Origin of the sequence: Philodulcilactobacillus myokonensis, assembly GCF_027923585.1 — a bacterium.
In the GTDB taxonomy this organism is placed as follows: domain Bacteria; phylum Bacillota; class Bacilli; order Lactobacillales; family Lactobacillaceae; genus Philodulcilactobacillus; species Philodulcilactobacillus myokonensis.
This window is the reverse complement of record NZ_BRPL01000004.1, coordinates 57,672-234,944: the sequence shown is the minus strand read 5'-3', so window position 1 is coordinate 234,944 and position 177,273 is coordinate 57,672. Positions and strand designations below refer to the sequence as shown.

General features: G+C 33.8%; 178 protein-coding genes, 3 pseudogenes and 4 other annotated features (1 of these 185 cut by a window edge). Of the genes and pseudogenes, 80 read left to right on the top strand and 101 right to left on the bottom strand.

Features of this window, described 5'->3' with window-relative positions; translation table 11 throughout:
• The 3 genes from WR164_RS08390 to WR164_RS08380 all read left to right on the top strand — a co-directional run.
• Positions 1-915, top strand: a 915-nt coding sequence (locus tag WR164_RS08390; protein ID WP_286137169.1) for an ABC transporter permease, incomplete at its 5' end; no start/stop codon positions are given.
• 130 nt (positions 916-1,045) lie between these two features.
• The gene (locus tag WR164_RS08385) at positions 1,046-1,780 is read left to right on the top strand and encodes a gamma-glutamyl-gamma-aminobutyrate hydrolase family protein (RefSeq protein ID WP_286137168.1); all 735 of its coding nucleotides are present in this window, start codon (positions 1,046-1,048) and stop codon (positions 1,778-1,780) included.
• Positions 1,773-3,062, top strand: coding sequence for an APC family permease (locus WR164_RS08380; RefSeq protein ID WP_286137167.1), 1,290 nt, complete (start codon positions 1,773-1,775; stop codon positions 3,060-3,062). Before WR164_RS08385 ends, WR164_RS08380 begins: the two co-directional genes overlap by 8 nt.
• Positions 3,063-3,101: 39 nt before the next feature.
• Here the strand turns inward: WR164_RS08380 and WR164_RS08375 are convergent, their stop codons facing one another.
• The 6 genes from WR164_RS08375 to WR164_RS08350 form a co-directional block, all read right to left on the bottom strand.
• Complete coding sequence (locus WR164_RS08375; RefSeq protein ID WP_286137165.1) at positions 3,102-3,695, bottom strand: NADPH-dependent FMN reductase; 594 nt, start codon at positions 3,693-3,695, stop codon at positions 3,102-3,104.
• Positions 3,696-3,709: 14 nt separating this feature from the next.
• Positions 3,710-4,537, bottom strand: coding sequence for an energy-coupling factor transporter transmembrane component T family protein (locus WR164_RS08370; RefSeq protein ID WP_286137164.1), 828 nt, complete (start codon positions 4,535-4,537; stop codon positions 3,710-3,712).
• Positions 4,527-6,236 carry an ABC transporter ATP-binding protein gene (locus WR164_RS08365; protein WP_286137163.1) on the bottom strand — a complete coding sequence of 570 codons (1,710 nt, stop codon included), beginning with the start codon at positions 6,234-6,236 and terminating at the stop codon, positions 4,527-4,529. The genes WR164_RS08370 and WR164_RS08365 overlap by 11 nt, the downstream gene beginning before the upstream one ends.
• Complete coding sequence (locus WR164_RS08360) at positions 6,236-6,790, bottom strand: ECF-type riboflavin transporter substrate-binding protein (RefSeq protein ID WP_286137162.1); 555 nt, start codon at positions 6,788-6,790, stop codon at positions 6,236-6,238. The genes WR164_RS08365 and WR164_RS08360 overlap by 1 nt, the downstream gene beginning before the upstream one ends.
• Positions 6,791-6,891: 101 nt before the next feature.
• The gene (locus WR164_RS08355; protein ID WP_286137161.1) at positions 6,892-7,230 is read right to left on the bottom strand and encodes a DUF5388 domain-containing protein; all 339 of its coding nucleotides are present in this window, start codon (positions 7,228-7,230) and stop codon (positions 6,892-6,894) included.
• Positions 7,223-8,038, bottom strand: coding sequence for a ParA family protein (locus WR164_RS08350; protein ID WP_286137160.1), 816 nt, complete (start codon positions 8,036-8,038; stop codon positions 7,223-7,225). Before WR164_RS08350 ends, WR164_RS08355 begins: the two co-directional genes overlap by 8 nt.
• A gap of 697 nt (positions 8,039-8,735) precedes the next feature.
• Between WR164_RS08350 and WR164_RS08345 the strand changes: the two genes are divergently transcribed.
• Complete coding sequence (locus WR164_RS08345) at positions 8,736-9,602, top strand: replication initiator protein A (RefSeq protein ID WP_286137159.1); 867 nt, start codon at positions 8,736-8,738, stop codon at positions 9,600-9,602.
• A 7-nt stretch (positions 9,603-9,609) separates the two neighbouring features.
• On the opposite strand, the pseudogene proC reads toward WR164_RS08345, so the two are convergent.
• Positions 9,610-10,374 (bottom strand): annotated as a pseudogene (proC, locus tag WR164_RS08340) (pyrroline-5-carboxylate reductase).
• A 166-nt stretch (positions 10,375-10,540) separates the two neighbouring features.
• On the bottom strand, positions 10,541-11,845 hold the full coding sequence (locus tag WR164_RS08335; protein WP_286137158.1) for a hypothetical protein: 1,305 nt from the start codon (positions 11,843-11,845) through the stop codon (positions 10,541-10,543).
• Between the two features lie 172 nt (positions 11,846-12,017).
• On the opposite strand from WR164_RS08335, the gene WR164_RS08330 reads away from it, so the two are divergent.
• Positions 12,018-12,305 (top strand): putative quinol monooxygenase, encoded by a 288-nt coding sequence (locus tag WR164_RS08330; protein WP_286137156.1) that lies wholly within the window; start codon positions 12,018-12,020, stop codon positions 12,303-12,305.
• 70 nt (positions 12,306-12,375) lie between these two features.
• Here WR164_RS08330 and WR164_RS08325 read toward each other — a convergent pair whose 3' ends face one another.
• A complete protein-coding gene (locus WR164_RS08325; RefSeq protein ID WP_286137155.1) occupies positions 12,376-13,152 on the bottom strand; it encodes a (S)-acetoin forming diacetyl reductase in 777 nt (258 codons plus the stop codon).
• 218 nt (positions 13,153-13,370) lie between these two features.
• Here WR164_RS08325 and WR164_RS08320 point away from each other — a divergent pair, with 218 nt between their 5' ends.
• The gene (locus WR164_RS08320; RefSeq protein ID WP_286137154.1) at positions 13,371-14,300 is read left to right on the top strand and encodes an AEC family transporter; all 930 of its coding nucleotides are present in this window, start codon (positions 13,371-13,373) and stop codon (positions 14,298-14,300) included.
• A 229-nt stretch (positions 14,301-14,529) separates the two neighbouring features.
• Positions 14,530-14,766: a hypothetical protein gene (locus WR164_RS08315; protein WP_286137153.1), complete on the top strand. Its 237-nt coding sequence runs from the start codon at positions 14,530-14,532 to the stop codon at positions 14,764-14,766.
• 51 nt (positions 14,767-14,817) lie between these two features.
• Here WR164_RS08315 and WR164_RS08310 read toward each other — a convergent pair whose 3' ends face one another.
• Genes WR164_RS08310 through WR164_RS08300 form a run of 3 tightly spaced genes read right to left on the bottom strand, consistent with a single transcriptional unit; the run spans position 14,818 to position 17,284 of the window.
• Complete coding sequence (locus WR164_RS08310) at positions 14,818-15,021, bottom strand: hypothetical protein (RefSeq protein ID WP_286137152.1); 204 nt, start codon at positions 15,019-15,021, stop codon at positions 14,818-14,820.
• Positions 15,022-15,046: 25 nt separating this feature from the next.
• Positions 15,047-16,447: a flavocytochrome c gene (locus WR164_RS08305; RefSeq protein WP_373876929.1), complete on the bottom strand. Its 1,401-nt coding sequence runs from the start codon at positions 16,445-16,447 to the stop codon at positions 15,047-15,049.
• A gap of 24 nt (positions 16,448-16,471) precedes the next feature.
• Positions 16,472-17,284, bottom strand: a complete 813-nt coding sequence (locus WR164_RS08300) for an oxidoreductase (protein ID WP_286137150.1) — start codon at positions 17,282-17,284, stop codon at positions 16,472-16,474.
• A gap of 178 nt (positions 17,285-17,462) precedes the next feature.
• Here WR164_RS08300 and WR164_RS08295 point away from each other — a divergent pair, with 178 nt between their 5' ends.
• The 3 genes from WR164_RS08295 (at position 17,463) to WR164_RS08285 (ending at position 19,681) form a co-directional block, all read left to right on the top strand.
• Positions 17,463-18,611: a YdcF family protein gene (locus tag WR164_RS08295; RefSeq protein WP_286137149.1), complete on the top strand. Its 1,149-nt coding sequence runs from the start codon at positions 17,463-17,465 to the stop codon at positions 18,609-18,611.
• Positions 18,612-18,716: 105 nt separating this feature from the next.
• A complete protein-coding gene (locus tag WR164_RS08290) occupies positions 18,717-19,349 on the top strand; it encodes a hypothetical protein (RefSeq protein ID WP_286137147.1) in 633 nt (210 codons plus the stop codon).
• Between the two features lie 137 nt (positions 19,350-19,486).
• Positions 19,487-19,681 (top strand): hypothetical protein, encoded by a 195-nt coding sequence (locus tag WR164_RS08285; RefSeq protein ID WP_286137146.1) that lies wholly within the window; start codon positions 19,487-19,489, stop codon positions 19,679-19,681.
• A gap of 98 nt (positions 19,682-19,779) precedes the next feature.
• Here the strand turns inward: WR164_RS08285 and WR164_RS08280 are convergent, their stop codons facing one another.
• Both WR164_RS08280 and WR164_RS08275 read right to left on the bottom strand, forming a co-directional pair.
• Positions 19,780-21,243 carry an APC family permease gene (locus WR164_RS08280; RefSeq protein WP_286137145.1) on the bottom strand — a complete coding sequence of 488 codons (1,464 nt, stop codon included), beginning with the start codon at positions 21,241-21,243 and terminating at the stop codon, positions 19,780-19,782.
• Between the two features lie 21 nt (positions 21,244-21,264).
• The gene (locus tag WR164_RS08275) at positions 21,265-22,608 is read right to left on the bottom strand and encodes an aspartate aminotransferase family protein (protein ID WP_286137144.1); all 1,344 of its coding nucleotides are present in this window, start codon (positions 22,606-22,608) and stop codon (positions 21,265-21,267) included.
• A gap of 414 nt (positions 22,609-23,022) precedes the next feature.
• Positions 23,023-23,257, top strand: a binding site (T-box leader).
• 48 nt (positions 23,258-23,305) lie between these two features.
• Between WR164_RS08275 and WR164_RS08270 the strand changes: the two genes are divergently transcribed.
• The 7 genes from WR164_RS08270 (at position 23,306) to WR164_RS08240 (ending at position 31,027) form a co-directional block, all read left to right on the top strand.
• Positions 23,306-24,670, top strand: coding sequence for an amino acid permease (locus tag WR164_RS08270; protein ID WP_286137143.1), 1,365 nt, complete (start codon positions 23,306-23,308; stop codon positions 24,668-24,670).
• 5 nt (positions 24,671-24,675) lie between these two features.
• The gene (gene mmuM, locus WR164_RS08265; RefSeq protein WP_286137141.1) at positions 24,676-25,605 is read left to right on the top strand and encodes a homocysteine S-methyltransferase; all 930 of its coding nucleotides are present in this window, start codon (positions 24,676-24,678) and stop codon (positions 25,603-25,605) included.
• A gap of 29 nt (positions 25,606-25,634) precedes the next feature.
• Positions 25,635-26,561, top strand: coding sequence for a homocysteine S-methyltransferase (gene mmuM / locus WR164_RS08260; protein ID WP_286137140.1), 927 nt, complete (start codon positions 25,635-25,637; stop codon positions 26,559-26,561).
• A gap of 81 nt (positions 26,562-26,642) precedes the next feature.
• Positions 26,643-27,920, top strand: a complete 1,278-nt coding sequence (locus tag WR164_RS08255; protein ID WP_286137139.1) for a glycosyltransferase — start codon at positions 26,643-26,645, stop codon at positions 27,918-27,920.
• A 9-nt stretch (positions 27,921-27,929) separates the two neighbouring features.
• Entirely contained in the window at positions 27,930-29,075 is a 1,146-nt protein-coding gene (locus tag WR164_RS08250; RefSeq protein ID WP_286137138.1) for a collagen binding domain-containing protein, read from the top strand.
• 198 nt (positions 29,076-29,273) lie between these two features.
• Positions 29,274-30,164, top strand: coding sequence for an ABC transporter ATP-binding protein (locus tag WR164_RS08245; RefSeq protein WP_286137137.1), 891 nt, complete (start codon positions 29,274-29,276; stop codon positions 30,162-30,164).
• A complete protein-coding gene (locus tag WR164_RS08240) occupies positions 30,164-31,027 on the top strand; it encodes an ABC transporter permease (RefSeq protein WP_286137136.1) in 864 nt (287 codons plus the stop codon). Before WR164_RS08245 ends, WR164_RS08240 begins: the two co-directional genes overlap by 1 nt.
• 345 nt (positions 31,028-31,372) lie before the next feature.
• On the opposite strand, the gene WR164_RS08235 is transcribed toward WR164_RS08240, so the two are convergent.
• Positions 31,373-32,494 (bottom strand): aminotransferase-like domain-containing protein, encoded by a 1,122-nt coding sequence (locus WR164_RS08235; protein ID WP_286137135.1) that lies wholly within the window; start codon positions 32,492-32,494, stop codon positions 31,373-31,375.
• Positions 32,495-32,543: 49 nt separating this feature from the next.
• Between WR164_RS08235 and WR164_RS08230 the strand changes: the two genes are divergently transcribed.
• Together WR164_RS08230 and WR164_RS08225 are read left to right on the top strand one after the other, a co-directional pair.
• On the top strand, positions 32,544-32,972 hold the full coding sequence (locus WR164_RS08230; protein WP_286137134.1) for an L-tyrosine/L-tryptophan isonitrile synthase family protein: 429 nt from the start codon (positions 32,544-32,546) through the stop codon (positions 32,970-32,972).
• Positions 32,969-34,168: an MFS transporter gene (locus WR164_RS08225; RefSeq protein WP_286137132.1), complete on the top strand. Its 1,200-nt coding sequence runs from the start codon at positions 32,969-32,971 to the stop codon at positions 34,166-34,168. The genes WR164_RS08230 and WR164_RS08225 overlap by 4 nt, the downstream gene beginning before the upstream one ends.
• A gap of 57 nt (positions 34,169-34,225) precedes the next feature.
• On the opposite strand, the gene WR164_RS08220 is transcribed toward WR164_RS08225, so the two are convergent.
• The 3 genes from WR164_RS08220 to WR164_RS08215 all read right to left on the bottom strand — a co-directional run bounded on the left by WR164_RS08220 (position 34,226) and on the right by WR164_RS08215 (position 35,625).
• Positions 34,226-34,690, bottom strand: coding sequence for a DUF805 domain-containing protein (locus WR164_RS08220; protein ID WP_286137179.1), 465 nt, complete (start codon positions 34,688-34,690; stop codon positions 34,226-34,228).
• A gap of 40 nt (positions 34,691-34,730) precedes the next feature.
• The gene (locus WR164_RS08425; RefSeq protein ID WP_373876928.1) at positions 34,731-34,958 is read right to left on the bottom strand and encodes a DUF3923 family protein; all 228 of its coding nucleotides are present in this window, start codon (positions 34,956-34,958) and stop codon (positions 34,731-34,733) included.
• Between the two features lie 124 nt (positions 34,959-35,082).
• Positions 35,083-35,625 (bottom strand): extracellular solute-binding protein, encoded by a 543-nt coding sequence (locus WR164_RS08215; RefSeq protein WP_286137178.1) that lies wholly within the window; start codon positions 35,623-35,625, stop codon positions 35,083-35,085.
• A 604-nt stretch (positions 35,626-36,229) separates the two neighbouring features.
• On the opposite strand from WR164_RS08215, the gene WR164_RS08210 reads away from it, so the two are divergent.
• Both WR164_RS08210 and WR164_RS08205 read left to right on the top strand, forming a co-directional pair.
• Positions 36,230-36,994 (top strand): gamma-glutamyl-gamma-aminobutyrate hydrolase family protein, encoded by a 765-nt coding sequence (locus WR164_RS08210; protein WP_286137131.1) that lies wholly within the window; start codon positions 36,230-36,232, stop codon positions 36,992-36,994.
• Positions 36,995-37,157: 163 nt separating this feature from the next.
• Positions 37,158-38,525 carry a glutamate--cysteine ligase gene (locus WR164_RS08205; RefSeq protein WP_286137130.1) on the top strand — a complete coding sequence of 456 codons (1,368 nt, stop codon included), beginning with the start codon at positions 37,158-37,160 and terminating at the stop codon, positions 38,523-38,525.
• Positions 38,526-38,558: 33 nt separating this feature from the next.
• Here WR164_RS08205 and WR164_RS08200 read toward each other — a convergent pair whose 3' ends face one another.
• From WR164_RS08200 to pyrF, 3 genes are read right to left on the bottom strand one after another with little or no spacing between them, the layout of a single operon-like run.
• Entirely contained in the window at positions 38,559-39,266 is a 708-nt protein-coding gene (locus WR164_RS08200) for an ATP-binding cassette domain-containing protein (RefSeq protein WP_286137129.1), read from the bottom strand.
• 52 nt (positions 39,267-39,318) lie between these two features.
• The gene (gene pyrE, locus WR164_RS08195) at positions 39,319-39,942 is read right to left on the bottom strand and encodes an orotate phosphoribosyltransferase (protein ID WP_286137128.1); all 624 of its coding nucleotides are present in this window, start codon (positions 39,940-39,942) and stop codon (positions 39,319-39,321) included.
• A gap of 21 nt (positions 39,943-39,963) precedes the next feature.
• A complete protein-coding gene (gene pyrF / locus WR164_RS08190; RefSeq protein ID WP_373876927.1) occupies positions 39,964-40,653 on the bottom strand; it encodes an orotidine-5'-phosphate decarboxylase in 690 nt (229 codons plus the stop codon).
• Between the two features lie 511 nt (positions 40,654-41,164).
• Here pyrF and WR164_RS08185 point away from each other — a divergent pair.
• The 8 genes from WR164_RS08185 to WR164_RS08150 all read left to right on the top strand — a co-directional run bounded on the left by WR164_RS08185 (position 41,165) and on the right by WR164_RS08150 (position 48,949).
• Complete coding sequence (locus tag WR164_RS08185; RefSeq protein ID WP_286137127.1) at positions 41,165-42,115, top strand: aspartate carbamoyltransferase catalytic subunit; 951 nt, start codon at positions 41,165-41,167, stop codon at positions 42,113-42,115.
• A complete protein-coding gene (pyrC, locus tag WR164_RS08180) occupies positions 42,099-43,358 on the top strand; it encodes a dihydroorotase (RefSeq protein ID WP_286137126.1) in 1,260 nt (419 codons plus the stop codon). The genes WR164_RS08185 and pyrC overlap by 17 nt, the downstream gene beginning before the upstream one ends.
• 12 nt (positions 43,359-43,370) lie before the next feature.
• The gene (locus WR164_RS08175) at positions 43,371-44,315 is read left to right on the top strand and encodes a dihydroorotate oxidase (RefSeq protein ID WP_286137125.1); all 945 of its coding nucleotides are present in this window, start codon (positions 43,371-43,373) and stop codon (positions 44,313-44,315) included.
• A 23-nt stretch (positions 44,316-44,338) separates the two neighbouring features.
• Positions 44,339-45,571, top strand: a complete 1,233-nt coding sequence (gene arcA / locus WR164_RS08170; protein WP_286137124.1) for an arginine deiminase — start codon at positions 44,339-44,341, stop codon at positions 45,569-45,571.
• A 25-nt stretch (positions 45,572-45,596) separates the two neighbouring features.
• A complete protein-coding gene (argF, locus tag WR164_RS08165) occupies positions 45,597-46,628 on the top strand; it encodes an ornithine carbamoyltransferase (protein WP_286137123.1) in 1,032 nt (343 codons plus the stop codon).
• Between the two features lie 203 nt (positions 46,629-46,831).
• Positions 46,832-47,356, top strand: a complete 525-nt coding sequence (locus WR164_RS08160; protein ID WP_286137122.1) for a biotin transporter BioY — start codon at positions 46,832-46,834, stop codon at positions 47,354-47,356.
• Positions 47,357-47,370: 14 nt separating this feature from the next.
• Positions 47,371-48,120: an alpha/beta hydrolase gene (locus WR164_RS08155; protein ID WP_286137121.1), complete on the top strand. Its 750-nt coding sequence runs from the start codon at positions 47,371-47,373 to the stop codon at positions 48,118-48,120.
• Positions 48,121-48,295: 175 nt separating this feature from the next.
• A complete protein-coding gene (locus WR164_RS08150; RefSeq protein WP_286137120.1) occupies positions 48,296-48,949 on the top strand; it encodes a hypothetical protein in 654 nt (217 codons plus the stop codon).
• A 30-nt stretch (positions 48,950-48,979) separates the two neighbouring features.
• On the opposite strand, the gene WR164_RS08145 is transcribed toward WR164_RS08150, so the two are convergent.
• Entirely contained in the window at positions 48,980-49,456 is a 477-nt protein-coding gene (locus WR164_RS08145; protein ID WP_286137119.1) for a hypothetical protein, read from the bottom strand.
• A gap of 331 nt (positions 49,457-49,787) precedes the next feature.
• Between WR164_RS08145 and WR164_RS08140 the strand changes: the two genes are divergently transcribed.
• From WR164_RS08140 to WR164_RS08100, 9 genes are all read left to right on the top strand, one after another.
• A complete protein-coding gene (locus WR164_RS08140) occupies positions 49,788-50,351 on the top strand; it encodes a hypothetical protein (protein WP_286137118.1) in 564 nt (187 codons plus the stop codon).
• Positions 50,352-50,522: 171 nt separating this feature from the next.
• Positions 50,523-51,143 carry a hypothetical protein gene (locus tag WR164_RS08135; protein WP_286137117.1) on the top strand — a complete coding sequence of 207 codons (621 nt, stop codon included), beginning with the start codon at positions 50,523-50,525 and terminating at the stop codon, positions 51,141-51,143.
• 107 nt (positions 51,144-51,250) lie between these two features.
• A complete protein-coding gene (locus WR164_RS08130; RefSeq protein ID WP_286137116.1) occupies positions 51,251-52,117 on the top strand; it encodes a hypothetical protein in 867 nt (288 codons plus the stop codon).
• A gap of 120 nt (positions 52,118-52,237) precedes the next feature.
• A complete protein-coding gene (locus WR164_RS08125; RefSeq protein ID WP_286137115.1) occupies positions 52,238-52,612 on the top strand; it encodes a hypothetical protein in 375 nt (124 codons plus the stop codon).
• A 112-nt stretch (positions 52,613-52,724) separates the two neighbouring features.
• On the top strand, positions 52,725-54,026 hold the full coding sequence (locus WR164_RS08120; protein ID WP_286137176.1) for a Y-family DNA polymerase: 1,302 nt from the start codon (positions 52,725-52,727) through the stop codon (positions 54,024-54,026).
• A gap of 16 nt (positions 54,027-54,042) precedes the next feature.
• Entirely contained in the window at positions 54,043-54,378 is a 336-nt protein-coding gene (locus WR164_RS08115; protein ID WP_286137114.1) for a hypothetical protein, read from the top strand.
• Complete coding sequence (locus tag WR164_RS08110) at positions 54,356-54,724, top strand: hypothetical protein (protein WP_286137112.1); 369 nt, start codon at positions 54,356-54,358, stop codon at positions 54,722-54,724. The genes WR164_RS08115 and WR164_RS08110 overlap by 23 nt, the downstream gene beginning before the upstream one ends.
• A 91-nt stretch (positions 54,725-54,815) precedes the next feature.
• Entirely contained in the window at positions 54,816-55,172 is a 357-nt protein-coding gene (locus tag WR164_RS08105; RefSeq protein ID WP_286137111.1) for a histidine phosphatase family protein, read from the top strand.
• Between the two features lie 109 nt (positions 55,173-55,281).
• Positions 55,282-56,163 (top strand): histidine phosphatase family protein, encoded by an 882-nt coding sequence (locus tag WR164_RS08100; protein ID WP_286137110.1) that lies wholly within the window; start codon positions 55,282-55,284, stop codon positions 56,161-56,163.
• Positions 56,164-56,211: 48 nt separating this feature from the next.
• Here the strand turns inward: WR164_RS08100 and WR164_RS08095 are convergent, their stop codons facing one another.
• From WR164_RS08095 to WR164_RS08075, 5 genes are all read right to left on the bottom strand, one after another.
• Complete coding sequence (locus tag WR164_RS08095) at positions 56,212-57,222, bottom strand: hypothetical protein (protein ID WP_286137109.1); 1,011 nt, start codon at positions 57,220-57,222, stop codon at positions 56,212-56,214.
• Complete coding sequence (locus WR164_RS08090; RefSeq protein WP_286137108.1) at positions 57,209-57,829, bottom strand: ATP-binding cassette domain-containing protein; 621 nt, start codon at positions 57,827-57,829, stop codon at positions 57,209-57,211. The genes WR164_RS08095 and WR164_RS08090 overlap by 14 nt, the downstream gene beginning before the upstream one ends.
• Complete coding sequence (locus tag WR164_RS08085) at positions 57,829-58,950, bottom strand: hypothetical protein (RefSeq protein ID WP_286137107.1); 1,122 nt, start codon at positions 58,948-58,950, stop codon at positions 57,829-57,831. The genes WR164_RS08090 and WR164_RS08085 overlap by 1 nt, the downstream gene beginning before the upstream one ends.
• A 93-nt stretch (positions 58,951-59,043) precedes the next feature.
• A complete protein-coding gene (locus WR164_RS08080; protein WP_286137106.1) occupies positions 59,044-59,325 on the bottom strand; it encodes a hypothetical protein in 282 nt (93 codons plus the stop codon).
• 100 nt (positions 59,326-59,425) lie between these two features.
• Positions 59,426-60,769 (bottom strand): APC family permease, encoded by a 1,344-nt coding sequence (locus WR164_RS08075; RefSeq protein ID WP_286137105.1) that lies wholly within the window; start codon positions 60,767-60,769, stop codon positions 59,426-59,428.
• Positions 60,770-60,950: 181 nt separating this feature from the next.
• Here WR164_RS08075 and WR164_RS08070 point away from each other — a divergent pair, with 181 nt between their 5' ends.
• Complete coding sequence (locus tag WR164_RS08070; protein WP_286137104.1) at positions 60,951-61,448, top strand: metallophosphoesterase family protein; 498 nt, start codon at positions 60,951-60,953, stop codon at positions 61,446-61,448.
• Positions 61,449-61,495: 47 nt separating this feature from the next.
• Positions 61,496-61,810 (top strand): metallophosphoesterase family protein, encoded by a 315-nt coding sequence (locus WR164_RS08065; protein ID WP_286137103.1) that lies wholly within the window; start codon positions 61,496-61,498, stop codon positions 61,808-61,810.
• An 80-nt stretch (positions 61,811-61,890) separates the two neighbouring features.
• Here WR164_RS08065 and WR164_RS08060 read toward each other — a convergent pair whose 3' ends face one another.
• The 10 genes from WR164_RS08060 to WR164_RS08015 all read right to left on the bottom strand — a co-directional run bounded on the left by WR164_RS08060 (position 61,891) and on the right by WR164_RS08015 (position 69,605).
• The gene (locus WR164_RS08060) at positions 61,891-62,283 is read right to left on the bottom strand and encodes a VOC family protein (RefSeq protein WP_286137102.1); all 393 of its coding nucleotides are present in this window, start codon (positions 62,281-62,283) and stop codon (positions 61,891-61,893) included.
• A 132-nt stretch (positions 62,284-62,415) separates the two neighbouring features.
• Complete coding sequence (locus WR164_RS08055; RefSeq protein ID WP_286137101.1) at positions 62,416-62,883, bottom strand: hypothetical protein; 468 nt, start codon at positions 62,881-62,883, stop codon at positions 62,416-62,418.
• A 111-nt stretch (positions 62,884-62,994) separates the two neighbouring features.
• Positions 62,995-63,642 (bottom strand): pyroglutamyl-peptidase I, encoded by a 648-nt coding sequence (gene pcp / locus WR164_RS08050; RefSeq protein ID WP_286137100.1) that lies wholly within the window; start codon positions 63,640-63,642, stop codon positions 62,995-62,997.
• Between the two features lie 102 nt (positions 63,643-63,744).
• Positions 63,745-64,458 carry a winged helix-turn-helix transcriptional regulator gene (locus WR164_RS08045; RefSeq protein ID WP_286137099.1) on the bottom strand — a complete coding sequence of 238 codons (714 nt, stop codon included), beginning with the start codon at positions 64,456-64,458 and terminating at the stop codon, positions 63,745-63,747.
• 14 nt (positions 64,459-64,472) lie between these two features.
• On the bottom strand, positions 64,473-65,216 hold the full coding sequence (phoU, locus tag WR164_RS08040) for a phosphate signaling complex protein PhoU (protein WP_286137098.1): 744 nt from the start codon (positions 65,214-65,216) through the stop codon (positions 64,473-64,475).
• 11 nt (positions 65,217-65,227) lie between these two features.
• Positions 65,228-65,986 (bottom strand): phosphate ABC transporter ATP-binding protein PstB, encoded by a 759-nt coding sequence (gene pstB, locus WR164_RS08035; protein ID WP_286137097.1) that lies wholly within the window; start codon positions 65,984-65,986, stop codon positions 65,228-65,230.
• An 11-nt stretch (positions 65,987-65,997) separates the two neighbouring features.
• Complete coding sequence (gene pstB / locus WR164_RS08030; RefSeq protein WP_286137096.1) at positions 65,998-66,792, bottom strand: phosphate ABC transporter ATP-binding protein PstB; 795 nt, start codon at positions 66,790-66,792, stop codon at positions 65,998-66,000.
• Positions 66,793-66,812: 20 nt separating this feature from the next.
• Positions 66,813-67,700, bottom strand: coding sequence for a phosphate ABC transporter permease PstA (pstA, locus tag WR164_RS08025; RefSeq protein ID WP_286137094.1), 888 nt, complete (start codon positions 67,698-67,700; stop codon positions 66,813-66,815).
• Positions 67,681-68,619: a phosphate ABC transporter permease subunit PstC gene (pstC, locus tag WR164_RS08020; protein WP_286137093.1), complete on the bottom strand. Its 939-nt coding sequence runs from the start codon at positions 68,617-68,619 to the stop codon at positions 67,681-67,683. Before pstC ends, pstA begins: the two co-directional genes overlap by 20 nt.
• Positions 68,620-68,696: 77 nt before the next feature.
• Complete coding sequence (locus WR164_RS08015) at positions 68,697-69,605, bottom strand: phosphate ABC transporter substrate-binding protein PstS family protein (RefSeq protein ID WP_286137092.1); 909 nt, start codon at positions 69,603-69,605, stop codon at positions 68,697-68,699.
• A gap of 669 nt (positions 69,606-70,274) precedes the next feature.
• Positions 70,275-70,496 (top strand) — a binding site (T-box leader).
• Positions 70,497-70,829: 333 nt separating this feature from the next.
• Here WR164_RS08015 and WR164_RS08010 point away from each other — a divergent pair.
• The 6 genes from WR164_RS08010 to WR164_RS07985 all read left to right on the top strand — a co-directional run bounded on the left by WR164_RS08010 (position 70,830) and on the right by WR164_RS07985 (position 77,331).
• A complete protein-coding gene (locus WR164_RS08010) occupies positions 70,830-72,134 on the top strand; it encodes an argininosuccinate synthase (RefSeq protein ID WP_286137091.1) in 1,305 nt (434 codons plus the stop codon).
• Positions 72,124-73,503 (top strand): argininosuccinate lyase, encoded by a 1,380-nt coding sequence (gene argH / locus WR164_RS08005; RefSeq protein ID WP_373876926.1) that lies wholly within the window; start codon positions 72,124-72,126, stop codon positions 73,501-73,503. The genes WR164_RS08010 and argH overlap by 11 nt, the downstream gene beginning before the upstream one ends.
• Before the next feature lie 7 nt (positions 73,504-73,510).
• A complete protein-coding gene (locus WR164_RS08000) occupies positions 73,511-75,022 on the top strand; it encodes an ABC transporter substrate-binding protein/permease (protein WP_286137089.1) in 1,512 nt (503 codons plus the stop codon).
• Positions 75,006-75,740, top strand: a complete 735-nt coding sequence (locus tag WR164_RS07995; protein ID WP_286137088.1) for an amino acid ABC transporter ATP-binding protein — start codon at positions 75,006-75,008, stop codon at positions 75,738-75,740. The genes WR164_RS08000 and WR164_RS07995 overlap by 17 nt, the downstream gene beginning before the upstream one ends.
• Positions 75,741-75,901: 161 nt before the next feature.
• Positions 75,902-76,987: an Ldh family oxidoreductase gene (locus WR164_RS07990; RefSeq protein WP_286137087.1), complete on the top strand. Its 1,086-nt coding sequence runs from the start codon at positions 75,902-75,904 to the stop codon at positions 76,985-76,987.
• 107 nt (positions 76,988-77,094) lie between these two features.
• Positions 77,095-77,331 (top strand): NUDIX domain-containing protein, encoded by a 237-nt coding sequence (locus WR164_RS07985; protein WP_373876925.1) that lies wholly within the window; start codon positions 77,095-77,097, stop codon positions 77,329-77,331.
• 139 nt (positions 77,332-77,470) lie between these two features.
• Here the strand turns inward: WR164_RS07985 and WR164_RS07980 are convergent, their stop codons facing one another.
• A complete protein-coding gene (locus WR164_RS07980; RefSeq protein ID WP_286137086.1) occupies positions 77,471-78,508 on the bottom strand; it encodes a zinc-binding alcohol dehydrogenase family protein in 1,038 nt (345 codons plus the stop codon).
• Between the two features lie 122 nt (positions 78,509-78,630).
• Between WR164_RS07980 and WR164_RS07975 the strand changes: the two are divergent.
• The 3 genes and pseudogenes from WR164_RS07975 to WR164_RS07965 all read left to right on the top strand — a co-directional run bounded on the left by WR164_RS07975 (position 78,631) and on the right by WR164_RS07965 (position 80,823).
• Positions 78,631-78,971: pseudogene (locus WR164_RS07975) on the top strand (winged helix-turn-helix transcriptional regulator).
• Positions 78,972-79,021: 50 nt separating this feature from the next.
• Entirely contained in the window at positions 79,022-79,306 is a 285-nt protein-coding gene (locus tag WR164_RS07970; protein ID WP_286137085.1) for an ArsR/SmtB family transcription factor, read from the top strand.
• A gap of 116 nt (positions 79,307-79,422) precedes the next feature.
• Complete coding sequence (locus WR164_RS07965; protein WP_286137084.1) at positions 79,423-80,823, top strand: FAD-binding oxidoreductase; 1,401 nt, start codon at positions 79,423-79,425, stop codon at positions 80,821-80,823.
• A 69-nt stretch (positions 80,824-80,892) separates the two neighbouring features.
• On the opposite strand, the gene spxB is transcribed toward WR164_RS07965, so the two are convergent.
• Positions 80,893-82,707: a pyruvate oxidase gene (gene spxB / locus WR164_RS07960; RefSeq protein WP_286137083.1), complete on the bottom strand. Its 1,815-nt coding sequence runs from the start codon at positions 82,705-82,707 to the stop codon at positions 80,893-80,895.
• A 387-nt stretch (positions 82,708-83,094) separates the two neighbouring features.
• A complete protein-coding gene (locus WR164_RS07955) occupies positions 83,095-83,448 on the bottom strand; it encodes an SAP domain-containing protein (RefSeq protein ID WP_286137082.1) in 354 nt (117 codons plus the stop codon).
• A gap of 107 nt (positions 83,449-83,555) precedes the next feature.
• On the opposite strand from WR164_RS07955, the gene WR164_RS07950 reads away from it, so the two are divergent.
• Positions 83,556-84,269: a CPBP family intramembrane glutamic endopeptidase gene (locus WR164_RS07950; protein WP_286137081.1), complete on the top strand. Its 714-nt coding sequence runs from the start codon at positions 83,556-83,558 to the stop codon at positions 84,267-84,269.
• A 52-nt stretch (positions 84,270-84,321) separates the two neighbouring features.
• On the opposite strand, the gene WR164_RS07945 is transcribed toward WR164_RS07950, so the two are convergent.
• Positions 84,322-84,861, bottom strand: coding sequence for a GNAT family N-acetyltransferase (locus WR164_RS07945; RefSeq protein WP_286137080.1), 540 nt, complete (start codon positions 84,859-84,861; stop codon positions 84,322-84,324).
• A 258-nt stretch (positions 84,862-85,119) separates the two neighbouring features.
• Here WR164_RS07945 and pnuC point away from each other — a divergent pair, with 258 nt between their 5' ends.
• The 6 genes from pnuC to WR164_RS07915 all read left to right on the top strand — a co-directional run bounded on the left by pnuC (position 85,120) and on the right by WR164_RS07915 (position 92,673).
• On the top strand, positions 85,120-85,917 hold the full coding sequence (gene pnuC, locus WR164_RS07940) for a nicotinamide riboside transporter PnuC (RefSeq protein WP_286137079.1): 798 nt from the start codon (positions 85,120-85,122) through the stop codon (positions 85,915-85,917).
• Positions 85,918-86,032: 115 nt separating this feature from the next.
• Positions 86,033-87,049: an HD domain-containing protein gene (locus WR164_RS07935; protein ID WP_286137078.1), complete on the top strand. Its 1,017-nt coding sequence runs from the start codon at positions 86,033-86,035 to the stop codon at positions 87,047-87,049.
• A 370-nt stretch (positions 87,050-87,419) separates the two neighbouring features.
• Entirely contained in the window at positions 87,420-88,361 is a 942-nt protein-coding gene (locus WR164_RS07930) for an L-lactate dehydrogenase (RefSeq protein WP_286137077.1), read from the top strand.
• A gap of 53 nt (positions 88,362-88,414) precedes the next feature.
• Positions 88,415-88,643: a binding site (T-box leader), on the top strand.
• A gap of 114 nt (positions 88,644-88,757) precedes the next feature.
• Positions 88,758-89,999: a peptidase T gene (pepT, locus tag WR164_RS07925; protein WP_286137076.1), complete on the top strand. Its 1,242-nt coding sequence runs from the start codon at positions 88,758-88,760 to the stop codon at positions 89,997-89,999.
• 292 nt (positions 90,000-90,291) lie between these two features.
• Entirely contained in the window at positions 90,292-91,455 is a 1,164-nt protein-coding gene (locus WR164_RS07920; RefSeq protein WP_286137075.1) for a hypothetical protein, read from the top strand.
• A 27-nt stretch (positions 91,456-91,482) separates the two neighbouring features.
• Complete coding sequence (locus WR164_RS07915; protein WP_286137074.1) at positions 91,483-92,673, top strand: metal-dependent hydrolase family protein; 1,191 nt, start codon at positions 91,483-91,485, stop codon at positions 92,671-92,673.
• On the opposite strand, the gene WR164_RS07910 is transcribed toward WR164_RS07915, so the two are convergent.
• The 5 genes from WR164_RS07910 to WR164_RS07890 all read right to left on the bottom strand — a co-directional run bounded on the left by WR164_RS07910 (position 92,670) and on the right by WR164_RS07890 (position 96,986).
• Positions 92,670-93,362 carry an endonuclease/exonuclease/phosphatase family protein gene (locus WR164_RS07910; RefSeq protein ID WP_286137073.1) on the bottom strand — a complete coding sequence of 231 codons (693 nt, stop codon included), beginning with the start codon at positions 93,360-93,362 and terminating at the stop codon, positions 92,670-92,672. The two genes, WR164_RS07915 and WR164_RS07910, sit on opposite strands and share 4 nt — an antisense overlap.
• 94 nt (positions 93,363-93,456) lie before the next feature.
• Complete coding sequence (locus tag WR164_RS07905) at positions 93,457-94,791, bottom strand: glutamate--cysteine ligase (RefSeq protein ID WP_286137072.1); 1,335 nt, start codon at positions 94,789-94,791, stop codon at positions 93,457-93,459.
• A gap of 98 nt (positions 94,792-94,889) precedes the next feature.
• Entirely contained in the window at positions 94,890-95,546 is a 657-nt protein-coding gene (locus WR164_RS07900) for a DUF6198 family protein (RefSeq protein WP_286137071.1), read from the bottom strand.
• A gap of 42 nt (positions 95,547-95,588) precedes the next feature.
• Positions 95,589-96,332, bottom strand: a complete 744-nt coding sequence (locus WR164_RS07895; protein ID WP_286137070.1) for a sulfite exporter TauE/SafE family protein — start codon at positions 96,330-96,332, stop codon at positions 95,589-95,591.
• An 18-nt stretch (positions 96,333-96,350) separates the two neighbouring features.
• Complete coding sequence (locus WR164_RS07890; RefSeq protein ID WP_286137069.1) at positions 96,351-96,986, bottom strand: FadR/GntR family transcriptional regulator; 636 nt, start codon at positions 96,984-96,986, stop codon at positions 96,351-96,353.
• A gap of 203 nt (positions 96,987-97,189) precedes the next feature.
• On the opposite strand from WR164_RS07890, the gene WR164_RS07885 reads away from it, so the two are divergent.
• Positions 97,190-98,368: an MFS transporter gene (locus WR164_RS07885; RefSeq protein WP_286137068.1), complete on the top strand. Its 1,179-nt coding sequence runs from the start codon at positions 97,190-97,192 to the stop codon at positions 98,366-98,368.
• A 3-nt stretch (positions 98,369-98,371) separates the two neighbouring features.
• Here WR164_RS07885 and WR164_RS07880 read toward each other — a convergent pair whose 3' ends face one another.
• Positions 98,372-98,989 (bottom strand): tyrosine-type recombinase/integrase, encoded by a 618-nt coding sequence (locus WR164_RS07880; protein ID WP_286137066.1) that lies wholly within the window; start codon positions 98,987-98,989, stop codon positions 98,372-98,374.
• 686 nt (positions 98,990-99,675) lie between these two features.
• On the opposite strand from WR164_RS07880, the gene WR164_RS07875 reads away from it, so the two are divergent.
• Together WR164_RS07875 and WR164_RS07870 are read left to right on the top strand one after the other, a co-directional pair.
• Positions 99,676-100,488 carry a carbon-nitrogen hydrolase family protein gene (locus WR164_RS07875; protein WP_286137065.1) on the top strand — a complete coding sequence of 271 codons (813 nt, stop codon included), beginning with the start codon at positions 99,676-99,678 and terminating at the stop codon, positions 100,486-100,488.
• A gap of 27 nt (positions 100,489-100,515) precedes the next feature.
• Positions 100,516-100,965 carry an ASCH domain-containing protein gene (locus tag WR164_RS07870; protein ID WP_286137064.1) on the top strand — a complete coding sequence of 150 codons (450 nt, stop codon included), beginning with the start codon at positions 100,516-100,518 and terminating at the stop codon, positions 100,963-100,965.
• Between the two features lie 64 nt (positions 100,966-101,029).
• Here WR164_RS07870 and WR164_RS07865 read toward each other — a convergent pair.
• Positions 101,030-102,416 (bottom strand): annotated as a pseudogene (locus WR164_RS07865) (sugar porter family MFS transporter).
• Between the two features lie 659 nt (positions 102,417-103,075).
• Here WR164_RS07865 and WR164_RS07860 point away from each other — a divergent pair.
• From WR164_RS07860 to WR164_RS07840, 5 genes are all read left to right on the top strand, one after another.
• Positions 103,076-103,330 carry a hypothetical protein gene (locus WR164_RS07860; RefSeq protein ID WP_286137063.1) on the top strand — a complete coding sequence of 85 codons (255 nt, stop codon included), beginning with the start codon at positions 103,076-103,078 and terminating at the stop codon, positions 103,328-103,330.
• Between the two features lie 18 nt (positions 103,331-103,348).
• Positions 103,349-103,939, top strand: a complete 591-nt coding sequence (locus tag WR164_RS07855) for a hypothetical protein (RefSeq protein WP_286137062.1) — start codon at positions 103,349-103,351, stop codon at positions 103,937-103,939.
• Positions 103,940-104,213: 274 nt separating this feature from the next.
• Positions 104,214-104,387, top strand: coding sequence for a hypothetical protein (locus tag WR164_RS07850; RefSeq protein ID WP_286137061.1), 174 nt, complete (start codon positions 104,214-104,216; stop codon positions 104,385-104,387).
• Positions 104,388-104,691: 304 nt separating this feature from the next.
• Positions 104,692-105,252, top strand: a complete 561-nt coding sequence (locus WR164_RS07845; protein WP_286137060.1) for a TetR/AcrR family transcriptional regulator — start codon at positions 104,692-104,694, stop codon at positions 105,250-105,252.
• Between the two features lies 1 nt (position 105,253).
• Positions 105,254-105,838 carry an NAD(P)H-dependent oxidoreductase gene (locus WR164_RS07840; RefSeq protein WP_286137059.1) on the top strand — a complete coding sequence of 195 codons (585 nt, stop codon included), beginning with the start codon at positions 105,254-105,256 and terminating at the stop codon, positions 105,836-105,838.
• On the opposite strand, the gene WR164_RS07835 is transcribed toward WR164_RS07840, so the two are convergent.
• The 11 genes from WR164_RS07835 to WR164_RS07785 form a co-directional block, all read right to left on the bottom strand.
• Positions 105,835-106,197 carry a hypothetical protein gene (locus WR164_RS07835; protein WP_286137058.1) on the bottom strand — a complete coding sequence of 121 codons (363 nt, stop codon included), beginning with the start codon at positions 106,195-106,197 and terminating at the stop codon, positions 105,835-105,837. The two genes, WR164_RS07840 and WR164_RS07835, sit on opposite strands and share 4 nt — an antisense overlap.
• Positions 106,198-106,199: 2 nt before the next feature.
• Positions 106,200-106,556: a hypothetical protein gene (locus tag WR164_RS07830; protein ID WP_286137057.1), complete on the bottom strand. Its 357-nt coding sequence runs from the start codon at positions 106,554-106,556 to the stop codon at positions 106,200-106,202.
• A 338-nt stretch (positions 106,557-106,894) separates the two neighbouring features.
• Complete coding sequence (locus tag WR164_RS07825) at positions 106,895-107,935, bottom strand: zinc-binding dehydrogenase (protein ID WP_286137056.1); 1,041 nt, start codon at positions 107,933-107,935, stop codon at positions 106,895-106,897.
• 77 nt (positions 107,936-108,012) lie between these two features.
• Positions 108,013-108,810 carry an energy-coupling factor transporter transmembrane component T family protein gene (locus tag WR164_RS07820; RefSeq protein WP_286137055.1) on the bottom strand — a complete coding sequence of 266 codons (798 nt, stop codon included), beginning with the start codon at positions 108,808-108,810 and terminating at the stop codon, positions 108,013-108,015.
• Positions 108,811-108,926: 116 nt separating this feature from the next.
• On the bottom strand, positions 108,927-109,673 hold the full coding sequence (locus tag WR164_RS07815) for an energy-coupling factor transporter ATPase (protein WP_286137054.1): 747 nt from the start codon (positions 109,671-109,673) through the stop codon (positions 108,927-108,929).
• The gene (locus WR164_RS07810) at positions 109,649-110,488 is read right to left on the bottom strand and encodes an energy-coupling factor transporter ATPase (protein WP_286137053.1); all 840 of its coding nucleotides are present in this window, start codon (positions 110,486-110,488) and stop codon (positions 109,649-109,651) included. The genes WR164_RS07815 and WR164_RS07810 overlap by 25 nt, the downstream gene beginning before the upstream one ends.
• A 65-nt stretch (positions 110,489-110,553) precedes the next feature.
• On the bottom strand, positions 110,554-111,153 hold the full coding sequence (locus WR164_RS07805; RefSeq protein WP_286137052.1) for an ECF transporter S component: 600 nt from the start codon (positions 111,151-111,153) through the stop codon (positions 110,554-110,556).
• Between the two features lie 378 nt (positions 111,154-111,531).
• A complete protein-coding gene (locus WR164_RS07800) occupies positions 111,532-112,323 on the bottom strand; it encodes a CPBP family glutamic-type intramembrane protease (RefSeq protein WP_286137051.1) in 792 nt (263 codons plus the stop codon).
• Positions 112,324-112,337: 14 nt separating this feature from the next.
• On the bottom strand, positions 112,338-113,051 hold the full coding sequence (locus WR164_RS07795; RefSeq protein WP_286137050.1) for a hypothetical protein: 714 nt from the start codon (positions 113,049-113,051) through the stop codon (positions 112,338-112,340).
• Positions 113,052-113,056: 5 nt separating this feature from the next.
• Entirely contained in the window at positions 113,057-113,920 is an 864-nt protein-coding gene (locus WR164_RS07790; protein WP_286137049.1) for an ATP-binding cassette domain-containing protein, read from the bottom strand.
• The gene (locus WR164_RS07785) at positions 113,917-114,285 is read right to left on the bottom strand and encodes a GntR family transcriptional regulator (protein ID WP_286137048.1); all 369 of its coding nucleotides are present in this window, start codon (positions 114,283-114,285) and stop codon (positions 113,917-113,919) included. Before WR164_RS07785 ends, WR164_RS07790 begins: the two co-directional genes overlap by 4 nt.
• A gap of 126 nt (positions 114,286-114,411) precedes the next feature.
• Here WR164_RS07785 and WR164_RS07780 point away from each other — a divergent pair, with 126 nt between their 5' ends.
• The 7 genes from WR164_RS07780 to WR164_RS07750 all read left to right on the top strand — a co-directional run bounded on the left by WR164_RS07780 (position 114,412) and on the right by WR164_RS07750 (position 119,084).
• Entirely contained in the window at positions 114,412-114,690 is a 279-nt protein-coding gene (locus WR164_RS07780; protein ID WP_286137047.1) for a hypothetical protein, read from the top strand.
• Between the two features lie 8 nt (positions 114,691-114,698).
• Positions 114,699-115,517 (top strand): hypothetical protein, encoded by an 819-nt coding sequence (locus tag WR164_RS07775; protein WP_286137046.1) that lies wholly within the window; start codon positions 114,699-114,701, stop codon positions 115,515-115,517.
• A gap of 11 nt (positions 115,518-115,528) precedes the next feature.
• Complete coding sequence (locus WR164_RS07770; RefSeq protein WP_286137045.1) at positions 115,529-116,422, top strand: ABC transporter permease; 894 nt, start codon at positions 115,529-115,531, stop codon at positions 116,420-116,422.
• Positions 116,423-116,439: 17 nt separating this feature from the next.
• The gene (locus WR164_RS07765; protein ID WP_286137044.1) at positions 116,440-117,339 is read left to right on the top strand and encodes an ABC transporter ATP-binding protein; all 900 of its coding nucleotides are present in this window, start codon (positions 116,440-116,442) and stop codon (positions 117,337-117,339) included.
• Between the two features lie 92 nt (positions 117,340-117,431).
• Positions 117,432-117,653, top strand: coding sequence for an antitoxin of toxin-antitoxin stability system (locus tag WR164_RS07760; RefSeq protein ID WP_286137043.1), 222 nt, complete (start codon positions 117,432-117,434; stop codon positions 117,651-117,653).
• Positions 117,653-117,979: a type II toxin-antitoxin system PemK/MazF family toxin gene (locus WR164_RS07755; RefSeq protein ID WP_286137042.1), complete on the top strand. Its 327-nt coding sequence runs from the start codon at positions 117,653-117,655 to the stop codon at positions 117,977-117,979. Before WR164_RS07760 ends, WR164_RS07755 begins: the two co-directional genes overlap by 1 nt.
• A gap of 103 nt (positions 117,980-118,082) precedes the next feature.
• Positions 118,083-119,084 (top strand): hypothetical protein, encoded by a 1,002-nt coding sequence (locus WR164_RS07750; protein ID WP_286137041.1) that lies wholly within the window; start codon positions 118,083-118,085, stop codon positions 119,082-119,084.
• A gap of 95 nt (positions 119,085-119,179) precedes the next feature.
• Here WR164_RS07750 and WR164_RS07745 read toward each other — a convergent pair whose 3' ends face one another.
• The 21 genes from WR164_RS07745 to WR164_RS07650 all read right to left on the bottom strand — a co-directional run bounded on the left by WR164_RS07745 (position 119,180) and on the right by WR164_RS07650 (position 135,574).
• Positions 119,180-119,419, bottom strand: a complete 240-nt coding sequence (locus WR164_RS07745; protein WP_286137040.1) for a hypothetical protein — start codon at positions 119,417-119,419, stop codon at positions 119,180-119,182.
• An 18-nt stretch (positions 119,420-119,437) separates the two neighbouring features.
• Positions 119,438-120,277: a MetQ/NlpA family ABC transporter substrate-binding protein gene (locus WR164_RS07740; protein ID WP_286137039.1), complete on the bottom strand. Its 840-nt coding sequence runs from the start codon at positions 120,275-120,277 to the stop codon at positions 119,438-119,440.
• 12 nt (positions 120,278-120,289) lie between these two features.
• Positions 120,290-120,961 carry a methionine ABC transporter permease gene (locus WR164_RS07735; RefSeq protein ID WP_286137038.1) on the bottom strand — a complete coding sequence of 224 codons (672 nt, stop codon included), beginning with the start codon at positions 120,959-120,961 and terminating at the stop codon, positions 120,290-120,292.
• Positions 120,939-121,988, bottom strand: a complete 1,050-nt coding sequence (locus tag WR164_RS07730) for a methionine ABC transporter ATP-binding protein (protein ID WP_286137037.1) — start codon at positions 121,986-121,988, stop codon at positions 120,939-120,941. The genes WR164_RS07735 and WR164_RS07730 overlap by 23 nt, the downstream gene beginning before the upstream one ends.
• Before the next feature lie 223 nt (positions 121,989-122,211).
• The gene (locus WR164_RS07725) at positions 122,212-122,634 is read right to left on the bottom strand and encodes a hypothetical protein (protein WP_286137036.1); all 423 of its coding nucleotides are present in this window, start codon (positions 122,632-122,634) and stop codon (positions 122,212-122,214) included.
• A gap of 45 nt (positions 122,635-122,679) precedes the next feature.
• Entirely contained in the window at positions 122,680-123,450 is a 771-nt protein-coding gene (locus WR164_RS07720; protein ID WP_286137035.1) for an SDR family NAD(P)-dependent oxidoreductase, read from the bottom strand.
• Between the two features lie 17 nt (positions 123,451-123,467).
• Entirely contained in the window at positions 123,468-123,941 is a 474-nt protein-coding gene (locus tag WR164_RS07715) for an S-ribosylhomocysteine lyase (RefSeq protein WP_286137034.1), read from the bottom strand.
• 390 nt (positions 123,942-124,331) lie between these two features.
• Positions 124,332-124,577: a binding site (T-box leader), on the bottom strand.
• Positions 124,578-124,687: 110 nt separating this feature from the next.
• The gene (locus WR164_RS07710) at positions 124,688-125,863 is read right to left on the bottom strand and encodes an aminotransferase class I/II-fold pyridoxal phosphate-dependent enzyme (RefSeq protein WP_286137033.1); all 1,176 of its coding nucleotides are present in this window, start codon (positions 125,861-125,863) and stop codon (positions 124,688-124,690) included.
• Between the two features lie 139 nt (positions 125,864-126,002).
• Positions 126,003-126,746 carry a type I 3-dehydroquinate dehydratase gene (gene aroD, locus WR164_RS07705; protein WP_286137031.1) on the bottom strand — a complete coding sequence of 248 codons (744 nt, stop codon included), beginning with the start codon at positions 126,744-126,746 and terminating at the stop codon, positions 126,003-126,005.
• On the bottom strand, positions 126,736-127,632 hold the full coding sequence (locus tag WR164_RS07700; protein WP_286137030.1) for a shikimate dehydrogenase: 897 nt from the start codon (positions 127,630-127,632) through the stop codon (positions 126,736-126,738). Before WR164_RS07700 ends, aroD begins: the two co-directional genes overlap by 11 nt.
• Complete coding sequence (locus WR164_RS07695; RefSeq protein WP_286137029.1) at positions 127,629-128,141, bottom strand: shikimate kinase; 513 nt, start codon at positions 128,139-128,141, stop codon at positions 127,629-127,631. Before WR164_RS07695 ends, WR164_RS07700 begins: the two co-directional genes overlap by 4 nt.
• Positions 128,141-128,941: a prephenate dehydrogenase gene (locus WR164_RS07690; protein ID WP_373876931.1), complete on the bottom strand. Its 801-nt coding sequence runs from the start codon at positions 128,939-128,941 to the stop codon at positions 128,141-128,143. Before WR164_RS07690 ends, WR164_RS07695 begins: the two co-directional genes overlap by 1 nt.
• A 72-nt stretch (positions 128,942-129,013) precedes the next feature.
• The gene (aroA, locus tag WR164_RS07685; protein WP_286137028.1) at positions 129,014-130,315 is read right to left on the bottom strand and encodes a 3-phosphoshikimate 1-carboxyvinyltransferase; all 1,302 of its coding nucleotides are present in this window, start codon (positions 130,313-130,315) and stop codon (positions 129,014-129,016) included.
• Positions 130,316-130,323: 8 nt separating this feature from the next.
• Positions 130,324-131,490, bottom strand: a complete 1,167-nt coding sequence (gene aroC, locus WR164_RS07680; RefSeq protein ID WP_286137027.1) for a chorismate synthase — start codon at positions 131,488-131,490, stop codon at positions 130,324-130,326.
• Positions 131,491-131,503: 13 nt separating this feature from the next.
• Positions 131,504-131,755 (bottom strand): chorismate mutase, encoded by a 252-nt coding sequence (locus WR164_RS07675; RefSeq protein ID WP_286137026.1) that lies wholly within the window; start codon positions 131,753-131,755, stop codon positions 131,504-131,506.
• On the bottom strand, positions 131,752-132,966 hold the full coding sequence (locus tag WR164_RS07670) for an MFS transporter (protein WP_286137025.1): 1,215 nt from the start codon (positions 132,964-132,966) through the stop codon (positions 131,752-131,754). Before WR164_RS07670 ends, WR164_RS07675 begins: the two co-directional genes overlap by 4 nt.
• A 432-nt stretch (positions 132,967-133,398) precedes the next feature.
• Positions 133,399-133,551 carry a hypothetical protein gene (locus tag WR164_RS07665; protein ID WP_286137024.1) on the bottom strand — a complete coding sequence of 51 codons (153 nt, stop codon included), beginning with the start codon at positions 133,549-133,551 and terminating at the stop codon, positions 133,399-133,401.
• 219 nt (positions 133,552-133,770) lie between these two features.
• A complete protein-coding gene (locus WR164_RS07660) occupies positions 133,771-134,409 on the bottom strand; it encodes a DUF6198 family protein (protein ID WP_286137023.1) in 639 nt (212 codons plus the stop codon).
• Positions 134,410-134,573: 164 nt separating this feature from the next.
• Positions 134,574-134,810: a GNAT family N-acetyltransferase gene (locus WR164_RS08420; protein WP_373876930.1), complete on the bottom strand. Its 237-nt coding sequence runs from the start codon at positions 134,808-134,810 to the stop codon at positions 134,574-134,576.
• Between the two features lie 15 nt (positions 134,811-134,825).
• The gene (locus tag WR164_RS08400; RefSeq protein WP_309297717.1) at positions 134,826-135,074 is read right to left on the bottom strand and encodes a GNAT family N-acetyltransferase; all 249 of its coding nucleotides are present in this window, start codon (positions 135,072-135,074) and stop codon (positions 134,826-134,828) included.
• Positions 135,075-135,088: 14 nt separating this feature from the next.
• Positions 135,089-135,574, bottom strand: a complete 486-nt coding sequence (locus WR164_RS07650; protein WP_286137021.1) for a hypothetical protein — start codon at positions 135,572-135,574, stop codon at positions 135,089-135,091.
• An 89-nt stretch (positions 135,575-135,663) separates the two neighbouring features.
• Between WR164_RS07650 and WR164_RS07645 the strand changes: the two genes are divergently transcribed.
• Entirely contained in the window at positions 135,664-136,179 is a 516-nt protein-coding gene (locus WR164_RS07645) for a GNAT family N-acetyltransferase (protein ID WP_286137020.1), read from the top strand.
• A gap of 40 nt (positions 136,180-136,219) precedes the next feature.
• Here the strand turns inward: WR164_RS07645 and WR164_RS07640 are convergent, their stop codons facing one another.
• The gene (locus WR164_RS07640) at positions 136,220-136,435 is read right to left on the bottom strand and encodes a hypothetical protein (protein ID WP_286137018.1); all 216 of its coding nucleotides are present in this window, start codon (positions 136,433-136,435) and stop codon (positions 136,220-136,222) included.
• Positions 136,436-136,544: 109 nt separating this feature from the next.
• On the opposite strand from WR164_RS07640, the gene thrC reads away from it, so the two are divergent.
• From thrC to WR164_RS07615, 5 genes are all read left to right on the top strand, one after another.
• Positions 136,545-138,038, top strand: a complete 1,494-nt coding sequence (thrC, locus tag WR164_RS07635) for a threonine synthase (protein ID WP_286137017.1) — start codon at positions 136,545-136,547, stop codon at positions 138,036-138,038.
• Entirely contained in the window at positions 138,025-138,915 is an 891-nt protein-coding gene (gene thrB, locus WR164_RS07630) for a homoserine kinase (RefSeq protein ID WP_286137016.1), read from the top strand. Before thrC ends, thrB begins: the two co-directional genes overlap by 14 nt.
• On the top strand, positions 138,908-139,342 hold the full coding sequence (locus WR164_RS07625; protein WP_286137015.1) for an ACT domain-containing protein: 435 nt from the start codon (positions 138,908-138,910) through the stop codon (positions 139,340-139,342). Before thrB ends, WR164_RS07625 begins: the two co-directional genes overlap by 8 nt.
• A 351-nt stretch (positions 139,343-139,693) precedes the next feature.
• Positions 139,694-141,001 (top strand): D-serine ammonia-lyase, encoded by a 1,308-nt coding sequence (gene dsdA, locus WR164_RS07620; RefSeq protein WP_286137014.1) that lies wholly within the window; start codon positions 139,694-139,696, stop codon positions 140,999-141,001.
• A gap of 138 nt (positions 141,002-141,139) precedes the next feature.
• Complete coding sequence (locus tag WR164_RS07615) at positions 141,140-141,559, top strand: flavodoxin family protein (RefSeq protein ID WP_286137013.1); 420 nt, start codon at positions 141,140-141,142, stop codon at positions 141,557-141,559.
• A gap of 593 nt (positions 141,560-142,152) precedes the next feature.
• Here WR164_RS07615 and WR164_RS07610 read toward each other — a convergent pair.
• From WR164_RS07610 to WR164_RS07590, 5 genes are all read right to left on the bottom strand, one after another.
• Positions 142,153-143,526, bottom strand: a complete 1,374-nt coding sequence (locus WR164_RS07610; protein WP_286137012.1) for an amino acid permease — start codon at positions 143,524-143,526, stop codon at positions 142,153-142,155.
• 478 nt (positions 143,527-144,004) lie between these two features.
• Positions 144,005-144,226: a hypothetical protein gene (locus tag WR164_RS07605; protein WP_286137011.1), complete on the bottom strand. Its 222-nt coding sequence runs from the start codon at positions 144,224-144,226 to the stop codon at positions 144,005-144,007.
• A gap of 260 nt (positions 144,227-144,486) precedes the next feature.
• The gene (locus WR164_RS07600) at positions 144,487-144,714 is read right to left on the bottom strand and encodes a hypothetical protein (RefSeq protein WP_286137010.1); all 228 of its coding nucleotides are present in this window, start codon (positions 144,712-144,714) and stop codon (positions 144,487-144,489) included.
• Positions 144,715-144,896: 182 nt separating this feature from the next.
• On the bottom strand, positions 144,897-146,966 hold the full coding sequence (locus tag WR164_RS07595; RefSeq protein WP_373876924.1) for an AAA family ATPase: 2,070 nt from the start codon (positions 146,964-146,966) through the stop codon (positions 144,897-144,899).
• A gap of 125 nt (positions 146,967-147,091) precedes the next feature.
• Positions 147,092-147,313 carry a transcriptional regulator gene (locus WR164_RS07590; protein WP_286137009.1) on the bottom strand — a complete coding sequence of 74 codons (222 nt, stop codon included), beginning with the start codon at positions 147,311-147,313 and terminating at the stop codon, positions 147,092-147,094.
• Positions 147,314-147,482: 169 nt separating this feature from the next.
• On the opposite strand from WR164_RS07590, the gene WR164_RS07585 reads away from it, so the two are divergent.
• The gene (locus WR164_RS07585; RefSeq protein ID WP_286137008.1) at positions 147,483-148,469 is read left to right on the top strand and encodes a D-2-hydroxyacid dehydrogenase; all 987 of its coding nucleotides are present in this window, start codon (positions 147,483-147,485) and stop codon (positions 148,467-148,469) included.
• 43 nt (positions 148,470-148,512) lie between these two features.
• Here the strand turns inward: WR164_RS07585 and WR164_RS07580 are convergent, their stop codons facing one another.
• The 4 genes from WR164_RS07580 to purH all read right to left on the bottom strand — a co-directional run bounded on the left by WR164_RS07580 (position 148,513) and on the right by purH (position 163,516).
• Positions 148,513-148,662: a hypothetical protein gene (locus tag WR164_RS07580; protein ID WP_286137007.1), complete on the bottom strand. Its 150-nt coding sequence runs from the start codon at positions 148,660-148,662 to the stop codon at positions 148,513-148,515.
• A 24-nt stretch (positions 148,663-148,686) separates the two neighbouring features.
• Positions 148,687-150,210: a glycosyltransferase family 2 protein gene (locus tag WR164_RS07575; RefSeq protein ID WP_286137006.1), complete on the bottom strand. Its 1,524-nt coding sequence runs from the start codon at positions 150,208-150,210 to the stop codon at positions 148,687-148,689.
• A gap of 213 nt (positions 150,211-150,423) precedes the next feature.
• Positions 150,424-161,736, bottom strand: coding sequence for a DUF5776 domain-containing protein (locus WR164_RS07570; protein ID WP_286137005.1), 11,313 nt, complete (start codon positions 161,734-161,736; stop codon positions 150,424-150,426).
• 247 nt (positions 161,737-161,983) lie between these two features.
• A complete protein-coding gene (gene purH, locus WR164_RS07565) occupies positions 161,984-163,516 on the bottom strand; it encodes a bifunctional phosphoribosylaminoimidazolecarboxamide formyltransferase/IMP cyclohydrolase (RefSeq protein ID WP_286137004.1) in 1,533 nt (510 codons plus the stop codon).
• Between the two features lie 234 nt (positions 163,517-163,750).
• Here purH and glyA point away from each other — a divergent pair, with 234 nt between their 5' ends.
• Positions 163,751-164,998, top strand: a complete 1,248-nt coding sequence (gene glyA, locus WR164_RS07560) for a serine hydroxymethyltransferase (protein ID WP_286137002.1) — start codon at positions 163,751-163,753, stop codon at positions 164,996-164,998.
• A 25-nt stretch (positions 164,999-165,023) separates the two neighbouring features.
• A complete protein-coding gene (locus tag WR164_RS07555) occupies positions 165,024-165,893 on the top strand; it encodes a bifunctional 5,10-methylenetetrahydrofolate dehydrogenase/5,10-methenyltetrahydrofolate cyclohydrolase (protein ID WP_286137001.1) in 870 nt (289 codons plus the stop codon).
• A gap of 312 nt (positions 165,894-166,205) precedes the next feature.
• Here the strand turns inward: WR164_RS07555 and purD are convergent, their stop codons facing one another.
• The 11 genes from purD to WR164_RS07500 form a co-directional block, all read right to left on the bottom strand.
• The gene (gene purD / locus WR164_RS07550) at positions 166,206-167,483 is read right to left on the bottom strand and encodes a phosphoribosylamine--glycine ligase (protein ID WP_286137000.1); all 1,278 of its coding nucleotides are present in this window, start codon (positions 167,481-167,483) and stop codon (positions 166,206-166,208) included.
• Positions 167,484-167,502: 19 nt separating this feature from the next.
• Complete coding sequence (gene purN / locus WR164_RS07545) at positions 167,503-168,096, bottom strand: phosphoribosylglycinamide formyltransferase (protein WP_286136998.1); 594 nt, start codon at positions 168,094-168,096, stop codon at positions 167,503-167,505.
• Positions 168,065-169,102 (bottom strand): phosphoribosylformylglycinamidine cyclo-ligase, encoded by a 1,038-nt coding sequence (gene purM / locus WR164_RS07540; protein ID WP_286136997.1) that lies wholly within the window; start codon positions 169,100-169,102, stop codon positions 168,065-168,067. Before purM ends, purN begins: the two co-directional genes overlap by 32 nt.
• On the bottom strand, positions 169,102-170,559 hold the full coding sequence (purF, locus tag WR164_RS07535; RefSeq protein WP_286136996.1) for an amidophosphoribosyltransferase: 1,458 nt from the start codon (positions 170,557-170,559) through the stop codon (positions 169,102-169,104). The genes purM and purF overlap by 1 nt, the downstream gene beginning before the upstream one ends.
• Entirely contained in the window at positions 170,559-172,763 is a 2,205-nt protein-coding gene (gene purL, locus WR164_RS07530; RefSeq protein WP_286136995.1) for a phosphoribosylformylglycinamidine synthase subunit PurL, read from the bottom strand. Before purL ends, purF begins: the two co-directional genes overlap by 1 nt.
• Complete coding sequence (gene purQ / locus WR164_RS07525; protein ID WP_286136994.1) at positions 172,764-173,441, bottom strand: phosphoribosylformylglycinamidine synthase subunit PurQ; 678 nt, start codon at positions 173,439-173,441, stop codon at positions 172,764-172,766.
• Between the two features lie 3 nt (positions 173,442-173,444).
• A complete protein-coding gene (purS, locus tag WR164_RS07520) occupies positions 173,445-173,693 on the bottom strand; it encodes a phosphoribosylformylglycinamidine synthase subunit PurS (protein ID WP_286136993.1) in 249 nt (82 codons plus the stop codon).
• A gap of 14 nt (positions 173,694-173,707) precedes the next feature.
• Complete coding sequence (gene purC, locus WR164_RS07515; protein WP_286136992.1) at positions 173,708-174,421, bottom strand: phosphoribosylaminoimidazolesuccinocarboxamide synthase; 714 nt, start codon at positions 174,419-174,421, stop codon at positions 173,708-173,710.
• Between the two features lie 30 nt (positions 174,422-174,451).
• Positions 174,452-175,567, bottom strand: coding sequence for a 5-(carboxyamino)imidazole ribonucleotide synthase (purK, locus tag WR164_RS07510; protein ID WP_286136991.1), 1,116 nt, complete (start codon positions 175,565-175,567; stop codon positions 174,452-174,454).
• Positions 175,551-176,033: a 5-(carboxyamino)imidazole ribonucleotide mutase gene (gene purE / locus WR164_RS07505; RefSeq protein ID WP_286136990.1), complete on the bottom strand. Its 483-nt coding sequence runs from the start codon at positions 176,031-176,033 to the stop codon at positions 175,551-175,553. The genes purK and purE overlap by 17 nt, the downstream gene beginning before the upstream one ends.
• Before the next feature lie 166 nt (positions 176,034-176,199).
• Positions 176,200-177,273, bottom strand: partial view of a phosphoglycerate dehydrogenase gene (locus WR164_RS07500; protein WP_286136989.1) — the 3' portion only. 87 nt of this gene lie beyond the right edge of the window; the window shows 1,074 of its 1,161 coding nt (coding positions 88-1,161); the start codon falls outside the window, past its right edge; the stop codon is at positions 176,200-176,202.

The window sequence follows — 177,273 nt, the reverse complement described above, 5'->3', positions numbered from 1 at the left end:
ATATTATACCACCATGATCAAAAGATCGATGCCATTTATTCCAATACTGATCCTAGTAAAACAACTATGATCAAGAACATTCTTCAGGGAGCAACCACTAAATATACCCTTACTATCCTGGGGAAAACGATTAAAAAAATTAGTCTAGCCAATATTACGATGCAAAATAAATTAATGAATCAGCAGCAAGCCACCATTTTAAAAAATAATCCTAAAATGGCTCAAAAAATAAAACAGCAAACTCCAAAAATTAATAATCAAAGCATTAGTAATCCAACCGTTCATAATCATTATATTTATGGTGATTCCAACTCCACCTACTTTAATAAAATCATTCCAGTCTTGATTGGATTCTTTGTTTTTATGTTTGTTTTCTTAATTTCCGGGATTTCACTATTAAAAGAAAGAACATCTGGAACTTTAGATCGAATGTTAGCAACTCCCGTTAAAAGATCAGAAATCATTTTTGGATACATGATTAGTTATGGCATTTTAGCAATTGTTCAATCCATTGTAATCGTCTTCTTTGCCATTTGGGTTATGAACGTTCAAGTTGTCGGCAGTATTTTCAGTATGATTATTATTAACGTTCTCTTAGCATTAGTTGCATTGACAATTGGATTATTACTATCAACACTTACTACTTCAGATTTTCAAATGATGCAATTCATTCCAGTAATTGTTGTTCCTCAGCTTTTATTTTCCGGATTAGTTTCATTAGATTCGATGGGCAAATGGGTGCAAGATATCACATATATTTTCCCACTTCGCTACGCTGGTGATGCCCTAAATGGAATCGTTATGAGTGGTGAAAGTCTTGGACATTTTGGTGGCGATATCATTGCATTACTAATTTTCATCATTATCTTTACGGTTGCAAACGTGCTTTCATTAAAACGATACCGAAAAGTCTAATTTAAACATTTTAAATTAAGCATCCCCGATTAATTTCAAGGATGCTTTTTTTATTGAAAATTTTGAAATTAAGATGTATATTATATACTAATTAAATTTAAATTAAAATTAAATGAAAGTAGCGATAATAATGAGAATTGGAATTACAGCAGATGTTAATTTTGGACCACAAAAAAGTGCTCGAATGTATAAGGCAAATATGGTCCAGCACGTTTTAATTGATTTATTGAGTAAACATAATATTGTTCCGGTCATGTTACCGGTTGTCAAACCACAGATGGCAAAGCGATTACTTAAATTAGTTGATGGGATCATTTTAACCGGTGGACCTGATGTTGCCCCTAATTTATATCATGAGGAACCAATTGAAACCAATAGTATTTCATACCAACCCCGTGATGATTTTGAAATTAGTTTAATTAAAGCAGCTGTTAAAAACCATAAGCCAATTTTAGGACTTTGCAGGGGAATTCAAGCAATTAACGTTGCCCTTGGCGGTACGTTATATCAAGATTTAAAACGTGAATTTCATCCCATTAATAATCAACCATTGATTAACCATTCGCAAAATGAAGAAGTCTTTCAAGAAACCCATCACGTATTGATTGATCAAAACAGTAAATTGTTTCAAAGCATCGGTGAAAAGGCATTAGTGAACTCAAGGCATCATCAAGCAGTTAAAGACTTAGGTGAAGGGTTAAAAATTACTGCTACGGCTCCCGATGGTGTGATTGAGGGAATTGAAAATGCAGATGCTTCTGTTCAAGGCGTTCAATGGCATCCCGAATATTTATGGAAAGAAGACATGAAAGAAGAAAAACTATTTACGGACTTTTTCAATCGAGTTGGTGATGACTATGATTAATAACAGGAAACAAATCGGTTTTACAAGTATGGTCTTACTAGGCATTAACGCCATCATTGCTTCAGGAATTTTCTTGCTCCCGGCTTCCGGTTTTAAAGATTTCGGTCCTGCTAGTATTTTAGTCCTTATTTTTGATGCACTTTTGGCAATCAGTATTGGACTATGCTTTGCTGAATGTGCAAGTATGTTTGGTGAATCGGGTGGTGCTTACGTTTACGCTAATAAAGCGTTTGGTCACTTTATCGGCTATGAAGTGGGTTTAGCTACGTTTATCATTAGGACAATTGCGGAAGCTGTAATCTACGTGGCATTCACAACCACCCTAAGTGGCGTTTTTCCAAGCCTAAATAATAGTTTCGCTAAAAATGTTATTATTACGATTTGTGTTGTGCTGATGATCTTTATTAATGTGAATGGTATCAAATTGACATCGATTTTTAATAATGTCATCACTGTCGGAAAACTCCTCCCGATTATTCTATTAATTGTCATCGGTATTTTCTTTATCCATTCCGCTAACTTTACACCGTTTTTTGTTCCTAAATTAACTAATATGGGTGGTTTTTCCAACACGACGATCCTTCTATTCTACATTTTTACTGGTTTTGAAGGCCTTGTTATCACCGCTCAGGACATGAAAAATGTTAAGAAAAATTTACCAAGAGCATTAATTCTATCAATGTTAATTATCACTATCATTTATATTTTAGTAATGGTGGTATGTATTGGAATTTTAGGAAGTAAACTTTCTGGTACATCCATCCCACTTCAAATGGCATTTACTAAAATTGTTGGTAAATGGGGTGGTGTTCTAGTATTGATTGGATTATTGATTTCGTTGTTCGGATCAATTTCTGCTTCAACTTTCATTACACCAAGATCAATGGTCGCATTATCTGATCATGGATCATTGCCAAAAATCTTTTCAAAAATGAATCGAAAGAATGAACCATACGTTGCAATTATCGCATCCAATATTATTGCACTATTAATTGCATTTTCAGGAACATACACTGAATTAGTTAAAATAAGTGTTGTGGCAAGGTTTGCACAATACATTCCAACCTGTTTAGCAGTCATTGTCTTTAGAAAAACAATGCCACATGCCAAACGTAATTTTAAATTAGCATTTGGATACACAATTCCAATCATTGCATTGGTTGTATCCGCATGGTTGTTGATTAAAACCGACGTAAGTGAACTGATTTGCGGATTAGGTGCATTAGTCATTGCCGCACCATTTTATCTATTAACAAAAACTTATCGTAATGCTCAAAAGTAATTAAAAAACTACCTCATTAATATGGGGTAGTTTTTAGTTTTAAAATGGATTATTTTTTAGTAACTTAGCATAAAAACTAATTTTTTTAATCGTTTGGTTAAGTTTATCCTGATAATAATCACCGGATTTAGCGCCATCTAAAATTGAACCATTTTGATTAAAATTATCCTGAACGTTTCCAATCGCAACGTTTTGTGGGATGATAAAAGCATTTAAACGGAACAGAACGGCATTTAATTCAATTCCGCCGAATTGACCACCACGGCTATTATTAGCGTAGGTAATCGTCTGCACTACTTTGCCACTAATTTGATCTGCTAAATAATCAATTGCGTTTTTTAATACTGCTGGAAAAGAGTGATTATATTCAGGAGTTAAAAATACATAGCCATCCGCTTTTTGCATGTCGTCTAACCATTTTTGTTGTCTTTCAGGAAGTGAACGGTTTTTATTTTGCATTGGTGGGACTGCTTCATAAAAGAAGGGCAAATGATATTCACCAATTTCAATGAAATTTAAATTAATTTGATCCTCCTTTTCGTACTTTTGTTGATTTAATTTTAAGTAATTCAATAGATTCTTGCCAAGCGATGTTTTTCTTGAGCTTCCTAAAATGATGTTAATTGTTGTCATTTGGATTTTCCTTTTTATTTAAACGGATTAAAGAAGCGTCCGCCATCAATTTTCATGAACCAAACTCCAAGTAAAACAATCAAAATCGCAAGTACAATTGTTAAGTAATCATTGCGACTAAATTTTCTTGCCATGTACCAAGTTCGTTTTTTATTTTTACCAAAGCGTCTTAATTCCATGGCTTGACTAATAACTTGGATCTTATCTAAACTAGATAAAATGAGAGGAATTAAAATTTGTGAAACTCCTTTGATTCTGGTCATGAATTTTCCCTTTTTGGATAGTTCATAACCACGGGCTTGTTGAGCCATACTGATTTCTTGATAGTCCCTTTGAACATCTGGAATATAACGAAGGGCTAATGAAACAGCATAACTTAGGCGGTACGAAACGCCAATGTGGTTTAAACTAGACGAAAATTCACTTGGATTAGTAGTGATTAAAAATACCAATGAAATCGGGACGGTAACTAAATATTTTAATGCCAAGTTTAATTCGTAAAACAACTGTTCCTTCGTTAAAGTGAAGTAACCCAAATGAAGAATAATATGCTGCGTCCCATATAGATAAGCACCGTGTCCAGGAGAAAAAATATAGACGGTAATCAAATTTAGGCAAGCAAAAATCAAAATTAATTTTACAATCAAACGAACCTGGCTCCATTTAATTTGTGACTGATAAAGAATAATTAGGGAGAGAATTAGAACCAGTGTAATAAATCGGACATCATAACTAATCATGGCAATAATTGACACTAAAATAAAAAATAACAATTTACTGGTCCCGGTTAATTGATGAACCCAGGTATTATTATGATCATATCCAAAAATATTATTGTCCATTGTCGTTCTCCCTTTCCTTGGTAATCAAAGTATTAGTTAACTTGATTGGATCAATATGAAATCGTTTAGCTAAAATACTGAGACTTGTTTTTCTAAGGTGACTTGCTAATAAAAGCTGATCGTCATTTAGAACTTTTTCAGGAGCAGCATCTTTCATAATGTTCTGATTGCCCAAAACAATCGTTCGATTAGAATATTCAGTCATTAAATACATATCGTGAGTAATAAAGATCATTGTTAAATGACGTTCTTGATTCAGTTTTCTTAAGAATTGCATAATTTCATTGTAGTGATAATAGTCTTGGCCAGCAGTGGGCTCGTCTAAAATTAAAAGTTCCGGATTGAGCACTAAAATACTAGCGATTGTTAATCGTTTCTTTTGCCCGTAACTTAATGCGGAAACCGGCCAATTTCTAAATTCATATAATTTACATACCTTCAATGCTTGCTTAACTTTAGCATCAATTTGTGATTTTGGATAATGACGAAGTTTTAAACCTAATGCAATTTCATCCCTAATCATGACCTGACTAATCATTTTATCCGGATCTTGCATAATATATCCAATGTGATCAGCACGTTCCTTAATTGATAAATTAGATAAATTACGATGATTAAAAATGATTTTACCATGATTGGGTTTAATGAAACCGGCAATCAATTTACTGAGTGTGGATTTACCAACACCATTTTTACCAACCAAAGAAATCATATCACCTTTATAAATGGTTAGATTCAAATGTTTAAAAATGGGGTGGTGATTGTAAGCAAAGCTAAGATCATTAATTTTTAAAATCGGGTCGGTTGATTGATTTAATCTTTTAGTTGCCTGATTTAAATTCAATTGATGCAATTTATCATTGACATGATTACCATTAACTAAATTAACTGAATCAATATTACTTAGTGAATTAAAATCGACGCCAGCCAATTTCAAAGCATCAAGATAAAGCGGATTCCTTAATCCATAATTCTTTAAAATATCACGTTTCAATAAATTATCAGGAGTGAAACTACCAACAATCTTTCCATCATCCATTAAAACAACTCGATCAACATCTTGGGTTAAAACTTCTTCAATTCGATGTTCAATGATTATAACCGTATTACGTAAATGCTTATGAATATCGTCTAGTAATTGAATTGAACGCAGACCAGCAGCTGGATCTAAAGCAGCTAAGGGTTCATCAAGAAGTAAAATTGGGGACTCATCAACTAAGACCCCCGCTAAACTAGTTCGCTGTTTCTGACCACCTGATAGACTATTGGGTGATTGTTTCAATAATTGATGAATGTGTAAATAATCTGACCAAGCTTTAACCTTTTTTCGCATGGTTACATTATCAGTACAGTCATTTTCCATTCCAAATGCGATATCTTCGGCAACAGTTAAACCAACGAATTGATCATTAGAATCCTGAAGCATACTACTAACGTTTAACGATTGGTCAAAAATGGACATATCTTTCACATCATGGCCGTTTACCAAAATCGTGCCTTGAATTTCACCTTTAATATTTTCAGGAATAATTCCATTAATTAAATTACCTAATGTTGATTTTCCAGAACCAGATGGTCCCACAATCAATACCTTTTCACCTTGATCAATGGTTAAACTAACATGTTTTAGGGTGGGTTCAGATTGACTGTTATATTTGAATGTAACGTTTTTAAATTCAATCATTGCCTTATTTTTCATTATTCCTTTTTAAGGCTTCCTTTCTTAACTTTAGAAGAAGCATAGACAACTAATAAAATCGTGCCAATGATTCCGGTTGAAAGACTATTAGAAATTGCTGATACAATTCCCTGTAAATAAACTTTGTTGGCAGGTTCTGAATAAATTAGGACATCACCGGTGGGAGCAATTAACAACCATCCAATGACATTAATGATGACTTGATAAATGTTATAGATGATTAGTTTCTTTTTACCAAAGCGACCTTCTTCTGGTTTCATATACTTCTTTAAAAAGCCTAAAGCAAAACCGACTAAACCGGTTGTGAATACCCACGTCCACCATGGCGCACCAAATTGTGTAAAATCTGATAGGGCATGGCCAAAGAAGCCGACGAAGAAACCAACGACGGGGCCAAATAAAACAGCAATAAAACCTAAGAACCCGTAGGATGTATCAATATTTGTATTCGGAATCCCCGTTGGAATTGAGACCCATCTCTTTAATAAAAACAAAATCGCCGTTCCAATCCCAATGGCAACGACACTCTGAACACTTAGTTTCTTTTTATTCATCTTCAATTTCCTCCCATAATATTAACAATCAATAGGTAATGTTAATTAAAATTATATTGGCGCTTCTTAATTAAATCAAGTTCAATATATAATGTAGATTTTTATTTTTTCCCGTGAAATTTCTCGGCGTCTCTTTGTTCCAATGAATTATAGAAAATTTTAAACATTGATTTTTTATCTTTTGGTAGTGATTCATAATAGGCATCTAAAGCAATATCAAAGCCTTCCTTTTGATTTTTAGCATCGCCAATTAAAACCATTGCCTGCAATTTATTTTTGGCATGATTACCAATACTTAGGGTTGAATTGTATTCAACTTTTTTTAATTTATTTTTCTTAGAACTTTGATTTAATTTCTTATCCAAGTCTGAAATATGGGCGCTACGTTTTGGTTTAACATCAGCATGTTTATTGCGATTTGAATTTAATAAACTACTCATTGGTTTCAATCTCCTTAATTCGTCTCAACATTTCATTAGTTACTAGTTTGTACAAATGTAAAACGCGTTTGTCATACATCGTTTTATCAGTGATACCGGTAATCGGAAAACGTTTAATCCGTTGCATATAGTGAATTGTATTTTTAAACAAATTTTCTTTTCCAAATTTTTTAATGGCATTTTCTAATGTTAATTTATCTACTGGTGCTCTGCCTTGCATTAGAACGGGTAAAATTCCGACTAAATCTAATCGTGGTGCCTTATATTTGTCAATGACATAATCCTGTAAATAATCAATGAATGCCCTTGCACCGTCGAAACTATCCTTATGGGTTTGCATTACAATCAAGCAGTAATCACTCATGTAGAGAGCACTATCTGTAAATAATGACATGACCGTTGGTGGGGTATCTAAAATAATGTAATCATAATTATTTCGGAACGGATCAAACATCTGCTGAAGATATTTAACACGCTCTGTATAATCATGGATTTTTTCCATGAATCTTGGATACATTGCAAAGTCAGGTGCGGAAGCAAGTAAGTCTAAGTGGGGATCAATGCTAATTAATGACTTAGATAAATTATTATCTTCAACTGATCGCATTAACGACTGATCAAAAGTAGCAATTTTACCATCAATATTTGCCTTGGTTTTCAATAACATGTTAGTTGCATTTCCCTGTGGATCTAAATCCGCAATTAATGTTCTGTGACCCATTCTTGATAATGTATATGCAATCAATGTCGCGTTGGTTGTTTTACCAACACCACCTTTAAAATTACCAAAAGTAATGGTAGTTGTCATAGTGTTATTTCTCCTTGTAAAAAAATTTAAAAATAAATTAATTGATAAAATATCATGTAATTACGTTATCATGTCATCATAGTATCATATTATTACGTAGTTGTGTAGTTACGTTATCACGTTAATATGTAGTTACGTAGTTACGTTATCATGTTATTACGTTATTTTGAAAAAATTAATGCTTTGAAACGTTGATATAATAGCATTCTTATTTTAACTAAATTACGTTATCATGTAGTTACGTTATCATGTTATCACGTTAATATGTAATTATGTCATCATGTTATCATGTTATTACGTAATCATGCTATTACGTAGTTACGTTATCATGCTTATATCCATTTTTATCTTCCCTTCCTGCTGTTGACACTTTTTTTAAACCATGCTATTATTCAAACATAAACAAAAAAGCCACACAGTGTGACAACTGCATGGCTTAAGTAAATAGTTCTTTTAAAATCAATTTGGATAATTAAAATCCAATCAAAATAAAAATAAAAGTTAATAATAAAAAAAGAGAGTTATCAATGTAATAGTTTGGCGACTTCTCATTGATAACTTACCCGTTAGTATACATTTGTATTATCATTCAAATACTATGATAAAATAAATTAGCCAAAATTGCAATACATATACTAACGGATTGGAAATTTTTCCAATCTTTTTTGTTACTAACTAAACAAGGGGAGTAACAAAAATGGAACAATTTGTCAAAATGAGTAAATCCGTTTTAGAGAATAATGAAATGAACAGTAATGAAAAGATCATCTTTTCATTACTTTATGATCGAATGAAATCATCTGCTAAAAGGCCTAATTTCTATGATAAAAAAATGAATCACTACTATGTCATCTATACAATTAATGAAATGGCAAAATATTTAAAATTAAGCCGTAATACAGTTATTAATGCATATAAAAACTTAGAAGCATTAGGTTATATTATTAAAAAGAAACAGTTCAACGGTCCTTCTAAAATTTTTATTCCTAGTTTTAAAGACGAAAGTTTAGAATCTAAACCATCTGAAGTTAAAAATTCAAACTCTAATCAGAATAATTTTAATCATAAAAATAAATATACAAGTGATACATTAGTCACCGAACAGATTAAGAAACAAAAAATTTCCAATCAATTTAAAGATGATAATTTAGATGCATTAGGAAACGCATTAAAAGAAAAGGGTGGCTTATCAAAGCGAGTCATTAGTGTTATTAAACGATATTCGTTTGGAAGTAAGCGAAAACTTTATCAATATGCTAGTTTAATTTTCAAAGCTAAAAAAGTTGGATACAATCAAGCAATATCATATAATCAGACCAATCCAAATAACTATGCTGCTTTTAGGTTTGAAACGAACGAATATTTGCAAGAACAGTTTGAATTTAAATTAAAGGATATTATTATCAACGCTCGTGATAAAGCAATTAATTTCTACGGATATATTTTTAGTTCACTCGTAGATTGGTTTACAACTAAAGCAGATCAATTTTTGCAGGAAAATGGTCCTAAAATTGATCTTAAAAATAGTCGCATCCCAATTTTTAAAATTGGCGGTAACAATTAGAATTAGATTACTTAGATTTTCTAACAGCATCAATTAATGCATACCTAAATCCATGTTGCTCTAAAGTATTTACCCCTTTAATTGTTGTCCCACCTGGTGACGTAACTTTATCTTTTAATTGGCTTGGGGTTTGGTTGGATTGAAATGCTAACTATCCACTTCCGGAAACCATACTGGCAATTGCTTGATACGCGGTATTTCTGTTAATTCCATTTTCAACTGCTGCATCGCCTAAAGCATCCATGAGAACATCAATAAAGGCTGGGCCACATCCACAAATAGTGCCTAAAACAGATAAATTATTTTCTTTAACGGGAATAATATTGCCTAAAATTGATAATATTTTGATTACTTGGGGTTTTGAATCAGATCCTAAATCTGAAAAACAAGTTGGCAATGTACCAGCGTTAACTGAAACCGGTGTGTTCGGAATCAATGTAACAATTTGATTGGATGGTAAAGTATTTTTAAGATCCTTAATCGTAATTCCAGCAGCTGCAGATATAATAATTGAATTTTGGTTAATAACCTGGTGCTTATTAAAATATTTGATAACAATGTTGGCTGGTAGAGTAACAAAAATTACGTCTAATTGAGCTGAATTATCTTCATTTAATTCAGTTGCAAAGTGGAATTGATATTTTTTACGAAGTGCACTTACACGATCGTTTTGATGGTTAACTACCCAGATTTGATTGTGGTTATACTTGTGTAATAAACCTTGTAAAATTGCGGTTCCCATATTACCTAAACCGATGATCCCGATATTCATTTTTAATTTCTCCTTTATTTAATAATTATATTCATTATAACAAAATAAATTTATTAAATAGTTATAGTATTTTAATATTAAAGTACTTTAATATTAAAATACTAAATTTAAGAAAATTAATATAATATAAAAAATCAATGTATAATTTTGATACATTGACTCTTTTTTAGTTTGTGATCGAACGGTGATTTGCAACATCTTGAGCCTCATACTCATTTAAAAGCCTTTCACCGGTTGTTTCATCGGAAATATATCCGCGAACACGAATAATTGAAATTTGAATATAAACAATTTCATTATTTAAACGTGATGGTAAATCATTTTCATTGGTAATTTCAAACATAATATTCTGATTTACCCATACATATCGATGACCGTTGTGGTCGACAGAAGGCGCTAACATGGCTTTTAGATATTTATAATGATCTTCATAATTAACTTTGTTTACACCACTAATAAATTTAGCCTTGCCAACAACGTGGGTAGCAACAACGGGAACTAAACTATTAATCAAATGGTTAGTTCTTTTGACCATTACATCCAATCCACTGTTAATATGAACGTATTGTGTTTTTAGCCTTTGGCCAGTAATAAATCCTCCCTGAACCTTATTTAAGATTGGTTTAATTGAATTAAGTTTGTCTAAACATGTTGGAACACGTGGGGGATTAGCCGGTGCCAATAATACACCATCTTCGCTTTGATCTCCATTTTGGGGTAGAATAACAATCATTTTAACCCGTTGGCCAATATGGTAGATATCACAACACCTTAAACTGTAGAATCGTCGTTTTTTTTCATAATGATCTTTCTTTTTACGATAACCATAAATATAACGATTAGGCATGAAGATACTGGCATTATGATATGTGACCCACATGCCAATCCGCGGATTAATGCATCTAACGCGTCCGATTAAATAAAGTTTCTTTCCGACAGCATTAAATTTTTTAGTATCATTGATTAAAAAATTAATATTATCATCAATGGTTGGCCGATGCTGAACAATAATAACAGGCTTAGAATTACCATTTTGATTAATTTTAGATACAATGAAAGCGTCCCAATGACCAATTGGCATATCCAATTTATTATACATTCGACTTTGATAAAATAAATCTTTAACACTACATATAAAAATGATGGGCTCATTTTTCACTTCAAGGGGATTGGAAATAAATCCGTACTGTTGGGTTAAAATGTACACCTTTCTCTTATTATCAAACCCGCTAACGAATAGATGAATGATTCCCTTTTGAAATGGATTTAAATTAAAATTGTTTCGGTTCTTTTTAAATTTTAGTTTTGCATTTCTGAAATAATTTAAATTTTTAAAATCATTATAATGATAACCTTGATTATCATCATGATTGTATCGAACTATTCCAATCACATTTGACGGAATCTTACTTTTGACAACTTGCTTGCGCTTTGTCTTGATTATTTTGTGTTCATCATGTTTATTGAGCATAATAAAAGACCTCTTTAATTAATAAAACATAATTAATAAAATCATTTATATTAAATGTATTATAATATATTTATAGATAATAATCATGTTATATTAATCGAATTTAGGTTAATATATAAATGGTTACTAAATTTAGTTTCATTTATCAATATTTAATGAAAGGATGTCAATCATGATTGCAGTAAATGTTAGAATCACAATTGATCCAAGCAAACGAGCAGCATATTTGAAATTTATTGATAATTTAGTTAATAAATCTCTGAAAGATAAGGGCAATTTAGCTTATGGACATTATCAAGATGTTAACAATGAAAATAATTATTTGATCTTAGAACATTGGGATAATCAAAAGGATTTAGATGCCCATCTAAAGACCCCACACTTAATTAACTTTAAGAATCATATTAATGACTATACGACTAAAGATCCTGAACTATTATTTTTAAATCAAAATAAATAGTTAATAATAAAATAAACCTCTGAAGTGGAATTCAATTACTTACTTCAGAGGTTTTATTTTATTATTTTCACTATCTATAAACCATCCCACCATCAACTAAAATTGATTGGCCGGTAATATAATTAGAATCTTTGCTGGCAAGAAAAGATACAAGGTTAGAAACATCAGATGGATTGGAAAGGCGTCCTAATGAAATGCTCTTTGCAAATTGTTGCATCCCCCATTCTTCCGATTTACCAGCATTCTTAGCAACGTTTTTCGCAATATCATCCATCATCGGTGTTTTGACGATTCCTGGACAATATGCGTTGACGGTGATGTTATCTTCAGCTAGTTCCTTAGAAGTGGTCTGGGTAATTCCGCGAATGGCAAATTTAGTTGCTCCATAAACGGTTAGGTTCGGATTTCCTTCCTGACCGGCTTGTGACGAACCATTGATAATCTTGCCACCGTGATTTAATAACTTGAAAGCTTTAATGGCTGCTTGAGTGCCCCAAATAACACCACCAACATTGATTTGAAATGTTGATTCTAATTCGTTTGGGGTAACATTTTCGATTGGATCAGTTGGGGCAACCCCAGCATTATTAACTAACACGTTGAAATCACCAAAGTGATCCTGAGTTTCTTTAACGGCATTAAACACTTCGTCACGTTTAGAAACGTCCGCTTTGATGGCAAATGAATCGCCACCATTATTTTTAATTTCTTTTGCGACAGCTTGGACTTTATCTAAATGACGTCCTAGGAGTGCAACTGCAAATCCATCATGAGACAATCTTTCAGCAATTGATTTTCCAATTCCTTGCCCAGCACCTGTAATTAAAGCGACTTGTTGTTTTGTCATTATGAATAACCTTCTTCATTATTTTTATTCATTATATCATGTTTTATGAAAGCGGTATCATAAAATGCTTCCAAATATTATTTTAATTTTACATGTAAGCAAACATTACTTATATGAGTCGAATTTGTTTATTAAATTAAAATTAAATGATATTATAATGACAATTATTACCAAAATGTAATGATAATTAACATATAGTTGAAAAAGGAAGGATTCAAATGCCATCGACGTTGATAACTGCGATTATACCGATTATTTTTACAATTGGATTAGGATACTTTTCTGGAATCCATAATCATTTTAATGATGATTCCAGTAATACGATCATTAGTTTGGTCATGACGTATGCCTTGCCCTTAAGTTTATTCAGTGGGTTAATTTCAATGAATCGTAAATTACTATTACATTCTTTGCCGATGGCGTTATGGCTTGGATTAGGGATGCTTGGTAGTTTCATAATCTTAATTATCATTAATTTAATTACAATCAAAAAATTAGATTTATCAGTATTAAGAGCATTATCAATTGCGTGTCCATCCGTTCCATTTATGGGTACTTCAGTCTTAGCTTTAATTTTTGGATTATCCAATAGCGCATTTTTGGTTGGCATCTGTAGTATTTATATTAATTTAGTTCAAGTCCCGGTTAGTGTCTTAATGCTTTCGATGGCTAAAGAAGACCATAATCATGATAGTATGAAACAATTTTTAATGGCGTTTAGTAAACCGTTAGTCTGGGCACCCATCATTGCATTTGTTTTAAATCTTTCTGGATTTCAACTAGCTCCTAAATATTTACCCATCTTTAATTTACTCGGTCAATCGGCAGGGGGCTTAGCTATTTTTACCGTTGGAATTACACTATTTAATCAAAAATTCTCATTATCAATGCCAATGATCATGAACGTTCTGCAAAAGAATATTGGGTTACCACTAGTCATCTGGATTTTAATGATTATCTTTAAAGCTCCCGTTCCGTTTCAACAAATGGTAATTGTCACACTTGCAATTCCAACGGCAACGATGCCGACCATGTTAGGAGTCCAATACCATGTTCATGAAGAAGAAATGGCATCAACACAATTACTAAGTACAGTTTTGTCAGTTTTAACCATGTTTGTATTCATGGTTTTGCTTAAAGTTAGTTAATTAATAAATTCTTTTAAAAGTTAGACAATTGAAAAAGATATGTATAGAATGATGTCGAGTTCAATAAAATTGAACTTAGTAGCTATATCAATATGAGTCCACCAATAATTGATGGGCTCTTTTTTACAGTCTGATTAAATTTTCCTCTAATGTTTTTGTTTTTAATCTAATTATAATATAATAAAAATAGTACTATAAATACATTCGGTGTTTACGAGGTGATATTGTCATGGGATCTATAATTACAATCTATATCGGAATCTTTATCATTTGTATATTATTTGGAACTTCTTTAACATATTATGATATTAATAAACAAAATCATTCTAAAAACGTTAGCAAAATGAATGTAATTTTAAAAAGCTTTCCGCATGGATTTAAAATTGGATTGATCATGATTATTGTAATCATTGTCCTTTCAGTTATTTTTAGCTTGATTTTTAATCAAAGTACGATCATGTATTAAATGAAGCAATATAAAAGACACTGATTTTTAATTAATCAGTGTCTTTTTCTATCAGTTAAAAATTAACGGAATTAAATCAACGCCAACGCAAATAATCCAAATAATGAACGCAATCCAGAAATATCTTAATTTAATTGGGGCTAATGCTGGGTAGCGTTTCTTATCTCTGAAATATTGATATAGAAAAATAAGCCAGGCGATGATGGAAACTAGTTTAATAAATCCCACGATTGCTAATACTAATTCAATTGTCAAATTATGAACTCCTTAAATTATTATTTTATTGTTTTTCCTGAATATATTTAAAAGCCTGTTGGCCTGCTTGGCGTCCAAAAATAACCGTTTCGGCAATGGAATTACCACCAATCCGGTTATCACCATGCAATCCACCAGCAACTTCACCACTAGCGAAGAGACCTTTAACTGGTTGTTCTTGATGATTAAGAACCTGGGTTAAGTGGTTAACTTTAATGCCACCCATGGTATAGTGAACGGCCGGTGCAATGTGAATAGCAAAGTAAGGTCCTCGATCGATGCCACGATCCATCCCAGTAGTCCGATGAAATTTAGCATCCCGATGATTTTTAACGTCTTGATTCCATTCGTTAATGGTCTGATTTAATTTGTCTGAATCAACATTAATATGATGGGCCAATTCAGCGATATCATTTCCGTGAATTACTAAGCCAATTGAATCATAAAAATCAATGGCTTTAGCATGGTTGCGAATTCCTTGATCAAGAATTAAATAGGCGTGTTTATCACTGAGTTGATTAATGGCATGGGTAACATTCTTTCTGGTGTCCAGTTCATTCACAAATCGTTGACCATTTTGATTGACCAGAATCGCACCTTCACCACGAATGGCCTCACCAATCAAGAAGGCATGGGGTGTATCCTGTTGAACGGTCGGGTGAACTTGAATTTTGCTCATGTCGACTAAATCAGCACCTACACCGGTTGCTAATTTCAAACCATCGCCAGTTGCCCCGGATTGGTTCGTTGTTTTGTAATGAACTAAATCTTTTCGGTATTTGCCGATGATTTCCTTGCTGGCACCGAAACCACCAGTGGCTAAAATGACGGCTTTCGAATGAATAGTTTGTTTACCATGTTCTTTAAAATCAGCCTCTACCCCGTCAATTCGTGCATGATCCTGAAGTAATTTTTTAACCCGGACATTGTTAAAAACGGGGATGTGATCCTTTTCAATGATTTTTAAAAAGTTAGTAATTAGAAATGCACCAATCGGAGCCGTTGAACTTGGTCGGTGGGTCCTTTTAGTATGCATCCCACCGGTAATCGTTAAATCATCCAAGTGGATGCCATGATCGGCTAACCAGTCGATTGAAAGGGCGGCATGGGTGGTAAAGTAGTGCAATAAATCCTTGTTGTTCTGCTTATCACCGCCGATAAACGTATCCTGATAAAATGCTTCATAGCTATCAATAATGTGGTGCTTTAATTGAACGTTTGTTTCAGCAGCGTTCATACCAGAAGATGCGCGGGTTGAATTGCCACCCAATTTTGCCATTTTTTCTAAAACAATGGGGTGTAGCCCTAACTCATGAGCTTGAATGGCACTGACTAAACCGGTTGAACCCGATCCAATAATGATTAAATCGTAATGATCCTTTAACTGATTGAAATCAGTCGGATGAAAAATATATTTTGGCATCATTAAGCCACCTTTTTTAAATTTAAATTACATAATTTTCTTAATAACGGCATCAAAAATTTTGGTTGGTAAGACATCCTTCATTAAAATCATACTGCGGGCGCCACTGCCAACTAAATAACGAGCCTTTGGATTTCTCCTATCAATTGCTTTATTAATGGCTTCAGCTACCACTGATGGTTCTGATAGTAGGTTAGAAGAATAGACCTTCTTCATCCGTTTAGCAACCTTGAATGCTTGCTTATGGTATGGACCATTTTCTTCGGCCCTCATTAAATGATTGGCAGCCGTGACTCCCCAGGGAGTTTTAATCCCACCGGGTTCAACTAATACCACTTGGATATTAAATGGGGCCATTTCCATTCTTAAAGCATCACTAAATGCTTCCAAAGCGTATTTAGTAGCGTGGTACCAAGCTCCCATATAAGTAACGACTCTTCCACCAACAGAAGAAATATTAATAATTTTACCACTTTTTTGATGGCGCATAATTGGTAAGACGGCTTTAGTTAAACGAGCGACCCCAAATAAATTCACTTCAAATTGCTTTTTGACTTCTGACATAGGAACATTTTCAATCGTTCCATACGAACCATACCCGGCATTGTTAATTAAAACATCTAACCGACTTTGATCGGCAATAACTTCTTGAACACCCCGATTAATATCATCAGGATTAGTGACATCCATTTTCATTGGGATAATTCCGGATTGCTTTAATTTAGGAAAATGGTCATAACTGCGGGTGGTTCCATAGACAGTGTGACCAGCTCTGACTAATCTTTTCGCAGTTGCGAAACCAATACCACCACTTGCTCCAGTGATCAAAATAACTTTCAAACTTAACACCTCACATTTAATTTAATTAAGATTTCAACATTAGTTTTATCTTATCATTTTAAATCAAGATAATTAAATATCTTTACGTCATTTTTACGTTGTTTTTACCTGAAAGTAAAACTAGCTTGTTATTCTAATGGTGGATTTTGAGAATCCACTACTAAGAAGGTGATTACTGATGAAGACTAAGAAACAAGACACTGATTTAATGTCGACACTATTACTTTCGTTACCTGCACCCGTGATTAATTATCCAATTGGAACTGCTAATGATGATAAACAAATTCAACAATATGAAAATAAGTATTCGTATGATGCCGTGAAACAAAGGATTAGTACGATAAGAGATGTTCGGTTAAAGTTGAAAATCATTGACCATGCCATCTTGTATAATTATTGGCACAAACCAAACTTTGAGAAGACTCAAAATCAAGGAGTAACTTCTTCAGATAATCGTGTTGATTTAATTCGACTTTACCAAGCGGCTTTAAAATTTCATCCATATGATGCTAAATACTTGTTAGGATTAGCTTCGATTGAGCGCATATCTGGAAACAATGATCGATCGACTAACTTAGTTCGGATTACCCTAAAGCATAACCACAACGATTATCAAGCACTCGTTAGTTTAGCCGTTGTTGCCAAATTACACCACAAAATTCATAAATATCAACATTTAATTCATCGTTTGACTAGAATTAATAAGGGGAAGGCAGTTCAATTTAGGAAGACTTTAGAGATTGTTCATGATGGTTTGACGATGTCATTAAATCACCGTTTCGATTTAGTAAACCAAGCTGATCAGCAACATCATTTCATTGTCATTTTAGGCTTTGTTTTGACGCCTGATGGCCGAATTAAAAAAACGTTGGTTCAGCGGTTAGAGGCTGGATTGAAACTTGCTAAACAACTTCCGCAAACTAGAATCATTGTAAGTGGTGGTAAACTACCCCAAGAACCGACAGCAGAATCGAAAGTGATGAAGAAGTGGCTGATTCACCATGGCATTCAAGGCAGAAGAATTATTGCTGAAACAAAGTCCTTAGACACCACCCAAAATACATTGAATTCAATGGCAATTTTGAGACGGTGCCGGGCTAAGTCGGTGACCTTAGTTTCAAGTGCATCCCACATGCAGCGGGCTTACATCCTTTTTAAGAATGCCCAATTGAATTCACATAGTGATTACCATTTGGATTACTACGTTGCCGCTGACTCTGATCAGGAATTTAAACCAATTCAACCGCAGGATATTAGAACCAATAAGGCAATTAGTGATGCTCTGCGAATCAATGGATACTGGGTATTGCCGCAGATTCAGAGATAGTAATTAACTTTTAACAATGTAAGCTTATGATTATGTTATTTAATTTGATAAGTTTTATAATAAGTTATAAACTTATTATAAATTTTTGAAGGGTAGTTTTTATTTATGAATAAAAAGATATTTAATAGAAAAACATTCTACACTGTAGGAGCGGTTTTCCTATCATTTACATCATTAATTGGAATTAACGCAAGTGCTGCTAAAACGAATAACCGAATTAATACACATAAATTTAGAAGTGAGTTGTCTGCTAATAAATCTTTAGCTAATAGTTTAAAAAAACAAGGATACGTATACAGTATTAATCGGGGTGTCTCCTTAAGAAAGAATTCCTACCCATTTAAATACACTTATAGTAAAAAAGCCACCAATGCAGCGATTAACAATAAATATAAATTTAGGGTTAAAAATATTTGGCAGTATCGAAATGGTGTAGAAGTTAACTTAACTTCAAAGAGTAAGAAGTATAATACTTGGGTGAACTTCCCAACGGATTTATATTACAGTAAAAGCCGCAACAAAAATTTAAAGCCAGTTGTTAATTTTGCTAAACAAATCATTCTTCATCAAAAGAAGGATAATAAGCAAAATATCAATCAATTGACATTAATGAGCAAGAACATTAAATCATCCAAGGATCGTAAACTTGCACTTCAATTTGTGGGACAATTAAAACACTACCTAAATAAGAATGGAAAGGCTGAATTGCCATTTTTATTAATTGGTAATATGAATTAATTTAAAATTGAATATGCAAAAAGACAAATTGCTAGTATTGAGCTAGTAATTTGTCTTTTTTGATTCTCCATTAATTATAATTTAAGTATATAATAATATCATGATAAAAAATTAATTTTAGAGAGATGCAATTTAACATGACTAATGAAGCTGTTGACAAACATAAATTTGAAAAAATTAATGGTACACAAAATATCAATATTTTAAAGAAAACCAAAAGTGATAATCCTTGGTTTAATGGGATGCTAAATCATTATAACTTTAGAAAAGATTTAAATTATGGAATTAATTATAGTGATGAAAAGTCAATTGGAAAAGAAAAGATTAAATAGAAATTAATTATACGATTCAATTAATTCGATATTGATCAAACAAAAAATGCTTTGCAAAATTTGCAAAGCATTTTAATTTTAAATGGATTTTAGATTGATTATTTTTCAGTATTGCTAGATGAATTAGTTTTAACAGCGTCATCTTGAACTGAATGTCTAACACTATATGCAAAGTAAATGATGACACCAATTACGAACCAAACGATTGAGTATGTCTTTGCTTCAATATCCAATCCACAGAAGATTCCTAATGCACCTAGAAAACCTAGGAATGGAAAAACAGGGTAGAATGGTGCTTTGAATGAAGCTTCTGGAAGGGTCTTACCTTCACGTTTTCTAAGTGGGTAAAGACCAAGTGAAACGAACATGAATGCAATCAAAGTTCCAGCTGAAATCAATTCAGCTAAGAATGTGAATGGGAAGACGGCACCTAGTACAATGCCGACAATTGTGATAACCCAGATAGCAATGCTTGGAAGGTGACGTGTATTCAAATTTCCGACTTTTTTAGGTAGCATCCCATCACGTCCAAATGAGTAAATTAAACGTGATCCAGCCATCATCATGGCAATTAAAGCAGTGAACATCCCTAAAATAGCGACAGCTTGAACAACGGTCGCGGTAACGGTATGACCAATTTCACGTAGAGCCCAGCCGACTGGTTCCGAATTGTTAGCGTAAACGCTGTATTTGAACATCCCAACTAGAACTAGTGAAACAGCAATGTAGAATAGGGTTCCAATTACTAATGAACCGATAATTCCACGTGGCATCGTCTTTTGTGGATTTTTAGCTTCAGCAGAATTAGATGCAATTGAATCAAATCCAATGTATGCTAGGAAAATAGTTGACATTCCAGCATAAATACCGCCCCAACCACCAAAAGTGGTTCCATTAGCATTTGGATGTGATTTAGGGATAAACGGGAAATAATTGGAAGTTTTAATTGCGGTTGCACCAACGACAACGAAGGTGATGATTGCGAGTAATTTCAAAATAACGAGGGTATCAGTGATTTTAGAAGTACTTTTATCACCCCTGAATAGAACGAAAGCAACGATGGCAACTGCAGCAACAGCGACAATGTCGACAATGCCACCATTCGTTCCTAGTGGATTAGAAAGTGAATTTGGCAGGACTAACCCAATTGGTGAAACGAGTCCTCTTAAATTAGAAGATAGACCAGAAGCAACGAAAGCAACTGCAATCACGTATTCAGCAATCAGGGCCCAACCGACAATCCAGCCCCAGAATTTACCAAACACAACGCTGATCCATGAATAAGCTGAACCAGCAAATGGCAATGCAGAGGCCATCTCAGCATAGTTCATGGCTACTAGACCGGCAACCACGGCAGCTAAAATAAATGAAATGACAACTGATGGGCCGGTATATTCAGCTGCAACAATTCCTGGAAGTGTAAAAATAGCAGTTGATAAGATGGTTCCAAGCCCAAGTGCTAAGAAATCTTTGACGCCCATCGTTCGTTGCAAATTTTTATCCTTCTTTTGGTAGAAATGATAATCCACCTTTGTATTCATTTTGTCAAAAATATTTTTCATAAACCATTCTCCTTTAATTAATTACCAGCCAATCTGATCTAAATTAGCCGGGCTCTTTATTTTACCATCCTTTAATTCTTGCATGGCTTGTTCAATGATATTGAATGCTTGATCTAACTCTTCTTCTTTAATGACCAGTGGTGGTTGGAATCTTAAAATATTACCACGGACGGTAATCATTAAAGCACCAAGCTGGAAGATGCGGTAAATTAATCTGGTTGCATTTTTACTGTCAGGCTTTCCAGTTTTGGGATCAACAATATCAATTCCACCGTTTAATCCATATAATCGAACGTCACCGATAAAGTCGAATTTTTGTTCAAACTGTTTAAACTTATTCTCGGCAACTTTGCCTAAACGCTTGCTTCTTTCAACTAAGTGTTCATTTTCAATCACATCTAAAGTAGCGTTGGCAGCAGCGGTCGTAACTGGATTCCCAGCGGTGGTATAGACATTACCAGGGGCGTTTAACGATTCCATGATTTTCTTGCGGCCTAAAACGACGCTTAATGGTAATCCGGAGGCGACTGATTTACCGACCGCAACTAAGTCGGGTTGAATCTTTGGGAAACGTTGAATTGACCACATCTTACCGGTTCTTCCCATTCCTTGATTAATTTCATCAACGGCAAATAAAATGCCGTGATCTTTTGCAAATTTATAAACATGGTTCAAGTATCTTTCGGGTGCTTTACAAAAACCACCATCGCCTTGGATGGGTTCCACCATGATCAATGCCGTTTCATCTGCCGGTAAGTATGTTTCAAATGGTAATTTAAAGGCTTCAAACATTCGGTCCGAAAATTCATCTTCGCTCTCACCCTTATGACGATACCAAGAACTTGGGTATGGAACTTTCACAACGCCAGGTAATAGTGGGCCAATTTTTCTGGTCATATTTAAACTAACACCAGAAACGCTAATTGAACCGTAAGTTGAGCCATGATAAGCACCTGTAAAACTAACTATGTATTGTCTGCCAGTATATGCCCTTGCGAATTTAATGATGGCATCGTTAGCATCTGATCCGGAATTACCCCAGGCAACTTCAACGGGTCCTTCCATTGGCGCTAACTTAGCTAAACGGGGTGCTAATTTTGCTTCCGGTTCGGTGGCAAAATAGGCTGGCGTGTACTGAATTAGTTTGGTAGCCTGATCTTGAATTGCTTTGACAACGTGGGGATGAGCATGACCCGTGTTAGTTGAGGAAGCACTTGATAGTAGATCAATGTATTGGTGATTATCTTCATCTGTTAGGATTGCACCGTGCCCTTCCTTGATGACAATGTCAAAGTACTTAATTCGAGATGCTTTTGAAAAATGATCGCCTTCATTTTTTAACATTTCTTTGTTCTTATCTTCCATTATCATATCACTCCTTAATTTAATATTTTGATTATAAAAAAATAAACCTCACAGCTAAATCAATAACTGCGAGGCTCGTTTTCTAGAAAAGTTGATCCACACAGTTTTGTTGTTCTGCATGGATGATAGTTGGAATTAAATGCAATGCTTAAAATCCCTATCATCCGAATTATGATAAATTAATAAAAATAAAATCACAATTGAAATTAATAACGGTAAAATTAAGTTCTTAATTATAATAGGCATTGCACTCATTATTCTTAACTCCAATCTAATTGTTTTATAATCAATTCGTTATTTTAATTATATCTAAAATTCTATATATGTCAAATCTATCTTTGAATATTAAACGATTAAAATTAAAACTTTCTTGATGAAAAGAATTGTGTTATTATAATTAACAATTAATTAAAAAATAAAGTTTTGATGAGAAAAAGTAATTAATTTTAAAATTTAAAGCGAGTTCATGGTCGGTGTAAATGGATAATTTAAAATTAGTGAAAATGGTCTCTGAGCTTTCGTAAGTTAAGAGCTTATGACGGTAACACCCGATAACGTGCGAAGAAATCGATTCATGGTTTCTGAAAGGTAGATTATTTAATAATAATCTACAAAATTAAGGTGGCACAGCGAAGCATTCGCCCTTTTTATAAGGGTGGATGCTTTTTTATTTTTCTAATTAAGGAGTGAATTTAATTTGGCAAAGCAACATTTTTCAAAAGAATTAAAAAGTAAAAATTTAATTACAATGTCATTAGGTGGTGTAATTGGAACTGGTATTTTCATGAGCACTGGTTATTCTATTCAGACGGCCGGCCCGATTGGCACCATTATTGCATATACAATTGGATCAATCTTGGTCTGTATGGTCATGGCGTGTTTAGGCGAATTATCGGTCCATGAACCAGGGACCGGTGCCTTTCATACGTATGCTAGTAAATACATTAGTCCCGGCGTTGGTTTCGTTGTTGCTTGGATGTATTGGTTGACTTGGACGATTGCATTAGGCTCAGAATTTATTGCGCTCGCGACAATTGTGAAACAGTATCTGCCAAACGTTCCAATCTGGGTGTTAAGTTTAATTTTTGCAGTGGTAATTTTACTGTTGAACGTTATTAATATGGATTTGTTTTCCGGCAGTGAATTTTGGTTATCAATGATTAAAGTTCTAGCCCTAGCCATTTTTATGATAATTGGAGCTTTAATTATTTTTAAAATCATTCCGTTTCATAACATTAAATTTAAACCATACTTTGCACAGTTAGGAGCAAATGGAATTCTACCGAATGGAATTATGCCAGTCCTTTCCATTATTCTGTCAGCTAACTTTGCTTTTTCAGGAACCGAAATGATTGCCGTTGCCGCTGGCGAAAGTAAGAATCCAGAAAAAAGTGTTCCCCATGCGATTAAGGAAACACTTATCATTCTAATTGTTTTATTCATTGGAACAATTATCGCTTTAGGCGCCATTCTTCCACAAAGTTCATCTTCTTTAGCTCAAAGCCCGTTTGTTACGATTTTAGAAAAAATTAACATTCCACACGCTGCCGATATTATGAATATCATCTTATTTGTCACTATTTTTTCCGGTGCTAATTCTGGTGTCTATGCGGCTTCCAGAATGTTATGGTCATTGGCTGATCAGAAGACGTTACCTAAACGGCTGGCTAAACTTACCAAACATGGAATTCCGATTTATGGACTGACTTTAACGATTTTAGGTGGCTTGTTATCGCTGCTATCAAGCATCTATGCTCCGAATACCGTTTATCTTGGTTTAACAGCTTTATCGGCTTTCGCTGTCGTTGTCGTATGGCTAGCAATTGGCTGGTCAGAATTGAATTTTAGAAAACATTTCTTGAAAATGGGGCATCATCTTGATGAATTAAAATATAAAACACCGCTATATCCCGTTTTACCATGGTTAGTAATTATTATTTGTACGATTTCATTAGTTGGGATTGCATTTGATCCGAACCAACGAATTGCAATTATAATTGGGATTCCATTTTCAATTATCTGTTATGGTTATTATCAAATTGTTTATAAGAAGAAAGAGTGATATTGATGAGTGATTTTACAAAGTGGGCAAAACAACAAAAACATATCCTATTGGATAGTTCAATGGGTCTAGGATTAGGACAGCAAGGTTTCGATTTAAATAACTGTTTATGGACGGCAGCTGCTTTAGGAAAAAATATTGATTTAGTTGAAAATGTGCATCGAAAATATTTTGATAGTGGTTCAAACTTATCTAGTTTAGATACCTATCAGGCAAGTGTTCCAGGTTTATTGGATGCTGGATGCTCTAAGGAACAAGCCGTTAATTTACTGGAAAGATCCGTTAAAGCTGGGAAAGAAGGACGAAAAACTTCACAGGCTCCCCAAAGAAAATGGTTAGCTGCCGCAATTGGCTCCTATGGTGCTTACTTGGCAAATGGTGCTGAATACACTGGTGATTATGATTTAACTTCTAAACAATACCTCGATTTTCATCGTGATCGAATTGATACACTAATTAATGCTGGTGTCGACGTTGTGATGGTCAAAACAATGCCTAATTTCAAAGAAATTCAAACGGTTGTGAAATACTTAAATCACTACCATGTTCCAGTTACAGTAACATGTATACTTCAGGATGGCGAACACATTGCTGATGGGACACCCATTACCGTCGTCCAAGATTTCTTAGAACAACAACCATGTGTAATTGCCTATGGCGTTAATTGTGTGAAACCGGAATTAGTAACTCCCGTCATCAAAACGGTTAGTGCCCATCTTAATAATCATAAAGATTTAATGGTCTTTCCCAATTTGGGTGCTAAGTATAATCCGACAATTAAAAAATGGACCAGTAAGGGAATTAGTGAACATGATTTTAATCGATTAGCTAAACAGTGGATCCAATTAGGTGCTAAATACATTGGCGGTTGCTGTTGTATGACGACACAACGGACCCAATCTTTACACCGACTTTTAGTTGAAATTGATAATTAAAATCTTATTTGTGGAAGGGATGAATTTTGATGAGTAATTTTACAAAATGGGTAAAACAACAGAAACACGTTTTATTGGATAGTTCAATGTCCTTAGGATTGGAAGAACGCGGATTGAATTTAGACAGTCGTTTGTGGACGGCCGATGCGTTAAAGAAACATAGTAATTTAATTACTGATGTTCATAAATCATATTTTGATAGTGGTTCTAATTTAACGACCCTTGATACCTACCAGGCTAGCATTCCAGGATTGATCAAAGCGGGTTATTCAGAACAAGAAGCAGTTGAATTACTTAAAAAAGCAGTTGAGGTTGCTAAAAAAGGAAGGAAGCAATCCCAGACAAATCAGCCGAAATGGTTGGCTGCGGGCATTGGACCCTATGGAGCATATCTAGCGAATGGAGCTGAATACACTGGTGACTACGAGTTATCAGATAAACAGTATGTTGATTTTCATAAGGAAAGAATTCAAGTTTTAATTAATGCTGGAATTGATGTTTTAATGTTGGAAACCATGCCTAAATTTAAAGAAATCAAAGCAGTTGTTAATTACCTAGCAAATGCTAATATTCCAGTGATCGTATCGTGTTCACTATTAGATGCTAATCATATTTCGGATGGAACACCAATTATGGTAGTCCAAAATTTCTTGGAACAGAAACCGTATGTCATTGCTTATGGCATTAATTGCGTTGATCCTGAATTGGTAACACCAGCGCTAAAGAACTTAACCACTAACGTTAGTAATCATAAAGATTTAATTGTATTTCCAAACTTAGGAGCAGCGTATAATCCTAAGATTAAAAAGTGGACTGATGATGGCATTAGTGAACATGATTTTAATCATTTAGCTAAACAGTGGTTACGCCTCGGTGTGAAATATGTTGGCGGATGTTGTTGTATGTCAGAAAAAAGGACTCGGTCGTTAGGGCGTGTTTTGCAGCAAACTATTTAGGATATTTAAAAATAAATATCATCATTTATTTAATATTTATATGATATAATTATCTCCATTCATCCGGAATGGAGGTAATTTTTGATTAACATTATCATTAACGTGCTGTTGTGTGTTTCAGCATTTTTCTACATTTTTTATATTATCGAAACACTATTCTTTTTGGCTAATCCATTTCGTGTTGATCCAAAAACATTAAAGGTTAACAATGATTTTAAGAACAATTATGATCTATGGATTTTAATTCCAGCTTTGAACGAGGAACAAGTGATTGGCGCGACCATTGATAGATTAAAACGAGAACTAAATAATTTTAAAACAATAAACAAGATTCATCCCCATCTTTTAGTCGTTGATGATTGTTCCAGTGATCACACTTTACATGTTGCTTTGCAACACCATGCGATGGTCATTCAGACGTCAAATCAAAGTAAACATCAGGGCAAGGGTTCTGTTTTGAATACTGGGGTAAATTACATTGATCACCATTGTAATTTAGCTAGCCATAACATTATTGGCATCATTGATTCGGATGGTTGGATGCGGTTTGAAGATTTTTACCATATTTTAAAATTATATGATATTCATTATCATCACGTTAGTATGGTTCAATCTGCTGTGAAAATGATTAATGTTCATAACATGGTTGAAGCTGCCCAAGATTTTGAATTTTGTGGGTTGAACCGAAAGGCCCAAATCACCAGGAATAATTTTGGGGATGGGATTGCTTCAGGTAACGGCCAGTTTGTCACACTTGAAATGGCCAAAGATGTTAAATGGGGTAATTCGTTACTAGAAGATATGGAATTTACCATGCGGGGATTGCTTAAGGGCTATCACTGCTTCTTTACGGAGAAGGCACGCGTTAGACAGCTTGCAACTAAAACATTAAAACAGTATGTTCATCAGAGAATCCGTTGGTGTACCGGTGGATTTCAATGTCATAAGTATTTATGGCGGATCTACGCTAGTAAATACGTTAAAACTACTCAGAAATTTTTGTTGACCATCGATATTTACGTGCCCTTTATTTATATTTTAGTTAACTTAACGAATTTATTAGCATTTGGGGTTCAAATTAAATTATTAATTGTTCACCATATGCTTAGCTGGCCTTTTGTAGTTTTAATTTTAATCTGGTTACTTTTGGATATCTTAATTTCCTATGCTTACTATATGTCGATCAACCGTTATTTTCATGATAACGATCGTAATCGCCATCTGAGTATGGTTTTATCGTTGATTTACTCTTTTGCATTTTTCACCGTTAACTTGGTAACAAGTTTCATTCCGATTATCAGTTTGAAAAATGTCATCACTAATAATAATAAATGGGATAAAACAAATCATTCAAAGTGAGGGATTGAAATGAAAAAAATATTTTTAAGATTAATAGGCTGCTTGATTGTTTTAACAAGCTTTGGTTTAATATCTAATCATGCGGAAGTGATTGCAAGTAATACTGGAACAGTTCAGAAGACACCGGAATTTTCCCAGAATTTAAATCATAATGTAAAGATTGGTGACGAAATTAAAGACGCAAGTGGTAATGATGTGTCAAATCAATCACAATTGGATCGCTATCAAAATTATCATTTAATCTGGAATTGGCAATTGAATGATGCTTCTGACGTTAAATCAGGAGATACAATCTTATTTAAATTGCCTAATAATGTACAAGCTTTAAGTCGTGATCAATTTGATGTCTATAATAATCAGCATCAAACTGTTGGTAGCTTCACAATTAATCGTGGTTCTGATTATGGAATCCTTAAATTTAATAATCAATTGTTAAATCGACAAGTTGATCGACACGGTTCTATTAATTTAAATGTTAATGGTAAATATATTAACCAAACTAGCAAGAATTGGTTCATTAATAAAATTGGCTGGTGGCCAGATAATCAGCATCAACGAATCACTTGGAACGTTGCCTTTAACCCAAACTTACAGCATCTTAATCACATCGTTCTAAATGATACGATTGGTCCTAACCAATCATATATGTCCAATAGTGTTACTGCACAGTTAGGAAAGTGGGATGCGCATAACCATTTTGTTGCCAATGGTCAAACTACACCGGTTTCTGTTACAAATAATGGCTCTCATTTATTATTCCATTTTTCAAAACCAATTAATGACGGAGTAAATTTGACTTATCAAACCAATGCAAATGGTAATTCAAATGGCGGTACATATAATAATGAAGTTTCAATCGATGGTGATGGAATTCATGGTGAACCAAATACGTCAATAAATGCGACGATTTCATTTGGTGGGAATGGGACCGTTTTATCTAAACCAAGCTCAAATTCTAATCCCAATCCTAATCAAGATCATGATGGTCATCCTAATCAAAATTGTCATTCTAACTCTAAACATTATTTCAAAATTCATTATGCTTATCATATTGATGATAATGGATTAATAGATGCTGGTAATAATCAATATCAATGGCATTATGATCATTCTGGATATGGACAAATTAACTGGGATACACCATTTTCATGGTAATTAAATTTATTTAAAGTAACGAGTTGTTTTAAAAGCAACTCGTTTTTTATTAGTGATTTGATTTTTATTTGATAACGGCGTTATCACAAAAATATACATAACAGTGTTATTTTATTAAAGCAAAATTCAATGTTTCATTTATTTATTTTTTGCCAATTAAATAACACTGTTATCAATTAAACAAATAAGGAGGATATCATGAAAATATTAACAGTGAATAACTTAACGCAAACTTATAAAAATAAAGTTGCGGTCAATCATATTAATTTGTCGATTAATAAAGGAGATTTAGTTTCATTTCTTGGCCCCAATGGAGCTGGTAAATCAACAACGATGAGAATGCTGACGGGACTCACGAAACCAGCTTCGGGAAAGATTAGCTTATTAGGACTACACCCTGGTAACCGCAAGTATCGTCATGAAATTGGCATCACATTTCAAAGTAGTGTCTTAGATGGCGAACTGACGGTCAAACAAAATTTAAAATCAAGGTTAGGGATGTACCGAAACATTGATCTTAATTTTGTTCAGCATTTAATTCATAAATTCAATATTAAAAGTATTATGAATCAAAAGTATAAGACACTATCTGGTGGCCAAAAAAGAAGGGTAGATATTACAAGGAGCCTAATCAATAAACCACAAGTTTTATTCTTGGATGAACCATCAACCGGTCTTGATATTCAAACAAGGCGTGTGATTTGGAATGTTTTAAAGGATTTACGAAGGGAATATCAACTTACTATTATTCTAACCACCCATTACCTTGAAGAAACGGATCACGCGGATTACGTTTATATTATGAATAAAGGCTCAATCATTGCTAATGATACAGTTGATAATTTGAAGCATAAGTATGCTGGATACGTATTAAATGTCATTGTAGATAATGTAAAAGCAACTAAGTCCTTGATTGGTAATGAAAATCGGGTATCAGTTCATGGTAATAAAATGAAGATCGTGGTTACAAGCATGCAAGCTGGACTTCAGATTATTGATAATATCAAGACGCATATTAAAGATTTAGAATATCATCATGGTAATATGAATGATATTTTCTTAGCTTTAACTGGAAAGGACATTAAATAATGTTTAGTTTAACCAAACGAAATTTAACTTTATATTTTAAAAATCATGGAAGACTTTTATTCTCAATTCTAGGTGCGCTAATTGCATTTTTGCTTTATGTTATTTTTATTAAAAACACAATGCAGAATAGTTGGAAGATGGTTCCACATTCAACTAAGCTACTAGATCTTTGGTTAATGGCAGGGACATTAGCAATTACATCTATTACGACAACTAATATTGCACTAACTCAAATGGCGTACGATCGTGAATCATTAACGATTGAAGATTTAGAATTAACGGATTTATCCTATTTAGGAATTCAAGGAAGTTATTTGCTGAATTCAGTTTCAATTGGAACGATTATGCAATTAATTATGTTTACATTAATGGATGGATACTTTGCAATTGTTGATCATTTAAGCCTTAATTTAAATTTATTACCCAAATTATTATTGATGATGATTTTTAGCAGTATCGTGTGGACAACTTGTAACTTATTAATTCTTTCACTTGTGAAAAAGGTTGAATCGCTAGGGCTAATTAATACGATCGTTGGAACCGCTGCCGGATTCTTTGCTGGTGTTTACGTCCCAATGGGGGAAATGCCATCTGGTGCCCAGACTTTTATCAAATTTATTCCCGCATCTTACACAGCCGCTATTTATAGAAAATTGTTGATGCTAAAACAAATTGCATCTTCGTTTCATAAATTACCATTTAGTATTAAACGACATTTTGAAAATTATATGGCATTCAATTTACGTTGGCATTCTGATCTTAATATCCCAAAAATGTCATTGATCTTAATTGGATTTTCAATTTTGTTTATCATTATTTTTATTCCAATTTCAAGATTAATGAGATATTCAAAGAGCGAGTAAATATTTTTATTTTCTATTTAAATTTTTTATATACAAGTAAGTCAAATAAAAAATTACAAATAGGACAGAGATTCCAAATGCTAGAATTAATGTAGAAATGAAATCATCCCAAGAATCAAAATTTCCATGAATAATTCCTAAAATAAAGATTGGAATTAATGAAATTAAAAATATAAAAATAACATAGTGTAAAAAATGTAGTAATTTCTTCATGATTTTCACCTAAAATAATTTAGAAATTTATTTGATAATTTTCAATATCATAGCATTTCTAAAATTCATATACTAAAAAGATTCCCAAGATAAGATTTTATATCTTATCTTGGGAATCTTATTTCATCATTTTTATTCTGCTTTAACTTCATTCTTCTTCATATATTCCTTCATGGCATCGCAAAGGCGATCAATTCCCTTTTTGATGGTAGCGGAATCTGCATTGGAGAAGTTTAATCGAAATGTTCCTTGCTTAACTTTATTCGAATAGAAGGGTGCACCTGGAACGAATGCAACGTGGTGTTTAATACATTCTTTAAACAAATCGACTGTATTGACAGTTTCAGGAGCCTTAACCCATAGGAACATCCCACCTTCAGGATTACTATGGGTGGAACCTTCTGGTAAATTCTCATCCAGTTCTTTCATCATCGTTTCGGCACGTTTGTGATAAAGATCACAGATTTGTTTAACGTGTTTTGTGACATCATTTTCAGCTAAATACCTTGAAGCAATGTATTGTGATAGATTATCAGAATGTAAATCAGTGGATTGCTTCATCGGAATTAATTTCTTCATGAATGATGGGTCAGCAACCATCCAACCTAATCTCAAACCAGGAACTAAGAATTTTGAAAAACTGCTTAAATAAATGACATTTCCGGTATTATCGAAATGTTTAACTGGAAATTGTGCTTTACCAGAGTATCTAACCCGATTATAAGGGTCATCTTCTAAAATAACGACACCATTAGCAATTGCAAGCTTTTCCATTTCTTCTCTTCTAGCATTTGGGATGGTGTGGCCAGTTGGGTTTTGAAAATTCGGGATAGTATAAATTAGTTTAGTTTCTGGATGTTCTTTCAGTGCTTTTTTTAATAAATCCATTCGCATGCCATGTTCATCCATTTGGATGCCAACTAAATTGGCACCGTAAGTTCTTAAGATATCAAGTGTACATAAGTAAGTTGGCTCTTCAACCAAAACCGTATCGCCAGGATTGATTAATAACTTGCCAACTAAGTCAAGCGATTGTTCTGAACCAGTTGTGATGGCAACGTTATCAGCCGTACAATCAACGCCACGATCTCTTGTCATTTGTGCAACTTGTTCTCTTAATTTATCGTAACCAGCTGCCATTCCATATTGAAGGGCAGTTTTTCCGTCGTTATCAAAAACTTCGTCTGATGCTTTTTTAAGTTCTTTAACTGGAAATAAATCAGGTGATGGTAATCCGCCAGCTAGTGAAATCACTTTCGGATCAACTGCTGCTTCTAAAATACTTCCAAACCTAATTAAAAATATGAAGAGTAATATAAATATAAATGATTTAAATTATTCAATTCTTAGTTCAATGACTCCTGACAATTGTAAGTCGCTTTTTGACACATACTCAAAAACTGTTCAAAAGCAGTCATCAGATGCTGCATTCGAATTTACTGCTAAATTAGTTACACTGAGAATTACTAATGCAGTTTTGAATAAGTATAAGGGAAGCATTAGAGCTACTGTTCATCCTAAACATGGACAGTTTGGAATTCATCTTGTTAATTCTCATAGTAGAGTTTTCCCCTGGCAGGGTGTAGTTATTAAAAATAATTTTAACAAATTTTATACAACATCAACACAACAAGTTTGGAAAGAAGCAAAGTATGAAGTTTTCGATAAGGATTCAGGAGACTTTCTATATTATGCCGACAAAAATACTAAAATAGGTGATGATTTATTATGAGCGTAGCGAGAAGTTATAAAAAAGTAATTAGTTTGTTAATGTGTTCCCAGGCAGTTTATTTATCAGCAATGAGTGTTGATATGACAATTACTGCCTTAGTTGGAACTGAATTGGCACCTAGCAAGATTTATGCCACCGTTCCAATGGTACTAATATCGATTTTGAGTGTTATTGTTGCACCACAAGTTCCCAAAGTAGCAACTAAAATTGGAATCAAAGCTTTATTTATTATCGGTGGTTTGATTGCTGCTTTAGGCGGAACATCTTCTTGGTATAGTGTTACATCCCATTCATTTATCTTCCTTTGTATTGGAACATCCTGTGTTGGGATTTATCAAGCAATCGCAAATTACTATCGATACGTTGCATCCGACGTTTCACATGGAAAAGAAGTTCGCAGTATTTCACTGATTTTATCAGCCGGAGTGGTTGCTGCAATTGTCGGACCCGCTCTTGCAACGTGGACTAGTCAAATTATGATGCCGGTTTACGCTGGTGCTTATCTATTAGTTGGTTTCTTAGGGCTTTGTGCAATGTTTATTAATAGCTTTTTGCCTGGTCATGCAATTAATCAGACCCTTGATGGTTCATCAAACGATGAAGATAGTTCACAAGCATCAGTTCACGTTAGTTTTGGTTCACTTTTAAAACGAGCTTCATTTAGAAATGGCGGTTTGATTTGCCTTTGTAGTTGTTTTTCAATGGCATTGATCATGTCTGGTGCAACAATTTTCATGCAGGATGTACTACAAAGTTCACCTGATCAACGAATGATGGGAATGCAATTACATATGATTGGAATGTATTTACCAGTTATCATGTTACTTTTTGTCGCTAAATACCTTTCGACCAAAGTTCAAATCTTGATTGCTTTAGTAATTGGAATCATTGCAACATTAGTCAGTGTATTTAATATCACTAACATGACAGTCATGTTGACCCTACTTTTGATTGGAGTTTTCTGGAGCTTTAGTTATGCATCCGGAAGTGCACTCCTAACCAAATCTTATGCTTCTGAAGAAAGACAATCAGCACGTGGAAAGGGTGAATTGTTCCCCGTTTTAGGACTTGCACTTGGTAGTCTTTTGGCTGGTCCGTTTAACCAGTGGATCACATGGACTACTCAAATGGAATTCGTTTTAGTTTTCATTTTGCTAGTCATCGTGTTGATTGCAGTTGATTGGAAGAAAATATAAAAAATAAATCCCTCAAATTAGATGTAAAAATCTGATTTGAAGGATTTTTTTGATGGTTTAATTATGAATGTATTTATTATTTTGAAACTTAGTTGGTTTCAATATGATTACAAGTGAAATTAACTCAATGATGATTCCAATTAAATCAATCACTAGTATAAATTTATGTTCATTGACATTTTCATAATAATTAGCGTATTTAGATGCTTTTTGAATTAAAGTATCTCCTAAAAATGGGGTAGCAAAATACCATAAGCCTGAAATACCAACATCATGATATCTACGAACGGTGATTGATATTCCTGGGATGAAATTAATAATCTCCCAAATAGATAATGGAATCATAACAGTATCCAGAAAAAGTGTATGAAATTCAGCAGCTATAAATAATGTTGTGATAAAAATAGCAAGGAATGTAATAAGATCCCATAAAATGACCCACCAAAATTCTGACCGACTGCTGTTTCCCTTAAAATTAAAATAATTTAACCAATATAGTTTGTACGCTTCTAAAAATCCAATCTTTTTATTCTTAATCTAAAATTCCTCCAAAATCATTTAATTATTTGTTTAAATAATGTCGAATAACAAAAAATGTAATTAATCCAATAATTAAAATGAATACCATAAAAGTAGTCCATATTGATAGTGAAATCATTCTATAAGGAAGTGTGTTGATAACACCACTTCCATCCATTCTTCGTATCCATAAAAATAGGGCAACAATAATGTAAATAACAATCCAAAAAATAAATCCAATTGTTGAAAAAACATTAAAAGATGTCTTCAATTAATATCTAGTCCTTTCAATATGTATTAATTTAAAATTAACATAGAAAATTTAAACGAGCAAATTGATAAAAAATAAGTCCCTAAATTCTAGGGGCTTATTTCTTATTAATATGAAGATGATACTATTTCTTATTTGCCTTATTATTTTGAGTAATATAATCATTCATACTATCTTCAGCCGTTTTTAGCGAACTGTTGATATTGGAATCATCCTTAATTTGCTGCATCGCAGTTTGACTCAGGATTCTTTCCTTTAGGACCCCTTCAAAGAACAATCCGGAGTTAGAATAGTTCGGAATGGTGCGTTTCAGTTGCTCGGTCGGGACCTGAGCTTCCGGCTGCTTCTTATATAAATTCTTCAAGGTGGATGTACGATTGGAGTTCTTATTAATTGCCATGTACCCAGTTGCTTTTTGCCATTTGGCCTGGTTTTCAGCATTTGATAAGTACTTGATGAACTGCCAGGCGCCTTCTTGAACATTTTTCGGCTGATTCTTTTCAATCCAAAGGGATGCACCACCAATTGCAACGCCATTTGCCTTTTGACCATCGGCATGTGGATAGTAGGTAATCCCTAATTTATCCTTCGTCCCAGCGATTAATTGACTAATGTATGCTGATGATTCAAGGAACATCCCCAGTTTATTAGATAGAAAGGCGGCAATTTCATTTGAAACGGTGGTGCTTCCAGAACCAAAGTCAATTGAATCCTTTTTGTTCTCCTGGAGTCATTTCCATTTCCTTGATTCTTATATATATATCAAAATATTTTAAGAATTTTAAATGGACTGGTGGTTTCGTTTATTGCTTACTGATTCTTGTTTATTTTTGTCTACGTCGTTCTAGATATCATTATGATCTACATGATTGCTGTTCCGATCATTCAGTAGTTAATGATTTTATTTATCATTACCATGCTGACAATGGCGTCATATCCAATCATAATGAAGATGAAGAAATTTAAATGATATAATGCTTTACAAATGATTCGTATGGGTTTATATTATTATCAATGTAATTGAATTGATATTAAACGAAGGGGATGAATGATATGATGGCTAAAAAAATTATGATTATGTCAGATTGTATTAGTATGATTTGTGAATGTCATAACAATTGTAGCTATCATAATTAATCATTGTCCTAATTGTTAAATCATAAAATTAATCGAAATATAATATGTTTTGAAGGAATTAAATGATTGGTAGCTATTAGTGAATTAAGTTACTAACCTTTTAATTCCTTTATTTTATTTAGGAGGTTTATTAAATGAGAATCGGAATATCTGCCCAGCCAAGTTTTAGTTATACCAGTGGATTCAAAATGATCCGTTCGGAGTTTCCCCAAAGTGTCTTAGATGTTTGCTCTAAAATGCATGTAACACCCATCATCATGCCAGCAACCCAGTCTGATGAAGATATTATCAGTATTTTAAAGATGGTTGACGGCGTTATTATTACCGGTGGTAGTGATGTTTCATCTGATTTATACGGACAGCATCATTTAGATTTTCAAAAAATTGATGCCATGCCATCGCAGTCAAGAAAACGCGATTTATTCGAATTACGTTTAATTAAACTTGCGACCCATTTTAATAAACCCGTCCTTGGAATCTGCCGTGGAATTCAAATTATTAACGTTGCATTTGGCGGAACTCTTTATCAAGATATTGATACGTATTTTGATGATCTTTCTCATCAAATCAAGCATTTTCAGGATGATGAATCGAGCAAACCAACCCACTATGTCGATATTAAACGTGAAAGTATGTTATATGATAGTGTCGGTTCACGTCCGAAGGTAAATTCATTTCATCATCAGGCAATTGATCAAGTTGGTCATGGTTTATCAGTCGTTGCTAAAGCTCCTGATGGTGTAATCGAAGGTGTTGAATCAGCAGATAATTTAGTTCAGGGTGTTCAATGGCATCCTGAACAACTGTGGAAGAAACATCCAATTCAAGAAAATATTTTTAAAGATTTCTTTAGCCGTGCAAAGTCTTTAACCCGAAGTAGTTATACGAGAGTAGTTTAATTTAAAACTAAAATATGAATACGCTAATTGATAACTTTTCAGTTACCGATTAGCGTATTTTTTTATTAAATTAAATATACTGTGGAAATTTATTCAATTTTGCTTTATAATATTAAATAATTAAAATCTGATTAGATTTTAATTAAGAATGGAGGCAATTAATATGTTGAATGATTTTGGAAAAGTCATTGCCGATAAAAAATTATTAGCTCAGCTATCTGATTTTTATACCGGAATTGAAGTTGAAATGGACCGGGTTGATCAAAATGGTAGGTTAAGCACCGATCCGTATCCAAAAGAATTGGGGAATCAAGCGACTAATCCATGGATTACGAATGATTATTTAGAATCAATGTCTGAAGTAGTAACGCCACCGGCCAAAAATGCACTTGATGCTTTGCAATATCTATACGGTATCAATGGGGTTTTAAGGAATGCATTGAATCATGAACAGTATCTATGGCCATTATCAATGCCGCCGATTCTTCCTAAGCATAAAACCAAGGCAATTTTAGCTAAAGCTGGCGGTGAAAAAGAAAAGTATCTAAAACAAATTTTTGATCGCCGGGGATTATCGGTCGGAACTCCTAATGGCGTTCACGTTAATATGAGTGTTAAAGATGATGTTTTAAATCCTCTATATCATAATTTAAAAGATCAATATCCAAATAAAGCTAAATTAAAAGATCGACTATACATAATAGTTGCACAAGGTTTCATGCGTTATCGTTGGTTACTTACATATTTATTTGGTGCTAGTCCACTTGCTGAAAAGAATTATTTTGAATCTAATCACCAGCCAGGTCATTACGTTCGAAGTTTGCGACAAAGTTCGACCTATGGTTTTGTTGATCCGGTTGCTGGGGATTATTCTAGTGTTTCAAACTATGCCAAACGGATTTTAGATTCAGTTGCTGATCATAAACTATTGCGGGATGCAGAATTTCATGGTGCCGTTCGTCTGAAGGGTGATTCTGATTTACATCAATTACCGAAAAATGGTGTTCATTACATCGAATTGCGGATGCTTGATCTAGATCCCAGTAGTTTAGTCGGGGTTCGAAACGATACTTTATTATTCTTTAGGTTCTTGATGACATACTTCATCATGAATCAACCACTTAAAACATCATCAGTTAACGATGTCTTAGCAGAAGCTGATAAAAGAAATGAAGAAGTCACCTTGGAAAGTCCGCTTTCAAAATGTAAATATTATGAAGAGGGACTTCAATTTATTAAACAATTAAGGACCTTTGCCAGTAAATTTCAAGTGGGACCAGATTTAAAAGAAATGTTATCTGATATGGAATTTAGATTAAATCATCCAAGGATGACACCCAGTGGCCGCTTGCTTGATCATATCAGGAACCATTCTTTATTGGATTATGGGATGATGCGTGCGAAGGAATATCAAAAGTATGCACTAGAATCCAATTATAAATATCAAGGATTTAAAGATAAACATGGATTAGTTTCAGAGGATGAACTAAAGAAACATTTATTCAATGGTAGTTGGGATTTTGAATCATAGATAAAATGCTCTCGATATTAAATCGGGAGCATTTTAATTTAATTTTTGAAAGCTAGGGTAGTTCTGTTTTAATTTATCAAAAGATGTGCAAATTGTTTTGTCATTTGATATAAAAATAACTTTATCATTTGGATTAATAAGGTTAGTATCATGGGTGATACAGATAATAATTTGATTACTATGAAATTGATTGAGATATTGATATACTTTCTTCTTAAGATCAACATCTAATGCTGCAGTGGCTTCATCTAAGATTAAAATATCACTACGCCTGACAATAGCACGGATTAATGAAATTCTTTGTTTCTGTCCACCCGATAAATTAGCTCCATTATTAACAATTTTCTGGTTGATAAGATTTTGATTGATTTTAAAGTAATTAAATAACTTCAATATTTTTTCGTGTGTTGGAATATTTTTCAATCCATAAATTAAATTGTTATAAATAGTATCATTAAATAGGGTGGTATCCTGTGAAACTAAAGATATATTTTTTCTTAATGAATTTAAATTTAAAGTTTTTAGATCATGATGATTATAATAAATTTTTCCCTTATAATTTTTTATGAATCCTAGCATACAATTTATTAATGTTGTTTTACCAATCCCTGAAGACCCAATTACATATATCATTTGTCCGCGTTTAATATTAGTATTTAGATTATTGATTCTTACATTTTTAAATTGATCAAAAGAAAACTGACGAAATTTAATTTCATTGATTGGACCATTAATTTTCATAATTATATTTTATTAGTACCAAAGTATTTAAATATTAAAATATCATAGTACTTTAATTCCAATTCCATGGATTTTGACGCCATTTCTTAAGGAGTGCTAACTCTTCTTTATCAACGAATCCCTGGTCACTTGCTAGTTGAATTAAAGTGGAGTAGTTGGTGACAGTATCAAATTTAACATCAGCAGCCTTAAAATTCTTTTCACTATCTTGAAGTTGGTATGAAAAAATGGCAGCGACACCAAGAACATCAATCCCAGCTTTTTTAACTGCCTTAGTGGCGTTTAGAACGCTTTTACCAGTTGAAATTAAATCATCGATTAAAACGACCTTAGCATTTTCTGGTAAGTGACCTTCAATTTGTTTCCCAGTTCCATGATCCTTGGGATGAGAACGAACATAAATCATTGGAAGCTTCATTTTATCAGCGACGATAGCAGCGTGGGGAACACCCGCGGTGGCAACGCCACCAATTGCATTTACATCTGGATATTTGGTCTTGATTAATTTGACTAGTGTATTTGCAATGGTATCCCTAACCTTAGGATAACCAATCGTTTTACGATTATCAGTGTAAATAGGTGACTTAATGCCACTGGCCCATTGAAATGGTTTCTTCGGTGATAGCAAAACAGCGTGAATCTTTAGTAATTGTTCGGCAACTTGTTTATTATTCATATTAAAAAATCCCCATTCTTTTTAAAATGCTTTGACTATTTTTTGGTATGCTTTAACTGGATCAGATGCTTTGGTGATTGCACGGCCAACAACAATCCCATTACTTCCTAATTGGTGTGCCTTTTCGGGTGTGACAACTCGCTTTTGATCATCATTGGAATTATTTACCAACCGGATTCCTGGGTTGATACATTTAAAATCATTGCCAGTTGCTTTGTGAATCATTGGGTCTTCTAAGGCCGATGAAATCGTTCCATCAATGCCACATTGGTATGCCATTTTAGCAAGGTGGGTCACCGACGTTTTGAGGTCCACGGAAATTAATTGATCCCTCTGCATTTGTTCTTCAGAAGTGGAAGTTAATTGGGTAACCGCTAAAATTTTAAGATGTTTCTTACTATTTTCAGCACCACGTTTAGCGGCTTTTAGCATTACTTCACCACCCGATGCATGAACCGTAATCAATTGAACATCTAATTTAGCTAACTGCTTAACCGCTTTTTCAACGATGCTTGGAATATCGTATAATTTAAGATCTAGGAAAACCTTAATTCCCTTTGCTCTTAAATCCTTCACAATCTGAGGACCTTCACTGTAAAATAGTTCCATCCCAATTTTGACAAATAATTTTTCAGGATGCTGAAATTGATTTAAAAAGTTCATGACTTCCAATCGGTTTCTAAAATCTAATGCAATGATCACTGGTGACAATGAAATTCCTCCTATCAAGCCAAATTAAAAAGACGGTTCTCCTAATCCAGAGGGGAAACCGTCTTATACTTTGATTGGCATCATTTAATTGTTCAAAAATTATCAAGGACCCTCTCTGGAGTATGTTTATTGATAATTGAATTTAATTTTCATTTATTAAGATTAGCACGTCATAATTTAAAAAGCAATGATGAAAAATGTAATTTGGACTTGTGCCCAAATCAAATTAATGCTAATATACAGATGGTCTGTAAATCAATTACATACCTTTAAGGCAATCCAGTGAGTTTGCCAAGGTTAGTGATCAAGTGAACAATGATTAATTACTGATCCCTAACTTGGTAAGCTTTCTGATGCAATATTCAGGAAGCTTTTTTAATACAGTTTATCAATAAATTTGTTCCAGAGAGGGCAAGTTGATATTGACTTTATGCAACTAGAATAAAGAATATCAAACGACCATTTCTCTGATTAGAAATGGTCGTTTTTCATATTTAGGGGGATTATTAAGATGAAAAATTTTTTGAACATCAACAGATTATCTAAGGATGAACTTCATTCGTTAATTACATTGGCTCATGATTTTAAAAATGGGAAAAAAGCTCAATTAAAAAAGCCAGTTTATGGTGCTAATTTGTTCTTTGAAAACAGCACTAGAACCCATAGTTCATTCCAAATGGCCGAATTAAAGTTAGGAATGAAATTAATTGGCATCAACCCCAGTACTAGTTCAGTTACTAAGGGTGAATCATTAAGTGATACGATTAAAACCCTCCAAGCAATTGGTGTGGATGTCGTTGTCATCAGACATCCTAAGACTGGTTGGTATCAAGGCATTGATACTGATCCTCGCGTTAGACTTTCATTAGTTAACGCTGGTGATGGCCATGGTCAACACCCATCACAAAGTCTTTTAGACTTAATGACGATTACAGAAGAATTCGGTCGCTTCAATTTAAACGGTTTAAATATCGGTATTTTTGGCGATTTGTCACATTCAAGAGTTGCACGTTCTAACGCGCAGCTCTTTTTTGACCTCGGAGCAAATGTTTACTTCAGTGGTCCTAAGAAGTGGTATCCAAAAGATTTTGATCAATATGGAAAATTTATTGAACCAGAAGATGTTGACAAACTCTTGCCAAAGTTAGACGTTGTCATGGAACTACGGGTTCAATTAGAACGGTTTGATCAATCAGCAGCGGGCAGTTTTACACCTAAAGCATACTATGAAAAATATGGTTTATCAGATGCTAAGGCCCATTTAATGAAGAAAACATCCATTATCATGCATCCAGCACCCGTTAACCGTGGCGTTGAAATTGCTTCCGATTTAGTTGAAGCACCACAATCGAGAATTTTTAAACAAATGCATAATGGCGTTTACGCCAGAATGGCAATCTTATATTCAGTTTTAAAATCCATGAATTTAATCGAGGAGCCTGAATATGAACACATTAATTAAAAATGTGGTTTTGCATCATCATGAAACATCAATTTTAATTCATGATCAAAAAATCGTTAAAATTGCTCCTGAAATTGATGTTAGTGCTGACAAAGTCATTGATGGGCAACATAACATTGTCATTCCAGGATTAATTGATACCCACGTTCATTTCAGGGATCCTGGCCTGGAATATAAAGAAAATATTCACACTGGCAGTTTGGCAGCTGCCCACGGTGGCTTCACAACCGTCTGTGCGATGCCAAATGTGAAACCGGTGGTGGATACGCCCAAGAAACTGCAGCAAATGTTTCAACGCAACCAAGAACGTAGTGTGATTAATACGCAACAATTTGGTGCGATTTCGAATGACTTAACTGCTAACCACATTGATGATATCAAACAAATGGCAAAATTAGGTGCTGTTGGTTTCACAAACGATGGACATGGCGTTCAGAATGCAGATACAATGTATCAAGCTATGAAAGCATGCCAAAAGATTAATAAACCGTTGGTCGCCCACGTTGAAGATGATAACTTCATTCATGGCGGGGTGATGAATGCTGGAAAAGCAAGCACTAAATTGGGATTGCCAGGAATGTCTAAATTAAGTGAAACAACACAATTGGCCCGTGATTTGGTCATGGCTGAAGCAACTGGTGTTCACTACCACGTTGCCCACATTTCAACCAAAAAGTCAGTTGAATTGGTTAGAATTGCAAAGGCTCATGGCATCAATGTAACCGCTGAAGTTTCACCCCATCATTTATTCTTAGACGATGAAATGATCACGCGTGATAATCCCATGATGAAAATGAATCCACCGTTGAGAACCCCTGAGGATCGGCGGGCTTTAATCGGTGGCTTGCTAGATGGCACGATTGATACTGTTGCAACCGACCATGCGCCCCATAGTAAGGAAGAAAAAAGTGGCTCCATGATGTCAGCTTCATTTGGGATCGTTGGTTTAGAAACATCGTTTAGCTTGATGTATACGCGCTTTGTAAAAAGTGGCCTTGTCAGTTTAACGACCTTATTAAAATGGATGTCACATCAACCAGCTAAATTGTTTCAATTAGAAGATCCGCAAATTAAAGTCGGCCATCATGCCAACCTTTCAATTATGGATGTAGATCATCCATTTAAAATCAATCCGGAACACTTTCTATCAAAAGGGAAGAATACCCCGTTTGCAGGATATAAAGTTTACGGTCAAACGATGGTGACTATCTGTAATGGAAAAATCGTTTATCAAAATAAGTAAGGAGTTAATTCAATGCAACCACAAATGACAGCTCAAATCGGTAATTTTACATTTAAGCACCTTTTTCTAAACGCATCCGGTGTCTATTGCCGAACCAAACAAAACTTAGATGATTTATTAGATAATCAAGCCACCGGCGGCATTGTAACTAAGAGTGCCACTTTAAGATCAAGGAAGGGGAATCCTAATCCTCGCTATCACAGTATTTTGAATGGTGCCGGATCGATTAATTCAATGGGATTACCTAATTATGGTTTGCAATACTATTTGGATTATTTACTTAGTAAATCGTTTGATAAGCCGACGATTCTATCGGTTGCCGGAACATCATTCGATGAAAACATTGAACTATTGAAACAAATTCAGGATTCAGATTATCAGGGGATGACGGAATTAAATTTATCGTGTCCGAACGTCGTTGGCAAACCCCAGATTGCTTATGATTTTGAAACGACCAATAAAATTTTAACCGAAGTGTTTAAATTTTTTAAGAAACCAATTGGCGTTAAGTTACCGCCATACTTTGATTTAAACCATTTTGACCAGATTGCTAAAATTTTGAATCAATTTCCATTAGACCACGTCAACTCAATTAATTCGGTTGGGAACGGCTTATGGATTGATATTGAAACCGAATCAGTCGTCATCAAACCGAAAAAAGGTTTTGGTGGCATTGGCGGGAAAATGGTCTTGCCGACTGGTTTAGCTAACGTTCGTGCATTAAGGGAACGCTTAAAACCATCAATTAAGATGATTGGCACGGGTGGAATTACTTCCGGAAAAGATGTTTTTGCCTATTTATTATGTGGTGCCGACTTAGTTTCAGTTGGAACCCAATTGGGAATCGAAAGCCCTAAAATCTTCAACCGATTAGAAAGCGAGTTAGCAGCAATTATGGTTGAAAAAGGCTATACTTCTGTTAACGAATTTAGAGGAAAGTTAAAGTCACTAGAATAATCAATCACAAAGGAAGATTTAAAATGGATCCAATTCATATTACTTCGGAAATCGGCAAAATGAAAACTGTCATTTTAAAACGGCCTGGAAAAGAAATTGAAAACTTTACCCCACGGATGATGTCGAGATTGCTGTTTGATGAAACGCCATACTTGCCAATTGCTCAAAAAGAGCACGATACATTCGCCAGTGTTTTAAAACAATACGGCGTAAATGTTTTGTATTTGGAAAAAATGGCCAAGGAAGCATTGAATCATGGCGGTCCCCAAGTTAAATCAGCATTCTTAGATCGAATGTTAACTGAATCAAATTACCCGAGTGGCGTGATTCATGATGCTTTAAAGGAATATTTGAACAGCATGGATACTCAAACGATGGTTAATAAAATTATCGCGGGGGTTCGGAAGAACGAACTGCACATTGTTTATAACGATTTAGCTAGTAGTGTTTCTGATAATCCATACCCGTTTTACATGGATCCAATGCCGAATATTTACTTTACACGTGATATGTCAGCATTTATTGGCAATGGCGTTAGCATTAATCATATGACGTTTGCTGCCAGGAAGCGTGAATCACTATTTAATGAATTAATTTTGAATTACCATCCCATGTTCGAGGGGCAAAACATTCCTGTCTGGCGGAATCGAAACCACACGTATTCTCACATTGAAGGCGGGGATGAACAGGTTTTAAGTGAACACGTGATTGCGATTGGAATTTCACAGCGAACAACTGCTAAAGCAATTCAAGAAATGGCACAAAAACTGTTTCAAAAGAGTTCCTTTAATAAGGTGATTGCGATTCAAATTCCGCATAACCATGCAATGATGCATTTAGACACCGTTTTCACAATGGTTAATTATGACCAATTCACGATGTATCCCGGAATTTTAAATCAAAATGATGATATTAATATTTACGTGTTAACACCAGGGAAAGATGGTAAAATCGAATATAAACATCGGACTAACTTGAAACAAACTTTGAAAGATGCTTTACATTTGAGTGAATTGGATATCATCCCAACCGGTAACGGTGATCCCATCATGGCCGAACGTGAGCAGTGGAATGATGGATCGAATACTTTAACAATTGCACCGGGGACTGTGATTACCTATGATAGAAATTATGTTTCGAACCGACTTCTAAAAGAACATGGGATTAACGTCATCACGGTACCATCAAGTGAACTATCAAGGGGCCGCGGCGGTCCAAGGTGTATGAGTTGTCCAGTTGTTAGAGCAGACATTTAAATTTGAATTAAAGGGTGGATTAATTATGACAAATCATTTTGAACAAAATATTTTTAAGGGTCGCAGCGTTTTATCAGAAAAAGATTTTAATGCGGATGAATTGAACTACTTAATCGATTTTGGTCTTCATTTGAAAACTTTGAAGAAGAATCATATTCCTCACCATTATTTGGAAGGTAAAAATTTTGCTTTAATTTTTGAAAAACCGTCAACTAGAACCCGTTCGTCATTCGTAATTGCTGCAAATGATCTGGGTGCCCATCCTGAATATTTGGGTAAGAATGACATTCATTTAGGGGATGGTGAGTCCGTTGAAGATACTGCTAAAGTTTTAGGCAGCATGTACGATGGAATCGAATTCCGTGGCTTTAAACAAAGTACTGTTAATACACTTGCTAAATATAGTGGCGTGCCAGTCTGGAATGGTTTAACGGATGAATGGCATCCAACTCAAATGTTAGCTGATTTCATGACAGTCAAAGAGAACTTTGGTCATATTAAAGGAATTAACTTAACCTTTATGGGTGATGGCCGTAATAACATGGCTAATTCATTATTAGTTACCGGTGCCATTTTAGGGGTCAATGTTCATATCGTTGCTCCAAAACAACTATTCCCAAGTAGAGCAACCCAGAAGATGGCTAATCAATACGCTGCTAAGTCAGGTGCTAAGTTAATGATTACCGATGACATTGATAAGGGATTAAAGGGATCTAACGTTGTCTACACCGACGTCTGGGTTTCAATGGGCGAAACGAACTGGAAAGAACGGGTTCAGTTATTGAAACCATATCAAGTTAACATGGCAGCTTTAAAGAAGACTCAGATTCCTGATGATCAATTAATTTTCATGCACTGTTTACCAGCATTTCACGATGATAAGACCAGTGAAGGCAAAGAAATTGAAGATAAATACGGTTTATCAGAACTAGAAGTTACCGATGAAGTCTTCAGAAGTAAATACGCACACCAATTTGAAGAAGCAGAAAACCGGATGCACTCCATTAAAGCAATGATGGCTGCCACTGCTGGTGATTTGTTTATTCCAAAAGTTTAAACATTTGAACCGATTTGTCACTTAGAAATGATTTAGATTGAAATTGATAATTAAAGATTAATAATACTTACACCATGGGATTTAAAGATATTTCATTGAATTAAAAAATGTCTTTAAATCTTTTTTAGTTTATTTTGATGTTATCAATCACCATGAAAAGGGTAATAATGGAGCTACGTCAAAAAATACGGGAGATTATTAGATTGAAAGTAAAAGAAATTTCATTTGTGGGAATTTTTGCAGCATTATTAATTTTGTTTTCACTAATTACAATCCCAACGCCGCTAGTTCCATTTACACTTCAGACGCTAGCCGTTTTGATTATTGGTGGAACTCTAAGACCGAAACTGGCCATTTCAACCGTGGCTTTATACCTATTATTAGGTTTTGTGGGTTTACCAGTCTTTGCTGGTGGTGCCTCATCCGGTCCAGCATCATTCTTATTGCCAACGGGTGGTTTTCTGATTTCATTTTTACTGGAAGTTAGTTTCTTATCCATCATGACCAGTAAGTTTGTGAAATATGATCACTACAGCTTCGTGTATCCATTACTAGCAAGTGTGATCAACCTGGTCTTTGGCTGGATCTGGTTTAAATTTGATACGGGGATGACTTGGAAAGTTAGCCTGTTTACTTCTTTAGTCCCATTCATTATTCCGGAAATTGTGAAGTGTGTGATTTCCACGTTCGTCAGCCAAAAACTACGAGTCATTATTCACAATAAATGATGGGAAGTAATAAAATGATAATGAATACATTTGAGACTAAACGAGATCATTTAACGATTCGCGGACGAATTTACCAATCACAACCAAAATCAGGAAAACGGGTCATCATTATCTGCCACGGTTATGGTTCCGACATGATTTCAGCTAGCCGTTATGCTAAATCAATTGTAGAACCAGGATTTGATGCAATTGTGTTTGATTTTTGTGGATCGGGTAACCACCGTTGCAAAAGTGATGGTGACTATCAAAACAATAGCGTTTTAACCGAAATTGCAGATTTAAAACAGATTGTAAGATACGTTCAGTCGTTGAACTATCAAGAAATTGATTTGATGGGTTGTTCACAGGGCGGCTATGTTGCCGGTGTGACTGCTGGTCAGATGCCAGATGTTTTTCAACACTTAGTCTTGTTCTATCCTGGCTACTGCATTCAAGATGACATGAATGATGGTCACGTTAAAATTACTGACAAAAATTTAACTAATTTACCATGGGGTAAATATAATGTGCATTACATCCCACTGGGTCAAAAATACGTTGATGATGCGAAGGACTTCGATATTTGGAAAATCATTGGCAACTTTAAAAAGCCAGTGTTGATATGTCATGGCACAAGTGATCACATTGTGAACATTAAGTATAGTCAAAAAGCAATGCAAATTTATCAAAATGCCGAACTATTTAAAATTCTGGGTGCTGACCATGTTTTTCATGGTGCTGATCAGGAGATGGCAATGAAAAAGGTAAATCAATTTTTGAAATAAAAGATAGACTAAAAGGCGGAAGATTATTTTTGATCTTTCGTCTTTTTATTATTAGCATTAATTATTAATATTATTCTTATAGCCAGCGCAATTACTGGAATTATATTATGTAAAGTAAAATATTAAATTTATTCATGAATTTTCAAGCAGAATGTGGTTTAATGTAGGAAATAGATTGAAAGTGATGATCGAATTGCAGGATGCTATAAAAATTACTAACTGGATGCGAGTTAATAACCATATCTATTATCATCCGGAAGATTTGAATTTACATTTTAATAAAAAAATAGAATCGGTTAATTTATTTCCGGTTGCTAAAATTAATTATTTATTGTATTTCATTCAAGGATTATCTTTGGCCTTATATGATCAGCGTGCATTTTATAATGAAATCAAAAGGGGTTTTCATGACGTTTACTTACCAGACGTTAATCACAAGTATAAGCATAATTTATCCCATTTATTGTACGATAAGATGAATCTTGATAATAATACTTTTGATCAATCAGTTAAACAAAATGATATTGATGATTACTTTCAAATTGAAGATAATCACCAATTAATGCGGGTTATTAACGTCATTACTAATCTATTTAATGATCGTTATCAAGACATGATTCATGAACGGCATCTTGAAAAAGATATGGTGGAATACAATCTATTTTTATATGCAAAAATTATCAGAAAAAAATTAGTAAAAACTGATGCTGTTCAATTAACCAGAAATTACCGGACCATTCGACCTGAACTAATTCAACGTGATTTTAAAAAACGACTAAATAACTATGAATTTCATCATTATTTATACCGTGGATATTTCAAATTATAATCAAAAATAACTAGATATTGTTAGAAATATCTAGTTATTTGTTTTTATTTGATAATCTTTAAAGAATAAATGGTAGAATAATAGGCATATGATACTAATAAAAACGATTGGAATTGCGATAAAGCTTGATAACATCCAGGTGGTTAAATGAAGTGTTAGTAAATCAATGATAAAAATAATTTCAACGGTTTCTGCTTCATATTCGATTGGGCGATCCTTAAATAATGGCAACGACAGGTATTGGTTCATATGGTTAGCATTATGGTAGGAAATCATTAAGTATTCCTGCCTCATTAATGAGAGTGCGATTAATAAAAGGATGGCAGCCATCTTACTACCATTATGAACGAATGATAAGATGGTGAACGGCGTTGCAAATGCATGAATAATAACACGAATTAATAACGAAGCGGCAGCACACAATATCATGATATTAGAAATTGTGATGACCATTCTTGATTTGTTATACCTTGATATAAATTTTTCCTTCGGTGTGTTTCTTTCCATATAATATAAATGCCTCGGTTGTTTAGTTTTCAAAATTTCATAGACCAACAATATGTAAAGTGTATAATAAAGGTTTTATCTTTGCAAATTCGCGTTAAATTAGACTTTTGAAAGAACTGAATTAATTTTGTATGTATATAAAAATGTAAAATTAAAATATCGTCACTGGCCACTAAAATGGTATCAGATGTTAAATATATTTGTTTTAGTTTATTGGTTGATTCGTTACAATTTGATTAATTCCTATTCGGTTGTCCTGTTTAACCAAAATTTAACGAGTTACTTTACCTTATTGTTTAATTCTATTAATTCTAATCAGGGGCTTAAGATTTTGCTTGTGACGTTATTATTAACCTTTGTATTTCTGCTATTTTTAACGCCGATGGTTGATTTTTTGAATATTTTTAAACCAATTCATATTAATCAAAAACGGTTTGTCCCGGAATACATTGTGAAACGATTTTGGTTCGCATTAGCTTACCCATTAATTAGTGATACTTGGCTGATTGTCTTTACATTTTGCTTGATTTCAACCAGTTTTAATTTCAATATTTACTTTATGTTTTATTTACTCATCATTTCAATCACTAATTTAATCGGTATCATTCGACAACTATCGAGTAATCATAATGATTTAGATTATCGGTTGGGCATTACTACTTTTAAAGATAAGTATGAAGTTGCTAAACGCGGACAAATCGTTCAACCAGGCCACGTTAAAATGGATATGCTGATTTGTTTTTATCGGCATCCATATCAATTTAATGCTAAGGATGATAAATTTTATTTAGCTAAACGAATTGGCAGTCATATTGAATTGATTCACCAATTCAACTCCTATGTTGACGCACAACAATTGTTTAATGATTATATGAATACTGTAAAACAAGATTAATATTCAACAATAAATAAAGTACACCTAGATGAATTAAAAATCTAGATGTACTTTTAGTTTACAAAATTAAAAAATATTTATTATTAAATTCAATTGAATAATTCTGATTTTATATTATATTAAAGCTGTGTTACAAATATTACATAATTATTACAAGAAAGAAGCAGTAATATGCAATTTAATTTAATGAAAAAATCAGCATTACTATTGGCAACTTTAGGCTTGATTACACCATTAGCATTAAGCGGTAACGCTAGTGCTAAGAAAACTGAAAAGCCATTTTTTAAAACAGTTAAAATTCATTTTACCAATAAAAAAGTGAATGAAGAATACTATTTTGGTGCTAATTCAAAAGGCCAGTACCAACGTGGATATAATTACCGGGTTAGACCAGGTGACGTATTTACCACTAATGATGGCCATCACATTGGAACCTGGAAATTAAGAAAGCAATTATTTAAGATTACTCAAATTAAGGAATTAACCCATTCAGTTGCAGGAGCAATTGTATATTATATGACCTCTAGAAATCATAAGTATATTGGATACGTTGATGGAGCTTCTGTTTATAATCAGAACATTTTGCATGGTGTTACCAAGCAGGATCAGTATCAAGATAAATCAAGTGCTCTTGCTGACAAAGTTTTTGATCATGTTTATAAAACTCATAAATTAACAAAATTTGATAAAAAGGAATTGAAATTAGCACGTCGAATTGCATTAAAAGTTAGTAATAAGGGAAATCGCGATGCAATCTTAGCTGATATTCACGATGCTGCTAAAGGGATGTAAATTAAAATTAATTTTTTAATCGAAAATGGTTGAATAATACTTATTTTATGTTATATTAAAGTTGCGTTACAAATATTACAAAAATATTACAAAAAGGATGTTACATGATGAAATTCAATTTGATGAGAAAATCTGCTTTAGCTGTTGCTGCTTTAGGTTTAGTTGCTCCATTAGCATTAAGTAACAATGTTGGTGCTAAAAAGGTTGTTAAACCATCATTCAGAACCGTTCGAGTTGTTTATACTAATAAACCAGTTCGTGATTCAAGTTACTTTGGCGCCAATGCTAAAGGACAATACCAACGTGGTTATCACTACCTATTAAAATCTGGGTACACTTTAACAACTAAGAAGGGCCATGTTATTAAGACTAGCCGCCTTAAGGGTCAATTATTCAAGATCACTAAGATTACTGTAATGAAGAACGTTGGAACTGGTGCTACTCGTTACTACGTATCATCTAAGAATGGTAAATATGTTGGTTTCGTTGATAATGCCGCTGTTTACAATAAGAATGTTCTCCGTGGTAAGAAAGCAGTTACTAAAAGAACTGTAAAACCACGTTTTAGAAATGTCCGAATTGCTTATACCAATAAACCTGTTAGAACCACTAATTATTTTGGCGCCAATGCTAAGGGACAATACCAACGTGGATACCATTACTTATTAAAATCTGATTACACTTTAACAACTAAAAATGGGCGTGTCATTAAAACCAATCGTCTTAAAAACCAATTATTTAAGATCAATAAGATTACAGTAATGACTAACGTTGGAACTGGTGCTACTCGTTATTACGTATCATCTAAGAATGGTAAATATGCTGGTTTCGTTGATAATGCCGCTGTTTACAATAAGAATGTTCAACACAGTAAGAAAACTGCTGCGAAGAAATCTCATAAGGTTTCAAAACTTCACAATGCAAAAGTTTCTCACCATGCACGTAAAACAAATGGACGCAGAAACCGTAAATAATTTAAATTAAAATTAATAAAAACGCTTGAATCCCATGGATTCAAGCGTTTTGTAGTTTTTACTATCACTAATCATTATGATATAATAATAAAAGTTATTAAAGGAGATTTGTGATTTAAAATGAATTTTAAGAAACTATTAATTACATTGATGGCGGTGATTAACGTCATTATGACATTTGGCGTTGCTAACAATGCCCGTGCTAGTTCGGTTCCAGGAATAAAAAATCATTACTGGCGGACTTATCGCAGGGTGTATCTTAAGCACCATGTGATAGCTGAAAGAATTCACTGTGTTAATCCAATATATCAAGGACAACGAATTCAACTTAAACGGATCAAACGTGGTTCAAAAGTATTTGTAATGGGAACCAGGACTAGTTACCCGTGGTACATTAAGGGTAAGAAATTCCGAAATACCAGTACTGATTTCTGGGTCGTTAATCGCTCAAGCTCGAAGTGGCTATCACTTCATCGGCCATCATCTCATAGGTAAATTAATTAAGCATTTCTTAGTGTAATTTTAAACATTTAGGGGTGCTTATTTTTTGTGCTAAAATGGTCATGCTAGATAATAATTATTCTAAAGAAGGAGGTCAATTACCATGTTGGATTACAGTAAAGAACCGCATGGTGTCTTCATGTGGATTGATAATAAATCTTTTTACGCTAGCGTTGAAAGTATCATGCTGGGATTAAATCCAATGAAGTCGGTTTTGGTCGTTCTGTCTGAAAATGATAATACGAACGGTGGATTGATTTTGGCAACTTCACCCCAGGCGAAAAAGCGATACAACCTCAGTAATGTGGATCGCAAACGTGATTTACCCAATGATCCTAATATGATAATTGTGCCGCCCCGGATGAATTTATACATTAAAAAGAATCTTGAGATTAATCAAATTTTTACCCATTTTACGGAGGATAAATATGTCTATCCGTATTCAATTGATGAATCAGTTTTAGACATGACTCACACTTGGCAACTATTTGGTGATTCACCAAAACAAGTGGCCAGAAGAATTCAAAAAACTGTCAAAAGAAAATTGGGTTTATATACAACGGTTGGCATCGGTGAAAATCCACTTCAATCCAAAGTGGCATTGGATATTCTTGCTAAACATGATTTCCAGATGATGGGGACCTTAACCTATGAAACATTTGGAAAAAAGCTGTGGGATGTCAAACCACTGAATAAAGTGTGGAGTATTGGTAAAAATACGGCAAAGCACTTAAATCGTTACGGAATTGAAACTTTAGGAGATTTAGCCCATACCAATCCATTTTGGTTAAAGTCTCAGATGGGTGTGATTGGCGGCCAGCTGTTTGCCATTGCGAATGGGATTGACCGTGCTCAATTAGATCAGCCGGTGCGGGCTAAGAGCAAGAGTGTTGGAAATTCCCAAGTTTTACCACATGACTACGTTCATCAAGATGAAATTGAAGTCGTGATTAAGGAAATGGGCGAACAGGTTGCTTCTAGGCTCAGGCATTTGGGTAAACAAGCGAAAGATATTCACTTAACAGTTAATTACAGTTTTAATGCCCGAGGAAAAGGATATGGAAAGGGATTTTCACATAGTCATCAAATCAAAGCAACGGACCAAACACCCGTTTTGAACCAAGCATTGATTCAAATTTTTAAGCGATATTGGCGAAAGGGTGCTAGTGTTCGCAAAATAACGGTGAGTTACCATCAATTAACGAAAGTCACCCATGAACAATTAGATTTGTTTCATCACCATAAGCAGCAAGCTAAATCATCTAACGTTGATAAAGTGATCGATCATATTCGGGAAAAATTTGGGAATGATGCCATTATTCATCCGTACAGTTTGGAAAAAGGTGCCACCCGCATTAAACGGAATGGTTTAGTAGGCGGCCATAATGGCGGCAATGCATTTAAGTAAAGTGAGTTGATAAGAATTGGAAAATGATGCATTTAAACGGGATGCTCAAATTGTTTTGCAACGAATCCATCCCTGGTTCAAGGGTTTATCCAATGTGTTTTATTACTTAATTATCGTTAAGGATTATTATGATCATCGAATTAATTTTTATTTTGAGATTAAACGAAAGCATCAATTAACAAGGGCAGTGCCGCTGCATTCAATTCCGATTGATTTTGATCGGTTAATCGCTATTTTAGTGGAGTTTCGAAAAAGCAGTCAACTGGCAATTGTTTACCGCCAATTTGAAAAACGGGAAGTTAAATTAATTAAACAGGGGGTTCGAAGCAATGGTCGTCAAGCATCCAGTTAGTGATAAAGTTGCACAGAATTTTATTGATCATTATTACTATGACCGCGGAATGATGAAGTGGCATGGTTTTATGCTTAGTGACCATGTCGCTTCTCTAAAACAGGTTAAGCACCATAAAATTATTCAAAAGCAACGCCGGCAGAATCATGATGTACTATTGAAAGCAATTGAACATGCTGCATCCAGCCATCGTGCTATGATTGCTCAAATTAATATTTATGAACGGGATCATTTTGATTTGTATGGAGTAATTTTAGGGATGCAACATGGAATTGTGTTTATCAATAGTAGTGATGCGGTCGTGCGAGTAAAATTATCAGATGTCGAAAACGTTAGGATGAAATAAATCCTAATTTTACTTAATCTTTACCTAAAATGTACTTGGAATTTACAATCGTTTGTTACTCTATGATTGTACCAAGAAAGGTGGGATTGAGTTGCATCAAATTAGAAGAATGATTGAAGCTTCTGGCTTAATTGGTTTGCTAGTGTTTTTGTTTCTCGGTTCAGGAATGGCAAGTGCAAAACATGTTCATCGTTCGAGAGCCAAACGCAATACTGTTACAATTTATTTAGCCCGGCATGGCCAAACAACTGGGAACGTGATGACCCTGGATGAAGGTTGGGATGACTACCCATTGACTCCAAAGGGTGATCAGGTTGCTAAAGATGTCGGTGCTGGGCTACGTGGCATTCATTTCACGGATGCTGCTTGCGGTAAGCTAATCAGACATTTGGATACGATTAAAGATATGCTTGATTATTCGAACAATAGTAATGTTACCGTATTATAGAAATAATATCATAATTTAGCCATATTTAAAATTTCTTAACTAATGACACGTTATTAACGTTAATTTTGTTAAAATAGTAATAGACTATTTATGAAGGGTTGGAAAGTTTTTGAATAAATTTGTTAAAATTGGTTTGATTTTTTTAATGACCATTTTAGTTTTGATGACGCCTAAAATGGCAAATGCTAAACGGGTTCGCCGAACACATCCTAAAATCGTTACGATTTATTTAGCCCGCCATGGACAAACGGCAGGGAATGTGATGAAGTTGGATGAGGGATGGGATGATTACCCACTCACTAGTCATGGAATACAAGTTGCCCGCGAAGTCGGTGCTGGTTTACACGGCATTCGTTTCACGGAAGTTGCTTGTGGAAAATTGGTTCGTCAGATGGATACGATGAAGAACATGCTCGATTACTCTGGTAATGGAAGAGTAATTGTTCACGAAACACCGTTGTTTAGAGAAGCTGGCGGTGGTAAGTATGAAATGATAACTTGGCCGAAAGAAGACCAGTTGATTTGTAACTATTTTCATGTGAAGAATAAAGCAGAACTGCATCAAAGATTTGGCATTCATTATGTTGATCAGGTTAACCAAGCAATTCATAATTTAGATCATAATGCCAGTAGCATTCCGAGAGCGGAAAGTGCAAACCAGGTAATTAATCGGATGTCAAAAGGTATTAGAATGGTTGCTAAGGATACGAATAAAAAGCACGGGAAAAATGCTTTGGTCGTAAGTTCTGCTGATAGTATCAGTGCATACCTCTCTGAGTATGATCATAATTTGAGTCGACATGATCGAGATATTTTATCACATGAAGCCATTCCAAATGCTGGAATTACTAAAATTACTTACAATCTTAAGACTAATCGAATCCATTTTGGACCGCTTGGTGATTTAAGCTATGCTAAAAAGGGAATGCATTATCTAAAGCATCATCACGTTAAACCAATGAAAACGATGCAAGTTGAATATGAAGAATGAATGTATAAAAAATAACTCTCTAAAATTTAGGGAGTTATTTTTGTACATTCAGATCCTTTTAATTTTGTTTACAGAAATATTTTTTAAAATGAGAATGATTAATATTATGACAATGGATATTCCTAAGATCAATATTCCATTTTGGTAATTTAATTTTGCATTATCAATGCTATGACCTAGTACAAGTGTAACGATATCATTTCCATTAAAAAATGAAAATGGAATCCATTGGGCGATTCGACTGATTGGAGCAAATAGTAACGATGAAATAATTAAACCAAAACTGATAAATAGAGCTGAAAAAAGTGCCATGATTCTGTTTTTACATATGATAATAACTAGGTAAACAAAACAAGCAATAAATAACATGAACATTGATTTTATGATTATCATATGCGGAATCAAAGAGCCGAAATTAACGTAGCTTCCATTATGAATATCATTTATGAATGCTGTTATGGGGTAATTAATGCTGCCACTTCCGGAAATGATTAGACCGAGGATGTAACTAAAGACATTATAAATAATCCATAGAAATCCATATAATAAAAATGAAAAAATAATACTAATAAAATCTTTTTTGAATCGATTCATCGGAAGTAATTTACTAATATTCATTCTTTCAATATAGTTATTTGAAAAGAGATTAATTATCATGAAAATGATAATTAATAATGTAAATCCAGTTATATAGCTATTGTTAGCTTCCTTCATAAATCCGTAAGAAGTAGTCGGATGACTGCTTGATTCGTATTGAATATTATTCTGATAAAGATAATTTAATAATTCATTATCATTGCTTAATTGATTAGTGATGTCTTGTGAATTACTTTTAATCATTATCTTGTTGTTATATTGGATTAAATTATGATAACTTCTTCGATAATTTTGACTATATCCAAAGTGATTTAGATGATTCTGCATGTCGTCATTACCAGATTTAACATTTGTAATCATCATTGAAATTAGAATAATTAGGATGATCAGTATTAACCCTAAATTGAGTTTATTTTTGATGAATCTTTTAAATAAGAAACAAGTGTAATTAATGGTTGTCATTGATCACCTCGTGGTCTTTAATGGTTAAAATTTTATCAGCATAGGGATAAACTTCATCCTTGTAGTGGGAAGAAATAATGATGCATTTATGTTGAGATAATTCATTTAATTTCTTTAATAATTTCTTCCTGCTATCTTCATCCAGACCGTTATTAATTTCATCCATGATTAAATAGTCAGCATCACTAATTAAATAAAGAGCGATTAAGAGCTTTTGTTTCATCCCCAATGAATATTTACGAATCGATTTATTTACGTAGTTTTCCATTTTCCAAAAGTGGATAACGGCATTAATCTTAACATTTGATTTCCACTGGGTTTTAATTAACTTAAGGTAGTCCATCCCAGACATATTGATATCAAACCAGTTGGAACTTTCATAGTAAAAAACGCTTCGTCGCATTTGAGCCATTGGTTTATCATCAATTGTAATGCCATTATTTTTAGAATGAATTAATCCCAAAATTGACCTAAAAATAGATGTTTTGCCGGATCCGTTGGTAGCGACGAACAGGTAAAGTCCATTTTGATTAAATTGATAGGTAAAATTATTGATGACCCTTAAATGCGGGAACGAGATTGATAAATTTTTAACTTCTAGTGCCACTAAAATCGACCTTCTTTAGTATTAAGTTTGTTTATTAAAGCAATTAATAACATTACAATTGCAGAAGATATAATCAAGACCATTAATCCTGAACTAAAGGATGTTTTATTAATTAAATTCATTGAATTATTGGAGACAATGCCAACAGTATCAAAATAAGTACTTGGTATCAATTTAGCAATTCCTTGAAGAAAATCAAAAATATGAACACAGAAACTAAGTCCGATTAAAGCGATGATATTAATGAAAATAACCGTGATTCTTTTCTTGAAGATGATGGTTACTAGATAAATAAAACTAGTTATAAATAAAATTGAAAATATTTGTAAAATAAATGCTTTCCAGTAGATGTTAATTAGAGAAATGTATTGCATTTGTTTTCCATTATGAATGTAATAGGGGTAGTTAAAACCAATTCCGCCAACCATAATTGAACTTATAATGAGGTTCCAAACGTTAATCATAAAATAATAAATGGAAAATCCTAATGTTCCAATCGTTAGTTTGTGGAATGCTTGTTGATTCAAACTCATTGGCATTAGTTGATCCTTATTAATTTTGTCCGAATAACTTTTACAATATGTATTGCTCAATATGAATATCATAACTAAAAGTAAGACGATAGGGATGATAAAGTTATCCATCCAGAGGTTAAACGTTAAATTATGGGTCGGATAACTTTCTGATTCTGGTGATTTAATATGATTGGATTTAAGGTAATCCATAAGTAAATTATTTCTTTTTAATTCATGCGTAAAAGAGGCTGGGTTACCTTCGGCGTTTAAATGATTGTTAACCTCTTTTTGCTTACTATAAACTTGATTCCAATTATTTTTATGGATGCCATTTAAAATAGCTTTGTTTTCTTTAGCTAACATAACGTATTCAGGAATAACCTCAACTTCACCTTTTTTTAGATGCTTTTTATTTTTTATTATATGCTGAGCTTCTGATTGATTAAATGAATATGATTGTTGAGCATTATATTGAATGGTATCCTGTTTTTGAGCACTGAGATTTACAAAAAGGAAAATAACCGTAAAAATTGGTAAAATTATCAAGAAGAAAATGTTCATTTTACTTTTTAAAATGGATTTAATTGTAAACTGTGAATATGTCATTTAAATTCTCCTTAGTCAAAATGTAAAAAATATAAGCATCATAATAACTTGAATTACATTTTGACTCTATAATGCCTATATTTTACTTATATATTAGTTAGTTTCGTTCCGAATGTTATGACGAGAATATTTTTTATAATTCCAACCTCCTCCTTTAATTCTTTTATCAAAATGATCAACTACATGTGCATGTTTTCCTACATTCATCCATTTTACATGTGTAAAATGAGACATTGATCCAGTATAATCGTTTCTATCATAATCATAACTTACTCTAACTCTTTTTGCACTAGCATTTACGATACTAGTTGAAAATAAAGCTAATCCGGCAGTTAATGAAATAAGAAATTTTAATTTACTATGTTTCTTCTTCATGATACTCACTCTTTAATAATGTTGAATTAAATTGCATTAAAATATTTTCTATATATTTTAATATAATTATAATAAATGAATTGTTCTTAAATGTTTATTCTTATTTTTTAGCTTTTCTATCATGCTTAAACGAGATCACAAATCCAACAACCACCCACAAAATAATCATGTATGGATATAGATTAGCTGGAAACGGTGGAATTGGGTAAACATTACTCAAAAATGGGAAGAATAATACTAAAATACCAATTACTGGAACAATTAAATGGTTAACAATTGAAAAATGTAAATTTTGATGGTTCTTATAAAAGAAAATATTGCCATAACAAACCATCATGTAAACAATGATTAATCCTAGTACACCTAATGTAGAACCAGTTGAATAGATTGTTTCATATCCAAATGGAATGCCAACCAACAGATATAATAATGCACATAATAGTGCTGAAACGTTAACTGCGTTTTTAGGTGCGTTTAATTTAAAATCAAATTTACCCAACATTTTTGGCAAGTAATGTTGCTTAGCTAAGCCATAGAATAGGTATGAACATGCATTCAATGTCCCTAGGAAGGATGCTAATCCACTCAGTAGTATTGCAAAGTCAATAACAATTGCCATGTCATTACCGATGTATGTTTTAGCTAGAAAATCCAGTGGTGTTTGCGAATTAGCAAATTGGGCAACGTTCTTGATTCCAAAACCAGAAACTTCCGCAAATGTAATACCAATGAAGAAAATGGTAATCAATATGATTGCGGCAATAATGGATTTAGGGACTGCTTTTTTAGGATTCTTGGTTCGAACTGAAATGGCACTGATGCCTTCGAAGCCAGCGAATGATAGAACCGCATAGATCATCCCTTGACCAATTCCTGAGATATTATGTTGAGGAATAAATGGTTTAGCACTTAATCCGCCACTGCCACCTTTAGTAAAAATGATGCAGGCAAGCACAATTAAAATGGCGACCGCAATAATTTCTGAAAAGAAAGCCACCTTACTAATCACTTTAATGCCAAAAATTGAAATTGCCCATATCAGTGCAATGATTACAAATGACATTACGTTAATTGATAAGTTGATTCCAAAGTAATTTAAGAAAACATCCAGAAAATGTGCCGTTAATCCAGGCATGGATGCGATTAAAAATATGTATGCAAATGCTAATATCCAACCCGTTATGAAACCAGCTCTTTCACCTAACGCCTTTCGATTATATGCGTATACCGAACCGGCATCTGAAACGTATTTTGCCATTGAGGCAAAACATAAGGCAACACAGAACATCCCAACGGCACCAAGCAAGAATGATAGTGGAACGTTGATGCCAGCTAATTTGGCTGAAGCACTCGTACTGAATGCCATCGCGCCGGTGGGAGCAACTGCTGCAATGCCAAATGCAATCACTTCAATTAAAGACAATTTTTTATTATCTTTTTGCAAATTAATTTCCTCCTAAAAACATTGATTTATTATTAGAGTAAGATGTGAATAATTCTAATCTAGTTTAGAATAAATGTCAAATCAGGATTTTAGAAAATTATAAATTTACATATTTGATACCTTGAATTTACTGTAAATTTAAGGTAATTTGCTAGTCTTAAACCAGTAGGAGATGAAGTTTATGCAGCACAATATAATTCAGATTACTGATACGCATTTAAAAAATTCGACTGGTGCTAAACAGATGAAACAGCGGTTTAGCCCGAATGAGAAATTAGATCTTGTTTTTAGAGATATTAAAAGGCACCATTTAAAAGCTGATTTTATTGCTATCACTGATGATTTAATTCATGAGGGAAACATCGCAGATTACTGTGCGTTTAAAAAAATGATCAGTTGCAAGCAAGACCGGCTTAAAATGCCCATCTATGTCACTTTAGGTAATCATGATCGAACGAAGGCCTTTTATCGGGGTTATCTAAAACAAAAGTCCAAAGATAAATATTATTATCAAATTACTTCATCTGATTATGATTATTACTTTTTAGATACAAATTTTAATAATATTGAGCAGGGATATTTGGATTATAAACAATTAAATTGGTTGGGTGAAAGGCTAAGTCAATCTGATCATCCGGCAATCATTTTTATGCACCATCTTCCTTACGCCCCCCATTAAAAAATATGAAGTATAGTATTCTCCAAAATGGAAAGGATTTATATCATGTGATCGGTGGAAGTAACGTCAAAGCTATTTTTGCTGGGCATGTTCATTCCCCGACCAGTTTTATTCGTGGTAATATTTTGAACGTAACTGGTGATTCAACCGCTTATCATATCGACTGCCGGAATCCGCATCGTCATTATTATAACGATACAATTAGTTATAATATTATTAATATTGATGGTGACAGTATCGGCAGCCACATTGTTTATTTATTAAAAAATGGTGAATTATCTGAATATGTGGGACAAATTAAAATTCACAATACTGGTTTTATTAATGCAAGTGTATTTAAGAGTTTAGCTAAGAATGGTTGACTGAAATAAATGAAAATTAAGGTAAAAATAAAACGCCTTATCACTATAATCGGAATTAATTATAATGATAGGGCGTTTATTTATTTGAGATAATTGGCAATTTCGACTAAATTATCGTCTGGATCCCGCAAATAAATCGATTTGATTTTACCCATTGCACCGGGGTTGATCATTGGGCCATCTTCAATTGGGATGTTCTTGTCATTTAATTCTTTGATGACATCATCAATTGGAGTTTTGCTAATTAAACAAAAATCTTCTGAACCTGGTGTTGGTAATTTAGCTTTCGGTTCAAATTCGTTGTCAGTTTCATGAAGATTGAATTTCATTTGGCCATATTTTAAACCATAACGTTCCGTATTCCCTTTTTTAAATCGAATCATTTTCATGCCTAGAACATCACGATAGAAGTGAACCGTTTTCTTAATACTTTTGACAGTTAAGACTAAGTGATCCATTGATGCGATCTGCATTCAAATCATCTCCTGCTTTTATGGTAACAAAGAGTTTTAATTTGTTTAGTTATTGAATTGATGCTATTTGGGGATGAATCAATGATAAGAAGAACCACGATAAATAATTTTTAAAAATATAAAACGCCTTGATTATTTATTTTTTAGAATTGACCAGCTAACTTTTCCACCATTAGCAATCACAACTAAATTACTGTTGGATGCACTAGTTTTAAAATTAATTTTAGTGTGAGTTTGTTTTGAAATCTTAATTACTGTTGGGATGACTTTTCTTTGAATAAAATGATCATGGTCATGATTTCTGACACTATTGATTAAATGATCTTCATAATTATTATTCATTGGCATCACAATGTAACCATCATCAAAATCCTCAATGTAAGGGTTGATATGATGTTTCTTGAATGCAGCCGTTAAAATTTTAATTTGATGTTGATTACTTTTACCGGGTCCCTTATAAACAGGCACTTTCTTTTGCACGTTGATGGTATGATGCGGGGTTAGAGCAATGTTTTGGTGATTATGGCGGTAAACGCCAATTCCCATTGCTAAAATGATAAATAAAATTATAATAGATAAAATTGTTTTTCTGTGTTTCAAAAAATCATCCCTTCACTATGTATTTAATATGAATATGATAAATGATTTTAGGGTGAAAAACAATTTAATAACTAAAAAAACGGTTAGCCACTTTTGACTAACCGTTTTCCTTTAATATTTGTATACATGATTAACGTTGTTTAAATCCTTCTTGCCATCCATCTTGATAATGGTTTTAATAGCAGCTGTAATGGATTGGACGGCGCCATCTAACGTCATGGATGGGGCAGTTTGATTACTAACTTGCTGGGGTAAAAATGGAATATGGATAAAGCCAGCTTTTAAGTGATGAAATTCCTTATCAATCATGTATTGAACCTGGTACATGATGTGATTGCAGACGTATGTTCCGGCGGTAGTCGAAATTCGGCTTGGAAAACCTAAGTCCCGAATGGATTTAACAATTGCGCGAATCGGTAGTTCAGTGAAGTATGCGTTCTGTCCATCCTTTTGAATGGGTTCATTTAAAGGTTGATAGCCAGCGTTGTCCCTGATCCGGCTATCATTTAAGTTAATGGCCATTAATTCGGGCGTAATGCCTCTTCTACCGCCGGCCAGTCCAATGTTTAGGACATAATCCGGTTGTGATTTAAGAATTTGTTTTTTAACCACTTCGGCAGAGTGATTAAATTCAGTTGGAATTTGTAATTTCATAATTTTATTTTTACCAATTTGATCAGGCAATCTTTTGGCAACTTCTGACGCAGGATTAATTTTTTCGTTGCCAAACGGGTTAAAACCGGTGACAAGAATTTTCATATTTTAAGACCTTCTTTATTTTAAATCCATCATAAATCATTAAATTATAAATGATAATAAAATGGCTTGCAGACAAACTAAATTGCTCATCTGCAAGCCGCTTTATTGAAAGATATAACCGAAACCACGAATGGTTTTAATTTTGGATGTATTATTTGAAAATTTATTCAATTTATCACGTAAATGACTAATGTGCATATCAACGATTCGAGATGAAATGTACACAGAATCACGGTCTTCATGCCAGACACTATTAAAAATTTGCGCACGGCTTAAGACTTGATTATTATGTCTAATTAAATAGTACAGTAAATAAAATTCTTTGGGAGTTAGATTTAAATTGTGATGCTTATATTTAATTTGGAAATGCTTTAGGTCGACCACAAAATCCTTATATTTTTCAATCCGTTTGTGCTTATAATCACCAGCATCCTGTTGTGATTGATTCAATTCAGCGTAAAAGTCATAGCGGGTCTTTAAACGTAAAATAATATCTTTTTCCTGAAAAGGAGCAATAATATAATCATCAATTTTAAGATGAAAGATCTTTTCTTCTATTTTAATATCATGATTGGTTGATAAAATGATAATGGGGTTATGAAATTTGCCCCTTAATCTTTTCAATGCTGATAAAGATTGATCCAAATCGGTAACTGATAAATCCCATATAATTCCAACCACATCATCATTATTAATAAATGCATCAATATCATTCGGGTCGGTGAAATTGTTAACAAACAAATTATTTTGATTACCGATGGTATTGATTTCCATTGCTAATTTTAATTGTTTAGTTACTAAAAGGGCCGTTTTCATGCATTGTCATCCCGTTATTTATTCTGCTTGGATTTACTTTTGCCACTTCCACTTTCTGCTTGAAGTTCTTTCCTAATTAGATCTGGTTTAAGTTTGCCCGGATTCAATTCAATAATTTTACCTGAATGACTGTAAACCACTTGTTCATCAAGATTTACGATATGATCGCCGATTCGTTCTAATAATCGAATCGTATATAAATAACTGCCGACCAATGGAATTTGTTTAGTATTCTGTTTAATTTCATTGGTAACGATATTTCTAGCAATTACAAATTGTTTATCAATTAAAATATCATCTTGAGCAGTTAATCTGGCTGAAGATTCATCACCCCTTAAAAATGCGTCAAGGGTAGCTTCTAACATGCTCCTTAATTTGACTTCCATTTTAGAAATGATTTTATTAACGTCCTTGAATTCGCCAATGTTATCTTTTTTCATTCTGATGGTTTCTTTAGAAATGGTGGCGGCATGATCACCAATCCGTTCCAAATCAGAACTAGCTTTTAAGAAGCTGATGATTGATCTGAAATCATTGGCCACTGGTTGTTGCAGAGCAATTAAATTTAGAGCTTCTTTTTCTAAATTAATTTCATCACTGTTAATATTTTCATCGTGTTTAATGACTTGCTCAGCAAGCTTATCATCCTTGTTTTTAAAAGATTCAATGGCCTGGTAAATTTGTTCACTAACGTTGATTCCCATGCTCATAAAACTGCCTTGTAAGTGATTAAGTGCTTCTAAAAATGAATCGTGCATGTTATATCCTCCTAACCAAATTTACCATTCAAATAATCGTTTGTTTTTTCATTTTTGGGATTTAAAAACATCCTTTTGGTGTCATCAAATTCAATTAGTTTACCATTCAAAAAAAAGGCAGTGCGGTCTGAAATCCGGGATGCCTGTTGCATATTATGGGTAACGATAATGATCGTATAGTCCTTTTTAATTGATAGTAATGTATTTTCAACCTGAAAGCTAGAAATAGGGTCTAAAGCACTGGTTGGTTCATCTAATAAGATGATTTTCGGTTTGATTGCAAGGGTTCTTGCAATGCAGATCCTTTGCTGTTGACCACCTGAAAACGAGAGGGCATTATCGTTTAAATGGTCTTTGACTTCATCCCAGATAGCAGCTTGCTTCAGACTACTTTCGACAATTGGTGCCAATTTCTTTTTATTTTTAATCCCTTCTAATCTAAGTCCGTAGGCAACGTTGTCAAAAACAGAGAATGGAAAGGGGTTCGGCTGTTGTGATACCATGCCGACTTCTCGTCTTAAATCCGCCACATTGACCCTTGGAGCGTAGATATCATGGTTATTGATTTTAATGGTCCCCGTCATTTTAGCTTCTGGAATTAAGTCATTCATCCGATCTAAGCATCTTAAATAGGTTGATTTGCCGCATCCGGAAGGACCAATTAATGCCGTAATTTTATTTTTAATAAAATTAAGATTAATTCCATGGAGGGCTTCTTTTTGTCCATAGTATAATCTAACATTCTTACTGATAATGATATCTTGATTCATATCAACTACTCCTATCCAAAATTACCGGAAATATAATCTTCAGTCGCTTTGACATGTGGATTAGTGAAAAGATTCTTGGTGGTATTATACTCTAGAACATGCCCCATATAAAAGAAGGCGGTGTAATCACTAATTCTGGATGCTTGCTGCATGTTATGGGTGACAATGATGATTGTATATTTCTTCTTTAATTCTTTAAGGGTGGATTCAACTTCAGCGGTTGAAACCGGATCTAATGCACTGGCTGGTTCATCAAGTAATAAAATATCCGGCTGCATAGCGATTGCTCTAGCAATACATAATCTTTGCTTTTGACCACCAGATAGCGCCAAAGCACTCTGGTTTAATTCGCCATGGACTTCATCCCATAGAGCCGCATCTTTTAAGCTCTTTTCAACCCGTTGTCGCAATTGTTTTTTATTCTTCATTCCATGGGCTTTGAGTGAAAAAGTAATGTTGTTATTAATTGATTTAGCAAACGGATTTGGCCGTTGAAATACCATTCCAATGTGTTTTCTTAATTCATAGACGTTGATTTTTTTAGAATTAATATTTAAACCACGGTACATAATGTCACCTTTAACGGTTGCAACGTCATCATTCATCCGATTCAAGCATCTTAAGAAAGTTGATTTCCCGGACCCTGATGCACCAATTAAGGCGGTGATTTTATAGCGGGGAAATGCTAAGCTGCCGTTAAAGAAAGCTTGGTCCTTACCATAAAACACTTGAATATTTTTAGTTGTGATTGCTTTTTCATTGTCAAATGAGGCAATGTAAGTATCGTTTAGATCATACTTTTTCATACTATTGATCCTTTCTAAAACTATTTGCTGGAAGAAGTGATGTGTCTATATAGATAGTTACCAAGAAAATGAGCACTAATGTTAAAGATTAAGATAACTAAAATCAAAATGGCGGATGAACCACTTGAAATTTGTTTAGCATCGGGTACTAATCCTTCGGTATTTAACTTCCAAATATGAACGGCAAGCGTTTCAGCGGGTCGCATTGGATTTAGAAAACTGGCAGCATCAAATGGATTCCAATCAGCATAGTTAACCACGGGAGCACTTTGTCCAGAAGTATAAATCAAAGCGGCAGCTTCACCAAAGACACGGCCACTACTCAGGATAATTCCAGTAATGATTCCGGGAATTGCTTCTGGGAAGATGACACCAGTAATTGTTTTCCAATGTGATAATCCTAGTGAAATTCCAGCTTCTCTTTGTAAATTAGGGACACTTTGAAATGAATCTTCGATGTTTCTAGTCAAGATTGGAAGGTTGAAAAATGTTAATGCAACTGCACCGGATAGGATTGAGAAACCAATGTGAAATCTAATTACGAAGAGGAGGTAAACGAATAAGCCAACAATAATTGAAGGTAATGAACTTAAGACTTCAATGGTTGTTCTGATTAGACCTGAAATTTTACCACTGCCATATTCTGATAAATAGATTCCGGCTCCTAATGCAATTGGAAATGAAATGATGAGCGTTAAAATTAATAGATAGATTGAATTAAATAGTTGATCACGAATTCCACCGCCCGCATTCATTACTTGTGACGGAGCGCTTAGAAAGTGAGGGGTAACATAAGGTAAGCCATTGACTAAAATATAACTAATTAAGAAGATTAGAATAATAATAACAATGGCAACCAAAGTATAGATAACGCCATGGGCAATTTTATTAGCGATTCTTGGATTCATTGTTTATCATCCCCTTTTTTCCAATTAGTTTAACTGCAATGTTAAATACCAATGACATTAATAATAGGATTAAACCTAATGACCAAAGTGCATTATTTGGAAGGGTCCCCGAAATGGTATTCCCAATTTCAGTTGTTAGTTGACTTGTTAAAGTTGCCGATGGAGTTAGCAAGTTCTTTGGCATGATGGCTGCGTTACCAATTACCATTTGAACGGCTAATGCTTCACCGAATGCTCTGGCCATTCCAAAAATGATAGCGGTCAAAATTCCTGGAGTTGCTGACCTTAACATGACTTTATAAATGGTTTGCCATGACGTTGCACCTAATGACAATGATGCATCCAATAAATATCTAGGAACGGCTTCTAGGCTATCAACCGTTAATGAAGTAATGGTTGGTAAAATCATCACGAAGAGGACTAACGTTCCACTAAGAATTCCGAATCCAGTTCCGCCCCAAATATGTCTGATGATTGGAACGACAACCATTAATCCAATGAAACCATAAACAACTGATGGAATACCAACAAGTAATTCAACGACTGTCTGTAATATTTTTTTACCACGTTTAGGGGCGAGGACAACCATGAAAATAGCTGCGGCAATTGCAAATGGTGTTGCGACTAAGGCGGCTAAAATTGTGACACTGAATGATGTGACAATCATTGGTAATGCACCGATTTCTGGTTTTCCATGGGCGTCAACTTGAGTGGGTGCCCAATTTGATTTGGATAGGAAGTCCCATAAGTTAACATGGTTAACTGTAAATGTTGCAAGGCCACGTGCAATGATGAAATATAAGATTAAAATGACCATTAATACAATTAACGTTGTGCAAATGTAACAAATTGTTCGACCAATACTTTCCTGATGGGTTTCTTTGGAAGGTTTTAAAAGCTTTCTTTTAATATCATCCAATTAAAATCATCTCCTGCATAAAGAAATTGAAATAAGTGGATACTTATTTCAATTTCTTTCATTCTATTTAGTTCCAATTATTTATTTGATACGGAACCATTGGCATTCTTTTGAACTTTCATGTTATGAATGTTGATATAGCCCAATTTCTTAACTAATGAGTTTTGAACTGAACTAGATTTAATGTAGTTAATGAATTGGGTAGCTGTCTTAGAAGGTTTCTTGCTTGTATACATGTGTTCATAAGACCAGATCTTCCATTTGTTAGTTTCAACGTTGCTATCAGTAGGAGCAACGTTGTTAATTGAAAGTGGGGTTAAATCTTTAACGCCGTTAATGAAGGAGAAGGCCAAGTAACTAACTGAACCAGGAGTGCTCGAAACAATTTTTTGAACCGTACCATTTGAATCTTGTTCTTGTGATTTAACTGCTGATTTACCATTAAGAACTGAATTTTCAAATGTAGCTCTAGTTCCACTACCTTGGGCACGGTTGACAACGGTAATCTTTTCATTCTTACCACCAACTTGTTTCCAGTTAGTAGTTTTACCAGTAAAGATATTTTGAAGTTGTTTCATTGATAAATTCTTAACACCAGCATTGCTATTAACAACGGGTGCCATCCCAACAACGGCAACTTGATGGTCTAATAACTTTGAACCATTGATACCTTTCATTTGTTCAGCGAAGATATCAGAGTTACCAATGCTAACTGCACCTTCTTGAACTTGACTTAAACCAGTTCCTGATCCGCCACCTTGAACGTTAATACTGGTTCCGCTATGTGACTTTTGATAATTGCTGGAAGCTTGTTCAACTAAGGGTTGAAGAGCAGTGGATCCAACCGCATTAACAGTTGTATTTGATCCTGAAGTTGAACCTGATGAAGATGAACTAGAATTTGAACCTGATGATCCACAACCGGCTAAGACTGCACCGGCAACACTTACAACGGAAATAACAGTTAACAATTTTTTGAATTTCATTTTTGACAAACCTCCTAGAAATAATGAACCAATAATTAAGATCGTAACAAATGAACGTCTAGCCCATTCGGATGGCCTCCTTCCATCAATCTACGCTGCAAGTGTATCAGACGAATGTAAAGTTAATATTTATTAATTGTAAATTTTTTGTAAATTTTAAATTTTTAATTAAATTAACGTAAAAATCATATAAATGATAATAAAGATAAAATAAAATCCATCAGTTAAATCAAAATACTAATTATGAAGAGTATTAGGATTTAATTGGTGGATTTTAAAGTAGTGACTAAGACGGATCATTTACGGATGGAGGAGAAAGTGAATAAATGATCCATCAATATTAATGGAAATGATGGTGATAATAATAAAGAAGATCAATAATAGGATTCTTCTAGTGTAATTGTGTTCATGCTTGACTAATCTATAGACTAGATTAATAAATGTTACAACAGTACCTATGACCCCGGCAAAAAATAAAATAAAGTTAAAAGCATAAAGAAACCCCATGCTTAACATCTCCTTTGAAACAATTCCATATTATTATCACCACTATTAATATATCACAAATGACTATTAAAATAATATAATTAATATAATAATTAAAGAAAAATAATAAATCACTGTTGACTTTTATAATTAATGGGATTATTATATTTAACAATTAAAGAAATAAAGATGTTGAGCAGAAATTTTAATGAAACATTATTAGAAGGAAGCTTAGGGAAATGGGACTAAGTATAATGTTCATTAGATCGTGTCTGTGAATCGTTTCTCGAAAACAAAGTAGAAAAACCGCTGGTTGCGTTACCACTGAAGTTATTTAACTTCTTGAGCTAGTTGATGTGAATCAACTAGAAATTGAGGTGGCACCGCGATTAAATCGTCCTCTTGAGCATTTTGCTCAAGGGGATTTTTTGTTTCCCTTTAAAATTAAATCAAAATTTAGAAGAACAATGAACAGGAATTTTAATGGTAATTCATAACAGAAACCTTAGGATTGATGAGACCTTGGGATGATAATCATTAAATCGTGCCTGGGAGTTCGATTCCGAAATGAATTAGGAATCATCGCTAGCCCGTTATCGCTGAAGTTAATAACTTCTTAAGCCAATTGATGTGAGTCAATTGGAAATTGAGGTGGCACAGTGAATTACATTCGCCCTCTTGGAATTTTTCCAAGTGGGCTTTTTTGTTAGATAAATTATTGATAAGGAGTGAATTTTAATGTCAGAAAATAAAAAGGTTGTTTTAGCATATTCAGGTGGTTTAGATACATCAGTTTCAATTGCATGGTTAATTGAAAAGGGATACGACGTAATTGCTTGCTGTATTAACGTTGGTGAAGATTATGGAGAAAATAAAGATTTGAATGCCATTAAGGAAAAAGCACTAAAAGTTGGTGCTAAAAAAGCATTTGTGATTGATGCTTTAGATGAATTTGCTGATGATTTTCTTTTATACGCTTTAGATGCAAATGCTTTATACGAGGATTCATACCCATTAAGTTCAGCATTATCACGGCCATTGATGAGTCAAAAGCTAGTTGAAATTGCCCACCAAGAAAATGCTATGGGCATCTGCCATGGTTGTACTGGAAAGGGGAATGATCAAGTTCGTTTTGACGTTGCCATTCATTCCTTGGATCCAAATTTAAAAGTTATCAGTCCCGTTAGAGAATGGCACTGGAACCGGGAAGAAGAAATTGAATTTGCTAAAAAACATAACATTCCAATCCCAGTTGATTTGGATTCACCATATTCAATTGATGCTAATATCTGGGGAAGAGCGAATGAATGTGGAGTTCTAGAAGATCCATGGCATCCAGCACCAGAAGATGCGTTTGGAATTACCAATCCCATTGAAAAAACACCTGATGAACCGGCAATGGTTAAGGTTACCTTTGAAAAAGGAAAACCAGTTGCATTGGATGGCCATCCGATGAAATTTGCTGATTTGATTGGTAAATTGAATCACTTAGCTGGCAAACATGGCATCGGTAGAATTGATCACGTTGAAAACCGGTTGGTCGGAATTAAGTCAAGAGAAATTTATGAATCACCAGCTGCAATGACATTGATTAAAGCTCACCATGCAATGGAAAATTTAACTTTAGAACGGGATGTTGCCCACTTTAAACCATTGATTGAACATAAGATGACCAATATGATCTATAACGCCCTTTGGTTCTCACCATTAATGACCTCCTTAAAGTTATTTATTAAATCAACCCAATCAGTTGTTAGTGGTGACGTTAAATTGAAATTGTTTAAAGGCAACATCTTCATTATGGGGAGTCAATCTGATGAATCGCTTTATAACAAGGACTTAGCTACTTATACTTCCGCCGATTCATTTGATCAAAATGCTTCACTTGGTTTTATAAAACTATGGGGATTACCAACCCAAGTCGCTTCCCAAGTTAAAATCAAGAACCAGCAAAAAGCATTTGTTAAATCAATTGTTAATCAGAAACAAAAATCAAAGGTTTTAGTTAAAAATAAGAAAGGATCAAAGCATCATGAACAGTAAATTATGGGGCGGTCGGTTTCAAGGAACGACCAATGATTTATTCGATCGGTTTGGTGCTTCCATTTATTTTGACCAGGAGCTAGCAAACGAAGATATTGAAGGATCCCTTGCCCATGTGAAAATGCTTCAGCATACCAAGATCTTGCCAGCTGCCGATTGTAAAAAGATTATTCAAGGGTTAGAAAGTCTTCAAAAAGATATTCAAAATGGAAAGGTGAAATTTGATTATCACTATGAAGATATTCATATGAATATTGAAGAACTTTTAACTAAGAAAATTGGTCCGGTTGCTGGGAAATTACACACGGCTAGATCAAGAAATGATCAAGTCGCCGTTGATTTTCACCTTTATTTAAAGCATCGTTTACCTAAAACCATCGATTTAATTACCGGCTTACAAAAGGTATTTGTTAAATTAGCTGAAAAAAATGTTCATACGATTATGCCTGGTTATACCCACTTGCAGCATGCTCAGCCAATTTCATACGGACACTACTTAATGGCTTACTATCAGATGCTTCAGCGTGATAAGGAAAGATTCCAATTCAATATGAAACACACTGATATTTCACCGTTGGGAGCAGCTGCTTTAGCTGGGACCACTTTTAAAACGGATCCAAAATTTACGGCAAGGGAACTTGGTTTCAAACAAGTATATGCGAATTCACTTGATGCCGTTTCCGATCGTGACTTTGCACTTGAATTTTTAAGCAATGCTTCCATTTTGATGATGCATTTATCAAGATTATGTGAAGAAATTAGTATGTGGGAGAGTTATGAATTTAACTACATTGAATTAAGTGATCAATACACCACTGGTAGTTCGATTATGCCACAGAAAAAGAATCCTGATATGGCTGAATTGGTTCGTGGTAAAACTGGTCGAATGTATGGCCATTTAATGGGATTACTATCAACAATGAAATCATTGCCACTGGCTTATAACAAGGACTTACAGGAAGACAAGGAAGGCGTTTTTGACACCGTTCATAATATTATTCCGATTTTAAAAATTTTATCGGGAATGCTTTCAACGGTTAAAGTTCATAAGCAGCGAATGAAGGAAACGACTGAAAAGGATTATTCCAATGCAACCGAATTGGCTGATTACTTAGCAAGCAAGGGCATGCCGTTTAGACAAGCCCATGAAACGGTCGGGCAATTAGTTGCTAAAGGCATTAAAGAACACCGTTTCCTACAAGACATGGGTTTAGATGAATTAAAACAAGCTTCTAATTTAATTGATGATGATGCCTACCATGTTTTGAAATCCGAAGTGGCGGTTGAAAGACGTCATTCACTTGGTGGTACTGGTTTTGATCAGGTTGCAATGCAGATAAAAAATGCTAAAAAACAGTTAAAGGAATGATGATTCAATGATTAATCCAAAAATCAAAAAAATTTTATTATTAATAGCAACAGTTATGCTTGCTTTGAGCGGATTATTAGGGATGGTTAATCCATCCGCAAATGCTAAAGCACAGCCGACTCATGATAATTATCTAAAGAATGTTAAAAAGAAGGGTACACTTGTCATGGGAACCGCTCCCGATTATCCGCCATATGAATTTATCGGTAAGAATAATGGAAGTTCACAGGTTTACGGTGCCGATATTTTACTAGGTCAAAAGATTGCTCATGATATGGGAGTTAAATTAAAGGTTAAATCAATGTCATTTGATTCATTAATGGTTGCTTTAAGAACCGGTAAAATTGATATGATTATTGCCGGTTTGAATAAAACCCCTCAGAGAGCAAAGAGTGTTGATTTTACCAATAGTTACTATACATCTGGCACTGATTTAGTTATTAATAAAAAAGACAAAAACAAAATTAAATCCTACCATGATTTAAGCGGCCAATCCGTTGGTGGTCAAGTTGGTTCCGTTCAATACGATTTAGCTAAGAGTCAAATTAAAAACGTTAACCTGAAAGGAATGGAAAGTGTTGATGATTTAGTCTTAGCTTTAAAGACTGGCAAAGTATCTGCCGTTCCAATGGATGCATCGGTTGCTAAAGCATACGTTGAACATAATAGTGGCATTATGCAAATTCCAGCTGGCTTTAGTGCCAGCAGTGGTGCTAGTTCCGACAATAATGCCGCTTTTTCCAAGGGTGCTAAATCATTAGTTGCATCTGCCAATAAGACAATTCAACAGGTTCAGGCTAAACATGAATATACCGATCAATTTGTTCCGCAAGCTATTAAACACATGACGAATAATAAAAATCAATCGGTTGCTAATTCAATGTGGTCTTATAAGGATTACTTTCTTAAAGGAACTGAATACACGATTATGATTTCACTCATTTCAGTTTGTTTCGGGATTGTTTTAGGAATTATCTTTGCACTGATGAGATTAAGTCATAACTGGTTATTACACGCAATTGCCGTTGTTTACATCGAATTCATTCGTGGCACGCCATTGATGGTTCAAATCATGTTTGTCTATTTTGGATTAGGCGCAGTTGTTAACGTTCCGGCATTAACTTCTGGAATTGTCGCGATTTCAATTAATTCGGGTGCTTACGTTGCTGAAATTATCAGAAGTGGCATTACCTCTATTAACGTAGGTCAAAGCGAGGCATCATTGTCACTTGGTTTATCACAATCACAAACGATGAGATACATTGTTTTACCACAAGCCATTAAAAACATCTGGCCAGCCTTAGGAAATGAATTTATTTCATTAATTAAAAATAGTTCGTTAGCATCCATCATTGGTGTGGGTGAATTAATGTATCAAATGAGAGCTGTTCAAGCTGATACCTACCAGGGAATTGCACCGATTGCGGTCATTATGATTATTTACTTCATTATTACGTTTGCCATTTCTAGAACGATGAAGTTTTATGAAGGGAAGATGAATCATGGAACCAATAATTAAAGTTGAAAATTTAAGTAAACAGTTTAAAAATAATTTAATTTTGAATCACGTCAACGCAAATGTTAACAAAGGCGACGTCATTTCATTGATTGGGCCTTCTGGGGCTGGTAAAAGTACGTTCCTTCGTTGCTTGAACATGTTAGGGAAACCAACGGGTGGAAAGGTAATTTTTAACGGCAAAAATTTGATGACCAGTTCCCAAAAAGAATTGATTCATTTAAGAACCCATTTAGGGATGGTCTTTCAAAGTTTTAATTTATTCGATAATAAAACCGTTTTAGATAATATTACGTTAGCACCCATGAAGGTTAACCATGAAGATCAAGCTGAAGCTGAAAAGAAAGCCTATCAACTGTTAAAAATGGTTGGTTTAGCGAATAAAGCCCATGTTTATCCTTATAGTCTATCCGGTGGTCAAGCTCAAAGAGTAGCGATTGTCAGAGCGTTAGCCATGAACCCGGAAGTAATGTTATTTGATGAACCGACTTCTGCTTTGGATCCTGAAATGGTTGGTGATGTTTTACGTGTCATGCAAAACTTGGCTAAACAGGGGATGACCATGATTATTGTGACTCATGAAATGGAATTTGCTAAAAATGTTTCCAATCATATTTGGTTTATGGATCATGGTAATATTCAGGAAAAATCTGATCCGAAACAATTCTTTAACCATCCGAAAACCAAGGATGCTCAAACATTTTTGAGTAAAGTTTTGTAAAATTTTAAATTGTAAATAAAAGCATTATCAAAATTATAATTTGATAATGTTTTTTATTTATAAAATCACCTTGACAAACCCGTCCATTGTTTGTATGCTTTATTAAAATCAAATTAAGATTTGATTAAAACAATGCTTAGCAAATAGGAGTGTGATTTAAGATGAAAATTGATGCAAAAGAAGAGTTTACATATTTAGAACAAGTTTTTAACGAGACTGGTTTTTCAAAAGACAGTAGTCATTTGTTAGCTGATACCTTAACTGATGCGGATTTAAGGGGAATTTCCTCCCATGGTATCCAACGTCTTAAATGGTACCTAAGTTTAGTTCATGAGGGAACGATTCATCCTGAAAATAAAGTTAAAATTTTAAAAGAATCACCGACCAGTTTATTAGTCGATGCCAATAAAAATATGGGACAGATTGCTTGTAACTTAGCAATGAATAAATTAATTCAAAAAGCTAAAAAATCAGTGATTTCGATTGCAGTCATTAGAAATTCTAATCATTTTGGCACTGCCGGTTACTGGGCAAGAAAAGCTGTTAAAAAGGGCTTAATTGGGATTGCCATGACTAATACCAGACCATTAGTGGTTCCAATCAATGCATTTCAAGCTTTTCTAGGATCGAACGCTTTTGCATTCACATTTCCTGCTAAACCACATCCATACGTATTTGATGGTGCAACTTCAGTCGTTGCCGGTGGAAAAATTCAAGTTCACGATAAAATGAAACAAAAGTTACCGGGTGAATGGGTTGTTGATAAGCATCGTCAGGTTGTAACTGATCCAAAGCAAGCTGAAAAGAGTCTATATAACGCTGCATTAACGCCGAATCAAAAGGGTGGCGGATTATTAACCCTTGGTGGCTCATCAGAACAAAATTCTAACTATAAGGGTTTTGGTAATTCAATTATTGTTGAATTATTAACAGGAATTTTAGCTCAAGGTTCTATTTCAGCAGATACGAATGTGGGTAAACATGATTTTAGTCAATGCCTATTAGCAATTGATCCATCATTCTTTGGTGATTTGGACGGTCTAACTAAACGGGCTAGTAAAATGTTTGACCGTCTTAGAAATTTACCACATATTCCTGGTAAAGAGATTAAAGTCCCTGGTGATCGTGAATACCGATTCTATGCTGATAATGAAAAGCACGGGGTTTCCATTGACGATGTGACTGCTAAACAAATTGAAAAGATTGGTCAAGATTTAGGTGTGAAAGTACCGAAAAAATTGGATTAAATTTTAAGATGAAGAATTATATTTGAGACATCCGAAAATTAGTTGGCCATCAATCACTTATTTTAGTTTTTGCTGGCGGAATTCTTGTTAATCAAAAGAATGAAATTTTGTTACAAAAAAGAGCCGACTTCAACGAATGGGGACTGCCTGGCGGTGCGCTAGAATTTGGTGAAACAGCTGTTGATGCATGTAAGAGAGAGTACATGGAAGAAACTAATTTAAAAGTGAAAATCCAAGGACTTCTTGGCATATCGACTAATCAAATGCAAAAGTATCCTAATGGCGATCAAGCTCAATCCATTGTAATTAAATTCATTGTTAAAAAGATTATTTATCGGATATAATGATGAAACTTTAAATTAAAATATTTTTATCAAAGTCATTTACCCATGCCGTTCATCACTATTTTAATCATCATTATTCATATTATGAATAAAAAATAACCACGGATTAATTTCTGTGGCTATTTTAGTTTAACCGTTTTTATTCCCATTTCGTTAACGTAATTTTACCAATTGTATGGCCAGTTTCAATATCAGCATGAGCCTTCTTCAAATTATCAATATTAATTGGTGAATAATGTTTCCGCATGATTGGCAATAATTTCTTTTGATCGTATAATTCACTAATTTTATCAAGAATTTGATGTTGGGTAATCATATCTTTAGTTTGATAATAAGCCTTTGTATACATCCATTCCCAAGTGAACGTTGCCCGTTTCTTAGTTAATTTCTGTAAATCAATCAGATGACGATTCTCGGTTGTGGCTGCAATCCAGCCATCCGGTCTAATTAATTCAGCCAATTCATCCCAGTGGGCATCTAAATTATTAAGATTTAAAGCATAATCAACAAAATGATGTCCTAATTTGCGAACTTGTGAAACCAAATCTTGATGGTGATTAACAACTTCATCAGCACCATTTCTTCTTACCCACTGGATTGATTTTTCATTCGAAGCAGTCGCAATGACCTTTAATCCAGCTAAGTGAGCTAATTGAACAGCCATGGAGCCAACTCCACCAGCACCATTAATAATTAGAATCGTGTGGTGTTTATTTTCTTCTTGGTTATCGATTTGAATCGGTAGTTTTTCAAATAAAGCTTCGTATGCTGTCAAACTAACGAGTGGAACTGCAGCAGCTTGTGAATCTTCTAAAGAACGTGGAGCACTGCCAACAATTCGTTCATCAATAATTTGGTATGGCTCATCACTGCCATCTTTAGTGATATCGCCAGCATACCAAACCCGGTCATCATGGTGAAATAATGAAACGTCACTGCCAGCTTTAACAACGGTTCCGACTGCATCCCATCCAATAATTTTAGGATGTTTCAATTTACCTTTGCCACCGGATCGACGTGAAAAAATATCGACGGGGTTAACGGAAATTCCGTTTACCTTGACTAATAATTCATGACCTTTTGGATCTGGGATAGTTTTCTTAATGGTTTTAAAACTGTCGGGGTTGTCAATTGGTAAATGTTGATCAAACCCGATTGCATTCATTTCTTTGTTCATAAAATTACCTCCACTTCAATCATAAGAAAGTCACATTAGTAATTTAAGAAGTGAATTTAAATTCACCACGTCAATTGTAAAAGGTGAGGTGATATAATTAAACTAAAGAAGGTTGAAAAAAGATTAAAGTTTATGATTGTGATTCTGGATGTCCAGTCCAGAACACACTTCAATTTATTTCCGGTAAGTGGAAAACGGTAATTCTTTATCATTTATTAAAGAATGAGAAATTACGTTTTTCAATGCTTCAGCGTAAATTACCATATGTTTCAAAGCGAATGCTGATTAAACAACTAAACGAATTATTAAATGATGGTTTAATTCATAAAAAACTTACCTTACAATCCCGGTTAAAACGGAATACCAACTAACAAAATTTGGACTTAGCTTTGAGCCCATTATTATGTCAATGGAACACTGGGGCAATCGGTACATGCAAGAAGTTAAAGACCGGGCTGATTAAATTGACTGTAAGTAATTGACATATTATTATTTATGCACTACATTTGTTTCATGACATTAGAACAAATGGATAAGAAAAGGGCAGATATTTTTAAAGCGTTGTCGGATGTGAACCGTTTAAGCATGATCCGCATTTTGTACCGACATCATCGTGAAATGACGTGTGGTGAAGTCGGAGGGGAGTTGAACATTAGTAAATCGACGGTATCATACCATTTTAAAATTTTACGATCGGTTGGGTTAACCCATACAAGAAAAGATGCTCAAATTAAATATTTGTCGATTAATAAAGATACTTTCCATAAGTACTTACCGGGATTCTTGGATTCATTGTAAGAATCCTTTTTATTTTCTTAATCAACTAATAAAAAGTAAGTAATAATGATTGACTATTGTTTAATTGAGTCTAAACTGAGTTTTAGTAAATTAATTAAAGTTTAGGAGGAATGTTTATGGCAATTTTTAAAGCATTCAAAGATTCAGATATTATTAATGCATTGGAGGAACGGGCACCACATGCTGATGTTGCTAGTGATTCTAAGACATTAGATCAATATCAAAATGATTCATATGGCCTACAGATTGATCATGACCACTTTGTAGCAATTGTAAAAGTATCAGATGTTAAAGACATTCAAGGTGTTCTATCAGTTGCTAGACAGTATCATTTACCAGTTGTTCCACAAACCGCTGCAACCAGCGTTGTTTCCGGATCTGATGCCATTAATCATGGTATTCTTTTATCAACCGCTAAAATGAATCAGATTTTAGAAATCAATCCAAGTGATCAAGTTGCAGTTGTTCAACCTGGCGTTATCAATAAGCATTTAAATGATGAAGCTAATAAAGTTGGTATGTTATACGGACCTGATCCAGCTTCCCGCCCAATGTCATCAATTGGTGGGAATGTCAATACCAATGCTGGCGGGATGAGTAATCTTAAATACGGTTCCACTAAGGACTCTGTTTTAGGATTACAAGTTGTTTTAGCTGACGGCAGGATTCTTAATTTAGGTGGCAAAACCTATAAACAGGCATTTGGATATGATTTAACCCATTTGTTTGTTGGCTCTGAAGGAACTTTAGGGATTATTACAAAAGTCACTGTAAAATTATTTCCAATTCCAAAGAGCGATTCAATTTTAGGGATGGCCTTTTTCAATAATTTAAATGACTTATCACAGGCAGTGGCCACAATTAGAACTTCTGGCGTTAGTCCATCAATGCTTGAGGCCATGGATCATAATGTGATGAAAGCAATTGATCAAAAAGACAAGACTGATTATGCTGATAAAGGTAATTCAATGTTAGTCTTTAAACTTGATAATCATGACGATGATACGCTACAGACTGTTCGACAAATTTTAAGGAAATATCATGCGACCGATCTAAAAGTAACCAAGGATGCTAAAGAAAAAGCAACAATTATTAAAGCACGCCAGGACATGTTACCGGCTGTTTATGCTGATCAAAGTAAAGCATATGTGATGGAAGATATGGCCGTTCCTATGTCTAAATTTGCTGACTTAATGGCATCAATTAATGATATTAGTAAAAAGTTGGATGTTAATATTTATGTTGCCGGACACGCTGGTGACGGTAATGTTCATCCAATTGTTAACTGGCCCAAATCTGAAAAGGGCATTCCAGATAACGTTCAAAAAGCAGTTCAAATGATGTTTAGAAAATCATTAGAGTTAGGTGGCACAATTTCTGGTGAACATTCAGTTGGTTCACTTAAAAATCAATGGGTTAACACTGAATTAGGTAACAATGTTGATTACTTACAACAGCAAATTAAATCACTTTTAGATCCAATGCACATTTTGAATCCTAAACGTAAAATCGATTAATTTTTTTAATAATATGGATAGATAAAAATACTGGTAACTAAATTTAGTTATCAGTATTTTTGTTTTGATTTAAAATTTAACGTTAAATTGATTAAAGAATTCGGTAACTGGCTTTAATGATTGGCCTTTATAATGATCAAAAAGTTCTCGAACTGTATAATGTTTGTCAACTTTATCAATTCGGTAGACTGGTTTAACGGATTCTTCAACTCTCCTATCTCGAATGGTAACTTTAAGATCTTCAACCGGTAATGCTCTTTGGTCTGCAATCTTGACATTAATCAAAAATGACTTGCCTGATTTAGAGACTTGAACGGCTTTATCAAAAGCTGGTTTTAATTCATGGATATTATGAACAGTGGTAGCATCAATTCCCATGCCTTTTGCAACCATTTCAAAATTAATATCATGGATGTCAACGCCAAAGAATTGCATTGGCGTATCTTCTTGTTCACCTTTAATGAAACTCAACGTTTGATTAGAAGTGACAACATTAATCACTGGTAATTGATATTTAGCTAAAGTGACTAAATCCTGCATCACCATTGATTGAGCTCCGTCACCGGTGATGTTCCAAACTTGTCTGTCTGGATAATCGATTTTACCGGCCATCGCACCTGGAAGACCAAATCCCATGGTGGCAAACAATGCAGAAGTAATCCATTTATTTTTAGTGGTAAGTTGTAAATTTCTGAAAGTATTGATGATGTTATCGCCAACATCAATGGAATAGATCGCATCATTATCTGCATGGTGATTGATTTGATAATAGACTTGACTTGGCAAAATGGGGTCATCAGATGATGCTTCAATTTGACCTAAGTAGTTGCGCCAATTATCCATATCAGCAATGGCAGCTTGAAAGAATTTAGATTGATGTGCCGTTGAACTTTGTTCTAAAATTCGGTTAATAAATTTTCCAGCATCAGACCAAATGCCTAAATCTAAGTGATGGTGACGACCTAATTTGGAACGGTCAGTATCAATTTGGATATATTTAAAGGGATGACTAGCGTAAAAAACATGGGCAAATGGAAAGTCACCACCAATGTCAATTACTAAATCAGCAGTGGCAAGAATTTCATCCGCAGCTTTAGAAGATGCACGGCCGAACGTTCCTAAAAAGCCACGATATTTATGTGAAATAAGGTTAAAGGCTAAGCCATCAGCAATTAAAGGAATTTGTAGATTTTCTGATAACTTGACTAATTGACTACCGTGATTCTTAATGCCACGACCAAAGTGAATTACAGGCCGTTTAGCGTGACTAACCATGGTTAAAAATTGTTTAACTTCTTGATCATTAACCATAGGAAGTGGTGCCTTTTTGTCATCAGTGGCACTAACACTCGTGTATGAACGGTTCGGAATTTCTTTGAATCCATAATCATTAGGTACAACCACCACTGAAACACCTTTATTGGCATAGGCTGCTTTGATTGCTTCATCAAAAACATGGGGCATACTTTCGGGCGTCATAACGACACGATTATAGCTAGCGACATCTTCAAAAATTGGTTTTTCTGGAATTTCTTGAAAGAAATTATAGTTAATATTAGTGCTTGGTACTTGTCCGACAATTGCTAAAACGGGAACATGGTCATATTTAGCATCGTATAATCCATCAAGTAAATTGACGGCACCAGGTCCGGCTGAACCGAATGCAACACCTATTTTACCGGTTAGTTTAGCATGAGCAGATGCTGCTAACGCACCAACTTGTTCATGTCTAATTTGAATATAATGAATCCTGTTTTGTTCAATTTGAAGTGCATTCATTAATGAACTAATGGATCCACCAGGATAACCATAGATGTTTTTAACTCCCCATGATTCGAGAACTTTTAATGATGCAACGCTTGCTAGAATCCTATTTTTTGTCATTATTAATAACCCCCTTATTAATATAATGATTTGATGTCAACTGCATCATAGCACCATTTATAAAAAGTTAGTAAGGAGTCGACTTAATTAAAAAAATGAATTTCTAAAATAGTTAAAACTACTTTAAAAATTCATTCTTTTAAGAATTTATATTTATAATATTTTAATTTCTCACCCTGAGGCTGACAACCGGATAACGATGACTTAATTGTTTTGCAATATGTTTACTAGGGAAGAAAATAGTCTTGAAATTACCACTTCCAGCAATGTTTTCTAAAGCGTGAATTCGTTTACCATGATCATTAATTGTGATGACATGCCATCTATCAGTGGAGCCTTTACTATTTATATTTAACCATTTATTGTGATGATAATAAATAGCGGCAATTAAATTATGCTTTTGATCTTTACTTTTTTGAAAGTAAATCTCTTTACGTTGAAATAATTAGCAAAAAATAATCTTGCTTGATTGTTTAATGCAAAACCAGAATTGAGTAATTTTGTGTTTAAATTAGTTTGTTTTGCCTTTAAGTCATTTTTTAAATGACGACTTTTAATGGGTTGAATTTGATTAACTGGAATCCCGTTTAAATACTGTAAGATATAGTGATTTAAATTAGCTTTAGTTCCACTCGTTGGTAACTGGAGTCTCCAACAAATTAACCGCAATTCTTCTTTGTACCAATAGAATTTAAGAAATTCATTAGGACTAGTAATTTGATTGAATTGTGGTCGTGTCAATTAAGATAACCTCTTTTTATATATTTTATAATTTAGTTCAACGTTAATTTGACAAACAAACCCTTTTACATTTATAATTAAATCAGTTTATGATTTTATAAAGGGATGTGCTTCTTATTTTTAAAAATTTTTCTGAACGATTAGGTCAATCGACTAAATTTTTATTGCATGTGATTGTGGTAATTGCAATTACACTGATTTACTCAATGAATTTAGCTCCGACTGTGATTGCAGTTTACAAACATTATTCAATTCTTAAAAGCGTCTTATACGTTGGATTTACCTTCTTGATTTTATTTGGATCATTTGCAGCAATTTATTTTGCGTATAAAGCATGGGGCCGTAATCACATTGGTAAATTAACTAAATCACAATTAAAATTTAGTATTAAAGTTTGGATTGTAGTCTTCATTATTAATATTGTATTATCAATATTAGATAATGTTGTTTATCATACCCAAACGACTGCTAATCAATCGATATTAAACGGAATTGCAAGCAATAGTGATAAAGTTGTCTTAATTTTCTTTATTTTAGATTTACTATTATCACCATTTGTTGAAGAATTTATTTTTCGCGGTTTTATTATGGATGTTTTCTTTAAAGAAAATAGTTTTTGGATGCCAATTATTGTGAGCTCTGTCTTTTTTGCACTGGGGCACGCAACTGGCGGTGATATTTTTGCTTTCTTAACTTATTTCAGCATGGGAGCAGGCTTAGGATATATTTATAAAAAAACTGGTAATATTAAAGCGTCAATTTCAATGCATTTCTTACAAAATGCCTTAGCATCACTTGCAATGTTGCTATTATTATTTTAACTGGATTTAAACTTAAAACAGGATTGATTAATTTCAATCCTGCTTTTTTTATTTAAAATAATTTAATAAATGCATTTAAATCATGAAAACGGTTATGATGATATAAATAATCCTTTAGGGTAGCTTCGTATTTAAAACCTAATCTTAACGGGATGTTTTGACTGGCTTTATTTTTAACATCGGCCAAAACAACGTATTTATGAAAATGAAGTTCTTCTTGAATATTTTGAATCATCATTTTAAGTGACTGGGTAACAATTCCCATCCCTTGAAAACCACTGAATAACCAATAACCAACCTCTGCTTTGGAATTGTTGTAGTTAATATTATGTAGATCAATCATTCCCGCTGGAGTCCCATCACATAAAATGACAAATGGGAATCCCTTTCCTTTGGCAATATCACCACGGCACTGTTCTAGAAAATCCATTTCATCCTGTTCAGATTTCATAAAGTTTGCCCACGGTAGAAAGCGTTGTAATTCATTGCGATCCTTAGCAATTTCTTCATATAACACGTGGGCATGACTCATTTCCGGAAATTCAATTTTAATGTGGTGATTGGAGAGGTTAAACTGACATAAAGAAAGCATAAACTTCATCTCTTTTTTAAGTATTACTCATTATTTTATCATATTTAAAGTGGAAGTGTTTAATTTAATTTGAATGGCTACCTTAATTATTTAAATCTAGATTAATTTTAATATTAGGATTTAATTAAGGATTAATTGATTTAAAGCCACTTTTATGATTAAATATAATTAAAAACCGAATGGGATGGTACTTCTTAGGTTAATTGATAATATTTACAGTACAGTGATGAGTTTAGCTTATGATGGGAGCTAGCAAATTTGAACAATAATTTAAGTAAGTTGGATGTTTTTAGTCGAGGAATGAAGTTAACTTTTAGTCCCAAAGAAATTTTTTCGGAAATCTTTCGAATGAAAAAAAGCCGTAGTATCTACCTATGGGTTTTACAACTAGTTGAAGTTGCTTCTTTCTTGATTGTATTTGCAAACGGGAAATTTCAATTTGCACCGGATTTCTCATTGATTCCAGTTTTAAGCCTAATTGCCGGGATAACGGAAATTTTTTCAGTTGTTGCCGATGCCGATGGTTTAATCAGTAATTATTTCTGGGGAATCATTAATAACATTGCTTACATTTGGGTATCATATGATAGCCATTTATATGGTGAAGTATATTTGAATCTTTTATTTTTGGTTACCCAATTTATTGGGATATATCTTTGGTACAGTAAGAATGAAATGGCCGGGGCTAAGAATGTCAATACCGTTCAGGTTAAACAAATGTCAGGTACTGGTTGGATATTTTTGCTTATCTTTACTGTGATTGCCTGGTTATTAATGGCAATGTTTCTAATGCATGTTCCATTTTTGTCAGCAACGTTAGATCCCCATCCCTGGTTAGATGCATTAAGTACGGTAACGAACGTTGTCGCTCAATTTCTTCTGATTACCCGTTATGGAACCCCACAGTTTATTATGTGGATCATTGGTAATGGAATTGAAACTATTTTATGGGTTGTAAACTTTAATCCGATTGTTGCAATGTTCTGGCTTTTATGCACCATCAATGCTTTTTACGGTTGGTACGTATGGGAAAAGAAATTAAGCCACCAAAGTTAAATTAATTTGAATAAATTATTAAAATCCCTTAGTTAATTTTTTAGTTAAGGGATTTTTGATGATTCCATGATACAATCAGATTATACATAAAATAATTTTAAAGAAGGAAAATACTTTGCAATTAAAAGATTTAAAAGCGGGTGTGCGTTTTACAGGAAAGGCACTCCTAAAAGAAGTTCAAATTAAGCGGAAAAAAGATGGCGATTTATTTGCCCATTTACAAATTCAGGATGGTCATCACCTTAATCACATGATGGTTTGGAAAGTTACTGAGCAACAAGGAATCCAATTATCGAGCGCGAAGGGAAAAGTGCTGGCAATTAAAGATGCCGATGTAAATCCATTTAACGATCAACTTCAACTGACTGTTAACGATATGAAGAATATTAAGGTGGTTGAACGCCAAAATGATGATAAATCAACGTGGTCCGGAACATATTTAGTTCATGCCCCAGTTTCTTCAAAAGTGATGCGAGATTATTTTCAAAAACAATTGAAAGAAATTAAAAAAGTATACCCAGAATTTGATATAATTATTAATTATATTATGAAGCATTATGCGCATGATTTTCTTGCCCATCCCGCTGCAAAATCGATGCACCATAGTTTTCTAGGTGGGTTAGCTTATCATGAATATCGAATGTTAAAAGATTTAAATCGTCTTCAAAATCCTAAAATTGGCAAACCACTGTACCACCATGTGGATATAAATATGGATCGGGCTGCCATTATTTTGCATGATATTGGTAAAACCAAGGAAATGGGAACCGCTGAAAATCCTGATTATACCATTTTGGGAACTTTAAGCAGCCATATTACGATTTGTTTTGATTGGATCAAAGAAGCATGCGATCAAAACGGAATTGATTCACACCAGGAATCAATTGAATTATTGCGGCACATCATTTTAGCTCACCATGGTAGAAAAGAATGGGGCAGTCCGGTCGTTCCAGCAACCGAAGATGCGATGTTAGTGCATTTAATTGATCTAATGGACTCTCACATGGAAATGTTTGAAGAAGCGTATGTTGATCAGGATGCGAATACATTAGGCAATCGTAATTTTGGCTTACAAAACGTCACACCGTTTAAGAAACCGGAAAATCCGGATGGATCTTTGAAACGGGACTAAATATTTTTAATATATTTTTCAAAATGAATTGCATTCATTATGATTAAGTAGTATATTATGAATTAATCATTAGAATTAAATTAGAAATAAAAAGGAAATTTGATTATGAATAGGTATATTACGGTTGTTAATAACAATCAATTATTAGATTTACACTTATTTTTATTAATTATAAAATCTGTGTGAATCTAATCAACTTTAATCTTGCTTATTAATTGACTTTCACACAGATAAAAAATGAATTAACTGTGTGGATCTTAAATCAAATCTACTTGAATAATCAACCTCACAGTTAAATCAACTGTGAGGCTTTTTGTTTTGACATGATATGAATTACTAATGATGATTACTTTGAATGGAGGAAATTAAAATGACTAGAAGAATTGGCATTATTGGAATGGGACACGTTGGTTCCACCATCGCACATTGCATTGTTCATAATGGCTACGCAGATGATTTGGTTTTGATTGATAAAAATAAGGATAAGTTAATTGCGGATGCATTGGATTTTCGGGATGCTCAAGCCAATCTTGATTATCATACTAATATTTACGTGAATGATTATTCTGCATTGGGTGATGCTGATATCGTGATTTGTTCAATTGGTCATATTAAAGCCCAATTGGATCCAAAACATTATGGTGATCGGTTTGTCGAATTCAGGCTGAACATACCTGAAGTGAAAGATGCTGCTAAAAAAGTTAAGGAAGCTGGATTTCATGGCGTTGTGATTGTGATTACTAATCCTTGTGATGTGATGACAACTATTTTTCAAAGGTATTCAGAATTTCCGAAGCATAAAGTAATTGGAACAGGAACAATGCTCGATTCCGCACGAATGAAACGAGCAGTGGATGAAGCATTTCATGTTGATCCAAGGTCAGTGAGTGGATATAACATGGGCGAACACGGTAATTCCCAATTTTCAGCTTGGTCGACAATTAAAGTGAAGGATCAGCCAGTGGTTGAAATGGCTGAAGCTTACCACTTCCCAATTAAAAAAGTTGAACAATCTGTTCGAGTTGGAGGATATACCGTTTTTGCAGGGAAACACTACACTAACTATGCAATTGCTTCAGCAGCTTGCAAACTGATTAACATTGTCATGAACGATGCTAGAACTGAAGTTCCCGTTTCTAATTACCGTTATAAATATGATACTTATATGTCATACCCAATTATTCTGGGTCGTAACGGGTTAATCGAACAAGTGCACATTGATCTTACCGATAGTGAACAACAAAAATTGGCAGATTCAGCAAAATTCATCCAGGATAAAGTTAATCATATTAAAGAATATGTTGATGAATAGGATGTTGTTTGACATTTATTATAATTAAATTATAATAAAATTAATGAAATATTAATTAAGCAATGAAGAGATAAGTAAGATGTTGGAAATGATCAGCGAGCTTGTGATTAGTGGAAACAAGTGATTGACAGCATTTGAAATGGTCTTTGAGTTTATGGGTAGCGAAAACTACAACGGGTGCGCCCGATATCGCGCTAGGAATAAGATGATTTGTTCTGAAATGAGATAGGTTATTTAATAACCTATGAATAAAGGTGGCACAGCGAAGCATTCGCCCTTTCGATTGAAAGGGTGGATGCTTTTTTTATTTTATCAAAGGGGAGATTTGATAATGAAAATTGGGTAAAGTGTTTTCTTCATGATGTTAAATATGCAAAATAGAAGGAGTCATTAATAATGTCATCAATTGATACCGCATTAATTCAAAAATTATTTATCAAGTATTGTCGAATCAATACGCGTTCCGATCCAAATAGTAAGACAACGCCAACGACAAGGGGGCAGGTTACATTAGCTCATGTGATTATGGATGATTTAAATCAATTGGGAATCAGAGATGTTGAGTATGATCAAGCTAATGGTTACGTCACAATTAGTGTGCCTAGTAATATTAAACATCAAGTTTCACCGATTGGTTTTATTGCGCATTTAGATACGGCCGATTTTCCAGCTGATAATTTGAATCCAGAAGTTCATCATAATTATGACGGTCAGAAATTATTGATTAACCAAGATCGACACCTGATTTTGGATCCAGATGAATTTCCGGCATTAAATCAATTTAAAGGTCAAACATTGATTACTAGTGATGGAACCACTTTGTTGGGAGCGGATGATAAGGCGGGCATCGCTGCTTTAATTGGTGCTCTAAAGAGCTTAAAAGCACATCCTGAAATTAAACATGGCCCGTTTAAAATTGCATTTGGTCCTGATGAAGAAATCGGTCGTGGTGCTAAAAAATTCGACGCCAAGAAATTTAATACTAAATTTGCTTATACGTTGGATAATGGTGCACCAGGTGATTTTAAGTACCAAACTTTTAATGCTTCCCAAGCTGAAATCACTTTTCAAGGGACGACAGTTCATCCGGGAAGCTCTTGCGGAACGATGGTTAGTGCAATTGCTTTAATGCACGAGTTAATTGATAAATTGGATCATTATGATGTGCCACGGTACAGTAAGAATTATGATGGATTTCATTTAATCACCCACGCTGATGGAACGGTCGAACACGCTAGATTAAAACTTATTTTGAGGGATTTCGATACAAAACAATTTCATAATAAGGAAAAATATTTGAAATTAATCATTAATAATATTAATTGTCGATATCAAAAACCACGAATTCATTTAAAATTAGTAGAACAGTACCATAATATTGGGGATGTAATTAAGAAGTATCCTATGATTATTGAACTGGCTTTAAAAGCTTATAAACAATCAGGATTAAAACCAAATGTTCAACCATTTCGTGGTGGGACCGATGGAAATTTCATTACACCAAAGGGGATTCCAACGCCCAATTTATTTAACGCTGGTGGAAATTTCCATGGACCTTATGAATACGTTAGCGTTGAAGGAATGGAAAAATTGGCTGAAGTTGTAATTAATATTTTAAAGCTTCATGCTGAAAATTAAATAATTTTGTTAATTGTCAAAAGTTACATTAACATAATAAACAAAATAAAACCATATTTAAAAAATATGGTTTTATTATTCATTAAATTAAAATTCGATTAGTATTGACATTATTATCTAATATAATATATAATTACATTAATTTAATTCGTATTATCATAAATATATATAAACATTAATATTAAAATACATTTATTTATTTGATAAATACGAATGATAAAAGGAGAAGTGTGATTAAAGTATGTAATTTGTTAATAATCCCTTATGGATATTGGTAAGGAGGAAATCAATAATGGTTAATATTTTTGCGTTAGCAGAATTAATGTTTTGTTTGTTCGTCGGTGAATGGATTTCTAAATTTACTAAGGCCTATGTTCCGTCCGTATTCGTAACTGCCATGATGTTCTTAATTGGATATTGGACTATTTTTCCAAAAAATATCGTTCAAATTGCTAGTTTTGATCCAATATTTATGACAATTGTAATGTCAGCCATCATTGTACACATGGGAACATTAATGGATTTAAGAACGCTAATTAATCAATGGAAGGTTGTTGTTATTGCTCTTTGTGGAGTTTTAGGCACCATTATCTTAGCACTAGGAATTGGTTTATTACTATTCCGCTGGAAAGTAGTCATTGCTAGTGTTCCACCATTAACAGGTGGCATTGTTGCGGCATTCTTAATGGCAAATGGATTAAGAGCACAACATATCATGGATTTAATTGCTTTCCCGACCTCAATGTTTGTTGTTCATAGTATTATTGGCTATCCATTAACTGCTTTTCTATTAAAAAAGGAAGACCGAAGATTAATTGGTATTTTTCGATCAAATCAAAATGTTAGAAGTCATAGTAAAATTGAGCAGAAAGACACCTTAAAACCTTTTATTCCTGAAAAATATCGGACAGCTGCTTTCAATATTTTTCTAGTTTTGTTAATTGGATTAATTTCATTTGAAATTTCCAATTTAATTCATAATGTCATCAATCCTTACGTGATCGGATTGATTTTAGGGGTAATTGCTCATCAAGCTCATCTTTTAGAAAGTAATGTTCTTGAAAAATCGGGTGTGTTTAATTGGTTCTTGTACGCAGAATTAATTTACATTTTTTCAGATTTAAACGTTGTTAAACCTTCCAATTTACCTAAAATGTTAGTTCCAATCATTACAATGATTGCATTAGGAATTTTTGGAATGTTTGTGGTTTCTTTCTTATTAGCAAAACCAATGGGATTATCTAAATCAATGGCTTTTGCATGTGCGTTAACTGCATTATTTGGTTTCCCAGCAGATTACATTGTCACTAGAGAAGCAGCTCATAATGTCGCTTCAAATGTTGATGAATACCAATACATCATGGATCACACGATGCCTAAAATGGTAGTGGGAGGATTTGCTACCGTTTCCGTTGCTTCAGTTTTTATTGCATCAATTTTCTTAAAACTACTTTAATTATTAAAAAATATGGGGTGAATCATCATGAGTAAAACATTATACTTTAACTTTCATTTATTTAACGGTCAAGACGATCAAATTAAAAAGCATGCCTGGATGGTTGTAGATAATGATAAAGGAACGATTGAAGAAATTGGAAATCAAGATCAACCTAAAATAAAATCTAAAGTAAATTTAAAAGGTAAATATGTCATGCCTGGAATGATTAACGTTCATACCCATATCACTTTTAACCCTAATTCACCTTCTGGTGATACTGATGTTGATGAAATTAGATCAACCGTCAGAGCAATTCGCCATTTACATGAATTATTAGAATCCGGTGTAACAACTATTCGTGGTTGTGGGGCAACCTATAACATTGATATTGTTCTAGAAAAATTAAGAGCTAAGGGCAAATTAAAACATGTGCCAACGATTTTACCAGCTGGAAAGCCATTTGGAATTACAGGTGGACACTCCGATTTACCTAATTGGGGTTATCATTGTGATTCTGTTGATGCCATTAGACATGATGTCAGAGTCGGTATCAAAAAAGGTGCAAAAGCGATTAAGGTAATGGCAACTGGTGGAGTCATTACGCCACAAGATTCCATGTTTAATCCACAATTAAGCATCGAGGATATGAAAACGGCGGTTGAAGAGGCTCATCACAAAGGTTTAATCGTTGCATCCCATGCCGAAGCTAATCCTGGACTTAAAAACGCAATTGAAGCTGGTGTTGATTCAATCGAACATGGCTTTGAAATTAACGATGAAGAGATTGATGAAATGCTGAAGCAAAAAACATTTTTGACTTCTACCTTAGAATGTAACTGGGCAATGAACACCAATAAGGTTCCAAAATGGGAAAAAGATAAATTAAAGAAATGTTGGTCAATGTTAATTCCTAATATTAAACATGCCTGGCATCGTGGTGTTCCAGTTACAGTTGGAACAGATGCTGGTTGCGCGTTTACTTACTTTGATGCGACTGCAAAGGAATTCGAACTATTCGTTAAATATATGGCAGTTGGCAATTTTGAAGCATTGCAGGCCAATGTTAATTCTGCTAAATTAATCGAACGTTGTCAGCAGTTTAACGAAAAGATTGGAATTTTAAAACCTGGATATAACGCTGACTTCTTAGTGCTTGATCATGATCCACTTAAAGACGTCAAAGCAATTCAACAAAAGGGATTAGGTGTTTATAAAAAGGGTATTAAGGAATGCTAAAATTTTAGTATAATTTGAAGTACAGAATGATCAGAAATTTCATCTAATGAATGATTAATTTTAAAATCAACAATTTTATCTTTTGCTGCGTATGCATAGTCCATATGATATTTTTGATTAAAATGTTTATACATCCGGAAAGTAAAATCATGTTCATTACCAAATGATTCTTTATTTACTAAATGATAAGCACTAACAATCCCATGTCTTCTCGTTATATCATTAAAATTATTTTGGTTACTAAATTTATGTTTATAATTCCAAATTACATTGCTATTAAAATCTCCCATAATTAAGAGATGATTATTCTTAAATAGTTCTTTTTCGTTAGACAATAAAATGCTAACTAAATTTTCAATATAATTTGGATGAGTCCATACATTTAAAATTCTAAAATGATTGAAATTAAAATACTGATAATAACGCATGTTCAAATCATTTAAATGACGATTAATTTTAATTCGGTGTTTAGAGTAACTAAAAGCAAGTACTCCCTTATAATCATGATATTTACCATTTGTTTTTCTTAAATATAAATAATTATTAATCGGAAATTTCGGATTATTAATCCAATTGTTCTTTTTACGTTCATTTACTTCTTGAACTAAGTAAAGATCAGCTTTAATTTTAATTAAATTGTCAAATTTGTCGCTAAAACCACCATCACAATTCCAACTAACTATTTTCATATTTATAAATTCTTCTTTACATTAAATCTAATATTTTTTATCAAATAAATCCCACATTTTAGTCTAGATACTAAAATTGTGGGGTTTTATATTTTTAAAATTGATTCAAAAATTTGATTAAATCATTACCAGAAAAATCACCATTCTTAAATCCATCGTAATCAAATGGATTCTGCAAACCATGCTTTTGGTATTTAACTGCCTGTTTGATTCCATAATCTAATAGGGAGCCATTCTTAATATATGTTGATAAATGACCGTTAATCGTTAACTTCGGACAATCAATTTGATGATCTAAATCATTTAAAATTTCTAAATACTTTGGGCCAAGGTTGAATTGATTGGTGAATGTTAGCAACTCATGAATGAATTGATGGGCTTCATCAGCATATGAAGTTGTATTAGTTGGATTTTCCAACGCAACTTCTTCATTCATTTTTCTAGCTTTTTCAGCCATAGATGTCACTTGTGCTTGATTCATTGCAGGTTTCATAATGAAATATAACATCATTAAGCTGACAAATTGAATTGTCGATATTTTAATCCCGGCTTCACTAGTTGGATCTAAATCAAACATCCTGAATTCTAAATATTTAATTCCATTGGATTTTAATTGATCTAAATTCGGATAGCCTTTGAATCTAACAACGTCATAAAACTCCGCTGGTGACATAAGAATACCTTGATTAATTCCATCTTTAATTCTTTGAACATAATCGTTAATGCTGGTATATTCACCGGCAAATGAAGATGGATACCCATATTTACTTTGGCGAAGACTTCTAACCGGATGGTCAGGGTGTTCTTGATCAGATTTAAAATAACGGGGTTGAGCAATCGGACTAGCACCGAAAAAGTAGGTCAAAAGCCAGTGGTATTTGATAAATCCCTGGGCAACCTTTAAATAAAGATGGTTTCTGACCCGTTTAGATGTTGAATTGGTAAGGGATGCGATTTGATCAATGACTGAATTTTCAAGGCTCATATTAACATGAATGCCGCATGGCGTTTGTTTAGCCATCCCAAACCGATGGTACAAACCGATAATGTACTGGCGCTTTTTAGGTGCCGCGTGAGCCAGCAATGATTGATCAGTTTGATCTTTCGGTAAAGTAGGTGGCATTGACATTGGCCATAAAATTTCATGTTGATTTAATCTTTTTCTTAGAATAATTGAAATATCATAAGAATATTTAACTGCTTCCGCTGGTGTTTTAGCCGGCGGGGTAACTGCCTCTGACATTGCCTCTAAGAAATCATTGGTAATCCATGGATTATCAGCTTGGTTTCCAATTCCCTTTGGATAAGGGTAAGTACTTAGACTACCATTCAAATTGGTACGATCACGTTCAACTTCAATTCCAGTTGTAACATTAAGCAATTGGTTGATTAAATGGTGCTTTAAAACTAAATCACTGATTCGATTCATCCCAAAACCTCCTTATTGTTTGTGACTGATTGTGTCTATATTAACAATAAAGTGAGAAATAAAAAAGAATGAAGAATTTAATAACTTCATTCTTTGAATTAAAAATTATGAATCAGACTTGGCCATACCCATTTATCGGTGTACTTAATGACGGTTCCGGTAAATAGAAAGTAGGTGACTGTTGCAATACTAACGGCATAAACGTGGTCCAGTAAAATTGAGCAGATGACAATCGCAACAATTGGTAACGTTAAGTCAATGGCCTGTGCTTTGATGGCACTGCCATTTAGATAATCAAAACGGAGAATGTTGGTCATATCATCATTCGGGTGTAGTAAGAGGTTAGCCCGTTGATAAATTGAGATTGATACGCCAATGATGAATGTTCCAATTAATGAAAATAGGGTTCTAATCCACCAGTTTTGATTTGGTAATCCAATTAAATTAAATAGGTTTGTAAAAATATTGATGAAGTAACTAAAGAAAAGGGTGAAAAAGATTCCCTTGGCAAATCTTATGACATCAATTTTTTTAATTAAAAATTGATTAATAATGGCGTTCACAAATCCCCATAGAAAGATAAAGATACTGGTGTTAACGCCAGTTAATTTAAATAAATCAACGGATGCAGCCGTGTAGACAGCTGAACCGGTATTGGAAGAAATGGTGAGAGCATTCCCAACGGCATTCAATAGTAACCCTAATAGTAATCCGGCTACTCTAGTCTTCATTGCATTATTTTGATGGTTTTTCAATCGAAAATAGCCTCCTAATATTTAATTTCAATGATTAATTTACTAATAAGTTGTGATAAATAAATAACCTGCAAGTAAGATCGCAAAGATACCAACAGCAATCTCCATGATCTTAGTTGGAATGTATCTAACGATGATTGGTCCTAGGTATCCACCAACGACTAAACCAATTGCTAGTGGAATAATAACGTGCCAATCAACTGGCATAAAGATGATAAAAATAATGGAACTAACGATGTTACAAACAAGTGATGATACATTTCGCATGGCATTATAAACTGGATAGGGTTTGTGAACAATCCTCGATAAAATTGAAACAATTAAAATCCCTGCACCGGCTCCAAAATATCCACTATAAATACCTACCAGTGGTAATAAACTGTATTGGAAAGAAGTAACAAATTCATTTCCGTGTTTGCCCTTGCTTTTAGGCAAAAGAATCATAATTCCGGCGAATAAAATAATAAATGGAACAACCTTCTTAAACTGCCCATTATTACTTTTAATCAATAAAATGGTTCCGATTAGACATCCAATGACGGATAAAATCGTAATAATGAATGTTTGTTTCTTATATGATTTAATTTCTGATACGGAAGATGCGACGGATGTAAAACCACTGAAGATAACACTAATGGTGGCGGTAATATTAGCCATAATGGGTGGAACTCCAATTGCTAATAAAATCGGGTAAATGGTTAGAACTGCCATCCCAACGATTCCGTTCAGAATGCCAGCAAATAAGCCACCAATAATCAAAATTAAAATTGTCGTGAAAGATAACATGAAATATATACTCCCTTTTTATCTACCAACTAACTTAATCATTTTCAATGCTTTATGTAAATTGCGATCTACTAAAGCATCAAATAATTGATTATGGTAATCACTTTTACCACTGTAATGTTCCTTTTTTACAATTAATTGATTCAAGCGACTTTTCCAAAGTGGGCTTAATTCTTGATACCATTTAATCAAGTATGGATTGCCAGACATTTTAATAATTTTGGTGTGAAATAAAATATCGGATTCAATAAAGCCCTTAAATTTTCCTTGGTTCAATAATTGATTCCGTCTAGTTAAGTACGATTTTAAAATTAACCAATCATTTGGTTGGATATCTTGATCAATTAATTCGGTAATGGCTTCTTTTTCAAGCATTTTCTTTGTTTTCCATAAAATCGGATTATTTTCATCAATGATTTTAAAACCTTTGACATAGGTACCTGAACCTTGTCTTATATCAACAATTCCAGAATACTCGAGAACGTGCATTGCTTCTCTAATGGTAGAACGGCCAACATTTAGATCATCCATTAATTCTTGCTCGTTTGGTAATTTATCACCAACAGATAGTCGATTTGATTTAATATAGTTGGTAATTTTTTTGATAGTTTCAGTTCCAAGATCAATATTTTTTTGACGACTTTTTTGTTCCAAATTATTCATCTCTTTCCAAATTCATCATATGTTTATATAATACATCAGATGAATTTGAATATGAAATATTTACTAAATTTAATCCAAAAAAGCCAGGTAATTATACCTGGCTTTTTTACTATGGGTAAATTAATTTTTATCTAATTTGTTTTTAATGTTATACTTAAATTATTATAAATTTAAGTGAAAGGATGGCGAGCAAGATGATATTAAATAAGTTGTCACTAATTAAGACTTATTTCACAAGTTACTTTCTATATAATTTAGGAAGGGTGCTACCACATGCAGTTTTAACGGTTATTTTATTAAATAAAGGGATGACCGTGGGTGATATTGCTGTTATTCAGGGCTTTTTCATGTTAGCTTGTATTATCTTCTCGTTCCCGTCTGGTGTTTTAACGGATATTTGGTCCGAAAAAATGACCTATATTACATCCTTAGTTCTACTTTTAATTTCTTACTATATTATTATGATTTCTTCTGACTTTCCATTACTTTGTATGTCGTGGTTTATATATGGAATTAGTAGTGCTACGATGGGAAATTCACTCGACATGTATTTTTTAAGATCATATCAAAATAATGGAAAACAAATTAAAAAATTCAACGTCCACTTTAATAGTATCAACCTGTACAGTACTTTGATTGGCGGTGGAATTGGTTCATTTATTTATGAGGGGATCAACAACGGCATTTATATTCTATCCATCCTTTTAATAATTGTTTCCGGATTAATCGTTTTAGTTGGATTTAAAAATGTTAAGACCAAGAAGATTAAGGAAAATAGCGTTAAAAAAATTCTAGTTGGATTTAAATACGTCTTTGCCAAAAGAAACACGCTCATAAACATTATTTTAATGGCGGTGTTTCAAATCATTATGGAACTGTTCATTCAATTTTGGCAAGTCATTCTTCTGAACGTTCATTTTAACCAGAAGTATTTTGGCTTCTTTTACGTTGCTTTTCAAATTGTGGCAATTTTAAGTAATTATATTTTTAAACGGTTTAACTGGCAAAATGACAGTCTTATTTTTGTGATCATAATTGGTTGTTTCTTTGTGTTTATGAATATGGTTAGCAATAAACTAGTTTTTATTTTAATTCTTGGATGTTTTCTCATTCCATTTAATTTGTATACCAATCAATTAACCCTTAATATTCAAAGACAAGCACCTAGTCAGATGATTTCATCTGTTATGTCTTTAACGGATACAATCTGCAGTGTTGTCTCTATGATTTCACTGTGGTCAATCGGAATCATGAATAAAGTTTGGTCATTTAAACTAATTGCATTATTAATGGTAATCGTGTTCATTTTAATATCGATAGGACTACTTTTAATTCAAGCAGTTCACACTAAAGAACATGTAACAAATGAATAAATACTATAAATTCCATTTAATACTATCTAAAATTCGTTTGTCAGAATCATTATCGATCCCTAAGTAGCGCATGGTGACGCCTTCATTAGAATGGTTTAACTTATGCATAACAAAGGCGATATTATGCGTTTGCTGGTAAACAATATATGCGCCTGTCTTGCGCATCGTATGGGTACCAAGGTATCGAATTCCAGTATTCTGACTAACTTTTTTAAGAATGTTGTAGAAACGGGAGCGACTGATGGGATGATCCTTAATTTTACGATAGTGATTCAAATTCCAGATGGATGGAAATAAATAAATACTTTTAATGTGATGCTTTAATCGGTAACGACGATATTCTATTAGATCGTTAAACAATGGTTTAATATAAATATCATTTTGCTTGCCAGTCTTTTGATCTTTGATATGAATATAGTCAACTGGGTATCCATTTTCATCGTAGATATCGTTCATCTTTAATGAAAGAACATCTGAACAACGTAATAAAGTAATGATTCCCGTCCGAAAGATCATTAAATTTCTTGTACCTGCTTGAAAATCTTTTCTTAAAGTCTCTTCAACTTGATGAAGTTTATACTTATCCTTTATGGGTTGTACGTTTTCAACTTTAGTTGCCATAACTTTTGTCCCTTCATTTTAATGTTAATTCATCTTTTGTTACCAAAACAATCGAGTCCCCAAAAATGAAAAATCCAATCCGAAAGCGATAAACTTAATGTCATCGCTAAGATATATGTTAAAGTATCGTTCCAATTTAGGAGTGATAAAAGGAGCCCGAAAATTAATCCAAATACCCAAAATAATAAAAATGCAATCCATTTTATTTTTGTCCGTTTTTTCATGAATTAATTCCTTCTTTAGTTTAAAATATTATTCATAATCGCATTTATACTAGTCATTTTGATGGTATTATAGTTATTTTATAATAAAATAACTATAACCACCATAACTAATATTAATTATAATACTTAATAGTTACTATATCAATGTTTATGGTTAGTTATCATTGTTCTACATAAAACCGTGATAACTAATTAATTTATATTCATTAAAAATCGATCATATTGATTTAAAATTAAATATGCAAATTTTAGTACATTTAAGGAAATATAATTGCTTCATGTAAAGTTATATGAAATTAAAAATTAAATTGATAGTATGCATTAAAAAATAAGCGTTATTTTTTAAGATTGAAATAAAAATGATATATTCACAATTTTAATTCGATTAATGTTAATATATTTTTAAGCAAACTTTTAAGCCGATAATTATTCTCTTAGTTTAAATCAATCAGGTGATACCATATGACAAATTATAAAATTGCATTAGTCCAAGCATATTCAGATTTGAATCAAAGCATTAATCAAGCTAGGCTAACTAAAATGGTAAAACGGGCGGCTGACAATCATGCAAAATTGATAGTCTTTCCAGAAATGTTTATGAGCACTGTTTCATCCAAAGCCAATTTGTCTGAAATTAATCAGCATGCCGAACCTCTAGATGGCCCATTTGTTGCAAATGCTAAACGGGCAGCAATCGATAATCATGTTTGGCTTATTTTTGGAATGCGTGAGACCAATGATGATCATGGAGATAAACGGGTTTATAACACAATTGTAGTGCTTGATGACCATGGTAAAATTGTTAGCACTTATCATAAAACCCATTTATATGACGCTTTTGGCAATCGGGAATCTGATCAAATTAAACCGGGTAACCATCTTTTTCAACCGATTGAGACGCCCTTTGGAAAATTAGGCTTGTTTGTTTGTTATGAATTGCGTTTTCCTGAAGTTGCACGTTATGAGGCCATCAACGGTGCTGACATTATCATCATTCCGACTGCGTGGGTCAGCGGACCACTAAAAGAATATCAGTGGAATGCACTCCTCAAAGCACGAGCAATTGAAAATACCACGTTTGTTGCTGGATGCGATAAACCAGCTAAAAATAACCGGGTCGGTTTAAGCCAAGTGATTAATCCAATGGGAATCGTTACCAATCAGGCTGGCAGTGATGAAGAAATTTTATATGCTAAAATTAATTTAGATCAGATTAAAAAAGTTCGTCAAAAATTACCATCTGCTGCACAAAGAAGACCAGAACTATATCGATAAAATATAAATGAAGGATGAAAATAATAAATGACACCAGAAAAATTTTTTAAAGATGCAAAACAAGCGTTGAATTTACCTAGTAATACCAAATTAACCAGTACATACGCATTTGGTGTTGATGCCGATTATTTAGCACAATTAGTACTAAACGGGATTAAAACGGCAACCACTAGTGCTTATGATCTATATGAAAAAGATGAGCATTTGCCAATTCAAGGTGAATACGATGTAGTTACTGATGATCATGGTAATCCAGTTTGTGTAACATATACTGAAAAAGTAAATATATGTACATACAATCAGGTTCCAGCTAAACATGCATATTTGGAGGGTGAAGGCGATCGTACCATGAAATATTGGCGAAAAGTTCATAATGATTTTTTCACCAACGAATATCATCGGATGGGTAAAACATTTAATCCTGAAATTTCAAAGATGGTTCTTGAAAATTTTTACGTTGTTTATCCAATAAAATAATCAATCAAAAAACTGGGGTGAATTTAATTCATCCCAGTTTTCTTGTTATCAATTTTAAATGTATTTATTTATTGCTTTTCTTAACATTATATCTGTGAATTAAATCGGCTTCAATTTGTTCTAGTGATTTATTTCTAGTTTCTGGAACAAATTTCATAACGAAGAATAATGATAAGAATGCAAAGGCAGCAAAAATAATGAATGGGCCACCAACATTGTTATGGAATGCAGCTAGGATAGCAAGGAAGAATTGTGAAACAACAAAGTTTGCAATCCAGTTTGATGCAGATCCAATTGCAGTCCCAATTCCACGAACAGATAATGGAAAGATTTCACCGATTAGTACCCAAGCAACAGGACCCCATGAAATGGCAAAACCACAAATATAGATTGCAATTAAAATGATGGTAGGGATGGCTGCTGTACTGATGCTCACTGTGAAGTTTAAAGTAGCTAGGATTCCTAATGAAATTCCCATAACAAGTGATCCAAAAATTAGAATTGTTTTGCGGTTAACTTTATCCATAATCAAGTAAGCTAAAACGGTGACAACAAAGTTAACAATTCCAATCCCAACTGAAATCCAGATTGCACTAGCGGTTGGGAAATGGAACCCTTTAATAAATACTTGTGGTAAGAAATAAATTACAGCATTAATCCCAACCAACTGTTGAAAAAGCATAATACCAATTGCGGCAAACAATGCGGGACGAGCAATTGTAAACAGTTCTTTCATGCCACCTTGTTTGTCATTTCTAGAAACTTTTTCAATACCTTTTAGTTCGTCTTCAGGATTTTCCCTTGATTTCTTTCTAAGGATTGTTAGAACTTGAAGAGCTTCTAAATTTTTACCTTCTTTGACTAAGTAACGAGGGGATTCAGGAAGTAATATACCACCGATGAATAATAGAATGGCAGGTACTAAAGCTGATCCGAGCATCCATCGCCAGTCACGAATTCCTAATAAATTATGACCTAAGAATGCTAGGTTTGATACATATGCCAGCAAAATTCCTAATGTAACCATTAATTGGAACATGGTTCCTAATGATCCACGGTGTTCTTTATCTGCTAGTTCTGCTAAATATGCAGGAGTTAATGCTGATGCACCACCAACGGCTAATCCCAAAATAATTCGAGCAAAAATCATTGTGATAAAACCGGTAGAAGCTGCTGATAAACCTGATCCCAATTAAAAATAAAATTGATGCTAAAATCAATAGTTTCTTTCGTCCAAATTTATCTGATAGAGATCCAATTGAAAGCGAACCGATTGCTGAACCAATTAGAACCGACGATGTAATGAATCCTGTTTGTTCAACGTTTAACTGGAAATTGCTTTCAATTAATGGGGATGCACCGGAAATTATTCCGGTATCAAACCCGAATAGCAATCCGCCTAGTGCTCCAAAAATGAAAATAAATGCAATATTTAAATGAATTTTTTTCATAATTGATGCCTTCTTCAAAATTAAATAAACTGCACCATTCAAAAACTAAAATCATTGGGATAAATCTAATTTTATGATTGCATGGTAGACACCTCTTTGATGATAAAAGGTTGATATTGCTTCTTCCTTTCACCTTGATAGTAGCATTGCAAACGCTTACAAGCAATGTTTTTGAACACCATATATTTATAAAATCTTACTATGTATATTAGAAACCACGTTATGGTAATTTAAGAGTGATATTTAAATTTAATTGATTTAATTTAGTACTGATTATTTGTTGCTAAAATTGTTTTTTGCATCCGAATTTAAAAGTTGCCATACACACCTAATATAAAAATGAAATGATCATTATTAAATGATGTAAATAAGCTGGAAATATTGGTACAAAACGTTGTTGGAAAGAATTATGATTATATTAATTGTAAATTCTAACGCTTTGGATTAAAATCGCCCATAATTTTAAGAGTACTAGAAGATATTTTAGAATCTATGTATTAATATTTTTATTTACACAAAATTATTGAATTAAATTTTTAAACACATTACAATAATTTTGAAAGGGAGTCTTGTTCTATGAAACAATCATATTTATCTAAAGTAAGTGTATCTTTAATGTCAGCTTTATTGTTTGCAACGTTATTAATGGGGGGAGTGTTTTGGCTAATTCTTTAAGAACAAATACTAGTAACAACACTACTGTTCAAAATACAAACGATGATAATACTAACAGTAATTCACTTAATTCTAATGATAGTTCTAGTCAAATAAATGATAGTGGATTATTTAATGAATTGTATGCAGCACATACTACTGCTAAGATCAAGAAGCGCTTTTATAATAATCTATCTCCAGCTAACAGATCAGCTAAATGTGGAGGAATGAAATACGGTTGGTACTTCATGGATAATTAATTAAAGGACGATCATAATATGAAATCATTAAAAAAAGAAATGTTTATATTAGTAATAACTTTTTTATCATTATTTATCTTATCTATTAATAGCAGTAATAATGTATCGGCTAGTATTTCTCAAACACATACAAAGTATGTTACTAGAAATGCTAAATGGGCTAACACTTTCAAACGTCAGGGCTATTCATACTCCTTACTTTATGGTAATCATGATTATATATTAACTAACCTTAGTAAAAAGCAATACAATAAAATTGTAAAAAATAAGGTAAGATTTCAAATAAGACATATCGGTACCTACAAAAATGCTATTTCTTTCAATTTAGTATCTAAAGGTAATAAATACAACATCTGGGCCAATTATCCTAGTAGCTTCTATTATACAAATAGTCATTCAAAAACCTTAAAGCCGATTGTAAAACTTGAAGGAAATATTTTCCATCATCCTGCTAACAAAAAATTTAAAAAATTATCTAATATGATTAGAAAAATTAAAAATAAGAAAGACAAATCAATTGCTAAAAATTCGTATTATCAGCTTAAAATATATTTAAAAACTTCTTCATTAAGAAAGATACCATATATTTTAATTGGCAATAATTGGTGATTCATAATAATTACTAATGTCTGATTTTAAGAGGCATAACATTATAAATTGTTATGCTTCTTTTTTATATTAAAATTTACTTTATATAGATAAAATCTTAATTTTGTTGGATTTCGGCTTGACATGTAGCCCTTTTTTATACACTGCGTATAATCTATGTTATGTAAAGTAAATAATAAAATTGGTTCCCCATCCATTTTATTCCTACCAAATGCGTTAAAAAGTAGTAAATTTATTTAATGTTCGCTACTAAACATAGAGAGGAATTAAGAATGTGGAAATATTAATTAATTATATTGAAATGGGAATTTGGTTTTGTATTTTAATGGCATTTGATAATGCCTTTGCAATCATTATGGATAGATCAATCGGTTATCATGTTATTAATCCCAATGGATTTTGGAATGTTTCACTGAATCTAATCTGTGCATTAATAATGATTATTTAGTTTAAAATTAATCAAAATCTGCTAATCAATATAATTAATCCGACTATTAATAAAATCATAACGATTACTATTTGAACATAAGCAAAAGTTTTGCTTGTGTTTTTATTGTACCCGCCACCGGGGATTAAGAAATTAAAAATTATATCCAGTATGAAATTCCAAAAGTCCATAGTTAATCACACCATTCATTAATTTGGATTTATTTGAACATATTCTAAGCATCCTTTACTTTTCTTTTCATGATAACGATGTTATCATTCTAAATGCAAATAACACTGTTATCAAATCAGAAAGGAAAGTTAATATGGACAAAGATTCAATCCGTCAACAAATTATTGATTTAACCGTTCAGAAAATAAGAACTAATGGTTCTGCCGAAATTTCATTAAGAAAAATCACTAAAGAATTAGGCATTACAACTGGTGCTTTTTATAAACATTTTAAAAATAAATCAGAACTTTTTATGATGGCAACTAAAAAACTATCAAAACAAGTTTATGAACAAATTTATCCAGATATTAAAGATTATCAAAAACAACCTCATTCATCCCTTATGAATTTAGGCAAAGACATCATCTACCTATTTAATTCATCTAATCACGTCATGAGTTTTTTATTTTTTAATAATGCCGCTTTAGATAGTTATCGTGATGCAAGAATCGGTGCTGAAATGCCCTTTCTTTCGATTACTAAATCAATCATTGCAGCAGCTTTAAAGACGGATGACACTGTTTTAATTAATACAACTTTCATTCAATTATGGTCTTTCATCCTAGGTTATGGAATGTTGGTTAGTAAACAGGTGGTGAAAATAGATGAGAAATTAATGAATGATACTTTACGTAAATTATTAGAGGAGAAATAAAATGAAACGAATGTTAATTGTTTATTGCCATCCATATAATGGTAGTTTTAACCATGCTGAATTGCTTAAAATTGAAAGTAGTTTAACAAAACAAAATATTAACTATCACTTAATTGATTTGTATCATGACCATTTTAATCCAGTTTATGATCAACAGGAATTAAAAATGTTTCATAACGGTGGCACCCATGACCCACTTGTTCAAGAATATTTGAAACGATTAAAACAAGCTAGTGGGATTATTTTTATTACACCCATTTGGTGGAACAGTATTCCAGGGATGCTAAAAGGATTTGTTGATAAGGTGATGAAAGAAGGCCCTAGTAAAACTCACGTTGTCACTAAGACAGGTGTTAAAGGAACCTTAACTAATTTAAAATCAAACTATGTTTTTACGACCTCGACTTCACCCACTCTTTACTATCGTTTTATGGCTGGGAATGCAATTAAAAAAATTTTCATTAAACAAACTTTAAAGCAACTTGGGATTCAAAATGTTAAATGGCATAACCTGGGTGGAATCACCAACTCAACTAATCAAAAACGAACTAATTATCTTAATCAATTAGAGCAAATCAAATTTTAATGCTTTTTATTCTTTTCAATTTTCAAATGAGTGATTGTTGCGTCCTTAGGTGGTTGCATATTAGGCAAAACATCCATCCTATCATCAATCACCTGAAGTTCAACAAACTTATGTTGATTGTCGTATTCTCCTGACATTTCAAACTTAATTGCTAAATCACCAACAATCGAAAGTAAGTCCAAAACATTGCTATGCACATTTGATAGATCACAATCCTCCCTATTAGTAAAAGCAAAGGTAATCCTCATATCATCTTCATCAATTCTAACACCAGGAACATGTTTTCGATTTTCTAAGAACATTGCTTTTATTAAATCGGCTTGATCTTTGTACCTATTTGGAACATTGCTACTTTTCATATTTATCTGCTCCTTTTGATTTTCAATTTATTAATCCAACGTTCAGCCATAAATAAAATTATCATAACAATAACAGCAGCTATTATAATCAATGCGGCATAAATGAACGAAGTATGTTTAATAATTGCAGTCACAGTTAATGAAATAATTAGCGTTATTGTCATTAAAATATTTCTAATTTTAACATTTTGTCTAAACCAAATGTAGATAATTGAAAATAAAAGTGCTAATAAATACCCACCAAATAAATTAGTACTAAATAATGAATGAAATTGAATTAATGAAATCATGATCCATGCAGTTAGAAATGCAACAGTTGCAATTATGGTTTCCAACATTTTATCTTTGTTTTTTCCCATTATTTTAACCATCCCCTTCATTTATTTATATTTTACCCTAATCATCCTATTCAATTCAATCTATACAAAAAGAATCAGAATCAAAATTCCGGTCCTTTTTAAATTAATTAATGTAAGTTACTTTTTAATCAAAATATCATGCTTTTGATAAATAATGTAAAAGCCATTCTTTAAATCAGTTACCTTATTGAATCTACCTTTTGATTTCATCGTACCAGTTGAAATTATATTTACTGCAAAATAATGGTAAAAATTAAATAAAGTCAGTCAAAATAAAAGCATCCCACAAAATTTACTTTGTGGGATGCTTTCGATTTTATATCTTTAAAAAATTTAAATTAATCAACAACAATTAATGATTTGATAGCTTTACGGTCAACCATGGCTTTATAAGCATTATCAATATCATCAAGTGAGAATCGTTTGTTAAATACTTTACCAGGGTGAATGTCACCATCTAAAACAGCTTTAAGTAAGATTGACTTGTCATAAGTTGTAACGGCAGCAATTCCACCAGATAAACTAATGTTCTTTAAGAAAGTGGTTGCAGCATTCATTTTTGGTGAATGAGGTAAGCCAACACGGCCAACAGAAGCACCTGGCCTAGCAATTTTTAGAGCAGTATCTAATGTTAAGTCAGTTCCAACACATTCTAATACTGCATCGGCACCATGGTTATGAGTTAATTTCATAACATGTTTAACAGCATCATCACCACGTTCAGCAACAATGTCAGTTGCACCAAATTCAACTGCTAATTGTTGTCTGTCCTTATGACCACTCAAAGCAATGATTTGTTTGGCACCACGTAACTTAGCGGAAATAACACCACATAATCCAACGGCACCATCACCAACGACAGCGACAGTATCGCCCCTGCTGACACGAGCAGTTCTAGCAGCGTGATAACCGGTTGCCATGACATCTGAAAGTGCTAAGAATGAATTTAACATCCCATCACTGTAGTCATCAGGATTACCTGGAATTTTAACTAGTGACCATTCAGCATGTTGATAGCGAACATATTCTGCTTGGTAATCAGAGCTATTATTATCTGAATGTGATAAACAATCGCCATCAAATCCAGCAAGACATGCGGCACAATGTCCACATCCATGGGTAAATGGTGCAATCACAAAATCACCTGGTTTAACAGTGGTGATGTTTTTACCAACTTCTTCAACGATTCCAATAGCTTCATGACCATTATTGTTAGAATTATGTGCTTTATCGTCTAATCCACGGTATGACCATAAATCGGATCCACAAACACAAGTTCTGACAACGTGTAAAATGACGTCATCATCCTTTTGAATTTTTGGTTTTGCTACATTTGCAATTTTAACCTGGCCTGGTTTTACAAATACTGTATCTTTCATTGAGAAACCTCCTTAAGATTATGTTCAACGATAATACTACAACTTTAACCCAACTCTAATGCAAGGAATTCAACTTATTATGATTCAATTAATAAAAATATTAGTATAATAATTAAAATGATAGCGATAAAAACAATCGTATCATTGATATGCCAATGCATTTTTCTAATACTACTCCGATAACGATTACCAGTATAGCCTCTTAATATCATTGCAGATGCTAAATCTTCAGCCCGTTTAAAGGTATTAATAAATAGTGGGAACATAATTGGAATGGACATTTTAATTCGTTTAATGACATTACCCTTATGAAATTGAACACCACGTGATTTTTGGGCATCCATAATGCGATGGACTTCTCCAGTCATTGTTGGAACAAACCTTAAGGCAATAGAAATCGTTAAACTGATATCTTCAACAGGGACATGAATAAATTTTAAAGGATTTAATAAACTTGATATCGTATCAGATATTTCAATGGGTGACGTTGTTAGTAGGAACAACATGCTAATGATAATGGCAATTATGAATCTAAAAAAACTCATTATTGCTATATGGGCGCCAAATGAACTAATATTAAAGATCCAAAAGTACCAATAAACTTTGCCACTACGACTTAATAATAACTGAAGTAATGAAGTCAACAAAATCATATGAATAAAAAATTTAATCCCGTGAATAAGGAAATGCCAACCGACATGGGATGTTTGAATAGCAAAGGCACAAACTAATAATAAAATCAAAGGGCTCACCCATGAATGAATTAATAAACTAGCGACAATAATTAAAATGGTTAAAAATAATTTGTTTCGCGGATCAAGTCGATGAATGAAAGAATCACCTGGAGAATATTGGCCAAAAATAAAATTATCCATTATGACTCCTTATCCAAGAACTTATGATTTAACATTAACTTTAGTTCTTTAAATGTAATTGGAGTCTGTTGTAATTTATCATGGTGATTGAATAATTCCAAAGCAAATTGAGAGGCTTAAGGTAATCCTAAATGATGTTGCTTTAAAAATGGAATATTTTGAAATAATTTTTTTGGAGTAGTTGATTGAAGTAATTTTCCATTTTGCATCACGATTACTTGATCTGCGTAATTAGCGACGTCATTCATTGAATGTGTCACCATAATAATCGTTACGTGCTGTTCTACTTGTAACGATTTAATAATTGCCATTATTTGTCGGTGACCATTAGGATCTAAACCGGCAGTTGGTTCATCAAGGACTAATATTTTAGGATGGAATGCTAAAACACCAGCTAATGCCACCCTTCTCATTTGACCTCCTGACAATTCCAATGGTGCTTGGTGAAACCAATGTTCATTAACGCCAAGTAGTTTTAAACTATCCTTAGCATTTTTAATTGCAATGGATTTTTTAAAACCAAAATTAATGGACCCAAATGAGACGTCATCTAAGACCGTTTTAGCAAATAATTGGTGTTCTGGGAATTGAAAAATAACACCAACTTTTTTCCTAAGTTCATATAAATTAGCATCATCAGTTTTATTATCAATGTGAAAATGATCAATAATTACCTCACCCTTGGTTGGATGAAGTAGTCCATTTAAATGACGAATTAATGTTGATTTACCACTTCCAGTCTGACCAATTATAGCCGTTAAACTACCTGTTTGAATATGAAAATTAATATTTTTTAATGCTTCAAATGGCTGCTTAGCATTTTGATGGTAAACATAGCTTACATTTTTGAATTGGATTGCCATATTGCACCAATTAACTCCTTTCGATTCATGAACCATTGATTAAACTTCATTCCATGGGATGATAAATATTTCTGGATTTTAATATCTAATGGCTGATCCAATCCACAATTTTTTAAGAGGGATGCTTTTAAAACCCCTTCTTTTGGATTTCCACTAAATTTAATTCGACCATGATTTAAAATTATCATATAATCTGAAAATTTAACTTCATTAATATCATGGGTAATTGCTAATACCGTCATTTGATTTTGACTCTGCATATGTTTAACTAATTGTAATAGGGATGTTTTCCCTGCAGGATCCAACATGCTTGTCGCTTCATCTAAGATTAATATTTTAGGTTGTAAAACCATTGCTCCTGCTAATGCCACCCGTTGTTTTTGTCCGCCAGATAATTCTTCTGGTTTATGATTAATAAAATCTAACATTTGAACCTGCTTTAAGATTGATCTTACTTTTTTAAGCATTAAATCTCTATTCATTCTTTGATTTTCCAATCCAAAAACGACATCTTCTAACACGGTTGATCCAACAAATTGATTTTCTGGATTTTGAAACACCATTCCAATGTTGGAACGGAAATCATCAGCGTTATTTTCATTTAATTTTCGATCAAAAATTTTAATTTGACCATCTTGCTGCTGTAATAAACCGACTATTAATTTTATTAAGGTTGATTTACCACTCCCATTGCTGCCGAGCAATGTTGACCATTTTCCTTCTTGAATATTTAAATTGATATGATTTAAGGCTAAATTATGATTTCGATGGTACTTAAATGATAAATTTTTGATATTTATAGCATTGTTATGCAAAATATTTCTCCTTTATTTAATAAAAAAATCAGTATAATAATATTATTATACCGATTAATTGATAATTAATCATCACGTTTTACAAAATGTAAAATTGGATCAGCAATTAACGGAGTGACAATGGCGGACAGGATAGCTTCCGGGATACCATTTGTGCCAACAACAATTAATAGTAATTTTCCAATCATTGCCGGGTTTGATGCGCCATAAGCTTTCGCTACTTCCGGGGTGCGGTAAAATAAATAAATCATGCCAAGAACCAAAATGGTATTTAAAAGTGCGCCCAATAAACCTGTAATGATCATATTTATGCTTGTTTTTTTAATAATATGACCGAATAAGATAAACAAATATCCAGCAAATAAGCCAACTAAGATTCTGGGTAGGATTGAAATCAATGGATTAGTAAATACTAATGGTTCAAACGGACTGCTTGGTGCGGTGAAAGCTTTAATTAAAGATAAAAATCCCCAAACTCCACCGACAATTCCACCATCAACTGGTCCTAATATAATTCCAGCAATAATGACCGTAATTTGAATGGTAGTTAAGCTTAATGGTCCAACCGGACTGTATCCAAATAAAGGAATATAATTTTGGATAATTATAAATGCAATAAATAATGCTAAAATTGAAATTTTGTACGCTTTTGTATGATTTAACAAATTGTTTATTCCCTTCTTTTGAAATGTTTATTTGTTGTTATATTAGTTTTTTATTTATGTTTTTCGATTTAGTTAAAGTAACAAATAACATATAATCTTTAATAAAAGAAAAAGAAAGCAATAGCAACGTTTAATAATCTAATTTATTTTATAAAATAACGGTATGAAACAAGTTGTTTGTAACTTATTAATCACTGATTCGTTTAAAATACAAATAAAATATTACTCATGTGATTAATTCCATTCAAAATACAATTACGGTTTCAATCACTATAATATTTTATTTTTTATCAATATCTTTATAATAATTAAAAGAGATTAGGATTTTTATCCCAATCTCTTTTAATTTTATATTGTTATCTCTACATCATAATATAATTACAAAAAAGATAATGATGAAATTAAATTCCAAGCAATATGAATTCCAATAGTTCGTCTAACATCGCCATAATGATAATAATCGTTGGTAATTACTATTGATAATATTAAATATGATACAAATCCCATTATTAGTGACCTTATTTGCAAATTACTATGATAATTAGTAGTAATGATTTGAACAATAAGATGAACTAAAATAAACAAGAAAAAAGAAATCCAAGCCATATATAATCTATGCTTATGATATGAAATATCTCCATATTTATGTCTAATTGTTTGAATGGGTCCAATAAGAAGTAATCTAAATACAGTTTCTTCAATAACAGGAGCAATTATAATTGATAAGATTAAAATCCATATTAAGCTAATATTTGAATTTTCTGCTGTATTATTTATGGATTGTTGATTAAGTGTAGAAGAAAATTGCACATTAAAGATCATTACAATAAATGCATATAACGCATATAGAAAAAGTATTTGAATAATTCTTATTAAAGTAATTTTAAAATATTTACTTATTTTTATATTTTGGGGTAATCCAATTGCTATATTGTGTTGAGAATATTTATTAAATTTCAAAACAATAATTAATAAAATAATTAATAAAATTATATCAACAAAGAAGCTAATATATTCATTTATGTGAAAAATCATAGTAAATAATTCAAATAAATTAAGTAAAATTTGTTCTCCAAAGAAGAAAAGCAATATTAAAATTAATGTTATTGTCCATTTCAGCCAATGATCTTTACCTTGTTCTTTTATAAGTTTACTAAAAATATCTAACATCTTCTTTTTGATTATTAGTTTTTCTTAATTTGTAATTTTTGATAAATAAAATAGCTAGCCAATAATAATATAATATCAATTAATGAGCTATAAAAAACAGTAGAAAATATATCAGAATAGAACATTTCTAATTTATTAAATATCGAAGAATCAGAAATCATAAAAATAATAGAGAATAGTATCAGAAATGGAATTACTATTCTCAATAATAATTTGATTTTTTTAGAAAATAGTGATCTAAAACTTCCCCATACAATTCCAATTAAGGACATCCCCATAATATTTAATAAACTAATTATAATGAACCAAATAATTGAAGAATTAAAATAATCATGATTATAAATTGTAATAAAATTTTGTGATACTAATGTTGGATTGAATTTTAATATTTCATCAATTAATAAATCAATAAAAGTATAAACAACGGAAATAATAAATACAGATGAAATTCTTGCTTCCCAAAATGTGGTTCTTGAAATTCCGTTTTGAATTAAAAATTTAAAATTACGATATGTGATTAATGAATAAATAAGAATGAATATCCAAGAAGCATAATCAATTAAATTTAAAATTCCAAAGTTTAAATTTATGATGCTATCTAACCTATTAAAAATAAGATCAATTATAATCGATAAAAATATTGAACCCATTATAAAAAATATATAAAAATAACCAGCCGCCTTTAAATCTTTTCTTAAAAATAATCTAGTTATTATTGATATTTTCATGTTATTTAGCCTTCTTTACCTATATTTGATAAACAAATTAATAATCGTTGTAAATTCATCTTTTCAATTTTGATATTAAATGATTTTGTTTGATTATTAATATGATCATAAACATAAAAAGTACTTAACTTGCCCAAATTACGTTTACCTATTACATTCAAATTTCTTGTATACTGCTTAACATCATCTTTAGACCCGGTTATAGCAAATGAATTTTTCATTATTATTTCAATTGAATTATTTAAAATGATTTTCCCATTATTAATAAAAATAACGTAGTTCAATAACTTAGATATTTCATTAATTAAGTGACTCGATATAATAAATGTTCTTGGATTATGACTATAGGTATTAATCAAAGCTTCATAAAATAAATTTCTATGATTAGCATCTAATCCCAAAGTTGGTTCATCTAATAAAACATATTTAACTGGTACGCAAAAAGCAACTATAATTTTACAAATTGTGCGATACCCAGTTGATAATTTTCCAAATTTAAGACTTAAATTTAAATCAAATTTTTTAGACAATAATTTAGCAAATTTAAAATTAAAGTTTCCATATATTTCATTAGTTAAGTTAAATATTTGTCTTACTTTAAGAGATGGTGAATACATATCATCTTCATTTAAAAGATACATTTGCTGTAATGCAACATCATTATTATGAATATTATGTCCATTTATTGAAATATAGCCTGAAGTAGGCAAAATCCTTTCAGTCATTAAATTCATAAGCGTCGACTTACCGACACCATTATTACCTAATAATCCATAAATTGCTTTATTTTTAAATTCTAAATTAATATTTTTTAAAACATTTTGATGGTTAAAAACTTGATTTAAATCATTAATTTTAATTTCAGTCAATGTTGATAACCCCTTTTTATTAATTTAATCAGATCATCTTCTGTAAATCCTAATTCACGAGCTTCTCGAATAATTTTAATTATTTTGCTTTGGTAAAAATTATTCTGACGCTCTTTTTTTATTTTTTCTTTAGCGTTTTGAGTAACAAACATCCCACGACCACGATGCTTAACCAAAAGATTTTTCACTACTAAAAGATTCATCCCTTTTAATACCGTCGCCGGATTGATATGAAAAGTAGTCGAAATTTCGGTTGTGGATGGAATCCTAGTACCTGCATTAAAACTACCATTCAATATTCCTTCTTCGATTTCATTGGCAACTTGCAAATAAATTGGTTGGGTGCTATTAAAATTTAGATCCATTCAATTTCCTTCTTCACTTTTAAAAATAATTATGCTAAGATGCTGATTAGTTAATTACTTATGTAACTAACTATATAACTAAATACTTATCTCGTCAAAATACTAATTATTAGGGAGTAATTTAATATGTCTTTCAATGTTATATTAATTATTATTGCATTATTATGTTTACTTGAAATTTTCGTTATGTCTGATACGAAACATTTTTGGTTAGGAAGTATCATCCCAACACTATTTTCAATTGGTACAATTTATTTAATGGTATCAAATCATAGTTATGGATTAAGTGATTGGTTCTATGTTTTATTCATTATCGCTATTTCATACGTTTGGATTTGGGGATATGGTTATAAAAGACATCAAAAAAAGATTAATAAAAAGAAATATAAAAGCAATGTTAAGTAGGAATTATTATGGAAAAAATATCAAATCAAAAACAATTAATGCCAATTGTTAAATTTACAACGAAGAGAAACATTAAAAAAGCATCATATTGGGCAGCTATTATATGGCCAATAAATTTACTAATTATTTTTATACTTTTTAATATAACTAACTATAGTAAATTACAATTTATGAAATTAATTATAAACAATTATTTTATTATTTTGGGAATTTCAATCTTACTAATGTCATTTGTTTTTTCAAATATTATTGGCTATGAAATTCAAAATGATAGTTCATCTAAAATTAACGAATTTTTATGGTCAATATGTGATCCTAAAATCCAATTTACCGGACGATTATTAGGAATTATTAATTTAGTATCCATTACTATCATTATTTATATAGTTTACACTATGATTTTTATGCAACTTATCCCAGAAATGGGAAATATAATTATGGCAATTCCATCTTTTATTGGACTAATTAAATTATTAATCATGATCATTATCTTTGTTGAAGCAATTGGTTGGGAATTACTTATTTCGGCACATTTAAGCATTAAAATTAAAAAACGGAATCGATTATCGCAATATTTATTACCTCTATATGCTTATATTATTTGCTGCTTAATTATTGCAATTTTAAAAGCATCTCATAACTTAATTTTTTCTTATTTATCCATATTTATTTTCCCGATTCTTAGTCAAATTAATAGTTGCAGATTACTATTTACAAACGATAATTTAATTTTAATTATAATTGCAATTATTTTTCAATTTATAATGCTAATAAAGTACTTTTATTATGTTAAAAATAAATATCAATCTCAAATTGAATTAAATTAGGGGAATTTAATATGCAAACTTCATCCTTAAATCAAATTTTTGTTATTGCAAAACACGAAATAAAATTTCAAATTAAATCATTTATATATTGGACTACAATATTTTGGCCAATTATTATAAGCATTACCATAATCAAATTTTCTGGAAAACATTTTCATATTAATCAAATTTCAAATTCACAAGTAAAAGCAAGTCTGGGACTATTTATTCCATTTTTTATTTTTATGATTTGTATATCCTATGTATCCATCATTGCAAACCTAGTCGCGCAGGATAAAAGCAATAAAATTTCGGAAATGATGATGTCCATTGTTAGCGCTAAAGAACAGTTGCTTGGTAAAATATTAGCAATTTATTTTCTAGTATTATTACACATGTTAATTTATGGCATTCTATTTTTTATATATCAAAAAGTATCACCATCAATAATCTTAAATTTATTTTTAAAAAATATTTCAATTCCATTTTTATTTTATATTGGATTAGATATTTTAGTGTCACTGTTCATTATTCTTATTATGACGGCTGAAATTTCATCATTTATCACTGATGAAACTCAAACAGCCATGGCAATTATTCCTGTAATGATATTAGTTACATCTGGAACAGTAATTGCTCAATTTTTTAATCAACCTGGAATAATTGATTCTGGAATAAATTTTTCAAGAATTTTTATTAATATTATTTTCATGATTCCACCAACAGGCTCTTTTGTAGAGCCAATACTACTCACAAATGGAAATTTCTCATATTTTGAAGCCTATTTCAATTTAATTATCCAAATAGTAATTTCACTTATTTTATTAAAGCCAACGATTAAACATTACCAACATGGATTGTTGTCATCTAAGCATGGCAACCCGTACTTTTTAGATATGGAAGAATCAATGAAAAATAAGCACTAAAAAGGAATGAATTAATAATGTTAGAAGTATCGCATGTTACTAAAAGATTTGAACATTTTAATGCTGTTTCTGATTTGTCATTTCAAATTAAACCTGGAGAAATTTTGAGCTTAATTGGCCAAAACGGTGCTGGTAAATCAACGACATTTCATATGATTTTAAATTTTATCGAACCATCTGAAGGCAAAATTTTATGGAATCATAAACCAATCTCAAAAGTTAAACATAATCTAAGTATTGGTTATATGCCAGAAGAAAGAGGTTTATATCCTAAAGAAAGTATTAAAAGTCAAATCGATTACTTTGCAGCATTACATGGAATGGGAAGATTTGATGCCGAAGAATTATTAGATCAATGGATGAAAAAATTAAATGTTGTCGGCAAACCATCATCAAAGATAGAATCACTATCTAAAGGAAATGCTCAAAAAGTACAGTTAATAGCATGTTTAATGTTTAAACCTGATTTACTCATTTTAGACGAACCGTTTTCAGGATTAGATCCTGTCAATGCTCAATTATTAATTAATGCCATTTTAGAAGCCAAAAATAATGGTTGTTGTATCATTTTTTCTACTCATAACATGGAAAATGTTGAAAAATTATCAGATTACATTGTAATGCTTAATCATGGACAAACCGTTTTAAAGGGATTCCCACAGGAAATATATAAGCATTTTGGACGGATCAAATTAGATATTGAAGGATATAAATATTTAAATAATCTAAGACAATTTAATGGAATTCGAAACTTTAGAATTAAAAACGAAACGGCACATATCACTTTAGATAATCAAGAAAATGGAAAATTTATCTTTAAGAAAGTGACAAGTGACGGTTATATACCGGTTTTTAATCAACATTACCCTAGCCTTGATGAAATTTTTAAATGGGAAGTAAAAAATAACAATAAATAGCTTCATAAAATAATATTTTTTCAAATTTATTGACGATATTACTTTACAAACTAAGAATGTATATGTAGAATTTTTTATAGAGGTGAATTATATTGTCAGTAAAAATTAGAAAGGTAGGTACATCAAATGTTTTGACTGTACCTAATGATATTAAGGCTAAAAGTAAAAAGTATGATGTGTTTTCAGGTAGAAACGGCGCAATTATTTATTTACCGGTTGGTGAAAACCCTTTTACTAATGCCGATTTTTTAAGTCGACACCAGTTCAACGGTGACCAAACTGGTTTTATACAAGATGGGAGTATTAGTAAGTAATGAGTTATGTTCCTAAGATTCAAGACATTGTTCAAACTAAATTAAATGGTTCTAAACAAAAGATGCCAGCCGTTGTTCTAAGCATATCTGGATATTCGAAAATCACTAATTTAGTAGTTGTTGCCCCAATCGTTAAAGAAGCTAATGAAAGTCTAAAAGATTACTTCATTCCAATTAAATCTGGAAGTATTGAAGGATTTATCAATCCTTTCCAAACATTTACTTTGGATTTAAAACGAAATGATGTCAAATTTACAAAGTTAGTTTTACCTGATGCATTTTTCTTTGAAATTATTAGAGTTCAAAAAATGATTCTAAACCTTTAATTTATCCATTAAGAAAGGCACCTAAAGTATTTAGGTGCCTTTTTTAGTGGATAAATATCACTAATAATCATTTTAAAATTTACAAGAATGGGGATTTTTGTTCATGAGAAAAACAAAAACGTTATTATTAACTACTTCAATCATCGCTGGTTTAGGATTAACAGCTGGCTTTAATGCAGATGCTAAAACTATTAGTCAAAAAGCGTCAGCAATGGGAGCTAATCATCGTGTTTCTGAAGTTTTTAATCACATGTATTCAGATCATGATCATGCTAATGATAGTTCATACTCTCCTGATATTTTAAATTTCAAGAGCGGTAATCAAAGAATTAGTTTAAGAAATAATTCTAAACTATCTAAAGCAGTTTATAACGCATCAATTGGGACTATTCAAAACGTCACTGTCACACCTGATAATCATTATCTTTTTGTTGTTTATCATCAAGTCAGTGGCGATGATAATTCAATGAAGGGACAAATTGTTCGTTTTAATATCAGCCATCCTGAACAACAAAAGAAAAGTTCTATCATGAATTTAGGTCATGGCCAATCGCTTGCATATAACCCGACTAATAATAAATTATATATGATTATTTTAGGAAGAGCATCTGCATACCGAGCTAAAGTCATGGAAATGAACCCATGGTCATTAAAACCAATGCAAACCATTAATATTCATTCAAATTCATATTTAATCAGTGATCAATTAGCTTTTGATCGAAAGGGAAATGCCTATAGTTACACCAAAACATATAGTGATCAATCCGGAAAAGACAGCTTGAGAATTTATAAAGGGAAAATAACTAAACGAACCGTTCATTTTAATCTCGTTCAAGCCGTTCGCCATGCGCCAGGTGGTAACGACGAAATTGCTAACACCCCACAATCAATGGCATATAATCGTAAAACCAACCGTCTTTACTTTGTATCAAACGGTGAAGTATTATCAGTTCCTGTCAACAAACTTGGTCATCTAAAATCAAAAGATGTTAAATCAACCGTTTTCAATACTAATGCAGAATTTGAGGGTTTAACCTTCACCAAAAATGGTCACCCCTATTTAACAACTAGGTACAAAATTTTTAGTTCCAATCGAACATTTTAAAACAAACATACAAATCAAAAATAAAGCTCTCCAAACTTCGTAGTTATAAATTAGTTTAGGGAGCTTTTATTTTTTAGTGTCTAATTATTATTAATTTACCTCCGTTTTTTCTCAATTAACCAGTCCAAAAATAGAATTAAAATTATGATGGCATCATCCCAAATTGATGCGGTAATTAAATCATTAATATTAAACCGCCTATCAATCAACGTAATGATTACAATTCCAATTATGTTGCCGATCACCATCACCAAACTAATGGTGGTCCTTAAATATTTCATTAAGGTTTGTTTAATTGAATGATAATTAAAATTAATTGCTAGAACCCGTTTCATTCAAATCACTTCTTTTAACTAGAATGCTGGAACATTGACGCCCTTATAAATTTTATGGATTTCTTTTCGAACCGAATTAGTTTGGTAAGCTTTAATTACTTTTTGATAATCTGGATTATTCTGATCGCCAGCACGAGCAACAATCACATTAATCCATGGTTTATTTTTGGGATTATCTTTATTAGGTGCAATTTTAAAAATTGAATCCTTCATTGGATTTAATCCGACTGCTTGGACAAAATTACTGTTGGTAATCCCCACAGCAAAATTAGGCAATAATTTCATAATGGCAGCTGGATCAACTTCGATAATATCTAAATGACGATCATTTTCAGTGATATCATTTAAAGTCGGTAAATTTCCCTTAGCTGGATTAGTTTTAATCAAACCAGCTGATTCTAATACTTTTAATGCACGTCCCGCATTAGTTGAATCATTCGGAATCGCAATTTTATCGCCATCTTTGATTTGGCTAACATTTTTAATCCGTTTAGAATAAATATTTAAAGGTGACAAATAGGATTGGCCGATCACTTTGAAATGATAATGCTTAGTTTTCTCTTCTTGACCTAGAAAAGCATAGTGTTGAAATGCATTTAAATCTAATTGGTGGTTGCTCAGTGATTCATTAGCAGGAATCCCATCGTTAAAAATAACCGGTTCAACTTTTACATGTGCTTTTTCGGCTTTTAGGTTCCGATTGACTTGGTTCCAAATGGGATTATCCTGGGTCCCAACGACACCAACCTTAACGACTTTTTCAGATGATGAAGTATGAATCCCCGTCAATAAAAATCCGCCGACAATCAAGATCAAAACAATTAAAGTTATCTCTTGAACACGGTAATGATGCTTCATGGTTGATCCTCCTTAATGAACTAATTTCTGACTAATCAGCGTGCCGGCAATTTGAACAATGCTAACCAAAATCAACAAAACGATAATACAAGCAATCGTGACATCAAATTGATTTTGCTGATAACCATATTGAATTGCAAAGTTACCAATACCACCACCACCGACGACACCAACAATGGCCGTTAATCCGATTAGACTAACAATTGTCGTGGTTGAGACCCGTGCAATTGCTGCACTAGTTTCACGTAAATAAATTGATTTAACGATTTGCCACTTGGTTAAACCAATGGCTTCACCAGTTTCAATCAAACCAGTGTCTAATTGATTCAATGCTGTTTCAATTTGTCGGACGAAGAATGGCGTAATCCCGACAATCAGTGGAAAAATAGTGCCTTTAACACCAATTGCAGTTCCTGAAATCCAAGTTGTCGTTGGAATTAAAGCAACGATTAGAATGATGAACGGAATGGAACGAAAAAGATTAACAATTTTATCTAAACAATTCCAAATGACACGATTGGGAGCAATTCCTGATGATTTGGTTACGACTAAAACAATGGCCAACAATAAACTAATCACAAATGAAATCAAACCAGAAATAATAACCATTTCAATTGTCTGAAGAAGCGATGTCCGAAAAGCATCTAAATTAGCAATGACGTTAGGAAATAATTTGTTGAGCATTGTTAAACACCTCCACTTCAATTTTTTTATGTGAATTTAAATACTTAATTGCATCTGAAACATTTTGGTGTTCACCACTTAAAATAATGATTAAACCACCTAACAATTTTGATTGAATTAATTTAATATCACTCAAAATAATACTGGCATTAACTTGAAACCGCCTCGAAATGATTGAAATTTCTGGTTCAGCGGTGGTGCCATCAATAAAGGTTAATTTAATTAGTCGTTGTGATGGTTTTAATGCAACCGCTTTTAATAATGATTTTGAAACCGACAATTTGGAAGTTGTATTAACAAATTCCCTTGTTAACTTCGATTGTGGTTTGGCAAAGATTGAATAAACATCTCCCTGCTCCACAATTTTGCCACCGTCTAAAACGGCAACACGGTCACATAAATTTTCAACAACGTCCATTTCATGGGTTACAACAACCAAAGTGATCCCTTTTTCACGATTTAAACACTTCAATAATTTTAAAATTGATTTAGTTGTTTTAGGATCCAATGCACTGGTGGCTTCATCACAAAGAATTACCTTTGGATCATTAATTAATGCCCGCGCAATCGCTACCCGTTGTTTCTGTCCGCCAGATAATGCTGCTGGATATTCCTTTGCTTTATCTGATAACCCCACTTGTTTCAATGCTGCTAACACTTTCGATTGAACAACTTTCGAATTTAAATGATTATATTTGATTGGCAGAGCAACATTATCAAAAATAGTTCTTGAGGGCATTAAATTAAATTGTTGAAAAATGACCCCAATCTTTCTTCTGAGTGCCAACAATTTTGGGTTATCAAAATGATTAACGATGTTCCCATCAAATTTAACCAATCCCTTCGTTGGTTTTTCAATTCCATTAATACAACGAATTAACGTTGATTTACCGGCACCGCTGTATCCAATAATGCCAAAAATTTCACCTGATTGAATCGATAAATCAATATCTTTTAAAACTACTTGTGATTTTTGATCATCAAGTTCAAATCTTTTATTAACGTGCTGCAAATCAATTAAGCTCAATTTAAATCCCTCCTTAAAAAGAAAACACCCCTAACTTTAATTAAAAGCTAGGGGCGTAAAATTACGCTGTACCACCCATGTTCAGTAATCAGTGATTACTCTCCATTTAATTTTGATTCAATTGTAAAATTAAGGACCATCTTCATAAAATCTAGTGTTATCTCTCATCAGCCGATAACTTGCTGTCGATCTAAAATTTTATTACTCATCCCTAATGAAGCCTTTATTTTAAAATTTTAATTAAATAACCTAATGTATTGGTATCAATGCTAAAGTGGAATGCCAATCCATTTGCTTTTAATTCATCTTTAACAATTTGCTCTGCTCTGAATTGAAAAGCATTGGCAAAAACATCATCATCAGATAAATCGGATGGTTTTTGATCATCAATTTGATGTGCATCTAAATATTTTTGAGCATCTTTTTTCAGTGCTTTTTCAAAATACTGAAACAATTTTTGATCTTCAAAAATGCCATCATTTTTTGCAATTTGGTAAGTCCAAGCTGGAATTTGATAGTAATACTCCAACTTTTTTTCAGCGGTTTCATTCTGAATGGTTTCTAAAATTAGTTGCTGAATCCACGATTGATAATCTAAATGACGTTTAACGACTTCATCAACACGGTCTAAAGTAATTGCGGACATATGAAATTCCTCCTATAAATTAATTTATTATTATTTGCAATAGTACTATTGCATTGTCATGCCACCAGTAATGTTAATCGCTTGGCCAGTCATGTAATCAGCCAAATGACTTGCTAGAAATAAGACGACATTGGCAACATCTTGAGGGGTTCCAGTCCGTCCCAATGGGATTTGACTTTTATCTTCATTTTCAATGTCTTTGGCTGATAGACCCCGTAACTTTCCGGATTCGATTCTTTCCCTGTGTTTCATATCCGTTTCAATAATTCCAGGACAAACAGCATTAACATTAATATGGTCATGCCCAGTTTCAAGTGCTAACGTCTGGATTAATCCGCGGGTGGCATATTTTGAAGCAACGTATGCTGGCATTGCTAGATAAGGGGCTTTCCCAGCTTGTGAATCAATGACAATGATTTTGCCCTTCTTCTTTTCAGCTTCAAATAACCGTGTAATATGCTTGGTTGTAAAGTAAACACCGCGGGTATTAATTTCCCAGACTTTTTCAAAATCAGAAGTTTTACTGTCCACAAAGTAATCCATGACAGAAATTCCAGCGACATTCACAAAAATATCTGGAATTAAATCCTTTTGTTTCAATTGATTAGTTAGTGAAACAACGTCATTTTCATTTCTAACGTCAACATGAATTTGGTAAAAATGATCATTGATTTTAGTTAATTTCTTGTTCTTATAAATCAAATCACCAACAATCAAATCAGAACCTTCCGATTGAAAGGTATCAATGATGGCCTTTCCAATTCCACGATGACCGCCAATTACTAAAACCTTTTTACCTTTTAATTCGTTAAACATCACTAATTACCCCCCACTTAAATTAATTTTCGAACGTATGGATCGGAACTAATACCTTGATCTAATACTGTTTTCGACCATTCCTTAGCAGAGAAGAGGGAATGATCACGGTAGTTACCACAACTATATTTACTAACGGCTGGAACATCTTTCCATTGAATATCATTAGCAATTACTCCTAATGCATCTTTTAATGCTTTGCCAACTTCAGTAGTTGAATGTTCACCCCATAAAATTAAGTGAAATCCGGTTCGGCAACCAAATGGTGAGCAATCAATATATCCTGATAAGCGGTCACGAAGTAATGATGCTAATAAATGTTCAATCGTGTGCAACCCACCGGTTGGAATTGCATTTTGATTGGGTTGGACTAATCTCAAATCAAAATTTGAAACCATGTCACCCTTTGGTCCTTTTTGTGCTGCAATCAAACGAACGTATGGTGCCTTAACCTTTGTATGATCTAATGAAAAACTTTCAACTTTACCCATAATTTAACAATCCTTTCTAAAATTAATATTTTAATTACATATTAAAAAAACGTCCTTCGGCATATGCCAAAGGACGTTATCAACGTGTTACCACCTTATTTTATATTAGATTCTCATCTAATACCTTGTAAACTCCATTTAGAAGTCAAAGGTGAATATCGTGCCTTACCCCGAATAATTAGCTTTTACTAATTATTAGCTCTGAGCTCATTTTCATTTGAAATATCATCCGTTCTTTTCACTATCGAATGGTCACTGTATTTCCAATTTCAAACTACTTTTCTCATCATCGCTTAGTTATTAAAATTAATGATTTAATTTATTTTTATACTGTTTCAGATCACCACCTAAAAATTTAATCCAAATAAAAAAGCATCCGTCCTTTCATATAGAAAGGGCGAATGCTTCGCTGTGCCACCTTTGATTCGTAAATTAACTTTAAGCTAATTTACCTTCATTCTTAGAACCATTAAGACTCATTAACGCGATATCAGGCGTTCCCGATACGGACTTGCATTGAGCTTATCCGTATAAAAGCTCGAAGACCATTTTCAAGAAATGTCCGCTACTTACTTCCATCAACCGTAAGCTTTCTAGAAGTTTTCAATTCTTTACTTATCTTTTCATTGCTTAATTTCATTTAATTGATTATCTATATCATAGTCGATTTAAAATGAATGTCAACAGTTTCATTAAAAAAAGTTTAATTTATTTTTAAAGTATTTTACTAATAATTAGAGAAAATATTATTTTGATTCATGTTTCTTCACAAACTTACCCAACCTTTGAATGGCTTCTTTAATATCAGAAACACTGGAAGCATAACTAATCCGAATGTGGCCTTCACCGCCGGGGCCAAAAATTGATCCAGGAATAACCCCTACCTTAGCTTCTTTTGCTAGTTGAAGGGCAAAATCAAAGCTATTTTGGGTAAATTGTTCTGGAATCTTAGGGAAGAGATAAAAAGCGCCCTTTGGTTTTGGACATTTAAAGCCGTACTGATCAAATCCTGACCAAGCTAAATCACGACGTTGATGGTAAGCGGCAGTCATCCGTTCACCATCATCTTCACCATTCTTAAAAGCTTCTAAAGCAGCATACTGTGCAATTTCAGGCGGATTAACGACCGTGAAACGATGAACTTTATTAATTAAATTAAGGGCCTTTTCCGGTGCACAAGCAATTCCTAATCGCCATCCAGTCATTGCGAACGTCTTTGAAGCACCATTAAAGACAATCGTTTGATCAGGTAAGATTTGGCCCATTGACACGTATGGTTTATCGTAATTAATTTCACTATAAATTTCATCACTAACACAGATGACATGGTGCTTTTTAATGACTTTTGCAAGTCCTTCAAGCTGCTCTTTATTATAAACAACACCTGTCGGATTATTAGGTGAATTTAAAATCACAGCTTTAATTGAATCACCATACTTAGTAAACGCTGTTTCTAACCTTTCCGGAGTCAATATAAAATCATTATCAGTAACATCTAAACAGGTTGGTTTCCCACCAGCAAGTGTAATTTCAGCCATGTAGTCACCAAAATCAGGGGTCGGCAAAATAACACGATCACCTGGCTCTAAAATGGCTCTTAAAGTAGCATTAATTCCTTCAGTCACACCCGTTGTAACTGTAATTTCTGTATCAGGATCATAACTAATTCCATACTTTTGTTTCATAAAATCAGAAATTGCAACCCGAAGTGGCCGGATTCCCTTTGGTGAAGTGTAATGACTATCATTATTAATAATGGCTTTAATTGCTGCTAACTTAACATGATCCGGAACGTTAAAATCCGGTTCACCTAAAGTCAACGGAATTAATCCTTTAATCTTAGCTAATCTTTGACCAAAGCCAGCAATATCAGCCGATTTATAATTTTGAACTGTCTGATTAAATTTCTTTGAGATATCCATGTAAACCACTCCTTAATGGTGAAAGTGAAGGATTTAATTTCTAAACACAAGCAAATCCATTCTTTTTCTAATGATTTTCTAATCATTAATTAATAATATTAGTACATATAACTAAAAATTGCAATTGCATATATTAATTTTAATTCAAAGTGTTTAGAAATTGATTTAATATTTCACAATTGATTTGTCCAGGTGCTGAAGAATTTCCGACCGTTCCAAACGTAATACATGATCCGAAGAGTTGACCACTAACGCGTGTGATTTTTCCCAAATTGCCCATTGACATTGAAATTAGTGGAAGATTCGATTCATGGTGAAATGAGTTCGAAACTTCAAGTAAATTTAAAATATCATCCGAAGTATGTGGCATGACAGCAATTTTAGCAATATCAACATGATTTAATTGCATTTGATCAAGTTTTTCTAACATCTCTGATTTTTCAGGTGTGATTTTAAAATTATGATAACTTTGAATGACCTTAATATTTTGATTTTGAGCTAAATGAATTAATGGCAAGATTAATTTTTTAGGATGCATTAGTTCAATATCAATTAAATCAGCCACTCGGCAATTAATAATATTATGAATTACTTTTGCATACTGTTCTTCAGTTAATTTAGTTTGACCGCCTTCATTAAAACTCCTAAAAGTAATCAATAATGGAATTGCTTCTAATTTTTCGGAAATCATTTGTGCAACATAATTAAATTCATTAACATCATTAAATTGCTTCCAAAAATCAATCCGCCATTCAATTAAATCAAAGTCATTCTGTTTCAAAATTAAATTAAGTTGTTTCAATATTTCATCGGTTGTACTACCGGTTATGGGAACAGCAATTTTTGGTTTTCCTGACCCAATTTTCAAGTTTTTAACTTTCATTTTTATCACTTTCGCTATCAAACAAAATTTTATGAATGTAATCAACTGGCATTTCTTTCCCAGTCCACAGTTTAAAAGCGGCAGCACCTTGTTCTAGCATCATTCCTAACCCATTCAAAACATGTTTAACATGGGCTTTTTTAGCCACTTTCATTAGTTTTGTTTCTAACGGTGCATAAACAGTATCAAAAACAATCATATCCTTATGAAACCAGCTAGGATCAGATATCAAAGTCTGATCTTGAAGTGGTTTCATCCCAACTGCTGTCGCATCGCAATAAATATCACATTTTCCGATTTCATTCTTCAAACTGGAACGGTCTTTTAAGTCAAATAAAGTTGCATGACAATTAGTGTGTTCATTAATAATATGAACGTTTCGTTTTGCATTCTCCCATTTATCATCATTTGCGTTATTAAAGATACTAATTTCACTAACCCCATCTAAAGCAGTTTGAATCGCAATGGGGGTTCCGGCGCCACCAGCACCGGTTAAAACCATTTTCTTACCAATAATATTTAAATTTTCATCCTTTAATGACTGCATAAAGCCTGTTCCATCAGTCGTATATCCAGTTAAAGCGCCATGATCATTCACAATGGTGTTCACCGAACGGGTTAATTGAGACGTTCGATCTAATTTATCCAAGTATGGCAAAACCCTTTGTTTATTTGGCATCGAAATATTGGATCCTCGCATGCCAAGCGTTCTTAATGCTTTGATTCCATCTGCAATATGATCCCCATCAATATCAAAAACTAAGTAGACATAATTCAAGCCTAATTTTTCAAATGCACTATTATGCATTAATGGTGATTTGCTGTGCCGAATTGGGTATGCCATCAATCCAATTAAAATTGTATGTCCATCAATTCTTTCTGTCATTTTGAAGATTCCTTTTTTAAATTTTCAATAATTTTTTTAGCAATCGTTAATGGTGATTTATGGTCGGTTAAAATAATCTGGTTGCTAATCATCCGGTAAGTTGCATCCCGTTGGTGCTTTAATTTGATAATTCCATCCATCCCTAATTTTTCAACTATCGGACGGTTAGCATCCAACGAAAGCCGTTTTCTAATCACGTCATCGGAAGCATCAAGCATCATGATGGGGACGCTAGTTTGATGAAATAAATTCTGATTTTGTTTCTGGACCGGCGTTCCACCACCAGTGGACAAAATACCATCTAAAGATAATGATTTATTCAACATTTGATGTTCAAAGTCACGAAAAGCTGCTTCACCTTTTTCTTTAAAGAAATTTGAAATGGGTTCATTCAAGTTTTTAACTATCATTTGATCTAAATCGTATTGCGGTAAATTCATTTGCTTTGCTAATTCCCTACCAACAGTCGTTTTTCCACACCCCATAAAACCAATTAAGATTACTTTCATCATGACTTCCTCCAATCCATGCGTTGCCTAATATTTTGAGACTGTTCTAAATATTGTTTAATTTGTTTTGGGTTCTGCTTTTGAAGTATCATTTTTAAATCATTTAACTGCTTCTGAAAATCATCGATTTGTTTTATTAGATCATTTTTATTATTCATAAAAATATTGGACCACATGGTTGGATCTGCTGCTGCAATCCTAGTGGTGCTTAACAATCCACCACCCACTTGGATTTGTTTCAATTCACCATGGAGTTTCTGATCCATTAAATGGACTAATGAAAATGCTAGAGCATGGGGAAGATGGCTGATGTAGCCAACCATTTGATCATGTTTAAATGCGGATACAAAAACAAAATGAATGTGATGATTATCAAGTAATGATTTGAATAATTTGATTTGCTTAATCGTTGCATTCGATCGCACTAAAAAATAAGTAGTATGATTGAATAAATTTACCCAGCCAGCTTTACTGCCGGATTTTTGGGATCCAGCCATTGGATGCCCACCAAGAAAATGAATGCCCTGTTCAGTCAGTTGCTTTGATTGTTTCAAAATTGATGTTTTCGTACTTCCAACATCGGTTATTAAAACATTGGATTTTAATTTTAAATTTGATAAAACATGGATTTGCCTCAAAATAACGTTAACGGGACCCGCTAAAATAATGATATCTGCAATTTGTGATGCTTTTTGAAAAGTCATGGATTGGTCAATCAAATGCTGATTCAATAAGTATCTTTCATTTGCTTGGTTTAAATCATAGCCAATGATATCAACATTAGAATGATTCTGTTTAATTATTCTTGCAATGGAACTACCAATTAAACCTAAACCACTAATAAAAACAAGTTTTCACTTTAATCATCCCCATTATTTAGTTATTAATCGGTTTAAATCATTAAAAAATTCTGGATATGAAATATCAATTGACTTTTCATGATTTAGTTTGACATTAGCAGTTTTCGGTAATAAGCCAGCCGCAATCGCTAAAGTCATCCCAATTCGATGGTCTTGATGGCTATCTAAATTTAAATTTTTAACATGCCATAATTTTTTGCCATCAATTTTGAAACCGTCTTTTAATTCTTCAATATCAATTCCTAATTTTTGAAATTCTGAAACGATTGTCTTAATTCGATCGGTTTCTTTAAACCGCAGTTCTTCAGCTCCATGAATCGTACTGATGCCATCGGCCTTAGCAGCTAATAATGCTACCAACGGTAATTCATCAATCATACTTGGGATATCATTATGTTGAACATGAATGGGTTTTAAATGCTCTACACTTTCAATTTCTAAATCAGCAATTGGTTCATTCGGATTGGACGGGTGTTTTAATTCAACGTGACCTCCCATTCGTTGAATAATGTGAACTAACCCTAATCGACCTGGATTAATGCCCACCGATTTCAAAATAATATGAGAATCAGGAATTAAAGTCGCTGCAACAATAAAGAAAGCAGCTGATGACATATCCCCTGGAATGGTTAGATTTTGGCCAATTAATTTTGGCTCATGTTTGATAAAAATTTGATGCCATCCAGTAATAATTGTCTGTGGGCTAAATTGATTGAGCATTCTTTCGGTATGATCACGGGTAGACTGTGGTTCATCAATCACACTATCAGCATCCGCATTCAATGCCGCTAAAATAATTGAACTCTTCACCTGAGCACTTGCCACTGGCAACCTGTAATGAATGGCATGAAGTTTCTTCCCATTAATTGTCATTGGCAGATGCCCATTTGTTAAATGAATTTCTGCTCCCATTTGATTTAGGGGCTCACTAATTCTTTTCATGGGCCGCTTAGACAAAGATTGGTCGCCAATTAACTTTGTCTGAAATGGTAACGATGCTAAAATCCCACTCAATAGTCGCGTTGTTGTCCCGGAATTTCCCATATTCATGGTGTGTTTAACCGGTTTTAAATTATCAATTCCTCGTCCATGAACAATGACTTCATTATGATGACATTCAATATCAACACCTAAATCTTGAAACGCGTGAACAGTAGTTAAACAATCATCTGAAAGAAGGAAGTGTTTAATTTCAGTGATTCCATTGCTGATTGCTCCAATCATAATTGCCCGGTGTGAAATACTTTTATCACCAGGAATGGTTAATTTTCCATGTAATCCGTTTTTTATTCCAGTTATCAATTTTTTCATCATTTATTCACCTAGAAATTTAAGAGTTCTTTTCTGTAAGAGGTAACTTGTTGTTTTAAACGATCCATATTACTGCCATCAAACGTTTCCGTAATACTCTTGGCTAATTCAATGGCAACAACACTTTCAACGACAATTGACGCCGGAACAATCGCCGTTACATCTGAACGCTCAATGTTAGCCTTTGAAATTTGTTTAGTATTGACATCCACGCTTTTTAATGGCTTGTATAACGTTGGAATTGGTTTCATCGCAGCTTGAACCACCAATGGCATCCCATTCGTCATCCCGCCTTCAAAACCGCCTAAGTGATCAGAATCACGAAACCACCCTTTCTTCTTCTGCCAATCAATCGGATCCATGACTTGACTGCCAAATTTAGAGGCTGCTTCAAAGCCTTCACCGATTTCAACACCCTTCATTGCATTAACTCCCATAACAGCAGCTGCTAACTTACCATCTAATTTAGTATCCCAGCTAACGTAACTACCTAAACCTGCGGGAACATTATCGACAATTACCTTCAGAATTCCACCAAGGGTATCGCCATCCCGCTTTGTTCGATCAATTAAATGGTGAATCGGTTCAACTTTTTCCTGATTTAAAATTCTTAAATCATTTTTTGTAATTTCATGGTTAATCTGTTCAACTGATAAATTTTGCTTTTGATCGGCTTTAATGGAACCAACTTGTTTTACATATCCTACAATTTGAATCCCTAACTGCTGAAGTAATTGTTCACAAATGGCACCAATGGCAACCCGCATGGCAGTTTCCCTAGCAGATGAACGTTCTAAAACATTTCTAAAATCCCTATGGTGATATTTCATCCCACCAACTAAATCAGCATGACCTGGTCTTGGACGGGTAACTTTCCTAAGCGTATTTTGTGAGGTTGCACTACTATTAGGATCCATAATTTCTTTCCAATGTTTATGGTCACGATTCAGAATGGTTAAAGCAATCGGCGAACCAAGTGTGATTTGATGCCTGACCCCGCCGGTAATTTTAACTTGATCGTGTTCAATCTTCTGACGATTGCCGCGTCCATAACCACCTTGCCGATCCGCTAATTTTTGATTAATTGATTTAATATTCAATTGTAACCCGGCAGGGATGCCTTCTAAGATTCCAGTTAAACTTGGTCCATGTGATTCTCCAGCTGTCATAAAATGCATAAATGATCATCCTCTATTCAATCGTTTTAGTTTGATTCATAATAGTTCGAAAAATTCGTTGAATTTGTTTTGAGTTTCTTTTGTTTCTTACGATTTTATTAATTCGTTCCAATACTTGATATTCGCGGTTAGTATTAAGAATCGGTAGGTGATGTATTTTTTTATATTCGCCAATTGATTTCCCAATTTGAAACCGTTGTTCCAATAATTCAACAATTTGTTGATCAATTTGATCAATCTGCTGACGTTTTTGATCTAATGTCATTTTGTATCCTCCTTAGTTTGCCCGAGTGAAAGCATGGTGATTAAAGCTAAAATAACGCTAACCGCAGCAATTATTAAGTTAAAATTAAATGCAAACGTAATTCCACGTTGGGATAACATCCCAGTTACTAATGGAATGGTTAACGAAGCAATGCTGCCAAAGAAGTAAAAAATACCTGTAATTGCACCACGGTGCTTGGGGAATAACTGCATAAAAATGGTTAAGCCAGTCTGCATCACACCGCCAGCGGCTGAAAAACCAAATATCATACTAGCAACATCAGTTATTAAAGTGAGTTTAGATATTAAAATAATTAATAATGAAATTAACGTTGCAAAATTTAAAATTACTAATAGTGGAATTTCTCTGGATTCCCGTTTTAATAGAATGGACAAAGTAATGACACCAATGATGGAACCGATGCTGTAAAGTGATAGTAGGAAATGGGCAGATAGGTTATTTAAATTTAATACCCTTTCACCATATAAAGTTATCCATTGAGTAAAGACCAGCATTAATGCCATTGAAGTGTAACCATATCCCATCAATGCAGCTGTTGAAACAACCCGGCGGAGTTTACTTAAATGCCAATCACTTGTGATGCTCTTTTCATTTTGAGATTTAATCTTAGGAAATTTAATGTTTAATAAGTTAATAAAATTGAAAAACAGTACGGTTGCTGGAATCATAAATGAAAATCCAAACCATAGATGTTCACTTGAAAGAAATGCAACCACTAATGGTAATAGAAAATCACCTAATGAAATGAATGCTTTCAATAAAACGGTGGCACGTCCAGATCCATGATTAATTTCAACTAACGTTGTGTACGTCCCAGTATCTAGAGCAGAGTTACCAAAACCAGACAAAATTGATAAGAAGTATGCAAGAACAAAATTAGAAGCAAATGGGGTTGCGATTAAAAAGATAAAGTAACAGAGCATCCCAAATAAGATAAATATCTTTCGATTGATTCGATCTGATAAGTAGCCTGTAATTGGGTATGCAATCAACCGGCCAATTCCAATTCCAGAAATAACATATGAAACAATTGACAATGTCGTCTCCCAGCTATGAGCCAATGACATCATGTTTTGAGTTAAAACAACCAATACCATCCCATGAACAAAGTAATTCAAGAATAGACTCATACTTAATCGATGTTTTTTTGTGATTTGATTCACATTTACTTTTCGTCCTGTAATATCCATCAATAATTCCTCCAAAATAAAAATGCCGGCTAGATTTAATCTAACCGGCATTTAATTTGCTAAAATTAAGCCATTTAAAGATATCCAATTTAAATGATTAGTTTAAATTGCTACCGGTTAGATATAGGTACCTAACCGAAAGTAGCAACAACTAGCAATTCCGCTTAGATACAAGTACTTTGAGTACTTGCATCCAAAGAGGAGTGCAAGTACTATCGATAATACTTTGCTGCGAAATTGCGATAATATGTATTAAAACGATGTCTAAATAACTTAATCATTAACAAAACGACCTTTCATTTATTTTAATAAGAATTAGATAACATTTGCATTAGTAAATTTTTAACTGTTGCAAGAATAACATTTAATTTTAATAATTTCAACCATTTTTATAATTTTTGTTTAACATTTTAATCATTATATAATTATAAACTAAAAGCCTTTGTTCATTTTGTTTAGAATAAAGGCTTTCATTCGTACTGATTTAAATTGATTTGATTTATATTCTTTCCAGGCCTGTTTGCCCTTATTAGTTAAGCCCTGAATAATAGCATTATTAGCATCAATGTAGCCAGCATCAATCAAAGGCTGCGGATTACCACCAATCTAATCACAATAATCAACAAAGTGGGTTGCCAGGGTTTCTGGTTCAACATTACCCACTCAATGGTCCTTAACATATTAAAATCAGTGTGGATTAATTTTATTTCAAATCATTTCTTTCATAAAATTATATCTATTTTAATTTAATTATAATCTTATATTAACACAAAAAAATAGCCATTAAAAAATGACTATTATTTATTAATCGTTAAAATTATGCTTTAAGCTGTGCCAGATGTATTTATCTGATAGTTTGATGATTAAACCATTACAAAAAATAGAATAAATGGTTCCGATATTGATAGAATAAACTTTACCAACAATGAAGCCACAGATAATCACAATTAGTAGTGGTGGAACTGAATCGGCAAACTGTGACCAAATTGCACTGCCATGAAAATATTTAAACCTTAAAATATTAGTTGTATCATCATTGGGATGCATCATAATATTAGCACGTTGATAAATTGAAACGGCAACAAAAACTAATGTTACACCCAGTAATGAAACTAGAATTTGAGGAAAATAGCCCCAGTTTTTGACGCCCAATTTAGTAATCAAGGCAACAAAAAAATTAATAATGTAGCTAAAGAACATCATATAAATAATTTGACTAAAAACCCGCCATAAATCGATTTTACGTAACAATATCATATTAATGATGATATTAATAATTCCAATAATAAAAATAATAATCCCAATTGAAATTGGAAAAACATGATCTAAATTAATCGGTGCGGCGGTATAAATTGATGCTCCACTACTGGAAACAATTGTTAAGGCATTACCAATTGCGTTAATTATTAATCCCAATAATAATGCAATCAAACGAACACTCATGGGATTGTTGTCCCTTTCGTTAATCGCTTTAATAAAGTGTCATCTCCAAAAAATAAACAAATTAAAAAGGAAATGCGGATTTAATCATTTCCCTTTCATCAATTATATAACAAATTTAGATTAATAACAGATGATTTTTAGTTAAAACTAAATTAAGTCGACATTTATACTTTCTTACCCAAAATATCAACATCTCTTAATTTACCGCCTAAAACAGCCACTTCTGGTAAATGACCCCAACGTTCAAAATGATTTCTTAAGAATAATTTTTGACTTGGTTGATTGTGACCAAAAACAACCGCTAAAATTGTCGTAATTTTTAACTTAGGAGCTTGTTTTTCAACAAATACAATTGTCTTTTGACCAATTCCTTCGTGCTGAAATTTTTGATCTAGATAGATACTAATTTCAGCAGTTCAATGGTATGCCGGTCGACCATAAAATTCTGATAAACCAACCCAGCCAGCAAATTGATGGTTAAATTCAATGACCCACATTGGAAAATGATCAGGTGTATATTGCTTGAACCATTTCCGTTTAGATTCAACACTAACCGGCTCAGTATCCGCAGTGGCCATATGCCCAGGGATACTTTGATTATAAATATTAACAATTGATTTTAAATCTTGATTTTCAGCAATCCGAAAATTAGTTTCGTTATCCATGATGATAGCTCCCTTTATTTACCGTGTGCTTTAACATACAACTTTTGTTTACGATGGTCACTAATCCGATAGCCAATGTAAAAAATACTAATGATAATCATAATCAAGCTAATAATAACTAACGACCAAATTGGATGAGAAACATCTGCTTCCTGCAATAAATCATTAGTAGCAACAATTCCGTTCAATACGCCGGCAAATGCAACATAAACCCAAGCAGTCGCTTTATTTAATAAAGAATAAATATCATCAAAATTAGCATCATTATTGCTGCTTCTTAGAATTGCAAGCGAACGTTCACGTTCTAAATGAACTTTTAATGGTGGAATTAACCATAAAAATCTAGAAATGTTTTTTCTAAATACACTTTTATTTTTTCGGCTTTTCTTTATAATATTAGACACAATTAAATCCTGATCATTGATATCTAATATTCCTTGATACAATGGGAACATAAAAAGTAACCAGGCCCCAATAAAGCCTAAGATATTAATTAGCAAATCAATAATCCCCTCATTAATTAAATTTTAAATTATATTTATATTTTAGTACAATTATTTACGAATTAAACTTAATTGGAGGATTTAATATGAAAAGTTCAATTATTAAGTGCAATCAAGAAAATGTCAATGAATTACAAAAAATTAGTCGGAAGACCTTTTCAGAAACATTTGGCGCACAGAACAGTCAAAAAAATTTAGATGAATATTTAAAACAAGCATATAATAAAGAGAAACTTCTTAAAGAAATCAATAATCCTAATTCACAATTCTATTTTATTAAAACTAATCATAAGATTGCTGGTTATTTAAAATTAAATTTAAATGATGCCCAATCTGAAAAAATGAGTAATGATGATTTAGAAGTTGAAAGGATTTATCTCGTTAAAACCATGCAAAAATTAGGTTTAGGAAGAAAATTATTTGATAAGGCCATTGCTGAAGCTAAGAAGCATCATAAAAAAACAATCTGGCTTGGTGTGTGGGAACACAATGAAAATGGAAAAGCATTTTATAAACATCTCGGTTTCAAACCATTTAGTGACCATGTATTTCAATTGGGTGATGATGCACAAAGGGATATTTTAATGAAAAAACAAGTCTGAAAATAATGTATTTAGAAAACAAGTCATTCAAATTTTTATTTTAATGACTTGTTTTTTCATTTTTCCTTCTTTTTACTAATTGATTCCTTTTATTACCAAGAATTCCCATTGAAAATGCAGATATAACAAATATAATCGTAGTTATATCACTGTCAATTTTATAATAATATGCAAAAATAGCATAAATTATAAATAAAATCAGAATTAATGAAGTGATGTGCCCTAATTTTTTGATTTTATTATTTAGTTGTTGCAATAATCATTTTCCTCCTTTAACTGTATATTTAAAATATACACTTGTCTTTTAATTCATAACATATTATGATGTTAATAATCAATTTATCCAGCAAAGGAGACCAATTACCATGGAAACACAGTACACCAGTACCAGAAATTCAAACGTTCATATTAATACAAAAGAAGCCATTGTCAAAGGATTTTCAGATGATAATGGTTTATTTGTTTTGCCCCATTTATCCGATCATAAAATTAATTTAGGTTCAATTATGAAACAAGATTATCAAGGGATGGCTGCCATCATTTTACAAAAATTGCTGCCAGATTTCTCAGCAACAGAAATTAAACAATGTCTTCACGACGCTTATGATCATTCTTTTGACACTAAAAAGATTACACCGCTAGTTCAAGTCGATAACTTTCACGTTCTGGAACTATTCCACGGACCAACAAGTGCCTTTAAAGACGTGGGTCTCCAATTATTACCTCAATTAATGAAACACGCCTTAAAGCCAGAACAACGGGTCATGATTTTAGCTGCTACTAGTGGCGACACTGGCACTGCTGCCCTAGCCGGTTTCAAAAACACAAAGCAAATGGGAATCACCGTCTTCTACCCACATGGTGGTGTTAGTCCGATTCAGCAACAACAAATGTTAACAACCAAGGGCAATAATACTAACGTCGCATCGATTAAGGGTAACTTTGATGATGCCCAGACCAACGTTAAAAAAATTTTTAATAATCAAAATGTTAAAAAGCAAATTGGTAAACACGTTAGCTTATCAAGTGCCAATTCAATTAACATTGGCCGTTTAATTCCGCAAATCGTTTATTATTTTAGTGCCTATCAACAGCTAATTCAAAGTCATCAAATTCAAATTGGTGATCAAATTAATTTTACCGTTCCAACTGGTAATTTCGGTGATATTTTAGCCGGATATTATGCTAAAAAGTTAGGCTTACCAATTAAAAAATTAGTGATTGCTTGTAATGCCAATAACGTTTTAGCTGACTTCTTTCATGATGGTGTTTATAACCGCAACCGTAAATTCTATAAGACCGTTGCTCCTAGTATGGATATCCAAGTTTCAAGTAATTTTGAACGATTACTTTATTATAAGAGTGGCGAAAATGCAGAATATGTTAAACAATTAATGGATGATTTATCAACAAATGGTCAATACAGGGTTTCAAAAGATGTTTTAAATCGTATCAAACAAGATTTTAGTTGCGGATTCAGTGACGATCGAGCCATTGAAGATTCAATCAAAACGGTTTATCAAAAATATCACTACTTAATGGATCCGCATACCGCTGCCGGTTATCAAGTGATGCGAAAAATTCAAAAGCAGGATTCAAAGACACCAATGATACTATTGAGTACAGCAAGCCCATATAAATTTGTTAGTGCTGTTTCAGACGCGATTCTAGGTCATCATGATCAATCAGTAATCCAAACTACTAAAAATATTTATAATACTACTAAAGTCAAGATTCCAAATAATTTAACTGATATCTGGGATTTACCAATTGCTAAATCCCCTGTGATTGAACCTAATGCAATGTCATCATTTGTCGTTCAAAAAGTTAGCGAGGTGTTCTCGAATGATCAAAATTAAAGTTCCTGCGACTAGTGCTAACTTGTCCGTTGGCTTTGATTGTATGGGAATGGCAGTTAATCAATATGCTTACTTCACATTTCAAAATAATTCAAAGTGGCTGACAATCAATGGTTGTCCAAAGAAATTTCAAAACGAAAATAACCTTGTGTATAAGGCGTTTATAAAGGGATGTCGCGTTCTAAAACAACCAGTTCCAAATGTTAAAATCACAATTCAAACCGAGGTCCCCGTTTCAAGAGGGCTAGGTAGCTCCGCAACTTGCATTGTCGGCGGGCTAAAAGGTGCGTTTGAATGGTTTCATCATCCCATTAGTAAACAAAAACTAACTCAGTTAGCCGCTACGATGGAAGGCCATCCTGATAATGTTGCCCCCGCAATTTACGGTGGCGTGTGCATGGCATTTAATAATCAGAACGATCAAGTTCACGTTGTTAAATACCCTGTCAATTCAATTTGGAAATTTCTAGCCATTGTCCCAGACTTCAAAATTAGTACCCAAGAAGCAAGAACAGTTCTTCCCGAACAATTGAGCTATCAAGATGCAACCTTTCAAATTAGTCACTGTTTATTAATGACCCATGCTATTCAAGGCAAACGGTTCAGCACGTTAAAAGAAGCCATGCAAGATCAAATGCATGAACCATTTAGAAAACATTTAATTAAGGGGTATGACCAGGTTAAAACAATTACCGACCAAATGCATGGCATCCTATACATTAGTGGCAGTGGTTCAACATTAATGTTAATTACCAATAATGTTAATGACCGTCAAAAAATTGCTAAAACAATTCAAAATCAGTTTAAGAAATGGCAAGTTAAACCAATTAGCATCGATTCAAATGGTATTCAAAGTGAGGTCGATATTAATGAATAAGTATTATATTGTTGATCGAAGATTACTTCCAGATACATTTAGCAAGGTCATTCAAGCCAGAAAGTTATTAGATACCGGTAAAGTGAAACAGATTAGTGAAGCCGCCAAAAAAGTTGGGATTAGTCGTGGCAGTTATTATAAGTATAAGGATTTAGTATATGCAACCAACAATGCATCATGGAATCAAAAAGCAGTCATCTCATTTATGCTTAATAATCAACGTGGGCTATTATCAAAAGTATTGGCTGCCATTGCGGACAGTAAAGCTAGTATCCTTACGATTAATCAAAACATTCCAATTCATGATGTTGCTAGCATTGTAATTTCATTAGATTTAAATCATATGCAGGAAAGCATCGATGATCTATTGAAAAGAATTGATTTAGTTGATGGTGCTAGCAATGTAAAATTAGTGTCAATTGAGTAATGTTTTTAAATACTCATTGATTTTTAATCTAAAAAGTGTTTTAATTAAATTAATTTTAATAATAAAGATTCATCTTAGTTATATTTATCCAACCCTAATAATATTCAGTACTTTCAGATACTGTTTTATAACTCAAGAGTCTCTTTATTATTAAAATTATTATCCCATCAATCAGATTTATTGGTTGATCAAAAAACATCCTAATTATTTATTCACTAAATAGGCGACTAGATACCCAACATATCTAATCGCCTATTTGATTTCTTAACATTTTTATGATTAAGGGTAAATATTGTTTTCTTTTAATGTTATAATACGTAACATACTAAAAATATGAAGGGAATCAATACTATGGATATTCAATCATTAATTCAAAAATATCCCCAAGTGGATCAATTAAGAAAAATGCAGCCAATTTTCTGGCGTAATCCTGATTATGGTAAACCGGATCCGGAATTAAAATTAACAAAAGCTGATATTTTTGATGCTGTCGATCGCTGGAATCGATTTGCACCCTACTTAGAAAAAGTTTTTCCAGAAACCATTAGTTCACATGGCATTATTGAATCACCATTAATTAAAACCAATCAAATGAAACAACAATGGAATCAAGAGCACACCACTAAAATTGACGGCCAATTATATTTAAAAGCTGATAATGAATTACCTGTCTCAGGTTCCATTAAATCCCGTGGTGGAATTTATGAAGTTCTTAAATTTGCTGAGCACATTGCAATGACCAAAGGTAACCTTGTCTACATGGACGACTATAGCATTCTTGCCACTCCTAAATATAAAAAACTGTTTGCTAATTATGGTGTTGCCGTTGCATCGACCGGTAATTTAGCATTAAGTGTTGGCATTATGGCTGCTACTTTTGGTTTTAAGACAACTGTCTATATGTCCCACGATGCTAAACAGTGGAAAAAAGATAAACTTAGGAATTACGGCGTGAACGTTAAAGAATATAACATCAATTTCTCAGCGGTTGTTACTAAAGCTAGAAATGAATCAGCTAAGGATCCATCAGTTCATTTTATTGATGATGAAGGATCAGTTGATTTATTTTTAGGCTATGCAGTATCTGCTGTTAGGCTTCAAAATCAGTTTAAAAAACAAAACATTAAAGTTGATAAAGATCATCCCGTTATTGTCTATCTACCAGCCGGTGTCGGTGGCAGCCCTGGTGGAACTACCTTTGGTCTTAAGAACATCATTGGTCCTAATATTCACGCTGTCTTTTGTGAACCCACCCACGTTCCATCAGTTACACTAGGCATGATGACTAAACTATATAATCATATTTCAGTTTATGACATTGGCCTGGATGGTTTAACAGCTGCTGATGGATTAGCAGTTGGCCGTTCATCTAGAATTGCCGGTAAAATTTTAAGGACGCTCTTATTTGGCAGCGTTACCTTCCGTGATAATATGATTTATAAATACCTTACCCAATTAAAAGATACTGAAGATATCACGGTCGAACCTTCCGCTGCTGCTGGATATACAGCAATTGAATCGATTTTAAAACATGTTCCAGATTTTAATTCAGCAAACGCGACCCACATTGTCTGGGCCACCGGTGGTGATATGATGCCTGAATCGGAACGCAAAATTGACTATGATAAGGGCAAAGAAATCATCAAAGAATCAAAATAACAAAATAGAATGAAAGTCACTAAGTAGAATTATAATTCTACTTAGTGATTTTTTGATTTCATTAAGCATTTAATTTGCCTTAGAGTGCACTACAATCCTTAAAATTTGTTTAGACAAGAAATTAAAGGAGGACTTAAAATGAAAAATTTATTTATCAACGCTAGTAAAGATCCGCATGGCACGACGGAAATGCTAGTTAAAAACAAGTTAGGGATCAATGATTATCAAACGATTAATTTGGTTGAATATAATGTTCATCCATTGGGCCAAGAAAATCACACTGACGATCAATTTAAATCAATTTGTGACCAGATTAGAAAAGCAGATAATCTTATATTGGGAACGCCTGTCTATTGGTCATCAATGTCAGCCTACATGAAAATATTCATCGATCGGATGACATCGGTTATGGGAGACAACAATCCATTTGATCATAAGAATTTATTTCTTGTTATTAGTGGATCAGCACCCGCTGATGCCATCCCTCATATTCAACATGTTTGGGATCATATCGCCCATCGTTTCAATATGAAATTTATTAAAACGGTTCATAATTAAAATAGCAAACAAAATAAAGGCAGAGCATTAATGTTACGCGTTAATGCCCTGCTTTTTTAAATTATATAAACAATATCTAAACTAGGAATAACAATCAATACATAAGATCACAAAGAAGAGGATATAACTGCCCTTTTTATCATTAGAAGTATTTCGATAAAAATACGGCAATAAAATTAATTCAATTAGCGATGGCACCAAAAATCCAATTGTTGGATTAAATAAGTCATTAAATATCATCCCAAACAAATTCCCGATTCCAATTGATAAAACTGTTGAAGTAAATAAAGTTTTAGGATGACTATCACTAAATATTTTTAAAACAATTGAACCAAAATATTCGTTTCAGTAATATGTAATCTATCTGATATTTGTAAAAGGAAACTGTCGTCACTTAAAAAATAAAAAACTAATTCTGAAAGTGGAACTAAAGAAAAGAACAGTAAGGGTGCCAAAACATTATTTTTCCTGTTTTCCATCACTATCCCCCCCATTTTTATATTAAATATATTTATTATAAATAATAACATAATCAAAAATAAGCTGCTAATTCAATCATTAGTAGCTTAAATATTATCAATTTATTAAAAAATTTACTTTGGCTGACGATACTTCACCATGTAAATGCAAGCCATCAAAACCAGGAAGACAACGCCAATGATTAACGGAATTTGGGTTTCAGGGTTCAATGCCATGAAGAAAATGGTCAAAGCTAGGAAGAATAGTGCTAAGTAATTACTATAAGGTGAAAATGGTGTTTTAAATGGATGCTGCTTAATTTGTTCCGGTGTCATCGTTTTTCTAAACCGAATTTGACTAACTAGAATGACAAACCACGGTACCATCCCAGGTAACACACTTGATCCATAAACTAAAACGAAAATTTCATTTGCACTTTTAAAGAAGAATGGCAAAATAACGTTTAAAACGACCCCTAGAAAAATACCAAATGAAACGGCAATGACAGGATAATACGGGACATGATGCTTATTTAATTTCAAGAAAATGCTTGGCAACTGTTTCTTCTCTGCTAATAAGTAAACCATTCGACTGGTACTGTAAATTCCAGAATTAGAACCGGATAAAGCAGCCGTTAAAACAACAAAGTTAATGATCCCAGCAGCACCGGTAATTCCAATTTTATCAAACGTTTCAACGAATGGTGAACCCACTTCACCAAGTTTATTCCAGGGATAGATAGTAACAATTACGAAAATAGCACCAATATAGAAAATTAAAATTCGACCAATTGTCGATTGAATAGCACGAACTAGTGATTGACGCGGATTTTGGGCTTCACCGGCGGTCACACCAATTAATTCAATTCCTTGATATGAAGCCAAAACAATGGAAAGTGCGAATAAAAAGCCTTTAAAACCACCAGCAAAGAAACCGTATTTCCAAAGATTACTAAAGCCGATCGGATGAAAATGGTTCCCAATTCCAAAGATAATTAAACCCAATCCAATAATAATCATCACGATGATGGTAACCACTTTAATTAGTGCAAACCAGTATTCAAGATCACCAAACGATTTAACTGAAACTAAGTTTGCTAAACATAAAGTAACGATGGCAACTAATCCAGGAATCCATCCGGGCAAATTCGGCCACCAAAACTTACAATACGTCCCGATTGCGATGATTTCACTCATTCCAATTAGGATCCATTGAAAAATATTACTCCAGGCTGTCAAGTAACCAAAAATCGGATGCATGAAATTAGTTGCGTATTGAGCAAATGATCCGGTAACGGGATGGATATACATCATTTCACCCAATGCCCGCATAATAATATACAGAATCAAACCGGCAATTCCATAATCAATTAAAACGGATGGTCCCGTCCATTGAATTGTGGAAGCAGAACCCATAAATAATCCAACTCCAATGGTCCCACCAAGCGCAATCATCTGCATTTGACGTGGACTTAGCTTCCGTTCTAATTTCTGCTTATCATCCTTCATAACCAAGATATCTCCTTCATTTAATCAAACATTCTAATTTTATTAAACCACAGTTTTAAGTGAAGTAAAAATGGTAAAACTGACCATTTAATAATTAATTAGTGTTTATAGTTCTTAAATTAAGAGTAATAAACAATTCAATTATATTTTTTTATAATTTATTTTGTAAAATACGAATAATTCACTATAATTGATAATAAATGTTCTTTAAAAAAGGTGAAGTAATTATTATTCAATTTAAGTACGCAATTCAAGGGAATTATTTTCCTTCCGTTTCAAAAGACAATGAAAACAATTAATTAATGCGAATCATCAATAAGTAAAAAGGAACTGCTAAATATAAAATGATCACTTAAAGTTGGACAATAAAAATTTGTCTAATTTAAGGTTCATTTTTTATGGTTAAATTTATACCAATTTAACAAACTAAAGAATATTAATTATCCAGATTAAAATTATAATCTGCTATATAATATAATTAAATTTGCAAACTAAAAGTATAATGATTATTTCCATTTTTAATAATGTTAATTCCATAACAAATATTGAAATTTATATGATTATTTTCTAATTTAATTATTGCGTAAAGTACTTCCAATTCATGAGAAACAATTACAATTTGATTTAAATCTTTATTATAATAAGGTATTACATTTTTTGGGAAATTTAATGTATATTTACCAATATTAACGGTTTTCATATTATACCCCTTTTATATTTCTGTGGACATCGTTATTTTATAAACATCTTTTTTAATATTTTGAATGGAATCCGGTTCAACATTAGGTAAAATTATTAGTTTACTATTAATTATTTTAATAAGTAAACTAACATTCCTATCATTATCCAATATAACCATTTTATGATTTATTTTATCGTTAAAACAACTACATTTATTTGGAAAAATAAAAGTCCACTTCCCTATCTTTTCACTTTTCATCCTAATTATATTCGCATCCTTTATTCATTAGATTTATATGTGATTTTGTATTTATTCTGATCATATTCAAATATGGAAACTAATGTTGTAGTTTCTAGTATTAAATTTCCATTCACTATTTTTACAATTAAAAACCAATCATGAACAGTCTCTTCCAAAAAAATAATTTTATTTTTATTTAAATCTCTTATAGCTTCCGTATTACCTGGATAAATAAAAGTATATTTATCTAAATTTACTTCTTTCATATTCAAAAAAGCTCCTTATATTATAATAACCAATATATACAAAATATAGAATTATTTTATCATAATGGTAACCAATTAAGAAATATTATCCAACGCAAAAAGCCGGTTACCCATTTCGGATAACCGACTTTTTTATGATTTTATTTACTTATTTATAATTACTTAGCTTCACTAATTTATAATTACTTAGCTTCACTAATGACAACCTGATTATCCTTAGCATCAGCATTCAAATGTTTAATGCTTGGGTGATCAAGGTAGAAATCGGTGATGCGGTCTAAAATCTGCTTTTCAACAACCCGACGAAGTGGACGAGCACCCATTGCTTCATCGTAACCTTGGTTGATTAATAATTGTTTAACATCATCATTAACGTTGACATCCATTCCTTTCTTAGCAAGAATCTGGTTAACATCATTTAACATCAAGTTAACGATTTGTTTCAAATCATCCTTAGTTAGGTGGGAGAATTCAACGATGGCGTTGAACCGGTTCAAGAATTCTGGTCTGAAGTATGGAGTTAATTTGTCCATTAGGCTCTTGTCTTCCTTATCATTACCAGTCATCTTCTCGTTCCCGAATCCAGCATTGGAAGTTGCGATGATAACTGTATTCTTGAAGTCAACGGTATTGCCTTGACCATCTGTCAGGCGGCCATCATCCAAAACTTGAAGTAATAGGGTTAATACCTGTGGATTTGCCTTTTCAATTTCATCAAGCAAAATGATGGAATATGGATTCCGACGTACTTTTTCAGTTAAGGTGTTGTTATTATCGTTGTAGCCAACGTAACCGGCACTTGCACCAATTAATTTAGAAACAGCGGTCCTATCAGAGTATTCAGACATATCTAAACGAATGATCGATTTCTTACTGCCAAACATGTCCAAACCTAATTGTTTAGCAAGTTCAGTCTTTCCAACACCGGTGGGTCCAACAAAGAGAAAACTGCCAATTGGCCGGTTACCTGAATCAAATCCAGCCCGGTTTCTTCGAATGGCACGAGCAACATCGTCAACGGCTTCATCTTGGCCAATGACCTTGCCCTTTAAGCGGTCAGCAAGTCCTTGTAATCGTTTAATATCGTTATCACCCATCTTGGTAACTGGAATCCCAGTTAATCTTTGAACTACCTGGGCAACATCATTAACGGTTGCAGTAGCTTCCTTCGTGGAGTCATTGTCGCTAGCTAATTGTTTCTTTAAATTAGTAACCTGGTTCTTGTGCTTTTCGGCAGCTTCATAATTTTCTTTTTGAACGGCCTTGTGTTGAGCATCCTGTTCAGATTGGATCATCTTCTTGATTTGATCTTTGTCCATAACGGGATGTTGAGCAGCTAAGTGGGCAGCGGTCATGTCAATTAAATCAATGGCTTTATCAGGTAAATTCCGTTGTGGAATGTACTGGTTAGAATAATGAATGGCAGCCTTTAAAACATCATCTGGTAATGATACGTGGTGGTGTTTTTCATACAATGGTCTGATGTGCTGCAAAATATCGAAAGTTACCTTGTTAGATGGAGCCTTAACTTCAACTTCATTGAAACGACGAGCTAAAGCGGTATCCTTCATAATTGTATTGCGGTATTCATTCTGAGTGGTAGCACCAATGACCGTGATTTCACCACGTGATAATGCGGGCTTGATCATGTCAGCTAAACCTTTCGAACCACTGTTATCACCAGTATCACCTGCACCTAAGATTTGGTGAATTTCATCAAAGAATAGGATCACATTGCCACGTTGTTTAATTTCTTTAAATAGATTTTGGATGTTCTTTTCAAAACTACCACGGTATTGAGTCCCAGCAGATAAGTTAGAAATATCAATACTGATGATTTCCTTATTCTTAATTGGTGCTGGAACGTTACCCTTCACGATGGCTTGGGCTAGACCTTCAACAATCGAGGTCTTACCAACACCAGCATCCCCGACTAAAACGGGATTGTTCTTACTTCTTCTTGATAAGATTTCGGCAGTTTCTTGAATTTCTTTATTGCGACCAATGACCGGATCAAGTTTGCCATCGCGGGCTTCTTGAGTAAGGTTGCGTCCTAATTTCTCAAGAATGCCGCCTCTCTGATTATTCTTTTGGTTCGGGTTCATTTGTTGTTTTCTTAATTGTTCTAATTGTTCAGGGGTAACTTCCTTCCCATTAATTGTATAACGGGTATTCGGATTGTTATTGCCCATCATTTGTTCAAACATTTTGTCCATGTCATCTGAGAATGGGTCATTTGGAAACATTGCCATAATATCGATCTCCTTACGTATAAACTAATCATGTTTTAAAATTACATTCAAATTTCACAAAAACTCATAATAAATTCAAACCTTTGAATTCACTACGAGTTTTTTAACGACTATTCGACTACTCATTACTCCAAATAGTGTTCCTCTAATTCCTTTAGGATTTTCCACATTTGGCGATGTTGAGTCTGCGCTAACGCATCCAAGTCCCTTAAATTCATTGAAGTGGAACTGGTTTGATGTTTATTGAACGCCTTATGAAGAGTAGTGTAACCATAGCCTGATTCTTTTGATACTTCATAAATAGATAAATTATTTTCATCTAAATATCTCTTAATATCAATTCTCATTGCTTATCACTTACCCTTCGATTATTACTATAACACATTTGTGATATAACACAAGTGTAGAGCATCACAAAAGTGATATATTTTTAAATTAATAATTAGAAATTAATGTGAAATCTCATAAAATGGTTTATACTTATCTCAAATATATTTAAAATAAGGATGATTTAATATGAAAATTTTAATGTTCAACGCAAGACCCAGTGAAGCCAATGACATTCAAGATTTTGAAAAACAAAATCACGTTAAAATTGATACAACTGATAAATCATTAACCATGGATACTGTTAATATGTTGAAGGAATATGACGGTTTATCAACCCATACGATTGATAAGGACCCTGCTATTTATGAAAAACTAGCACAGTTTGGCATCAAACAAATTGCCATTCGCCATACCGGATATGAAATCGTAAACTTAAAAGCCGCCACTAAAAATCACTTGGTTGTAACGAATGTTCCCGGATATTCACCAAGGTCAGTCAGTGAATTAGTTCTAATGCACGTCATAATGCTTTTACGGCATTTCAAGAAGATCGTCAGGAGGGAACAACAAGGCAATTTCCTATGGGCCGGGACGATGTCAAAAGAACTTTATAACTTAACCGTTGGTGTCATCGGTGCCGGTAAAATTGGTTCAGAAGTTGCCCGCGTCTTCAAGGCACTGGGCTGCAACGTCATTGCAAACGATCCCATTCACCGGAATAGTTTAGAAGCCATTGTCAAATACGTACCATTAAAGGAACTATTAACCAATGCTGATATCGTTACTTTGCACACCCCATTATTAGATTCCACTCATCATTTGATTGATAGTGATGAATTCAAATTAATGAAGAAATCCGCATTCTTGATTAATGCATCCCGCGGTGCCGTCGTTAATACCCAAGCATTAATTGATGCTTTAAAACATAAGCAAATTGCCGCTGCTGGTTTAGATACGATCGAAGGCGAAGACCCATTGTTTGATCATAAACTAAGTCACATGCCAACTGGCAATCAATTCTTCAACGAATTACAGAAGATGGATAATGTTAACATCACACCGCACATTGGTTTCAATACCGACGTTTCCAACCGCAACATGGTCTTCACATCACTGGGCGATGCGATTAAGGGCATTAAAGGCGAAAAAGTAGAAGATCAGGTTAATAAATAAATCTCAAGAACTAATTAAAGCAAACTAAAAACAAGTTTCCAACTTAATTGGAAGCTTGTTTTTTGGGAGTATGATTCTGTTTACTACGATTCATTTTTTCTAACTTACGGCAAATCCAGCAAATAATATCGGTCATCAATTGAATAATAATCATTAACAATAAAATGATGATGACTGGAATAATTAATGTCAATATATAATATAACCAGATAATGCATCACTCCTTACCAGAAATTAATGTTAGGTAAGGCTCAGCAAAAATTGGCGTAATGATTAGCGCAACTGGTGCTAGGCTCTTATCAAAAGTAAAGCTAATCAATAATAGAAAGACCCCAAAAATTAAATCCTTAATATTGAAATAAATTGCTTGCCAAACCGTATATTTTCGATCAGCTTTGGGTGTCACGATGAACTTAGGCTTTCTACCCATTAGATACAGTACCGATGAAGAAATACTGGCATAGTACATCGAACCATATAACAACAGTGAATTAATATTATATTTTAATTGTTTAAAGAAATTAAGCCGATTCCCAAAATTATAGATCATATCATTCCAAGCAGGGCTAAAGAAACAAATGATGGTTGGAACTAAAGCCGCGGCCGAATAATCAGGAGTAATCAATCTAGCTGGCATCAAAATCAAATTCAGTGCCAAAAAGATTGAAAAGACATATGTCAGAGGCAATGCGTAGGTAAATAGTACAATATCCAATTTATCGTACCAGGTAAATTTATGACTGGTAAAAATTGCCTTAGTGTAATTATGGATAAATTCTAAATTACCGCCGGTCCATTTAAACAACCGCTTTTTAAATGCTAAGTAATCAATGGGAAATTGTTCCTGACAATTAATCGTTTCTGAAAAACGGGTGTGCCAACCTTTTAAATAGGATTTGACTGTAAAGCTAATGTCTTCTGCGACAACTTCCGGAAATTTACCAACGTCATTAAAACAACTTCGGCTAATCATGGCACCATGGCCAAGTAATGATAGGAACCCATATTTTTCTTTTACCAACTGATACGTCGGCCAATGGGCATTCACACCCCGGTAAAACGTTTTCATAAAATGATTATAATTTCTAGTACTCATGTGGTTACACTGCAAAATGCCTAAATCATGATCAAATTTAAAGAATGGCAGTGCCTTTTCAATAAACCGGCGGGGAATGATTTCATCACTATCAAGTAAAACGAAGTAATCCCATTTATGGTGACATAGAAAATGGTTCAAATTACCGGCCTTGAAGCCATGGTGAATCTTACGCCGGATGATTGTAACTGATGGATGATCCTTTTTAAACTGATTCACCTCATTTTGATATTCAGTTGACCGCGAATCATCTAAGATATAGACATGGTAATTCGGATAGGTCTGATGCATCGAACGTTCCAAACTATCAGGAATAAAATCATCACACGTTGTATAAACTAGCGCAACGAATGGTGGTTTCTTAAAATGATAATGACGCTCTAGATAAAATTCAGCCTTGATTCGTTTCCTTCGCATGTAATAATAATTCGTAACAAAGAAAATATCCTTTAATCCGTTGAGCCAAAAATAGGAAATAAAGACGAAATTCATAATCAATAAAAATCGATTAAGGTCATTACTACTATCAATGGCATGCTCGAATAAGCGAATTCCAAATAAAGCTTCTGTGACACCCCATGCAATTAAAATTTCAATGTATACTTTGGGTGACTTTTTTAAATCAGGTGATTTAAACCGCTTCATTGTAAAGTCGCTCCTTGTATTTAATTATGAAAACACTTATATCCACTTACATAATAACATTTTCAGAGATAATAGCTACTAATTATTTTGCCTTTTTTAAATTAAATGATGGATAAAAAAAGAATTGCTAAAAAGTTCAGCAACTCAATTTGTAAATTTGAGTTAACATGCTTTAAAGCAATTCTTTTTTAGTTTATTAATCGTCTAAGGAAATTATCTAATTTCTTTAACGATGGTCTTATTACTTGAAATGTATTCACCATTTCCAATGTAGAATCTAGTTAGATGACCTAATCTAACCACATATTTAACGTGCATCTTAGTACCAGTTGGCAAGAATCTTACCTGGGTCTGATCGTTAAATTGCTTGTCATTATAAACATAGGTACCACCATGCTTAATAACCTTAATTCGACGGCTATCAGCACCATCATGACTATGTCTGTAATAAGCATCCGCAACTAATAACTTATTAGCTGTAATCCAACCGTGGCCTTGAACCTTGTAAACAAGTTTGCCAGAAGCAGTTCTTCTGAACCCAGTTACTCTAAAGACATGTCGGTTAGGACGGGTTGCTCGATGATACTTCTCGATCCGATTCTTACGACTAAATCGGTATGATTTATGTTCAAAAATCGTCCCAAGGTTATAAACGTATCGAGGAATAACTTCCTTTAGAGTTTGGTCATAAGCTTTACGATATGCCTTAATGTAAGCTGATGATTGTCCAGCTAAATCAGTAGGTTCTAATAAGTCATTAGCACTTCTACGACCAACTTTAGCACCATCATTTACATCTTGGTGGTATTGAGTTAAACCACGGTTATAATTTTGTTCATAAGCTTTACGATAATCAGGCGTTAAGTTGTTAAGGAAGTCATTGGATACTTTCTTATCATTAGCACCATTATTGTAAGCATCATAACCAATGTGGTATGAATAACTGCCATTAGCTTCAGGCTTTCTGCCCTGGGTAGCATCTAATGAACCTTGACGATAATCTTGACCAGCTTGATAACCAGCACTGAAGCTTTGATTATCTTGTTCATCATTTGGTTCACCATCTAAACCAGTGTTAAATCCAGATTGAGCATCATGGTATGATTGTAAGAATCCATTCTTATAGTCATCAGATTTACCAACCAGATTAGCCTGGTTAATTGGTTTAGCAGTTCCATTGACGAATGCTTGAGCACCAGAAGCTTGACCCTGAGGATAATCGTAATTAGTTGGTGCTGTTTGATTTGATTCATAGTTCTTGTAACCGGCATCATTAGCATCCTTATTACGTTTTGCATTGTTACTTGTTGTATCACCTTGGTTACCAGCTTGATATGCAGCTTGTGCATTATCATAATTTTGTTTCTGGCTTGGTGTCCAAGTTCCATTATAATAAGGGTTACTATTACTCTTATTTTTAGGATCGGCTAAATTAAAGCCTTTAGCTGCATCGTTTTTACCTTGTTGAGCAATTTGAGCAGCTTGAGCAGCAACATTAGATAATGATGGTTGAGATCCATTAAGTTGTTGATTATTTTTAACATTCTTATAAGCATTATTATAAGCATTATCAACAGAATTACTACCATTAAATTGTGGGTCAGGGTTACTACCTGCGGCTGCATCATTTGCACCCTTACGAGCAGCTTCCCCTACATTATATCCATCACTGTAAGTTCCATCTTTATGTGATTGCGACTGTTTACCACTAACACCGTCATTAATTCCAGAAGAAGCATCTTGACCTGTAGAACTAGCTGTATTGTTTAATGATGAATCTGAATTATTATATCCATTCAAGCCAGCTTTATATGCTTTTTGAGCACGATCATAAGCATCTTTTTGATTTTGATTCCATGTCTTACGATAATCACTGTTTGAATCATTTGCAGCATTAATATTACTAATAGAATCAGTAATTCCTTGTCCAGCTGCAGTACCAACACCATTAGCTATTGGATTAAGCTTAGCATTACTACTTGTTGTATCACCTTTTAATCCAGCACTATATGATGTTTGAGCATTTTGATATGCAGATTTTTCAATTGGGTTATTATAATTATCAGAATTATCATGGCCTGCTTGTGCATCATTAATTCCTGTTTGTGCAGCTTGTCCGGCTACATTCGCAGCATTGTCCAGTTTGGCATCACCTGTTGTAGTGTTACCATTTTCTCCGGCTTGATATGCCTTTTGAGCATTATCATAGGCTGTCTTCTGTGATGGGCTCCAAGTACCATTATTATAATCACTCTTTGGATCCTTACGGATATCCTGATTGCCGACGGCATCACTCAAGCCTTGCTGACTTGCAGCTCCAGCTGCATTTGCTGCTGGATTCAATTTAGCTGCTGCTTGATCATCAGCTGTCTTATTTCCATCATTACCAGCTTGATATGCTTTTTGTGCATTATCATAGGCCGTCTTTTGTGATGGGTTCCAAGTACCATTATTATAATCACTCTTTGGATCCTTACGGATATCCTGATTACCGACAGCATCACTCAAGCCTTGCTGACTTGCAGCTCCAGCTGCATTTGCTGCTGGATTCAATTTAGCTGCTGCTTGATCATCAGCTGTCTTGTTTCCATCATTACCGGCTTGATATGCTTTTTGTGCATTATCATAGGCTGTTTTCTGTAATGGGCTCCAAGTACCATTATTATAATCACTCTTTGGATCCTTACGGATATCCTGATTACCGACAGCATCACTCAAACCTTGCTGACTGGCTTGCCCAGCTGCATTTGCTGCTGGATTCAATTTAGCTGCTGCTTGATCATCGGCTGTCTTGTTTCCATCATTACCAGCTTGATATGCTTTTTGTGCATTATCATAGGCTGTCTTCTGTGATGGGCTCCAAGTACCATTATTATAATCACTCTTTGGATCCTTACGGATATCCTGATTGCCGACGGCATCACTTAAGCCTTGTTGACTGGCTTGCCCAGCTGCATTTGCTGCTGGATTCAATTTAGCTGTTGCTTGATCATCGGCTGTCTTGTTTCCATCATTACCAGCTTGATATGCTTTTTGTGCATTATCATAGGCTGTCTTCTGTGATGGGCTCCAAGTACCATTATTATAATCACTCTTTGGATCCTTACGGATATCTTGATTACCGACAGCATCACTCAAACCTTGCTGACTGGCTTGCCCAGCTGCATTTGCTGCTGGATTCAATTTAGCTGCTGCTTGGTCATCGGCTGTCTTGTTTCCATCATTACCAGCTTGATATGCTTTTTGTGCATTATCATAGGCCGTCTTTTGTGATGGGCTCCAAGTGCCATTATTATAATCACTCTTTGGATCCTTACGGATATCCTGATTGCCGACAGCATCACTTAAGCCTTGCTGACTTGCAGCTCCAGCTGCATTTGCTGCTGGATTCAATTTAGCTGCTGCTTGATCATCGGCTGTCTTGTTTCCATCATTACCAGCTTGATATGCTTTTTGTGCATTATCATAGGCTGTCTTCTGTGATGGGCTCCAAGTACCATTATTATAATCACTCTTTGGATCCTTACGGATATCCTGATTGCCGACGGCATCACTTAAGCCTTGTTGACTGGCTTGCCCAGCTGCATTTGCTGCTGGATTCAATTTAGCTGCTGCTTGGTCATCGGCTGTCTTATTTCCATCATTACCAGCTTGATATGCTTTTTGTGCATTATCATAGGCTGTCTTCTGTGATGGGCTCCAAGTACCATTATTATAATCACTCTTTGGATCCTTACGGATATCTTGATTACCGACAGCATCACTCAAACCTTGCTGACTGGCTTGCCCAGCTGCATTTGCTGCTGGATTCAATTTAGCTGCTGCTTGGTCATCGGCTGTCTTGTTTCCATCATTACCAGCTTGATATGCTTTTTGTGCATTATCATAGGCTGTCTTCTGTGATGGGTTCCAAGTACCATTATTATAATCACTCTTTGGATCCTTACGGATATCCTGATTACCGACAGCATCACTCAAACCTTGTTGACTGGCTTGCCCAGCTGCATTTGCTACTGGATTCAATTTAGCTGCTGCTTGGTCATCGGCTGTCTTGTTTCCATCATTACCGGCTTGATATGCTTTTTGTGCATTATCATAGGCTGTCTTCTGTAATGGGCTCCAAGTACCATTATTATAATCACTCTTTGGATCCTTACGGATATCCTGATTACCGACGGCATCACTCAAACCTTGCTGACTGGCTTGCCCAGCTGCATTTGCTGCTGGATTCAATTTAGCTGCTGCTTGGTCATCGGCTGTCTTGTTTCCATCATTACCAGCTTGATATGCTTTTTGTGCATTATCATAGGCTGTCTTCTGTGATGGGCTCCAAGTACCATTATTATAATCACTCTTTGGATCCTTACGGATATCCTGATTGCCGACGGCATCACTCAAGCCTTGCTGACTTGCAGCTCCAGCTGCATTTGCTGCTGGATTCAATTTAGCTGCTGCTTGATCATCAGCTGTCTTATTTCCATCATTACCAGCTTGATATGCTTTTTGTGCATTATCATAGGCCGTCTTTTGTGATGGGTTCCAAGTACCATTATTATAATCACTCTTTGGATCCTTACGGATATCCTGATTACCGACAGCATCACTCAAACCTTGCTGACTGGCTTGCCCAGCTGCATTTGCTGCTGGATTCAATTTAGCTGCTGCTTGGTCATCGGCTGTCTTGTTTCCATCATTACCAGCTTGATATGCTTTTTGTGCATTATCATAGGCTGTCTTCTGTGATGGGCTCCAAGTACCATTATTATAATCACTCTTTGGATCCTTACGGATATCCTGATTGCCGACGGCATCACTCAAGCCTTGCTGACTTGCAGCTCCAGCTGCATTTGCTGCTGGATTCAATTTAGCTGCTGCTTGATCATCAGCTGTCTTATTTCCATCATTACCAGCTTGATATGCTTTTTGTGCATTATCATAGGCCGTCTTTTGTGATGGGTTCCAAGTACCATTATTATAATCACTCTTTGGATCCTTACGGATATCCTGATTACCGACAGCATCACTCAAGCCTTGCTGACTTGCAGCTCCAGCTGCATTTGCTGCTGGATTCAATTTAGCTGCTGCTTGATCATCAGCTGTCTTGTTTCCATCATTACCAGCTTGATATGCCTTTTGAGCATTATCATAGGCTGTCTTCTGTGATGGGCTCCAAGTACCATTATTATAATCACTCTTTGGATCCTTACGGATATCCTGATTGCCGACGGCATCACTTAAGCCTTGTTGACTGGCTTGCCCAGCTGCATTTGCTGCTGGATTCAATTTAGCTGCTGCTTGGTCATCGGCTGTCTTATTTCCATCATTACCAGCTTGATATGCTTTTTGTGCATTATCATAGGCTGTCTTCTGTGATGGGCTCCAAGTACCATTATTATAATCACTCTTTGGATCCTTACGGATATCTTGATTACCGACAGCATCACTCAAACCTTGCTGACTGGCTTGCCCAGCTGCATTTGCTGCTGGATTCAATTTAGCTGCTGCTTGATCATCGGCTGTCTTGTTTCCATCATTACCAGCTTGATATGCTTTTTGTGCATTATCATAGGCTGTCTTCTGTGATGGGCTCCAAGTGCCATTATTATAATCACTCTTTGGATCCTTACGGATATCCTGATTGCCGACAGCATCACTTAAGCCTTGCTGACTGGCTTGCCCAGCTGCATTTGCTGCTGGATTCAATTTAGCTACTGCTTGATCATCGGCTGTCTTATTTCCATCATTACCAGCTTGATATGCTTTTTGTGCATTATCATAGGCCGTCTTTTGTGATGGGCTCCAAGTACCATTATTATAATCACTCTTTGGATCCTTACGGATATCTTGATTACCGACAGCATCACTCAAGCCTTGCTGACTGGCTTGCCCAGCTGCATTTGCTGCTGGATTCAATTTAGCTGCTGCTTGATCATCGGCTGTCTTGTTTCCATCATTACCAGCTTGATATGCTTTTTGTGCATTATCATAGGCTGTCTTCTGTGATGGGCTCCAAGTACCATTATTATAATCACTCTTTGGATCCTTACGGATATCTTGATTACCGACGGCATCACTCAAGCCTTGCTGACTTGCAGCTCCAGCTGCATTTGCTGCTGGATTCAATTTAGCTGCTGCTTGATCATCAGCTGTCTTGTTTCCATCATTACCAGCTTGATATGCTTTTTGTGCATTATCATAGGCTGTCTTCTGTGATGGGCTCCAAGTACCATTATTATAATCACTCTTTGGATCCTTACGGATATCCTGATTGCCGACGGCATCACTTAAGCCTTGTTGACTGGCTTGCCCAGCTGCATTTGCTGCTGGATTCAATTTAGCTGCTGCTTGATCATCGGCTGTCTTATTATTATCTAAGCCAGCATTAAATGCTTTTTGTGCATTTTTATAGGCAGTATTTTCTGGATCATTAGGATAATTTTGTGATGAGTTATCTTTACCTTTTTGTGCGTCATCAATTCCAGCTTTAGCAGCTAAACCAGCAGAATTAGCAGTACTATTTAACTTTGCATTGGCTTTATCTGAACCATTATCTCCATTTAATCCAGCTTGGTAAGCCTTTTGAGCATTATCATATGCAGTTGTTTTAGAAGTATCTCCAGAGCTTTTCCATTTAGAATAATCTGAATTATCTTTAGAAGTTTTACCATTAATTGCATCGGAAACACCTTCATTTGCTGCTACTGAAACATCTTGCCCAGCTTTATAAGCATCAGGATCAGCAGACTTATCAGGACGTCCTGCGTCTCCATTTTTCATACCTGCTTGATAAGCATTTTGAGCATTTGTATATGCATTTTTCTCGGCATTTGACCAAGAATTATAATCAGGATGATCTTCAGAAGTTTTGCTACCTTCAACATCTGTTAAACCTTTTCCAGCAGCAATTCCAGCATTATAAGCATCATCTTTATTATTATCAAATGAAGTTAATTTACTATTCTTTCCCTTATTATAATCCTGTTTAGCATTTTCATAAGCAGTTTTTTCAGGATCATTAGAATATGGATTAGAAGTTGTAGATTGAGACTGTGCAGCATTTATACCAGCTTCAGTCGCTTGCCCAACATTATATGCAACGTTTTGTGATTTATCGTTACTAGATGATGGTTGTTGTCCAACTTTACTATTCATCCCATCTTTAACAGCATTATAAGCATTTTGATAATTAGATTTTTGATCTACTTCATCAGCATTATTATATCCGCCATCACTTGGTGTATTAGAAGTACTAGATAATGCATCATTAATACCCTTACCAGCTGCTTTAGAATTATTGTAAATAGTTTTTTGCTGAGAATTATAATTACTTGTATCTGTTTGTTTACTATTAGGATTTATACCATCATTTAATCCTGATTTAGCAATGCTATTAGATGCATTATAAGCTGTGCTACCATTTTGTGATGAATCTTTGCTTAACGCATCAGACATACCATTATAAGAATCTTCTCCATCTTGATATGCTTGATTATCTATAGAAGAAGGTGGATTACCGATAACATTAGACTTACTGCTGCTATTATCATTAGGATTCTTAGCATTATTAAATCCATTAGACATGATAGAACCATAACGATATGCATTGTCAGTGTTATATTGATTACTATTATTATCATTTTTAGCATTTGGATCTTGTAATCCGCTATTAAATGAATTGTGACCATTTATATAATTATTATCACTGGAATTAGGATTATATTGATTACTAATAGTATCTTTAACACCAGATGCATTATTATAACCTAATGTATATCCAGAGTTATTATCAGGATCTGTTGGATTAGAACTAGTTATTCGATTATTAAATCCATCATTATAATCATTCTGAACTTGGTGATAACCATTAGTATAACTTGATGAACTATCTTTATTAGGATTTGTCGGATTAGAATAATTATAACTATTACTATTTCTATCTTTTATGCCTTGTTGATAACCATAAAATCCACTATTGTATGAATTTTTATATGCATTCTTGATATCTTCACTAGAATTACTATAGTTACTCCAGTTGGATCCATTATCAGTTGGTCGAGCTTTATCAATATTACTTAGTGAAGTACTTTGTGCCTGTTGTAGACCATCTTGATATCCACTAGCAGATGCATCATCAGCACTCGGTGTATATGGTTGAATAAACTTACCATTTGCATCTGTAGTAGAACTAATTGGATCTTCACCCTTTAGTGGGTTTTCTAAATCATTATCAAGTTGAGTACCACCACCACTTGGTTCTGACAATGTCTGTTTTTGATCCATAACAAAATAGTGAGAAGTAACACTAACATTATTTTGAGGCTTGCTATTTAACTGATAACTAAAATGAATTATATCATTATTATTAATATTAGGAATATTTATAGAACCAGTATAATTATGGCTTGTATTAAAGCTCTTAGAATCAGAATCATTAGGTGTATTAGTTAAATTAATTGGTTGTCCATTATTATCCGTTGCAATTACATCTTTACCAGTAGGATCATAGACAGTAAGTTTAACATTAGACGGATTGGTTAATTGGCTTCCATCAACATTAACATCAATGTATACCTTCTGATTACCAGTACCTTTCATAGTAGGATCATTTGAAGGCAAATTATCTAAACGCAAATTTCCGTTAACACTATAGGTATTAGATGAACCCGTCTGAACAGAAATTGGTCCATCTAAGTAAGCATTAGGGGTAGCCTTAAATGTTAGGTATTTTAGTTGGCTAGTATCTGTGTTCGTATCATAAGAATAAGAATGATTTGAAGTATTATAATATTTAATATTTCCGCTCTTAGGAACATCAACTTCATAAGAAGGATCACTAAATGTAACATTGCTTCTTCCATCATTACTTACACCATATCTTACTGAATATGCATTAATCTGATTAGCAAATAATTTACCATTACCATTATTTTGAATCTGTAAAGTAACATTATTACCAGGGTTATCAATATTAAAAGAACCGGCTTTACTACTATTATTTAATAAAGTAAGATTATTGCTTCCAGATCCATCAGTTACAATACTGAAATTACCACGATTGGTAATGTTTAAAGTACCACCAACATTTAATATTGCATTACTATAATTACCTAATTTTTTAGCATTAATGTCAAAATGACCATTATTATCTACTTTAATGGTACCTTCATCATCACTATAAGTTTTAGGCTGTCCATTAATATTAACAGTAAGTGTTCCTCCATCAACAACAATGGAACCAGATGATTGGGTAATATCAAAAGGTTGTGCAGCATTCCTATTGTATCCTGCTTGCGGATTGATAGTTAAATGAGAACCAGATTCAATATTAACTTTTGAACTAGATCCACTTAGGTACAATCCAGTAGCTTGACTAGTATGTTCAGAGCTAGAACCATTCAGTGGTGCAACTGTCATATTAGAACCACTATCTAGTGTTAAATTACCTGTCAATTCAACGGTATTACCACCAGTAGTTGAACCATAATAATTACTACCTGGATGTAATTCCAAATTATTAGCTTCAAAATTTTGCTGATTACTACCATAGTGATTATTATTACCCAACTTTCCATTTGTATAATCAGTAGAATTATAACTTTCTGTAGGTACAAATGTTTGAAATGGACTAGTATAATTACCAACTGAGAACGCATTTAAATTACCATATACATTCACATTAGCTTTAACATAGGCACTACTCATTAGCTGAGAACCAACGTAAGTTACATTACTATAGTTAACAGTTGCTGTTCCAGATTCTATTTTAAATGGTCCATAAAAGTTGTATCCGTAAGCAGCATTAAAATTACTCATGCCAAAAGTAATATTCCCATTACTTGGTTGGTTAACATAATATGATATTCCATGAAAATCAGTACTATGATTTTGACCATCAAGATTCATAAAAGCAGAAGAACCATTATTATAATATATATGGAACTGAGATTCACCAATTGATGATACCCCACTATAATTAATATCGGTTAACAATCTAATGTGGTTAATACTACCATCAGAAGTAATTGAGCCAGTTAAAGTAGGATTATCAACACTCTTACTAACACCACTCAAAGCATTGGTAATTTGTTGTGCATTTGATACAAATGCTGTTCCATTGTTTACTTTTGTTTTAACATCTTGGAATCCAAAATCATAATTAGCAGAAGGTGTTGTTATCTCGCTTGGATTGAAAATACCGTTCTTATAATTACTAAATGTGTTATCAGAATTAAATTGCTGATTTATAGCTGCCTGAGCCCCAGAATATGCTTGATCATAAGCATTAGTCGAACTTGAATCAGGTGTATAAGCACTATATGATCCGTTCTTATCAGCACCATTCCAACGACCAGTTTCTGCATCTTGTGTTCCCTGACGAGCAAGAAATCTTGCAACTCCTTCATTATATGCTTGGCTATGGTCAACCCGATCATCATTGCTTGATTCTTGGCTGGTTTGATTACCAGTTGTAGTCGGATCAAATGGAATGTCAACTGGTTCACCGTTACTTACACTAGCTTTCCCAGTATCTAATTGATTTGGATCAACACTACTTGGATCATTAGGATTCGATGCACTGTTTTGTGTATAATTCTTTACAGGTTGAGTTCCATAAGAACTATTATTTGAATTGTACTGATTCCAGGCTGCACTAGCACCACTGTATCCATCAAGATAATTTTGATCACTTGTGCTTGCACCACTGATGCTAACATCTGAATCAGAATCATTAGGATGAATACTATTCCAATAAGCATCGGCACCATCATCAGCTTGTTGTTTTTGATCAGATGTTAATGAAGGATTATTAGCAGTCGTTAACTTAATACTCTTTAATTCATTTAAGGACTTAGCATTAAGTTTTAATCCTTTATTAGTGGATACAGAAACCATTTTGGTATCATTTCCATTAGAATCAGAAGAAGCTGATGAGGCTTTACCACTAATACTACCTGATGAATTACTTGGATTAGATGCAGAACCGCTTGATTGATTAGTTCCAGTGGAACCAGTAGAAGCTACTCCACTCTTAGAAGTATAGTTAGATGCGACACCTGATGCTTGAACAGCCTTTTGAGCAGTCTTGTTAGAATCATCATTATTAGATGATTTTACTTGTTGACTACTTTTATCAGAATTAGTTGCCGCAGCATTTTGTTTATCAGATTCAGTATTACTACTGTTAGTAGTAGAACCTGAATTACTGCTTGTGCTATTTTGAGCTGGTTTGCTTGATTGACCGGTTGCTTGTTGAGCAGCAGGAGCAGATTGAGGTTGACTACTACTTCCACTACTTGGTGTAGCAGAATCAGCAGAACCATCCTTACCTGCACTTCCGCCACTATTGAGTGTTTGAGCAGCATGAGCAATAACTACATGTGTTGGAGTTACACTAGTTAAGTTCATTGCTGAATAACCACCAATTAAAGCTAAGGTAGCAAGGGATACAACAACCCATTGCTTCTTAACTTTTTTCATGACTTTTTTATCATTTATTTTGTTAAATTGATTTTTATTATATTGCAATATTAAAAAACACCCCTTGTTTTATCAATTAATTTTTATCACCTTATAAACATAATATACATAACTAAGATAATGTATAACATATCAATGTTTCATGAATATTATAATTTAATCACAAAAATATTACAAATAATAATCATTATTACATCAATAAAATTACAATCTAAATACATACAAAAATGATTCATATTTATGTGTGAAATATGAATCATTTTAATTGAAAATGGATTAAAAAGCAAATTACGATTTAATGTTTAAAGTGACGAACACCTGTAAATGCTAGAACAATCCCGTAATGATCGGCCATCTTAATGGAATCCTTATCACGGATACTGCCACCAGGTTCAACAATGGCTTTAATATCATGGGTAGCTGCATATTTAACGCAATCATCCATTGGGAAGAAAGCATCGGATGCCATGACTGCATGATTATAATCTGGTTTATTAATTGCCTTATGAATCGCAATTTTGGCGGAATCAATTCGGTTCGGTTGGCCGGCACCAATCCCTAAGGTTTCATTACCAGTGGTTACCACAACGGCATTACTCTTAACATTCTTAACGGCGTGTTGACCAAATGCCATCGCCTTCATCTGTTCATCGGTTGGCTGGGCTTTGGTAACGATTTTGAAGGTTGAAGGAGCTTCATAAGTCAAATCAGGAGTTTGTCTTAAGATGCCACCTAGTAAACTAACTTCGTCCATGTGATGAGGATCAATGCCGGTGAAGTCTTCGACGGTCATTAAACGGATGTTTTTCTTTTCAGCTAATAACTTATAAGCATCATCACTAAATTTAGGGGCAATCACAATTTCTAAGAAAATTTTGTGCAAATCTTTAGCAACGTCTAAATCAACGGTACGGTTAAAGGCAACGATTCCACCGAAAATAGACATAGTATCTGATTCATAAGCCCTGCGCCATGCTTTATATAGGGTATCATCAGTTCCAATTCCACAAGGTGAACGGTGTTTAACGGCAACCACGGCCGGTTCTTTGTATTCAGAAATAATTCTTAAGGCTGCATCGGCATCACACATATTATTGTAGGAAATTTTCTTTCCGTGAAGTTTTTTAGCGTTTGCTAATGAGAATGTTTCGGGAATCGGTTCCTTATAGTAGGCAGCCTTTTGGTGACTATTTTCACCATAGCGCATGACATCAGCCTTTTCATAGGTCAACGTTAGTTTATCAGGAAATGGATCATTGGATAAATATTTAGAAATCAGAGCATCGTAAGCGGCAGTCGTTTGAAATACCTTAGCAGCTAAATGATGACGGTAGGTATCACCAGTATCCTTTTGATCATAATGTTCAATGAAGTCCTTATAATCACTTGGATCAGTAATAACGAAAACATCATGATAGTTCTTAGCAGCTGCTCTCAACATTGAAGGTCCACCAATATCGATGTTTTCTAAAGCATCATCTTCCGAAACGTTCGGTTTTTGAATGGTAGCCTTAAATGGATAAAGGTTCACACAAACTAAATCAATCGTTGAAATATGATTTTCCTTCAACTGCTTCATATGCTTAGGATTATCACGTTTAGCTAGGATTCCGCCGAAAACATTGGGGTGTAAAGTCTTAACCCGACCATCAAGCATCTCTTTAAAATGAGTAATGTCTTCGACTGGAGTTGCATCAACGCCGTTCTTCTTTAATTCTTCAAAAGTTCCACCAGTTGAAACAATCTTAAAATCACGTTGAATTAATTGTTTAGCAAAATCACTAATGCCGCGTTTATCTGAAACGCTTAATACTGCTAGCTTTGTCAATCATGACACTCCTTTAATTATTTATTCAAGTCCAACTTTTTGAAATCAACAACTTTAATATAAAACAAATTGTCGAACATTTCAACAATTATTTTGTTTAATTGTTCTTAATTATATATCAAAAGTAAACTTAAATAGATTATTTTAAAATAAAGTTCGTATTATTTGTATATTTATGCTAAAATTAATTTGTAACCAATTATCTAGCTTTGATTTAAAGGAGAATGTTTAGCATTGAATTACAATTATAGTCAAAAAGACCCAGAATTATGGCAAGCAATTAGGAATGAAAAGAACCGTCAAGAAAATACGATTGAACTGATTGCTTCTGAAAACATTGCATCAAACGCCGTTATGGCTGCCCAAGGTTCTGTTTTAACTAATAAATATGCTGAAGGATACCCTGGTAAACGTTATTATGGTGGTTGCCAAAATATTGATGTTGTTGAACAATTAGCTATTGACCGTGCTAAGAAGTTATTCCACGCTGAATACGCTAACGTTCAACCCCATTCAGGCTCACAAGCTAACCAAGCTGCTTATGCTGCCTTTTTGAAAAAGGGCGACACCATTTTAGGAATGGGTTTAGATGCCGGCGGTCACTTAAGTCACGGTGCTAAATTCAATTTCTCCGGGAAACTCTATCATTCTTACTTCTACGGATTAGATCCTAAAACTGAACGGATTGATTATCATCAAGTTGAAGAAATGGCTAAAAAAGTAAAACCACAAATGATCATTGCTGGTGCTTCCGCATACAGCCGTATCATTGACTGGAAAAAATTCAGAAAAATTGCTGATGAAGTGGGTGCTTACTTAATGGTTGATATGGCCCACATTGCTGGATTGGTTGCTACTGGTTTGCACCCTAGTCCAGTTGGCATTGCTGATGTTGTCACAACTACTACCCATAAGACCTTAAGAGGACCTCGTGGTGGCATGATTTTATCACAAGCTAAATACGCTAAGAAAATTAATTCAGCTGTCTTCCCTGGTACCCAAGGTGGTCCATTAGAACACGTGATTGCCGGTAAAGCCGCTGCATTATACGAAGATTTACAACCAGCATTTAAGGAATATGGCAAACAAATCATCAAGAACGCCCAAGCCATGGCAAAGGTATTCGATAATTCCAAAGAAGTCCGGGTTGTAACCGGCGGAACTGATAATCATTTAATGGTTCTTGATTTAAGAAACAGTGATATTACCGGTGCTGATTTACAAAGTGCTTTGGATTCAGTTATGATTACTACTAATAAGGAAGCAATTCCAAACGACCCAAGAGGACCAAGAACTACCAGCGGTTTAAGATTAGGCACCCCTGCGATTACCACCCGCGGTTTCAAAGAAGCCGATGCCGCTAAGGTCGCCGAATTGATCTTAGAAGTCATCAGACACCATGATGACAAAGATGCCATGAAACAGATTAAACACGAAGTTTTTCAATTAACTTCTAAACACCCAATGGATCCAATTGCTTAATTCAAACTTAGTCAAGAGGGATACGATGGATAATATGATGACAGCTAAAATTATTGATGGTCGTAAATTATCAAAAGAAATTAATCATGCAACTGCTAAACGGGTTCAACAATTAAATCAAAACCATATCTTTCCCAAATTAGTGGTCGTCCTTGTTGGTGAAGATCCTGGCAGTCAGCTTTATGTCCGAATGAAGAATCGCAAAGCTAAGAAGCTCGGGATTCAATCGGATGTTAAGCATCTTCCGGATGATACCTCAGAAGATACCGTTCTGAAATTAATCGATCGGTATAACCAAGACAATTCAATTGACGGGATTTTGGTTCAATCACCGCTTCCAGAACAGATTAATGAGGATCACGTTATCAGTCGCATTGATCCTGAAAAGGATGCTGATGGCGCTTCTCCATTTAACGTTGGTCGGTTAGCCATTAACGATGAGGGTAGCTACCCGATTGCATGCACTGCCCGCGGAATTATGACCATGTTCAAGCAGTATCAAATTTCCTTAAAGGGTAAAAATGCCCTTGTGATTGGTCGCAGTAAAATTGTCGGTCGGCCAATGGTTAACCTTTTGATGAATGAGAACGCTCAGGTCACTAACATCAATAAGTTTGCTAATGATACCAGCGCCTACACTAGAAAAGCTGATATTATCATCTCTGCTACTGGCAAATGCCATCTTTTGAACAAGAATAATGTGAAACCAGGTGCGATTATCATTGACGTCGGCCAAAACCGGGATGAAAATGATAAATTGGTTGGAGATGCTGACTTTGATGATCTTTCATCAATTGCTAGCTACATTACCCCCGTTCCCGGTGGTGTTGGTCCAATGACAATTGCAACGTTGATGGAACAAACCGTTGAGGATGCCGTTAGAAGACACAAATAAATTTAAAATTAAATCACATAACTAATAAAAAACGATTGGATAAAAATCCAACCGTTTTTTTATGTTATTCTAAAATTATCAATTTTTTAAAGGAGAATTTTATGTTAAAAAAATATTTAAATGCCTTGATAAGATTAGCAATAATCTTCATTAATATTATTTTTATTTTTACAAATATTTTGCCATGGTATCGATTTATCTAATTCCATTTTATACGTTCATCACTTTTATAATCATGTCGTTGATAAATAGAATTTTGAAATAAAAATAAAGCAACTATAATTATTTTAATAATTATAGTTGCTTTTTCAATTAATTCAATTTTTTCCTCAAATAATTAATGCCATGGTATCCAATATCATGTCGATATGTATAATCATTAGTATCAACCGTTCGATCTAGCAACCGGTTAATTCTGTGCTGAGCTTTTGCCAAACTTGAATCAGAAGTGCTGACCATTAAAATTCGGCCACCATCACTAACCACTTGTTTGCCTTTATTTTTAACACCAGCATAAGTTACTAGATAGCCCGGCTGATTAACTTTTGGAAGTGGCTTTTCATCAATCGGATGTTTCGGATAACCTTTGGATGCCACAATCGTACCCAAATGATACTCTGTTGATTGCCAATCAGGGCTTACATTTTGATCAAACATCATCCGTTTAATGACATTTCCTAAATCACTTTTTAGTTGTGGTAAAACGACTTGGGTCTCTGGATCACCCATGCGGACGTTGAATTCCACGACTTTAGTGCCATTGGCCGTCTGCATTAAACCAGAATATAAGAAACCATTAAACGGTCGGCCTCCATTCTTCATTTCATCCACTACTGGCTTCACAACGTGATCTAAAGTATGTTTAATAATTTCTGGCGTGATTTCTGGAACGGGACTATAAGCACCCATCCCGCCAGTATTTGGTCCCTTACCACCATCATGAAGGCGTTTATGATCTTGAGCAACTGGCATCGGGACAATTTGTCCATTGTAAACCATTGTAAAGAGTGAAAATTCTTCACCCTTTAAAAACTGTTCAATCAAAAGCTCATCCTGGTGTTTAGAATTGATCAATAACTTGGTAACGGCTTGGGTCGCTTCATCAGCGTTATGGGCAATTACAACACCCTTGCCGCCTGCTAAACCATTGGCTTTGACAGCAACCGGGAACTGTTTTAGTGACTTCACATAATGTAGGGCAGCATCCCCATCGGTAAATTTACGGTAGTCAGCAGTAGCAACACCAGCCTTCTTCATGATCCGTTTAGCAAACACCTTAGAGCTTTCTAATTCTGCAGCATTTTGACGGGGACCAAATGCTCGTAATCCATTTGCTTCAAACTGGTCAACAACTCCGGCAACGAGTGGATCTTCGGGACCAACGACAGTATATGCAACTTGATGTTCCCTTGCAAAATTAATTAGACCATCAAAGTCCATTTCATCAATCGGGGTGGTTTCAACCCTTTCCAAACGGTCCATCATAACGTTGCCAGGAGCAACGTAGACCATTCGGTTTTCATTCTTCGCTAATGTTTGAGCAATTGAATATTCACGGCCACCGGAGCCGATTACAAGCCATTTTTCCATGATGATGCCTCCAAATGATTTAAAGTTTACCTTGTTGAATCAATTTTCTAATTGTATTGGGATAAAGTTGGTGTTCTGTATGATGAATCCGCATTGCTAAATCGTGTAAACTATCGTTGGTATAATGTGGTACTTTTTCTTGTGCGATGACAGGACCATTATCAATCTTTTGATCAATATAGTGAATCGTAACGCCAGTATATGGAACGTCAGCATCATAAGCATCCTTAATTCCATGTCGACCAGGGAACTTTGGTAACAAAGCAGGATGAATGTTCAAAATCCGTTTGGGATAGGCATTCAATAAAGTAGGCCCCACAATTCGCATGTAGCCAGCTAGAAAAATTGCTTTCACGCCGTCCTCTTTTAATCGTTGCAGAATTTTGCTTTCACGATCTGCTTTTGAAACGCCCTTTTGTGCTTCACTTAGAAAAACGGGAACTTGAAATTTTCTAGCACGTTGAATTACTGGTGCCTCATGGTGATCACAGACTAAAACTTCAATTTCAATTGGTAAATCAGCCTTTGCAATGGCTTCAAAGTTAGTGCCATTCCCTGAAGCAAAGACAGCAACTGGTAATTTATGATTGTTCAAATTCAACGGGATTTCCATTCCTTTCTGCAACTTCTCCGATTTGATAATATGAATCTTTCGATTGATCTAATAATTGCTTAGCGTTAGCCAATTGATCCTGGGGAATTGCTAGGATCATCCCCAGGCCCATGTTAAATACTTTTCGCATTTCATCGGTTGAAACGTGGCCCCACTTCTTCAGTAGTTTAAAGATTGGTAAGATTTTCCACGAAGCCTCATTAATTTCAGCTGATAAACCATCTGGAATAATCCGGGCTAAATTTTCGGTAATCCCACCACCAGTAATATGGGCAGCCGCGTGAATGCATCCCTTTTCAATCAGTGGATTAACGGTATCATAGTAAAGTTTGGTGGGTTTTAATAATGCTTTTCCTAATGTTTCGTGCAGTTCAGGGATTTCCTGATTCAAATCCAAATGGTTTTCACTAATAATGCGTCTAACCAAGGAATATCCATTGGAATGGATCCCACTGGAGCTCAAACCAATCAAAACGTCGCCCTTTTCAACATTCTGTTTACCAAGTAAATGGTTTTGGTTCGCTAAGCCAACTGCAAAACCGCTTAAATCGTATTCACCATGGTGGTACAACCCTGGCATTTCAGCCATTTCACCACCAATCAATGATAAATGGGCCTGCTTACAGCCGTTGGTAATTCCACTGACAATGGTCTTAACGTTTTCTGGCTTCAATTTGCCTAGTCCCATGTAATCAAGGAAGAATAGTGGTCTGGCACCCTGCGCTAAAATATCATTCGCACACATAGCAACTAAATCAATCCCGATGGTTTCATGGTGGTGGACTTGTAAGGCTAATAGTAGCTTTGTCCCCACTCCATCGGTTCCGGAAATTAATACCGGATGGTCATTGTTTTTAACCAGGTTACCGATTTGATATTCGGCGCCAAAACCACCTAAACCAGTGACGACGTTTGAATCATACGTACTAGCAACGGTCTTTTTAATCAAATCAACTGCTTTTTCACCGGCATTAATATCAACGCCGGCTTTTTTGTATTCATCCACTACGCTTTCATCCCTTTATACAAGCCTAAATCCTTTGCTTCTTCATCAAATTCTTTTTGATAATCATAAAGTTTAGTTGGGTAGTTACCATCAAAGTAAGCGGTACATAAACCGTTGTATTGATTATTGCTTAAATGGCCAATTGCTTTCGTTAAACCATTAACGCTTAAGTAGCCTAGTGAATCGGATTCGATTTGTTTCCTGATTCCGTCAACACTGTAATGGGCACCGATTAATTCATCGGCCGTCCTGATATCAATGCCATAGAAACACGGGAACTTTAAAACTGGTGAAGCGATTCGAACGTTGACAGATTTGGCACCATTTGCTTTTAGTAAACGGACAATGTACTTGCTGGTTGTTCCACGAACGATTGAATCATCGACTAGAACAATATTCTTGCCTTCAACGGCTGGTCTAACAACGGATAGTTTCATTCGAACCCCATGTTCACGTTCTGATTGAGTCGGTTCAATAAAGGTTCTTGCCACGTATTGATTTTTTACTAGTCCCATGTCAAACGGAATTCCACTAGCGGTCGAATAACCAATTGCAGCTTCAAATGAAGAATTAGGAACCGCCATGACTACATCCGCATTGGGTGTCGGTTGTTCCTTCGCTAAAATTTGTCCCATCCGATGACGGGCTCTTGAAACGGAAACTCCGCGGATAACTGAATCTGGACGGGAGAAGTAAATGTATTCCATTGAGCAGACGGAGAGTTCAGTATTATCAGTAAATTTCTCAGACTTAATTCCATCGTCATTCACAATCACAATTTCACCGGGTTCAACATCACGAACGTACTTAGCATGAACCTGATCCAATGCACAGGTTTCGCTGCAGATAATGGTACTACCATCATCACGTTTGCCAATCACCAATGGACGAAAACCGTTCGGATCTAAAGCAGCAATCATTGAATCGGGGGTCATTAAAATAAATGCAAAGCCACCTCTGATCTGGTTCAATGAATCCTTCAAACGGTCAATAAAATTTGGTTTGGGATTATTTTCAATTAATTTTCCTAAAATTTCACTATCAGAAGATGCCTTGAATGTCTGTCCATCATCAGTTAATTGTTTTCTCAACGTCTTTGCATTCGTTAAGTTCCCATTATGGGCGAGCGCAAATGGATAAGCGTGAATGCCAGTAAACATCATCGGTTGAATATTCTCAATCCCATGACTGCCAGCCGTCGAGTATCGAACGTGACCTAAAGCAGCTTTACCAGGCAATGATTCTAAATATTCCGGTTTATTAAATACATGGGTCAACAAGCCTAAACCCTTATGACGTTTCAAGTGACCATTTTGATTAGCAACGATGCCAGCACCCTCTTGACCACGGTGTTGCAAGGCATGAAGGCCATCATAAGTCAAATATGCAGCATGTTTCTGATTCCAAATTCCGAATAATCCGCATTCTTCGTTTAAACTCTTCGCCTCAATTGGCATTAATTTAGTCCTCTTTCCCATTTTTGCTTCAAATCTGTTTCATTCATATTTACGTCTTGATCGTTTAATTTAATTTTAACAATCGGTTCTTTAGTAATTTGACCAATCTGTTTAACGCAATCACCCATCAATTTTTCAAATGCATTCTTCTGTTTCGGTGCAACTGTAATTACATATCTTGATTGAGTTTCAGCGAATAATTGGCGACCGAGCAAATCCAGCTGACCATTGAAACCAAAATCATGTTTGAATAATGTTTCAGCAATACTGACACCTAAGCCGCCTTCACTTAAATCATGAACGCTTTGGACTAAATGGTTCACGATTGATTGATAAACTAGTTTTCGATTCTTATTTTCAGTTTGTAAATCAAAGTGCTTAATTCGACCGCTAATTTGATGTTGAATTAATTTTTGAATTTCCGATCCACTATAGTCATCGTAGGTTTTCCCGACAATGTAGACTAAATCACCAGCATGTTTAGCATCTTGGGTCGTAATTTCATCATCATGTTTGATTAAACCCACCATTCCAATCAATGGTGTCGGATAAATTGGTTTTCTGTCAGTTTCGTTATGAAGTGAAACGTTTCCTGAAATCACCGGTGTATCAAATAACTTACATGCCTTGGTAATGCCATCAATAGATTTAGCTAAGGCATAGTAACTCTCTGAATCTTCTGGATTACCAAAGTTCAAGCAATCGGTGGCACCAATTGGTAGGCCACCACCGGCAACGATGTTTCTTGCGGCTTCACTAGTGGCAATTTCACCACCAATTTCTGGATTCAAGTAAACGTAGCGACCGTTACAATCAGTTGTCATTGCCAATGCCTTATCTGTATGCCTAATCCTGATAATTCCGGCATCACTACCTGGTGCAACGACCGTATTAGTTTGAACCCGACTATCATACTGACGATAAACAGATTGTTTTGATGCAATCGTTGGTTGTGATAGTAACTTAGCTAACATTTGACCGGCATCATTTACGGTTGGTACGAAATCAGCAGCGGGATGTTTAATCCGATCTGGTTCAATAATGGGATGGGTATATTCAGGAACATCATCAACGATGGTATGAACAGGAATATTACATACAGTTTCACCATGCTGGGTTAAATGGTATTGTCCATTGTTGTTAACGTGGCCAATCACAACCCCATCTAAACCAAAACGTTTAAAGATATCAATAATAGTTTTTTCATGACCCTTTTTAACACATAGCAACATCCGTTCTTGTGATTCGGATAATAGAATTTCATACGGGGTCATGTGTGGTTCACGCTGTGGAACTAAATCAAGATTTAGGTCCACTCCGCTTTTGGCTTTAGAAGCCATTTCAGCAGATGATGAAACAAGGCCGGCAGCCCCCATATCTTGAATTCCAACGAGGATGTCAGAATGGTGATGAATAATATCTAAGCAGGCATCTACCAATAGTTTTTCCATGAATGGATCACCGACTTGAACGGCGGATCGGTCGGATTCCTTACTATCACTAAATTCATTCGAAGCAAAGGTAGCACCGTTAATTCCATCACGACCAGTTTTCGCACCAACGTAAATGATACTGTTACCAATTCCGGAAGCCTTATCCTGTTTTAAATCATCTTGATTTTCGATTCCCACACACATCACATTAACTAATGAATTTTTATCGTATGTTGAATCAAAACCAATTTCACCACCAACAGTCGGAATTCCAATACTGTTACCATAGTGGGCAATTCCATCGACGGTTCGATCCATTAAGAATTTATTTTTCTGGTTGGTCAGTTCACCAAAACGGAGACTATCAAGCAAGGCGACTGGTCTAGCACCCATTGAAAAGATATCTCTGATAATCCCACCAACACCGGTAGCAGCACCTTCAAATGGTTCAACATAACTAGGATGATTATGACTTTCAGCTTTAAAAATGACAGCTTGGTTATCGCCAATATCAATCGCGCCAGCATCTTCACCAGGGCCTTCAAGTACTTTCGAACCCTTACTCCAAAAGTGTCTAAGTAACGGTTTCGTATTCTTATAAGAACAATGTTCACTCCACATCCCAGCTAAAATCCCAGCTTCAGTAAAGTTAGGAAGGCGATGAAGCAATTTATTAACAACGGTATGGTACTCGTTATCACTCATGCCCCACTGACGATATATCTTTTGGTCACGAATTTCTTCTGGAGACTTCTCAGCTTGCTTTAACAATTATGACAAACTCCTTACTTTAATTGAATTCAAAATCGACTGAAACAACGTGAGGCCATCTTGACCACCGAGAATTTTTTCGGTTGCCCGTTCCGGATGGGGCATCATCCCTAAAACATTGCCCTTTCGATTCACGATTCCAGCAATATCATCAACACTGCCATTCGGATTATTGCGGTATTTAAAAACGATCTGATGATTCTGTTTTAAAGACTTCAATGTATCATCATCACAATAATAATTACCGTCACCATGAGCAATTGGCAACTTAATCTTTTGGTTAACTTGGTATTGATTGGTAAATGGTGTTTTGTTATTAACGACTTCCAATGGTTCCCATTCTGAAATAAACGATATGTTGGTATTATGCTGTAAGGTTCCTGGTAATAAACCAGCTTCAGTTAAAATCTGAAAGCCATTACAAATTCCAATCACCGGACGACCGGATGCAGCAAATGCTTTGACAGATTTCATGGCTGGTGCAAACTTAGCAATTGCACCACTTCTCAAGTAATCACCGTATGAAAAACCACCGGGAATTAAAATCGTGTCGTACTTGGATAAATCAGTTGAGGTATAGGAAATCAAATCTGCTTGTTCACCTAAACTGTCAACAATGGCATAATACAAATCACGGTCACAATTGGATCCTGGAAAACTAATTACAGCAAATCTCATTTCCTAGACCTCCTTCAATTCGTATTGGTATGTTTCCATGTTCTGATTAACCAAAAGATCTTTACAGATGGATCTAACGGTTTGATCTGCATCGGATTTGCTTTGGCTATCTAACTTCGTAATAAAGTACTTCCCCTGTGTAATGGAATTCACATCATTGTAATTTAAACGATGCAAAGCACTTTTAATGGCTTCTCCCTGTGGATCAAGAATGGATTTCTTATGGCTAACGTAAATTTTTGCAAGATACATGAATTTTATCCCTCTTATTTGTTTAAAACGGTTTCTAATTTGTTCAAAACTTCGTCGTATCCGACCATCATGTTACCAAGACGTTTTCTGAAGACATCCTTATCTAATGATTTCTTAGTTTTAGCATCAACTAAACGGCATGAATCTGGTGAAATTTCATCGGCTAAGATAATGTGGCCATCACTAGTTTTACCGTATTCAACTTTGAAATCGACGAGGATAATGCCAATTTCAGCAAACAAAGCTTTTAAATCTTGATTAATTAAACGGGTTTGTTTTCTGATCCAATCAATTTCTTTTCCGGTTAAAATTCCAAATTCTTCAACTTCTGAGTCGTTAATAATGGGATCATGAAGTTCATCGCTCTTGTAATAAAATTCTTCAACCGGTTTCTTGAACTCTAGAAGGTGTTTTAAACCGAAACGTTTTTCAATGCTGCCGGAAGCATGGTTTCTAGCAACCACTTCTAATGGAATCATAGTAACTTTACGGTTCAATTGATCAGTATCTGATAATTGTTTAATAAAATCAGTCTTAATGCCCTTTTGATCTAAATATTTAAAAATCAAACTGGAAATTTTATTGTTAACTTCACCTTTTTTATTAATCAATTCGTTTCTTAAACCATCACCAGCAGTGGTGTGATTGGTATAGTGAACGCGATAAACTTCTGGATCGTCAGTTGTAAACATTTGTTTGGTTTTACCTTGTTTTACTAAATTAGCCATTATAATTAATCCTCCTAGAAATTAACAAATCTATTCAAACTGCTTTAATGATTGGAGCAAACGATCGATTGAATTGCCCATCACGGTAATGTGTCCCATTTTACGGCGAGGTCTGATTTCGGCCTTACCATAATCGTGGAAATGCCATTCAGGGTGCTTTGGTAATTCTTTTCTGCCTAACGTTAATTCATCCCCAAGCATGTTAACCATCACTGCTGGTTGATACTGGTGAACTTCTGGAATTTCTAAATGACAGATACTTCTGATATGAGCTTCAAACTGAGAGATATTGCAAGCTTCAATCGAATAGTGGCCAGAATTATGGGGACGAGGTGCTAATTCATTGACCATTAAATTACCATCTGGCATGACGAAGAATTCAATTCCTAAAATGCCGGTCAAGTGCAGAGCATTGGCAATCTTGGTTGCCATTGAAACGGCCTGTTTCTTAACGGAATCATCAACCCGGGCCGGGATAATGCTGGTGTGTAGAATATGGTGCCAATGATGATTTTCACTAAGCGGAAAGACAATCACCTTTCCCTTCGCATCCCTGGTAACCATAATCGAAGCTTCTTTTGTAAATTCCTGGCGTTCTTCATAGATCCACTCACGGTGGTCTAAATTAACCGTGCTAATGTCTGATTCTTTATTAATGTCATATTGACCGTGACCGTCATAACCACCTTCAGCAGTCTTGATGATGCCAGGCATGCCAATCTTTTTAACGGCAGCTCTTAAATCAGCTTCGGTTTTAACATCAGCATAATCAGTAACTGGAACTCCACAGCTTCTTAAAAAGTCCTTTTCATGAAGCCGGTGACTAGTAATTGCTAGTTCACGGGTTCCCTGTGGAACTTCGGTTAAGCTTGAAACCTTAGCTAGAGCATCCTGATCAACGTTTTCAAATTCGTAGGTTAAAACGTCAGAACGTTTAGCCAGTTTAGTTAAAGCATCGACATCATCATATTGAGCAACAATTTGAAAATCAGCGACTTGAGCTGCTGGTGCATGGGGCGTCGGATCTAAAACACCGACTTTATAACCCATGTACTTAGCAGACAAAGCCATCATCTGGCCTAATTGTCCGCCGCCTAAGATACCGATTGTCGCTGGAGGTAAAATTGGTTTATTTGAGATTTTCATTACTTTTAATTGCTTCTTTCGTTTGATTTTGGCGATAATTAATTAATTGTTTTTCAACGTCTGAATCATGAAGCCCGATAATTTGAGCAGCTAATAAAGCAGCATTTTTAGCGCCAGCATTACCAATGGCAACCGTTGCAACTGGGATGCCACTTGGCATTTGAACCATGGATAATAATGAATCCATACCACCCAATGCTTTTGTCTGAACTGGTACTCCAATCACCGGAAGTGGTGTATTAGCAGCCAACATTCCCGGCAAATGAGCAGCGCCACCAGCAGCTGCGATAATTAATTGATAATGTTCGGATTTAGCTTTGCTACCGAATGATTGTAATTGTTTTGGCATCCGATGAGCTGAAATAACCCGTTTACTATAAGAAACATGAAGTTGATCCAATAATTGAGCCGTAGCTTTAACATGTGGCCAATCAGAAATTGATCCCATGACTAATGCAACTTGCATTTAAAATATCCTCCTCAGCTTGTACTTGTGATTTCAGTTATAATTATATCAATGATAATTCATCAATTCAATACATTTTACGAACTTTTTAATTATATTATGTTTATATTGTTCGTATTAATTAAGAGTGAAAGAAAAGAACCCATATTAAATATGGATTCTTAATTTATTTCTTTAATAAACGAACGCCATAAACGCCATCAATTTGCTTCAATTGATTGAGAACTTTTTGTTCGTCTTTTAATCCGTCAACGTCAATAATCGTATAAGCCGTATGTTCTAAACTGGCATTACTCATTTTATCAATGTTAACACCGGCATCCCCTAAGATATCAGTTAACTTCCCAACCATTTTGGGAACATTTTGATGAATCAAAGTAATTCTTAGTGGTCCTTCAAATGGCAACCTTAATTGAGGCAAATTAACTGAGTTAGTTGTATCGCCAGTCTTCAAATATTTCATAATCGTTCTAGCAGCTTGGGTTGATCCATTTCGTTCGGCTTCGTGGGTCGCACCACCAATATGGGGTGTAACAATCACATCATCTCTGCCTAAAATTTGATCTTCACCGAAATCAGTGGCATAAGTTTTAATCTTATGGTTATCTAAATATTTAACAACATCGGTGTTATTTACAATTCCAATTCGAGAATAATTAAAGAGGTGGACCCCTGGTTTCATCATTTCCATTTCTTTAGCACTGATTAAACCAGTCGTTTGTTTGTTCTTTGGAACGTGGACGGTCACGTAATCGGCATTTTGAATGGCTTCCTTCATCGAATCCACTCGATGAATGCTAGTTGAAATTCGCCATGCGGCATCGGTATTTAAATACGGATCATAGCCATAAACATCCATCCCTAAGGCACTAGCAGCATTGGCAACTAATGAGCCAACATGACCAACGCCAATCACAGCTAGTTTCTTACCGGCAAGTTCACTACCTCTGAAGTTATCTTTAGCTTTTTCAGTATGGAGTGAAATATCGGCGCCACTATTTTGTTCAGCATAGTGGTAGGCCGGGATTAAATTTCTGGAGGTAGCAACCATAACCGCAATTACCAGTTCACGAACGGCATTAGCATTACTACCGGCCGTGTTAAAAACTGCAATTCCTTGTTTCGTAGCACGTTCTAATGGAATATTATTGAATCCAGCACCGGATCTAGCAATTACCTTTAGTCTGTCAGGGAAATTAACGTGGTGCATGTCAGCCGAACGAATCAAAAATGCATCGGC

Excerpts from the sequence above, each read along its gene's own strand:
- WR164_RS07780 (WP_286137047.1), top strand. The coding sequence starts at position 114,412 with ATGTCTTTCAATGTTATATTAATTATTATTGCATTATTATGTTTACTT.
- WR164_RS08095 (WP_286137109.1), bottom strand. The coding sequence starts at position 57,222 with ATGACAACCATTAATTACACTTGTTTCTTATTTAAAAGATTCATCAAA.
- WR164_RS08225 (WP_286137132.1), top strand. The coding sequence starts at position 32,969 with ATGAGCGTAGCGAGAAGTTATAAAAAAGTAATTAGTTTGTTAATGTGT.
- WR164_RS08275 (WP_286137144.1), bottom strand. The coding sequence starts at position 22,608 with ATGGAAGATAAGAACAAAGAAATGTTAAAAAATGAAGGCGATCATTTT.
- WR164_RS07995 (WP_286137088.1), top strand. The coding sequence starts at position 75,006 with ATGGAACCAATAATTAAAGTTGAAAATTTAAGTAAACAGTTTAAAAAT.
- WR164_RS08000 (WP_286137089.1), top strand. The coding sequence starts at position 73,511 with ATGATTAATCCAAAAATCAAAAAAATTTTATTATTAATAGCAACAGTT.
- WR164_RS07670 (WP_286137025.1), bottom strand. The coding sequence starts at position 132,966 with ATGGATATTACAGGACGAAAAGTAAATGTGAATCAAATCACAAAAAAA.
- WR164_RS07740 (WP_286137039.1), bottom strand. The coding sequence starts at position 120,277 with ATGAAGCATCATTACCGTGTTCAAGAGATAACTTTAATTGTTTTGATC.
- WR164_RS08060 (WP_286137102.1), bottom strand. The coding sequence starts at position 62,283 with ATGCAGATCGCATCAATGGATCACTTAGTCTTAACTGTCAAAAGTATT.
- WR164_RS07880 (WP_286137066.1), bottom strand. The coding sequence starts at position 98,989 with ATGGCAACTAAAGTTGAAAACGTACAACCCATAAAGGATAAGTATAAA.
- WR164_RS07945 (WP_286137080.1), bottom strand. The coding sequence starts at position 84,861 with ATGCTTTCTTTATGTCAGTTTAACCTCTCCAATCACCACATTAAAATT.
- purE (WP_286136990.1), bottom strand. The coding sequence starts at position 176,033 with ATGCAAGTTGCATTAGTCATGGGATCAATTTCTGATTGGCCACATGTT.
- WR164_RS07675 (WP_286137026.1), bottom strand. The coding sequence starts at position 131,755 with ATGACATTAGATCAAAAACGTCAGCAGATTGATCAAATTGATCAACAA.
- WR164_RS07785 (WP_286137048.1), bottom strand. The coding sequence starts at position 114,285 with ATGGATCTAAATTTTAATAGCACCCAACCAATTTATTTGCAAGTTGCC.
- WR164_RS07725 (WP_286137036.1), bottom strand. The coding sequence starts at position 122,634 with ATGTCCGCAATTACTTTAGACCGTGTTGATGAAGTCGTTAAACGTCAT.
- WR164_RS08010 (WP_286137091.1), top strand. The coding sequence starts at position 70,830 with ATGTCAGAAAATAAAAAGGTTGTTTTAGCATATTCAGGTGGTTTAGAT.
- thrB (WP_286137016.1), top strand. The coding sequence starts at position 138,025 with ATGATCAAAATTAAAGTTCCTGCGACTAGTGCTAACTTGTCCGTTGGC.
- WR164_RS08085 (WP_286137107.1), bottom strand. The coding sequence starts at position 58,950 with ATGACATATTCACAGTTTACAATTAAATCCATTTTAAAAAGTAAAATG.
- WR164_RS07980 (WP_286137086.1), bottom strand. The coding sequence starts at position 78,508 with ATGAACAAAGAAATGAATGCAATCGGGTTTGATCAACATTTACCAATT.
- dsdA (WP_286137014.1), top strand. The coding sequence starts at position 139,694 with ATGGATATTCAATCATTAATTCAAAAATATCCCCAAGTGGATCAATTA.
- WR164_RS07775 (WP_286137046.1), top strand. The coding sequence starts at position 114,699 with ATGGAAAAAATATCAAATCAAAAACAATTAATGCCAATTGTTAAATTT.
- WR164_RS08370 (WP_286137164.1), bottom strand. The coding sequence starts at position 4,537 with ATGGACAATAATATTTTTGGATATGATCATAATAATACCTGGGTTCAT.
- pepT (WP_286137076.1), top strand. The coding sequence starts at position 88,758 with ATGTCATCAATTGATACCGCATTAATTCAAAAATTATTTATCAAGTAT.
- WR164_RS08015 (WP_286137092.1), bottom strand. The coding sequence starts at position 69,605 with ATGAAATTCAAAAAATTGTTAACTGTTATTTCCGTTGTAAGTGTTGCC.
- aroD (WP_286137031.1), bottom strand. The coding sequence starts at position 126,746 with ATGAAAGTTAAAAACTTGAAAATTGGGTCAGGAAAACCAAAAATTGCT.
- WR164_RS07910 (WP_286137073.1), bottom strand. The coding sequence starts at position 93,362 with ATGAAAATAGTTAGTTGGAATTGTGATGGTGGTTTTAGCGACAAATTT.
- purS (WP_286136993.1), bottom strand. The coding sequence starts at position 173,693 with ATGTATCTTGCAAAAATTTACGTTAGCCATAAGAAATCCATTCTTGAT.
- WR164_RS07930 (WP_286137077.1), top strand. The coding sequence starts at position 87,420 with ATGACTAGAAGAATTGGCATTATTGGAATGGGACACGTTGGTTCCACC.
- argF (WP_286137123.1), top strand. The coding sequence starts at position 45,597 with ATGACAAATCATTTTGAACAAAATATTTTTAAGGGTCGCAGCGTTTTA.
- spxB (WP_286137083.1), bottom strand. The coding sequence starts at position 82,707 with ATGACAAAAAATAGGATTCTAGCAAGCGTTGCATCATTAAAAGTTCTC.
- WR164_RS07645 (WP_286137020.1), top strand. The coding sequence starts at position 135,664 with ATGAAAAGTTCAATTATTAAGTGCAATCAAGAAAATGTCAATGAATTA.
- WR164_RS07990 (WP_286137087.1), top strand. The coding sequence starts at position 75,902 with ATGAAAATTGATGCAAAAGAAGAGTTTACATATTTAGAACAAGTTTTT.
- WR164_RS07575 (WP_286137006.1), bottom strand. The coding sequence starts at position 150,210 with ATGAAGCGGTTTAAATCACCTGATTTAAAAAAGTCACCCAAAGTATAC.
- WR164_RS08365 (WP_286137163.1), bottom strand. The coding sequence starts at position 6,236 with ATGAAAAATAAGGCAATGATTGAATTTAAAAACGTTACATTCAAATAT.
- WR164_RS08110 (WP_286137112.1), top strand. The coding sequence starts at position 54,356 with ATGGTCGTCAAGCATCCAGTTAGTGATAAAGTTGCACAGAATTTTATT.
- WR164_RS08135 (WP_286137117.1), top strand. The coding sequence starts at position 50,523 with ATGCAATTTAATTTAATGAAAAAATCAGCATTACTATTGGCAACTTTA.
- WR164_RS07840 (WP_286137059.1), top strand. The coding sequence starts at position 105,254 with ATGAAACGAATGTTAATTGTTTATTGCCATCCATATAATGGTAGTTTT.
- aroA (WP_286137028.1), bottom strand. The coding sequence starts at position 130,315 with ATGATGAAAAAATTGATAACTGGAATAAAAAACGGATTACATGGAAAA.
- WR164_RS07905 (WP_286137072.1), bottom strand. The coding sequence starts at position 94,791 with ATGAATCGAATCAGTGATTTAGTTTTAAAGCACCATTTAATCAACCAA.
- WR164_RS08125 (WP_286137115.1), top strand. The coding sequence starts at position 52,238 with ATGAATTTTAAGAAACTATTAATTACATTGATGGCGGTGATTAACGTC.
- purK (WP_286136991.1), bottom strand. The coding sequence starts at position 175,567 with ATGAAAATCTCAAATAAACCAATTTTACCTCCAGCGACAATCGGTATC.
- WR164_RS08130 (WP_286137116.1), top strand. The coding sequence starts at position 51,251 with ATGAAATTCAATTTGATGAGAAAATCTGCTTTAGCTGTTGCTGCTTTA.
- WR164_RS08335 (WP_286137158.1), bottom strand. The coding sequence starts at position 11,845 with ATGCTCAATAAACATGATGAACACAAAATAATCAAGACAAAGCGCAAG.
- argH (WP_373876926.1), top strand. The coding sequence starts at position 72,124 with ATGAACAGTAAATTATGGGGCGGTCGGTTTCAAGGAACGACCAATGAT.
- WR164_RS08345 (WP_286137159.1), top strand. The coding sequence starts at position 8,736 with ATGGAACAATTTGTCAAAATGAGTAAATCCGTTTTAGAGAATAATGAA.
- WR164_RS08205 (WP_286137130.1), top strand. The coding sequence starts at position 37,158 with ATGTTGAATGATTTTGGAAAAGTCATTGCCGATAAAAAATTATTAGCT.
- WR164_RS07755 (WP_286137042.1), top strand. The coding sequence starts at position 117,653 with ATGAGTTATGTTCCTAAGATTCAAGACATTGTTCAAACTAAATTAAAT.
- WR164_RS07835 (WP_286137058.1), bottom strand. The coding sequence starts at position 106,197 with ATGAAAAGTAGCAATGTTCCAAATAGGTACAAAGATCAAGCCGATTTA.
- WR164_RS07595 (WP_373876924.1), bottom strand. The coding sequence starts at position 146,966 with ATGGCAATGTTTCCAAATGACCCATTCTCAGATGACATGGACAAAATG.
- WR164_RS08080 (WP_286137106.1), bottom strand. The coding sequence starts at position 59,325 with ATGAAGAAGAAACATAGTAAATTAAAATTTCTTATTTCATTAACTGCC.
- WR164_RS08295 (WP_286137149.1), top strand. The coding sequence starts at position 17,463 with ATGAAGACTAAGAAACAAGACACTGATTTAATGTCGACACTATTACTT.
- WR164_RS08230 (WP_286137134.1), top strand. The coding sequence starts at position 32,544 with ATGAAGAGTAATATAAATATAAATGATTTAAATTATTCAATTCTTAGT.
- WR164_RS07710 (WP_286137033.1), bottom strand. The coding sequence starts at position 125,863 with ATGGATATCTCAAAGAAATTTAATCAGACAGTTCAAAATTATAAATCG.
- arcA (WP_286137124.1), top strand. The coding sequence starts at position 44,339 with ATGGATCCAATTCATATTACTTCGGAAATCGGCAAAATGAAAACTGTC.
- WR164_RS08330 (WP_286137156.1), top strand. The coding sequence starts at position 12,018 with ATGATTGCAGTAAATGTTAGAATCACAATTGATCCAAGCAAACGAGCA.
- WR164_RS07600 (WP_286137010.1), bottom strand. The coding sequence starts at position 144,714 with ATGAAAGAAGTAAATTTAGATAAATATACTTTTATTTATCCAGGTAAT.
- mmuM (WP_286137141.1), top strand. The coding sequence starts at position 24,676 with ATGAGTGATTTTACAAAGTGGGCAAAACAACAAAAACATATCCTATTG.
- WR164_RS07915 (WP_286137074.1), top strand. The coding sequence starts at position 91,483 with ATGAGTAAAACATTATACTTTAACTTTCATTTATTTAACGGTCAAGAC.
- purC (WP_286136992.1), bottom strand. The coding sequence starts at position 174,421 with ATGGCTAATTTAGTAAAACAAGGTAAAACCAAACAAATGTTTACAACT.
- WR164_RS08350 (WP_286137160.1), bottom strand. The coding sequence starts at position 8,038 with ATGACAACTACCATTACTTTTGGTAATTTTAAAGGTGGTGTTGGTAAA.
- pstA (WP_286137094.1), bottom strand. The coding sequence starts at position 67,700 with ATGAATCCAAGAATCGCTAATAAAATTGCCCATGGCGTTATCTATACT.
- WR164_RS07885 (WP_286137068.1), top strand. The coding sequence starts at position 97,190 with ATGATATTAAATAAGTTGTCACTAATTAAGACTTATTTCACAAGTTAC.
- WR164_RS08375 (WP_286137165.1), bottom strand. The coding sequence starts at position 3,695 with ATGACAACAATTAACATCATTTTAGGAAGCTCAAGAAAAACATCGCTT.
- purF (WP_286136996.1), bottom strand. The coding sequence starts at position 170,559 with ATGCCAATTGAGGCGAAGAGTTTAAACGAAGAATGCGGATTATTCGGA.
- WR164_RS08200 (WP_286137129.1), bottom strand. The coding sequence starts at position 39,266 with ATGAAAATTAATGGTCCAATCAATGAAATTAAATTTCGTCAGTTTTCT.
- WR164_RS08240 (WP_286137136.1), top strand. The coding sequence starts at position 30,164 with ATGTTTAGTTTAACCAAACGAAATTTAACTTTATATTTTAAAAATCAT.
- pcp (WP_286137100.1), bottom strand. The coding sequence starts at position 63,642 with ATGAAAATTCTTGTCACCGGTTTTAACCCGTTTGGCAACGAAAAAATT.
- WR164_RS07830 (WP_286137057.1), bottom strand. The coding sequence starts at position 106,556 with ATGGGAAAAAACAAAGATAAAATGTTGGAAACCATAATTGCAACTGTT.
- pyrE (WP_286137128.1), bottom strand. The coding sequence starts at position 39,942 with ATGAATAATAAACAAGTTGCCGAACAATTACTAAAGATTCACGCTGTT.
- WR164_RS08385 (WP_286137168.1), top strand. The coding sequence starts at position 1,046 with ATGAGAATTGGAATTACAGCAGATGTTAATTTTGGACCACAAAAAAGT.
- WR164_RS08380 (WP_286137167.1), top strand. The coding sequence starts at position 1,773 with ATGATTAATAACAGGAAACAAATCGGTTTTACAAGTATGGTCTTACTA.
- WR164_RS08250 (WP_286137138.1), top strand. The coding sequence starts at position 27,930 with ATGAAAAAAATATTTTTAAGATTAATAGGCTGCTTGATTGTTTTAACA.
- WR164_RS07750 (WP_286137041.1), top strand. The coding sequence starts at position 118,083 with ATGAGAAAAACAAAAACGTTATTATTAACTACTTCAATCATCGCTGGT.
- WR164_RS07700 (WP_286137030.1), bottom strand. The coding sequence starts at position 127,632 with ATGACAGAAAGAATTGATGGACATACAATTTTAATTGGATTGATGGCA.
- WR164_RS07715 (WP_286137034.1), bottom strand. The coding sequence starts at position 123,941 with ATGGGTAAAGTTGAAAGTTTTTCATTAGATCATACAAAGGTTAAGGCA.
- thrC (WP_286137017.1), top strand. The coding sequence starts at position 136,545 with ATGGAAACACAGTACACCAGTACCAGAAATTCAAACGTTCATATTAAT.
- mmuM (WP_286137140.1), top strand. The coding sequence starts at position 25,635 with ATGAGTAATTTTACAAAATGGGTAAAACAACAGAAACACGTTTTATTG.
- pstB (WP_286137097.1), bottom strand. The coding sequence starts at position 65,986 with ATGAATCAAGATATCATTATCAGTAAGAATGTTAGATTATACTATGGA.
- WR164_RS07610 (WP_286137012.1), bottom strand. The coding sequence starts at position 143,526 with ATGAAGGATGATAAGCAGAAATTAGAACGGAAGCTAAGTCCACGTCAA.
- WR164_RS08280 (WP_286137145.1), bottom strand. The coding sequence starts at position 21,243 with ATGAAAAATATTTTTGACAAAATGAATACAAAGGTGGATTATCATTTC.
- WR164_RS07820 (WP_286137055.1), bottom strand. The coding sequence starts at position 108,810 with ATGGATAATTTTATTTTTGGCCAATATTCTCCAGGTGATTCTTTCATT.
- WR164_RS07555 (WP_286137001.1), top strand. The coding sequence starts at position 165,024 with ATGGATAATATGATGACAGCTAAAATTATTGATGGTCGTAAATTATCA.
- WR164_RS08175 (WP_286137125.1), top strand. The coding sequence starts at position 43,371 with ATGCAACCACAAATGACAGCTCAAATCGGTAATTTTACATTTAAGCAC.
- pstB (WP_286137096.1), bottom strand. The coding sequence starts at position 66,792 with ATGAAAAAGTATGATCTAAACGATACTTACATTGCCTCATTTGACAAT.
- WR164_RS07875 (WP_286137065.1), top strand. The coding sequence starts at position 99,676 with ATGACAAATTATAAAATTGCATTAGTCCAAGCATATTCAGATTTGAAT.
- WR164_RS07660 (WP_286137023.1), bottom strand. The coding sequence starts at position 134,409 with ATGAGTGTTCGTTTGATTGCATTATTATTGGGATTAATAATTAACGCA.
- purD (WP_286137000.1), bottom strand. The coding sequence starts at position 167,483 with ATGGAAAAATGGCTTGTAATCGGCTCCGGTGGCCGTGAATATTCAATT.
- WR164_RS07795 (WP_286137050.1), bottom strand. The coding sequence starts at position 113,051 with ATGAAAATATCAATAATAACTAGATTATTTTTAAGAAAAGATTTAAAG.
- WR164_RS07965 (WP_286137084.1), top strand. The coding sequence starts at position 79,423 with ATGGCAATTTTTAAAGCATTCAAAGATTCAGATATTATTAATGCATTG.
- WR164_RS07735 (WP_286137038.1), bottom strand. The coding sequence starts at position 120,961 with ATGCTCAACAAATTATTTCCTAACGTCATTGCTAATTTAGATGCTTTT.
- WR164_RS07585 (WP_286137008.1), top strand. The coding sequence starts at position 147,483 with ATGAAAATTTTAATGTTCAACGCAAGACCCAGTGAAGCCAATGACATT.
- WR164_RS07695 (WP_286137029.1), bottom strand. The coding sequence starts at position 128,141 with ATGAAAGTAATCTTAATTGGTTTTATGGGGTGTGGAAAAACGACTGTT.
- WR164_RS08360 (WP_286137162.1), bottom strand. The coding sequence starts at position 6,790 with ATGAATAAAAAGAAACTAAGTGTTCAGAGTGTCGTTGCCATTGGGATT.
- WR164_RS08070 (WP_286137104.1), top strand. The coding sequence starts at position 60,951 with ATGCAGCACAATATAATTCAGATTACTGATACGCATTTAAAAAATTCG.
- WR164_RS08245 (WP_286137137.1), top strand. The coding sequence starts at position 29,274 with ATGAAAATATTAACAGTGAATAACTTAACGCAAACTTATAAAAATAAA.
- WR164_RS08045 (WP_286137099.1), bottom strand. The coding sequence starts at position 64,458 with ATGAAAACGGCCCTTTTAGTAACTAAACAATTAAAATTAGCAATGGAA.
- WR164_RS07825 (WP_286137056.1), bottom strand. The coding sequence starts at position 107,935 with ATGAAAGATACAGTATTTGTAAAACCAGGCCAGGTTAAAATTGCAAAT.
- WR164_RS07745 (WP_286137040.1), bottom strand. The coding sequence starts at position 119,419 with ATGAAACGGGTTCTAGCAATTAATTTTAATTATCATTCAATTAAACAA.
- WR164_RS08285 (WP_286137146.1), top strand. The coding sequence starts at position 19,487 with ATGACTAATGAAGCTGTTGACAAACATAAATTTGAAAAAATTAATGGT.
- phoU (WP_286137098.1), bottom strand. The coding sequence starts at position 65,216 with ATGCACGATTCATTTTTAGAAGCACTTAATCACTTACAAGGCAGTTTT.
- WR164_RS07855 (WP_286137062.1), top strand. The coding sequence starts at position 103,349 with ATGAAATCATTAAAAAAAGAAATGTTTATATTAGTAATAACTTTTTTA.
- aroC (WP_286137027.1), bottom strand. The coding sequence starts at position 131,490 with ATGCATTTTATGACAGCTGGAGAATCACATGGACCAAGTTTAACTGGA.
- pyrC (WP_286137126.1), top strand. The coding sequence starts at position 42,099 with ATGAACACATTAATTAAAAATGTGGTTTTGCATCATCATGAAACATCA.
- WR164_RS07770 (WP_286137045.1), top strand. The coding sequence starts at position 115,529 with ATGCAAACTTCATCCTTAAATCAAATTTTTGTTATTGCAAAACACGAA.
- WR164_RS07605 (WP_286137011.1), bottom strand. The coding sequence starts at position 144,226 with ATGAAAACCGTTAATATTGGTAAATATACATTAAATTTCCCAAAAAAT.
- WR164_RS07970 (WP_286137085.1), top strand. The coding sequence starts at position 79,022 with ATGACATTAGAACAAATGGATAAGAAAAGGGCAGATATTTTTAAAGCG.
- WR164_RS07615 (WP_286137013.1), top strand. The coding sequence starts at position 141,140 with ATGAAAAATTTATTTATCAACGCTAGTAAAGATCCGCATGGCACGACG.
- WR164_RS08210 (WP_286137131.1), top strand. The coding sequence starts at position 36,230 with ATGAGAATCGGAATATCTGCCCAGCCAAGTTTTAGTTATACCAGTGGA.
- WR164_RS08185 (WP_286137127.1), top strand. The coding sequence starts at position 41,165 with ATGAAAAATTTTTTGAACATCAACAGATTATCTAAGGATGAACTTCAT.
- purN (WP_286136998.1), bottom strand. The coding sequence starts at position 168,096 with ATGGAAATCCCGTTGAATTTGAACAATCATAAATTACCAGTTGCTGTC.
- WR164_RS08325 (WP_286137155.1), bottom strand. The coding sequence starts at position 13,152 with ATGACAAAACAACAAGTCGCTTTAATTACAGGTGCTGGGCAAGGAATT.
- WR164_RS08290 (WP_286137147.1), top strand. The coding sequence starts at position 18,717 with ATGAATAAAAAGATATTTAATAGAAAAACATTCTACACTGTAGGAGCG.
- WR164_RS08400 (WP_309297717.1), bottom strand. The coding sequence starts at position 135,074 with ATGGATAACGAAACTAATTTTCGGATTGCTGAAAATCAAGATTTAAAA.
- WR164_RS07625 (WP_286137015.1), top strand. The coding sequence starts at position 138,908 with ATGAATAAGTATTATATTGTTGATCGAAGATTACTTCCAGATACATTT.
- WR164_RS07815 (WP_286137054.1), bottom strand. The coding sequence starts at position 109,673 with ATGGCAATCCAATTCAAAAATGTAAGCTATGTTTACCATCAAAATGCT.
- WR164_RS07895 (WP_286137070.1), bottom strand. The coding sequence starts at position 96,332 with ATGTTATCTTTCACGACAATTTTAATTTTGATTATTGGTGGCTTATTT.
- WR164_RS08145 (WP_286137119.1), bottom strand. The coding sequence starts at position 49,456 with ATGGAAAGAAACACACCGAAGGAAAAATTTATATCAAGGTATAACAAA.
- WR164_RS08355 (WP_286137161.1), bottom strand. The coding sequence starts at position 7,230 with ATGAGTAGTTTATTAAATTCAAATCGCAATAAACATGCTGATGTTAAA.
- WR164_RS07765 (WP_286137044.1), top strand. The coding sequence starts at position 116,440 with ATGTTAGAAGTATCGCATGTTACTAAAAGATTTGAACATTTTAATGCT.
- WR164_RS07870 (WP_286137064.1), top strand. The coding sequence starts at position 100,516 with ATGACACCAGAAAAATTTTTTAAAGATGCAAAACAAGCGTTGAATTTA.
- WR164_RS08155 (WP_286137121.1), top strand. The coding sequence starts at position 47,371 with ATGATAATGAATACATTTGAGACTAAACGAGATCATTTAACGATTCGC.
- WR164_RS07845 (WP_286137060.1), top strand. The coding sequence starts at position 104,692 with ATGGACAAAGATTCAATCCGTCAACAAATTATTGATTTAACCGTTCAG.
- WR164_RS07920 (WP_286137075.1), top strand. The coding sequence starts at position 90,292 with ATGGTTAATATTTTTGCGTTAGCAGAATTAATGTTTTGTTTGTTCGTC.
- WR164_RS07720 (WP_286137035.1), bottom strand. The coding sequence starts at position 123,450 with ATGTTTAACGAATTAAAAGGTAAAAAGGTTTTAGTAATTGGCGGTCAT.
- WR164_RS07590 (WP_286137009.1), bottom strand. The coding sequence starts at position 147,313 with ATGAGAATTGATATTAAGAGATATTTAGATGAAAATAATTTATCTATT.
- purQ (WP_286136994.1), bottom strand. The coding sequence starts at position 173,441 with ATGAGATTTGCTGTAATTAGTTTTCCAGGATCCAATTGTGACCGTGAT.
- WR164_RS08305 (WP_373876929.1), bottom strand. The coding sequence starts at position 16,447 with ATGATGCCAAAATATATTTTTCATCCGACTGATTTCAATCAGTTAAAG.
- WR164_RS08320 (WP_286137154.1), top strand. The coding sequence starts at position 13,371 with ATGCCATCGACGTTGATAACTGCGATTATACCGATTATTTTTACAATT.
- WR164_RS08315 (WP_286137153.1), top strand. The coding sequence starts at position 14,530 with ATGGGATCTATAATTACAATCTATATCGGAATCTTTATCATTTGTATA.
- WR164_RS07800 (WP_286137051.1), bottom strand. The coding sequence starts at position 112,323 with ATGTTAGATATTTTTAGTAAACTTATAAAAGAACAAGGTAAAGATCAT.